Source organism: Ignavibacteria bacterium, assembly GCA_015709655.1.
GTDB lineage: Bacteria > Bacteroidota > Ignavibacteria > Kapaibacteriales > Kapaibacteriaceae > OLB6.
In genome coordinates this window covers 403,701-634,386 of record CP054181.1, presented here as the reverse complement: position 1 = coordinate 634,386, position 230,686 = coordinate 403,701, and the positions used below count along the sequence as shown (strand labels likewise).

Genomic DNA, 230,686 nt, shown 5'->3' with positions numbered 1-230,686 from the left:
ATGTGTGTACAACAGAACTGCCCGGTTCCTGAGTAAAACATACCGTACTGCCATTGATAAACTCGGTTAATGCTTTTGGGTGTGACCTGATGCTGTCGATCTGCATCCACGACTCACCGTGACGGTAGGTGATTGCCAATCCGTCGGCAAGGGCATACAGGGCACCGCCCGCCGTAATGAACGAGGGCGCTTCCTTAAAAGGAGGGCGTTCAACTTTAAGCCACGGACGCTGCGCGGCAAGTGTAAGGGCGGAAAAAACAAGGAGCGTAGTTTGTAACAGGATCTTCATTGCAACCGGTGATAGTGAAAAACACCGTAAACTACAACCTGGTGATGAAATTGACTACACGGTTCCCGTTAAAAATGAGGATTGCAACCCTATCGTGCAATGACCAGCGGACGTACGATGGTTTTGTTAGCCACACCATACCGTAGCAGGTAGGTCCCGCTGGGAAGGTGCGAGGTTGGAATGGTGAGGCTACCGTGCGTTGATGCGTGAAAAACCTGCTGTCCCAGGACGTTGATGAGTGACACATCAGCTTCGTCACCTGTATTTGAAATGGTAACCATTACATGGTCCGATGCCGGATTTGGTCCGATATTCAAGTGGCTCGCATCCTCTTCGGCACTGGTTGCAACCCCCGCACGCACGGCATACACTCCCTGGAAATTTACATCGGTCCCACTTGAATACACCTGCAGATACCCGTTCTGCAACCCCATGCAGAACCGGCGTATATGTTCGCCCGGCGGTAGCCCGCCATCGTCCACATTCGTCCACCGGCTCCCGGTCCACCGGTACATGGTGTTGTTAACACCTCCGGTGCGGAAAACGCAGAACAGTACGCCGCCGAGTGAGCGGAGGTCGATTGGTCGGGGGAAGAGCGATGGAACGTTTGGCAGTCCTTCGTTCTTGTAATGCCATGCACGTTCCTGCATGTTTAAAACTGCTGCGCCAAACAGACCACCGGCCCACAATTCATTGCCGTGCACCTCCAGGAGCGAAATCGAACTGCCAAGCTGAATGGGTATGGGTATCTGGATCCAGCTAAGGCCGCCATCGGCACTATACATTGTGCCGCCACTGCCACAGACAACCCATAAATTACGTATCCATGCTACGTCGGAGAGTTGTCCCACCGCAGTGTCTGCAACGATTTCCGTCCACACCTGCTCCGTACCCTCAGTGTACCAGATTGATCCGGATGCCGAAAACGTGTAAAGCCTTCCGGCCGAATACACCATGTCGGTAAGCTGCCGACCGCCGGTGTTAAACAACACGTCCGGGCCTGTTCGATCGAATCGTGCGCCACCATTGGTGGTGGAATATGCAATAACGTCGCTGTTCTTAAGTACAGCAAGTCCAACAAACCCACGCGGTGTATTTGCTGCACAGGCTAATCCGTGCGGCAACTGTCCGCGAATACTCCACCACATATAACCCGACGATTCGCTGTACAACACATCGTCGGCACTGTATAACAACGAAAAACCCGACTCGGAAAACATCTTGCTGGACTTTGCGGCAGTAATCCCCGCAATCCGCATCCAGTTGTTTTGCGCATGCATTTCATGCCAGGGGAATACAGCCCAAAACACAGCACAGAAAAGGAGCGAAAATTTCATTTCAGTATTTTTTACTGAGTGGATAAAGAAAGCTTAAAGACAAATGTCATGCCACATGAGCTAAGTTATTGATTTATCCTAAAATATGCAAATCAGCAAATGTAAAATCTTAAGCGCTGTAACAGTATGTTGACAGGTTTCCCACAGCTATTCCACAATGTGGAAGGGTTGTAAAGGGGCTAAGGTGTTAAGGGAACACGGGAGACTGACCGCCCGGTTTGCACCGAATGCTGCACAATGGCCCCCCATGGGAGCGGGAAGCCATCGGAAGCGATATGGGGAGGCGGGGTCGGGGATTAGTTGGCGTATTCTTCCACGGATGGACAGCTGCAGATGAGAACACGGTCACCGTAGGCATTATCCACTCTGCCGGCGGACGGCCAGAATTTCCGGTCGCGCACCCACGGCAGTGGGAAGGCTGCCTGCTGTCGGCTGTACGGATGAGACCATACATCGGCCGAAACAACATGCTGTGTATGCGGAGCATTTTTAAGCACGTTATCGGAACGATCTGCGATACCTGAGCAGACGTCTTCGAGCTCGGCGTGAATGGCAATCATGGCATCGCAGAACCTGTCGAGTTCGGCAAGGCTTTCGCTCTCGGTGGGTTCAATCATCAGGGTACCGGCAACAGGGAAGCTCACGGTAGGGGCGTGGAAACCGTAGTCCATCAGGCGTTTTGCAATGTCTTCAACTTCGATGCCACCACGTTGTTTAAACTCCCGCATATCCAGGATGAATTCATGGGCGCAATATCCTGCCGAGCCGGTGTACAGCACGGAGTAATATTTCCCCAGCCTGGCCATCAGGTAGTTGGCATTTAAAATGGCGTGACGGGTAGCCTCGGTTAAACCATCGGCGCCCATCATCCGGATGTAAGCCCACGAAATCAGCAGCACCGATGCCGAGCCCCAGGGTGCAGCGCTTACCTGGTAGGCCGATGCAGCAGTGTAGCCCGTGAAATGCTGAATACTGGTATCAATGCCGGGGAGGTAGGGGGCTAATTCAGATGTGCAGCAAATGGGTCCCATACCGGGGCCACCACCACCATGTGGGATTGCAAACGTTTTGTGAAGGTTCAGGTGACAAACATCGGCGCCGATTGCACGCGGACTTGTTAAACCAACCTGTGCATTCATGTTGGCACCGTCCATATACACCTTACCACCGTACTGGTGCACGATCGTGCACACCTCGATGATTGACTCTTCAAAAACGCCGTGTGTGCTGGGGTAGGTAACCATCAGAGCCGCCAGGGTAGAGGCGTGCTTTTCGGCCTGCAGCTTCAGGTCGGCAACATCGATATGTCCGTGTTCATCGCTCTTAACCACAACGACCTTCATACCAGCCATAATTGCACTGGCCGGGTTGGTACCATGTGCACTTGCCGGTATCAGCACCACATTTCGGTCGGGTTGTCCGGTAGCGTCAAGCAGCCTGCGGATGGTAAGCAGACCGGCGTACTCACCCTGGGCTCCTGCATTGGGCTGGAGCGAACAGGCGTCAAACCCGGTAATCTCGCACAGCCATGATTCCAGCTGACGGAACAGGTGGGCATAGCCCTGTACCTGCTGTGCAGGTGCAAAAGGGTGCTGCATGGCAAAGCGTTTCCAGGTAATCGGCATCATCTGGGCTGCAGCGTTCAGCTTCATGGTACACGATCCCAGCGGTATCATGCTGTGGGCAAGCGAGAGGTCTTTATTCTCGAGCCGCTTCATGTACCGCAGCAGTTCGTGTTCGGTGTGGTACGAATTGAATACCGGGTGCTCCAGGTATGGGCTGCTCCGCCGGAGATTTTCGGGAATACGTACGGTGGTGCGCACTAACAGCGTTTGTGCTGCTGAGTGGCTGACGCCGTTACCGTGTGCCTTTGCAAATACATTTAGGATAGCGTCGATATCAGCTACGGTTGTGCTTTCGTCAACGGCAATACTTACACACTTGCCGTTATTAAAATATCGGAAGTTAATATGTTCGGCTTCTGCAACAGGTTTAATCGTGTCTTCCTGTGCATCAACGCAAACGGTGTCGAACCATGATGTGGTGCACAGTGAGTAGCCAAGCTCCTGCAATCCGTCAGCAAGAGTGCAGGCAAGAGTGTGTATGCGGGAGGCTATACCACGAAGGCCCTGGGGACCGTGGTAAACGGCGTACATTGCGGCCATGTTGGCCAACAGGGCCTGGGCCGTACAAATATTACTGGTGGCTTTATCTCTGCGTATATGCTGCTCGCGGGTTTGCAGTGCCATCCGGTATGCCGTGTTTCCCTGCGCATCCACACTTACACCGATGATGCGTCCGGGCATCAGGCGCTTATAGGTTTCCTTCGTTGCAAAATAGGCGGCGTGCGGACCCCCGAAGCCCATGGGTACGCCAAAACGCTGGGTAGTACCAATTGCAATGTCGGCACCGAATTCGGCAGGTGGTGTAAGAAGTGTCAGCGACAGAAGGTCAGCGCCCACGGTAACCAGACACTGAGCCTGGTGCGCTGTATCGCACAGCTCGGTATAGTTGTGCAGGCTGCCGTCGGCAGCGGGATACTGCACATAACAGCCGAACACATCCTCACCAAAGTTAAAATCTTTCCAGGGCATGGTTTTAATTACAATGCCCAGCGGTTGTGCCCGCGTATGCAGTACGTTCAGGGTCTGCGGGAACACATTCTCGTCAACAAGCAGTACGGCAGCATCTTTTTTCGATGCTGGAGCCGCTGCATACATCAGGTGCATGGCTTCTGCGGCAGCAGTAGCTTCGTCAAGCAGCGAGGCATTGGCGATCTGCATACCGGTAAGGTCCATGATCATTGTCTGAAAGTTGAGCAGTGACTCAAGTCTGCCCTGCGAAATTTCGGCCTGATATGGCGTGTACTGTGTGTACCAGCCCGGATTTTCAAGGATATTACGCTGAATGGTGGGGGGAGTGATGGTTCCGTAGTATCCCATGCCGATATACGACGTACCAATGATGTTGGTGGCCGCCATTGCTTCGGCCTCTGCGAGCATTTCAACCTCGGTGGCTGCCCTGGGTAGTTGCAGCGGGCGCGTAAGACGGATTGATGCCGGGATTGTAGCGTCGATCAGCGCATCTAAGTGGGCAACACCAATGGCAGAGAGCATTGAGTCGGTTGAAGAAAGGGTGGCACCGGTGTGCCGGTTGCGAAATTCGTCGCGATAGAGCATGGTCACTGGGAATACAATAATGGAAGGTTGGAAAAACACAAAATTAGGAGGCCGGCAAATTCAGGGCACAGCCTCCTACAAAATCGTAATAGGGCAAACTACAAATTACTCGTCACGATACTGACAGCAGTCGGGCAGATTGCTGTATGCCTCGTTGTCGGCAGTCTTACCGTCAGCATCATGCCCCACTTTAAGCACGGCATTTACAATGGCGTCCTTATTGGTCTTTTCATCGTCAAATGACACGGTCAGCTTCTTTGTCCGCTTATTCCAATCGGCTGAGCTGGTTCCGTCAACAGCCTTTACCGTTTTTTCGATGCGTTTTTTGCACGAACCGCAGTGTCCGCTGACATCTAAAACAAGTGTTTGCTCGGCGCCGAAGACAAGGGCCGGCAGCAGGAGCATCAGGAATGCAGATAATATTTTCATGGGTCCTCGTAACGATTAGTGGTCAAACTTCGTCAGTGCATGACGTTCGGCGCAGGAATAAAGTGCGACCGTGTACAAAAATGGCATTCCGTAGATTTACATCCATTCAAAAAACACCGAGTTATGCATAAAACTGTACGTTATGTTCTTATTGCAATTGCTGCCATCGCGGTTATTGCTCTTTTCATTGTGTTCCGACCAGCTCCTCAGGCATCTGTGCCAATGGGCGGTGGCAGGGGTGCGGGACAGACGCTTACGGTGTCGGGATATGTAGTACATGCCGCACCTTTTAGTGAACAGCTTACCGTTAGTGGCGTTGTTCGTGCGTCAGAAGAGGTCACCGTTTATCCCGAGATCAGCGGTCGGGTAATTAGCATTCACGCAGCTGAGGGCAGTTATGTACAGGCCAACCAGGTTCTGGTTAAGCTGGATGATACGGAACAACAGGCGCAACTGGCACGGTTAATTGCCCAATTGCGGCAGGACAGTTTATCGCTCTCCCGCATAAAATCACTCCGGAGTATCGATGGTGTGAGTGTTGCCGATTTGGATGCCGCCGAGACTCAGTTGGCTACGCGGAGAGCCGAAATTGCACAGGCCAAGGCAGTGCTGCATAAAACCGTTATCAGAGCCCCTTTCCCGGGAAAGGTCGGGCTACGGAATATCAGTCCGGGAGCTGTGGTGACGCCGCAGACGGCGATCATGAAGTTTGCGGATATCTCAACACTCAAGGTTGATGTGTCGGTCCCCGACAGATATGCATACGCTGTTGGTGTGGGCAGTGTGCTTATGTGCAGCGCGCCGTCACGGTCGGGAACCGATACCGTGCGTGCCCGCGTGTATGCTGTGGACCCCGTTGTAGATGCGGACACCAGAACGCTGCGGGTTCGGGCCATTATTGAAAAGCGCGGCTCGGGCAATACCCTGGTTCCGGGAACAGTTGTCGACGTGAATGTTGGCACCGCTACCTATCCCAAGGCGCTGCTTATTCCAACCGAAGCAATTCAGCCCGGCATGGATGGGTCAAGCGTATTTGTCGTAAATGGCGGTAAGGCTGCCCTCCGTGCGGTACAAACCGGCGGACGTTCTACGAGCCTTGTTCAAATCGTTCATGGTATTTCGGCCGGTGATACCGTGGCCACCAGTGGACTACTGGCGCTGAAGGACGGGTTTCCTGTCCACGTACAGCTTACCAATTCCATTCAATAAACAAAATTACCAACAACGGTGCCGGTACTCAATAACGCAACCGGTAAACCGGTACATATCAAACCTTTGTATGTTGCAACTCACATCTGCAAGAACGTTTTTTAAACATTACACTTTGGGGACAATTGTATGAAATACATCATCAGTTTATTTATCATGGCTGGTATTGTTGTACAGGCGCAGCAGCTAAAGCTACCCGCACTTAGCCCAACAGCAACGATTACCCAAGCCTTCTCTACCAGCGAAATCGAAATATCCTACAGTCGCCCTTCCATGCGTGGCAGGGTGATATTTGGTGATCTGGTGCCGTACGGAAAGGTGTGGCGCACAGGTGCAAATGCAGCAACGAAGGTAACGTTTGGTGAAGAGGTGGAGATTGGCGGGTCAAAAATTCAGCCGGGGACGTATTCCATGTACACAGTTCCGGGTGCAACCGAATGGGAAGTGATTTTTAACAGGAATACCGGCAACTGGGGTGCATACGGATACTCCAAGGATGATGATGTTGCGCGATTTAAGGTTAAACCTGCAACACTTGTAACACCTGTAGAAACATTTACGATTGCCATTACCAGTATAACGTTTGCGTCATGCAACATCGAGCTCTCGTGGGAGCGTACCAAGGTAATCATTCCGGTTATTGCTCACAATCAGGAACGTCTTAATAAACAAATTGAACAGGCAATCAATAATCCTTCCATACCGTATCACCAGGCAGCCACATACTACTTTGAAACAAATCAGAACCTGGATAAGGCCCTGGAGTACGCAACAAAGGCCGGAGAAGCAAATCCAAAGGCCTACTGGGTGTTTATGCTCAAGGCGCGGATTGCTGCAAAGCTTGGTGACAAGGAAACCGCACGCGAATCGGTGGCAACTGCCATTAATGTGGCAAAAGGGTCGGCCGACGAAGCTGGCTACGCCAAGATGGGCAAAGAGATTTTGGACAGTTTAAAGTAAGAGGTCGCACTGAGTGTGTATTGTAGTACGTTGGTTGGTATGCACGGCAGGACTCATGCTTGCCGTTAACTCCATGGCCCAGTATCAGAAACCCGCACCGTCAGCCCAGATTTACGGTCAGTTACAGCAGCTGAATAACCTCACGGGCGTGCTGTATGTTGCCGCACACCCGGATGACGAGAATACCCGCCTGCTTTCGTGGCTGGCGCGCGGACAGCATGTACGAACGGCATACCTTTCGGTGACGCGAGGTGACGGCGGACAAAACATCATCGGACCCGAACAGGGCGGTGCGCTTGGACTTATCAGGACTCACGAGCTGATGGCAGCACGACGGATAGACGGAGCCTTGCAGTATTTTGCCAGGGCGGTTGATTTCGGATATTCAAAATCTGCTCAGGAGACGTTTAAGCATTGGGACGAGCTTCGACTGATTGCCGACGTTGTTCGCACAATCCGCCTGTTCCGTCCGGATGTTGTTATCACCCGTTTCCCGCCGGACTCGCGTGCCGGTCATGGGCACCATACTGCTTCGGCCATCATTGCTGAAAAGGCGTTTGACTACTGCACGGGATCACTGGCCTTAAGCAGTGCCGATGCCGCACGGATGCAGGACATGCTTGACGGAACACAGCCATGGGTTCCACAGCGGCTACTGTTTAATGCCTACAGGTTTGGCAACAACAGCACCATTACCGATGGGATGTTCAGGCTGGACGTAGGCCACTTTGATCCACTGCTCGGAATGGGGTACGGCGAGCTGGCTGGTATTAGCCGCAGTATCCACCGCAGTCAGGGTGTTGGTACGCCATCCATACCCGGGATTGCACCCGAGTATTTTTCTACTACCCGGGGCACTGCACCAAGAATGAGTTTGTTCGACGGTATTGTGACTGACTGGCGGAGAGTAAACCGTGCTGACATAGCAGACGCAATCGGCAAGGTGATAAAGGAGTTTAGCATGACCAATCCGTCTGCCTCCGTCCCCGAACTTCTTCGGATCAGAACGATGATAGAAGGCCTCGATGATCCGTTCTGGCGCAGTCAGAAACTAGACCAGATTACGATGCTGCTACTTCAGTGTGCCGGCATTCGCCTGGAAGCAACGGTAGCAGAGCAGACGGTACTTGCCGGTGAACAGCTTGATGCAACACTGCGCATCATTCAGCGGACGCATCTGCCGGTTACCGTAACAGCCGTGCAATGGCCCGATGCGCTGATAACCTACTCAGTGCGGTGTCAGCCTGACTCTCTGGTATCACTTGACAAAGCGGTAACGATACCGCCGGGTACACCGGTAACCGAGCCCTACTGGCTGATGCAGGATCCTGAGCATGATTTGTTTACCATTTCCAACGACCGGTTGCTGGACCACCCCGTTGGCCAAAGCCCCTTACAAGTCCGTGTAACTCTGCACATCGGAAATTCTCCGGTTATGGTTTCGGTGCCGCTCAGCAATAAGCGACTCGACCCCGAACGTGGCGACATTATTGAAGAACTTCGTGTAGTGCCCCGTGCCAGTATCGAGCCGGTGTCTGCAACAGTGATCAGGAGAAATGGCACCGCTGCGGTATCCGTTCGGATCCGTGCCTTCAGAAAGCCGGTGGCGGGATCGTTGCGGCTGATGCTGTCAGGGAAGAGTGTTGGTGCTGTTGAGGGAATATCAATAGCTGCAAACACCGATACATTGGTGACGATGCCGATTGCGCCCGACATCAGCGGTGTTGCACACATCGAACTTGTTACAGGAGAAGGAGTGATTTCCCGCAGTGTGCAGGTGATTAGTTACGAACACGTGCCAACGTTACAATACACTAAACCTGCCCGGGTAACCATCGTGCCCGGCAATGTTGCCTGTACGGCAAAAACGGTGGGTTATGTGGCGGGTGCCGGTGATGCTGCTCCGCAGGTGCTGCGTGATCTGGGTGTTCAGGTAGATGAACTGGTTGATGCCGACATTGTTAACACTGAAAAGCTTGCCGCGTATGACGCAATTGTTGTTGGCGTGCGCGCTGCCAACGTCCGCAAGAGCATGCAGTACCTGATGCCATCGCTCCTTCACTATGCCGAGCACGGCGGTACGCTGATTGTGCAGTATAACACCACGCAGACACTCAGCACGCAGAACCTTGGGCCATGGCCGATTCCATTGTCGCGGAACCGGGTCACGGAGGAAGATGCACCGGTAACCATCCTGGCGCCGGATCATCCCGTTTTTACACATCCTAATAAAATTGATAAACAACACTTCGATGGCTGGGTTCAGGAAAGGGGCTTGTATTTCCCTGATGGATATGCGTCGGAGTATCAGGAATTACTCTCGATGGCGGACGAAGGTGAGCCTCAGCACCGGGGATCGCTGCTGTACGGTAGGTATGGAAGCGGACTTTACTACTACTGCGCACTGTCACTCTTCCGTCAGCTCCCTGCAGGTGTAGAAGGTGGCATCTTGCTGTTAGCAAACATGGTAAGTACCGGAGTGCGATGAAAGAAAAGAAACCAATACGCTGGGTGACGCTGTATGTTACTGTTCTTTCCTGGCTGGCTGTAGAAATTGTCCTGTTCTGGATTTTTACCGAGGTATATCGGTGACGCTGCCAGATTTTATTGTCTTTGCCGTTACCCTGGCAGCCATCGTTTTGTATGGTATTTGGCGGGGCAGGGCGCAGCGGAGTCGCGAAGACTACCTGCTTGCCGGTCGCACCCTGCCATGGCCAATGGTGTTGTTGGGGGTGATGGCAACCCAGGCAAGTGCGATCACATTTATCAGCGCTCCCGGACAGGCATTTACCGATGGGATGCGATTTGTGCAGTACTACTTTGGTTTACCAATTGCCATGGTGATTATCTGTGCTGTTTTCATCCCAGTATATCGAAAGTACAACGTTTACACTGCCTACGAATACCTGGAACGCAGGTTTGATAAGCGGACTCGGGTGTTTACTGGTATGTTGTTTTTGTTCTCGAGGGCAGTAAGCACAGGCATCAGTATCTATGCACCAAGTATTGTGATTAGTTCCATACTGGGCTGGAACATTTACATTACCAATGCCATCGTGGGTGGAACGCTGATGTTGTACACCATCCGCGGCGGTGCAAAGTCAATTGCCTATACCCAGACCATAATGTTTGTTGTTATCATCTCCAGCATGATATTGGCCGGTATCATGGTAGTATGGAGCTTGCCCGGGAATATGGACCTGAATGATGGTTTGATGCTGGCCGGTAAGAGCGGTGTGCTGAACGTGATCACCACGAATGTGGATTTCAATGACAAGTACACGCTGTTGAGCGGGATATTTGGCGGCCTCTTTTTATCACTCTCATACTTTGGGACTGACCAAAGTCAGGTTGGACGTTTTCTGGCCGGCAAGTCGGCCGACCAAAGCAAGCTGGGACTCCTCATGAACGGCATCGTGAAGATTCCAATGCAATTTGGCATTCTGCTGATTGGAGCATTGCTTGTTGGGTTGTACAGTGTTACACCGTCACCGATGTTTTTTAACAGCAGAGTATTGGCTACAATGCAGGAGCGGGCTCCGGCACAGGTTCAAAGTCTTCAGCACGAGTGGGACGCCGCTCAGACTAAACTGCAGGAAGCATCACGCAAGCTACTGTCTGCCAATGACCGGTCAGCCGCCAACACACAGGCACAGACGGATTTTCGGCAGGCCAAGGCTGAACAAAAAGATATCCGCACACGCCTTGGTCACCTTGCTGCCGGACTAAACATCTCCGAGCGGTCCGACGTGAATTATGTATTCCTGCACTTCGTGAAAACAACCATGCCAGTTGGTTTGGTTGGACTCATTTTTGCAATTATCATCCTGGCATCGTGGGGAAGCATCTCGCCGGCGCTGCATTCCCTGGCATCGGCAAGTATGGTTGATGTGCATCTGCGACTGTTTCCGCAACGTGATGCCAACTTTACCCGTCACATTCGGCTGCACACCCTTGGCTGGGGGATGTTTTGCGTCATCATCAGCATGGCTGCCACCCGTATGGGATCGCTGATTGAGACAGTAAACATTCTTGGCAGTTTGTTTTACGGTCCCATGCTGGGTATTTTTCTGTGTGCCTTCTTTATCAGGCGGGCTTCTGCGACTGCAGTGTTTTACGGTGCACTGTTATCCGAACTTGTCATTTTCACACTCTGGTGGTCCGACGCCGTTAGCTTTTTATGGCTGAACACCATTGGAACAGCCGTTGTTGTTCTGCTGGCGATTATTCTCCCGGGAAGCAAGCCGCCGCCGGAGCACCATACAGCATCAGCATAACCGAATGGACACCATGCATCACTATGAAATCTAATTACAAGCAATGAACATTTCCGTATTAACGATCCGACGCCCGGTGCTGAGCATCGTACTGAGCGTTATCCTGGTTCTCATGGGGGTGATTGGCTTCCAGTCACTCGGCGTGCGTCAGTTTCCCAACATCGACCCGCCGAACATTAACGTTACCGTTACCTATCCGGGTGCCAATGCCGATGTTATTGAGGCCCAGGTAACTGAGCCCCTTGAAGAAAGTATTAACACAATTGATGGTATCAGATCGCTAACATCGCAGAGCTCTGATGGCAGAGCTGCCATCACGGTAGAATTTCAGCTAGGTGCTGATCTGGAGCAGGCTGCCAACGACGTGCGTGACCGCGTGGACAGGGCCAAACGGCTGCTGCCACGAGACAACGACCCGCCAATTGTTGCAAAGGCAGATGCCAACGGACGTGCGATCGTGGTGATGACGGTGCAGAGCACGAACCGCACCCTGGCAGATCTAACGGCCTTTGGTACCAACGTGCTGAAGGAGAGGCTTCAGACGATTGCAGGTGTGGGAGCCATTAACATCTGGGGTGAGCGGAAGTACGCCATGCAGATCATGATGGATCCCGATAGGCTGGCAGCGTACGGCCTAACCACCACAGACGTGTTTCAGGTTCTTGCCGTCGAGAACGTCGAGCTCCCCACCGGGAAACTGGAAGGAAGCAGTACAGAGCTCACAGTGCGCACCTTAGGAAGGTTAACAACGGCAGAAGAGTTTTCCGGACTTATTCTAAAAAGTTACCAGGGCGGAGTTGTCCGCTTGTCAGATGTTGCCCGCGTTTATCTTGGCGCCGAGAACGAACGAACCATCCTAAAGCGTAACGGCCAACCGATGATTGCCCTGGCAATATCGCCGCAGCCCGGAGCAAATCAGGTAGAGATCTCGAATGAGTTCTATCGCCGTTTGGATATGTTAAAGAAGTTTGTACCGTCCGACATAACCCTGGATGTTGCCTTCGACGATACCCGTTTTATTCGCAGTGCCGTCGAAGAAGTAGAAGAAACACTGATCATAGCCTTTTCTCTGGTTGTGGTAATCATCTTCCTATTCCTGCGGTCATGGCGGGCAACGTTTATTCCGGTCGTCGCCATTCCCGTAAGCCTGGTTGCAACCTTCTTTGTCATGTGGGTTGCAGGATTTTCTCTTAACGTTCTGTCGCTTCTTGGAATCGTACTTGCCACCGGTATCGTTGTTGACGACGCTATTGTGGTAATGGAGAACATCTTTCGTCGCATCGAAGGTGGGGAGACGCCGCGGGAAGCAGCCGAAAAAGGTGCTACTGAAATTTACTTTGCTATCATATCAACAACCATCACTCTTGTTGTTGTTTTCATCCCGATTATCTTCCTGCCCGGTCTTACCGGCAGGCTGTTCCGTGAATTTGGTGCAACTGTTGCAGCCGCCGTCCTTATCAGTGCCTTTGTTTCGCTGGCGCTAACACCAATGATGAGCTCCAAGCTGTTAAAGGCACATGCCATGGACGGTTGGTTTGCCCGTAAAACCGAGCCGTTCTTTGTATGGCTCACAGAGGTGTACCGTTCAATTCTGGGTCACGTTATTCGTAAGCCGCTTGTTGCTCTTATCCTGATGGCAGCGTCTGCAGCCATGATATACGTGTTTGGAACCGCTCTGCCACAGGAACTTGCGCCCCTTGAAGACAGGGGGATACTGGTTGCCAACGTTACTGCCCCCGAAGGGACAACGTATAACCGCATGGATGAAATCATGGACTCGCTCACGGCGCGAATCCTGCGGGCAGCACCGGAAACACAAACCATGATTTCGGTAACCTCGCCCAGCTTTTTTGGCGGCGGAAACAACAATGGCTTTGCACGGCTGGTTTTAAAACCGCATACAGAACGGGAACGTTCACAAATGGAGATTGCCGGCGTCCTGGCACCTATGCTGCGTACATCAACCGAGGCCAGAACCGTTATTATTCAGGAACAAACCATCAGCACCGGTATGCGTGCCGGACTCCCGGTACAGTACGTGTTGCAAGCATCCTCACTCGAAGATCTGCGCTCGGTGTTGCCAAGGTTTTTGGATGCTGCCAATGCCGACCCCACCTTTAGTATTGTTGATGTTGACCTGAAGTTTACCAAGCCGGAAGTTGTACTGCATATCGACAGGAACCGCGCCCGAGACCTTGGAGTGAGCGTACAGGATGTGGCCTTGGTGCTGCAAACGGCACTGGCCGGACAACGCTACGGCTACTTTATGAAGGACGGTAAACAATACCAGATCCTGGGTCAGGTTGAACGGTTGCAGCGAACCACACCTGACCAACTGCGCAGTTTGAATGTACGCACGAAGACCGGGGAACTCATCCCACTTGCATCCGTGGTTAGCCTTGAAGAACGCAGCGCACCTCCGGCTCTGTACCGCACTGATAGATCGCTCAGCGCTACCGTGAGTGCAGGCCTTGCCGATGGTAAAACGATTGGTGACGGGATACAGCGCATGAATGCGATTGCAGATACCGTTCTGGACGAACGATTTACAACATCGCTGTACGGCATCAGCCGTGACTTTGCTGAAAGCAGTTCAAGTTTACTGTGGGCATTTCTGCTGGCCATTGCATTTGTGTACCTGGTGCTGGCTGCACAGTTTGAAAGTTTTGTTGACCCGCTCACAATCATGCTTACGGTACCGCTGGCGCTTGCAGGAGGTGCCCTGGCGTTATGGATTACCGGTGATACGCTAAATATATTTAGTGAGATTGGAGCCGTCACGCTGATCGGCCTGATCACCAAGAACGGTATCCTGATTGTTGAATTTGCAAACCAGCGGTTAGAGCACGGTGTGAATGTTCTGCAGGCTGCCACCGAAGCTGCGGCAACGAGGTTTCGACCAATTCTGATGACGTCGCTTGCAACCATGCTGGGTGCACTTCCTATTGCCTTGTCAATGGGAGCAGCCTCGGGAAGCAGGGTTGGTCTGGGTGTTGTTGTGGTTGGCGGAATGCTGTACTCTACTGTCCTGAGTTTAATTGTAATCCCGTCACTCTACGTGGTGATGAGTAAACTAAAAAAGGTTCATGAATCATGATGCAGCTATTACATAAACTCGGACTCTGCTGTACCGTGGGTATTGTGTGCATTGCGGGCACGCAAATCGGTTTGGGTGCTGATACCCTGCGGCTGTCGCTGCACGATGCAATCGAGATGGCATTCCGGAAGAATTTCGATATTCAGAGTGCACGGCAGGATTCCCTCATGGCCCATGTGGTTGGAAGCTCAGGTATTACCGGGTATCTGCCCAAGGTTTCGTTGCAGGCAGACATTAACACCGGCGCCAATAACATCAACCAGTCGTTTGCCGACGGCAGGGTAATCGCAAAGGACGGGGCTTCGGTTGATGGCAGCAGTGCGGCTGCAACTGTTATGTGGACGGTGTTCGACGGCTTCAGGATGTTTGCATCAGCCAACCGTTACAAGGCCCTTGAACAACAAGGTCTGTCACGGGTTCAGGCAACAATGCAAAGCGTACTTGCCGATGTAATTACTGCATACAGTAATGTTGTGGCAACCCAGAGTTTTATGGCCACAGTGGACAGTGCACTGGCGCTTGCCAAGGAACAGATGCAGATCGAGGAACTGCGCCATGCCGTTGGTGCATCGAGTGGTGTTGACCTTGCACAGTCCAGGATTGACTTCAACGCACAGCAGGCAATGGTTGTACAGATGAGAAGCACGCTTCAGAATGCTACATCCGCACTGCTGACTCTGTTGAATACCGATCCACAGACGGTGATTGTTGCCGACACCTCCATGCCCACGATGAAGATCCTTTCCAGGGATGACCTTGTGGAATCAGTCCGGCAGTCTAACCCCGAACTTCTTGCATTACAAAAGGCACTCGAAGCTGCAAGCGCTCATGTGGCCGAAGTGCAGTCGGTGTTTATGCCAACGATTACACTGACCGGAACCTATCAGTACAATAAGACCACGCAGGGTGCCGGATTCATTCTAACCAGCAACACAACGGGCTGGAATATTGGAGCGCAATTAACCTGGAACATTTTTAATGGTTTTTCGGATAAGATTGCGCGGGAACAGGCCTTGGTGCAGGAAGAGAAAAGCAGAATTGATATCAAAGCGCTGCAGAACTCTATTATTGGACGAATTGACCGTACATACCGGTCGTACCAGACCATGACAGAGCTGTACAGGATTTATCGCGAATCGTACGATGATGCATTAAAAAACGCAAACGTTGCACTGCAGAGTCTGCGCGTGGGTACGGTAAGCGCACTCCAGGTACGTCAGGCGCTCTTGTCGGTACTGCAAACGGGCGAGCAGTTAACGCAAACTACATATCAGAAGCAACTGGCGGCAACCGAACTGCTTAGGCTTACGGGCACATTAATCCGGTAATTCAATGAGTGGTCGGGAAGGGGGCTGGAGTTTTGTGAAACATTGCCCATGACCGAGATAGGCTATTTTTGTACGTATTCACTCATTATTCTAAGAGATCAATGTCTGCATCATTTCGTACCGAACGCGACTCGATGGGCGAAATTCCGGTACCGTCCAATGCATATTACGGCGCCCAAACGGCACGGTCACTTATCCATTTTGCCATTGGCACCGAAACCATGCCCACGGAAGTTATTCATGCGATGGCCATCCTGAAAAAGGCGGCTGCCATCGTGAACCGCGATCTGGGAAAGCTGCCGGCTGACAAGGCTGACCTGATAATGAAGGCTGCCGATGACGTTATGGCCGGAAAGCTGAACGATCAGTTTCCGTTACGTGTGTGGCAGACCGGTTCGGGTACGCAGTCAAACATGAACGTAAACGAAGTTATCTCTAACCGTGCTATCGAGCTGGCAGGTGGCGAGCTTGGAAGTAAAACGCCTGTGCACCCTAACGATCACGTAAACATGTCACAGTCGTCGAACGATACGTTCCCGACGGCAATGCATATTGCTGCCGCATTAGCTACCGTAACCAAGCTTATCCCGGCCGTAACCGCACTGCGCGACACGTTTGCACAAAAAGCAGGTGAGTTTCAGCCCCTTATCAAGAGCGGACGAACCCACCTGATGGATGCCACGCCGGTGACGCTTGGACAGGAGTTCTCGGGCTATGTTCAGCAGCTTTCCAATGGATTGCAACGTATCCAGGAGTCGCTGCACGGTGTGTATGAGCTGGCGTTGGGCGGAACAGCCGTTGGTACCGGACTGAACACACATCCCGAGTTTGCCGTTCGATCAGCCGAAGCAATATCAAAACTTACGAATCTTCCGTTTGTGACGGCGCCGAACAAATTCGAGGCACTTGCAGCACATGATGCTCTTGTGTACTTCCATGGCTCACTGAAAACACTGGCCGCATCACTCATGAAAATTGCCAATGATATCCGGTGGATGGCCAGTGGCCCACGGTGCGGTCTGGGTGAGCTTTTTATTCCCGAAAACGAACCGGGTTCAAGCATTATGCCGGGCAAGGTGAACCCAACACAGAGCGAGGCAATGACGATGGTATGCGCCCAGGTGTTCGGTAACGATGTTGCCATTAATGTTGGTGGAGCAAGCGGCAACTTCGAGCTGAATGTGTTTAAACCGGTAATGATTTATAATGTTCTGCAAAGCATAAACCTGCTTGCCGATACGTGCACCATGTTTAATGAACATTGTGCAAAGGGTATTCAGCCGAACAAAGAGAAATTGGACTTCTACAATCATAACACCCTGATGCTGGTGACGGCACTTAATCAGCACATTGGCTATGATAAGGCTGCTGCAATTGCTAAAAACGCACACCATAAGGGCATCACACTGAAAGAAAGTGCTCTGGAACTGGGCTACCTCAGTGCTGAAGATTTTGATGCGTGGGTACGTCCGGAAGATATGCTGGGGCCGCGGTAACCTTTCTGAACATACCCTGTTCGTTTACTACATCCGTCACCATGGCCATAACAGCGTATAAAGCAAACATTGCCAACCATACCACGTTTGGTATTGATGTGCCGGTACGGCTTGTAGATATTTCGGCGGTGGACGAGCTTCGTGAAGCACTGGTGCGTTTCCCGCAAGCCCTTGTAATCGGAGGTGGATCGAATATTGTGGTAACGGCACCTCCGGAGCAACCGGTCCTGCGGATTTTGTTAAAGGGTCATACTGTTCTCTCAGAAACACCAGAACACGTTACCGTGTATGTTGCTGCTGGCGAACAGTGGCACGGGTTTGTAGAATGGTGTGTTCAGTACAATCTGGGTGGACTGGAGAATCTGGCCTTGATACCGGGGACCACGGGCGCCGCACCAATTCAGAATATCGGTGCGTACGGAGTAGAACAGGAGTCATGCTTTGTTGAACTAACAGGTATCGAACGGTCAACCGGGAGAACGATTACGCTCCAGAAACAGGAATGTAAATTTGGTTATCGAGATAGCGTGTTCAAGCGGGAGCGTGCAAACCAGATTGTCATCATCGGAGTAACGTACCGCCTTGCAAAGCCCCCCTACACCCCTCATGCGCAGTACAAGGATGTTGCAGAACTGCTGAGCAACAACAGGAACCCCACAATTCAGGATGTGTTTCAGGCCGTTATTCAGATTCGTAGGCAGAAGCTACCCGATCCCGCAGAAATTGGGAATGCCGGATCGTTTTTTAAAAATCCAATTGTAAGCAGGGTGGTTTATCAAGAACTGAAGCAGAAGTATCCCGAGTTGCCGTCATACCATGTGGATGACGATTATGTAAAACTTCCGGCGGCGTGGCTGATTGACAGGTGCGGATGGAAGGGGAAGCGCTGCGGAGCCGTTGGCGTCCACTCACGTCAGGCTCTCGTGATTGTTAATTATGGCGGAGCAACAGGCAACGATGTACGAAACCTGGCCGTTCAGATTGCTAACGATGTGTATGATACCTTTGGTGTTACTCTTGAACCGGAAGTGAGCTTTTGGTAACATACGAAAGGGTGTTCTGGGCATCCATCCGGATGATGACGTTGCAATCTTGTACCGTGTTTATACGGTGGGCAATGATCAGCACTGTTGCATGACGGAATTCGCGGCGTATCGTTTGCTGGATAATCATGTCTGTTTTACCGTCAACACTGGCTGTAGCCTCGTCAAGCACGATAATACGGGCATTGGACAGGATGGCACGAGCCATGCAGAGCAGCTGACGCTGCCCCTGTGAGAAGTTCACGCCGCCCTCTGCCACCTGAGTGTAAAGGCCATCGGGAAGCTGCTGTATAAAGGTGGCAAGCTGTACGCGTTGCAGTGCCTCCCACACCTGAGCATCTGCAGACTGACCATACCTGTCCAGATTACTCCGAATGGTGCCAATGAACAAGGTGGGGTCCTGCGGAATGATTGCCATGGCAGTACGAAGCCTGTGCAGCGGAATACTGTTGATATTTACACCGTCGATCTCTATACTGCCCGACTCCACGTTGATAAACCGGTATAACGTCTGAAATACCGTGCTTTTCCCCGATCCGGTTCTGCCAACAATACCAACGATGCTGCGGGGAGGTATCTCTGCACTGAGGTTGTGTATTACCGGAGGCAGTGTTGAAGCGTATCGTACGGTGATGTTGCTAATCCGGATTGCACCGTGTACCGGCCACGGAACAGTCTCAGCCAGCGGTGGCGGCAGCGTGACGTCGGCTTCGGCAGGAAGGGCGCCGTAATATCCCAGCCGCTCAACCGACGTCATCCGGCTTTCTACTTCGCTGAACGATCTGATCGTCCACTCCAGATTGCCCCAGAACGACAAGGCATACGTAAGCACAAGGCCGGCAGTACCGGTGCTAAGGGCATCGTGCCATGACATTAAAACAACAGTGAGTGTGGTTGCGATGCCAACGATCCCGCTTACCAAGGGTACCCGGACACTGAACCACCGGTTTAGTAGTATGCTGCAGTAAAAGGCACGCTGGAACCTGACCAGCGCATGATGATATCCCTGTTCAAACCAGGACTCTCGGCCAAAGCTGTGTATAACGTCCAGTCCGGTAACCATTTCTTTAAACTGTGCATACCGAGGCGAGCGGGAGACGGATTCAATGCGCTTGGCTTCGCGTGCCGACATTCGGTAGTCTCGCTGCAGCCGATAGTACAGGTACAGTACCGGTATAATCACAATAATTAATATCGGGAGAATCGAAACGGCAAGGATCACCGATCCAAGAGTCTTGGTAACTGATTTAAAACATAGTTCAAAGTGGGACGAAAGGCGGTCATCAACCGACTCCTGGTCGCGCGAGAATCTGTTCAGGATTCTGCCAATGGGCGTCGTGTCAAAAAACCGCAGTGGCGCATAGAGTACTCCCTGCAACGCATTGTCGTGCAGCGTTAGTCCGGCAATTGCTGCTCTGCGCAGCCACAGTAAACGCTCTGCAATCCAGCCGATAAGCACAATGGCGCCAATGCCCCCAAAGATGACTACAGCAGCGAGCGGAGACATGATGCCGGTGTCTGACCAGTATGCCATCCACCAGGTTTGCGTCATTGGCAACAGTGTGATGGCAATCGTTGACCCGACAAGAGCAAGGGCAATCAAGACCGGTTTATATGTGCCTGTTCCAAGCAGTGCATGGGTGTAGGTGCGGAAGACATGGGATTTCACGGCACCGGTATCCCGGTCTTCTTCTATTACAAACCCGGACGATGACTCGGAACCATTCGCCTGATCACCAACCCAACGATGGACCGGTGGCGGGTCTGCCCGTGCCTGTTTACCCTTGGTGTTGAGGTTGGTATCTGCAATACTATCCCGTACCTCCGCATAGGATCCAATCGCTGTTATCCGGCCATTGTTAAGAACAATGATCATATCAAATCGTTCAAGATGGTCCAGCCGGTGTGTTGCAACAATGCGAGTGACTCCCTGAAGCCTGCCAAAGAGCAGAGCATCTGCAAGGTGGTGTTCTGTAGCGGGATCAACTGCCGAAAGCGGGTCATCGAGCACAAGCAGCCCTGGCTGAGCATACGCCGCCCGTGCCAGTGAGATCCGCTGCTTTTGTCCGCCACTCAGGTTCACACCCCGTTCGCCGATTTCGGTGCGGAGGCCTGCAGGCATTGCAGCAACGTCGGGTAAAAGGGCACAGTCTTCGATAACTCCGCGAAGATCGCCGTGGAAAGTTTCGGGGAGGCCAAACCGGATATTGTCTTCTACAGACGCATTCAGAATAAACGCTTCTTGTGGAACATAACCAATGCGAGGCCGGAGATCAGGCTGAACATTGGTGTACTGCAAGCTGCCTTCGTCACACTCCTGGATGCCGGCCAGGAGTCGAAGAAGAACACTTTTACCGGAGCCCACACTGCCCACGATGGCAACGGAACTGCCAGGCGGGATGGTACAGGTTATGTTGCTGAGTGACGGGAAGTGGCGGTCAGAATACCGGACCGTAACATTGTTTAGCGATATGCCTACGGGATGTGAAGGGGCTGACAGTTCACGCTCATCGGCTGGTCGTGTAGCCGCGGAAAAGAATGCGTGAAGGCGGCCGGTAGCAACTCTGGCATGCTGTACAGATGCCAGTAGCTGACTGATAGAACCAAAGGGGTCTTCCAACAGCGCAAATAAAGCCAGACTGGCAAAAACGGTGCTAACAGTGAGTTGGCCGCCAAGTAGCACAAAGGTTGCAAGGCCGGTGAATGCCACCAGCGTAGTAACACTCACCAGCAGGGCAGTGCTCATTGCATCGGTATTAACAATTTGAAGTCGCTTGCGAACTTCACTCTTCCTGATGCTGCTGACCTCGGAATGTACGCTGTTCTCCCATCCCTGGTACTTGATTACCCGAATTCCCTGAAGAAGCTGAGCCATCAGGGTTACACGGGCATCACGGTGTTCCATAAGTTTATGATCAAGTTTTCGGTACCGGCGCGCAGCCAGGGCACTAAGAGGTGTAAGAATCAGCATGGCGGCAATACTTGCCAGTGTTGCCGGGCCAAGGAACGTCCAGAGTAACGCCGTGGCACCCGCTATACGGATGACGATGCCCATGGCATCCGGAAGGAAGAATGCACATTCCGCAATGGCGTCGGTGTCGCTCGACAGGTGGTTAACCAAGTCGCCTGTCTGCATGCCGTTTCGAGCACGATTCTGCAAGCGCAGGGCATGCAACACCACACGTTTATTAATGCCGTTTGTTAGAGCAGCAGTAGAGCTTAATGCATGGTAGTAAAATTGCTGAGCAAATAAACCGCTTGTGACGCCGGTTAAGCCAAGGCAAATGGCAATGGTAATCGTGGCTTCCGGATGGAGGGCAACGTTGGGGAGCAAGCGTAGCAGTTCGGCAAGCAGAAGCGGGCTTACCAGCAGCGCTGTTAAAAGCAGCAGATTAAAAATCAGTGAGTTGCGTGCGGCCGACCCCGTGGCAGCGTATGCCGAGAGGATAAATCTTCCAAAGTGCTCTGTGTTCAGGTGCTCAAACCGCGCTGACGTGGTGTCTGGATGGAATCCCCAGGGAGCCTCGGGCGCGTCATCGGGTGTAAGTGAACGTACCCTGCCAATACGGATAATTGGCCAGGCATCAGTAAATAGCAGCCTCCGCAATAACCATCGCAATTTCATCATTGGTGTAGGGGGCTTGGGTTTTCCGTCACCGTTTGAGAATTGGTTACTATGTACACCGGATAATGCATTTTTGTAGCTGAAGTAATTACTACCGATTAAACTGAAAAACAAAAGAGGAACAGAATGACGAACACAAAACTCATAATGTCAGTATGGACTGTCATGTTTATGCTGACGGGGTCTGTGCTCTACGCACAGCAAAGTCACGAAGAGCTGGCCATTGTACAAAATCTCTTTGGCATGAATAAGCGAAGTCTGTACGAAAAAACCATGACGTTGTCAGCAGCCGATTCAGTTGGTTTTTGGCCGTTGTACGATACGTACGAATCCAAGCGTACCAAGGCCGTAAAAAACACCATCGACGCAACCAAGAAATTTATCAGCGTGTATCCAAACACTACTCATGAGCAGATAAATGATATGATCATGGATATTAGCGATGCGAATGATGATCTGCGTGACCTGATTCTGGATTACTACTCCGATATCCGCAAGACAACGTCGGCGCAGACGGCTGCCATGTTCTATCAGATTGAATCGTACATACTAAACGCACTGGAACTTGAGATTAACAACTCACTTCCATTCCTTCAGAGTTATTCATTAAGCCTGCAAAAGCGGAAGTAGAATTAAAGACGTGATGTCATTACGTTGCTCCTGCCTTACTGGGTTGGTTCGGAATGAAGAGTTGCTGCTTCAGTCCAAATCGTTTTACAACGTTTTTCTTTAAGTACTGGCAAGCGTCCTCAACCGAGTCGGTTATTAAGAACCGATCCATATCGGCAGGACTTATTGTGCCCTCATCAATAAACCTGCTCCATGATGCGATAAGTTCGGAATAGTATTCCTTGCCCATTAACACCACAGGGAAGTTGCGAATTTTATTGGTTTGCATCAAGGTTAGCGCTTCGAACAGCTCATCGAGTGTGCCAAAGCCCCCTGGCATAACAACAAAGCCGAGTGAGTACTTTATCAGCATGAATTTGCGGACAAAAAAGTAGTCGAACTCGATCATCAGATCAAGGTATGGATTGGGGTGCTGCTCATGAGGAAGTACGATATTACAGCCAATGCTGGTGCCGCCGGCTTCGCGTGCTCCGCGATTGGCAGCTTCCATGATACCGGGACCGCCACCGGTGAGAACAGTAAATCCCATATCCGCCAAAGCAGCACCGGTTTCGCGGGCAAGCTGGTAATATTTGTGATCTTCCTTAAATCGTGCGGATCCGAATACAGTAATGCAAGGGCCTACAAAGTGGAGCTTTCGGAATCCCCGAACGAACTCCCAGGCCGAGCGCAGCACAAAACCAAATTCCTTTAGCCGACCATGCGGTCCCTCCAGAAACTCACGCTCTGACCTGTTGCCAAGGCCGTTGTTTTGAAAAAATTTGTCTTGTCCGTTTGATAGTTCCATAACGATACTAAAATGTATTAACGATATACGATAAACGGCGTACACGCCACGATACGACCGTCTGCCTCAGCAGTAAGAGTGTACATTCCATTTGCCAACAACAACGTATTCCAGCTGAAAACACAATCAAGTCCAATGGGCTGGGTTGCGTGAAAAACCGTGTGAAGAATTCTGCCGTGAATGTCACGGACAGTAACAGTAACATTGCGTTTATCAGAGATTGCCGATAACGAAATTACCGCAACATCCGAAGCAGGATTGGGTCTGATCGTTAATCGGCTTGCCTGGTATTCAGCATTGCTGACTGAGGTTATTGATGGCTCTACAAAATTAAAGCCTGCCACCTTATAGATTGATCCGCCAAAGTCACTAACCCACATGTTGCCGTCGCGTTCGTCGTATTCTATGCCGCGTCCGTTAATCAGATAACTGTTGGTTGTGAGCAGTAACCGGTCTGACTCCACGGTGATTGACTGACTGCTGGCGAGAACGGCGGAACAATTGGTAAGCTGTTCATTTTCGGCTGAAAAATCAGTGCATACCTGTAGCAGGTTTCCGTTGTTATCATGGGCCAGACCTCTGGGACCGTACCGAGACCTGCATGGGTTGGAAACGTGGTCAATCGTTTGTCCGTCTGTGTCCATAATATAAACATTTTGATCACCATCGCGCTCCAGAGCAATGAGCTTCCCATCGATATATTCCAGGCCTGTAGGGTAGCGGAGCGCTGCCGACATGAACCACTTCACCAGGGTGCCGTTTGTGTCAACGGCAATAACCTGAGCCCCGTAGCCGGAGGTGTTGGAGAGCATGTGCAGGTAGATGATTCCGTTTTCGCGATCAACGGTGAGGTCAGTAAACAGCGAATCGCCAACAGACTTTGGAAGTCTTACTTCCTTCAGCACGCTAAGTGTGTTGCGGTCGAGCTTGTACAGGTATGGCGTATAGAAACTGGTGCTCCATAGCCCGTCCTTACCGTCCCAAGCCAGCCCGTACGGCGTCCACGGAACCATGGTTTGCTGTACGATACCACCCTTGGAAATCGGAACTATGGTAAACGATCGGCTGATACGCTGCTGGTTGGGGTTGGATTGCGATGTAACCCGGATACGCGCCACAATGGTTGGCCAGTTGGGGATCTGCCAGCGGTAGGCAGTGCCTGAAACGCCATCTGCAAGGGGTTTCCAGGTTTTGCCGTCATCAAGGCTGTATTCAAGGTTTACCGGTGATGCAAAGCCAACCCACGATATGGTGGTATGCAGTGTGCCGGTAAAGACTTCAGCGCCCGCCGGAGCCGTAATTGCTGGCTCAGAGGGGGCAACCGAAAGGAGTGGTGTTTCCCAGGCGCTCCTTCCGTGGGTAACACAGCGCAGGTAGCCAAATTCATAATTAAGCTTAATACCGGTAACAACGGTGCGGGGCAGCCCCTTCCCATAGGGCATCCAATGGATGCCGCCGTCGAATGTGGCAAAAACGCCAATGTCGGTGGCAATAAACAGGATATTCTCGTCTTCGGGGTGAACTGCCAGACCGTTGACGGGAATGTCTGGCATGTTTCCCCAGGCCGATGTCCAGGTTTCACCAAGGTTTGTTGTTTTCCATACGTTGGGAGCACCGTACTGACCGTAGGTAATCCATGCCGTAGCGCCATCCTTACGCGAACATTGTATCGAGGAAATGAATCTGTTGGTCAGGTTCATTTGTTTTATCGGTTGCCACGACTCACCGTCGTTTGTAGAAAGCCACAGGTCACCTGCCGAGGTTCCGGCCCACTGCTGACCATACTCAACGGGCGAGAAGGCAAGGGCCGAGATTTCGTTTCTGAAGTAGGGGCTTGACGGATACCACAGGTCGCCGCCGTCAAATGAGCGGTAAACCCGTGTACGACCATGCATCAGGTCAAACCCATCGAGCGGGTTAACCACCAGAGGTGCCGTCCACAATGCTGATTCGGATTGGTCAATTCCGCTTACGATAAGTCGGCCTTTCTTAGTTTTAAAGTCAATCCGGAATGGTGCACCGTTTGGGTTGTTGCCATAAAGAATATCGGGGTCATCGTGATTGATGGCAGTAACCATGCCGTCGCCACCCCACAGACTATCCCATTCCATGCTTCCAAAGGTACCCAGAGTTCCGTTGTCCTGCGTACCGCCAAACGATCGTTCGGTACGGGTAGGGTCATTATCAAAGTCATAAAATTGTGTAATACTCAAGCCGTTATTAATCACAAACCAAGAATTGCCGTTGTCGGTGCTTTTTACCATCCCGCCGTCGTTGCCAGCGTAAATCAGCTTACTTCCGGGTGGTCCGAAGGCCAGGCAGTGCTGGTCTACGTGTACGGGATTCTGTCCGTTGCCGTCGGCATACCCGTTGGTAAGGTTAATCCAGGTGGTCCCCCCGTTTGTGGTGCCGTAAATATCAATGCCACCGGCAAAACACACATCGGGGTTGGTAGGAGAGATGCTGATATAGTTGTCGTAGAAGCCCTGACTAGCCTCGGGGTTGCAACTGCCCGCAAAAAAGCATCCAACGCCATCGTTATACTGCGCAGTCCACGTAAGCCCCTTATCAGTACTTTTTGCGATCACCGCCAGCTTGTTAATTTCCATAAGGACGTAAAGAACGTTAGGGTCGGAAGCGCTTTGTTTAATCGAGGTTCTGCCAATGGAACCATACAGACCTGTCATCCTGGGCTGCCAGGTTGTGCCACCGTCCGACGTGTACAGGATGCCCTTATCACGCACCCCCACAAACCATTCATTTTCGTCCAGCGGGTTAATAGTCATGTCGTACACCGACTCATTCAGGATCTTCGTCCATGTTTCGCCTTCATCGGTGCTTTTATACACGCCGGCATTTGTGTTCATGCATCCGGCCATCAGGAGTTTTGGGTTGCGTGGGTGTGAGTAAATACGCGAGACCGAGCCCACGTGTGTCAGGCCAATCGATGTCCAGGTTTGTCCGGCATCGGTGGACCGCAGTACACCCGCACCCAGGAAGGTATTGGCATTGGTGACCGATTCACCGGTACCGGCATAGATAATATCGGGGTTGTTTGGGTGAAACCACAGTGAACCCATTGCAGTTGCGTTGGCATCATCGGTAAGGGGTTCCCAGGTAGCACCTGCATTGGTGGTTTTCCAGACCCCTCCTGCGGCTGCACCGATATACACCGTGTTTGCGTCAGTAGGGTGTACGATAATATCCTTCACCCGCCCGGCAGTGCTGTACGGACCAATAGGTTTCCACTCCGGCTGATCGGCAAGTACGTTGTCGATGCTCTTGCTGATCTCCATCCTGCGTGCAGTTGTGATAGCGTGTACTCTGATATCTTCCGGCAGTACCGCTCCGGCGGGTACTCTGCGAGATTTGAAGGCCTCGAACTTTTTATGGATTGTACCACTCTCATCGTCCGGACGCAGCTGGGCCGGCACCGTTTGTGCCAAAGCACAGCACAGTGTCAGCAGAATAACCAGTTGTTTCATATACTTGTTCTCCATCAATCATGCAAAATACCCTAACTTTCCGTAGTCCGTGTGTGATGAGCATGCGTTCTACTATCTGAACAGAATGACGCAGCACGTACAGACAATGTTTTCGGCAATTGCCAGACGGTATGACGCGGCAAACTCGGTTTTGTCACTCGGCATCCACCACCGGTGGCGTCGGCAGACAGTGCATCTATCACAGGTACGCCCAGGCATGGAGGTCCTGGATTGCGCTACCGGTACGGGAGATCTGGCTTTTGCGTACAAGAGGGCCGTGGGGAGAACCGGTGTGGTTACCGGGACCGATCTTAATGCCGACATGCTGGCAGTTGCCATTCAAAAGTCGGCCCAGCGCCGGACGAAAGTTCAGTTTTTACAAGCCGACGCGCAACATCTGCCGTTTCCCTCCAACCGGTTCGATGTTACCAGTATTGCATTTGGTATTCGCAATGTTGACGATCCTGTACAGGCGTTGCGCGAAATGCTTCGGGTTACCAGACCGGACGGCAGAGTCGTGGTCCTCGAGTTTGGTCAGCCACGTGGTATTTGGGGAAGCATCTACCGGATGTACAGCCGGATCATCGTGCCTACTATTGGCAAACTGATCACCGGATACAAAGCCCCTTACCAATACTTGCCGGCTACCGCATCGGTGTTTCCTGCGGGCACCGCCTTTTTGGAGCTGATGAATAAGGCAGGGGGCTTTCGCAGCTGTACCATGAAACCGCTAAATGGTGGCATAGCGTACGTGTACGTTGGAGTAAGGGACAACGGCGTGGGATAGCGCACTGTTGAAATAACGAACTCACAACCGAATCAAGGTGGCAGCAATATCGTCACGTAGTTTAGAAGACATTTTTACTTCGTCGGCAAAGTACTTCCATTGGCTAACCGTATCACTGATTTCATCAATGGCTTCAGCAGCTTTTTTGTATTTAATGGTTTTGCCTATTGTCAGAAGGTCGTCCCTGGTAATATTGGTTCGTTTGCCATTAATGCTCAAAGCATGCTGGCTTACCCATTGATGGTTGGGGTTATAGGCGTGGCAGACATCGTATGCCGGAGCCAGTTCCCATATTCCGTCTATTTTCATCCGGAATGCGAAGTTCTTTGTATGATCATCGCAGTTGCGTGCCATGACATTGAACACCATTCTGCGAAACATCTGTTCTGCAGCCGGATACGGCAGTTTGAGTTCCCGCATGGTTTGAAACAACTGCTCGTAACTAAAACTGTTTACAAGATTGTAATCAAAGTGTTTCATTGCACAAAAGGTCTGAATGTGGTGTCTGCCGGAGCCTCCTTCCCTGTCGAAACGTTTGGTCAAAAAATGCGCCCTGCCGTTTTCTTCCAATAATCTGGAAGGCATCATATCGATGCCGCACGCCAGGGCCATGTTGTAGTAGGCCATCTCCACCCGACCGTAACCTTTGCTTGCTCCAAGCTGTACATCACTTACTCCATCCAGTTTTATCAGCCAGTGCTCAAAGCCTTTGGGTGCGCCGGTTTGGCCTGACCTTACTTCACTGGAATGTTCATTGTAAGCGATTACAGCCTTGGGGCGAGCGCCGCCTGCAGAGGTGCCAATTTTCAGTATGTCAAGAATTGCCTTTTCTTCCTCTGTTCGCAGATTGGTTACAAAAGCTTCTTTTTTCGTAAGCATTTTTCTGGTTATGTCCACCAGACTATCAATCTTAACTGAAAACGCTCTTTTGCTTTCCTTTAGTGTTGTTGGTTCAAATTCGAGTGCGCCCATTCCCCGTGAGCCAATGAAACACAGTGTTTCAACCGGATTCATACTGTCCGGCGGACGTCCTTGCCCGGCCAGCCACAGATTGATGAGTTCTGTACCATACCGGTCGGGTAGCACATCAGCCAGTAAGCCCGGCAAACCCTTGAATGTATCAAGGTCAGGATCCGGCTTTTTACGTAAGGATGGAAAGTTATAACTACTTTTACTTCTATTGACAGGCATTAGCAAGGGAGCCAAATCCCAGCCTTTAGTCTTGAATTTGGAATCAAATTCAAATGTGGCATAGCCCGTAGTATCATCCCATGCGACCGCACCTGCCAGTTCGCCCCATATTTTTACAAAGGCCGTAGTCATTATTGCCCAAGCCGGCTTTTAGAGTCAGGTGTTTTTGCAATTCTTGCTCTTCTGCGTCTTTTCATTTCGGCTTTGGCCAGAGCCAGCGGACTGATCCCGCGTTGCACTTCAAAGGCATCCATTATTTGTAGCTGGTTCAGCACCCTGAGCACCTGGATAAGCGTGGCAAGGGTTACAGTTTCACCTCGTTCCAATAAACTAAGTGTGGACCTGCTGATGCCTGCAGCACGTGAAAGCACATCCTGTGTTTTGTTCTGCTCCAGCCGGTGGTGCTTGACAAATACCCCGATGTGAACCGCCAGTGCATGGTCGCTCATAGAATACCAATTCTTGTATGCTTTATCATTCATAAAACGCAAATACAATGGTTATTGGTTTATATTTCATGCAAAAATAGCAATTTTATCCGAATATCAATTAAGAATCAGAACAAGGCGGTTAGTGTGAATGATAAATCAGTCAAAAAGTGACTATTAAAGCTATAATGACTTAAAGATCATTCGTATTATCAGTTACCTGGATTTTAAAATTCCTAATTTTCTTTGAGAGTTGCCTCGAAATACCATTATCCTGAATTCATCTCGCAATTGGGTTGTTTTCAGTAAAGCTCCATCTTCCGAATGAATGATTTGCGGAACATGGTCACTGGTTGATACTGAAGTTGACGAACATTTCGGTTATAAGCCGATGCACAAGTCTGAGCACGGGGAGTGTAGTAAAAACTGCTTCTGGTTTTTTAGTTATTGGTTTAAAATACTGTTTGGTGAGTTATATACTCAAGTGAATTCACGCAGTAACTGATATCGCAACCTAGTGCTTGCTGCTATGAAGAATTTTGCCCCGAGCATTGAATCGAGTCATTCCAAACGGCTAAGTCTGTCGCGTATAATTGACTTGTACTGCTCTTTAAAATCATCAACCAGAAAGCACTCATCAATTATAGTAAGCCATTTTGGAAGCGCTTTTTGCATCTTGTTAAAAATATTGGATTGTTGCTTAACGGAGGTATTAAATTTATCCATTACCATAATAAAATCACGCTTTTTTAGCTTTTTCTTCCGACCATTTAACGATAGTGCCATTTCCTCGGCATCGGCGGGATTAACCAGTAGAGTGTTAACCAGATCATAAGCCGGTGATAAGGTCATACCGATTCCGGGCTGTTCTAATAATGAAAAGTTCTTTAAATGCATATCGGCATTGCCGCTAATGAAAGAGAATAGTATCAATTCCAAAAAATTAACAATATCCAGACCGGGAGTGGACGAGTACCTCAGGATAGCTTGTCCTATTTGCTCATAGCTGCCGTGGTATTTGTCTTCCGTAAGCCGTTCTGTAAGCTGGCACATATCCTCCATAGCCAGTTTCTTCTTTGAGGTTCGGTCCACACGCTTGGTGATATAGGCAAGGTTACCGGATTGCAAACGAATGAGGCTATGGGGAACAGTCTTTATGTTGGCTGCGGCTGCAAGGTGCATGGTAAGATCTTCTACTTCCGGTAATTGTGGATAGAAGGCCGTTGGCGGTTTTAGTATGTAGCCTCCCCACAAACCCACAATGGTAAATATTTGTCCGGTATCTTTTTTATTTCCCGTAATGTGTAGTGACAGTTTGGCTTGTACACCTGTTATTGCAGTCTGACTTTGTATCACCATTCTCGCCAGCGGTTCCAGGTCGTTTTCTGAATAAGGCAGTTCCGGCGGTGCTGCTTGACCAAATATTTTTTTCGAGCAGGCGGCATGAAAGTCTCGCTCATGATTTTGCAATTCTTTATAGCAGTATAAGCAGTTCATTGGTCCAGTACTTAAGCGGAACACACCATAAAAGCAGGGAAAATATAACTTCCTGTTTTGAGGAACACCCTAGTATTATTTTTTAAATCATTGGTTTTCGACATCCAGTTTCTGACTGCATGATTTTTGCGTGTCATTCCTCGGCTTTGATTTCTTCAACACTTACGGCACCGATACAATCTTTGCAGCAGGCCAGTAACAAGCCCATCCGGTCTCTCGGATTGAGTTTCCAGTTTTTTTCGGCTATATCCAGCAACCATCCCTCGGGAATCAGGCCATCAAAAAACGGAAATAAGGTTTTAGAGATAAAAGAGGTTTCTTTTACCGGCAACGTAAGGCTCACTGGACGGGCATTTGGCTGCGATGCATAGTCACTGTCATACACAAAACTGTAACCATGCTCATCCTGCGTGAGCCATCCGGCCAATTTGTCTTCTATTTTTATCGCAGCTTTACGCATCGTAACCTGTAGTTGAGTCGTTTAAAATTAGGTACAAGCTAATCAGAGCTTAGGGCCAGCCATTTGTGGTACAGCACCGACCTGGTAACCGAACAGTTTCAGAACCTGGTTTACTTTATCCATCCTAAGACTTTCTTTGCCCTGCTCCAATTCACGAATGAAGCGTAAGCCTACACCAGCTTTCTCTGCCAACTCAGGCTGGGTAAGTTTTACAGATTTTCTTTTTGTCTTAACAAAGCTTGCAAGATTCATTTTATACCCTTTTGGGTACAAATATAGTAATTTATTGTGAATCTATACCTTTTAGGGTGCAATTATACAAGAATAAATACAAATGACACCCTAACGGGTATAGTAATGAGTAAAATTCTAATAAATATACCCTATAGGGTATATTTAATGGCTACAGACTTCATTTTGAAGAACTCAAGGTCTGTATGCTTGATGACAGCTTCTGATTTAAAAAAACAGTCATAAGATTAGCTGTTGTTACTGTCTATCCGTAAAGATCAACTGTACCTCCTAAAAAATATTATACTTTTTGAAAAAAACACTTGACTTATATACGGGGGGTATATTAGTGGCAGGGACGTCCTTACTTCATTTTGATCAATAATGGTGTAGGAGGATTTATGAAACCTCTGGTTTTCTTCACTGCGGCTTTTGCAGTAGGAGTGGTGTTTTTTGCAACTGCACGACCAGCCTTTGTGCCGGGCGACGCGAATTATAGAATAGACAGGCATGATGCAACACCGGCGAGTGAGACCGGGCACTGGACGGAAGTAAGAGTATATGAAGGTGGCCAATGGGGACAAGGACAGTGTCAGACATCGGGCAATGAGTGTCACCTTTGGGATTGGGTCACGTAGTGGTATTTACCTGGTATGCCACCAGCTCCACCCTCTGGTTATACTCCTGTAGAGTATGGCTCAGCTTTGTTTCCTGCAGGATACAATCCTAGTACCGGGGAGTACTACTATTAATTCTCACCGCTCAAATGGTAATTATCGCCCGTGGGGTTTTGCAATAAAGCACCACGGGTGGTGTTTATTGTTGTTTGCAATAATATTCATTTGGTTTACGGGATGTGCTAGCAACCAGGCCGACAAAGGAAGTCAGCGTGAAACAGGTGTATACCTGGAGTCGGGAAGTGACAGCGGCTATATACCCGGGGCAGTTAACACATTTACTGTTGTACTTCCCGAACAGGCAAAAAAGAATTATTCGACACTTCTCCTTCTTGTGACTCGGCCTTCATTGTTGTCTGATACTGCAATAGCAGTGCAATTAGAACCTCAAGAATCTGCTAGCCGGAAGGTGCAGGTTACAATACCCGGGAATGCCACTAGCGTTATTGCCATGGTAAATCTTAACTGGGAATACAGCCCTGACATGGTATTGCACTGCAAGCCGTCAACTACGTATAAAGCGGTGTATGATCTGTATGAGAGTATTTACAGCAAATGGCCGGAATCGTTGCTCGACAAAATAACGTCAAACGATGACAGATCGGTTACTGCCGCACTGAAGCTGTTATATCTGATGGCGAAGGACGAGTCAATACGAACTCCTGAACATGTTGAGTACGTTGATAGTTTAATCAGACAGACTCTAAAAGGTAATGAAGGTCTGATTCTGAATCTAACATTAACACTACTAACCAACCGACCTCAATTTGATTCACAGGCAGAAATACTTACATCAACTCGAACAGGAGCAGCAGCATTAGACAACTGGAGATACAAGGAACTCCTAATGAGTTCCATTATGAATAAACAATTAAAAGACAAGTGCGACTAAATACTGTTATTCGTTGCAGAGATCATGGTAACGCTGCCGGGTACAGATTTTTCAGATAGCTACACTTATGTGTTCAGGAAACGTATATTAGGTCGGGACTATGACAACCTGGTTCGTAGTCTTGTAAGTCGAGGCAAGACTTTGCCGGCAATGAATTTGCTTGTAAAGCTTACAAAAGGTGGAAGTAACGACTACGCTCCTCATTCTCTACATCAGGCTGCAAACTTTGTACAAGGCGTTACCGACAGTACATTAACCTTGCACAGGAGGATCCCCGGGCCTAGAAATCGGTTTGAGCATGAGCTCTGGTTAAGCCGTCAGATTACTGCCTTTTTCGAAACAAAAATTTTATACTATAACAAGGCAGATAATTCGTACGTACATCCTGCCTTAGCCATGATGCAAACGTTTAGACGCTCGGATACAAGGGTTGCCGGTCTGGCTTCATTGGTGGCAGGATTGATGGATAAGCGTGGTGATACCGTTAACTCAAGTCCATTTTACGCTGTAAGCTACAGATACATGCCGTCTGACACTGCAGCCGTACAGACACTTGACAGAAGATTCCCACCTCGCCTAAGCCCCTTACAGCTTGATTCGCTTATCGGTATATTGGATGCCCGGGGCCTGCTTGGTGGTGAAGACATACAAGATATTCCTGCTTCAATTCTCAGGCACCGCACTACTCCGTCGAAACCATCGGCAATAGTGTTTGTATCCAGTACCTGCTCCGCATGCAAAATCGAACTCAAGTATCTGGCCGACTTACGACTCCAGGGGATCATTGCCGACATTCTCGTAATAATGGGAGGTAAGTGGAACGGGAATCAGAAGGACGTGTATCTGCAGAACAAGAGCATCGTCTGTGTACAGGATCCGCCATCGGACTTTGTAAATAAACTACTTGTGAACGCAGCTCCAACAACACTCGTGCTGAAGCCCAGTGGCTCTGTGTTCATGCGGTTTAACGGAATGCCGCCGGAAGAAAGACTTAAAGAAGCACTGATTGCTGCGGCCCGGTGATACATGATTGTTGGGTGGCGGAACGATCGTTGTTCCACTCTTCAACAGCTTGCTACTGTATTTTTGACCATGCTTATCACCACACATACCGATCTCGCACGGGAGATCGCTCGGGTAAGTCAGTTGCACGGAGAATTCTTGCTGCGCAGCGGACAAATCAGCAACGTCTATTTTGACAAGTACCAGTTCGAAAGTGATCCGGTGCTCCTGGCATCGATTGCACGGATGGCAAAGCCCCTTATCCCCGAGGGAACGCAGATACTGGCGGGACTTGAGCTTGGTGGTGTGGCGCTGGCTGTTGCACTTTCGCTTGAGTCGGGCTTGCCCACGGCACTTGTACGCAAGAAGGCGAAGGATTATGGAACACGACGCCTTTCCGAAGGTGCAGACGTTAGTGGAAAGAACGTGCTGATTGTAGAAGATGTTATTACCTCGGGCGGACAAGTTCTGCTGAGCGGTGCTGATTTGCGTGCGCTTGGCGCAACCGTGTCGCACGTGTTGTGTGCGATTGACAGAGAGCAGGGCGGACGCGAAGCACTTGCTAAAGAAGGTTACCAGCTGTCAAGTTTATTTACGCGTTCACAACTCGAAGCAGCATGAACCGAACTGATGGAAGGGGGCTTGGGCAATGAAAATCGTATCCTGGAATATTAACGGAATTCGCGCCGCCTTAAAGAAGGGGTTTTTAGAGTGGTTAGAGCAGGATAAGCCGGATATTGTATGCTTGCAGGAAATAAAGGCAGACTTCGATACCATACCTCAGCAGTTGCTTGAGATGGAGGGCTACCACACGTTCTGGCATCCGTGCGAACGTAAAAAAGGATATAGTGGTGTTGGCATCTTATCACGGATACAACCCGACAATGTAAACACCAAGATTGGTGTGGAGGATATTGACAACGAAGGCAGGATACTTGAACTTGACTACGGTGCGTTTACTCTGTACGGAGTGTATTTCCCCAATGGCAGTCGTGGTAACATGCGCGTACCCTATAAGCTCGAATTTTATGATCACTTATTTGAACGATGCAGGAAGCAGAGAGCCGAAGGCAAGCGTATCATTGTGTGCGGAGACTACAACACCGCCCATAAACCAATTGACCTGGCACGTCCAAAGGAAAACGAAAAAACCACCGGATTCCTTCCTGAGGAACGCGTGAAGCTCGATGAACTCGTTGCTGACGGATGGTTAGACACCTTCCGAGAGTTTTATCCCGATACCACCGATGAGTACACATACTGGGACCAGGTCACCAGAGCCCGTGAGCGCAACGTTGGCTGGCGAATAGACTATCACTGGATCACTTCCAACCTCAGGCCATCACTAAAAAACGCATATATCTCACAGGAAGTCATGGGCAGCGACCACTGCCCGGTAGGGATAATTGTGAATCCGTAGCACGGCCTCACCCCGACCGGTGGCTGCGTTTGTGGCCGCCCGCCACGAAACACCATAAAAAAACACACAACGGTAGAGGTGACCCCGCGTGGTCGCCCGAACGAAACAATAGTAAGATCGACACGAACCCATATGGCCAACCCCGCGTGGTTGCCCCCCAATGCTGCAGCCATACAATTTCGACAAAATATATTTTATTTAACGCGGTACTTGCTTTCATATAAACATTTGGTTATATTGCCGCTAAGAGTGTTTGTATTTATTCTATAAACATTGGGGAGGTGCTATGAAACTACGCACTACGCACTACGCACTACGCACTACGCACTACGCACTACGCACTACGCACTACGCACTACGCACTACGCACACTAGTAGCGTTTTTCCTTGTAGCAGCGGTAACTACTTTTTCCGCACATACTGTTACCAAGGTAACACCAGCAAATGGTAGTACCAACGTGGCGAAATCGTTGTCAACCGTTACCATCATTCTAAGTCACAAGGTTGACGAGTCCTCAGTATTACAGCACAGCAGGGCCTACGGCTACGATACAACCATGATGAATCATTTGCTTGATTCACTTAACATCGAGTATGTTGATACGATGCCATGTATGTATGTTCTTTCAACTGATGAGTACAACCATATTTCAGATGATATCTCCGCGATCCGGCGTCTATCCCTGCACGGTCATTCTACGATTGTTGATGACACAACACTCACGTTTACAATTGATCCTGACCAACTCAGATTTAACACAGAGTATAAAGTTATTGTTGACGACGCAAGAGTTCTCGTTTGGGATTCAGAAGCCGGTGAATACGATACAGTCGCCATAACTCAAAGTGTAACATCCTTCACCACAGAACTTGCCCCACACACCATTGTAGATGTGGATTATGGGTTTAGTAACGGGTTGGTACGTTGTGGAGACACGGTGAAGATTACATATAACCGAAAGATACCGGCATTAAGTAATGGTTCCGGCGACCTGATATATCTACTGCGGCAAGGTACAGTTACAACAATAGATTCCGCAATCTGTTCGATTTCGTATGATACGGTAGAAATTACACCGAGTATTAGTGCTGACAGCCTTACCGTATATATTCCTACCGATTCGATTATTGACGGTGAGGGCTATTTTATCCAATCTAATCATCGCATTTTCACTGGAACTGACGGTGATACAGCTCAATATTTTGTACGCCACTACGGGCACGGAGCCTTGTTCGTAACACTGCAAGGGCCTGACAGTACTGTTTTTCGCCCTGAAACATATAAATACGCATCTGGTCAAGTTGCTAGGACGGTCATGCCGGGGGACACGATACAGGTAAGCGTCCCCAAGTTTATTGATCACTTGTATTTTTCACACTGGCTATGTCCCAGCGATCCGTCTATCGAAGCTATTACAACACCCTCGTTTTCCAAGGTGTACACATGTTCAACAATAGTTAGGCTTGACGTACGCGCCGTTTATCGCCAGGTGAAAAAGGATACTATTGAGCTTACTGTTTCCGGCTCGTCGTGGGGTTCTATTTCGGTTGCCGGTTATGCAGATTCACTGGGATCTGGTAAGTATACCGTTTGGTGCCAGCCAAATGAAAGCTTGTTACTAACGGCATCCGCTGATAGCCCACATGCTTTCGGTGCATGGACGGTACCCAGTATCCCGTTAATAAATGGAAGTACAAATCCTGTTATTCGATATGTGCCTATTGGAAGATATGATGGCCCTAACTACAACGTATCAATAGGCGGTGGCTTTATACCAACACCTACTCCTACGGTTTGTCCTCCTTACACCATCGAACTGAATGTTGATGGTTACGCACATAATGCACACGAACCACGTGTACCGGTACAGCCAGTTACTGTATCAACCGGAGTTGGTGTTGCAATAGTTCCAGTGGGGCCATATCATGCTGTAGGAACCTATAACAGCATGATGCCCATTGTTGATTTTCTTGTTGGGGTAAACGTAACAAATACATGCTACGAAATAAAAACTGTAAGAGAGAACGGTGTGTTGATTGCAGGTACAGACGATCCGGACGGTCCTCCTGTTGGTGCTACCTGGTCGAAACTTGTTAGCGTAACCGGCGACCCCTGCATCAAGCGATTTTACGTCACACTCCGACATAAAACCTACAAACTAACGTTGGAAATCGAAGGATTAGATGGAACTAAAATTGATTGGAGCTCTATTGATATTCTTAGGAACGGTCAAGGAAAAGAGTACAGACGACCATCAGGTAAGATAGGATGGAAGGGTACTGCGGTTCAGAATGAATTTGACTTTTGGGACAACATTGTTGAATATGCCTGCAATGAGGTGGTTACCCTGACGCCTGTGATTGACAAAAGTGGAAAGCGAAACGCAGGTAAAGCGATTGTTGGCTGGTCCAATGATCCGGGGTATACGTATGGGGCCGTTATTGATGCTCCGAAAAAGATAATACGGTTTACCATGGATGAAGACAGGATCGTGAAGCTACTTATCGATGAAGATGGATTCTATGCGATCAAATTATGGATTAAAACCCGTGATCCTAACGATTCCACACCTCTCGGAGGTGCCAGCTTGTATTCCTTTGATATAGATGAAAAAGGAAACATAAGTGATGAACAGAATCTTGCAAAAGCACTAATTGAATTCGAACAATCTGGCTATAATTTAACGGTATATCCCATCGTTGAATTTAATAAACCTGTGAAGCTGTCGACTGCAGATGCTTCGAATAGTGGGCAGGGACTTAGGGCATATGATCAAATTCGGAATGACTATAACGACACCAGACACTATTACATTTTAATGAATGATACACCGAGGAAAATTAAAATTCAGTGTAGGGCCAGTGACGGCATGAATGCGTGGTGTTCTGGGCAACTATCGGTTTATTGGGATGAAGTAATAAGGTCAACTAGCGACGCCCTCCTACTCAATCCATCGCACACAACCGTCGAAATTGCACCGCCTACCGTTAGTGTTCGTGTAGACAAAATTGAAGTTCTAAAAGATAACGATTGGGATGCATTTTGGTGGTTATTTGGTGCGAACGACCCGGATGTCTTGGTTATCGCCATAACTTCAATGAATTCTGAATCAAAGCATGGAGTTAATTTCTCTGATGCCGTAGAACCTGATACGTTAGGTGAATACTCCGGCATGGGCGAAGGAGATCCGCAGTATCCCAGTAAATTGATTAGCAAGGCAGGAGGATACTCTCCTCTGGCTAATAATGGTTACCTTTTTCTACACTTTATTGTATTGGATATTGATTATTCCTACGACAACTTAGCATCATACTTTGGCAAAGTGGCTGATACTCTGGCGACTCAAGTAAAGATTGATTCTGCAGATGATTATAAAGGTTATATCACTTACGCACTAGGAGCAGTTTCAGCTTTCTACGCAGACCTTCTTACTAATGCTGGTGAGCCTGATGTAATGGGGCAGTTGACGCCCAAAAACGAAATAACGTATTATAGAAACATCTTTACGGGTGTGAAGCCTAGAGACAAAAAATCTGGAGAAAAAGAAAATTTCGATCCGTTCAAATCCTTGCAGCACATTATTGAAAATAACAACATTCGAATTACATATTCAGTTTTGTTGGAGCCACGATGAAAATCATAGTATTAGTTCTGTGCATGACTGTCGCAATGCAACTTCATGCTCAGGTGAATGAGCCATTGACACTACACTCTTTGCCGAGCGGATCTGACATTATTGTATCTAACTCAGTCGTGACGTTTAAAGATTTGAAGCTGGAACCCGCGATATCGTATGATGTAATGCTTTGGAATGGTTCAGAAGGGTACTGGACACATTTAGTGAGACTGCAGCCCAGTGTTCAGCAATTTATATGGAGTGTGGGCTCACTGCAAGGTAAGTATTATCGGCTCAGTATAGTAGAATCACAGTCGCGTAGGACCGTGATGTCATCACCGGCATATTTTAGTATCGTCTCCAGAGCATCGAAAAGGCAGGATTCTGTACAGATGTTCTTAGATCATAAGTTAAATCTATCATTCGCTAACATCTTGAACACCAGAATATCGAGACTAAACATTAGAGGGATATCTCTTTACGATGTGCGTGGGAAACTGATTTGCAATACTAACTCAACAGAAAAAATGCTTCAGTTAGTTAATAGCGGGAAGTATCGGACTATGTCCGTTTCTTAGTTGAAAATCTAGAGACTTTGGCTTTGGGCTGATTGGACTGGATTCTATTGTTGACCTCGTCTTTGATCGCCCGTTGCAAAATAGGCAATCGTTTATAGTTGTGCACTCGCCGCCATGATTGTTCGGCATCAAGAAGAGCTAGTGCTGACCACCGTAGCCGCTGATCACCTGTGGACCATCGCGTAACATGCCTCGTACGACGTGCTATGGCAGAGTTCGCCGACTCGATCACATTTGTCGTGCCGAACGAACGGCCGAACACAGATCGTAAGCCGAGTCTTGTCAGGGTCAGTACGTCTTCGATGCCCTCCTTGAGTGATGCAGCAGCGGCGGGATTGATCTTCTGCAATCGTGCTATGAGTTCATCAGCCATAGTGCGTGCGTGTTTGTAGTCATCGCAGGAGAACAATTGCTTCAGAAGTTTGCGCCATTCTGGACGTGCGTTCTCCGGCAAGTGGTCAAGCACATTGCGCAACTTGTGCACTTGGCAGCGCTGAATGACGGCATATTCGCCAAAGACCTCTTCGATCGCCTTTCGAAGGCCTAGCCCGCCGTCGATCACAAACAACAGGCCGTCATCGAAGCAGAAACCACGGCTGATCATCTCGCGAAACATCGTCGTGATCACACCGGCGTTCTCTGTCGTACATTGGGTTAGCCCCAGCGTATACTTCTCCCCGGCTTCAGTTACGCCAATAACCGAGACGATGTTCTGACCCTGTATGCACTTTCCGTCGATGAAGACAGCCACATAGGTTGACTCGTCAAGGCGACGCTGAAGAAACTCTTCCAGGATCGCGGCGCTGTGCTCAACGAAAAGCTCAGAAACCCGACTCTTTGAGAGTCCAAATGAATCCATCAATGCTTCGGTAACCAGCTCCAGATTGCGGCTGCCGAGTCCACGAAACAACGACTCGATCACGTAGGTCGGTGGCTCCGCGGCCTGGCGCATTTCATGGTAGATCTGTGGCGAAAACGTCTTCCCGGTTTCGGCATCATACACCCTGGGTACTGCCACCGGCAGCTTCTGTCCTCCTACAGCAAGACTGCCAGGATTACGTCCCCAGCGGCTGTACCGGCCCTGGTGAGGCTTGTCATGGCTATGGCGCTCCCCGGCTAGGTGCGTCACCTCCCGTTCCATCAGCTGAACGCCAACATGTCTGCTCAGCTCCAGATGATTTAACACGAGTGCCGCGACTTCGTCGCCTGCCAGCTCCGCTAGTGTTTCGATTGCCGCACTAAGATCTGGGTGCGTATGTTTGGATCGCATGGGGCTCCTTTGTTTGGTGTTTGGTTGTTTAGTTTCTCCAAATTACCAACCACAAAGCGAGCCTCTTTTTTTTCAACTAACTTCCGGACACTGTCAAGTATCGCGGCTTGGCGTGTATGTACATCACTTTTATTAATGATGCAGTCCTCTGCGAGGAATACCATACGGTTATACTGTAATCTTCAAGGATAGGTAGTCATGAAACAATCAAGAATACGCAGTTTACGGATTCTGTGTATCATTTACTCGTTAATACTTTGCTCTTCGGAAAACTTGCTTTCTCGTGGCATAGATACAATTGGTTCGGTTGCGGTGTTGCTTTTTCCCTCTATATCTTCAGGTACTACGTTTTCGTCAGACGGTAAGTTATTTGTGGGTAATTGTGTAGGCCCATTATACATTGTACATGACCTTGATAACCCATTTCAAATCCATGGTATGGTAAAAACAGGCCTGAAAAACTCAAGTAATCATGGTAAGCCAATCGGCATACTGCCTTCTGGCGAGGTAGTTATTCATGGATACAATGATACTTCATCACGATCCCTAGTTGTTTCAGTTTGGACACCCGGCAAGGATACTCCAAATTTGTTGTTACCCGCTGAATTTACGCGACCGATGATGAGGCCCGGTAGTAACGTGATATTTGCTGTACGAGGAGAAGAATTCGGTTTTTTAGAACTCAATCCAGTTCGATTTACGTCATTACCAGATATTAAAGGTGTAATAGACATTGTTGGTAACGGCAAATATGTGGTAGGGTGTGAAAATGACACGATAACTATATACAACCTATTTGAGCGAAGAATGGAACGAGTTATTACAACGCCCAAAGGAATGTTGGACGCCTACGGTAGCAGTATTGGAATTACTGACCGCAACCTTAGCCATCCTGTTTTGCTGTTTCTTGACAACTACAAGTCCAAAGTTCACAGGTTTGATGTAACAACCGGAGAAAGACTTCCTGATTTCAATATTGATGAGTTTATTGAAGAACAGCCGAAGAGCCATTGGTTTAACAGCACGGGTGACACCATTATTATCTCATATGTGAGGCAATTCATTACCAAGGAGAATAAATTTATTTCTGACAGTATCACTAGTATCTATGTACTGGAAGGAGAACGCTATAAGAGGATATGGACCTTACCTCACGTACATTTTGACGATGTAGTATGGTTAGGAAATGGCCGTATTGGCTGTACGACGGATTATGTAACATATCTATTAGATATCAAAGATAGAAGTTCCCGTGTAATCGCAGTTCCTATACCTAATCTCATGAGATACGATACGTCTGGGACAGCACTATTAATGGGCACCCTCGGAAAACCTTATTATCATTTATCTTTACAGGACCAGACGCTAAGGAAGCGCTTCAAGCGATTTGACGCACAGATATGTGCTGACGAAACAAATATTAGTCCAATACTTTCAGTTACTGATTCTCTATCGCGACTTAGTTTGGTGGACTTTGCTACTGATTCGACCGTGAAAGTTGTTACATTACCTTATTCACCATCGCAACTTGTGGGAGGTAAGGTTAAGGCTATCTCGCCGGATCTCCGTTATGCGGCTATCTCAGTAAACAATGACGGACTTATCTTTCAAGATCTTGTTGATACAACCAGATCTCTCTATACTACATGTGATGGATGTGGGGATGTGTATATTAACTATGTTCCCAATACCCATGAAATGATTGCCCTTGGCACTAACCGCGGAGGCGTGTGGAATATGGACTCATTGGCCCTACAACAATATAGTGAATTGTTTGCCCGTGGGAATTCTTCGAGAATTAAACAATTTGTATTCCCCGGCTCAGGAGATGTTTTATTGTATACGATGAGAGACGACATAATATCAATCCTTAGACGATCAGATAATTCTATCCGAGTTAGTCGCCAATTCTCAAGGCCTCTTGAGACTGCTCTTGTCATAGATGACAATACTATACTTTGTTTATTCAAAGATACATTGTATCTGCTAGATTCGACATTATCCACAATCTCAGCCATATCGGTTTTTCCAGAAGCACATTATCCCCTGGTATCAGTGAATAGAGCCAAGAGGCTGATAGCTCTAAGGCTAACCGACGTTAGCGATATTATTTTTCTTCAATATAATTTAGCAACGTCGGTACCTGCGTTTGATCAAACAATCTACCGGGTATCCTCACCTAAGGCATATTGGAATACTTTTGATGTTGTCGTACCCAAGCCCGATGAATCCATCAGGGTATTCAATACCAATGGCGAAGACGTAACTCAGGCTGGGATAATGAAATACACTGAGGGAGAGGGAACACGGGTGGTTTCCACAAACCTGCCTACGGGCTTATATACGATTGTTGATCGCTCATCAGGCTGGATATCAACCGTCATGTTGCTGAGATAATGTGTACGGGTGAACCGGATTACAGGTAGAGAATCTGGTACAATCATTCTAACAGCTAACCAGTATCTCTAGCACTCAATCACCTAATATGCTGGTGCAAGATCGTGGCGGAGGGAGGGGCTGGAGTGGTTGGAGGGTGGGGTCATGGTCACACATTCCTGTCTTTCTCCCACTATACATAAAAGCAATTGCTCCGGAATTCCTAAGGTTTTTTACGTAGGCTGCACACCGCAGTCGACCGGCCGAGCTGTACTGGTAGGTGGTGAAGCACGATGGTGGTGGCGGTGGGGGTGGGGCCCGATGGGCCGTAGTCCGTCCGCTCGGGATATTGGCGCGCCTCGGTCATGTAGGGCGGTGGTGCTAAACCGTTAATGTGGGTATTATATCATTGGAGGGACGCCATATCCGCGCTCCCGCAAAACAATAGTAAAATCGGCGCGAACCCGTAGGGGCGATCCCGCGTGGTCGCTCCCGCAAAACAATAGTAAAATCGGCACGAACCCGTAGGGGCGATCCCGCGTGGTCGCCCCTATGAGGTCGCCCACCACGAAATATCATAAAACGACAACCCATAGGGGCGGGTTTCAAACCCGTCCCGCACGAAAAAACATAAAAAACATTATAAAACATTACGGCCGTCTATTCCAAGCGCACGGCCGTGCGTCCCTACATCCGGTTTATAAAAAAAATCTCATGAATCTACCTCCCCTTCCCCAAACGCGCGTGTGCGTTTGGGGAGGGGGCCGGGGGGAGGGGCCGGGGGGAGGGGGCTTCCTACTACCTGAATACGTCGTCCTTAATCGGCACGTTTATCTTGTAGTCGGTGTAATGAATTTCAACTGATGCCTTGACGGGTTTGCCGTTTGTGTTGGTTTTAGGTTTATCAAGGTCGCCGCTCATCATGCGGGGCAGGTCCATCGGGGGGACTTCGAACATTAGTTTGGCATAGCTGGGTAGTGCGTAGGCGCTTGCCTTAGTGTTGGTAAACTTGAACTCGGCTGTAAGCGTTCCGCCGTTGCGGGTAACTGCTTCTACCCTTGTTGGCAGTGCTGTTGCAACATCAGTGTAAAATGTGGCTACGGCTATTGGCGATGCGTCGGTGGTTGGTATTACCTTAATCTGGCGGAGTGTCTTTCCGTTGAGTTTCGTGGTGCCGACATCAACTATTGCGTACGGTTGAGTGAGAATACGAAAAACACTTAGGTCCGGTCCCTGCTTTGGGAGCATTGCAAACCCTTTTGTTTCGATGTGGGTCTTGTCGGGCGCTTTAAAATAAAGCGTGGCCTTAGTCGGCGGGGCTTCAACGAATGGAATGTTGATGTCGAGCTGAAGGTTGACGGTGTAGGTTTTAACCTTTGCTATCTTCGCCTCAAGTGCCTTCATCAGAGCTTCGGCAGTAGTCTGCGCACTGTTCCTTACCGAAGTGATGAGAAGGCCTGTAATGATTAAAACCCATAGTACGATGTTTTTGCCGGGTACGTTCATGTCTAACTGAGAATGTCCTTGCGGTGGATGACGAAGTGTGCGACGACAAAGCAAACTACGCTGTGCATGAACAGGATGATACTGCTGTTTACGACCGGTGTCCAGTCAACTGTCCTGTCGAACAGGTAGCGCCATGAGTTCAGGTGGGTGGTGAAGAACCACGGACGCACTGCATCCATCCACGAGGCGTTGATCGAGGAGATGATAAGCATAACGATGATGATTGCCATCGTGGTCATGATTGGCCCAATCGCGTTTTCCACAAACGACGAGAGCAGAAAGGCGATACTTGAGACGGCCGTCATCGCCACCACGCCAAAGCCGTAGGCTAGCATGAAACGCCACAAGATGTCGGACTCGGTGATCACCGAAATCTTGGTCCGCACTACTACCATGTCGCCGCTGCCAAGGATTAGCAGGCCGAGTCCGAGACTTAGTACCGCCATAAATACGATCAGCAGGTTTGTACTTACCAGGACGGCAATGTATTTGGCATTTACCAGCGTCGCTCGTGAGAGCGGACGGGTGAGAAGCAGCCGGTAGGTTCCGCCGGTAGCTTCACCGGCCAGGATGTCGCCTGCGACCAGCGTCACCAGGAACGGTACATGCACGTACAGCATGCCAATGATCAGGTACGAGGTCGTGTATCCGTTCATCAGATTGCCGCTAAAGATAAATTGCTGCTGCAGGTTTTGTGTCGCAAACGAGAAAAACTTCATCCCCTCGATGCCAAGGCTGATAATAACAATTGGTATTACCACCCCCAGGGCGATAAATCCGATATAGGTGCGCCATTTTGAAAACACCTTCGACAGTTCAACTCTTGTTGCGGTTGCAATCATAAACTTACTGTGATATCCGACTTGCCGGATTCCTTTGTAATGCGCATAAAAAACTGCTCTAAATCCTGGTCCCGTAATACGTCGGCCACAGCCCCTTCCACAACTGTCTTGCCCTTGTTAATAATGATCATCCGGGTAGCTATGTGTTCAACTTCAGGCAGAATGTGCGATGAGAGTACGATAGTTTTTCCGTGATCGTGTGCGAGGCTTACAATTAAGTCGCGCACGTCTACCATGCCGTGCGGGTCAAGTCCGGTTGTTGGTTCGTCGAGTATTACCAGGTCCGGGTTGTGGATTAGCGCCTGTGCGATGCCAAGCCGTTGTTTCATCCCATGCGAAAATGTTTTCACCTTGCTGGTTGCCCTGCTGCCAAGACCCACCATATCGAGCATTCGGTAAATATTCTGCTTGCTTACATCGGCGCCGCTAAGCCGGCCAAGGAGTTCAAGGTTTTTGTAGGCTGACAGGTAGTTGTAAAAATCCGGACGTTCAACAATGCAACCGATTTTGCGTAAAATCTCTGCACGATGAGTGGAAAGGGGCTTCCCAAAAACTGTAATGCTGCCTGCTGATGGCTTTACCAGCGACAGGATCATACGGATTGTTGTGCTTTTTCCGGCTCCATTCGGACCCAGGAAGCCGTAGATATCACCATGATATACGGTCAGGTCCAGACCATCAACGGCAGTAAAACTGCCATAGTTCTTTCGCAGTCCGCGAATTTCGATTATCGGTTCTTGCACGCGGGTGAATAACGAATTTCAACGCCAACTGTTGCTTACTTCAGGTCTTGAACAGCCTGCTTGAACATCCGGCCGCGCTCTTCGTAGTTACTGAACATATCAAAACTCTTGCATGCAGGCGAGAGCAGCACGATATCATGTTGTTCGGCAAGCTCGGTGGCAGCCTGTACAGCCTCGGTCAGCGTATGTGCTTTTACGCAGCGTCGGGTAGTACACCAGTGGTTAAAAACAACATCTGCCTGCTCGCCGATGCATACGATTGCTTTGACGTTGGTAGCAACCAGTTCGTCGAGCAATGAATAATCGTTGTCATCGGCACGTCCCCCCGCTATCCAGACAATCGGGCGATCAAAGCTTGCCAACGCAAACCACGCAGCGTTGACGTTGGTTGCCTTACTGTCATTGATATAGGTGATGTGGTTATAAATGCGAACACGCTCTAAGCGGTGTTCAACTCCGGAAAACGATTCCAGAGATTCACGGATTGCCTCGTTGCTGACCTCGAAGGCTCGTGATGCCAAGGCAGAAGCCATGGAATTATATGTGTTGTGCAACCCGGGTAACCCCAGGCGATGTGTGGGCATAAGTACCTCCTCTTTGTTGCTGCTGCTCCGAAACACTACTTCGTCCCCCCGGACGAATGCGCCTTTCACTTCACGCTGAGTACTAAAAAACGCTGTAGTGCAACGGACTGCCGATGCGGCACTTGCTGTATGCTCATCATCGGCATTCAAAACTACAATATCTGAGCCCCCTTGTCGAGAAAAGATTTTCCACTTACACTTCACATAGTCTTGAAAACTTCCATGATAACCAATATGATCAGGCGTAATGTTAAGAATAATACTTATAAAAGGGTGGAAGTCAGCAATGCTATCCAGTTGATATGAGCTTACTTCAGCCACTACGACGGTGTCGGGACTCAATGTGGATATCAGCGAACTGAGCGGTGTTCCAATGTTTCCACAGGTCACTGCCGATGTACCCGCATTGTTTAGTATGTATCCGGTTAGCGCTGTTGTTGTTGTTTTCCCGTTGGTACCGGTGACGGCAATAATTTTATTGGAGATAAACCGGGATGCATATTCGAGTTCACCGATGACTTCGATGTTCCGATTTCGGGCTTCAACCCTTATCGGATGGGTTGGCGGGATACCGGGACTGAGTATGAGGGTGGATGCCTGCAATGCACGGTTGGTATGACCACCGAACTCGGATTCGACACCAAGCTGGTCAAGGCGCACCTTAATGTCCGCGCATTGCTGTTCTGTTCGAGACTCGCTTACAAATACGCGGTTACCCTGCTGACTGGCAAGTTCAGCAGCAGCAAGACCGCTCTTGCCTGCTCCAAGTACGGTAATGTTTTGTGCCATTATGTTGTGCGTTCCATCAGGGTTGTTGCTAATTCTTCCAGATGCTGCCGTGCGGTACTGTCGGGCAGTTTGTGGAGATGAACAAATGCTTCTTCGGTAAGTTTTTCTACCATCGCTGTCCCTTCTGCCAGCACGCCTTCCTGAATCAGATGTGTGCGCATCTGTTCTACCTGTGTGGGGGCTATGCCATTCTGTGAAAAGAATGTCTGAACGAGTTCCTGGAATTCGGGCTTACCAGTTGCTTTTTCACGTGCCCGCAACATCAGCCACGTGCGCTTGCCTTCGATTAGATCGCCCCCCGGTGTTTTACCGAATCCGTGCGATCCTTCAACATCTAAGATGTCGTCCTGCATCTGAAACGCAAGGCCGATATCACGTGCAAAGGTGCGCAGTGCGCTTGTATGCTGCGGATCGCCGTTGCCAACGAGTGCGCCAATGTGTACGCTGGTTTCAAGCAGACGTGCGGTTTTGCGCTCGATCATGCCGAAGTATTCGTCGGGGTGGACGTCAGTTCGTTTGGTAAAGGCTACGTCAAGTGCCTGTCCTTCACATACGTCAATAAAGCCTTGCGAGAAGACATCGAACACCGCCGACGGGTTGTGTGAGTGCTGTGCACTGGCGCTAAGAAGCTTCGATGCTATCCCAACGATAACGTCGCCGCTAAGGATTGCTGAGTTTTCATCGAACTGTATATGCGCTGTTGCGCGTCCGCGGCGCAGTGACGACCGGTCCATAATATCGTCATGCACCAATGTAAAATTATGGAGCATCTCAATTGCAAGTGCTGCATTCATTGCGTCTGTAGTCTCACCTCCGACGGCCTCTGTGGCAAGCAATACCAGCAGCGGGCGTATCCGCTTACCTCCGGCGCTGAGTACGTAATGCACCGGATCGTACAGCTCTGCGGGATCACGATACTGCACCAGCGCCTGGGCCAGTGCCGCCTCGATCTGTTCCAGTTTTTGCTGTATTGTCATGCCTGCGTCTTGTCCATCATCGTTAGTTGTTGTGGTGTAGCCGCACCGGTAATAAACATCCACTGCCGCAACCGTAATGTCCAATCACCAATAAGTTGAATAACTTGTGCGGTCCCGCCTGTAGCAAATGCCTGCAGTACCGGCCGTGCGGTTGCACAAAGATCGGCACCAAGATATAATGCACGGGCAATGTCGTATCCGCTTGATATTCCGCCGCTGCCAACGATTGTCGGAAAGGGGCTATGGTTTGAGTGCTGTGTGGGATGTTGTTTCCGCAGAGCAGCAACTTGCCTGATGCATTCGGCAGTGCTGATTCCTACTTCGCGAAACTCCTGAAGCTTATCCTGCTCCTGATGGCGCTTGATTTCAATCGCTGCCCAGCTTGTTCCGCCGGCACCTGCAACATCAATGCATGCAACTCCTGTCTTTACGAGTTTATGAGCTGCCGCGCCGGATATTCCTGCGCCAACTTCCTTGACCATTACCGGGAGTGGCGACAGGTCCACCGCAGCGCTGATCGCTTCAAGTACTCCTGAAAAATCCGGCTCACCTTCGGGTTGCAGCATCTCCTGAAGCGGATTGATGTGAATCCCCACCACCGATGCACCAACAAGCTCAATACACTCGTTAATACGGTCTGCCAAAGCCCCCTTCCTGTACCACTCGGCAAGCTGAACGGCACCAATGTTGGTAATCACGGGCACTGCGGTCGAGATCGATTGTAAAACAGTATATGAACTTCTTGTTTCGGGCCGGTCAAATGCGGCCCGCATCGAGCCGACGCCCATTGCGATTCCTAATGCGGCAGCACTTTCGGCAAGGCCTGTGTTAATACGCTCCGCATCAGGGTAACCGCCTGTCATTCCGCTGATGATGAGCGGCAATGATAATCGTTTCCCCAGGAAGTCAACTTCTGTACTAATGCCGCTGAAGTTCAGCTCGGGCAGAGCATTGTAGGGGAGACGTACCTCTTCGAGTCCGTTCGTGAGCTCCCGAAACCCAACGTCGCCACTGATGGCAAGCTGGACATGCTCTTCCTTGCGGTTTGTAATCATGGAGCAAAGTTAGGGGGCTAAGGCACGGTAATCTGAATTGTTCGTTGTTGATTGCCGCTGCTGAAGACGATGTAGTAGGTACCGCTTACGAGACCCGGGAAGCTGCTGAGTGGTATGGTGTTCGCTCCGGTTTCGAGGTAGGCTGTATGCGGACCCGATACAGTGCGACCCTGAATGGTGACGGCACGCCAGGTGAAAACAGTTTCAGTAGGTGATGTTATCTGCAGCACTGAGCCCACGGTAACTGGATTGGGAATAACTGAAACTTCGATTTCAGGTGATACGGCTTCCATTACAGTGCTCGTCGGCAGCGGGCACATCTCACTGTTACGAAGGATGTTATTTTGAAACATCAGCCAGTCTGGTCCCTTACCCTTGCCAAGACTAACCAGACACGCTTTACCGTAGTTGCCTGAAAAATCAGGCATGACCGAGTATCCTCCTACAATGAATGCATCAAGCAGACCGTCGCCATCAAAATCGGCAATGAGTGGTGCGTGATCAATTCTAAACAGGGTGTCGTTAAATTCTTTCCTCAGGTCGAATGTAAAAATCTCGCTGCCGTCGTTTCCGTTCAGAGCAATAAGCCGACCCTTTGATGTTCCGAAAACTACATCGGGATACTCATCATTTGTAATATCAGCGATGGCAGCTCCGCGAAAGCAGTCGTCGTAGTCTTTCAGGGTTTTCTGCCATAGTATTTCTCCGTTGCCTTTCAGGGCGGTAAATGTATTGCGTGAGATGAAAAACACATCACAGTTGCCGTCGTTGTCAAGATCGGCGATTTGGGCCGGACCGCCAACGTAGTAGTATTTCCCCAGACTGTATTTCCACTTTAGTGCGCCGTCGTCAGCATTTATGCAATACAGGGTATCGTTGTAGCTTCCAATCACCAGCTCCGGCCTGCCATCGCCATCCAGGTCGGCAATCGCGCTTCCGTGATAGATAACGTCGGTAACCGGAAACGTCCAGAGCAGCTTCTGATCCTTCCGCCGGTATGCGTACACCTTGTTGTTGAGAGTGTCAACTGCGTTCCATGTTGCAACGATGAAGTCAAGATCACCATCGTTATTAATATCAACGATGGTTGGTGCGGTTTGTATCCATGACTTTGTATCAACCGCGATTTCCCACTTTACGGTCCCATCGAGTGCGTTAATGCAAATCACGTATCCGCCAAATTCACCATGCAGGATTTCCGGTATTCCATCGCCGTCGATATCGGCGATGGTGGGCGGTGAGCCGCTCCCACGGGTTTTCACTGTCCACTTTATTGAGCCGTCGGCGCCGTTAAAGCAGTAGGTAGAGTCGGTACAGGATGCCGGCACAATTACCTCCGGCATTCCGTCGCCATCAACATCATAAATAACCGGGGCAACATCGTTGCAACCCTCGCGCGTAGGGAGGGAGGTATTGTACTTCCACAACAGCGAGCCGTCTTCGGCATTGAGTGCGTACACGGTACTGTCGTTTCGGTAACATCCGAAGACAATTTCCAGTTTCCCGTCACCGTCGATATCGGCAGCAGCCGTCTGACCGTGAGCGAGATCGTTCACAGTAAAGACCCATATAACCTTGGGCTGGACACCAGCGGCGCAGATCCCCGCAACTGCAAGAAAGATGATACAACGCAACAGCATTGTACAATATACCAAACAAAAATGCTGTCCGACACCGAGGTATCGGACAGCATCGTTGAGAGGTAAGTTTACGGCTGAACGGTAACAGAACCGGTCATCGTTGGATGAATTGTGCAGAGGTAAGAAAAGCTTTTTGAAGGAACCATCATCCACGTAGCTCCAACATTTATATCACCAGAGCTCTGACTTCGATTTGAATCGTCAGTAACATTATGAACAACCATGTCTCTATTAATCCAGACGACAGTATCGCCTTTATGTACAGTCAGTGACTGCGGTACGAACTGCATCCCCTCAATCACCACGGTATCCGTAACGCCAACATGTTCTTGTTCAACGGTGGTCTTATTGTCATTGTTATTGGATGTGCAACCCATAAAAATCAACCACAGTGTACCCATGAAAGGCAGCACTGATTTTTGCAGAGAACTCATGACGTTACTTCACTTTCGACTGAGCCATTTTTGCCATTTCGAGGTGATGGTTAAGTAGTGGGCCCGCTTTAACAAGGAAATCTTTTAATTCAGCATTTGTCGTTTGGGGGATGAGCACATTATTAACGGTGTTAATAACCGACTCGTGATATGCAACTTCATTGTCAATATATGCCTTATCGTATGCTTCACCTTTTACCTTAGCAAGTTTTGCATTGGTTTCTTTTTCGGCCTTGAGCAACGATTTTGTTGTTGGATTTGTTTTGGGCTTCACGCCAAGCTTGGCTGCCAGCTCCGTTGCCTGCTTGATAATGGCTTCGTGGTCCTTAATCATTGTTTCCGCAAAATGCTTTACATCCGGATTGTGCAGCTTTGCAAGAGCATTCTTTCCATAATTAACGTCTATCTGGTTCGCAGTTACAGCTATCGAAGCAATTTCCGGATCGGTAAGCTTTGGTCCGTTTTGCGCTAATACAGTTACTGAAGTGAAGGCGGCAACAACAAGAATAGCCGCCAGGCGAATGGCTGCCCTGTGCAGTTTCATGGTAATTCATCCCAAAGTGCGGGTTCGGTATGTAGTTAATTACATCTTGCTCAGAATGGCGTAGAACCCGTTAAGCGATTCACTCGAAAGCGATACAAAATTAATTTGACTGAAACCGAAATTATCCTAACAAAAAAATAATATACAATTTAGAACAGCGACAGTGTCCGTTTTCTATATTAGAGCGTATTTAGTAAAAGAACCAACAATGCCTGTACAATCATCGTACCGTCTAGGATACCGTAATGATACCATGGTGAGCTCTGCAAACGCTTGCTTCCTACAAAGTACATCGTGGTGAGGCCGCTGACAAAAAAGGCAGAAACGAGATTCCATTGTTCAACTGTACTGTAATGAATCATACTAATGACGGTAAATGCGATCATGATAGTGATAGCCAGCTTTACCGATGAGGCCTTGCCGAGTGTAAGCGGTATAGTTCGTAGTCTGCCTTCCTGATCGGTGTCCATGTCTCGTATGTCGAAAGGTATGGTTATCGCAAGCACAAACAAGAAACGCTCGAGCAGCATTAGCCGGATGCCGGTACTGCTGAACGTTTGAGTCTCGTACATTACCGGAAGGAGAACGGTAACGGCTGACCACACAATGGCAATAAGAAAAATTTTTAAATACGGTATTTCACGCAGTCTAAAGAGCTTCCTCGCAGTTTTCGACACAGGCATTGAATAGAATACTGTCAGTACTGCGAAGGGGGCTAAGGCAATGAGCACTTCGGTCTTGGCTTCAAACAGCGTTGCACAAAATCCAAGTACCGATATCACAACAACGATTCGGAAGAGATGCCTGTTCCCGCGCACCCACTGGTGCTTAGGCGATTCCAATGCCTGTGGAAAGAAGATGATTGTTGTAAGCCGGTGTACATTGTATTCGAACAGAGTTGCGAAGAAAATCAAAAACAGGTACGGATGCCACCGTGCAGTTCCTGTTAGCTGTATCTGCGTTTGAATGGCGAGCAGAAGAGCTGCCGCAGAGATATACAGGTTTGACCCGATGATGGCATCAAAAAACCGTTTCATGAAACCGTGGATTGCATTGTTAGGCGTCGGTGTCGTCGGCGTCTAACCCGAGATCAGTGTTATCATTATCAGGCAGCAGCTTGCTTGCCTCTGTTGCCGGCAGTTCCTGAACCAGCCTGAGCTTTCGTTCAATAACTCTGCTGCGCGTCCCGGCACTGTCGATAACATTTGTGGCTTCCTGCAGTTTTTTCTTTGTCTTGTCAAGGATGTCACCAAACTTACCAAATTGCGTCTTTACCGCCCCGAGAAGTTCCCACACCTCACTCGACCGTTTTTCAATGGCAAGGGTCTTGAAGCCCATTTGCAGACTGCTGAGATAGGCAACAAGGTTTGTTGGCCCGACAACGGTTACCTTGTGTTCGCGCTGGAGTTGTTCGAACAGACCCTGCCGACGGAGGATTTCGGCGTAGAGGCCTTCCGTCGGTACAAACATGATTGCAAAGTCTGTCGTTACCGGTACGTTGATGTACTTATCGCGAATGTCCTTTGCATTCTTTTTGACTGCATTTTCGAACTGTTTCGACAATTGTTCAATTTCCTGTGGGTCGGCTGGTTGTTCGTAGGCATCAACCAGACGAATGTAATCTTCAACAGGAAACTTTGAATCGATTGGCAGCAGTACAGGCGTATCATCACCTGACGTACCCGGCAGATTGATCACAAATTCAACCCGCTCCAGACTTCCCGGCTTCACTACTGCATTCGTTGAATATTGCTCAGGTGAGAAAATCTGTTCAAGTATCGTTCCCAACTGAACTTCGCCGTAAGTGCCTCTGGTCTTAACGTTTGTTAGTACCCGTTTTAAGTCACCCACGCCGGTGGCCAGGGTTTGCATCTCGCCAAGCCCCTTATGCACTTGTTCGAGCCGCTCACTGATAACCTTGAAGGATTCATTGAACCGTTTTTCGACTGTTTCGTGGAGCTTTTCGTCAACAGTCTTGCGCATTTCTTCAAGCTTAACACTATTGTCTTCCTGGATATGGCGCAGCTTGCTTTCGACGGTATCCCGAATTTCCTTCAGCTTGTTTTCTGTATCCTGCTTTATGGCATCCAGTCGCTTGCCCAGTTCGTCATAGCGCTCAGTCTGTGTGGCAGCTGTGGCTTTCGCGAATTCCGTCAACTGGTTCGAAAAGGTATCGAACTGGTTCTTCTGTGCAGTTGACAGCTCCGAAACAGTGGCGGAGAGCGTCCGACCAAGGGTTGAAAACGAATTTGTTAACTCTTCGCGATTGTCTTTGAACGACTGCTGGCTTTCAGTACGGCTCCTTGAGAACTCGTCGCGCACAAGCGGGTCTATGCGCTGCAGTTCTGTGTCCAGCTTCGACAATGAAGACAGTACACCGGCATCTCCTGATGAATTGCTTCGCATCAAAAGCACCAGATTAATCATTGCCAGAAGGACCAGAACCGCAAGAAGCACCATTGTAAACATCATTACCTCACAGCTTACGACCAAAAAACCGAATTACCGAGCCGAGACCGTTATGATATAGGCCCTCGTGCAGCTCTGTTTCAACCTGGGCGAGTTCAACAATTGAAAAGTGTTCAAACGCAGAGCGCACCTCTTGCAGCGAGTACAGACTACCGGCATCGGGCGGACCGCCAATGCCAGGATTCTTACCACGGTACAGCAAGTTCTCCTTGCTAAACGCCTCGAATATGACATAGCCCCCTACCTTCAGCAGGTTAACCAGCGATGCCAGGTAATCAGAACGGGTATCGGGAGAAAAGTGAGCATATACCAGGGCAAGGGCATCGAACGTTTGATTCAGGAAGGGGGCTGTGTCAAGCGTCCCCACATGGTAACGAATATTAACATTCCTTTCCTTTGCAAGGGCAAGAGCCTTTTTTTGTCCCTCTGTGCTAATATCGAACGAATCAACATCCCATCCGCGTGTAGCGGCGTACACACCGTTACGTCCTTCGCCATCGGCAGGCAGGAGTATAGTACCGGGAGTCAGTTCATCGAGGCGTGACTGAAAATATACATTTGGCAACGAGCCGTAGGCGTACTCAGGTTGCGCATAGCGCTGGTTCCACCGATCTGCCGGGTTTAGAGTCATACGACAAAAATAGTGATGGGGGAGTGGGGGGTGTCAGAATATACCCACAATACAATCGGGTTCATCGCCGTACACCACCAACAGCATCGAAGACTGTCACCGGCAGCTTCGCTCCGTGATGAAATCGAATGGACCAAACCCAAGCAACGAAGCCTTGATGAAGCAACTCTTCCTGGTTCAAGAACACAGTACTTCAAAATTGAGCCGTCCCGTTTACAACCGGAATGGTACAGCAGCGCAACTGTCAATCCTTTACCCTGATCGTCTTCAACGAACCTTGTAACGTTAACTGACACGCGTAATGCGACACATCACCCGCCATTGAATCAAACGCCTGTTGTGTGCTGGCGTTTCTTCATTTTGCCTTGCCATTCAGTCTGTTTATTTGATAAATTTTATTGTTTATTGAGTCGATTCTAATAGTTAATGTATCCTTTAGTTCTAAACCATAAACTCTTGTATTTAAAGTGTCCGGAATATCAAGTTTTATATCGTTCAAATTTTTGATTGTTAATTCTTGACTCTCTCTCTTTAATGTAAAGGTTGAAACAATTACTAGAAGAGTCATTATTCCGAATCCAATGTTTCCAATTTTGAAACATCTTGCACCGAAAATTAAATTACCACCTTTCATATTGTCAATCGGGGTAGTATTATTGATTATATAAACCAAGTCTTCAATTTCGGAGTTAACGAAGTCTAATTCCTTATCTTTTCTATCTGTTTTAGTGACTGATTTAGTGCTGCGCCCTGGATATTTATATTTGTTGACTGTTAAAGTTTTAATGGCGTGGAGAATTGATAAAAGGTAATGAAACATTACAATCAGAAAAAGTAATGATAATGGGATTTTAATCCATAAGGTTACGCCATTTAGATTGTCAATTAATAAAGGAATAAAAAGTGCAAATATTGATGTTACAATACTTGCTTGACCAACTAATTGGGAATTTTTGTTTTCAATTGTTGTTCTTCTGTCTCGCTGATAATCGTGAATTTCTTTTAAGTATGTTAAATATCTTTCGGCAACTTTGATGCTTGTTGCAGGAGCATAGGATTCCTTCGCAATTGGCGTATTGCTTGACTCATTTTCTTGAGCTACAGACTTTAGAGACTTCTCCTTTAACCCAATATAAACCAAATATTTGCCTATCATTCTGTCGTAGTTAAAAAATTTATGATGGCTTCGGATATTTTTAGTCCTGTTTCCATTTCAATCCAAGCCCATTGACCATTGGGGTTGATTTCTAAAAATATATATTCTCCATTCTTATCCTTTATTAAGTCTATGGCTCCGAATGAAATGTTTAATTCCGTTAATAGTTTGATACATTTATTTTCAATTTCTTGTGGAATATAGCATTCAAAGAATGGATTTTTTTCTTTTCGCCAATCTGTTTGAGTGTTTTCATTTTCTTGAGAATTAATTTTAGCAGAAAAAACTTTGTCTCCCACAACAGTTATCCTAAGTTCATATTCTTTTTGAATTAGGTTTTGAACAATACAAGGTGTTAAATCATATTCAATCAAGTTTTCTAAAACTTCTTTACCAACTTGATTTGTAAATATCGTTTTTACTCCATCAGAAAGTTGAATGCGTCCTTGTCTGATTGGTTTGATAATTACTTCGTTGGCGTTGTCACTTACAAATTCGCTAAGTTGTTTGTGGTTATTGGTTACAATTGTATTCGGAATGTTAAAACCAATTTCCTTTGCTTTTTGTAATTGATACAATTTGTTCTCAGCTTTGTAAATATAATTTGGATTACTTAACCACTTTTTGGAATTTATTAAATTGAATAAATTGTCGAATAACGATTCATAGTCAGCAAGCAAGAATATTTTTTTGTCTTGGTCTGTTGTATCAATATCAGGAAGTTTAGTCCTTCGAAACCATACTGACGAAAACTCACTAATTCCATTTATTGAAAAATTGAAATCATTAGAATTGTCAAACAAATAGTTGTTTTTGTTTAAATCTTCACAGTTCAATCGGAAGTATTTAATGTTCTGTTCGTTTAATTTTTCAATTACGAAGTCAGTAGTAAAATCTTCTTTATGTGTTATTATTAAAATCATTTATCTGAATCTGTTCCTTCTACTGATTCTGTGATTGTTTGAGTGTCCATTAACAACTTCAGTCTTTTTAAATCATTGTCGCTGTCACTTGGTTCTGTCGAAGTAAACGTATCTGTGCTTGTATCCAAAACTCGTCTAAGACTTAATTTATAGTCATTGTCCGAATCGGTTGGTTCACCTGTTGTTCTAGTAAATGTTTCAGTGTCCATTGATACAAATTTAATTGCTGGCATTTCAGTGTCTTTGATAACAGACAGGTTTTGCTTATGAGAATACTCAATTAAAGAAAAGTCAAGATTCTTTAATGTTGGTTTTTCTGTGAATTCTAAAATTAATGGTCTCATAATAATTATTTTATTGTTAGTGATGTCGTTTCGTACGCTTGGGCATAACGGTTTGCAGCTAAACGCAGGCAGGGCTTAAACCACTACACTTTCTACTAAGAACTGAACTTCAAATATACTACTTTCCTGTCCTACGAAGCACAAAACCCCTGCTTGCGTTTAGGTGCTGTTATGCCTTCGTTGTTCTTTTTCGTCCGTCTGTCAGCGGTGGGGCAGCCATACTCTTTGGCAAGTTTTGGCTTGTGCGTTGGCTTTTTGAGCGACTTGCCAATGTGTATGGATGTGAAGGGTTGGAATTTTGTCTCGTTTTATAAATAGTAACTGAATAGTCTAAAAAAATAGAAACTCAAATAAAGTAATGCTACTCCGCTTATAATTTAAATACTTTTCCTTAACCAAGTCAATTTGGCAAGTTTTGAAACAGAGCTTGCAAAAAGACCAACTACTAAAAAAGGCAATCCTCTTCCGATTCCAAATAAAAGTGCCAAAATCAGTCCGTAGAAAATACTTGCTTTAGATGCTGCAAAAGACAACAATAATAGTAGGGGGGCTGCTGATGTTCCCAAACTAAAAATCAAACCATATATAAATGACCCGCCAATTCCTGGTCTGCGTAATGCTTCAAGTTGTCGCACACGCAAATAAGGACCATAAAAGGCAATACCTGCTGCAATTATTGATATTATCCCCATCACCAATGCCCAATATTTGCCAAAAGTTTCAGTTAGAAAAACTCCTAAATATCCGGCAATGGCTCCCAATACTGTCAAACAAAACACAATTCCTAAAAAGAATGAAAATGTTATCGAAAATCCTGTTTTGGATTCACGAATAGTAGTGCTGCCAACATAACCTGCAAAACCAAGTCCAACGGGTAAAGTGCAAGGACAAACGCCACTTGAAATCAATCCTGCCAACAAAGCAAGTCCTAAGCTAAGGATAGAACCTTCTTGAAAAGTGCTTATAAATTCATTCAAAAAGTTCTCTAACATCATTTATTAATTTCTTGTATCGTACCTGCCTTATAACCCAACTTGTTGACAGCTTCTTGCAACTGTTCAGGTGTAATTTTTTTAGGGTCGAACTTTACCGTTGCTTTTTTTGTCTTTTAGGCTAACATTTACCTCTTTAACACCCTCCATACCTGAAAGGCTCTTCTTTACCGTTGCCACACAGGACATACAAGACATACCTTCAATAGGAATTTCAATTGCTTTTATCTCTCCCTCATTTATGGTTGTTTGGTTGCTGTGTGAATTATTCCCCGAACAAGCAACAAAGAACATTTGAAGGATTAATAAAACGCTAAATGATTTTATCGTAACCATAAGTTTATATTTTTTATTTAGGTTTATATCCTGCTTTTGTCAGTATGGCAATCAGTTCATTTTCATTAGTTTCAGTCGGATTAAACTTGATGTTCACTATTTTTTTTATAGCCTTTGTATTTACATCTTCTACACCTTTGGTTTCCTTTAAGATGTCGGATATTTTTTCTGCACAACCTTGACATACCATATTGTCAATGGTTAATGATATTTCTTTCATACCTTCTCTTTTTTTTAGTAAATATTCATAAACTTTATCAATTTCCTTCATTTTGTCTGTTAGTTCATAAAGCCCTAAATCTGGGAATTGATTTTTGATAATTGATATTCTTTCTTCCTGTCCACAGTTACCCGGGCAGGCTTCTAATGCTTCGGAAATTATCATTGCCAAAGTTTTTCTGAAAACCTCATCTAATAGAAGGTGCTGTGCTTTTTCAAAACCTTTGTTTACTGCCTTAAATTGATTTAAAATTTGGGCAGGGTCATTACTTTCGTCAAGCATTTTTATTACTCCTTCAACCTGACCTTTAATGCTATTCAATCTGTCTTTAAGGTCTTTTGTTAAATCTCTCGGTAACATAATGGTTTGATTAAATACAATCCAACCCCCAATAATTGGAAGTTGGATTGTATGGTTAAAAAATTAAATGGTTTTACCGATACCTGCGGCTGCTAATTCTTCCTTACTTACTCCTCTGTTTTCACAGCAAGCAAGTAATTTTCCATTAACAGCTACCGCTGGAAGGGAAGTAATGTTATACTTTTTCATCTTGTCAACACAGACTTTGTCGTCACATTGTTCAACAAGGTTGTAAACAGTTACCTCGCAAGAGTCACAAGCCATTTCTTTTACTGTTTTTACTACAGGTTCACATACTGGACACCCTGCTGTAAACACTTCAATTTGTCGTTTCATTGTTTTATGTTTTTAATGATTAAAATTAATTACACTGCAAAGATGCGTCTGGTCAGGGGGTGGTCTCCAAATTATTTTCAAATTATTTTTTCAGTCTTGAGGCGTTGGCAAAAAATGGCTCTTTTGGTTTTTACAGCGTTGGGTTGAGTGTCGGCAAAAACCAAATGTGCCATTTGTGCGGTCGGCTTTTTACAATGAGGCATAACGTCCGGCAGCTTTGCGATGGCGGGGCAATCGAAGCACTTTCGTTCGGCTAATGTACAAAATTTCAATCGAAGTACAAATGTTGATTTAAGCACTTCACCCCCGCTATTGCAAAACTGCTTGTTATGCCTTCGTTGTTCTTCTCGTCCTGTTGTCAGTCAGCGGTGGAAAAGCCATACTCTTTGCCAAGTTTTGGCTTGTGCACTGGCTGGTGCGACTTGGCAATGTGTATGGCTTTAGCGTTGGCTTTTTTAGCAACATTTTTTGTCTTGCTGAATTGGTGGGCAAGCAACATTTCCGTAACTACAATATACGCAACAATCACCTTGTTTTGGTTTCAAAATGGTCTTGCACTTTTCACATTCGTAAAAATATTGGCAAGCGACTGTCGGCATTGTTTCTTCTTTCTTATGTCCGCAGTTTGGGCAAGTGACTGTTGATTGTAATGTGACTTCCATTTTTAATTTACCTGATGATTTTATTGCTTATTTTTTGTCTTTTATCCAATTTATCAATGCTTGTTTTTCGTCTTTTGTAAGTCTTGCCTCAGGATGCAGCCAGAGATAAGACAGCAAGGGCATTTCATTTTTCTCCACCTGAGTTACAATTGATTGCAACAGTCGCTCCTGTTTGCCTCTATAATAGTTGCTCCATTCGCTAAAATTCAGATCCTGTTTTCCATTGGTAATATGCGATTCAACAAACATTCTACCAGGTTGGATATAATCAAACCATTCATATTTCGTGTTATTACTGTGGCAGTTATAACAGGATTTTTCCAAAATTTGATTTACTGCTTTTGGCGGATTATATACTTGTATAAAATCAGATCCTTCAACCTGCCCATCATACACATTACGGGCAGGCTGATAGAACTGAAAGGCAACAAGAAAGCCTATTACGGAAAGGCTTATTGTTTTCCATTTTGGCTTTTGTTTCATCTTATTGTTACCTATTTAATGATGGTGTTCGTTTGAAACCATTCCTTTGCTCTCGTTCATCATACTTACTTTCCCTTCCAATTGTGCACTGGCATCAATAGAAAAAGCTCCATTTGTTACCACTTCATCACCATTCTCCACACCCGAAAGGACTACATAGTTATCGCCCAATGAAGCTCCCAATTCAATTTCTCTCATTTTGAAAGTGGGGATGGAAGTCCCCTGTTCTTTCACATAAATCACCGAGCGTTTGCCTGTCCATAGAACTGCTGATTTGGGAACAATAATATCTTTACCAGAGCCTCTTACTGGTGCATTAACTACTGCGGTAGCATACATTTCAGGCTTGAGTAAATTTTGGGCATTGTTAACTTCCACCCTTATTTTGACGGTACGTGATACAGCATCCACAATAGGATTTATGAATACGATCTTTCCTTTAAAGACCTTGCCAGGCAAACTTTGTAAGGTATATTCCAACTGATTGCCAACTTTGAGAAAAGGTAAATCGCTTTCATAAGCATCAAAAACAGCCCACAAGCGGTTTAAGTTTGCGATGTTATACAACACTGAGCCCTGACTGATATAATCACCCTGATTCACATTTTTACTTACAATTACGCCACTTGTATTGGCGTAAATAGTTACATAAGGAGAAACTGTTTTTGAACTTAGTACTTTGGAAATTTGCTCCTCAGTCATTTTCCACAACTTCATTTTTTCCTTAGCTGCTGCCAGCAAGCCCGGTTGCAGATCGTTTAATTTAGCTGCTTCCAGCAACTCCTGTTGTGCCGTCATCAAATCGGGAGAGTATATTTTGGCAATGGCTTGTCCTTGTTTTACAGGTTCTCCCGTAAAGTTGGCATATAATGCTTCTATGCGACCATTGACGTGTGAAGTTTGAGAGTGTTGCAAACGCTCGTCAATCTGAATGGTTCCATACAACTGCATGTCTTTAATTGCCTTTTGATGACCGACAACCGTAGTTTGAATATTTGCCAATGCAATGGCTTCCGGGGTCATCTGGATGGCATCTTCATCCACTTCATGATTGGAGTGGTCGTTGTGATCGTTTGTTTTTAAAGGAATTAAATCCATGCCGCAGATAGGACACTTACCCGGTTTGTCCATTCTGATTTGAGGGTGCATAGAACAAGTCCAGATAGTGCCGCTTTTTTCGGATGCCGCTATCTCCTTTGAATGGTCGTGGGTTTCAGTTCTGCCAAATACCAACCATCCTAATAAAATGCCTGCCAACAGAATGAGTACAAACTGTGAGGCTCTGTTTTTAAATATATTTTTTAATTTTTTCATTTTTTTTATTTTTGATATGTATTAAAAGAGGTTAATTTTTCAATTGAAACTGCCATTGAATTATAACCTGCTATGGCTTCGGCTTTCTTCAATTGGTAATCCAACAACTGGCGTTGCACCTGAATAACATTGGTTAAATCGCCTTTGCCCGTTACAAATTCCTGCACAGTCAGGTTGTAAGTGGTAAGTGCCAGTTCTGTTTGTTTTTCATAAAGAGCAATGGAGCGTTCGGCATCGTCCAATTGATTTTTAAAACCATATAAATCACTTTTGAGATTATTATATGTGTTCTCTCTTTTTTCCTTATTTGACTGCTGCCATAGTACGCTCTCATTTTGTTGTGCATGGTATTTTTTGCGGAATAGAGGTAAAGAAACCGACACCATGGGCATGACCATATCTCTGCCGTTCATGCTTCCCATTTTAAACATCTCTTCATTCGTTTTGCCGATGAGCATATACTGAACGCCAATGCCAAGCATCGGATAGCTCATTTTTTTGTCTTTTTCGGCTTTGGCTTTATATGCCATTATTTCTTTTTCAATCATCAGTAAATCCGGATTGTTGGCATCAATTGATTTTAGGATGTCTTCAATCTGAAACAAGAAAGTTGTTTTGAAGATAGCGTTACCGATATTCACCGTTTCGTTTACATCTCTGTTTAAAAGCATATTAAATTTTGCTTTTTCCGACCTTAGTAATGCCTTTAGACTTTCTATGTTATTGTCAACTTCTGTCTGTTCCAATCGTATTCTAAGCACATCCGACATACCGGGTGAAGCGCTGCCTGATGGAGCAGCATACCTTCTTAATGCAAGTTCTTCCAGGTTTTTAAGAAACTTTTTTTGCTCCATATTATTATTAATCTGTTCATTCAGCCGCTGCATTGAATACCATTGAACGGAAACCTGGAGTATCAGGTTGTCCATAGCTGATTTGTACTGCTGAAACTGCATTTCAGATTCGTAACCTGCCTCCATGCGTGCTAACTTTCTTGTGCCAAACCAGGGAAATCTTTGCATTACACTGAAGTTGGCAATTGAACGACCACCAATTATGTTCATTGGAGAAGGGTAAAATTCTCCGGTAAACTCGGGGTCGTCAAAAGCACCCGCTTGCGGTATTTTCTCCAAATAAGCTTCATAAGCCAATTTTTGAGCCTTCGTTCCCGGGTTATTTTGAACTGCAACTGCTATATAATAATCTAATGAATCTGTTGCCGTGCTTTGTGCCAACAATAGTGTGGGAAAAGCAATGGTTGTTAATACTAACATGATTAAACAACCGATATTTTTAATTTTATTTTCCATTTTATTTCTTTTTAATTTTTCGGTTGGATGTCCTTTGCGAATTGCCCACTCTCTCCACCAACATTGAAATACAGGCACCACAAACATGGTCATGGATTGTATCAACATTCCACCAAATGTGGGGATAGCCATTGGTACCATAATTTCAGCCCCCTTTCCGGTAGAAGTCAATACGGGCAATAGTGCAATCAATGCGGTGGCAGTGGTCATTGCGGCCGGTCGTACCCGTTTTAAACCTGCATAGACTACGGCTTCCCTTACTTCTTCTTTTGTTTGAGGATTGCGGGCAATAAAGGTGTCGTGAATATAAGTACCCATAATAACCCCATCATTAGTTGCCAATCCAAACAGTGCAATAAAGCCCACCCAGACGGCAATACTCAAATTAATGTTGTGCATCTGAAACAAATCTCGCATATTCATACCTCCGACTGAAAAGTTCATAAACCAGGGTTGACTGTATAACCACAACAAAATAAAACCACCTGCAAATGCCACAAATACGCCTGAAAAATGAATGAGTGAAGCCGTTACGGTTTCAAACTGAAAATATAAAATCAGTAAGATGGCAAGTAAGCTGATTGGAATAACAAGCATCAGCCGTTTGGTGGCATGTTCCTGTTGCTCGTAGTTGCCGGCAAATTTGTAGCTCACACCTTTGGGCAATTTTAATTCACCCGAAGCTAATTTTCCTTTCAATATTTTATCTGCTTCGTGTACTACGTCCACCTCCGCTTTTCCACTGATTTTGTCAAAAATTACATATCCGATTAAAAAGGTGTTTTCGCTTTGTATCATCTGAGCTCCTTTTGCATACCCTATATGAGCTACTTCTTCCAGAGGTATCTGCGTTCCCGTTGCGGTAGGAATTATTATTTTTTTCAATGCCTCGGGATGGTCTCTCAGTTCTCGTGGATAACGAAGCCTTACCGGAAAACGTTCCCGACCTTCTACGGTAGTGGTTAATGTCATTCCGCCAACAGCCGAACTTATCACTTCCTGTAAATCTTCTACTGTGATGCCGTATCTCGCCATTTTATTTCTGTCCAAATGAATCTCCACATAAGGTGCACCGATAGCACGATCATAAAACACAGTAGATGGGATAACAGATGGAACTCCTTTTAGAGCCGTTTCCAATTCTTTTCCGGCAGTTGCAATAGACTCCAAATCTGGTCCTGAAATTTTCAACCCCATGGGTGCACGCATTCCTGTAGCAAGCATAACTAATCTTGCTTCTATGGGTTGAAGTTTGGGAGCAGAAGTCATCCCCGGTAAATGCGATGCGTTGACGATTGCCTGCCATATATCGTCAGTTTTCTTTATTTCAGGTCGCCATTGTCTGAAAAATTTGCCGTTTTTATCCGTTATTAAACTGTCTTTGGGAATTTTTCTGAACCCGCTTTCAGGATTGTATGTTTGACCCCCGATTAATTCATATTCTCCTTTTTTATTTACCTGAAATCGCTCCCGGTGTCCTTCTTCATTTAAAATGTATTCCGGAATGTAGTTGATGGTATTTTCAAACATTTGTGTGGGAGCGGGGTCTAATGCAGAATTTACACGTCCCCATTTTCCAACCGTAAGTTCTACCTCGGGAATATTTTGAATACGCCTGTCCAAAGTTTGAATATATTGCAGATTCTGTTGAACACCTGTATGGGGCATAGTTGTGGGCATCAGCAGAAAAGAACCTTCGTTTAAACTCGGCATAAATTCCTGTCCCATACCGGGAAACATTTTGGTTGACTTTTGCCAAAAACCAGTCTCCTTAAAACTTTTCCAGCCGACACTTTCAAAACCTTTGGCTACAAAACCAAAAGTTTTGTCCGTTCCCTGCCAGGCAAGCATACCCCATAGCAAGGTCAGGATTGGAATTGCCATAAATTTCCAACGGTGGGTCAATGCCCATCTCAATATCTTTTCATAATAAATAACCAAAATCCACAGAAGCCCAAGCACAAAAGCAATTGCTATAAATACAAATACAAAATTTGTGGATAATTTCGCCTGAGTACCCAATGGTAGCCATTCTTCGGAAAGATAGGAGAGAACTACTACCAGTGTAATGGCAATATTGACGTAATTGGCAATTCGTTCTCCTTTCCACTGGCTGATGAAAAGATTATTTAATCCGATAAGCGTCAAAGCTACCGATGCAAAAATTCCGCTGTAAATCCACAAAGCAATGCCTGAAACCACTAAGATATAATTCATTATCCTTCTTAGTTTTTTCCGTTCAATTTTTATTGAAAACACATAGTAGGCAATTGTTGGTATCACTATCAATCCTAAAATGAATGCAGATGTGATGGCAAAAGTTTTGGTAAATGCCAATGGACGAAATAGTTTACCTTCCTGTGCTTCCATAGCAAATACAGGCAAAAAGCTGACAATGGTGGTGAGCATGGCAGTAGTGATGGCACCCGATACTTCAGAAACGGCTTTTGAGATTAAATTTACAAATGCCTTTCCTTTGCTTTCAATACCTTGTTTCCGTTCTTCTTCCATGTAGCGGATAATGCTTTCCACAAAGACAACCCCCACATCAACCATAACTCCGATAGCGATGGCAATACCCGAAAGGGCTACAATATTGGCTTCTACTCCAAGATATTTCATAAATATAAAGGTTGCCAAAACGCCAAGTGGCAGAATGCTGGAAATGATTAAGGAAGCTCTGAGATTGAATACCAATACGATAACCACAATAATGGAAATCAGTATTTCGTGTGCCAATGCTGACTCTAGTGTGCCAATAGTTTCGTGAATTAATCCAGAACGGTCATAAAAAGGTACTACGGTAACTTTGGATATGGAACCGTCCGATAATGTTTTTTGCGGAAGCCCGGCTTCCATCTCAGCTATTTTTGCTTTTACATTGTTAATTACCTCCAGCGGATTTGCACCAAAACGGGCAACAACAACGCCACCAACAGCTTCCACGCCTTCTTTATCCAATCCCCCTCTGCGTGGAGCAGGTCCCAGATTGACAAAAGCTACATCTTTGATTTTGACCGGAATATTATTCCTTACCGTTACTACGGCATTTTCCAGGTCTTCTACCGTTTTTATATAGCCCAATCCACGCACTAAATATTCAACCTTGTTTACCTCAATTGTTTCAGCACCGATGTCCAGATTGCTTTTTTGGATGGCGGTCATTACATCCATAATTGTCAGGTTGTATGCACGCAGTGCATCGGGATTGATGTCCACCTGATATTCTTTGATAAAACCACCGATAGAAGCAACTTCCGATACGCCTTCAGCAGACGAAAGGCTGTACTTGGCGTAGAAATCCTGAATGGTTCTTAGTTCATCGGGATCCCATCCTCCGGTTGGCTTGCCTGTTTTTGGGTTTCTGCCCTCTAAAGTGTACCAAAATACTTGTCCAAGTGCAGTTGCATCAGGGCCCAAGGTGGGTGTTACACCAGTTGGTAAAGTTCCTGCCGGAAGGGAATTGAGTTTTTCAAGAATACGGGAACGGCTCCAATAAAATTCTACATTTTCTTCAAAGATGATATAGATAAAGGACATCCCGAACATAGAGGTGCTCCTTATCGTTTTCACTCCGGGCATGCCCAAAAGTGAAGTGGTAAGCGGGTAGGTTATTTGCTCCTGAATATCTTTTGGCGACCTGCCCATCCATTCAGTGGCAACAATCTGTTGATTATCCCCAAGATTGGGAATGGCATCAACAGGGACAGGGTTATTGGGCAACAGATTTTGGTGCCAGTTAAAAGGTGCAGTTACCAAACCCCATATCAGCACGGTGAGTAACAATAACAGGGTAACAACCCTGTTATTTAGAAAGTAATTAATGAATTTGTTCAGCATAACATTCACATTTATTTGATGTTGCCGGGGTTACGGCTTAAATTCTTTTACCACTTCCCCACAGGTCAGCATATCTTTACCGAAATAAGGGTTTTTAACTTCTTTGCTGTCGCTTATCCAATCTGCTCCCTTTTCATTACTTGCCATCGGACAATGAATTTGATACAGCTTTTGGGGCGCACCCAAAAGAGTAATCAGGTCTAATACATCTTTACTTAAAAACTCCAGATGCTCTCTTTGGTGGTCAATTTTACCTGCATTGTCTCGAATATGTTCTGCGTTTTCTTTTACATCAGCAGATAATTCCATAAACTGTTTCATTTTGTTGGCAGCAATGCTATTCATATCCACATTTTCCAAGCCGGAGAGAAGGCTTTCTCCAGCTTCTGCGGCACCTTTGCTGTTATCGGCTGCAAGTGCATTGTTCAATGCCAGATAGCCTGATAAAATTGGTGCAATACCATCTTTTCTGACTTCTGTCTTTTCAGATATTACACTTATTGTATCAACGGTTGAATTATCCTTATTTGAAGAATTATTGCACGAAACGACTGTAGCTACTATAAGAACCAATGCTATAATTTGAATTTTAATATTTTTCATTTTTCTAAATTTTTAATATTGTTTAATTTTATTTAATTTTAAAAGTGTGGCATTAAATGCCACTATAATAGTGCTTAAGCTCATCAATACTGCACCCATAGCAGGACTTAAAACAAAATTCGGGTAGAGAACACCTGCTGCAAGCGGAATCGCAATAATGTTGTAACCCACTGCCCAGGCAAGGTTTTGAACCATTTTTTTATAAGTTCGGTTGCCGAAATCAATCAATTTTACTACATCTTCTGGGTTACTGTTTACCAAAATAATATCGGCTGTTTCGGCTGCCACATCTGTACCTGAACCTACGGCAATCCCCACATCTGCTTGTGCCAGAGCTGGTGCATCGTTTACACCATCACCTGTCATTGCTACGATTTCACCTTTCGCCTGAAACTCTTTTATTTTTTCCTGTTTTTGGTGGGGAAGTACATTTGCCAGATAACCATCCATCCCTAATTTATCAGCTACAGCTTTGGCTATATATTCATTATCGCCTGTGAGCAAAAATGATTTGATATTCATTTTTCGCAATTCGTCAATTGCCTGTTGAGAGCCGTCACGAATACTGTCAGCCAAAGTAATAATCCCAATTATCTCATTATCTATTAAAACAAAATTTACGGTTTCAGAATGTTGATTGATTTCTTTTGGAATTTCAGGAATTGTATGATTATTCTCTTTGAAATAATTTGGTCCTGCTGCTACAACTTCCTTTCCATTTACACCCCCTCTCACACCAATACCTTGCATATAGTTAAAGTTTTCAGACTTCCATAAAGTAAGATTCTTCTCTTTTAACGTCTGCATCACACCTTTTGCAATATGATGTTCTGAATTTTGCTGAATAGCTGCTGCATATTGAATAATTTCATTCGCAGAATATTTATCTGTCATTGGAAAGATATTTTCCACCCTGTGAGAACCTTCGGTAAGTGTTCCTGTTTTGTCAAAAATAACAGTAGATAATTTTCGTGTGGTTTCAAATGCAGTTCGGTTGCGAATAAGTAAACCGTTGGTTGCCGAAAGCGTTGTGGAGATAGCAACTACTAACGGAATAGCTACCCCTAATGCGTGAGGACAAGCCGTTACCATCACCGTAACCATTCTTTCTAATGCAAAAGCAATATCGCCACTACTGCTATACCAATAAATGAAGGTGCTAATTCCAATGGCAATGGCGATGAAAGTAAGCCATTTGGCTACTTTGTCGGCAAGATTTTGCGTATTGGATTTTGCTTCCTGTGCAGCTTGAACTAGATTGATTACCTTATTGAGATAACTGTCTTTTCCAACGCCAGTTGTTTTTATCTTCAACGCACCGTCACCATTGATAGAACCCGCAATTACTTTTCCATCCACTTCTTTTTTTACGGGAACACTTTCTCCCGTAAGCATACTTTCGTTTACAGAAGAAAATCCTTCAATTACTAATCCGTCCGCAGAAATTTATTCGCCAGGTTTAATGATAACCTTTTCGCCATTTTTCAGTTCTTCGAGTTTTATTCTTATTGCTTCACCGTTACGCTCTACGGTAACATCGTTTGGTAATAAGGCTACTAAAGATTGTAATGCCTTTGATGCTGCCATTTGAGAGCGCATCTCTAACCAATGTCCCAAAAGCATAATGACAATAAGCGTTGCCAATTCCCAGAAAAAGTCCATACCCTGCAAGCCAAAAACAACAGCAACGGAATAGATGTAAGCAACAGATATGGCTATGGCAACAAGTGTCATCATTCCTATGGCTTTGGCTTTGATTTCGCCAATCATTCCTCTAAGAAAGGGCATTCCTCCATAGATATAAATGGCTGTTCCCAACGTTAGCAACACATATTTATCTCCCGAAAAAGAAATATGAAATCCTATCCAAAGTTGTATCATTTCTGAAAGCAAAAGGATTGGAATAGTCAATATCAGCGATATCCAAAAGCGTTTCATAAAATCACTTGTATGGTGTCCTTCGTGTTTGTTATAGCCATTTTCTGAATGATGGCTATGATTAGAATGTTCTTTGTGTGTGTGATGAATGTTCGATTGATTTTTAGAGCTACCCATCGGCACTAAATCCATTCTGCAAAGCGGACATTTACCCGGTTCGTCCTTTATCACCTGTAGGTGCATCGGGCAAGTATATTTTTTCATCGTTTCATTGATTTAAAAGTGTTAACAATTACTTTAATGTTTCTACTGTGCTACCGCAAGTCAACATTTTTGAACCGTAATACGGATTTTTGATTGCATTTTCTTTACTTAACCAGTTTGCGCCATTGCCACCGTTTGCCATTGGACAATGTTGGTAGTAAATCGGGGCATCCTTCCTAGACACTTTTGCCAATTCATAAATGTTCGTTGATAGAATGACAAAGGCTTCTCTTTGTTTGGTAATATCTTTGGAAGTAGCCATCTTTTCGGTATTTGCCGTTAAATCTTTCATTACTTTCATCCAAACTGTATGTTCGTCAGTCGAAAGTTTGGTCATCTCTACCGCTTTGATAGCTTTTAGCAATTCTGCAGCTTTTGTAGATGAAGTACCTGCATCGGCTTTTACCAAAGCATCTTTTACGGCAAAATAACCTTCAAAAACAGCTTTTAGTTGGTTTATTTCCTGCTTTTCGGTTGTTGCCGTATGGTTTGAATGGTCGTGTGTTTCAGTTTTTGAGTTTTTAATTTGAGCATTACTAACTCCGAATGACAGCATTACCAATGCGGTCATTAAATATTTTAATGATTTACTCATAATGATAACATTTTGAGAAGCGGAATTTGTGAACTCCGTTTAATTTTTGAAATTTCTAATTTTTATTAATATACTAATTCTGAAAGCATTTATTTTGCTTTCAACAGAACAGTCCTATGGCTGTTAAGTCAAGAATTTAGCTTATTTTTGGCGGTTGCCAAATAGAACGGAAACCCGAAGAGATGTAGGTTTCTGTATAGAAGAAATTCAGTTTTTTAGCGTAGAAAACGCTATGTTTCAGTTCGGGAAAAATAGGTAGTGCAATAGTGATGTTTATAGTTGGGCAATGGCAAGATGAATTTCCACATTGTCCGTTACAGTCGTCATCGTTTTTGTCATCTTGTGAATGACTTTTTTTGCAACAGTCTTTCGAATCACCTGTTTGTGAAGTGCTTTTCTCGCAACAAGATTTTTCTGTTTTTTCAGTCTTTTTTCCACACGCATAGGTTAATGTTGGTGTCAGAAAGAAACCAAGCATCATAATCAGCAATATGGAAATTTGTCTTGTCATAAATTCAATAACGCAAAGTTACAAATTATATTTTATCGAGCGTTGGTAAAATTCAAGCTCTTTTGGTTTTTTAGTTTGAGCTTTGCGTGTCGGCAAAAACCAAATGTGCTTGAATGTGCGGTCGGCTTTTTTACAATGAGGCATAACGGTTCTCAGCTATACGCAGGCAGGGATTTTAACCACTAAATTTCCTACGAAGAACTGAACTTTAAATTTAGCACTTTCCTGTCCTACGAAGCATGAAACCCCTGCTTGCGTATAGGTGATGTTGGGTGCCGTATTTTTATTTTTGTCAAATAATTTGCATATATGATAATTTGTCTCTAATATTGCAAACACAAACTTGTCAATTATGGTCAGTTGGAACGATAAAGTCAAACGACTTCTTAAATCTGAACTTGTCAAACGTGGCGTGTCCAACGCTGATTTGGCTGTTCTCTTGAACGAAATAGGTGTCCACGAAACTAAAGCTAGTATTGATAGTAAAATTAGTCGTGGAAGTTTTAGTGCCTGTTTTTTCATACAATGTCTTTCAGTAATTGGGTGCTCAAAAATTGAAATTGAAGAATATGAATCATCAATGTTAATTGCAGCCGAACCAAATGTCGAATATAATAAAAAGTCAAGCAATGGAAAGTAAGAAAATTAAATTCATTGATTTGTTTGCAGGTCTAGGTGGAATTAGACTTGGTTTTGAAAATATCTTCAATGGGCTAGGGTATGAAACAGAGTGTGTAATGACTTCTGAAATAAAACCGTATGCCGTTAAAACATTGAAACATAATTTCAAACACGACTTTTTGGCTGGGGATATTTTTGAAATTAGAAATGAGTTCATTCCTGATTTTGATTTTCTGTTAGGTGGTTTTCCTTGCCAACCTTTTAGTGCAGGTGGAAAAAGACAAGGTTTTCTTGATACAAGGGGAACTTTATTTTTTGAGATTGAACGCATTTTAAGAGATAAAAAACCGTATGGTTTTATTCTTGAAAATGTAGAAGGTCTTGTAAAACACGATTTAGAAAATAAGAACGATGAAATTGGCAGAACTTTGTTAACGATTTTACATACTCTTGAAAATGACTTAGGATATAAGGTATCTTGGCGGGTTTTTGATTCCATTGAGTTTGGTTTACCACAATCCCGAAAACGTATTTTTATTGTTGGCACTAAAGACCAAAAAGTTGAATTAAATGGAAATGAACCAAAGTTTTCAAAGCTTGAAAGTATTCTTGAAAAAGGTCTTGAACCTTTGAAATCCGACTTTGTAGATAAACTATTATCGCATTTTGAAATTAAAGATTTGTTTGGAAAATCTATCAAAGACAAGCGTGGCGGAGATAATAATATCCATAGTTGGGATATTGGAATAAAAGGAGAAGTAACAGACGAACAATGCAAACTTTTAAATAAGTTGTTCAAGGAAAGAAGAAAAAAACAATGGGCAATTGAGATTGGCATTGATTGGATGGACGGAATGGCTTTAACTCTTGAACAAATAAATACTTTCATCGATAAACCTAAAAGCGAATTAAAGTCAATGTTAGATGACTTGGTTAAAAAGGGTTATTTGAAGTTTGAACACCCGAAAAAATTAGTGAAAGAGCAAACTGAAAATGGAGTTAAAACTTACCGTGATTACGATACTACAAAACCAAAAGGCTATAATATAGTAACAGGAAAGTTGAGTTTTGAAATTAATAAAATTCTTGACCCAAATGACATTGCTCCAACTTTAGTCGCTACAGATGTTTCTCGTCTTGCTGTTCCTGATGGAAATGGATTAAGACGTTTAACTATCCGTGAAGGTTTGCGTTTATTCGGCTATCCTGAATGGTATGAAATTCCGACAAAAGAATATGACGCTTTTGATTTGTTAGGAAATACAGTTGCTGTTCCTGTTGTTGAATTTGTTACTTCAAGAATTGCAGAAGTTATGTCGTCAGAAAGTCTAAATCATTTTACGACCAAAGAAACTCCGGTGTGTGCTTCGTAATTTTTCAGAACGTTTTTAAGCCAATGCCCATTTCCGTGTCTGGTTTGTGGGTATTGGTATCTTGTCTCATTCAGTGCTGAAAGAAATTCTTCTTTTGAAGAAAAAGGCTTAAAAGTTGTTCGTTCTGAATACCACGTTGCTGGTCTTAGATTATAAATAACTTGCTTCTTTTCTTGCACTTTAATTGGATATGTTCCACTGGGACAAGACAATTCCCATATTTTTTTAAGCCAAACATTTTTGATTGTTATTTGACTGCCTTCCATTTGGTAAGCAAAAATCAAATAGTCTGAATCTATTCTGTAAGCGTTTTCAAGTAACGAATTGCAATAAGAGTCAAAATTGGCAAGGTCGAAACCTGGCCCACGATCCCAATCGAAAGTTTTGACTTCTAAAAGTCCTTTCTTTTTGTTTTCTGTGTCAAGGTGAAAGTCTGGAAAGGTCTGTGAGTTTGTGTTTTCTTCAAATTCAACATTTTCTTTTTTCATCCAAGCTTTTAGCCATTCTTGTAACAGATTTCCAACGGTGTCTTTTGTCTCAACTGCAATTGTCAAGTTTTTGAGTGAGAAGTTAATAACTCCTTTCTCTCCAATTATTTTGTATTCGTCTACAAGCTTTTTATATAGTTGTTCTCCTGTTACTTTCATCTGTTTTATTAAAGTCGCAAAGTTATTGTTTTATTTCGTGATATTGTCTTTCGGAGCGGGTTTTCCAATATGGCACCCAACTCGCTTATACATGCAATAATACTGCATAAATATACATAATATTAGTGGCTTGGTGTAGGTTGTTTGTTACAAATCATCAAAGATGCAGTCCTTCCTTAGTCGGACGGAACCGACGCTCCACTATACCATTAAACTGCGGATAACACACGGAAGAGCGACGGTGTTCTAAACTGCTGCCTGCGATGTATCCTTTGAATTGAATGGCGATAAAGTGACTTCCCGTGTCGCTCACTATGCCGGGCCTTGCTTGTGGATACGTCTTAGTGCTGGTTGTATAACGAGGTCGGCATCTCCCGGGTTCCGGGTAAGTTGGTTATTCCATACATTCAGCTACGGGAATACGATGCCCTTTTGAACCCGGCCTGAATTGAGGTACAGAAAGATAAACTGTATTTTTCAATTCAAGAAAGGAGAACCGCAATGGCAGGTAAACGTACACGGCAGCCAATAGAGGCTCAGTTTAGAGCTGAAGCGCTGCGTCTAGTAAGGGACCATCCCGAGCGTCAGAAGTCCAGTATCGCCCGTGACCTTGGCATCGATGCTAAAACGCTGTATGCTTGGATACAGGCAGATAAGAAGAGCAAATCATCACAGCCAGATGCTTTGGAAGCGAGCGCCGAGGAAAACGCCTGACTGCGTCGTGAATTGAAGGTGGTGACTCAGGAGCGCGACATCCTAAAAATGCCATCGGTATCTTCTCTCAACGGCCGAGATGAGATACGACTTCATTGAGCGTCATCGCTCGAAATGGCCGTTAGACGTGATGTGTCGAGTCTTGCAAGCTTCCCGTGATGGCTACTATCAGTGGCGCAAGGGTGTTGAGGGAAGTGCAAGCAAGAAGATCGCGAACTGCTTGCTCAGATCAATGAGATCTATCAGGCAACGGAGAGGAGCTATGGTGCCGAGTGGATCGCTCATGATATCAGGAAAGGCGGGAGACGTGTCGGAAAGACTCGGGTTCGTCGGCTCATGAAGCAAAACGGTATGCCTGTTCAATGCAAGAACACATGGAAATGCATGGCAACGACGAATTCATCGGAGACGTATCACCCTCATCGGATCTCGTGCAGCGCGCGTTCCACAGGACTGAACTGGACGAACTGTGGCTGAGCGACTATTCTGAGCTTCCGGCGATCGGTCCAAAGATCTACGCCGTGGCGATCAAGGATCAAGCATCGCACCGCATTCTTGGTATCCACGTTTCGCATGATTTGCATGTTGGAGCGTTGTTCAAAGCATTCCATCAAGCCGTGATCGCGCGTCGGCTGAAGCACAGGACATTAGAGGTGCCCATCATCATCCACTCCGACCAAGGAGGGCAGTACAACTCATATGCATTCAAAGATGAGCTCAAGAAGTACGGCCTCGTTAGTAGCATGGGCTCATCAGGCGACTGCTATGACAATGCTCCGATGGAATCGTTTTGGGCCACGATGAAGACCGAGTTGATGCATCACTTTCCATTTCGTAACGTCGAACATGCCGCAGGTGCCATCTATCGATGGACACATCTGTTCTACAACCAACGCCGCAGACACACGTCAATCGGTGGACTCTCGCCCGTGCAATTCGAAGCCGATTGGTATCAACGCAATCGATCAGTATGTTGTACTTAAACTTTCGTACCTCGAATTAGGCCGGGATCACATTAGCGTCTTTTAAATGGGCTATAACGGTTCGGGTATTGGCGAAGGCGGGGACTTTTACCACTACTTTTCATACGAAGCCGAACAGTTCAAATTTACGAAAAACTGTCAAACGGAGAACAGAACCCCCGCTTGCGCCAAACCGCTGTTACCTGCTGGCCTTCTGTCCACCGTGCACTGTATGCCTTGTCAACATTGAGTTTCTGTGTCATTGTCTGCTGTGTTTGTCGGGCTGTGTGTTGGTGTATTTTTATTTTTTTGAAGCGTTGGGAAATTTTAAAACAATTTTGTCTGCGTTGGCAAAGCAAGCTTTTTGACAAAGCATTGGTTTTAGCGTTGGTTTGTGTGGCTTTGGCAATGTGCTTGCTTTTGTGTTTTGGTCTTATCCAATTTTCAATGATGTCATTGTCAACGAACCTGCAACGGCTTTGTCGTTAAACAATTTTACTTCTTCATTTTTATCTTGTAATGCCAATGAATAAAGTAATGGCAAATAATGTTCGGGTGTTGGTATAGCTAAGTCAAATGCTTTTCCTTGCGAACGGAAATTAATTAACTGCTTATGGTCGCCATTTAGAATATAATTTTTCATTTTCTCGTTAGCTTCTATTGCCCAATCAAAGCCAAAAGTTTCATTCAATCTTTTCCATTCCACCATTCTTAAATTATGAACAATATTGCCGCTACCTATAATAAGCACACCTTTTTTGCGAAGCGAATTGATTTGCTGTGCTAATTCGTAGTGATATTGTGGTGTTTGTGAGTAATCTAAACTCAATTGTATTACCGGAATATCAGCATTTGGATATAAATGTTTTATTACGCTCCAAGCTCCGTGGTCTAACCCCCATTTATCATCCAAGCCCACTTCTGTTTTCGTAATGAGAAATTTAGTTTCCTTTGCTAAATCAGGACTTCCCGGTGCGGGATATTGCACTTCAAATAATTCTTTCGGGAAGCCACCAAAGTCGTGAATAGTAGTTGGGTTTTTCATTGCAGTTACAAACGTCCCTTTGGTTTCCCAATGTGCCGAAATGCACAGAATAGAATTGGGTTTTGGAATATCTTTGGCGATGTTTCTAAAGCCTGTTACAAATTCATTTTCTTCAATCGCATTCATTGGACTACCGTGTCCTAAGAACAACACAGGCATTTTAACAGTGCTGTCAAAAATTTCTGTGATTTTATTTAATTCATTCAGTTTCATTGCTGCTGCTGTTAATGGCAAAAGTGCCAGTGATTTAATAAATGTTTTTCTGTTCATTATACTTTCAATAATCGTTTCGCATTGTGGTCAATATTAATAAACGGACCTACCATTCGCTTTTAGCGAAAAGGGAGTAACCGACCAACCAAAAATTTACCAATATCGGCTGCTCTTTCTTCTATGATTAAATTGATATTGGACATAACGATAATTTAATTTTTGTGCTTTTTTAGTTTCTCAATCAATTTTGTTAAAGCAGAATCTGCATATATACTGTATGCATTCACCAAAAGCCCTTTCACCTGAAGTTCTTTGGATGAAATAGCATACAGAATACTTTCATTATCTATATCTGACATTTCCTGAAAACGATACACTTCATCAATCTCAAATTCGTCAGGTTGGAGTTGCAAGTTGTTTTCAGCACAATGAATGCAATCTTTGCTTACATTGAAGTTGAAGGTTAGCCTTTTTTTGCAAGGTCGTTTATGGCTTCGGATAATGTGGTGTATGTTTTCATATTATAGAGATTTTAATTTTATAAAAGGTTAGCATTTGTTTATTCAAATGCTAACCTTGATTTTTAAGAGTTTCCATAGATGTTTGATTCTCCACCATCAATCGCTATGGTCTGTCCACTCACATAGCCGTTGTCTTTGCTCAATAGAAAGGCAACTAATTTGGCTACTTCGTGAGGTTGACCTAATCGTTTGGTTGGGTTGCGTTGCGCATACTCCGTTTCTGCTACTTTTGGATTGTCAGGATTCACTTGTTTGAATGCTTCGGCAACCATAGGAGTTAAAATTGCTCCGGGTGCAATGGCATTGGTAAGAATCCCATCTCTGCCGTATTCCAAAGCTGCGTTTTTTGTCATCCCTGAAACAGCGTGTTTACTTGCCACATAAGGCATTTGGTTTAACACGCCACGAATACCGCCAACAGAAGCCACATTCACAATGCGACCAAATTTTTGTTTTTGCATCACAGGAATTACATAACGCATTCCGTAATACACGCCCATCAGGTTAATGTCAATTACTTTTTTGAAAACATTCACATCATAGTCGGTAATACTTGCCTGCTTCCCTTCAATACCCGCATTGTTGTATAAGCCGTCAATTCTGCCAAATGCTTTTACCGCTTCATCTACATAATTTTTCACGGCTTCTTCATTGGATACATCTGCTACAACAGTGATGACTTTTACATCAGGAAATTCTTTAGCGATTTCCGTTTTTGTATCTGCCAAACCTTTTTCGTTGTAGTCAACCAATACAAGATTTGCACCTTTTGAAGCCAGTTCTTTTGCTGCTGCATATCCAAGTCCCATTCCGGCACCTGTGATAATGATTACTTTATTTTTCATTGTTTTTTATTTTTAAGATTGTTTTACAAATTGAATTTCACCGTAGATTTTTACGTCTTCACTAACCAAAATACCACCTGTTTCCAATGCTGCGTTCCAGTTTAGACCCCAATCCTTGCGGTTGATTTTTCCGCTGATGGAAAGTCCTGCTTTCTCATTGCCCCAAGGGTCTTTATTGATTCCGCCAAATTCTACCTCTAACGATATTTCTTTGCTGATGCCCTTGATGGTAAGCAAGCCTTTCAACTCATACTCATCATCATCTTTTTGTTTGAATGAAGCACTTTTAAAAGAAAGTTCTTTGTGGTTTTCCACATCAAAAAAGTCGGATGACTTTAAGTGATGTTCTGTCGGTATTGTTCGTATTGATGGATGCTGCATCAATAGTTACAAGAACGTTTGATTTAAAAATGTCTTCTCCATCTACTTCTACCGAATAGTTCTTGAGCTCGCCTTTTACATTGGTAATCATCATATGTTTTACCTTAAAAGTAAGCTCACTGTGCGTTGGGTCTAAAACCCATTTTGTTTTTGTTTCCATTTTATCTGTTTTTAAATGATTAATAATTTGATACTGCAAAGGTGCAACTATTTAAAGGGCAAAGGGTAACAGTATTTGGAAGAAGAGTTGTAAAATCAGGAAAAGAGCTTTTTCATCTCTTCCCGAAATTCCGAAGGAGTTTGTCCGCTTCTTTTTTTAAACACGTTGGTGAAGTACGCTTTGTCGTTAAACCCCAAATCAAATCCGATTTCAGAAATGTGCTTGTCGCTGTGGGTCAACTGATTTTTGGCCTCAATCAATTTTCGGATTTCAATGAGTTCACTAACCGTTTGGTTAAGAATATTTTTGCAAATCAGATTTAGATTTCTTGCCGACATAAATAATTTCTCGGCATAAAAGTCAACTCCTTCCGGTCTGTGGTAATTTTCTTCAAGGATTTTTAAAAAGTTGTGCAGGGTTGTGTTTTGTGTTGTTGCCAATCCGTTGGATTGGGGTGTTATTTTATTCTTTTCCGATTCAATCATAATGAATAAAGCACTGAGCAGATGCCGCACCACACTCAGGTCAGGATTTTCCTGTTGCATTTCTTGGTCAATAATTTCGCAAATCGAAACCAACCGCTTGAAACAATCTCCACTTGGCAGTTTTAGCGTTGCGTGGTTGTGAAAGGAAGCGTAAAGCTGGAAAGTGATTTCAGGAATAAACTCGCTTTTAAACCGAATCACCCACATATCGCACTTTCCGTTTTTCAATTTCGGGATTACACGGTGAACCTTACATTTTGTAACAAAGCTTACCAGTGGGGCATCAAGGATATTGGTGTTAAAATCAATAAAATGTTCCAATTCTCCTTCAATACCAATAATCAACTCTTCAAAATTGTGTTGATGTGGTTCGTCAGGTGAAGCACTTATTTTGGTTGCTTCTGTCTTGTCTACTTTAAATATTTTGAAAAGTTCATCCATTATCTCAAAGTTGTGATTTTATAAGAGCGTTCGGTAAAATGTGCCATTTGTGTGGCTGGCTAAAATTGTTTTTAAAAAATGTACGGTGGAAAAAAATAAAAATACAGAAGCGTTGGCTTTTGGGTCGGCTGTCTGATAGTTCGTTTTTCCAGTCACTTGTTTATGTTTTATTCTGTCGTTCATTCTTGTTATGTGGTCTTTTAGGCTTGCAGGTAACGGTTTGCAGCTACCCGAAGGGCGGGATTTTTAGCACTAAACTTCATTCGGTGAACTGAACTTTCGGCTACCACAAATGTGTCTGTGAAGCACGAAACCCCGCCTTTTGGGTAGGTGCTGTTATAAGCCGTTTTTATTTCTTCCGCTTGCATTTTTTCATCAGGTCTTTAGTGTAGTCTTCGGTAATTGGTTGTCCACCGAGTTCTTTACAAATGTCATAATATTTCCAAGCGTTGTCACAGTCTCCTTTGTTCCAATAACAAATTGAAAGTTTAAAAGTCGTGTTTTGGTCTTTCGGGTCAAGGTTATATGATTTGGTCAAATAGTCAATTGCCTTTTCTAAATTTGTCAAGGCACCTTTTTTGTCTATTGGTTGCAGTCCATAATATTGAGCCATAAAATAAGTCCCGTAATCTGTCAAAAGGTGAGTGTTGTCCGGATTAATTGCAAGTCCTTCTAAATACTGTTTTTCAGCTTTTGAGTAGTCTCCTAAAGTCATATAAACAGCACCAAATCCCCAATAAATGTCCGTATTTGTCGAGTCAAGTAAGTACGCTTGATTAAAGCGATACATTGCAGTTTTTATATCTCGATATAGATATTTAAAGCCTAAACTTATCAAGTGGTCAGACGCTTTTCTATTGGTAGAATCTTGCTTGAGTGCAGTTTCAATAAACTCTTGGTCTGATTTATTTTGAGCTTCGGTTTTTACTGCGTGTCCATACTTTGGTAAAAGTCGAATGTTAGTTTTTGCTTCTTCGTTCCATTGTTCCAAAGTCATTTGTTGTCCAAATGCAGTCAATGTAAAAAATGTAATTACAAATGTTAGAATGTTTCTCATTGTTGTCGTTTTAAAATGGCTTATAACTCGCTTATACATGCAATAATACTGCATAAATATATATAATATTAGTGGCTTGGTGTAGGTTGTTTGTTACAAATCATCAAAGATGCAGTCCTTCCTTAGTCGGACGGAAGCGACGCTCCACTATACCATTAAACTGCGGATAACACACGGAAGAGCGACGGTGTTCTAAACTGCTGCCTGCGATGTATCCTTTGAATTGAATGGCGATAAAGTGACTTCCCGTGTCGCTCACTATGCCGGGCCTTGCTTGTGGATACGTCTTAGTGCTGGTTGTATAACGAGGTCGGCATCTCCCGGGTTCCGGGTAAGTTGGTTATTCCATACATTCAGCTACGGGAATACGATGCCCTTTTGAACCCGGCCTGAATTGAGGTACAGAAAGATAAACTGAATTTTTCAATTCAAGAAAGGAGAACCGCAATGGCAGGTAAACGTACACGGCAGCCAATAGAGGCTCAGTTTAGAGCTGAAGCGCTGGGTCTAGTAAGGGACCATCCCGAGCGTCAGAAGTCCAGTATCGCCCGTGACCTTGGCATCGATGCTAAAACGCTGTATGCTTGGATACAGGCAGATAAGAAGAGCAAATCATCACAGCCAGATGCTTTGGAAGCGAGCGCCGAGGAAAACGCCCGACTGCGTCGTGAATTGAAGGTGGTGACCCAGGAGCGCGACATCCTAAAAAATGCCATCGGTATATTCTCTCAACGGCCGAGATGAGTTACGACTTCATTGAGCGTCATCGCTCGAAATGGCCGTTAGACGTGATGTGTCGAGTCTTGCAAGCTTCCCGTGATGGCTACTATCAGTGGCGCAAGGGTGTTGAGGGAAGTGCAAGCAAGAAGATCGCGAACTGCTTGCTCAGATCAATGAGATCTATCAGGCAACGGAGAGGAGCTATGGTGCTGAGTGGATCGCTCATGATATCAGGAAAGGCGGGAGACGTGTCGGAAAGACTCGGGTTCGTCGGCTCATGAAGCAAAACGGTATGCCTGTTCAATGCAAGAACACATGGAAATGCATGGCAACGACGAATTCATCGGAGACGTATCACCCTCATCGGATCTCGTGCAGCGCGCGTTCCACAGGACTGAACTGGACGAACTGTGGCTGAGCGACTATTCTGAGCTTCCGGCGATCGGTCCAAAGATCTACGCCGTGGCGATCAAGGATCAAGCATCGCACCGCATTCTTGGTATCCACGTTTCGCATGATTTGCATGTTGGAGCGTTGTTCAAAGCATTCCATCAAGCCGTGATCGCGCGTCGGCTGAAGCACAGGACATTAGAGGTGCCCATCATCTTCCACCACTCGACCAAGGAGGGCAGTACAACTCATATGCATTCAAAGATGAGCTCAAGAAGTACGGCCTCGTTAGTAGCATGGGCTCATCAGGCGACTGCTATGACAATGCTCCGATGGAATCGTTTTGGGCCACGATGAAGACCGAGTTGATGCATCACTTTCCATTTCGTAACGTCGAACATGCCGCAGGTGCCATCTATCGATGGACACATCTGTTCTACAACCAACGCCGCAGACACACGTCAATCGGTGGACTCTCGCCCGTGCAATTCGAAGCCGATTGGTATCAACGCAATCGATCAGTATGTTGTACTTAAACTTTCGTACCTCGAATTAGGCCGGGATCACATTAGCGTCTTTTAAATGGGCTATAACGGTTCGGGGCTTGGCGTAGTGGCGGCATTTTAGCACTGCCGTTGATACGAAGCACCACAGTTCAAATTTAGCAAAAATGTTCATACGAAGCACTTCACCCGCCATTACGCCAAACCCTTGTTACCAGCCGTTTTTTTTGTCGGTCAGTTTACACTTTTGTATTCTTCGTCTGTTACAGGTTGCAACCAAGTTACTTGAATGTCGTCTTTGTAGTTGGTAATGGCAATGTGTGTCATTTGAGTTGTTGCCGTTGCACCGTGCCAATGTTCTACATTTTCGGGAATGTTTACTACATCGCCTTTTTTAATTGGTTGTGCGGGTTTTCCTTTTTCTTGATAAAAACCGTTGCCGTCAATTACAATCAACACTTGTCCTTTTGGGTGCGTATGCCAATTTGTTCTTGCACCTGCTTCAAAGGTTACGCTACCTGCGGAAAATTCATTGTTTTTGTCTTTGGCAACTAATGGTGTGATAAAAGCGTTTCCTACAAACCAATCGTTTGGTAATTGCTGTCCTTTCGGAAATATTTCTGTTGTGTTCATTTTTGTTTCTGTTTTTGTGTTACAACTTGCAACGACTGTGGCTGTGATAAGTAAAGTTAGTATTCGTTTCATTTCAGTTAATTTTTGAGCGAAGCCATATCTACAACAAAACGATATTTTACATCGCTTTTTTCCAAACGTTCAAATGCTTCGTTAATTTGGTTTGTGTTGATTAACTCAATGTCGGGAGTAATGTTGTGTTCTGCACAAAAGTCTAATACTTCTTGTGTTTCACGAATACCGCCAATGTTTGAACCTGAAAAACTTTTTCTGCCGTGAACTAAATTAAAAGCACCAACAGGAAGTTGTTCAACAGGCAAACCAACTAAAACCAATGCACCGTCCACTTTTAGAATGTTGAGATATGCGTTTACATCGTGTTTTGCCGAAACTGTATCTAAAATCATATCAAATTTAGATTGTGCTTTTAGTTGTTCGTTGTCAGTAGATAAAACAACTTCGTCTGCACCTAAACGTTTTGCATCTTCGGCTTTGGAATTTGATGTTGTAAATACTGTAACATAAGCACCCATTGCTTTTGCAATTTTGATAGCAATATGTCCTAAACCGCCAATGCCAATAATGCCAACTTTTTTACCTGCTTTTATATTCCAATGTTTGAATGGCGAATAAACCGTAATGCCTGCACAAAGAATTGGTGCGGCACTTGCTAAGTCTAATGTTTCGGGAATATGCACTACATAATTTTCATCAACTACAATGCTTTCCGAAAAACCGCCATAAGTGATACCGCCAAAACGTTTGTCTTGTGAGTTGAATACAATAGTGCTTCCTTGTTCGCAAAATTGTTCTTCGCCTTCTTTACAATAATCACATTCGTGGCAACTATCCACAATGCAACCTATACCTGCTAAATCGCCAACTTTGAATTTTGTAACGTAGTCGCCAACTTTGGTAACTTTTCCAACAATTTCGTGTCCCGGAACAATCGGGTAGGTTGTTCCGCCCCATTCGTTTTTTGTGGCGTGTAAATCCGAATGGCAAATGCCACAATACAAAATTTCAATTTCTATATCGTGTGGTGCAACGCTTCTGCGTTGAATGTTCAAATTTTTCAATGGTGCTTCGGCAGTTTCCGTGCCATAAGCTTTTACCTGTTTTGTGTTCATTGTAATTGTTTTTTATAAATCGTTAATACTATATTCCGGCTTCTTGTATAGTTTGTCTTGTTGATTAAGAATGTCAGGTATAAATACCTTTTCTTTCCAATCTTTCGGCTCAAAATCTTCAATGGCAACAGAAAAAGAACCTGCACTGTAACCAATTACAGACATTGCCGTTTTGGTCAATTCTTCAGTCAATTTCTTTTTTTGTGCTTCTGTTTTTCCTGCCCAAAGTTTTACAATAATGTGTGGCATATTCTTCCTTTTTTTGTGCGACAAAATTAGCCCAAGCCGTCAGGCTTGGGCTATACATATTACCACAAAAAAGGAAACATTTTACTGATTAAAACAGACACACACATTTTTAATTATTGGCTACGCCAATTTGCTTTGATTGAAATTTGTTGCGATATTCTTTTGGCGTAAGTTGTGTATGTTTCTTGAACAGTTTGGCAAAGTAGTTCGGATATTCAAATCCTAATTCGTAGGCAATTTCAGCATTGTTCAAATTACTTTCTGTGAGTAACTTTTTTGCTCGGTTAATCACAAAATCGTGTATGGTTTCAATAGCCGATTTGTTTGTGAAGTACTTTATGATGTCGCCTAAATAATTAGATGATAAACGAAGTTGGTCTGCAAAAAACTGAACAGTTGGCAACTGCGTTGCTTCTGTGTTGTAATAATCGTTTAAGAGTTGTTGAAATTCAGAAACGATACGGTTATATTTTTTGATGTCAGTTGAAAACTGCCTGTGATAAAAAGTTTCTACCAACGAAACTAAAACGTGAACGTAAGAAAGCAAAACATTGTAACTGTTTTGTTTGGTATGATAATGCTTAAACAGTAAATCAAAAACTGTTCTTATTTCTTTTTCTTCATTGTCTGTTAGTTGCAATGCTTCGTGTTCGCCATAACCAAGATAGTTTTGGAAAAGAAAACGATTTTCGTCAATGAGTTTTTTAGAAATCTGCACATACATTCCATTAAAATTCTGTTCGATTTTCCACGAAAGTGGTTTGTCAGGACTTGTAAAAAATACACCAATTACGGGTTTGGGATTGTCGGGATTGTTTAAATCAATGTAATTGCTTTTTATGGAAATTCGGTAAAAGTCAATCATTACAGGTTCGGACTGTAAAAGCGTATTTTGTCCGTCATAGTAGCCGATGTCAATATTGTTGTCCAACGGTTTAGGAAGTCCAACATAGTTGTTAAAGGCTTCAAAGTCTTTGAGAAAAATCATATTGCAAAGATAAATATTTTGTTGTCTGTCTGCCCAAATCGTTACTTGTCGTGTTAGGCGGTTTGTCTGTCAGATAATTTTTTTCTAAAAGTCAGCGTTGGACTGTCCAGAGTAAAAGTTGATTAGAAGAACTGTTGCCAAAGTTTAGCACAAAGTTCGATGAAAGTTCGTCAAGGACAGTCCTACGATTACTTTTTCAAGTGTCGGATTGTGCGGTCGTCTAAAATGGCTGGTAACCGTTGAAGGCTTGGCGATGGGCTGGTATTCAATGAACATCCGCCCGAACGTTAGCCGATTGAAAAACTATAGCCGAAGATAAATATAAAAAGCCGATATTTGTTCGTCTGCTGGAACCGAAGCTGATAGCTAACTACAGCCGATTGTTATTCCTTCAGCCAGCCTATTGCCAAACCTAATGTTGGCAGCATACTCATTTGTCTTTCGTTTTAAGGTATTTATCTTCTGTACTTTCTAACGGGTCGGTTTTAAAGTAACCTGTCAATTGTATTTTACATTTTGTTTCGCCACGATTGGCAACTTCATAATAATCTTCGCTTGTCAACTCAATAATACCCTCCAGAACTTCTCCTTTTTTAAAAGTTGGTTTTTTAGAAAGTGTCAACTTGTATGTTTTGCAAGGAACAGAAACGCCAAATTCTAAACTATCGGTTTTGTGAAGTTTGTAAATTTCTGCGTCTGATTTTGCATAATGTCTAACAATGCAAGTGTCTTTGAATAACGCAATTTGATAACCGAAACCTGCAAACATTCCTGCAAACCCTGTTATGTTTATTGTGTCTCCGTCAAGAGTTGTAAACGTCATACATTCATCAATGCTTTTTCCCTTTGAATAAGTGTCGGCAGTTACGCTGTCGTTTTCATATAACTTAACGTCCATTGATGACATTGTTACGCCGTTGTATGATTTTACTTTTTTGTCCACTTTTTGTTTGATAGAATTGTCAACAATATAACTTCCATTGTCAAAAGGTTTCTGCGTCTGACCGCAAGATGTAATCGCGACAAGAAGAAATATAAGGCTAAAGAATTTTGTAAGTTTTGTCATTGGTAGGATGTCAGTTTGAGTTGCTGCCAACGGTTTGCGGCTTGGCGTAGTGGCGGATTTTTAGCACAAAAGTTTAAGCGAAGAACTGCACTTGAACCTAGCACAAAACTGTCATACGAAGCACTATACCAGCCATTACGCCAAACCGCTGTTAGCCGTTCGCCCTTCATTCTGTCAACCAATTTAGTGCTTCTTCTGTAATGCCGTTATACCAATCTACTTCATTGTCTGTCGAGTTTGCTAATTCATTTGAACGCTCGAAAAATCGTTGAACGTGTCTTGGCTCGGGAACATAGTTTGCATTATGAGAGTCCTGAACCATTTTAATAAAAACACTCAATGGTAATGGAACGATTGTAGAAGTCCCACCATAATATTGAATGTTCATTTTGTGTAATGCGTAAAAATGGGCTTTGCAAGCGTCATTTATGTTTGGTGCAATAAACAAACAGTAAGCAGGTTTTTCAGTTTCACGTTTATATTTTGCAAGGTGTCTTGTTACTGGCTCTCCTTCTGTTTCATATTGTCGTTGTCCACCTTGCATAGTTACTTCAACGGTTAAACCGAAGTCTCCATAATCGCAAACAATATCAGCCATATTACCCTGTGCCGTTGACATTGGATTTCCAAAATCGTCAAATTTTAGATTAGCTTTAATATCACCACCGTCCAACATAGTCATTGCTCGCCAAGTGTTCCACTCCAACATAAGTGGCGTATCGTAAAGTGAATTATCAAGTATTTGGTCAAATGTTGTGGAAATATCTTCAAACAGACGGTAGTCTTTGATTGCTGCAACTTGTTCTGTTATTATTTGCTCTTTTCGATTTTCTATTTGGTCTGCAAATAAGTTTTTGAGTTCTTGTAAGGTTGCAGTTGCAGAAAATTCAAGTTGCGGAAACTCTGCTCTAATTTTTTGTTCTAATAATTCTCTATTGTCTGTAAGAAGCGTTGGAATAAGTGGATTACCAAGATAAGCAACATATTGACCTTCGTTATCAATAAAGCAAGGTTCTCTATCTGTGTGTTGCAAGAAATAATCAACTTCTTGAATTTTCTCTGGAACAATTGAAAGAGACTTACCAATATGAGAAATATTAACTAATCCTGTTGCTCTCAAATAACGAACACAAGCATCAGCATAATCTCTCATATTACTTGCTTTTGTGCTTAAGAAGTTTGCAATTGAAGCATCATTAGTTTCTCGGGTTTTTGTATTTCCTGAACTAATATCTACACTATAAATCTCTCTTAATTCTCTGTCAAAATATTCAGCACGAAAACGCTTATAATTTCCTTCGTTTTGAGCCTTTGCTATTCTGAATTGATTGATTTTCTCAACTATTGTATCAAATTCTCTGTAGTCAACTAATTGTAAACCAAACATTTTTAACTCATCAAATTTCAATGAGCCAAAATGTCGAATGAGCGTGAATAGTTCAAGGTATGGCTTCACCCAAAATTCTGCTGAATTTGCGGTTGGTTTGTGAAATGGAGAAGGAACTTGAAATTTGAGTAACTGTCTTAAAAATATTTCGTCTTTTCTTCTTGAGTTTACAAGTTCTTCACCTGCTGGTGTAAGTTGAATTGTTGGGGAAAGAATTACAAAACCAAGTGCTTTTGGTGCTCTGTTTATTCTGTCTCTTGCACTAAATGCTGGGTCATTTGCACCTTCGCCATTGAAAAAGTTTTCCTCTCTCAATAGCTCCATAAAAGCTCTTTGAGTTTCGGTATTCCATCTTTGTCCTGCAAAATGGGCGTTCAAAAGCCCAATTTCAGGAATCATCTTTGCAGGTGTCCGTGGGGAAGTGGTTACAAAAATTACTTTACTGTCAATTCTAGCCATAGGAAACAGATTCTTCTTCTAGTATTAATTTGGGTTCTCTTTTTAATGCCTCATTGCCATAGTTAGAAATGAGAATGTGACTCGCTTCGGACTTAAATCTGTTTCTAATATTTACCGCATAGGACTTGCCATATTCATCTACAATGTGGTCGCCATATAATTTTTCTGTTAGTGGTGTTCTACCAATAACCATTAGTGCTTTGCACTTTAGTTTTTTATATTGGTTAGCTAATTCAATATGATTTTTTTCATTGAATCCGTCTTTGTGTTCAGCATTGCCATAATCAGAAAAAACGCAATCATATGGCGGGTCTAAAAACATAAAGTCGTCTTTGGTCGCCATTTGGAAAATCTCGGAATAGTCGAAATTATAAATTTCTGTATTAGCAAGTAATTTGCTGTGAGAACTTGTTACCAATGAAGTATTTAGGTTTGCATATCGTCCATAAGGCACATTAAATTCTCCTTTTGCATTGTAGCGTATCATTCCTGAATATGCTGTCTTATTTATGAAGAAATAAAGCAAAGCATCAGAGTATTTTTTTTCAGTTAGTTCATTGAACATATCTCTGATTTGATAATACAGAGGTTCGTTTTCGTCTTCAACTCTTTTATCTGGCGTTTTACTTTTAAGTTCTTCAAAATTTTTGCGGTTTATAGCGTAAACTCGCTCTATCTCCGTTAATTCTTTTTTGAGTGTATCAAAATCATTTTTTACGCCTAAATAAAACGATATTAGTTTTGAATTAATGTCATTTATAATTGCTCTTTTAGGCTGTAAATGAAAAAACAAAGCACCGCCACCAAAAAACGGTTCAATATATCGTCCGCTATACTGTGGAATGTGTTTAATCAAATGAGGTATTTCTTTTGACTTTCCTCCTCTGTATTTTACAAGTGGTTTCATACTTTGGCTGATTTACGTTTATATTGAACAATACTTTCAGCAACCACGTTTAAAATTTGTGTTGCTTCTTCCTCTTCGGCTATAATGTCGTAAACTTTGTCTGCCGACCATAAACGTATTAACTCTTTCGAGTCAACTTCAAGCAAGTCCGCAAGTATTGTTACTTGTTCTCGTTTCGCTCGTCTGTCGCCTTTTTCAATCTTACAATATGTCGCTGTGTCAATCTCTAACGCAGCAGCTAACTGTCGTTGAGGGATTTGTTTCTCCTCTCGAAGTGTTCTGATTTTATTACCAAAGATTGTTGACATAAGTTTGTCTTGACATTATTTGGCAAATATAATTCTTTTTTCTTTCGGTCGTCATATTTTTTTGCACGGTCTGTCTTTTTAGGGTGACGGCTAACTCGCTTATACATGCAATAATACTGCATAAATATACATAATATTAGTGGCTTGGTGTAGGTTGTTTGTTACAAATCATCAAAGATGCAGTCCTTCCTTAGTCGGACGGAACCGACGCTCCACTATACCATTAAACTGTGGATAACACACGGAAGAGCGACGGTGTTCTAAACTGCTGCCTGCGATGTATCCTTTGAATTGAATGGCGATAAAGTGACTTCCCGTGTCGCTCACTATGCCGGGCCTTGCTTGTGGATACGTCTTAGTGCTGGTTGTATAACGAGGTCGGCATCTCCCGGGTTCCGGGTAAGTTGGTTATTCCATACATTCAGCTACGGGAATACGATGCCCTTTTGCCCCAGCCCCCTACTCTCCCACTCCACACGTTCGCTTTATGGCGTCGCGTTGCGATTGGTTGGTAGTTGAGAGCGTTTCATGGTTTTAAAGCTGCGATGACCGGTGACGCTCATAAGGGCTTCGGCACGTGGGAACGGAATGATGGCATTCTCTTTCTTGATACTCCACTGCAGTAGCACGTACTCTCCGTCATACCCACTATCGCTATGACTCGGTGTGTACAGGCGCCCGCGGCTACATACTCACGGGCGATCATGAGCCGCTCCTGAGCGGTTGCTCTGTTGTTTTAGCAGACTGTGTTTAGTCAGCAACGCCAGTGCCTGAACGGCGATCATCTCTTTTAGGGCCTGATTCTCTAACCGAAGTCGGTGGGTCTCAGGATCGCCTTTGCGCACTGTGCCCGACAATCCTGCTACTCCCAATACCCGGCACTTCTTCTTCCAGTCATGAATCTGGCTTGCCGATACTCCGTGTTTGCGGCTTGTCTGCGCTATCCCGAATTGCTTGGCTTCTTCAAGGATCGCCAGTTTCATTTCCTTACTTCTGCGGCGGTAGGTTTGCTGCAGCAACGGAAGCTACCATGCGTCTGCTGCTCTACGATGCGACAGGAAAGATGGTACGTGACTATACCCCCCAACTGAAATCGTTTTCCGGACTCATCAGCCGACAGGATGTAAGGATAAACATAGCCGGTTTGCCTGCCGGACTATACTTTGTTGTAACAGTTAACGAACAGGGGATGCATGCACGAAAATTAGTAGTGCTACAATAAACAGATTGATAAGAGCGAGAGAGATATCAGTAAACCTTCTTAATTGTATCCAAAAACACCTGCTTTGGCTCTGCTCCGCTTACGGCGTAGGTGCGGTTGAAAACAAAGAAGGGGACACCGGTCACTCCTAAGTCGGCGGCTTCGGTGATGTCGGCCAGTACGTTGTCGGTGTACCGGTTGCCGGCCAGTATTTCGTTTACTTCTGTTGCGTGGAGCCCCGATGCTACTGCTGTTGCTGCCAGTACAGTGTTGGCCTCTGCCAAAGCCCCTTACTATCCTACAACTAAATTTGGAAGTCTCGGGGGGGGGGGGATATATTTGAGGTGAACCTTACGTAAGTTTTATTTTTTACCTATTTTCACCTAGGATTGTTTATGATGCACATATATAAATCCTTGACTCACCACACACTCTCAAGGTGCCTTGCAGTAGTCGTCTTTATGTGCGGTATCGTATTGGGAACGTCGTTAACAAATGCACAGGTATCATGTCCATCTGGTTCGGTACAAGTTACCAAGGTGGCTAAGATGGTGTACAATGGGATATGTTGCGATGTTCAGATAACGTATTGTCTGCTTCCGGGAAGCACTTTTCATGTGATGTTGTTAGATGCAACAGTCCTCGATGCTTCTTGTTGGGGATTGAGCCCCGGAGACCCTCCGCCGTTCACAGCGAATTACCTTGTCAAATACGTGCGAGATCTAGCAATCCGCGATGCTCTTGGTAGTACTATTCCTGTTTGCCCTACAATGCTAACATATACAGTTGCATTCTCGAACGGAACATGCGCAGAGCTAAAAACAAGAATCGTAGATCCCGATGGCCCAGGAGGACAGCCGGAGTATTTGCAGTTATATCTCGAGTGGTGTACGGACGTATTATGTACCCGCGAGTGCCAGATATGCCTGAACACAACGGATGTTGATCCGTGCACTCAAGAGCCACGAATCTACTATTCGTGCTTTCCTGGTTTTAATCCTGGATGCCCTGTAGTAGTGCAACCCACAATGTGTGAAAACTTGTGTGGTAGTTAACAGATAAATAACTGAAAGGATTATCAGATGCGTGAGTTTATATTATGTATGGTGTTCGCACTTTTCGCGTCCAGTTCCTTAGCTCAGACTGTAGGGAGGCCCGTGAGTATCCTTGACTATAGATTTTTAGTACCAACAACTCAGGCAGTACATAACAATCGTTTATTTCTTGGATTTAACGAGCGCCATGGATTGTATGAGGGTGACATTGATAATCTGAAAATGACTCAAAGTGAGCAGTTTTTCGATATCCCTGTTCGGAGACTGTTTCGTTTTGATCATATGCAGAGGCTACTAACTGGTACTGATGAGTTGTACTATTACAACAACTCCCGGCTCAGGTGGGAGAAAATTGGTGATTATGTATGTACACAGTATGGCGATGGTAACCGACTCTTTGCGCTTGGGAATGAAGAGGTAGTCGAGCTTACGTTTAACGGAGATGATTGGAAATCAACACATATTGCTTCTTTGCCCAACCACGGCTCTGAAGTTATATCCTTTGCGATAGTCAGGGACACGCTGGTATATGCAGAAAAAGGGTCGAAGAATCTGATAATTGCAACACTCAGCGGCCAAATAGTCAGAACAATAGAAACATTTAACACAGCAATAGACGAACTTTTAATGATGGATGACGGCACAGTGGGTATTGCTTCACTCTATCAGCTCAGCCAAATACTTAGTCCTGACTCACTTGCATCAGGTGGTCTTAGATATCTGTATTACGAACAAAACAAACAAAGGCCACTGGGTTTAACCTCTGCCACATCGTTTTGCATCAATGGTCAACGTGGTGTTATAGGTATAGTAGCTCCTCCCTTTGGTTTTGGTAGCGATCCACGTGCAGGGATTTACGAGATCACACATCCCGATTTCGTTGGTCGTAGACAAGATCTTGATTCAATGTTTACAAATCCATCTAGAATTCAGCGACAAGACGAATCGTACATTCTGAGCACAAGAGGATGCCTTATGCTAATCGATGGTTCAGGAAAAGTATCGAAGGTTAACTGGTTGGCAGATACCTTGGTAGGGTTCTCAGGAGATATTTCATTCAGCGCAAATGGCCAACCGTTTACCACAGGCCTTGCAACAGTTGATACGAATCGCTTCCCTGCAATGTTTCCAACTAGTGATTCTCAAGGTATAACGGTACTCCCAAGTTCAGAGGCAGGAAGCTACCCTCTTATTCGTTACGTGCATCTCGAAGGTGGACCGGAGGTTGCGTTCTGCAATTATGGTATATTCAAGAAAGAAGGTATTGGGCAGTGGATAAAAGTTATGGATGTTAACGGTGGTATTAATAACAAGCGTATTGTAGTGCTGAACGATTCAACAATTGTTTGCAATTCGAAGTTCAGGCATATCATTCTAAGTACAGACAAAGGGCGAACGTGGACAACAAGAGAGATTGATAAACAGCAGGCCTATGTTAGTTCTGCAATTGCGAGTAGTAGAACTTTGTATTGTCTTTCACAGGGTAGGATCTGGGCTAGTAATTACACGACTTCTTCAAATCCGACAGCGCCGGTAGTTCTTGCACTCACACCAAGTGCACACCAGTATTTGTTTGAGTGTAGCAATAGCGTTGTAAAATGTATCACGGCGAGGTTTGATGCTGACCCATCGCAGCAATCACTCGGCTATACCTCACTCGTATGTCACCAATGGAATATCGAGAGCGGACAGCTAGACTCAGCGGTCCATTCTTTATCCAAACCACTATCCAACTCGTTTGGATTGACAATGTTTGCACAGAACGACACAGCTTATCTATGGGACTCTCCACAGCGACGACTTTTAGCTGTTACATATAACGGAATTGTTTATGATACTACGCTACCTGCCTCCGCTTTTGGCCCTCTCGGGAACGAGCAACTGCCTTACATATTCCAAGATAATAACGGCAATCCATGGCTTTTTAATACTTCGTTGGTTACCGGGTTTAGGTTGTATCCTAGTGTAGGTACTCCAACCGGTATCCTCGACTATTACAACTATCTCTACGTTCAAGATTTGCATCCTAATCCCGCAACACAAAACGTAACCGTTACTATCGGCAGATTTACTGCCGCAACGGAAGCTACCATGCGTTTACTTCTCTACGATGCGACAGGAAATATAGTACGTGACTATACCCCGCAACTGAAATCGTTTTCCGGACCCATCAGCCGACAGGATGTAAGGATAAACATAGCCGGTTTGCCTGCCGGACTATACTTTGTTGTAATAGCTAACGAACAGGGGATGCATGCACGAAAATTAGTAGTGCTGCAATAAACAGATTGATAAGAGCGAGAGAGATATCAGTAAACCTTCTTAATAGTATCCAAAAACACCTGCTTTGGCTGTGCTCCGCTTACGGCGTAGGTGCGGTTGAAAACAAAGAAGGGGACACCGGTCACTCCTAAGTCGGCGGCTTCGGTGATGTCGGCCAGTACGTTGTCGGTGTACCGGTTGCCGGCCAGTATTTCGTTTACTTCTGTTGCGTGGAGCCCCGATGCTACTGCTGTTGCTGCCAGTACAGTGTTGTCGCCTAGGTTTTTTCCGAGTGTGAAGTACGATGCAAACAGTTGTTCGATAAGGGTCTGCCCAAGCCCCTTACCGGCTGCGTGATGAATCAGCCGGTGTGCATCGAATGTGTTAAAGGTGATTGCTGTATCGAAATTAAATTCCAGACCGGCGGTTTTTGCAGTGTTGACGATGCGCTGCTGCATCTCGATGATTTCTTCGACGGGCCGACCGTACTTGAGTGTAAGACCTTCGGTTAAGTTATACGGCTTAGCAGGGTCCTGCCTGAAGTCGGGCTCTAACTGAAAACTTTTAAATGTGGTCGTGATTGCTTCAGGATGACCGAACTCGGCAACTGCTGCTTCGTAATTCCTCTTGCCGATATAACAAAACGGACAAACGACGTCGCTCCAGATTTCAACCGTGATGTGTGGTGAAGTAGATGAATTCATTGTGTGTCGTAGTTGATTAATGAGCAAAACTACAATATGATGGAACGGTGACTATGTGCCTCCCGAGTCATTCGACCTACGGCGGGCTCGGGTATCGAACCACCGTCCAAGGCAAACGTCTAGGAGATGAACCGCGCATAACGGTGCGCTCACACCATTCTTCGCCCCCTCCCCGCGTGCTGTCTCCCACCAACCCTTCCCTAAACGCGCCTGCACATATCAGCGCTGAACACAATGTATAACCGTAGTGGCGACCCCACGTGGTGGCCCGCACGAAACACCATATAAAACACAATAAAACGATAAAAAACGATAATAACGATAAAAACAGATGTGTCTGTTTATTTCGGGTGCACGGCCGTGCGTCCCGACGTCTAGTACGTTGCATACATCTGATAAATCTGGCTCCCCCTCCCTAAAGCCCGAAGGGGTTTGGGGAGGGGGCCGTAGGGGCGACCCCACGTGGTCGCCCTGTACGAAACACCATATAAAACGCAATAAAACGATAAGAAACGATAAAAACGATAAGAACAGATGTGTCTGTTTATTTCGGGCGCACGGCCGTGCGTCCCGACGTCCAGTACGTTGCATACATCTGATAAATCTGGCTCCCCCTCCCTAAAGCCCGAAGGGGTTTGGGGAGGGGGCCGGGGGTGGGGCCGGGGAGGCACCCGTAGGGGCGACCCCACGTGGTCGCCCTGTACGAAACACCATATAAAACGCAATAAAACGATAAGAAACGATAAAAACGATAAGAACAGATGTGTCTGTTTATTTCGGGCGCACGGCCGTGCGTCCCGACGTCCAGTACGTTGCATACATCTGATAAATCTGGCTCCCCCTCCCTAAAGCCCGAAGGGGTTTGGGGAGGGGGCCGGGGGTGGGGCCGTAGGGGTGACCCCACGTGGTCGCCCTGTACGAAACACCATATAAAACGCAATAAAACGATAAGAAACGATAAAAACGATAAGAACAGATGTGTCTGTTTATTTCGGGCGCACGGCCGTGCGTCCCGACGTCCAGTACGTTGCATACATCTGATAAATCCGGCTCCCCCTCCCTAAAGCCCGAAGGGGTTTGGGGAGGGGGCCGGGGGTGGGGCCGTAGTGGCGACCCCACGTGGTGGCCCGTACGAAACACCATATAAAACGCAATAAAACGATAAGAAACGATAAAAGCGATAAGAACAGATGTGTCTGTTTATTTCGGGCGCACGGCCGTGCGTCCCGACGTCCAGTACGTTGCATACATCTGATAAATCTGGCTCCCCCTCCCTAAAGCCCGAAGGGGTTTGGGGAGGGGGTCGGGGGGTGGGGCCGTAGGGGCAACTCCACGTAGTCACCCGCACGAAACACACCCAACAACACACAAAACCGTAGGGGCGGGAAACACGCCCGCACGAATCAACGTTGAACACAATGCCTGCCGCGTGTGCTCGCCCATACGAAACATCACAAACAATACCATGAATCGGAGGCTCTTACTCCGGAGTAATCAGTGTATTGAGTGCCTGGCTGACTGTGTCAAAGGGGAAGGAGTGGAGAAGGGTGTCCATGTGCTGCCGTATAGCTGCTGTTCCAAGGTTGCCGATACTGCCTTCGTGGGTATGGTTGACGGTTGACGGGGGTGCGTACTCGCCGCTCTCAATGTCTCTGCCAACCTGCACGTAGGCATCTCTGAAGGTGACACCCTGGCCAACGAGTTTGTGCACTTCTTCTACACTAAACAGGTGATGGTAGAGTGGACTGGAAAGGTTGGGCGGCGTAACGGTGATATGCGTAAACATCAGCTTTGCCATGCTCAAACAGTCAGTTAGCTGAGTAAAGGCAGGGAATACGTGTTCCTTAATAAGCTGCAAGTCACGGTGATAGCCTGACGGGAGGTTGGTTGTCATCATCATGATTTCGTTGGGCAGACTTTTTATCCGGTTACACCGTGCACGTATCAGCTCGAAGACATCAGGATTCTTTTTGTGAGGCATAATGCTGGAACCAGTGGTTAGATGGGCAGGGAAACTCACAAAACCATAATTCTGACTCATGAACAGACAAACATCCATACTCAGCTTTGCCAGCGTGTCGGCAACATTTGCCAAGGCCATCGCCACAATGCGTTCAGTTTTTCCCCTGCTCATCTGTGCGTACACTACGTTAGTGTTCATGCCTTCGAAACCAAGGAGTTCGGTAGTTAGTGTACGGTTAATCGGGAATGATGATCCGTAGCCGGCAGCTGAGCCTAATGGATTACGGTTGCATACATTATATGCCGCAACAAGTGTGGTAACATCGTCGGTAAAACTCTCGGCGTATGCGCCAAACCATAAGCCAAACGATGATGGCATAGCAAGCTGCAGGTGGGTGTAACCGGGCAGCAAAACATCCTTGTGCTGTTCACTGAGTTGCTGAAGTTGAGTAAAGAGATCATGAATACAATACACAAGGGCTTCAAGTTTGCTGCGCAGGTACATCTTGATGTCAACAAGAACCTGATCGTTCCTGCTTCTGGCTGTATGAATATTTTTTCCAATGGCACCAAGTGAGCGTGTTAGAAGCAGCTCAATTTCAGAGTGAATATCTTCAGATTCCGGACTGATTGAAAAACTACCTGATGTTACTGACCGGTAAATCTTCCGGAGCTCAGTGATAAGTGTCTGTGCTTCGGATTCCGGGATGAGGTGTACATGTGCCAGCATCATAACGTGGGCTATTGATCCAAGGATGTCATACTGCGCCAAATCCATGTCAAATTCGCGGTCATTGCCAACAGTAAACATGTCAACTTCAGTTGTGGAATCAGTGTCTTTCTTCCAGAGTTTCATGGTATTCTCTCCATGTAATGCTGATACAGTGACAAGATAGTGATCATAACAGTTGCTCTAATAAGCGTATGTACATCTCAATGCCGCTGGCAATTTCGTCAGTAAATACAAATTCGTTGGCGGTATGACTTCGTGCTGAGTCACCGGGTCCAATCTTGAGTGCCGGACACGGCAGCAGTGCTTTGTCAGATGTTGTTGGTGATCCATAAGCGGTACGCCCGATTGCCTGTCCAGCACAAACAAGCGGGTGGTCAGCAGAAATGATGGTTGACCGGAGGCGTGTACTGCGCGGAGAAATGGTGCTTTGCACCGATGAGCGGATTGTTGTAAGGATTTCCTCAAAACTGTGCAATTCGTTGGCGCGGATATCCACTACATAATTGCAGGTGTCCGGAATGATATTGTGGGTGGTGTTCGGAGTGTTAATGATGGTGGCCGTCATTCGTACCGGGCCAAGGAGGTCCGATACCTTGGGGAAGGCGTATGAATGAAACCACTGAATATCGCGCACTGCCAGGGAAATTGCATTGATACCTTCATTGCGGGCTGCATGCCCAGCGCGCCCGGTTGCAATACAGTCAAGCACCATAAGACCGCGTTCGGCAACCGCCATTTGCATTTGGGTGGGCTCGCCAACAATTGCACAGTCTATCGGACCAATGAGTGGTAAAATTGATTCAACGCCGTGTTTACCGGAAATCTCTTCTTCGGCCGTCGCAGCAATTACGAGGTTGTACCGGAGGTTGTTGGCTGGATAAAAATGTAAAAATGTTTCTATTAGGGCTACTAGCGAAGCACCGGCATCGTTACTGCCAAGTCCGAAAAGTTTACCGTCGGCAATTGTTGGTTCGAACGGGTCAATGGTGTACTGGGAGTTGGGTTGCACGGTATCATGGTGTGAATTCAGGAGCAGTGTGGACTTGGCCGGGTTATAATTTTTGTTAACTGCCCAAACGTTGTTATCGTGTCTGCGTACCTGTACACCGGAGGTGACCAGATATGCTGCAATGAGTTCGGCAGTATCGTTCTCACTGCCACTGAATGAGGGTGTAGCAATAAGCTGCTGAAGCAGGCTGATGGCACTGCTAACATGATGTGTGATGTTATTGTCCATAGTACACCAGCTCTGTTCCGGAATGTCCGCTTAGTACATCATTCATACTGTCTGCACTGCCGATACGAACACACGCAACACCATCTCTCAGCGCATGAAATCCGTTGTCGAGCTTGGGGATCATCCCTGCCGAAATCAAAAGGGGCGGGTCAGTCTTCGCGCTACGGGTTCGATTTGCATAGGTGTGGTAGTCAAGGACGCTTATCACGGAAGCGCCATCATCCGGGTTTCGAAGCACTCCGGGCTTGTCAAAACAAAACACCAGGGTTGTGACGTACATACCACGCAGCGCAACGGCAACCTCACGGGCAACAGTATCGGCATTGGTGTTCAGAAGCTGTCCGCTTGTGTCAGCCGTGATTGGCGCAATTACGGGAGTTAGATTCTGTGAAAGCAAACGATCAAAAAACGCGGCATCAACGGAGTCGATATCACCTACAAAACCGTAGTTGGTTGCGGTGCCGGTTCGTTTGTGCGCCACGATCCCCGATGCGTCGGCACCACAAATACCAATACTGTTGCAGTGCACTGACTGAAGTTTTGCAACAATCGTCTTGTTAATGAAACCAGCGTAAACCATGGTAACGATTTTTAGAGTCTCGGCATCGGTAATTCGCCTACCGTCAACCATCTGCTGCTGAATGCCAAGTTGTTCGGCAAGCTGGTTAGCCAATATCCCCCCGCCGTGTACAAGAATCTTAGCCCCTTTCACATTCGCAAAGTAGCTAACAAAGCTCGTCAACCGCTCAGCATCTTCAATGACCGATCCACCGATTTTAACTATCGTCAATGGTAGCTTGGCACTGGTGGAAGGGGGCTTGGGCACGGGGCTATTTATCATTGGTTGGCTAAGGTAAGGATTTCTGACAATACCGTTTGTGCTGCCCAGACGCGGTTTACAGCCTGGAGTGTGGTAAGGGATGACGGGCTGTCCAGCACCTCGGCAGATAATTCTACGTTCCGGCGCACAGGCAAACAGTGCATCACCTTGGCATTGTTGGTGTTCCGCAAATGTGTGTTTGTAATCATCCACGAGGGGTCAGTGCTCAGAATGCTGCCATAGTCACGATACGCACTCCAGTTTTTAACATAAACAAAGTCAGCATTCTGCAGTGCCTCTTCCTGATTATGCGTAACAACAGCGTTCTGTGTAAACCGGTTGTTCAGCTCGTATCCGGGAGGATGAGTAATCACAAAGTCGGCTTTGCCCCAGGCATTCATCCACTGCGCAAAGCTATTGGCAACACTGTGCGGAATTGCCTTCATGTGGGGCGCCCAGGAAAGGACGACCTTTGGCGTATGCTTAGGCCACGGATGCTGCCGGAGCGATTCCGAAATCGTGATTACATCGGCAAAACTTTGAAGCGGGTGCAGTGTGGCACTTTCCAGGCTGACAATGGGGATGCCACAGTGTTGCACAAAACTGTTCAGTATGCTGTCGGCATCATCTGCCTGCTTATCAGTTAACGAAGGAAAGCAGCGAACAGCCAACACGTCAAAATACGCTCCAAGAATTGGGGCTGCATCCATGATATGTTCTACCGTGGTTCCGTTCATGATTGCATCTGCGTTATACTCAAGCGCCCAGCCGTCCTGCGATGCATTAATCGTAATCACGTCCATTCCAAGGTTTGATGCAGCAATCTGTGTGCTCAGACGGGTACGCATGCTTGGGTTCATGAACAAACAGCCAAGTTTTTTATGCCTGCCGATTTCATGGTGTGATAACGGACTTTCTTTGTGTGCAAGTGCTTTGTCAATAAATGTATCAATAGCCGACTGCGTATCGGGAGTGTGGGCAGAAACCAAATCGTGAACCGAGAGGAATTGCTTCATTGTACTGCATCAGGATTATTTGAATTACGTGGCACCGAATGAGTGCCGTTGCGGAGCTCAGTTTTTAATGCGAGAATAAAGTCATCGGCATCGTGCATTGTAAGTGACAGTGCCGGAAGTAGCCGAAGTGTATTCGTGCCGGCCGACCCGGTAAAAATCTTTTGATTGGTGAGAAGGGTATTGCGCAGGTGACGCAGTGAATCAGGAACATCGAACCCTATCATTAAACCAGAGCCCCTTACATTCTGAATATCGGGAACTTGCCGGAGCTGTTGCTGCAATCGTGTGCCGATATTGGTTGCATTCTGCAATAGGTGCTCGGCCTGAAGCACTTCAAGCACCGCCAGCGCAGCCGTGCATGCAAGGGGATTACCCCCAAAGGTGGTGCCAAGCATGCCGTACCGTGGCCGGATGTTGGGGGAGATAATGGTACCGGCTACCGGAAACCCATTTCCCATGCCCTTTGCTGTGGTGTAGATGTCAGCGGTGACACCTACACGGTCAAAGTAAAAAAAATTACCGGTACGGCCAAAGCCACACTGAACTTCGTCGGCGATGAGCACGGTATTGTGGCGCGTGCAGAGTGTACGAAGGCTGTGCAGAAATTCGGCAGTAGCGGAATGAATGCCACCTACGCCCTGAATGCCTTCTACGATGACGGCAGCGATAGAATCGCGGTTGTTTTGGAAGCAGGCTTCAGTGGCCTGAATGTTGTTAAATGGCAGAACAATAACATTACCGGCGTAATTAACCGGAGCTCTGTTTGAGGCATTGTCCGTAACAGCAGCGGCAAGCGAGGTGCGTCCGTGAAACGATCCACGGAATGCAATTACGGTGTCCCGGCCGTTATGAAACGAGGCAAGTTTCAGTGCATTTTCGTTTGCTTCGGCACCTGAATTACTCATGAAAAGCTGGTAGTCTTCCTTGCCGGAGATCGTACCCAGGGCGTGTGCAAGCTCAGTCTGCAATGGAATGATCACAGAATTTGAGTAGAATGGTAACGTCTGCAGTTGATGTGTTATGCGCTGTACCCAATGCGGATGAGCATGTCCGATGCTGATAACGGCATGGCCTCCGTACAGGTCAAGGTACTTCTGTCCGGTATCGTCCCACACATACGAACCACTGCCGCGGATGATGCTGCGGTTAACAAGCTGATACACGTTGAACATCGTCATGATGCATATCCGAAAATGTGCTGAGAATACGTCATTGGGAAAGGGGCTATGGTTACAATGCAACAGGCAGAAGTTTCAGACCGGAAGTTTCAGGCAAACCAAACATCAGGTTCATGTTTTGTACGGCCTGCCCGGAGGCACCTTTAATAAGATTGTCGATTGCCGTATGTACCACTAACTGTGACTCAACGTGTTCCAGTTGAATAACACACTTGTTGGTGTTAACCACCTGTTTTAGGTGAATGGCGTCGGAGCTTACTACGGTAAACGGATGGTCGCGATAAAAGTCAGCGTAGAGTGAACTGATCTCGTGGAACGGCATTTCGCACTGCAATTGTGAGCTCACGAAAATTCCACGGGTAAAGTTGCCACGCCATGGAATAAAATGGATGGCAGGGCAGCCGGATCCTGCTACTGTTTGCAATGATTCGCGGACCTCAGGAAGGTGCTGGTGACGAAGAGTCTTGTATGCCTGGATGTTGCCCGACCGCCAGCTGAAATGCGATGTAGCCGACAACTGTTGCCCCGCACCGGTAGAGCCGGTAATCCCGGTCGTATATACGTTGGTCAAGTGTCCGACCCGTGCCAGTGGAAGAAGTCCAAGCACAATGGCGGTAGCAAAGCAGCCGGGGTTTGCCACGGCCGTAGCATTCTGCAGTGCCGATCTGTTTAGTTCCGGCAACCCATACGTAAAGTGACGTCCGACATATTCGTTTTGCCCTGCCAATCGAAAATCGTTCGATAGATCGATAATGGAAACGGAGTCAGGCAGGTTTGCAGACGTTAGAAATTCTCGAGACTTCCCGTGCGGCAAGCACAGGAAGACCACGTCGGCACCGCCGTAACCATTATTAGAAAACAGAAGTTCCGTTTCGCCCAGCAAGTCCTGATGTACGGCTGTTACGGGCATGCCTGCGTAGGTGGTACTGTGGGCGTACGCAACATGTACATACGGGTGTTGAAGAAGCAAACGCAGGAGAGTGCCACCAGTATAGCCGGCAGCGCCGATGATTCCTGCCTTGAGTGTTGATGTTGTCATTATGCCAAAACCACGACTTTAATTCGTAAAACAAGTTGATAAACAATCCTATGTATTATTCTGGTTTTTGATGTGCTGCAGTATCATTCCAGAGTTTGCCATAATCCTGGTAAAGCCCCTTACATCCTCACCAGTCCACAATGTATTCTGCTCGCCATAGGTACCAAACGTCGTGTTCATGAGGTCGAACGGCGATTCAATTCCAAGGATGACAAAGGTGCGTGGATGCAGTTCAACGTGCACTGTACCGGTAACGCAGTGCTGGGTAGAAACAAGGAACGCTTCGATATCGCGCATCACCGGATCCAGAATTCTGCCATCGTGCAGCCAGGTGCCGTACCATGCTGCAAGCTGATCCTTTAGCAGGAGCTGATCTTTCGAGAGGACGTGTTTCTCAAGTGTATGATGTGCCTTAATGATTACAACCGGTGCAGCCGCCTCGAACGCCACACGTCCCTTGATGCCAATAATGGTATCACCAATATGGATGTCTCTGCCAATACCGTACGGACCAGCCAGCTTCTGAAGAGCCTGAATTGCGTTTACCGGGTGCGAGTATGCTACACCGTTGATCTGTGTAAGATGGCCCTCTTCAAAACCCAGCTGAACCGTTTGTGGCTGGGTGCATGTAATGGGAGTAGGCCATGCATCATCGGGGATCATGCCCAGCGATGACAGTGTTTCCTTGCCGCCAACGCTTGTACCCCATAAACCGGTGTTAATTGAATATTCCGCCTTCTGGTAGTTCATTTCGATGGCGTGTGACTTCAGGTAGTCAATCTCGGCACTTCGCTGCAGATTCAAGTCCCTGATTGGCGTTACGATCTCGGCTTCCGGAATCATAATTCTGAAGACAAGGTCAAACCGGACCTGGTCGTTACCCGCGCCGGTGCTGCCGTGTGCTACCGCCGTTGCCTTCAGCCTGGTTACGTGTTCTGCAATATGCAGAGCCTGCACTAAGCGTTCAGCGGATACGCTAAGCGGATAGGTTCCGTTCCTGAGAACATTACCGGCAACAAGGAATCGCACAATCCTGTTGTAATAGTCATGAACAGCATCGACCGTGGTATGTGATGTTACGCCAAGAGCGTACGCATGCTCCTGAATTTGCCGGGTTTCTGCTTCCGAAAAGCCACCTGTATTCACAGTTATGCTGTGTACCTCGTACCCCAAGGTATCACTCAGGTATTTTGCGCAGTACGACGTATCAAGGCCGCCGCTAAACCCGAGTACAATTTTCTTCTTCATCAGTTCTCCTGTTGAATGAAAAGCTGAACAACAGCCGGTGTTGTAATCTAACGAAGCCACAGCCTACCGGATAATCCGGTTTATTCCTGTGTCTCAAACAGATGCTGAAGGAACTTCCAGCGCTTAAAACGCAGCAAGCGATCAAGGCCCAGACGGTTTTCATTAAAGAATTTCCTGGTCTCGGTTGGTTCAACCCTGGCATTGGGATCGAAGAGCATGGCCGTACACAGGCAGTTCTTTCGTTGCTTACTCATCAGGATATCGTAGTTAACGCAGCTCCTGCAGCCATTCCAGAACTCATCGTCCTGCGTTAGCTCTGAATATGTAACCGGTTTATATCCCAGTCCGCTGTTGATTTTCATCACCGCCAGCCCCGTGGTCAAACCAAAGATCTTGGCTGCCGGATATTTCTCACGGGAGAGGGCAAACACCCGTTCCTTGATTGCCTTTGCCACACCGGTTTGCCGGTACTCCGGCGCCACGATTAGTCCCGAGTTGGCCACATAAGCACCGTGTCCCCAGGTTTCGATATAGCAGAATCCCACCCATACTCCCGCCTTAGTAACGGCAATTACGGATTTCCCTTCATGCATCTTTTTCTCAATGTATTCCGGTGATCGCTTTGCAATACCGGTGCCCCGTGCAGCCGCCGAGGCTTCCATTTCGCTGGTGATGATATAGCTGTAGTGTGCGTCGGCCGGGGCAGCAACCCTGACAATAACGTCGTGTCTGTTCAATGAAGGATGTGATGGATAAAGTGCTTTTTAAAAGTCTGCCGGCATAACCAAATGCCGGAGGATTAAAAAAAAGGACGGCGAAATTAGTGAAAACTGGCCGTTAATTCTACCAAATAGTACAGAGACAGTTACGGTGATGCCGTCAGAGCCGATGCGGTGTCGGCTGCACTGTGTGTACCATGGGCAAGGGGCTTTTGCCTGTGGCTGGGTAAGGGCATAGAAGCCCAACAGTCTTGGACGTTCGGTTAGGAGGTTGTGGTGTATAAACTGTGCAAACTGCGAAGGCTGTGCAAACCGTGCAGACTGTGCAGCAGAGTCATATACCCGTGCTGACATTCAATTCATTCAACAGTCAACAAGTAAATAATAATAAAATTAAAATCAATATCAAAATATTAAGAATTAATAGTATGTTGGTCAATCTATATTTCAGGTATCGGTGCAACAACACTAAATGAATGCAAGATAGTGCAGGAGCTGTCGGCGTACATTGTACACAGATAGACCGGCGGAAGAAGATAACAGTTAATGCCAACAGAAAACGGCATACAGTCAATGCAGCCAGCGGTATCATGGCTGAATGCCTGGTCGTTAGTGTTTTGTATTTAAGCAATATGCTCCTGCGGCAAATACTACTTTTTTCATCCTTGTATTGTCTTCACTTATCATTAACGTTGTCTGTTGAAATAAGATATGTAGGTGTGACAGAGGGCATAGCACAACACAACGAGTACGGATTTGGAGCAGAGGGCGTTGAAATTATAGTCGTAGTTATCGACTTCACATTGTTGTACATCATGAATTAGTGGGTGTCAATGAAGCACGGATACAGGGTTAGAATTCACAATATATACATTGGTATCATTTCGGCAGGGTTCCTACTTTTAGGTGCGGTGTGGAACACTGCGCATGCACAGGAATTCATAGGTCTTGGCTTAGGCGCCGGAAACCCAACACAGAATTATTCAGGCATCAGCAATCTGGCTTTGCATGGTGAGGCCCTGTTTGGAGTACACCGGTACTGCAATATCTGGCCGGTGATCCAGCTGCAGTATGGTAACTACCTGATTGAAGATACCGTTACCGCGATCACGACAACATATCCCGAAACCTACAGCGTTCAGGCAGCCTTACGATGGTTCCCGTGGGGGGTTACATCGGTACCCTTGTACGGAAGCGTAGGAACAGGGGTGACGGTTGTTTCCACTTCGGAGGACCAAAGGGCAGTCGGCCTTCCGGTAACAGCAGAAATCGGTTATTTGGTTAATTACGACAACCCGTGTTGTTCCTGGTTTTTAACCCTGGCGGTGCGCTATTCGGCACATAATGTTATTGGCGACTCCGACGTACCGGGTCTGGGGGTACTATCTGGTATCGTGCAGTTTAATCTGCCACTTGGCGGAGGTAGGCAATGAGAGTTTACGGTATTCTATCACTTATCACTGTACTACTGTTGGCAGGCTGCGCATCGCTACCAGAGAAGCAAGAATCAAGGGTCAGCCTTCCGGACTACGAGGATGCAGTGCGTATTAAACCAGAAGCCTCAGCCCAGTACCTGCGTTTTTCAGGGGGCTCTGTAAGCCGTGACGGTAGAACGCTTCGAGGTATCGTGGACGAGGTTATGATCGTACGGGACGAGCACAACCGGGTAGTGGATACCGTGTGGGTGTTCCGGGATCTGTATTCCGCAACACCGGTAAGCGGACGCCTTGCCATACCACTGCGCGACATCGAGCTTCTGCCTGCGCTCTTTCCGGGGATGCAGACCGATTCGAACAACGGAATCAATCTTGTTGAATCGTTTCATATTACCAAGGGAATACCGCACGTGCGACAGGTACCGATTAACCGGGATCCGTGTGCTGGTGCGGAAGCGCCCGAGGAGTCGGATTGTGGCTGTATGCCGTTCGAGCTGGGCCTGCAGCTAAGTTCAAGCTGCTCCAGTCGTGAGTACAGCAACGTTGCCCTTGCAGCTCTTTTGCGCGGCTCGGTATTTTCCGATGGTAATCAGGCCGTCTCGGAAGGAAAACTTGGTGCCGGTGCCGATGTTTTTGCAGGATACCGGTGGGGTATTCATCGTAAATGGGTAACAGGGTTAACATTATCAACCGGTATCTCTACAGTTAATGCCGGCGATATTACGTTAACCAACAGGAAGCTTGACAGTATAGCAACATCGCTGCGGCCACTGGTACTGCTTACGCAGCGTTTGTACCTGGTAGGCTTCGACAATGTGCCACGTGATGCTATTCAGGAACAGGCATCGGTACACACTGCTGGTACGGTAATTCGGTATAGCAACAATGTCGAAATTCGGTGCCCGGATCAACAGTCGTCCGAATCGAGTGAACCTCACATACACAGCGGTGCCCGGACAACGCGTGATGAATCGCCTGTTGTCCAGCGCAGAACTCCCGCACCGGGGATCAATGATCCCGAGGGCGACGTTTACCGATGGCAGCGTGACTCAATTGTAAACGAACAAATACTTGAGCGCCGGCGAAGTGAGCCTGCTTTAGATTTCTTTGGTGGGTGTATTAAGCCGTATATCTACGGCGAGCTGGGTGTAGCGGTGGACGCAGCAACCCAAAACGCTGCTTCGATGGCACTAAATACTGGTTGTAATGATTGTACAGCCACACTTCGGGATGCGAATACGAACGGTGCGTTAGGCGTAAACTGGGCATTCCCGGTAACCTTCGGGTTTGGTTTAGGCTTTGACATGCCAATCAGCAGTTTGCTTGACCTTGAGCTGGACCTGGGGTACCGCAGCATTGCCGTTGGCGACTCGTATGCCAGAATAGGCTTTAGCAATGTCCCTGACACCCGGCGCATCAGTCAGTTCCAACTACGAATAGGAGTGATGTATTAATGATGAAATCACGTTTTAGTTTACTGATTGCTGGTGCTGTTTCCTGTGCCCTCACCGCATGCTGCTGTTTCGAGCCCGAACCAATACTTCCTACCACGCTCCCAATTGTACGTGAAGCTACAATAGCAGAATTTAACAGTGCGTACCTGGGGACAGCCCCTTCCCCGGAATTCAATATTGCAACATACAGCTTCCCGTTGCACGATCAGTCATCGGGCAGCCTTCCAAATGATGAGCGATTCTCCAAGGGGGTTTGGGAGTTCACTGAATATCACTATCCACTTCGCGGACTGAAAACGAATTATCGGTTTCTTGCTCCGCCGAATTCCATGATAGCTGGTGACTTTGTTGTTGATTCAATTGATCTTGTCAGTGGTACTGCCTTTGTGCGAATGAAAGGGAAAATGCATCGTCTGCCCCAGCTGCCAGCACTTCACACCGATGACGCCCATGTGTTTGCAAGCGAGATAGAACGATTTATCGATACCAGCTTTGTACCGTCCGGAAGCTCAGTCTGTTCCTTCCTCGACGCTCAGGCAGTTAAATACGGAACCACAACTCCGATGGTAGCAGGTTCATCATATCAGATAACTGTTACTGATCTTAACAATGCACCCACAGCCTATTCCTTCCCGGCAAACTGGCCTACTGACTCGCATGGACAGCCCCTGCCTCCGGTAAAATGGTCAAAATCAGCCGACATCGAATATTACCAGGTGGCTTTGCGAGAGGGTGACTGGTTCTACTACAAGGCTGAAAACTCGATGAGCTTCTTTGTTTTGGTTACCTCGATAGGGCAGGGTACGCTTCCTCCGTATATACGACGCTTAACATTCAAATTCTCTGAGAGCTACGGTTGTTATGATTGTACGAAATAAGACTTATGCTGGTGTGTTGATTGCAGTAGCTATAGGTGTACTGTGTTCACCCTTTACCGTGTACACTGCACCTCAGGATGGAGCTTCCCAGTTTGGAAGCCGGCCTGCCGGCTTATTAGGGCGCTCGGTGAATACACCACAGGATGACTTTGCTCCGGGAACGACTACGACGCACGGAAACAGTACCCTGACGTTTACGTCGAAAGTTGACGGCAGGGAAGTTCTTAAAGTAGTTGGTATGGAGTATCTGCCGTCGGATGATACTACGGCTGCTAAGATCGACACCGTATGGGCACTGCCTCCGTATCTGGTTCGGAATACCGGAACCGCATCGGGCGTTGATGCAACAAAGCGCGGCTCTACGGTTTTTGCAGTCTCGGCCGCTCCGGGCAAACGTCTGTCGGCTGTTCTCAACACTGCCGGAAGTATCCACGGCGGCAGTGACTTGTTTGAAATTTCATCAGCCGGAGTTGTCCGCAGTCTCGATGCAGTAAACTCCGAAGCCTGGGATGCGCATCCGGCGATTGCCAGACATGGGAACATGGAAATTCTCATCTTCAGCTCTGATAGGTATTCCGGCAACACCGGGTACTCAGCCCCCTACCAGGGTGTAACGCATACAACACCAGGCGGTAGGGCAATTGTAGGCAATGCTGACCTGTGGGTTAGCTTCCGGTCGGTAACCGACAGCGTCTGGAGTAAACCGGTAAACCTCTCAGGTTTCGGTCCCGCAAAAACAATAAACTCCGATAGCAACGAGTACTCGCCGTTTATCTTCTGTGCCGACTATACGCCGCACCTGTTATTTGCCTCGAACCGAGGTGGCTCGTACGATATTTACGATGCCGAGTTAAAGATTGACTGGGTTGCAAAAAACGTTACGGTGAAATCGGTGACCAGGCTTTCAAACACTCCGTCTGAAATTAATACCGACTTCGCCGAACTGTTTCCGTTCGTTCCATACCCGCACAAGACATCACAGACACAGGATTTGTTCTTTTCATCCGACAGGTTCAGCGCCACAAAGCCGGAAGCGGCTAAGGCCCAAGGGTTTGGCGGCCTGGACATCTACCGGCTGAAAGTTAACCTTCTTTGCGAAGAACCGCCGGTTCAAATTGTGAAGGAGGAACCGCCAAAGATCGAGAAGCCTCCGGTGCAAGAACCTCCAAAGCCGTTGCCGGGCAATATCACATACACGGTTACCCTGATAAACCGGGAGAAAAAAGATATGTCGGTACAGCAGGGGGCAATCTCACTGAAGGTTGATAACCGGATGATTGCCGACTCTGTCTGTTCGAAACGGACATATAAGATTCCGTCATCTTCGTTACGAATCGGGCAGGAAGTGTCAATCTCAGCCTTCGGCAAGTCGTCGTTCTTCGCACAACCGTGCAAGGAAACCTTGCCAATCATTACGGGCTATACCGGTGAATTTGTTACGGCTACACCACTGCCGGATACCAAGCGGAGAGAGCAGTATATGAAGGATACGGTAATACAGAACCCGCCGATCAAGGTCAGGAGAATTGTTCCTCACCGGGACACGCTTGCAGTATATCAGACAACTCTGCCGGCAAAGTATAAGAACAAGTCGTATCAAATTGAAATTACCGATCAGCGCAGACTTGTGATCGTCACCGATTCGCTGACGTTTGTTGACAGTTTGCCACCGCCTACACACACAAAGGTGAAACGCTGGCGAGATGTCATTGTTAAAAATGCATCGTACGATACAACCATTGTTTCGGCATCGGAGCAGCGAATTCCCAGTGCCGGGTCGGCAAAAAAGCCTATTACCATCGTTGTGTCGGAAAAAGATGTTGTCATTAATGATACCATTTTCATGGATCCCGTGTACGACATAGCCCCCTTATGCGTAGAAGTGTTCCAGGGACCCGACAGCACGGAAAACGTTCCGTACTTCCAGACAGCATTCTGGGAGGTCAACACAACAGCGGGGTACCATCGTCACATGAACCGGTTGCGTCGTGGTGACCTTAAGGGATCGCCATGGATAGAACTGCACTACCGGAACAGCTACTGGGGTGGCAGCGATCCGACGGCGGTCTCGCCAAGACTAGAGCGGCGCCGTGAAGAGTACCGCGTTAAGGCAAAGCTGATCGACCGGAACATCGATTCGCTTTGCACCCGTGCGGGAATCACGCTTCGTAAATTCTGGAATGCCGATAGTGTAAACCCAAATGCAAAACTGCTGATATCAATGCAGGCATTTTCGGACTATCGTCCGATCCGCACCGGCAGCTTTATATCCGACTCGGCAGTTTCCTATATCTCAACAACCTACAACGAATCAACCAACCAGATCGAACCCGCCAGGCTTGTTCAGATAAAACCGGGAGCATCGCTGGTAGGAGAAGACAACGATACGCTCTCGAAACTTCGTGCTTATTACGGTTATCAGGAAGTGTACAAAGTGCTGGAGCAGGATTCGCTGTTTAAGGAACTGAGGAGAAAGGGGCTTGTGCTTACGCCAACCGATGTAACAGACGGCAGGAAGTTTGATGCACGGATAGCCCAGGCCAGGGTAATCGTTCTTGCCGAGGGGAAATATGTTGATGAATCGGTAATTCCAAAGTATAAAGCTTATGGTGTAGATGCAGATAACGACTACCGCCGGCTTGACTGGGTGCGCCGTGTTGACGTACAAGTGCGGATGGCAAACCTGCGTGGTACAAAGTGGGAGCGCCCGGACTGCTGTCGGTAGCAGCCGCCATGATGATGTGATAGTATGCATACGCAGATACGTTATGGTCTCATTCTTCTTATCGCAACAGCTACTCTCTATGCCAGCGGGAGAAGAGTTCAACACCTGAGGTCGTTCCTTCCGGAGCACTACGTTGTTGCGGAAGAGGTGTACGGCGACCTGAATGGAGATGGTCTTGAAGACTGCGTTTTGGTGGTTCAGAGCGACTCCCCGGCATCAGCGCACACCGATGGCACTATACCAGAAGGGATTGTGGTACTGATAAACAATGGTAATGGGTATGCAAAGCTGACGGAAAACCTCGGCATTTTAAGGAAGGATACCATGATGCATCAGGATTCCGGAGCTGAAACCACACTTGACGTAAAAATCAGTGACGGAGACCTGTTGATTACATACAGCCTCAGCCAAACACGTCGGCGGTGCTTCACATTCAGATGCGCAGATACCACCTGCACCCTTATTGCATATGATGGTAGTGAGTTAACGAACGGAAGAATCGACTCACAATGCTGCATCCGCTTTTTAACAAAGGAAAAACTAATAAAAGTTAACAAAAATAAAAACGCTCAACCGGGTGAGGAAGTATTCCGTCTAAGGTGGAAGCAAATAGCAGTAAACAAGCAGATTGAACTGGCAGAAATTGAGTCGCTTTTAACTCTGGCAGTCGCGAACTGAGAGAGTTCCTAGTCTGAAATTAATATCGCCCTAATTGCAAAAAGTAGAACTTTGGAGATTTTTATGAGGACCCTGGTACTCACTCTTACGGTAGCCTGTCTTGCGGCAACATCCGCCCACGCCCAACAGCCCGTATACAACAAAAATCCTAAAGCCTTCGTGCCCAAAGGATATGAAATACTTCAGGAAGAGTATGGCGATCTTACCGGTGACGGTGTTGACGACTGCGTGTTGGTGATACGGGAAAAAGATAAGAAGAAGATACTGTCTTTTCTGCTTTTAAGTCCGCGGGACGACGGATCGATTTATGGTTATACTGATAAATTTATCCTATGTGCTACCAAGAATAGAAAAAATGATACTAAAATGATAGACGACCTTGGAGGATTCGGAATTTTAACAGGTCGATATTGGGATGGTGGTGCTGACGAAGCATATCAAATTAATTGTAATGATGAATACGTTATGATTCTGGTTCAGGAGAAGCAAGGTTTCCATGTTGTCTCGAAAAAGAAGAATATTACACGTAGTTATGTACAACTATTGATGGAAGACGAAGGTTCGGACCAGAATTATAGGCTTGGAACTGATGTCAAGTGTGAGTTTTACATCTATGATGGTCGACTAGTGGTAAGAAGACAGTACGATAAACTTGTTTTTTGCTGTTTACTGTACAATCAGGAAATCGGTCAATGGGATATGACACTTGAGGCCGTGAAACCATCCTGGAATGAAAGTGAAAGCCCAGTTATCTCAGTTTTAAAAGGTCTAAAGTATTATAACATCCATCGGAATTCATTCTCCAGTCCTGGGAGAAGCTATGGTTACAGTCCTTTCAAGGAGTTGGTAAGAACGCTTACAGAAGGCAACATAGAAAATCGTGTTGAAAAAGTGAATTATCCGTTAATAAGGTACAGCGAGATTGACAATTTCAGCGATTTCAGTATTGACAAATAGGCTTGTGCTTCACCCCTTGTATTTTCTTCATATCAAAGGCTTAAAAATGAAAGTAGGTTACATTCTTACCCTGTTTGCATTCATGGGTACAACAGTGTATGGTAGTGATTTATCTGTGGCTGATTTACTCAGGTACGTACCATCCGGGTACACTTTAGAAAATGTATCAAGAGGTGACCTTAACAGAGATGGTAAGGTTGATTATTCTTTAATGATAGTGCAGTATGACACGAATCTTGTGTTTTATAGTATTGGAGGTGATACGATTGACGGAAATCGTGGCGGCCTTGTAATACTGGTAAGCGATGGTGATAATTATAAAACAGTTGTGGAAAAATACTCTTGCCTATCACCACAAATGTTACCTACTCAGAGGTTCAAGGGTGACACCCTGGTGATATCATACTTCGATGCTATTGGCACAGCAGAAACTATATCTGGTCCGCAAGAGAAAACCGTTGGCTTGGCATATTACTGCACCTACGCAGATAATGATATCGTGATTAGCTCAGTTGCACTGAATAGCGTTGATTTGTTTTCTGTGGAGAAAGTAAAAGAAATTAAAAAGATGAGAGATTATGATTATTATTTAGAAGAAGATGAGGGAGAAGGCAGCGAGGAAACACCGGATGATGAGCTGTTGGCGTTCATTCTTATCGACAAGTTTCAGCCGGAATCTATACAAAGAGCAATATATCTGTTAGAAGAGCCTGACGCACGGCACGATGGGCCCAGGAAGTTTGTGTGGATTGGTGACCAAAAACATGAGAGTCCGGATTATGAACTCAGGTTATCGAAAATCCAGTCGCTGTTCGGGCATGCCACCAGCCTTTTTTCATCAAACTACGTTGATGAGCTTAGTGGAATGCTAACTAAGAGTAACTATCAATGCGATGGCTGCTCGTTTAATTCTTCTGTTGATGACGGATTAATTAATAAGTACGATACGATGTATTGTACAGTACATAATTATGATGGTAGTATTCCGGATGAAGTTGTTACTGAAATTGATCGAGAAAAAATACTGTCAATCGCTGATGGTAACTCTGCCCTGTTAATCAATGCAACTGAAAAAGACAGGGGTATGGATGAAGATGACCGGATATACGATGAAAAGTATATTGTTAACCAGCATCTTGTTCCCATCCCCAAGGGAAAGAATATTTACAAGTATTTGAAAGAAGAAATAATACCGAATTACAGGAAGTAATCTACGCTCCCAGCAGCGCAGCCTAAGCAGAGTTTACACGAAAAGGGTGATGTTACCGGAAAAGTTGCGAATACCAACCGTAGACCTCATGAGAACTGTCAAAATGGCGGTGCCATATCCCCACATGACATTACTGTGAGCAAAAATTAATTGCCGCTTTCCGCTTTCATTCCGAGTTTTGCAGCGGTTTGAAAGGCACTGTGCGTTTATATGGTATGTCCGTGGCGACGCTGGTGCGGAGTTCTTTGGCAATTGCTCATTCTCTCATAAAAAATGAAGCCCTGACACCTTATGTGTTTTTTGGCTTCATGCTCATTCTATCATCCTGCAATCGCACTTCGATTCAGGATGAGTTTACAACGTATTTCCGCTACAATGAACCGGATGGTATTGCGAGTCTTGATCCGGCATTGGCATCCTACCAGTCGGCAGTGTGGGCTACAGGTCACCTGTACAATGGTTTGGTTGAACTTGACAGTTCACTGAACATTGCTCCCTGCATTGCTTCGAGCTGGGAGATCAGCCTTGGTGGTACACGGCTGACATTTCACCTCCGGCCCGATGTCTGGTTTCATACCGACACCTGCTTTATCGCGGCAGGGTACCCCGAAGGCGCCAGAACAGTTACTGCACATGATGTTGTTTTCAGTATCAAACGCATATACGATGGAAGCGCAAAAAGCACCGGCGCGTGGGTGTATCGTGACCGGATTACAAGCGTAGCCGCACCTGACGACACCACGGTCGTGTTTACTCTCTCGGCACCGTTTGCACCGTTCCTGGCATTGCTTACAATGCCGTACGGATACATCGTGCCGCATGAAGCAGTAAGCTTTTATGGCGATGACTTCGGACAGCACCCCGTTGGAACCGGACCGTTTATGTTTAAACAATGGGTTCCGGACGTAGCTCTGCAGTTACAGAGAAATCCCAATTACTTCAAAGTGGATGGGAAGGGGGATCGGCTCCCGTTGCTTGACGGAGTTACGATTACGTTCCTTCGTGATACCAAGAGCGAGTTTCTGGAGTTTATGCACGGCGGGTACGATATGGTAACGTCGGTTGATGCATCAATCGCACCAACGATTTACGATGCAAACGGGAAGCTGCAACCTAGGTATTCGGATTTTCAAATTTTCCGGTCACCTGCACTGAGCGTTGAATATTATGGTGTTCTGCTCGATACTACGAAACCCGGCGCACGCCATAGCCCCCTTGCAACGAATAAATGGCTACGGCAGGCACTGAATTATGCCATCGACCGTCACCGGATCGTGGCGTACGTGCTGCACGGGAAGGGTATTCCTGCCCGCCATGGTCTGCTGCCACCATCACTACCAGGATATGACAGCACCGTACCCGGATACAATTACAATCCGGACGAGGCGCGCAGATTACTCGCAAAAGCCGGATATCCAAATGGTAAGGGGCTTCCCACACTGGTTCTTCAGCTTGGAAATAATCCGCGAACCGCCAGTGTAGCCGAGGCAATTCAGGAACAGTGGAAGGAAATTGGTGTTTCAGTTGAACTCCGACAAGTTGACTTCCCACAGCATCTTTCACAGGTACGCGCCGGTGAACTTGAATTGTGGCGTACCTCGTGGATTGCCGATTATCCGGATGCAGAAAACTTTATGGCGTTGTTTATTAGTTCCAATCAGTCGCCTGCGGGACCAAATACAACTCACCTGGTGCACCGATTGCTTGATTCCCTGTACCAGGAGGCACTAAAGCCGGGATACTCTCGTGCAGAACGTTCTGCGTTGTATGCGCAAATGCAGACGTATATCGTTGATGAGGCACCATGGATTTTTCTCTACCATGATGTTATCATTCGAATGGCGCAGCCTAATATTCATGGACTGACTGTTGACGGTACAGGCCGACTTCAGCTGGAACATGTTGTAAAGAGCAGCAGCTCCTTACCTTCTTAATCTTTTCATCAGTAACACAATATTGCCTATGCTTAAGAACAGAATTTTCACCACACTTTGTACCATACTCCTGACCGTGTTCACTCTCACCGTCCTCGGCCCCACCGACGCAGTAAGCGCAGTGAGATCGAAAACAGCGAGCGTGAAAAAGAACACATCAGGTCGCAGTCACAGAGTGAGCTCCAAATCCAAACGGAAACGCTCAAAATCTAAACGACGTCGGGCCAGCACATCTGCATGTAATCCCGTAAAGGGGAAGAGTCAGGCTATTGACCTGCTCCGCACCCAGAGTCCGCAACTTTGTAAAATGGCAGGACTTAAATATGTGGATTCAACGACAGTAATTGCTGGTGTTCATGCTGCAATTCAGAGTGATTCGGAAGACACAGATGGCGATGCTGATGTTGAGATCCTATCGCCTGAAGATGAAGCCGATCACGCACAGGAACTGCTTGAACTTGAAGCTGAAGACGACGTAACAATCGAGCTGGAACAGCTGAAAACACTGTGGTTGAGCTACGTGGACGGCGATTCGCATGAGATGACGGATGCAGGCGTTGAAAAGCAGAAAATTGTAAATGTTATCATGGACTGGCTGGGTACGCGGTATCACTTTGGCGGCACTAACCGCCAGGGAATTGACTGTAGTGCGTTCGTTCGCCTGGTGTACGAAAAAACTGCCGGCATCGAGCTTCCAAGAACTGCAGCGTCGCAAAGCACCGTGGGTATGCCAATTCGCGACAGAAGCAAGATGAAGTTTGGCGACCTGGTATTCTTTAACACACGGCGCAGGGTACGGGTAAGCCATGTTGGTATCTACCTTGGCGATAATTTGTTTGCTCATGCCTCGAGCAGGTATGGCGTTACAATTAGTTCGCTGGAGAGTACGTACTACAACAAACGGTTTTTAAATGCCGTACGGATCGACCATCAGTCAATGGCACAGCTTTCCACACCTGATAGCATGTAACCTGGCTATTCCATTTAGTAAGCAACTTTTATTCCTCCCGAAATCCATCGGGCTGGCATTTCCACGCCAGGTATGTCTTCGTATGGTGTGTTAAACATATTCGTGGCCAGAACAAAACATTCAGCTGCCGGTGATAATCGGTACCGCAGGCTCGCGTTGGCTATGGTGTACTCTGTTGGACTCTTTGGATACAACGTGCTCATAAATTCGTCGCTATGTTTCTTGTACAGAGTCTGCAGGCTAAGTGTGGTACCGGCTACTTTCAGGTTCACTATAGCTGACCCCACAACAGGGGAGGCAGTTGACAGGTACTTGCTTATGATACCGTCCACAGCCTTTGTGTCGGAAAGCCGTAGTCCCACAGAATAGTCGGCTGTTAAACCTCCGCCAACAACTACAAGACCTGCAACTTCACCTTCCAGCCCGGAAATGGTTACCGCCGCAAGGTTTTCGGGATACAAGTAGGTCGTGTCTGGTGCCAGCTTGTTGCGATGTTCGATAGTATTACTGTTTACTAAAATATAATCAATCAGGTTAGATGACGTCCTGCGGAAGACTGACACGTGATAGTGCATCCAAGCGGCGGCATACCAGTCAAATCCGGCATCCCACGTCCACGATGATTCAGCATCAAGATCGGGATTTCCATAGTTCCTGTTCGGGGTGAGTATTCCCGGCAGATTATGGCTTACATAACGCTCGGTAAAATCGGCTCCCCGCACTCCCCGTGCAATGGATGACCGCAGCGATATACTGCCGAATGAGTACGACGCACTCAGTTGTGGTGTAAGCTCCAGACCATAGTTTTCGTCAGCATCTGTCCGAATACTGCCATTGGCAACCAGGTTGTTAATGTGTAGCTGTGCAGTTGCGTACACTCCGCCGTGAACAGCGCTATGGTTACCGCGGTCGGTACTTTTAATGTCACGGTAGTCTGCTTGCAACCCCCACCCCAAAGTAATAGCATTTGTAACCTCTTGTGCAGAGTTAACAAGAAAGTTTACCATTTGAGTGGTATGAAGATTGGTACTGCTGAATGTTGGATTAAATTGGAATCTGTCAGTTAGTCGTTTGTATGATACATCAAACCGTGTATTTGAGCTACTGCCGGAATGTTGTAGCATTGTCTGAAGCCACAGTGATGTTACTGTTTCCCGGCTCTGGTCTTGCGTACTGGCAGAATAATAATGCTGAGCATCGAAATCGCGGGCATCGGTGCCAAGGCGTATCGCAGCCTCCCAGTTGTCAGCAATCGAATTCCTGACGGATGCCGATGCCGTCTGCATGGTGAAGTCACCGTTGTTATCCGTTGAGGTGACTTTGAACCCCGTGCTGGTATTGGTTTGAAGTCCACCACTAACCAGGCTGTTGCCCTGAATGTGCAGCACTCCCGCATCGCCGTGGAACAATCCGTGTTCACCGGCTCCGATACCAGCCATAACACGTGTTGTGTCCATCCTGCTCTGTTCGGGTGCGAACGTATGCGTTACGATGTTAATAACCCCGCCTACAGCATCAACACCGTACAATGCAGCGGCCGGACCCCGCAACACCTCGATGTGATGGACCTCGGCCAGACTTACCGGCAGGTATGCACTGTAGTGACCTGTAAGCGGGTCGTTCACCCGCATCCCGTCAACCATTACCAGCACCTGGTTAAACGTACTGCCGCGAATCGAAATGTCAGACTGTGTACCGAGCGGGCCCCGAGACTGAATTTCGATACCGGGAATAAAACGCAGCAATTCGTCCACACTCTGAACCGGCAGTGCATTGATATCGTCAGCTGTCAGAACCGAAATGCTCCGTCCGGTCCGGTATGCTTCGGTAGGCAGTCGGGTAGCTGTCACCGTTACCGGCTGAACCAAAACAGAATCAATCAACAGCATGGAAGCAAGCAGGATTGTAAGCATGAAGGGGGCTATGGTTTCTGAAAAAAGCAAATCTAAGGAATGGGGGGCGGGGGGCGTTATACGTAGTGGCTGTCTCCATGAACCGTAAAAAAATTAAACCCAATCAACCGAGGCGGGAACCCGTCCCGCCTTTACATCCTGTTTACCAAAACATGTATGAATCTGGCTCCCTCTCCCTAAAACCCGTAGGGGTTTGGGGAGGGGGTTGGGGGGTGGGGCCGGAGTCACGCTATCCCGTTATTCTCCCACTATACCTGAAAGCAATTGCTCCGGAATTCCTAAGGTAGTTTACGTAGGCTGTGCAACGCAACCGACCAGCCGAGCTGTAGTGGTAGGTGGTGATGCACGATGGTGGTGGAGGTGGGGGTGGGGCCCGGAGGGCCGTAGTCCGCCCGTTCGGTATTTATAGTGTGGTTCGGTTGCGCAGGCGGGTTGTGTTAACCTGTATGGTGGACGAGAAACCGTGTATGGGCGACCCCATGTAGTCGCCCGCACGTTTTAGACCCACCGTAAATCATACGAACCCGTAAGGGCAGGTTTCAAACCCTACGAACCACCATCAAAATCCCTGTGAGTCGCCGGTCTGTATGGTAGAATCTGGGCTGTATAGACTGTGGGTGCCTACGATTTGCTTGCCGCTGTAGTCGTACATTGAGCAATGTTAACTCGTATTTATTCAAGACTGTTGACGGATATGCTTTTCTTATTTTTTTGCTTTGTAACAGCAGCAGCATACTCGCAGACTTCTTTGGCACCTAATCAAATGGAAGGTGCAACACACCGAAAAGCTGCAGAGATGTATTTCGAGAATTTGCATAATGTGCCCCAAGGCTATAACTGGCGTGTGGTGAACAACGCTGTTCGCAACGCGCGGTATGAGAGGCTTTCACGTAAGGAGCCCGGGGTACAGGAGATAACAACGACGGTGTCGGGTACGTGGACCGAGGTTGGAAGTGTTAATCAGGCAGGCAGGGTGGTTGCCGTTGAGTACGACCACTCTACCAAACGGGTTTGGGTTGCTGGTGCTGGTGGCACGGTGTGGGTTGGCCATAAGGATTCGGCAAACTGGAAGTGCTTAACCGATGACCGCAAAATCGCAGATCCTGTTCTTATAAAAAACGTTACCATGCCGGATAATTCTGAAAATCTTGTTGTGGTGTCGGGTGGACCAACGGTTCGAGTTTTGAACTCTGCAATGGGTAGGTGGACAACGCCGGAAGGCCTGGACGACATTACCCGGTGGGGTGGTTTTTCGCAAGCGGAGTACTGCGTGCGCGGAGGACGGATGGAAATCTATGCGGTGGGGTATGAATGGGACTACGGACCTGCCTGGAGATCGTACAGCGTACTCTATCGCAGTGTGGATACAGCAAAAACATTTCAACGACTCCGCTGGTTCTCGGGTGTACGTGCTGTATGGTCTGACCGGCACCGTAATGTACTGTTTGTGCACGGTGACACACTGTCGGCTGTTGAGCCCGATGGGACGATCCGGAACCTGACAACCAATTCACCGTGGAGTGGTGGTGCACGGTCAGTCCTGATTGCAGGGTCGCAACACCGCCTTGGTTTCGGCGTGGTTCATGATGACAGCACTATGTTCTATACGGCCAGCCTTCAGCCCCTTACCTTTTCATATACCTCGAGTTTACGTCATCGTCCGTTTGACCAGCAGTCCTTTACGTACGACTTCACCAACGGTGGGTGGTTGTTTGGCGCAGTGAATACGTATTCGGCCGATTCCTCGCTTGTAACCTGGCGTGAGGTGAACGGGTGGGCTGAATACTATCAGAATCCTGCTCATAAACTTCATGCCGACATACCTGAAGTGCGGTCGTTTGAGCTTTCAAAGAATGATGCAATAACCTTTATTGGCACCGACGGAGGGCTGTACCAGGCATTCAACGGCGCTGATTCAGTATTAAACATATCGCTAAATAAACTTAATGTTAGTCAATACTATAGCATCTATACCAGCCGGGATGATGTTACTGTAGTGCTTGCCGGATCCCAGGACCAGGGGTTTCAGCGTAGTACCGTAGATTCAGATGGCCCACGACCATTTGAACAGACAATTTCAGGCGACTACTCATCGCTGGTAAGTCCTGACGGCGTTACCGCGCTTTTTTGCGTGTACCCCGGATTTGTAATGTACCTGCCAAATATGGAGTACGGATGGGAACCTCAGTTCCTGAACTTCCCCCATAAGGGCCACCTTTGGGTACCACCATTGGCCTCTGGCCCATCTGCTCCTGAGCAATGCTGGCTTGGCGGAGGAACCCGTTCGAAAGGGGCTAGGGTTTACGTGTACACAAGTACGGACGGGAAACTAACGATTGATTCATTGTCGCAGGACTTTGCTGCTGGCAAGTCTGACGTGAAGATTACCGCTCTTACATTTGCTCCTTCAGATGATAATTATGCATACGTTACAGTCTCGGATGAGTACTTTTGGCGTACAACCAATCGAGGAGCATCCTGGACATCAACGGTATCTCCAAGGAATTTGCCCGGGCATTACTTTAGCGGAAATGCTCTGGCGGTAAGTAAGAGGTCACCAACAGAGGTGTTTCTTGGTGGCAGCGGCTACAACGGACCGGCCGTATATCACAGTACAAATTCCGGAACCGACTGGCAGCCACTGGCAGGCTTACCACCATGCCTGGTATTAAATCTTACGATTACTCCCAACGGACGCTGGCTTGCGGCTGCTACAGATGCCGGAGCTTTTATTTACGATATGGTTGAAGAAACATGGACGGATATTACTGCGCTGGGAGCGCCAGACCAAACCTACTGGGACGTGGATTACATCGAACCACTTGATATATTCCGTTTTGGTACGTATGGCAGGGGAATTTGGGATTTTAAACTACAACCAATTGTTACCGATGTTTCCCAGACACAACACATAAAACGTCATCAGCAGGTCGAAGTCCGGCCACGCGAGTCCGGGATTGTTGTTGCTGCGTCAGTTCCACGCGAAGCCCGGTGTTCGTGGTACGACCTTAGTGGCAGGTGTTTATACACGCAAGCCTTGAACACGGTAGCCGGCGACGTGTATCTTGCTACGCCGCCCCAGGCAGCACGGGCAACCATGGTTGTGGTTGTAACCACCGACGGAATTGTTGCTACTTCTGTTCTGGGTCTGCAACCACAAGGTCGATAAGGCGCTTGTCAACGTCAGTGCGGGCAATAACAATATCCAGCTCTGTTCCGTACTGGAAAATCCGGCGATTACGCCGGCCAATGAGTCTGAACCGTTTCTCATCAAAAACATAGAAATCGTCGCGCAGGTCTCTGATATGCAACAGGCCTTCGCACATCAGCGTGCTGATCGTAACGAAAATCCCAAAGTTCGTTACTCCCGTTACATAGCCGTGGTGACGCTCGCCCAGGTGGGTGCGGGCAATCATGACCTGTGCAAGTTTTTGTGATGCTCTCTCTGCCTCTACGGCCATCCGCTCTGTTTGCGAGCTGTGGTCGCTTACGTAAACAGACTGCTCATAGACCTGATGAAGACGTTTGTCGCCGGGGATACCCTGTGCATATTCTTTGAGCATGCGATGGACAAATAAATCCGGATATCTTCTGATTGGCGAGGTGAAGTGGGCGTAGGCTGTAAATCCTAAACCATAATGGCCGATATTGTGTTCCGCATAAACAGCTTTTGCCATCGACCGCAGCAAGAGTGTGTTGACAACTGCTTTTTCGGGGCGATCTTGTACAGCCGTAAGTATTGCATTAATCTGTACCGGCGTGAGCTTGCCGGAAGGCACAGGAATACCCAGCGCCCGTATCACGCTTACTGCGTCGGTAAGTTTTTCACTATCGGGCTCACCATGAGTACGATAAACCAAGGGCAGTGGTATTGTGCGTCTGTGTGATTCTGAAAGTTTCTCTACGTGTTCAGCTACCACACGGTTTGCAGCCAGCATACATTCTTCAACCAAGGAGGTAGCCGCGGTCCGGGATTTAACAACTGCGCTCACCGGGACATACTCCTCATTGAGTAGATACTTTACCTCCTGTGTTTCAAAGTCGATCCCACCATGCTTCATTCTTCGGGCAAACAAAGTTTTGGCCAGTGAATGGAGTCGTACAACAAGGTTAGCTACAGGATCTACAGGCGTACCAGACCCCTCGACCGCGGCGTCAATCATAGACTGCGCTTCGTCGTAGGTTAGGCGTTTCTTGCTCTCAATTAGGGTCTCCGTAATCCGATAGTGCTTTAACATACCCTTCCGGGTAAATCGCATGAAAACGCTATATGCGTATCGGGGCTTGTTGGGGACCAGCGAACAAAGATTGTTGCTTAATCGCTCCGGCAGCATTGGAACAACAGCATGTACCAAGTAGGTGCTGGTGCCCCGTTTGAGTGCTTCGGTATCGATGACAGAGCCGGGGGTAACGTAGTGCGACACATCGGCAATATGAACCCCAAGCTCTACATCGCCTCCTTGCAGTTCGGTTAACGACAAAGCATCATCAAAGTCGCGCGCATCTGCAGGGTCAATCGTTATGATGAGTGTATCGGTAATATCTTCACGGTTATTGGAAATTGGTAGTGCCGGTTCCGACAGTGCGTTTGCTGCCTTTTCAACCTCGGTGGGGAAGGATGATGGCAGGTTAAACTCTTTCAGTATCGCCGTGAACTCTACCAGAGCCTTGCCGCTGACACCGACAACGTCGCGAACTGCAGCTTCAGGCGCTACCTTGGGATTATCCCACTTAATGAAGCGGCCAATAACCTTGTCGCCTGCCTTAGCCCCTTTCAGATTGCTCTCAGCAATCATGAAATCCATGTGGTATCTGGGCTCATCAGGAATAAGGTAAAAAAAGCTACCATCAAATTCAATGGTGCCTGCAATGGCATGCTGTGCTCGTTCAATGATTCCGAGTATCTCGCCCTGGATTTTCTTTCCCGGTGCAGGTGCAAGGATGTGAACGCGCACGGTATCACCGTCGAGTGCAGTGTGGAGGTGCTGTCGTTTAATCAAAACCGGCGGTGCCGAAGCATCGGTTGTTCGGACGGAGGCACTATCATGGTAATAGGTAAGTGTGCCAATAAACTCATGTGTTATGTGATGCGCAATACTGTAGCGTCGGCGGGCATGCTTTTGCAAAATCCCTTCGGCTGACATTGAATTCAGTACATCTTTTAGGTAGTCATAGTCTTCTGACTCGGACTTGATGTGCAGTCGCCTACTCAGCTCAGACAAGGAGGTTGCCTGTGTGCTACGTTCTAAAATCTCCAGGATATCTTTTCGGAGATCAAGTGTGTTGTGATTTTTCATTTGTTAAATAATATGAAAAAGGGGATATACATAGTGTACTGGTGATACCTATCCGAGTGCGACGTCGAGTATCATCATAACAACAAAACCGCCAATAAAGCCAAGCGTTGCCACATCGGTAAACTTATCCTGCTGTGTTTCGGGAATTACTTCTTCCACAACAACATAAATCATGGCACCGGCGGCAAATGCCAGCGCGTACGGCAGTACCGGCTGCATGGAAAGGACCGCTACCGCACCGATCACCCCGGCAATCGGTTCAACAATTGCCGACAGCTGTCCGTAGTAAAAACTGCGCAGCCTGCTTACTCCATGACGGCGTAGCGGGAAAGCCACGGCAATACCCTCGGGAAAATTCTGTAACCCAATTCCAATCGCCAGTGCCACGGCACCACCAATCGTTGCTTCGGGAATGCCCGCCGCTACACCACCGAACAGTACACCTACGGCTAAGCCCTCAGGAATATTATGAAGCGTTATGGCAAGGATGAGTAGTGTAGTGCGATGCCATTTTGTTGACGGACCCTCCGTTTGCGACGGGTCGAAGTTGATGTGCAGGTGGGGCACAAACTTATCAAGGGCAAAAATGAAGAGTGCGCCTGTCAAAAACCCCACAGCCGGCGGAAGCCAGCTTGGCAACCCCATCCCTTCGCTCATCGCAATGCTTGGGGCAAGGAGTGACCAGTAGCTGGCTGCTACCATCACGCCTCCGGTAAAGCCAAGCATTCCGTCAAGCCACGATCGCGACATTTCCTTAAACAGTAAAACAAGAGCAGCACCGGCAGCGGTTACCAGCCACGTAAATGTAGTGGCTATCAAGGCTCCGAGAATTGGATTGATATCTTCAAAAAAGTGTAAATATTCAAGCATACTGGTGTTCAGAGTAAATGTGGGTTACAATCGCTTGTTAGTCAATAAAAATATTATCAGCCAGCGCCCTGTCAAGTCTGATAGTTTTTCCCCGGATGCTAACTGTTACGTTCTCCTTCCTGGGATCACGTCCGGTTACCGGTACAACGGTACCAATTGTGATCCCGTGCCGTGACAGTGCCGACAGGATATCAGGTATATCTGAATTAACGCGCCGTACAGTTGGACTGCTTCCCACCGCTGCATTGTATAACCTGTTTGTTGCAACCGGTGGAATCGATCCGTCCTTTGCAGGTATAGGGTCACCATGCGGGTCGTACTGGGGATTACCCAGCCTGGTCCACATCCTGTCCACCAATGTATCGCTGATAAAGTGTTCCAGTTTTTCAGCTTCGTCGTGTACCTCGTCCCAGCTGTACCCCAGTGCAACAGTAAGGTAGGTTTCAAGAAGACGATGACGTCTGACAAGCTCCACAGCCAGCTTTCTCCCGGTAAACGTCAGTCGTGCCCCATGATGCTTCTCATAGTTAATCAGATGCAGCGAAGCAAGTTTCTTTAGCATTCCGGTGACGCTGGCCGGATTAATCTCCAGTCGGCCGGCTATTGCAGAGGTTGGGGCTGAACTGAGGCGTTCATCCGACTCACTTAAAAGAAAAATAATTTTAAGATAATCCTGGATGCTGTACGAGAGATCGGCAAGCTTCATGGCATTTGATGGTAAGCTGGTTTCGTGCAACTGTGCGGTACACAGTGGACAGTATCTTGCGATTACGCATACCCAAAAATAATTAGGAACACCTAAAAAACTACCGTGTACGAAAAAAAATTTTACTTCAAAGCTGTTGTTTTTCAGTATGTTAGGGGTCATGATTGTTGGAGTAATAAAAGAAACGCAACCGTGTGAGCAGCGTGTCGGACTGGTGCCATCGGTTGTTAAGGCCCTTGTATCTAAAGGGGTTGGTGTTGTTGTAGAAGCCGGTGCCGGAGTCGCCGCAGGGTTTCCGGACAGCCACTATACTGATGCCGGTGCAACGGTTGCCAGTGCTGAAACCGTACTGAATGATGCCGGTGTAATTGTTCATGTTGCCCCGCCGACTGCCGACGAAGTTCAGCGATTCAAGGCTGGTACCACGCTCATTTCCATGGTCTATGCAAAACGTAATACGTCGGTTGTAGCCACGCTTGCAGACCGGAAAATCCAGGTATTTGCGCTTGACGCATTACCACGGATCACTCGTGCGCAGGTTATGGATGTGCTAAGCTCTCAGAATAACCTGGCCGGATACAAGGCAGTTATTGTTGGTGCCAACGCAACGGGTCGGATCTTCCCGCTCATGACAACGGCAGCCGGAACCGTAAAACCGGCTACTATCCTTATTTACGGTGCGGGAGTTGCAGGATTGCAGGCACTTGCTACAGCCCGACGGATGGGGGCAATTGTACACGTTACTGACCTGCGCCCCGAAACCAAGGAACAGGTTGAATCGCTGGGTGGACGGTTTGTGAGTGTAGAAGGACTTGATAATGTAAAGGTGGAAGGGGGCTATGTTGCTGCCGCCACCGATGATGTCCTGGCACGTCAGAAAGAAGCAGTAAACAAAGTTCTGTTTTCAGCCGATATCGTCATTACCACCGCCCTGGTTGCCGGTGGCCAAGCCCCCTGCCTGATCATCCGTGAACAGGTTCAGCAGATGAAACCGGGAAGTGTGATTGTTGACCTGGCTGCGGATGCAGGCGGAAACTGCGAATGTACAACCGGTTCCGAACCGGCAACAGTTGGAAACGTTACTATCCTGGGTTGCCCGCAGCTGGCTGCATCGCTGCCCACAACGGCCAGTGAGTTATATGCCAAGAATGTACAGGCATTTCTGACAGAAATTGCGCCGGCTGGCGAGCTGGACATTAACCTTGAAAACGAAATCATCGCTTCTACACTTATCGTACACAACGGAGAGGTTCGCGCTTAATGGATCCGGCTACACTGTCATTACTCTATCTGGTGATATTGATGATCTTCCTGGGTATCGAACTGATAGGTCACGTACCATCAGTCCTGCATACTCCACTGATGAGCGGCGCTAATGCAATTCACGGAGTTGTAATCATCGGCTCAATTATCGTTATGGGAATGGCCGAAGATACACTGTCACTTATTCTTGGCTTTATTGCCGTTGTGCTTGGAACCCTGAACGTTGTAGGGGGCTTCGTTGTTACAAACCGTATGTTGGAAATGTTTAAGAAGAAATGATGGAAGCAGTTCTCCCGATTTCGTATTTATTAGCTTCCGTTACATTCATTGGCGGAATTAAGTTACTCGGTTCTCCTAAAACAGCTCGGACTGGCAACTTGATTGCGGCAATAGGTATGACGATTGCAATTCTGGCAACGATTTTTCTGTACCGCACGCCTGGTGGAGCACACTTGGGGAATCTGTGGTTAATTGGGCTGGCACTGATTATTGGTAGCGCAATTGGCTGGGTTATGGCCATGAAGGTGCAGATGACGGCTATGCCGCAAATGGTGAGCTTCTTTAATGGGATGGGCGGTGCCTGCGCCGCACTCATCTCTATGTTGGAATACAAGGAAGTTTATGATACCGGACTGATAGAAATGATTCCAACGTGGTACCTTGTGGCCACTGTAGCCGGATTGCTGATTGGAAGCGTTTCGTTTTCCGGATCGATTATTGCCTACTTGAAATTAGAAGAAAAACTGGGCGATGTACGGTACTCGGCTCAGCAGTTTGTTAACAACTTTATCCTGTTGGCTGCTATTGTCCTTGCCGGACTTATCGCTGCCAATGTCCTTACCGGCTTCGGCCTGATGGTTGGCGTAACTGCACTGGCCCTCCTGTTCGGTGTTCTATTCGTACTGCCAATTGGTGGCGCCGATATGCCCGTGGTGATTTCGCTGCTAAACTCATTTACCGGAGTAGCGGCAGCCTGCGGCGGCTTTGTGTACGACAATATGGTGATGCTGGTAGGCGGTATCCTGGTTGGTTCTGCCGGTACTCTTCTTACCGTTGTAATGTGCAGGGCAATGAACCGGTCACTCACCAACGTACTGTTCAGTACGTTTGGTGGTGCTTCGGCGGGTGCCGGAGGTTCAACAACAACCGGTGGTACGGTTAAGCAGCTCACCGCCACTGACGCAGCCGTATTAATGGCGTATGCTCAGCGTGTTGTGATTGTACCGGGTTATGGTTTGGCGGTGGCACAGGCCCAACACGTTTGCCATGCCCTTGAGGCAGAGCTCACGGCTAAAGGTGTCGAAGTTCTGTATGCTGTTCACCCTGTGGCGGGCAGAATGCCCGGACACATGAACGTGCTGCTGGCTGAGGCTGATGTTAGTTACGACAAGTTGGTAGAGATGGAAGAAATCAATCCTCAGTTTAAGCTTACCGATGTTGCACTGGTCGTTGGCGCAAATGATGTGGTAAACCCGGCTGCCAAAACCGATCCGTCGTCGCCAATCTATGGCATGCCGATTTTAGATGTGGAAGACGCACGCAATGTTATTGTGATGAAGCGCTCGATGAAGGCTGGCTACGCCGGTATTGAAAACGAACTCTTCTATCGCCCGAACACGTCGATGCTGTTTGGTGATGCCAAGGCAACAATGACGGCGTTAGTCAATGAAGTAAAGGGGCTTTAACCAGTCAGGCGTAATCCACCAGTACATCGGAGGTCTCGTAATTTTGCATGTGACCTCATTCAGACTTTCCCTTGCCGTAGCACTAACTGCCTGCACCTTGGCAGTTGCACAACAGCACGCGGTTAATGTGCTAACTCTTACAAGCCCTGTTACAGATGCAATCCTGCTTGCCGACGGAACGGTGCGACTGTATACCCAGGATTTTACGGTATATGATGCCTCGGCCCCAAAACAAGCGTGGACGCGTCGTGCCGCAACCACCCACGGCGTGATTGCTAAGAAACTTGGCCGTCTGTATGTCCGAAACAACATTGTCCTGGCTTTCGGAGCCTTCATTGATTCGGCTTCGGGTACATCGGTTGTCCTTCGAAGCACTGATGACGGAGTAACGTTCACAGGCGTGAAATTTGTTAACGACTCGCTGGGAACTACAGACGGATGTAATGTTGCTTCGGATGGTACACTGACTTTTGTAGATAGGGCAGGCCGCTTGTTTAAAAGCTCGGACGCAGGCAGTAGCTGGAGTAAGATTCAGTTGCCAACAGTTATTCCAAGCGTTGGACTGAAGGAAGCCACAATGCTGGATGCCAATGTTGGAGTTGCTGTAGATGCTCAGCGAAAAGTGTACTACACCACCAACGGATGGCAGTCATGCGTATCACCTGTTGCTGCCAATAAACCAATTACGCGCAGCCAGCCGTCACTGCAACAACTGTTTTTCTGGGACAGTGAATTCTACGTCCTGAATAATATCCTTGTGTTCAGAGAATTCCGCGATGTATATCGCACTACATCGTCAAGCTTGATTTGGGAGCGATGGGACAGCATTGCCTGCTTTGCGGTCTCTGCTGACCAGCGGTTTATGGCATACACGTTTGTGGACGGGAGGCTTATCCTGGAAGACGTGCAGACCGGTGAGAAAACAGTTCTGGATACCGTTAGTCTGCAGCCTCAGTTTATCCGGATCAGTGGCAAATCACTCATCACCTATCGGGCTGATACGGGCCCAATTGTGTATAACGGTGGAACCAAGACGATGATTCGGCCTGTTGACTCTGAAGCAACCACCACAAAGCCAACCCTGATAACAGCATCAGGCGAATTTGGCATTTTGGCCAGTTCTACCGACGCTGTGATGGTTGATATTGTTAGGAAAGGTAAAGGGCATTCCTGGTTGTATGATACAACACTGAATGTTGGTATTGCACGAAGTATCCGCACAAAAGGGGATAACGTCCTGCTGATTGATAATGAATACACAACACTTAAATACGACTCAAAAAAGCGTACGGTGGAGATGTATAATCTTGAAGCCCCTTTAGAACAGCTCCGGCAAGCACCTCTGCGTAAACTTCGTATTACACTTACAACGATTGCTTCTACAGGAATTCGTAAAAAATGGTGCGAGTACAAATTGTCTGCTAATCACCTGGCGTGCACCGAGGTTGTGGATAGCAGCTCTGATGGGATAAGCTCACATCTGTTTCGTAACACAATCCCGCAGGATACGGTGACGGCAATCCTGAATGCGATTAATGCGGTGGGAAGCCAGCTACCGGCAATAGCAGACTTCGTTCCCGGTGACTCCTTGCGGAGCTCGTATGCAGTCATGTTAGATACTATTTTTCGATATGATAACTACTTTAACGTTCATCAGGCCTATATGACTCCTCCGCTTCCGGAAGTTCAGGCAAAAGCTTGCAGTACAGAATTTATGGCGCGTCTTGACGAAATATCGCAACTTACTCCGCAGATGATTATGCGCGGCGTGCGGCAATACCGCAGAGTATCGCACTACCCCCGCTATGTGTATTCTGTCAGCTTCGAAAATACGAGTGGTCGCACGGCGGTGTTCGAAACAGATGCAATCGAAGAGTCCCATGCACCGCTGATGCTCCCATGGACCGGAACATCGGATGCAAATCGGTGGATGAGCTACTGTAGTCGTCTGCCACAGCTTGTTGCCAGTTATATGCCTGTGTGGATATTGCCGGGAGTCTATACCGAAATGTTGCGTCCTGAGTGGCTGTACCTGGCTGTGGCTGCGTATCAAGACGGACTGGTGAGGGGGCGATGGCATTCGTGGGCTGGCGGTGTGGTATCGCCGATGACATTAAAAAAATAGGCATACGCGGCTACAAATAACGTCTGCTTTCCGTTTGAATTCACTACATTGTATTGTCAGATCATACCCAAACACTATCATTAGGACTGTATTATGTTCAGATACCTCCTTCCATGCGCATTTGTACTCTTGATGGGCTGTTCATCAAATGAAGAATCAAATGATGCTGCCGCATTACCAGGAACGTTAACGATAACAGAAGAGCAGGAGCTGGCTGCTGATGCTTCGGATATGTTCGGTGTACTTCCGGCTACGATGCCGGGTGCCGAACATGACACCCCTGATTTAATTGCACTTGGCGAAGCTCTGTATCACGATGTGAGGCTGTCAATAAATAACACGCAGTCGTGCAATACGTGCCACGATGTGACCAATGGTCGTTCCGGTGTTGACGGTGAACCAACTTCGAAAGGGGCGAAGGGTGAGCGTGGTAACCGGAATTCACCTACGTCCCTGAATGCCGGGTTCCAGTTCCTGCAGTTCTGGGATGGCAGGGCAGCTGATCTTGCAGAACAGGCGAAGGGCCCTATCCTGAATCCTGTCGAAATGGCAATGCCCAGCGAGAAGGCTGTGGAAGATCGCTTATCGGGAATTCCCGAGTATGTAGAAATGTTTAAGAAAGCATTCCCTAATACCCGCCGAAACATAACATATCAGAACGTTGCAAGTGCGATTGCCGCTTTTGAGCGTACCCTGGTGTCCCCATCACCGTTTGATGAATACGTAAAGGGTAACAGTGAGGCACTGACAGCAAAACAAAAACTTGGACTGCAAACGTTCATTGCCACAGGATGTGCATCGTGCCATAATGGCCCTACATTCGGTGGCAATACATTTCAAAAACTGGGTATGCTGCATCCGTTTGCGTCAAAGGATGCCGGACGATACGAGGTAACCAAGGATCCGGCTGACAGCATGATGTTTAAAGTCCCGATTCTTCGAAACATTGCACTTACAGCCCCTTACTTCCATAACGGATCGGTACCAACTCTTCATGAGGCAGTTAAACTCATGGCATGGCACCAGCTGGATAAAAAACTTGATGAAAATGAAATAGATGTAATAGTGACGTTTTTAGAAGGGTTGTCTGACCCAAAGCGAACTGCACCACCCGCACCTGCAGTACAATAGAGCGCATTTCAGGTTGGTGTGCAGTTATTGCTGGTCGTACTTTTATTTGAAACAATGATTAAAAGGAATTGTGATGGATAGTGAGTTTGCTAAGGGGCTGCGGCCCGAGAGTCTGATGATGTCATACGGCTATAAACCGGAACTCTCCGAGGGGGCTGTTAAGTGTCCGATATTTCAGACGTCGACGTTTGTTTTTAAAAGTGCCGAGGAGGGGAAGGCGTTTTTCGAGATTGCCTACGGACTCCGAACCTCCCGCGAGAACGAAGAGTTGGGGTTGATTTACAGTCGTATTAATAATCCGAATCTCGAAATTCTTGAAAAGCGTCTGACCTTATGGGATGGTGCAGACGATTGTGCCGTGTTCGAGAGCGGGATGTCTGCAATTACCACCGTTCTGCTTGAGTTTCTAAATCCGGGCGACGTGCTGTTAACAAGCAGTCCGGTTTATGGCGGTACGGATCACTTTATGAAAAAAATCCTGCCACGATTTGGTGTAGGCGTTCTTGAATTTACTCCCGGACAGAGTAAGGATGAGATTATTTCGATGGTTGAGCAGTCGGGAATGTCGAGAAACCTCTCCCTGGTGTATGTCGAGTCACCTGCAAATCCAACAAATCATCTGGTTGACATAGCAGTGTGCAAGGAAGTTGCCGAATACTTTTCCGGGATTACTGCAAAAGAAATTTATCTTGCTGTTGATAACACGTATATGGGGCCCTTGTGGCAGCATCCGTTAAAACATGGTGCCGACCTTGTGCTCTATTCTGCAACCAAGTATATCGGCGGTCACAGCGATCTTATTGCAGGAGCCTGTTTGGGCTCGGCAGCCCTGATACAGCGGGTTAAAACACTGCGGACGTTCCTTGGGAATATGGCAAGTCCCAATACAGGGTGGTTACTCCTGCGTAGTCTTGAAACGCTTAAAGCCAGAATGGATATTCAGGCTTCAAATGCAGACAAGGTTGCAGAATTTCTTACTCGCCACCCAAAGGTAGAGAAGGTGTACTACCCCGGTAACCTTACTCCAGATGATGGCGAACAATTCGTGATAAAGCAAAAGCAGTGTCTAACCAATGGTGGAATGATATCGTTTGATGTTGGCGGTACCGAGTTGGATGCATTTAAAGTACTTAACTCACTGAAGCTGATTAAACTGGCGGTTAGTTTAGGAAGTACCGAAAGTTTGGCAGAGCACCCGGCAACCATGACCCATGTGGATGTTGATGAATCTCTTCGCAATAGGTTGTCGATTACAGAAAAAATGATTAGGCTTTCGATTGGTGTGGAGAATTACGCTGACATCATTTCAGATCTTGATCAGGCCCTGAAGCCTATCTAAGTAGCCTGGTATCAGTGGTGTATCTTGAATGCATTTGAAAATTCGCCAGACTGGCCTGGTTTGTTCATACGGTTGCTCCGGCGGTTGTATGTTTGTGCTATAACCATTTTTTCGTCTTAATGATTGAGTGACAATGACGTTTGAAGAATATTCGCGATACTTTGAAAGTTTATTAAACGGAAACATTGCCGATGCTCCTGAACCCTATAACAATCCGGAGTATAGGGAGTTTACCAAGCTTAACTGGTCGCGTACAAATCGGTGGATTAAGTCAGGCGTACTTTCTGACGCTATTAAAACGGCTGCTGCAGGCATAACTAAGCCACAGAGCTGGTCCCTTATTACTGAGCCGTGGTGTGGTGACGCCGGACAGATCGCCCCGTTCATTGAGCTGATCAGCAGACTGAATCCGCTGATCAGCTTATCATACGAGCTGCGCGATAGCGAGCCATTTTCAATTAATAACTACCTGACGAATGGAGCCAAGGCCATACCGATCCTGGTGATACGTGATGCCAATGGTACGGATCTGGCAGTGTGGGGGCCAAGGCCTGCTGCCGGCCAGAATTACCGCACGAGCCTGGTGGAACAGAATCTCAGCTCAGATGCAATTAAGGAAGAGCTTCAAAACTGGTACAACCAGGACAAAGGAGCTGCGATCCAGCAAGATTTGGCTGAGGTTCTAAATAGGATTAATCAGCATTAGCCAGTTGTACGCTGGTGGGTAGTCGGACTATGTTTCTGAATTCTGCATGGTAGAACTCGGAAACAGTAATGTTCAATCCGGCTGGTACTCACGAAGAACTTTTTGCAGCACTACTGCCTGGTTATGCACCTCATCCTTGGCGCTATACACAAGGGTAAGTGTTTGTTTGCGACTAACGTCCTTAAGGTGCTGCAGAAGGTCTCCTTTCTGCATGAGTTCTTTACGATAGCGCTTTTCAAACTCATGAAATCTTTCAGGGACGTGACCGAACCATTTGCGGAGCTCTGTGGAAGGGGCTACGTCCTTGAGCCACTCATCAACAGCAGCATCTTCCTTACTGATTCCTCGTGGCCATACTCGGTCCACAAGTACACGGTATCCATCCAACCTTTCCGGCTTTTCGTAAACACGTTTAATTCTCATAACAGTGCTCCTGAATATGACGTAATTTCTGGTAGCAGTTGTTGCACTGTTCCGCTACAAAACTACGGCGTGAATGAGTAGCTTGTACCGCTTGCCGGATCTGCTATGCAGTAAACAACCGTGTGCCCGAGCAGTGATTTGCGAATGTTTGTGTATATTGGCTTGTGGTAAACAGATGAACCGTGGATTCCTGATACTGTATGAGTGGTTGCCATACGTTTAGCAAGGTACTATAGTATTTTTTCAAGTCCTGGGTGATCATGGCAGTTGAAATACCCGGTTTCGGTGACAAATACTCGAACTACGTACGACTCCTTGAAATGGAGAATGCTGATATCGATTATCAGGACTTCCGATTCAGTTTTGTTGAGAGTGATCAGTACGTTGTGGCATGTACGCATTCCGAAGAGAGAGATGGGCTAAGCAATGAGTTGCTTTTTTACCGGCATGCACGGAAGTTTGATGAGATAGTGCGCTGTGCTAACGCACTGCTCACAATTGACTATACTGATATTCTTGCTCATAGCATCTTGAGTGATGCGTATAAGGCTGTTGGAGAAGGTAAAAACGCCACCAAGCATAGTCGAATACGAACCGGCCTTGTGCAGTCGATCATCGATAGTGGTGATGGGATAACGAGTATTTCCGCATTCAAGGTTATCAAACTGTGGGAAGAGTTTTTTGTCCTTGAGTTACTTGGGGCACGGTTGGTACAACACCATACTGAACCCTTACAAGACGTGTGCGATATTGTAGAAGTAGAGATTAGGGGCAGCCGCTCTACAGTCTATTTTGACATCAGCAGGATCCTTGCCGGATACGAGAAGCTTCGGTCCGCAACCAACACTGCCTGACAATAAACAGTCGGCTACAAGTCGGATTAATAGGTTTCGTAGGATGTTAGTCTGTCACGTTCAGGATTGTTGGATTTATCAGTACGCCAAACCAGACCCAGGGCTGTGTGTCGGATGCCCCTGTAACATTCTTTAAGTACTGGATTGTTGGTGTTGTAAAATACATGGAATACCCACCGGTGATCCTTGTAAATCGGTTTACTTTGTATGTTATATCGAAGTCGGCCTCCTGACCCAGATCAGCTGATAATCTGTCTGCATTGCTCACAATGATTCCAGTTGTATTAAACTGATGCAGTCCCGCCGAGATTGTCAGCACCTCGGAAGGAGTGCAGACAGCCCTAAAGTATATGTCGGCAAGCCCGGCTCCCTGATGCGGGCTTCCGGCATAAAAGTAATCCATGGAACCGTAAAATTTGTGTCCTGTTCCCAGATATGGCGTGAAGGCAAAGTTGCTTACCATGACGGGTGCTGTGCCTACGTCATTTCCGCTCAGCACATCAACACCTGCACCAATGCTCCAGGTTTTGTCCAGCGCCAGCGTTGTCCGGGCTGCTATCAAATATGCCTTCGTGCTTAAGCCCCTTTCGTTATCGCCAAGCTGATAGTATCCCGAAAGGTAACTGTCCCAGGTGGAATCTTTGTATGAGTAATTCAGTCCTACTGTTGAGTTTATGTACGTTGGCTCAGTAACGGATTCTCCGGATGCATTCTGAAAGCCCAGATTGGCAACAAGAGCACTCATTGTGTGTCTGGTGTTTGGCTTGTACTGTGCCCACAGAGTGGCCATGGATTTATACGGTGCTGCTCCTGCAGGAGTGAACAGTGAGCCAGAAGGATTATTCAAGTTGCCGGAATACAGGGTATTGTAATTTTGATTATATGCTGCGAAGGCTTTTGCCTGAAACTTTGTTCCCTGATATGACAGAGAGATTGCATCATGTGATCTGCCGCCTTGAGGCCAGTCAGAACTGCCATAGAAGCGTTCGTCGTCCAGAACAATTTGTTGTCTGCCGATTCGCAGTTCCCACAAAGAGCCAAGATTCAGCTCGGCCCATGCTTCGAAAAACGAAACAGAGTTTCCTCCTCCGGCACCCTGTGTCAGCGGATCCTGTCCCCACAGTGTCACGTTTTGTGGCGATAGTTGCAAAGTAAGCAGGTCTTTGTAATGGTATGTCAGTACCAGCCGGCTGCGCTGGGTGATCAGAGCTGCAGGTGATTCACCTTCAGCAAGTGGACGAAACGCTCCATCCCGGTATTCCGCTCGCGGACGCAGCTGAACCTGGGCACGGAAGCGATTTTCGGGTACGACGTCTTCCGATACAGCCATGGTGCCGGTACTGATGAGAGCCATAATGGTAATAAGCAGTCGAGCAAACAGGCGGATCTTCACGGTAACCTTTCATATATGGTATAGAATGGCATTAGCAAAGTCCGGACCGGTCAGGTTCTCCAGGGTTGACATGTGATGTCTTCGCGGACATTGTTTATACCAGTGTTGCTGCTGATACAACAAAAATACTCCACGATAGTGTTGTACCTGTTGTTAACGATTTCTAATGTTATATAGCACCTTGTGTTTAACCATGCCCTTACCATTGTCGAGGACAACAAACAGAACAGCATCTGTAATATGACTGGGCAGAGATAGATTTTGCGTTGCCTCAAGCCCCCTGATCATACCCGTGTAGAGAACTGTTCCTTGTAATCCGTAAACAGTAAGGGTAACAGGTTCATCAACATTAAAACTCTGCTCTGGAGCTTCACCAACCGTGGTTGGCGTAGGATCGAACCAGTACAACCCTTTCGATGTACCGATAACATAAGTGTTACCCGCAATGATCAGGTGTTTTGCTGCTGCCGGATTATCTGCGCTGTACGGAGCAGTTGCGTACACTGTATCTACTGTTTTCTTTGAAATTTGCAGTCGAAGAATGGTTCCCGGATATTGTGCAGAAATTGCATGCAGCATATCAGAGTTCCTTGAATCTGTAGCGACAACGGTGAAATTATGTGCCCCCTGAAATGGTGTCCAACTTGCTCCCAGGTTGGTGGTTATGTAGAGCTGTTGAGCGGCGATCGCATAAAAGGTTGCTTCTGACTTCACGTCGGCTATCAAACATGTTAATCGCCCTGGCAGACTTTCCGTTGCTGCCCATGTTGCGCCCCCATCAGTTGATGCATAGAGCTCAGTTTCTTCATCATCTTCCTCTGCTACCAACAGATTACGAGGATTAACCGAACTCCGTGAAAGTAATTCCAGACCATGCATTCCCGAAACAGAAGCTGACTTCCACGTCACGCCTCCATCGGTAGTACGGCGTACTCCGTACAGACCTGCAGTAACTGCTTCGTTAGGCTGCACTGGGTGAACCGATATCGAATAAACCGGCTCATTGTAACCTGATCCCAGCCATGTTCTGCCACCGTCGGTTGACCGATAAATATCCGAATTTGTCCCACCATACATACGAGTAGAATCGGAAGGGGCGATGGCAAATGCATATACTCTTCCTCCGGATGGCTGGTCATATTTAACCGGTGTGAGAACCTCCCAGGTTTCTCCTTTATTGTTTGTTTTATAAACATCATTGGTAGTATGTAAAAACCAGGTATTATCGGTATATCGAATCAGATTTTTTACGTCATGCCGATTGATGCCCCGGTCCAGCTTCGTCCATGTGTTGTTTGCGCCACTTTTATAGATGCCCGATTCGTAGTTCCCGGTATACAGAGTTCCATTGACCAACTGGACGGATTGTCGGTAGGTGTGTGTTGTGTCGAAACTGTTCCAGGACATCCCCTGGTCACTACTGCGTAGAATATTGGTGCCCCAAGCGTAGATTACTGATGGGTTCGATGCTTCCTGAGAAAACCCATCGACTGATAGAACATTTCGGCCCGAACGGTCTGACCAGGTGCGGCCATCATCGGTAGACAAGGCCAGCGTACCCTGAAACACCCCATACATCCTGTGGTCTGCCACAGCGTCGGTTGTGAAGGTGAACAGCGTTAGGTTCGTTCTTGGTGGTGTATGCGTAAACTGTTTCCATGTTGCGCCGGTATCCAGGCTTTCGAATAGCTTATTGTTTGACAGGAGGAAAACGACTCCCTTCCGTGTGGGTGAAAAAGCAAGGTTTCCGAGTCGGTATGATGCGTCTGAAAATACCTTTTGCCACGTTTCACCCGAATTGGTACTTCGCCAAAGATCTTGTATGTCTTGAGCAAACAACACTCCCGGGGTGTTGGGGTGCTGAGTAAATGACTTTAGATACGATGCCGGTAATTTACACCGGGTACTCCAGCTTTGCCCAAAGTTTGTTGTTTCAACGATGTTTTTATCAGAAATTGCAAGGACAGTCTGCTTTGTTCCTTTATCAATTTTTAAATACCGGAGTGCTGACCACATGCTGCTGTTCTCGGGGAATTGTTGCCAGGAGGTTCCTCCATTTGTTGTATAATGTGGCATTTTGTCAGCAGAATTAGCGGCAACCATTATGGTGGGGTCGGTTGTGCTAACCGTTATGGTATTCCACGTGGCTCCACTCGGTTCGGGAAAACGAACCCACTGTTGTGCCTGTAGGTGTCCGACAACGAATACCAGAAGAAGAACAGTAAATATCGGCTGTATCATCATTGCTCGCATTGGTGTGTTTGGTGACTTCATTTATCAAAACTATGGACGATAATTCCCGGTGAAAATGACATTTGTCACACAGAACATACAACGTCCTGTTGAAATTTTGAGTTGTCCAAAATCGTACCACGACAGCCAACAACTGATAGCCCACAGGCGCCCCCGGTTTTGTTGAACAAACGCTTTCCTGACGCAGTGATACCAGCTGTTTAGCGGTTCAAATACTCCATGCCATCAGTATTGATATGATTGGCGTATGCATCGAACATCTTTGAGAACACCGAAACGAATGTGGGGTACGCAGCCGAGCTGGAGGTAGGAACCGGGTGCCCGTGTGTGAATGTATTCTTTGTTCGTTCCTGTCCTACGGAACAACTACCCACATTAAACATACTGAGCACATTATTGCCGGTCCGTTGGATTTGTATCAGTTTTTCGTACAGAAAGTGTAAACCTCACGTACACGACAGCCCCTTTCCCAATACTCCGACCTGCCCCTTTCAGTTAATATCCCTAACGACGTTAAAGCATCACGTACAGAACGAAGGACAGGTGCCGGTGTGCTGACAGAGGAATGATTTAGGGGTAAGAGGCTAAAACACACGGATTTTTCTTATTTATGCATCACATTCGGATTACAAAAAAATGAAGACAATTCAGTCGGACAGTTTCAACACAATCGAGATACGTGTTGGCACGATAATACAGGCGGAGCTTTTCGCGGAAGCCCGAAAACCGGCATATAAACTGAAAATTGACTTCGGAGAGCTTGGGTACCGTAACTCGTCGGCACAAATCACAAAGCGTTACAAGCCCCATGAACTGATTGGGAAACAAATTGTTGCAGTCGTTAATCTTCCTCCGAAACAGATTGCCGGTTTCACGAGCGAATGCCTGGTACTTGGCGCGGTTTATAATGATGATGTAATTCTGCTCACCACCGATACTCTTGTTGCAAACGGTTTACGGATTCAATAAATGCTAACCTCAAATGAAATCTGGATTATCCTGTATGTTGAACATCAGCAGGTAAGCTGTGACTTTTATACCGAACTGCTTGGTAAGGAACCGGAGCTTCATGTCCCGGGGATGACTGAATTTGCTCTATCGCCGCAGTGTAAGCTGGGGCTAATGCCGAATAACGGAATTCAAAGGATCATTCAGGATGCAATGCCGCATCCTGGGACCGGTACCGGTATTCCACGCTGCGAACTGTATCTGCGGGTAGGGAATGCTGATCACATGTACGCACATGCCATTTTCTGCGGAGCCAAGGCTGTTAGTAAGGCCGAGTTACGGAACTGGGGTGATGTTGTTGCCTATGTAGCTGATCCTGATGGACATATCCTGGCTTTTGCACAATAGGTTTGCGCGTGAATGTCATTTGCATGCAACAAAAAAGTAATTAATTACTTTTTTGTTGAATTGTTCGTAGCTTTGTGCTTGATTCCTATTAGCCACTATTAACCGCACATTTATGGAAACAACTGCCGAAAACGTTCTGAACGTCACGCTTCTTGAGCCCCGAATGAAGCACCCAACGATTTTTGCTCGGTTTGATGAGCTGAACAAAGGTGAGCATCTGATCATCCTTAACGACCATGATCCAAGGCCCCTTTATTATCAACTGCTGAGTGAACGGGGGAATATTTTTACCTGGGAGTACTTGGAAGCAGGCCCCGAGTGGTGGAGAATTCGGATCACGATACCCAGCACAACCGAAACGAATGAAACCCTTGGTGAATTGGCAGCACAGGACATTCGTAAAGCTCAGGTATTTCGAAAGTATGGTTTGGATTTTTGCTGTGGCGGAAAGAAAACGGTGCGCCAGGCATGTGCAGAAGCCGGTGTTAATCCGGAAGTAGTAGAACAGGAATTGCGAAACACAGAATCCATCACGGGATCACGTCCGCTTCCGTATAACGAGTGGAGTCCGGACTTCCTGGCTGATTACATTGTGAACACCCATCACTCGTACGTTAGAAAGAACTATCCGGATATCAGGATGTATGCAGACAAGGTGATGAGAGTACACGGCGGCAGGCATCCCGAATTGGTTGAGGTTCACCTGCTGGTAGAAGAAAACTACACCGAGTTAATGTCGCACGTGGAAAAGGAAGAGCAAATTCTTTTCCCGTACATTAAACACATAACAGCAGTAAAGAACGGAACAGCAACCTATCAGGCGCCGCATTTTGGTGAGGTGAAAAATCCGATTGCCATGATGGAACATGACCATGAAGCAGTGGGGAATAACCTTCACGCTATCAGGAAGTACACGAATGGTTTTACGCTCCCCGAGGATGCCTGCGCCAGCTATAGTTTGCTTTTCCGTATGCTGGAAGAAATGGAAGAGGACTTGCTCCTTCACATCCACCTGGAGAATAACCTGCTCTTCCCGCAGGCTCTCGAGATAGAAAAGTCAATTCAAAAGTCCTGATTCAAATTCTGTGTGCTGCCAGTACCATTGTATCGGCGGCACCGCTGCACGATTCCAACGCAGGGGGCTTTCGGTATCGCATGGGAAGCCCCCATGCACTGCTCATTTGAGGCTGATGATAAAATCATCAGCAATCCGCACTGAGAGTCGGTAAATTTGTTATCAGGCCGCGCACACGAGAAAAAGGAACCTGGGACTGCTTGTTTAGACTTGGTTTAGATTTACATTGCAACAGTGAGTTTATGATGTGCTATCCATGGTTCTGTTACAAGGAATATTGTGATGAATTTCAACGATGATCCCCGTGGGTTAAATCACAAGGTTGACCTTACGAAACTGGAATGGAAAACAGGAACGCTTCAGCAGCTGCAGCGTAAAGAATTGCTGAACGTTGATAATGGAACAGTAAAATTAATTAGAATATTGCCGCAGCAGACCTATCCGGAACACTTCCATCCGAACCATACAGAGTACGCCTTTGTACTTTCGGGGAAGCCGCTGATCAGAATCGGTGGGGATGAGTATTTAGCACAACCAAATGAATTTTACATCTTCCCGGCATCAACAAAGCACTCAATCCAAAATCATGCTGACGATGAATGTGTGATTATTCTGGGCAGTATCACCAACAAGCAGCAATCGTATGATCACTATTAATGCCGATACAAAGATTTCTACGCTGATCAAACATCATCCGCAGGCGATGGAGGCAATAATCAGCATCTCGCCTAAGTTTAATAAACTGCGTAACCCTCTGCTGCAGCGGCTGATGGCGGCCCGTACGTCTATTAGCATGGCCAGCAAAATTGGCGGATGTAGCGTTGAAGACTTCTTTGCCAAACTAGAGCCGCTGGGCTTTATAGTAGATAGAACAACAGGTGTGGAGACGGAGTCGGTAGGAAAAGATTACCCTGTGTTCATGCAAACATTAACAAAAGATAATGTTGTTGACTTGGACGTGCGCAGTACAATTGAGTCGGGTGGTGACCCGATCACACAAATCCTTGGCGTGGTGAACACACTGCCCGATGGGAAAATCCTGAAACTCATTAATACGTTCGTACCTGAGCCTCTTATTCAGCTTCTGGGGAAGAAAGGATATCAGAGCTTCTCGGATGTTATTAGTGAGGACCTGGTATATACGTACTTTTCGAAACCGCAGGAAGCTACGGGAGCTGCCACAACCATTACGGTGGAAGCCGTTGGATCGGAAGGGTGGGACGATCTACTTAAAAAGTACGATCAGAAACTAAAAACAATCGACGTCCGCGCGTTAGAAATGCCACTTCCAATGCTTACGATACTCGACGAGCTTGAACACCTGGCAGAAGGAATGGCACTGTTCGTATATCATAAACGAATACCCGTTTTCCTGCTGCCTGAGCTAAAGGAAAGGGGCTTTGAATATCGTGCAAATGAAATTCGTGACGATGAGGTCCATCTGTTAATTTATAAATAGGAAATGATTAGTCCTGCTCTTAACACACCGGCAATCAAGACAACGTCGTACAAGGTAGTTCTACCGTTCTACTGGTATGGTGCTTTATCCTTCCTGGCTGGTACGGTGCTTCTCTTTTTTTCGACGGGTTCATTTGGCGGTCACTACTTTGAACCCAATATCCTTGCCATTACCCACACGATGGCTTTGGGCTGGGCCACCATGCTGATTATCGGGGCCAGCCATCAGCTGGTGCCTGTTCTGATTGAAGGGAAGCTGTATTCCGATCGGTTGGCGTATGCATCGTTTGTTCTAGCTGCTGTTGGCATTCCATTACTAGTGTACGGGTTTTATACGTTTAATATGATGGACCCTGCCAAATGGGGGGGGCGTCTTGTTGTGTTTTCCATCATTGCATACCTGATTAACATAGTTGCCAGCATGAAGCAGAGCAAGAGCGAGAATGTTCATGCTGTGTTCGTGGTAACAGCTACTGCCTGGCTGCTGATGACGGTATTGTACGGGTTGGCTCTGGTCTATAATTTTAGTTTTAACCTGCTTCCCTATGATTCACTTCACTATTTGTCGCTCCATGCTCACTCAGGTATCGTTGGCTGGTTCTTACTTCTGGTTTTAGGCGTAGGCTCACGGCTTATCCCGATGTTCCTGATTTCAAAGTACTCAAATCCAAACCTGCTGTGGATTGTGTATTGGCTGATCAACGCTGCCTTAATCATGTACTTCTTTATCTTCTATCTTATACCGAATCGTACCGTTGACTACCTGCCTATGGTACTTATTGCAGTTGCCCTTGGCATCTTTATCTACTACTGTCAGCAGGCATATAAGCACCGGCTCCGTAAGGCTGTGGATGAACAGATGAAGATCTCGCTTCTGTCGGTTGTGATGCTCCTGTTGCCAATTATCATCATGGCTGTTCTGATAGGCGTGTTGGTTACAACACAGGCCGAGAAGAAGGAGCTTGTTCTCGCGTATGGTTTTGTGATTTTCTTTGGTTGGCTAACGGCAATTATTCTGGGAATGACGTTTAAGACGTTGCCGTTCATTGTTTGGAATAAGGTGTACCGACAACGATCTGCCTCGGGTAAGACGCCGAGTCCTAAAGACCTGTTTAGTCAGCCGGTTTTCAATATTATGGCCGTGACGTACGTTGTTGGATTTGCTCTGGTAACAGTTGGAATCGTGTACTCAGTTATTACTCTGCTGCAGATTGGCTCGGTAGTTTTGATTGCAGCGGCGGTTTTGTATAACTGGAACGTAATTAAAGTAATGAACCATAAAATGGTGACAGTATGAACACAGTAACGAATAATGAGACCTTATGCCAGACGGCGTTAGCAGGCCTGAAATTTGTTGACGACCCGGAAATTGGGCTCAACGTTGTTGACCTGGGGCTGATATATGAAGTTAATTTTGATGAGGCACAGAAAAAAGTTGTCTGTAATATGACGCTTACAACTCAGTTCTGTCCGATGGGCGAGTCGATTGTTGAAAACGTAACCCAGTCGCTTCAGGAGTCATTTCCAGAAAGCGGAATTGAAGTCAATCTCACATTTGATCCACCCTGGGGATATCACTGCATTTCTGAGGGTGGACGAGAATTTTTAAACAGGTAACGTTATGTTAAGCCTAACATGTAAGGCCTCGATAAAAGCTGTGATCTACCTTGGATCCATCCAGGATGCAGACCGCAGAGCAAGCATTAAGGAGATTGCGGAATACATTGGTGAAAACGAACATACGGTTGGAAAGCTATTGCAGAGATTGGTACACAAGAAGATAATCCACAGTGTAAAGGGACCCCATGGTGGGTTCTACATAACGGAGCAACAAGCACAGCAGCCAATTATCAGGGTAGTTGAAGCCATTGATGGCCAGGAAGTATACCATCACTGCGGATTAGGACTGAATGAGTGTAATGATAGCAGACCGTGTCCGTTTCATGAAAGTTTCAAGCCAATACGCGAGCAGTTCCAGTCCATGTGCATCTCAAAACGAATCTGCGATTTGTACGAGAACGTGAACAAGGGACTGACCTACCTGGCAGGGTAGCCGGCTCAAGCCGAATTACGAACGGAGAGTACCCCGTGTACACAACAGTCCATTATTAACAAGAAGACGTAAATAAACTTATTTATTAAAAGGAAAAGATAATGTCAATTACCAAAGAAACCCCGGTTGGAGAACTTGTAGCGCTGGATTACCGCACAGCTTCTGTATTCAAGAAAAATAGAATTGATTTTTGTTGCAACGGACATAACAGCCTTCAGGAAGCCTGTGAGAAGAAGAATCTGAGCGCAGATACTCTCATCAGTGAGCTTGAAGCCGTTATGAGCCAGAGCAAGAATACGTCGATTGACTATTCGTCGTGGCCGCTGGACTTGCTTGCCGATTACGTTGAGAAGAAACACCACCGCTATGTAGAACAAAAAAGTCAGGAGATTCTGCCATACCTTGAAAAAATCATTAGGGTCCATGGGTCGAATCATCCAGAACTCGCACATGTGGGACAGTTGTTTACAGAGTCGGTTGGCGAGCTTGCCAAGCACATGAAGAAGGAAGAAATAGTTCTGTTCCCTGCAATTCGAAAAATGGTACAGAACCCGCAGGAGGCATCGCTGAACAGCACCACACTGGAAAAGCTTAAAGCAACAATCGAAACCATGCTTTCGGAACACGATGCCGAGGGACAGCGGTTTGAAAAGATTGCCGAGTTAACGAAGGGGTATTCGGTTCCCGAAGATGGCTGTAACACCTACAGGGTGACCCTGGCCATGCTGGAAGAGTTCGAGGACGACCTGCACCTGCATATCCATCTGGAAAACAACATCCTTTTCCCTAAGTCAATCAGCCTGGCCGATAGTCTGGTTATGGCATAACGGCGGAAAGGAAGATGCGTGATTCGCAATGAGTAATAAAACAATAAATACAGAACAGGGACACTGGTTGCTTGCCAAGATGGGGAAGCGGGTACTCAGGCCGGGTGGACGTGAGTTAACGATGAAGTTGGTTCAAGGACTGAATATTGATAATGATGACAATGTAGTTGAGTTTGCACCCGGAATGGGCTACACGGCGTCGTTACTGATAGACAGGAAACCCAAATCATACACTGGTATTGAGCTCAATGAAGAGGCAGCCGCTTTATTGCAGTTAAAGATTAATTCCAATGGTTACGGTATTGTTAATACTAGCGCTGCCGATACTGGATTGCAAGACGGCTCGGCAACAAAGGTGATTGGCGAGGCAATGCTTACCATGCAGGCAGATCACCGGAAGTCGGAGATCATTCGTGAAGCATATCGCATTCTTAAGCCGGGAGGCTGTTACGGTATCCATGAGCTGGGCCTTGTTCCGGATCACATTTCGGATGATATTAAAAAAGAAGTTCAGCAAAGCCTTGCAAAGTCAATTAAGGTAAACGCCAGACCGCTGACCCGTACCGAATGGTGCACCCTGCTTGAAAATGAAGGGTTTCGGATTAAATCGGTTGAAGAAAATCCAATGCACCTACTCAAGTTTAAGCGTATGGTTGACGATGAGGGACTGCTTCGAACACTGCTGATTTCGTTAAATATCTTCCTGCACCCGGCAGATAAGGAAAAGATTTTTGAAATGCGCGATGTGTTTAACAAATACGAAGATCATCTGATTTCCTATGCTATTATTGCCCAGAAGTAGTTCCCGATTACGCCTTACCAGTATTGACTTCGACGAAAGTAAAAATAATTCATAGTATCGAGCTCGTATCATGAATAATCATCATCACATATATCCCGAGGCAACAGCCGAGAATACCCGTCAGAAAAAGGATTTAGCACCCAAACAGTTCGAAGCATGGCGTGAGTTCAGCCGGACAGTGTTTGCAGCCGGTGCTTTAGATGAAAAAACAAAACAGCTCATTGCCGTGGCTGTGGCACATGTTACCCAATGTCCGTACTGCATTCAATCGCATGTTCGCCAGGCTGCTCACAAGGGTGCTACGAACGAAGAGATTATGGAAGCCGTTTGGGTTGCTGCCGAAATGAGGTCAGGAGCAGCATGGGCACATGCCACGATTGCTGTCAGCGAAATGAATCAAATCAGTACATAACGTAATTGTATGAACGTACAGGGCAAAACAGCTGTGGTCACCGGGGCCAGCAGGGGGCTTGGGCATGCGCTGAGCGAGGCGCTTGTGAAGAAAGGCGTCCGGGTATTCGGAGTGGCGCGGAATCGGACGCTGCTGGAGAGCATACAGGCATCCCTTGGCAGCCTGTTTGTTCCGGTGCAGCTGGATATAACAAAGGCTGACTCTGTTGAATCGTGGATTCATAATTCATTTTCCGATAGCAATTGTCCGGATATTCTGATCAATAATGCCGGTATAGGTGCCTTTAAAAAAGTTGATGAAACCGATACCGAGCTATGGGCGAATATGATGAATACCAATCTGAACGGCGTTTTTTATGTTACGTCTGGCCTGGTTCGGTTGATGAAACGGAAGAACTCACCGTCACACATTGTGAATATTGGTTCCGTTCTCGGAACGGTGGGCAAGGCTGAGGCAACGGCCTACAGCGCCAGCAAGTTTGGTATCCGGGGTTTCAGCGAATCCCTCTACATGGAGTTGCGACATCACGGGATTAAGGTAACGTGCGTATGCCCGGGCTCGATTGAAACCAGTTTTTTTCAGGATAGCGGAATAAGCGCTAGTCCGTCAATGCTGCAGCCTGCCGATGTTGCCAATACGATCGTTCACATTCTTGAAACACCAGATACGATGCTGATCAACGAAATCATACTGCGCCCCCTGACTACGAAGCGTTCTAATTAAGTGTCGTGGTTTTATCGCCGAACCTAAGGAGAGGGCGTGTACACAACACGGTTGTTCTCTATCCTCGCCGGTTCAGTATAGGAGTGTTCTTCCACTGTGGAAGAACTCAGAATGTGTAACACCTGCCAACCCCGAGCGGTTAGGAAGTCGGCAATTAATGCTCTGTGGCAGCGCCACCACACTGCCTCGGAACACATAACTGCGCAAACACGACGAAGGGCGTCTTCCTGAAACTCCTGAATTGCCGTCTGAAAAACTGCTGTCTCCATATAGTCTGCGTATCCTCGAAATGAGGCGTTGCGCCATGCTGTGTTCCGTGAGTCGGGATTCGGGCGTCGGCGGCCACCTAATCCGGGATAATGCCGATACACGATGTTGCTTTCGGCAAGTGAGTTTCGGAGTACGTCAGTGTTAAAGTGGGGGTATTTCCGTGAATAGGGGAACCGTCGAACATCTGCCAAAACCTGAACCGAGTGTACCGTGAGCAATTCGGTGAACTGAGCCAGACTGCGGGTAGAGTGGCCAATGGTAAAAACGGTGCCGCAATGGTGTAAGGCTGAACTCACAATGAGTTATCGGGCAGACGTAAAGGCCTGCAAATACTTGTCAATATAAACGTCGCGCTGCCGGGACTTGTACTGCTGAATGTAGCGGGGATGATCCAGCACAATCAAACGTCCAAACAACTTGTGCTCGTTGTTAATGTCGCGAATAAAATCAGCATTCTTTTTACCGAGGACAAATGCAACCGACGTGTGTAATCCCATTGAAATGTGACTCCGCAGAGTTTCAATCATGTAGTCTTTTACGCAGTTGTACAGCTCGGCATCATCGTAGTAATTAGCGTTAAGCCATTTACCTTCTGCTGCCTTGCGGACAATAGCCAGCGGGAAAGGAGAGTTGATGTAAAACTTGGAGTAAAACTTTTTCGCTCCGCCGTACTGCTTGATCATCTCGTACACAAACACCGACGAGACCTCGTGAGTGTAAGCTGACGTCATTGGAATACCGCATACATCGGCCAGCCTCTTGGTGTCGGTAAACGGTACACCCGTAACACCAGCTCCGTGCCGGCTTGGGTTGATACCGATAATAAACCAGCGTTTTGAAGAATCGCTATAGAACTTATCGTAAAACTTTTTCATGACAACCATTGTTTCAGGATTGTCAGTAAAAGGGTTTAATACCGCAAAACCTTTGGGGAGTTTGGCTGTATATTTCAGCCCCTTATTAAATCGAACAACATTATTGCCAAACGAAGAAGAACGGGTAGCCATACGTATTTCAATACCATATCAAGTTTCCTGCAAAATTACGGTAATGGGGATGGGGATGGGGTGCGGGGGGTCAAACCCGCCCGCATGAAACATCATAAAAAATTATCATAATCATCTGAAGGGACTGAGGTCCAAATCAATTGGGACGAGAACCCGTCCAGGAGGGTGGGCTGGGGGTGTCACTTTTTCCGTCATCCCCGCACTATACCTGAAAGCAATTGCTCCGGAATTCCTATGGTAGTTTACGTAGGCTGTGCAACCCAGCCGACCAGCCGAGCTGTAGTGGTAGGTGGTGATGCACGATGGTGGTGGTGGCGGGGGTGGGGCCCAAAGGGCCGTAGTCCGTCCGCTTGGGATTTATCGCGTGGTTCGGTTGCGCAGGTGGGTTGTGTTAAACCATAATGTTGCACTGGTCCTGAAAAAGTGGACACTACGGAAAAGGCGCAATTTCCCCAAAACCTTAGGAAAGAGCAATGAAACACGCACCACAGTTTTATGATGAAGAATTTAAACGTCGCGCCCTGGAGATGGTAGCTGCGGGACGGGGTGCGGGGGACGGGGGACGGGGGATGAGGGATGAGGGACGGGGGGGCCGCAGGCGTGGCAAATGGTATATTTACACTTCAATATTGACGTTGAATGACGCATAAAATCATAGTGAACATATCATTGTCAGGATAATAACAGAATGATTACCGATCAGCTGATAGAACCTCAAAGTATAGCCGTTGTCGGAGCTTCTGGAAACCCCTCGAAACCGGGTGGAAAGGTGCTAATCAATTTAATTGACGGTGGCTACAAGGGGACAATTTATGCGGTTAACAAAAAGCCTATTCAAATACAGGGGGCAACCCACTGCTACTCGGTTGACGACGTAGGCAAGATTGATCTTGCAATCCTGGCAATCCCTGCTGAGCAATGTATCGGTGCAGTGAAGACGTTGATTGCAAAGGGGGCTAAGGCCTTTATCGTGTATTCCGCCGGTTTTTCGGAAGCCGGACAGCATGGAATACACCTTGAAAAGCAGCTTGTGGAAATTGTGCGGAAAGCTAACGCCACAATGATAGGGCCTAACTGCATTGGCGTTCTGAACAAGCATTATAAAGGAGTGTTTACAACACCGATTCCGGAATTCGATTCCTCCGGATGCGAGCTTATCTCCAGCTCGGGTGCAACTGCCGTGTTTATCATGGAATCTGCACTCCTCACCGGGCTTCGGTTTTCGAATATCTATTCGATTGGTAATGCATCGCATACCGGTGTTGAAGATGTGCTGGAATACATGGACGTCAACTTCGATCCCGACAGTAGTCCACGGGTAAAGTTGTTGTACCTGGAAGAGATTAAAAATCCGTTTAAGTTTATTAAGCATACCGTTTCGCTGAGGAAGAAGGGCTGCCGGATAGCAGCAATAAAGTCAGGGTTTTCTGAGGCCGGCGGACGTGCGGCATCATCGCATACCGGTGCATTGGCAACGTCGGACACTGTTGTTCGCGCCCTATTTCGGAAATGTGGCATTGTGTATTGCAGCAGTCGTGACGAGCTTATTGCTGTGGCAAGCGTAATGCAGTCAAAGAAACTTGAGGGTGACAAACTGGCCGTCATTACTCATGCCGGTGGTTCGGCAGTGATGCTAACCGATGTATTAACGTCAAACGGACTCCAGGTTCCGTCATTCCCTGAACACGATACTGCAGATTTATTGGCAAAGCTGAATCCCGGATCGTCTGTTGCCAACCCGATTGACTTTCTGGCTACCGGCACTGCGGAGCAGCTTGGAGAGATCATCGATTTTTGTGAAATGTACGATACCATTAATGGCATGATTGTAGTGTTCGGAAGTCCGGGTTTGTTTAATGTTAAAAATGTGTATGAAACACTCGACGCCAGAATGCAGAGGTGTTCCAAGCCTATCTACCCGGTACTCCCTTCGTTGATTAATGCAGAAACCGAAATCAAGCAATTCTTGGCAAACGGTAGAGTAAACTTCCCGGATGAAGTAAACCTGGGCAAGGCACTGGCTCACGTTTACGTTTCTGAAAAAGTAAATTTTGATAAGGCAACTCTGCCTGAGATGGATCTGGTTGCCATCAGAGCCATCATCAACGCGGCACCGAACGGGTATGTTAGTGCTGAAACCGTTCGCGAACTTCTGGAGGCAGCAGGAATTGGACTGGTGCAGCAGCAGGTAGTGACGTCGGCCGACAGAGTTCCTCAGGCAGTCGAAAAGTTGCAGTTCCCTCTGGCAATGAAGGTTGTCGGTCCGGTACATAAAACCGAAGTTGGAGGCGTTGCCCTGAATGTTTCCAGTACCGGCGACGCACAGGAAGTGTTTGCAAGGCTGATGCAAATCACTGATGCAAAGGGAGTGCTGATACAGGAAATGGCATCGGGTGAAGAATTGTACTGTGGTGCAGTAAAAGAAGGAGACTTTGGGCACGTAGTCCTGTGCGGTCTCGGTGGTATATTTTTAGAGCTAATAGGCGACACGGCATCAGGCCTGGCTCCTCTGTCACGTCAGGAGGCAGAAATGATGATCGAATCCCTGAAGGGTTATGAGTTGTTTAAAGGTTACCGTAACCTCAAGCCCCTTAACAAAGACAAGTTCGTTGATGTGGTCATGAGAATTGGTGCTCTTGTACATGTTGCTCCCGAAATTGTAGAGCTGGATTTAAACCCCATTATGGCCAGTGAAACCAATATGGTTGTTGTTGACGCGCGGATTCGGGTAGAAAAGGCATAGGAGCATTGTGTTCTCTTGCCGTGCGAATATCACCGGGTGCATGGAGAACATCAAAGCATTGGGTACAAGGTAGTGACCGTCTGCCGGAACATCGTACAAGGCTGCACCCAGGTGTTCACCAGTGTACTGATTACTGGTCATGAAGCCATGCAGCCTTTCACGATTCTCTATTACTCATTCAACGTAACAGCAATTACTGTCGAAATTTATCAACGTCAAGGCTAATGCAGCCGGTCAGTCGAGCAGTGATGGTTGGTAGAGCGCCCCCCGGCACAACTAAGGTAGGGGAGGGGGCTATCCCATGCGCGGCTGTTACCGAAAGAGCTGATCTGAGTATCCTCAGCCTTTCAGGTACTGCCGGAGCACGTACTGAAGAATGCCTTGATTCTTGTAGTATTCAATCTCGATTGCAGAATCGAAACGTGCTTCAGTCGTAAAACTGGTTACTGTACCGCCGGGGTGAACTGCTGTTACATTCAGAATTTTGTGTGGTGTAAGATTGTCGGCAAGTCCGTGGATACTGAAGGTTTCCGTTCCGTCAAGGCCAATGGAGGATGCGCTTTCTCCGTTGGTAAACACAAGCGGTGCAATACCCATTCCCACCAGATTACTGCGGTGAATCCGTTCGAAGCTTTCTGCGATAACGGCCTTGACGCCCAGAAGATAGGTTCCTTTAGCCGCCCAGTCTCTGGATGAGCCTGAGCCGTACTCCTTCCCTGCCAGCACTATTAGCGGCGTACCGCCAGTTTTGTACTGCATGGCAACATCATAAACAGTTTTAACATCGCCTGTTGGTAAGTAGCGGCTAAAGCCCCCTTCCTTATCGGCAATTTTATTCTTAATGCGGACGTTGGCAAAGGTTCCGCGCATCATGACTTCGTGGTTGCCCCGGCGCGACCCGTACGAGTTAAAATGCTCCTTGCTGATGCCGTTCGCGAGGAGATAGGCGCCTGCTGCCGACGTTTCCTTAAATGCACCGGCCGGTGATATATGGTCGGTTGTTACCGAATCTCCCAGATACAGCAGGACTCGCGCACCGGTAATATCACTGATAGGTTCCGGTGTAGCTTTCAGGTTCTCAAAGAAGGGAGCTTCACGAATGTAGGTAGAGCTTGGATCCCACTGGTAGCTTTGGTCCGTGCTTACGGGCAGATCTTGCCAGTCTTCCGAGCCATCGAAAATAACGCTGTACACTTCGCTAAAGTCATCCTGCTTCAGGCACTCGTTGATTGTTGCCTGGATTTCTTCACGCGACGGCCATATGTCGCGTAGGTAAACAGGTTCGCCGTTCGGATCAAAGTCTATCGGATCCTCAATGATGTTAATATCAACCCGCCCTGCAAGTGCGTATGCAACAACCAACATTGGCGACATCAGGAAGTTCATTTTCACCTGAGGGTGAACACGTGCTTCGAAATTGCGATTGCCCGAAAGGACCGACGCAACAATCAGCTCTCCCTTGTCCACAGCGGTAGCGATTGCCGGAGGCAGAGGTCCCGAATTTCCAATACATGATGTACAACCGTACCCTACAGTATGGAATCGCAGTGCGTCAAGATCAACCTGTAAACCCGATCGCTCAAGATACCGCGTAACAACCTTCGATCCAGGAGCCAATGATGTTTTTACCCATGACTTTGTGCGTAATCCGCGTTCAACGGCTTTTCGGGCAAGCAGGCCCGCGCCTACCATGACCGCAGGGTTCGAGGTGTTGGTGCAGCTGGTGATTGCGGCAATCACGATGCTGCCGTCGCTGACAACAAACTCTTTATGCGGCTGCTTAATTCGCACCGAGTGATGAACGGTGTCGGTTATAACTTCTGAACGCACATCACCAGAAAGAGGGACCGTACCAAACGTGAATTCCGTGCCAGAGCCCCCTTCCTTCAACCACGCAGAATCACAGCGCTCTTCCTTGGGCTGATAATCACGGCTGTATTCATTTTTGAGAATATCCTGAAATTTGGTATTTAGATCCTTGGCAAAAATCTTGTCTTGCGGTCGTTTAGGCCCGGAAACGGTAGGCTCAAGAGTTGACAAGTCAAGTTCAACGATAGAGGAGTATTCAATGTTTTCGGTACCGTTGCGCCAGAGCATATTTTCTTTGCAATACGTTTCAACAATAGAAATCTGCTCTTCCGATCTGTTGGTGGAACGCATGTACTCAAGCGTTCTGTTGTCAATCGGGAAGTACGTAACCGTACATCCAAACTCGGGAGACATATTCCCGATGGTAGCCCGGTCAGTCACGGTAAGATTGTCCAGACCGTCGCCAAACACTTCAACGAACTTTCCAACTACCTTGGCTTGCCGAAGTATCTGAGCAATCGTTAGCACAAGGTCAGTTGCTGTACACTGGTCTGGAATTTTACCGGTTAACTTTAAACCAACAACTTCAGGACAGGTGAAGAAGATTGGCTGCCCCAACATGGCTGCTTCTGCTTCGATTCCTCCAACACCCCAGGCAATAATACCGATGCCGTTTACCATAGGTGTGTGGGAGTCGGTTCCTACCAGGGTGTCGGGGAAGAGGATACCGTCACGAGCAATAACACCCTTTGACAGGTATTCAAGGTTGACCTGGTGGCATATTCCCATTCCCGGTGGGACAACAGTAAAGTTCTTTAATCCTTTCTGCGCCCATTTCAGGAGCTCGTACCGCTCTCTATTGCGTTCAAATTCTAATTCAACATTTTTATTATACGAATAGTCAGTCCCGTAGTAATCAACCTGAACTGAGTGATCAATCACTAAGTCAACGGGAATGGCAGGATTAATCTTTTGTCCGTCCTTACCGTGCCGTACAAACTCGGCCCGAAGTGACGCCATATCAACAACGGCAGGTACTCCGGTAAAGTCCTGCATCAGGATCCGTGCCGGCATAAACGGAATGTCTTTGTCAACAGCCTGCGGAGTCCAGTCCATCAGGGTTTCTACATGTTCATCGGTAATGCTGAAGCCGTCATGATTTCGGAGTGCATTCTCTAACATGATTCGAATGCTGAATGGCAGGCGGTGGACGTTGTTTCCAAGGAGTTCTGCAAGTGAATAGTAGGTGTAGGTGATACCGTTAACAGTCAGACTTTTTTCGGCACTCTTTTTATAGTTCTTCATGATTGTTTCTCGGATAACTGACAACTCATACGTATGTTTTGGGGGAAGTTTTATAGTAGGCTGGAGTACAAAAATACGATTTCCCGTGGTCGGTCTGTCCTGTTGCTCTGTGACTTGTATGTTTGTTAGTCAGGCTTTCTGCATCATTCGTACTCTGTCGTCATGTGAGAAAAAGTGGTCAATACGCTCTTGATTCTTTTGCTTGTACGCCTGATACGGTTCGGACTGCCGCAGCAGAAGCCATTTGATTGGTTTACGAAACACGGTTGTGATCAGTTTGCGAACAGCCGGGATAGTTTTGGCTTGAGCTTGGAAGTATGAGGTTATCGTATGCCTGCGAAAATGAAGGATGTTTTCAAGATCGTCACCGTCAGCCAGACGTCCGCAGTGGAAATTTCTACTCGCAAAAGCAAATTCCGGAAAGTCAAGATCGCCCAGACCAAACATTTTAAACGATCGTGAAAGGAACTCACGGTACGGAAGGCAAGCCTGTTGGCCACCGCCCAGGTTGAAAATCCGGTATTCCAGCTGATTAGGAACGTCCAGGGCATTCACAAAGGCGCGGGCAGCGTCGTCTGCCGTACATATCTCGAATGTTGTGTCGAGCGGCATGTGGAACATAAGTATTGATAGTTTATGCCCACTCATGATGCCCGTTAGTCTGAAAATTGTCCAGCGCAGTGAACTGCTTTTTACGATGTTCTCGGCATCAACCTTCGACTGACCGTACACGTCGCCTTCGCTTACGGTCAGTGGATCGTTCACTGTGATGTTGGGTGTATGGAGCCGGTCTCCGTACACCGAAACCGAGGAGGCGAATACGAAGAAAATCCCCGGCGATGTTTGTTCCAGATGCCGTATCAGGTTTTGTGTTCCCTGGGTGTTTACTGCTCTGGTGAGGCTTTCATCGATGTCGGCAGCAGGTGGAATGATTGCAGCCAGATGAATGGCAGCGTTAATCCGTTCCGGGATTGTTGCGATATCTGCAGGATTTGAGATATCACCCCGGATCCAGTCTTCGTCGGCTATACCGGAAAACGAGGTGTTCTGCGGCTTTGGCATTTTATCAAAGACGATAATGCGGTAGTGCCGTCCAGACTGAAGAAGTTGTTGAACAACCTCACGGCCAACTGAGCCTGACGCTCCGGTGACAAGGATGATTAATGCTGAGGCTGGTGTGTTCATCAGAATCGTCCTATAAACGTTGTGGGAATGCGTTTGTCAGTTGTGTGAAGAGGCCAGTTGGTACAGTGAAATCTATGGAGCAGAATCTCAGAAATGTGTGCTGTTTGTCACTGAGGTTTTGCGCACCAATGGGTGCTGTTTGTACAATTTGGATGACATCGAATCGTTATCGGGTTTTTTCATTACCATCACTATTTGAATAGGGTCAACATGTCACTTGTCGGGAAAAAAGCGCCATCATTTACTGCTGCAGCAGTTGTTAATGGCGGCGAGGTAGTATCAGATTTTTCATTGGATCAGTATCTGGGTTCAAAGCATGTTGTGCTGTTTTTCTATCCAATGGACTTCACGTTTGTATGTCCGACTGAACTCCATGCGTTTCAGGATGCATTAAAAGAATTTGAATCACGGGGTGTAGCCGTTGTTGCATGCTCAACAGACACTGAACAGTCACATTGGGGCTGGTTGCAGGTACCGAAAGCTCAAGGCGGAATTCAGGGCGTAACCTATCCGATTGTTGCCGATACCAGCAAGACGATCTCGATGAATTACGAGGTCCTGGAGGGTGAGTATGAGGTTGACGAAAACGGAAGCATCGTTGCCACCGGATCCATGGTTGCTTATCGCGGTCTGTTTTTGATTGATAAAGAGGGTGTGATTCGACACATGCTTGTGAATGACATGCCCCTTGGGCGCAGTGTGGATGAGGCCCTGCGGGTAGTTGACGCATTGCAGTTTGTTGAAAAGCACGGTGAAGTATGTCCGGCGAACTGGTCGCAGGGCAAGAGCGCCATGAAGGCAACTCACAGCTCAACTGCCGAGTACCTGGCTAAGCAGTAAGCTTGGTTTTACGAAATTGTTACGAACGCATGGAGCAGGACGTTTCAACTTAATGATGCGTCCTGCTACGTTTTCACGGCGATTGAATCCGCTGGTAAGAAATTTTAGTAATGAATCCAATACAGGATTATGAGTGATACGGAGTTGAACAACGCTGCCGGTGTGCCCGGACGCGACCTTGATGCTGCCTTCTGGAATGAACGGTGGCGAACGGGTGAAACAGGTTGGGATGTTGGCTATGCCACTCCACCGATTAAAGAATACATACAGCAGTATGGAAATTGGGATGCCGCTATACTGATTCCTGGCTGCGGTAATGCGTACGAAGCAGAATATTTGTTGGAAAGGGGCTTCACCAATATTACACTGTTGGATATCTCGCACGAGGCTTGCTCACGGCTGAAGGATAAGTTTGCACACAGCTCTGCAGTCAATGTTATGTGTGGTGACTTTTTTTTACACACCGGGCAATATGATGTTATCATCGAGCAAACGTTTTTTTGTGCCCAGCTTCTTGAGCGTCGTACCGAATATGCACAAAAAGTTGCGTCACTCTTAAAACCCGGTGGCCGGCTTATTGGTGTATTGTTTAATCGTCAGTTCGACCGGCAGGGCCCACCATTCGGCGGTACTGCTGACGAATACACATCGGTATTTCAGCCGTATTTTACGATACATTCAATGGATCCGTGCTATAACAGCATTGGTCCGCGTACCGGTACAGAGTTGTTCATTAATATGCAGAAGAAGTAACTGAGAACAGATATTCGATGAGATTCGGTGTAATACCTGATAATGCAGATGCGAGGATGACAGCTGCCAGACCAGTCCTTTTGGAGTTCTCTACCGGGTGGTGTGGTTCTTGCCAAACCGTTGATGCTGTTATTCGGGCATGGGCCGAACAGGAGGGACGGTATTTCGATGTGGTTCGGATTGATGCAGAAGCCTATCCCGCAGTGACAAAGATTCACCATGTGTACAGCGTCCCTACGCTGATTTTGTTCCAATCTGGCGTTGAGTGTTGGCGGCATTCCGGTGTGCTTACCGTGCGAGAGCTCCGTGAGGCATTACGGCCATACAGTACCGGCAAACAGAAATCGTGATCGAAAAATACTATAGTTTATTAACAGTATTAAAAAATATTAAGGGATAAAAGATATGTCAGTTATAGAAACACTCATTTCAGAAATCGAATATGAGGCAGTCGGAACCGTTAAAATACTTGAGGGTATTCCGGAGGACAAGTTCGACTGGAAGCCCCATGCCAAGTCAATGTCGGTATATGGGCTGGCCAGACATATTGCCCGACTCGCTGCGTGGCCGGGCGTGATCGCATCTACCGATTCACTCGACCTGGCTGCAGGTGGTTCAGCCAGTCAGGAAGATCGCACGAAGGCAGATATCATCAGCGAGTTTAATAAAGGAACTGAAAAATCGATTGTTTCGCTTAAGTCCAGTACAGCGGAACAGCTTGCAAATTCGAGCTGGACACTTCGAAGTGGCGACCACGTCATATTTACGCTTCCCAAGCTGTCGGTGATCAGGTCAATGGGCATGAATCATGTGTACCATCACCGGGCACAGTTAGGCGTGTATCTGCGTTTGCTTGATGTTCCCGTTCCCGGACTGTACGGCCCAAGTGCCGACGAGCGAGCCTAAGCCTGCTCCTATCTGAAATTACACTGCAATACTAGCCGTGATCCAACTATCTGGTGGGCCTGCCATCCAGTCCGGTAAAGGCTGGATTCTTGCCGCACTCATGTGCACCATGATGCTGGCTGCCATGGATACAACCATTGTGTCAACGGCAATACCAAGCATTGTTGTCGACCTGGGCGGTTTTTCGCTGTTCAGCTGGGTGTATTCAGTGTACCTGTTAGCGCAAACTGTTACTATACCATTGTATGGTAAACTTGCTGACGTCTATGGTCGGAAACCGGTATTACTGTGGGGGACATTCGTATTTCTTGTTGGATCGGTTGCTTCGGGTGCATCATGGAACATGATGTCGCTGATTGCATTCAGGGACCTTCAGGGGCTTGGTGCCGGTTCGATTCTGGCAACGGTTAACACGATTGCCGGCGACATCTACACCGTTCAGGAGCGTGCTACAATTCAGGGCTGGTTGTCGAGTGTGTGGGGTATTGCCGCGATTGCGGGTCCTGCCATTGGAGGGTTATTTGCTCAGTACGGTATTTGGCGCTGGATCTTTTATATCAACGTTCCAATTGGCATCACAGCATTGATTTTGTTGATCGTGTTTTTCAATGAACATGTTGAATCTCGTGAGCACTACATCAACGGCCGCGGAATTGCGATTATGACGCTCTCCGGTGTCTCGGTGATATTCACTCTAATGCAAACGGGACAAATATGGGCCGTTGCATCGTATCAGACGTTAATCATGGTTATGATATCGGTAGGTCTCATTATCATTACCGTCAGAACCGAGCAACGAAGTCCCGAGCCAATTCTTCCGGGCTGGATTTGGAAGAACCGCGTGTTACTTGGTGCTAACCTCGCGATTGTCTGCATGGGGGCAATGATGCTTGGACCAAACATGTATTTGCCTGTATATGCTCAATCAGTAATGGGGCAGGGGGCTTTGGCGGCAGGTTTTATCCTTGCAAGCATGAGTATCGGGTGGCCGGTTGCATCGTCGTACTCAGGCAGGCTGTATCTGCGAATAGGTTTTCGCAGCACCGCCCTTATTGGCGCATCGATAGTTTTTGCAGCATCAGTTGGCTTTGTTCTGATACCCTTTAACTCGCCGGTGTACTGGGTTGTGTTGGACCAGGTTATGTTGGGCGTTGGTTTTGGGTTATTGTCAACGCCAACAATTGTTGGTGTGCAATCAGTTGTTGCATGGCAGCAGCGCGGTGTAGTCACTGGCGTCCATATCTTTTCTCGATATATAGGTCAAAGTATTGGTGCCGCCGTCCTTGGCGGCATCTTTAATATCTCGTTGCAGCAGGAACTACACCGGGCACCTCGTACGTTGCAGTCGCAGTTGCCAACAAACCTAAACTTATTGCTTGATGTAATGCTGCATCCGGGTACGTCTAACGCTATACATGAATACCTCCAACTCACTTTCTATGGGGCAACACAAACAGTGTATATTGCGATGGCATGTATTGGAATCCTTGTGATTTTGTTTTTACTGCTGCAACCCGCAGGCGGATGGACCGTTAATGAGGAGATGTAGGGGCACTTGGAAAACTGGGAATAATGTCGTATAATGGCCCAAATCAGTTTGTCCATTATTGGGAAGGACGTGTGATGAACTCTCTCTCTCTCTCTCTCTCTCTCTGAGAGTCGTGTATTCCGGAAGTGGCCGACGGTAGCGGCCCGAATCATTCTAATGCTGGTTATGATACCTGCTCTTCATGTTGCAGCAGTGGCTGATGACCCAAATACGGTAGTTGATCCAATCTGTGCATGGCCCCCGGCCGACCCTGAGTGTGAAGATTCAGTGTTGCCATATCCTGTATTTCGAGCTTATCAGAAGGAGTTCTATGTACCGGTTTCAGCGATGCCACCGTGCAGCGTCAAGGTGAAGGTGTTCGGTAGTAAGCGTTGTAATGATTTTGAGCTTGGGGATCTTTGGTGGATGGATGATTTTAGTCCTCCGGGATGTATGACAAGAGAACAGCTCTTCCAGAGCTATTCCTACGGGAACTTGATTGATGCAATACAGCGGGAATTTAATAAACTGCTGGCTATAGAATCGGAAACGAAAGTACCTCCAAAGCAAATTCCTACATGTCCAAACGTTAGAACGTATCGTTCCGGCGTTGCGTCACCGTGTAGGAAGGCAATGGTGTACTGGACGTACTCAACGAATTTTGTATCGGTTTCATCGGATCCGGGGTATGTTGGGATTGAATACGATCCAACCAAGCCATGGTCGTGGTACGAGGCTCAAAAACCATTAGGATCCACAAATGTACAGGTGGTGATGGAGATCTGTAAGGAGGCGGGCTGCTGCATGAGACTGGTGAACGTGTGTAAAGGCGAAGCTGGAGAAGTGATCGTGTTGGCAGGTGAATTTATCTCCGATCCCATCAGCTGCTGGACGTATCCCATTGACCCGAACTGCAATGTTATCTGGTGTAATCAGTGGTGGTAACTAACGATAACGTATCCCAATTGACTAATATGAAACCCTGAAAGGTACCTGTATGAAACAGCTATGCGCGTGTGCCGTGTATTGCATCTGCGCTGTTGCAGTTACAACGGCGGTGTCGGCACAAGTTCTGGAACGCTTGAGCGGCTTCGGCTTTACCGGTGACTGGTATCAGACCAAGCCGGTGTCGGACAATGAGTACATTATTGTAGCCGGCAGTGGTACGCTGATTTGTTGGAATGTGGAAGAGCGCACCTTTGTGAAGCAATCTGTGTTACAATGCCGTGCTCTGACCTCGTTTACTTCAGCTAATGGGATGTGGTATCTCGGGACAGCCTACGGCGAGATACTGTCGTCCGGAAACAGAGGTGAGACTTGGGACGAAGTAGGCAATGTTGGTGCATGGATATCGGATTTGCAGGCTATTGGTGGCACGGTTTATGGGATTTCGTACAGTGGAGATGTGTTTATTTACGATGAGCTGACAGGGAAGCTGAACATTACTCTGCAGCGGCAGGACAGACAGTTTACCTGTCTTGATGTCAACGGCCCGGTAATCACTGTTGCAGGCACGAAGGGTGTAATCGTTCAAAGTCAGGACGGCGGCACCAACTGGGAGACTCTGCAGTCTGACACTGCTAACCGAATTACTGCAATCTGCCGGGTGGATGATACAACGCTGGTGTTCGGTGGGACTGCCACGCGGTTGTGGACGTCGGATGACAACGGACGGACAATGGCTCATCGAACCGTACTAAGCTGGACGTATTATACCGAGGAGGGAATACCGGGCGTGAAGTATGACCCAATCAATAGCATTATCTATTATCACAACAAACTGATGGCTGTGGGGAGTATGCCAACGAGATTAGGGTTGTTGCCGCGCTACGGCATCTACGTGTCAACCAATTCCGGTAACTACTGGAAACAGTATGAGCTGCCTGAAACCCCGATAGATCTTCCTGCGCGGTTTCAGTTTGCCAATGCCATCCTGCCCAGACCGGATGGCTCAGTGTATGTTGTAGAACCGGGCTGGGATGAACCGGGTTCGATCAGAATTTCATGGCTTGCACCCGACCTGACTCCGAGTGTTGATACCATGTTTTTCCAACAAAATTTAATGTTTACTGAAAAAACGAGCAATTTGCAGAAAAGCGGGAGTGAAGCCGTTGCAGGCGCATATCAGTGGCAGAACAATCAACTACACAGGCTTATATTCACGGACACTGACCCGGACGTGTATGGTGAACACCGTTTAACTGTCATTCAAAACAGCACTGACCGGGGCTTGTCCTGGACCACCACTGGCGAGCTGGTCACACCCCAGCGAATCAAGTGGTGGCACGTGGCAACCGACAGGATTTATCTGTGTATGGGCCTGCGGGAGAACAAAGGAATACCGGACCGTGTAGCAATGTCCACCGACGGAGGCGCGACGTTTACGTTTTCTCCGTCGCTCCCACGCCTAATGGAATCGGCGGTGGGTGACGAGCAGGGGCGACAGCTTGTGATGTTTTGCCGGAATAATGATACGGTTGGACAGGAGATACAGAAGGGAATGTTGTTTGACCTGCAACCGGACGGAACCTGTACTCGAATTGAGCTCCCAAAACTGGCACAGCGATTTTCAATTAACACCCCGTTGGTGTACAATGATTCACTGTACGTACCTGTTTGGGAGTTTGACACCAGCGGTAAGGTGAAACATTCCTGGATCATTTCAAATTCGTTACCACTGACCACCTGGAACATACGGCCCATCCCGTTTTCATTCGAGAACTTAAAACCATTTTACCAAATGGGTATTTGGGCCGTAACCAAACGCTATATCTATCTAAACTCAGGTGAGCTACGTGTAGCAACCTATGATTTGGAAACCGAAACTGTAACTGAAGAAAACGTTTGGCCTGAAATTGATCTAACGGATCCATGGACCACTACGAGGTATTTTGACCTATTTACGGCAACAGATAATTATCTGTTTTACTCGCTCGGCAGAATCCTGAGAATGCGTTCCAAGTCAGAGACGCAATGGCACACCGTCTCACGGTGCTCTGATGGTGCTCCCCCTTCGGGAAGCATCGGTGCTATCATTCCGATGGATTCTGTAAGCATGTTTATCGGATGTTCTTATGCAATGTATTGGCTTCGACTTGATGGTACCAACACGTCGGTCGCCGAACGTCCGCTTCCGGTAAACGAGGTGCGTGGCGTCGTGCTTCGGCACAGTCAGCCGGTGGATCTACATCCATCTACAATTAACGCAACATTATACACTGCGAACGGCGAAGCTGTAGCCGCGACTGCGCGCAACGGAAATACTAACACAGAGTTTCGGGTACCGTTTGCGGCCTCCGGCGTGTATTACCTGGTAGAAGTCACCAACAATGAGCATCTCGTCACCCGGGTCATGATAATGCCGTAGCTTATGCACGTACCGCTGTCTGATTAAGCACTCCCAAAGGTTATCCGTATCCTCCCTCTGCCAGGAGCATATTCGTATTTTTGTGGTATGAAGAAGCTCATGATTTATGCGCCTTTACCGATCATTCTCTTGGCGTTTGTAATTGCTGTTCTGCAAACCTCCGCAAAAACCATTCGCGTACTGTTTATCGGTAACAGCTATACTGCCGTGAACAACCTGCCTGAGGTTGTAAAACAGGTTACACAATCAGCTGGTAACGATATTGAATATCAGGCAAGTATTCCTGGCGGAACAACTCTGTGGCAGCATACAACAAACCCGGTAACGCTACAGCTACTGCAGGAAGGGAATTGGGATTTCGTGGTTCTGCAGGAACAAAGTCAGATTCCGTCATTCCCTGACGGACAGGTGGAACAGGAGTTTTTTCCGCACGTGATAACAATGGACAGCCTGATTCATGCGTATTCACCATGTGCTAAGACGGTTTTCTATGTAACCTGGTGACGCAAGTTTGGAGATCCTGTTAACGCAGGTTTCTTTCCACCGCTGGCTACGTACGAGGGCATGGACAGTCTGCTAACACTACGCTATACCATGGCTGCCGAGCGAACCGGCGGCGTGCTATGTCCGGTAGGCCCGGTATGGCGTCGGCTGCGCACTACCAATCCTGAAATCGAACTCTACCAGCCTGACAATAGTCATCCAAGTATGGCCGGTACCCTTGCCTCTGCTTACTCGTTTTACAGCGTCTTCTTCAAAGATGATGTTATGAATCTTGAGATTACTACGCCGGTTTTGCCCGAACAGGCCGTTGCAATTCGCAACGCCGTCCAGGAAGTAGTTGCAGATAGTTTATCGGCAGCCTACCGTTATGATAAGGTATTGCGTGCAGACTTTATTGGTGACAGTGGTAAGACCTCGACAGATACAGTACACTTTACCAATTTGTCAAGGCATGCCTCTGGCTATGTGTGGGATTTTGGTGATGGAACAACCGATACTGCTGCTAGTGTTGCACACATCTTTCCGTCAGCCGGCGAGTACACAGTCTGTTTAACAGCCTACAACAGTTGCGATACTGCCAAAATCTGCCAAACCGTGATTATTGGAGTTTCGTCGGTGGACGAAGCACATTCTAGGCAACTTGCGGGTTATCCCAATCCGTGTAGCAACGTGTGTTATATCCCGTCAGTTGCCAGCGGCACACCGTACCGTATTATAAATGCACTTGGTGTAGAGCAGCTTCGGCAGACGACGTCTGGCAGTACAGGTATTGTTGTTTCACACCTTGCACCGGGTTTATATTTTGTTATGATTGAACAACCGGACGGACAAAAGCAGGTAATACCGTTTTCGAAATGGTAATGAGTTTTAGATAACTCTAACCCGGAACGTAGAAATCATCATGCGTGAAGATAGTTGGAAAACAATGGTGTTCGTAGCACAAGTGCTTAACCCAATGCGAAACCCGTTCTGGATGCACCGGTTGTTGAAATTGATATCTCCGCTTCCATCAGCATACTGGGGAACGAAACTGAATGGAGAGAGTCAGATCATAACGTGAGTTCTGTGTAGACGTGAGAGCACTCCGAAGTGTACCGATAGCAATGCAAACCGGTGCTGAGTCGGAAACTCATACGGCACGGGCGGCATTATGTGTGCAGGCTCTGGAAAGAATGGCTGATTTCACTTGCGATAGACGGTACCCCAATGCTGCAAAACGCCAAATGATGGCACTCCGGTCAGAAGTCCTCACGGCCCCGAAAGGTCACACCGAATCGGTGTTTCTGCTAATGCTTTCTGTAGGTTAAACGTGGTCAGGCCGGTTAAAAAACAACTCGTCGCAGTTAGCAGAATCCCGCATCGCTTCGATGACTGACTGAAGCGGCCGTGCGAAAATTTGTGGATAATCTACCTCACCATACTCTGGCCGGATAGGGTAGGCAAGCTGCTCAGTTTCAGTTGAGAACTGTGAATTAACGCCAGGCTTATTACCCCGCGGGTCAACCCTGAACCAACCGGTTTCGGGTAGGTACATGGCGTTGAGCCCATGCAGGGCATGGCCCGATTCAACGGTTCCTTTTCGGAGTACTCTCTGATAACAAAAACCGGCGGGAATCCCCATACCGCGAAGGACGCTTGCCAAAACATGCGACTTTGCAAAACATATCCCGTCACGATGGATAATTGCATCCTCGGCGCTAATTGTTATTCTGCTGCTCTTGGTATCGAACGAATGTCGAATCTCGTCACGAGCATATTCAAACGCCAGTCGGGCTCTGTCGTAATCGGTTGAAGCCTTCTGCGTAATCGTGTGTATTGTTGCCTGAACACCGGGAGTGCTAAACTCAATAATACCCGGGATTTCCGTCAGATAGTCACTGAGATTCGAAGAGTCGGGCTGAAGAATCATGCTGTGCCTTTGTTGTGTATGGTGTGCTGATGCCAGAAGCAACTGGCTCGTAACGCTCCAAACTTACGGAATACATGAAACCGTCTTTCCCGGCTTCCACACGTTAAGTTTGTACACACAATTCAGTAGATATTGTTTCACCAATTAAATAAATGTAGTATTATGGAAGAAATTCGTAATAGTGATGGCGAATTAGACGTTCGCACCCTTGTGCCGATAAAGCGACATGAGCTTCTCATTAAACTGTTTAACGATTTACCTGCCGGCGAGAGTTTTGTTTTTATTAATGATCACGACCCCAAGCCGCTTTACTATGAATTCCGATCGATTTACGGTGATGTTGTAGGATGGGAATATCTAAACCGTGGTGGTAGGGAATGGAAGGTACAGGTGACACGGACAGAAGATTCACAGAGCCGAGAATTCGTTGGCATCTCTACGTTACTTGATCTTCGGAAGGCAGACAAGAGCGACTGGCGTCAGATCGTGTTTCACCGCTATGGCATGATGGAACAAGATACAACCATGGAGCTGATTTCACCAGAAGATCCTGTAGATATTCACGGCATCTTTATCATGAAGTTCGAAGGTGAGCATTCATGGATTTACAAGAAAAAAGAGCCCAATGAATATGTTGTCCATATCACCAAGAAATCAAAGAGCGGAATGGGTGATACAGGATATTCGGTCGTAAATGAGTTTGATATTCGGCCGTACCCGCCAACGGAACGACATGAAATGTTCTACAAAGCCTTTGCAGATATTAAAACAGGTGAGGCATTTGATTTTATCAACGATCATGATCCCAAGCCCCTTTACTATCAGATGGAAGCAGAAAGCAAGGAGCCGTTCCGGTGGGAATACCTTGAAAAAGGACCGGATGTATGGAAAGTGCGGGTGATAAAGGTGAAAGAACTGTAATGCTGTGCATTTACCATGAGTCAACAGACCCTTACTTTAACGTTGCCACCGATGAGTATATCCTGAAACACCTGAACGAAGACTGTTTTATGCTCTGGCGTAATGATAATGCCATTATCGTTGGGCATTACCAGAATACGCTTGCTGAAATCAACTACGACTACGTTAAGGAACATAACATTGCAGTTGTGCGCAGACTATCGGGCGGTGGTGCCGTTTACCACGACCTGGGTAATCTGAACTTTTCGTTTACACAGGCTGGAACAGATACTAACCTTGCTGACTTTCGGAAGTTTACCCGACCGATTATTGATGTTATCCGGCAGCTTGGCGCTGATGCCCGTTTCGAGGGTAAGAACGACATAATGATTGACGGACAGAAAATTGCAGGGAATGCAGCCCATATTTATCGGAGTAAAATACTGCACCATGGTTGTTTGCTGTTCGCTTCCGAGATACGGAGCGTTACCGAGGCACTTCGCATTAATCCTGTAAAGTATGTTGACAAAGCAGTAAAATCAGTTCCCAAGCGTATTACCAACATTTCCGATCATCTTCCCTCGCCGATAAGCATTGAGGAGTTCACCCGGAAAATCATGAAATACGTCCTGGAAACATATCCGGGTGCAAGACTGTACGAGTTTACCGATGAAGACAAGGAAAAAATAAAGAAACTTAGAGATGAGAAGTACGCCACGTACGAATGGAACTACGGAAAGTCACCAAAGTACAATTTCAAGAAAGCTATTCGAACAGCAGGAGGTTTGCTTGAGATGAATCTGGATGTACACGACGGCATCATAAAAGGGGCTAAGATTTACGGTGACTTCTTCTCGGAACTTGGCGTGGAAGATTTGGAGCACTTGCTTACAGGTGTACGCCACGCCGAAGATGAACTGCGATCTGTTTTAAACAGCATTAATCTTGAGCGTTACCTTCATGCCGTTACAGCTGACAATGTTATCCAGGCAATGTTTTAAAGCCAGTGTTCGATTCCAACCCATACAGTCATATTTACTAAAAAGCACGTTATGGTAGTGAACGCTGATTATGCCGATTTTGCCGCCAGGGCTGAGAAGTTTCGTGGCATGCACTACTCAGGGGAAACGCTGTTGCTTCCGAATGCGTGGGACTGTGTTTCTGCACGACTCTTTGAACATGCCGGGTTTCCTGCTGTGGCTACCACAAGTGCGGGGGTGGCATGGGCGCGCGGGTATGCCGATGGAGAGCACATCCCGGCCGAGGTGATGCTTGATGCAGTCAGTCGCATTGCAGCGGTTACCAACGTGCCGGTCACCGCTGATATCGAGGGAGGATATTATCGGAATGATCCTGCTGCATTTGCCGGCTTTATTACTGCGCTTATTCGCAATGGTATCGTTGGTATTAATCTAGAGGATGGATATAACCATACTGAAAACCTTAATTCTATTTCACAACACAGCAATCTTATTGCACAGGTTCGTGCTATCGGTACCGAGCTGGGTGTCCCGATTGTGATTAATGCCCGCACCGATGCCATGGTCCTCTCTGTTAGTGTTCAGGACAGAGTTGCAATTGCTGTTGAACGGGCATCCGCGTATGCTGAAGCGGGTGCTGACTGCATTTTTATACCGTTTGTACCCGATATAACTGTTGTTGAACAGCTCCGACAACACATATCTCATCCCATAAACATTCTAATTACTGCATCTCTGGATTTTGCTGAGCTGCAACGAATCGGGATCAATCGGGTGAGTACCGGGTCACGTCCGCACATGGCAGTGTTGAGCTACCTTAGGCGCCTTGCATCGGAACTGCGGCATCATTCGGACCCCGGGATACTGTTATCAGCAGACGTAACTTATCAGGAACTCAACAGCCTGTTTTTAATGTAGATGTTGCTGCGTGTGGCCGAGCCCCTTACACTCTATCGATAACGCGCTGCAGTTTTTGCTGTACCTCTGTTGCTATTGAGCCCAGCGTACTGTTGTCAACACCCTTCATTGATGCCACCGGATCGACTGCTGAAATTTCAGTGCCACCGTCTGTAGTTTGCTGAAGAATCACATTGCATGGCAACATTGCGCCAATGTTTGGTTCTGCGGTGAGTGCCTGGTACGCAAAGGATGGATTGCAGGCACCCAGGATGAGGTATGGACGGAAGTCAACGTCGAGTTTATTCTTCAGCGTTTGCTGAACATCGATTTCCGTCAGTACTCCAAAGCCTTCTGTCTTCAGAGCCTCGGTGACTTTTTCGCGTGCTTCAGTCATGGTGTAATTGGTGACCTTGGTGAAGTAGTAATTCATATCGAACCTCGTACGTAATCATTAAGAAAAATCGTCGGACTGGCAGGTCCATGCTGTAATGGTTACGCAACATACCCAACTTTATCACACTGCACTGTGATGGTAGTTACCAAAATACCAGCTATGCCGGTACAATAATTTCCGGAGTGTGCGGTAGCGTCAGACCATGTGGCTGCGAATGACCGGATTACGGATCTCCTGTGCAAAGCATGGGGTGGTTAGCTGCCAATTGCTGCTATGACTATGGCTTAATCTGAATACGTGAACGACCATTTGTAGTGAGCATCACCATTTCTCCGATGATACCGGGCTACAAAACCGGCGGAGTGCATGAGAGCAGGAATTGGTGCATCTGTTATTCGCGAATCCCGTACAGAACCAACTTGCGAAACTTCAGCTGAGACTCTGTTGGCGAGGCTGACTCCTTGATAACGTTGTATTGCATAACCAGCCGGTTTGTAGGTTTTGCTGTTTTTTCGATAACATGTCCGTCACGTTGAACAGTTACCGTCAGTGGATCTGTAGTTGTAGCCCGCCAGAGTCTCCGTGCGTTCCACAGCGAAGCCTCATTGATCGTTCTGCCATTAACCTTCATTAGGATATCGCCGGTCTTAAATCCAAACACATTGGTACTGTCGGCAATCAGATAAATAGTATCTGCTACGGAAGCATCGCGGTCAATGTGTATCCCGAAGCCAAGGGCAGAGTCTTGTGTGGAGTCAGCAAATTCCCATCCAATCAGTGGCAGGTACTGTGCAAACGGAAGTGAATGTGCACCACCAACGTAGGTTTCAAGGTATGACTGCACGGTGGGTGTTGTGAGTGTTCCGATATCGGCAAAGAGCGAGTCATCATCAAACGGAGCAGCTTTCCCATACTTGCCCATCAGTCCGTACACAAGCTCCAGAACACCCATTTTCTCGTTTGTTTCAGAGCGCAGCAGGATGTCGAGTAGCAAGGCATTCGCAGGACCTATCTGATAAATCACCGGGTAAATTTTCTGATTATCGTGAAGAAGCACATTTTTCGAAAATGACGTCAGAGAAAACGTGTCCGGAACAAAGGCAGCGCTGCGGGCGCCCCGCTGGATTGCCTGAAGAAAATCTTTTTCGGTAGATGTTCTGCCACGCAGCCCTGCCTGATTGGCAAAATACTCGGTCACACCTTCGTACAGCCACAAGTGCTTGCTCATTGCCGGAAACCGGAAGTTAAAACGACCGATCTCCTTGCTGTGTAGATGTAAGGGGACAAGAATGTGTAAAAACTCATGTGCAGCGATCTCTTCATAGCCTTTCGGGTGAGTGGAGTAAAACAGGAAGTACATGCTGGAAGTGTTATGTTCCAGAGCACCAACCGAATACTTTGTGCGTTTAACGTTCACTGTGTCCTTATCCCACAGATATACTAAAAAAGTGTATCTGTTTACCGGCATTGACGGCAGGAAATCGGCGACGGCATCGGTGGCTCGTTTGAACCCCTTTGCAAATGCTGGTGCTAGTGGCTTACCGTTTGGGGTACCACATACGGCAACTAAAATCTGTGCACCACCGCTCTGATAAGTGGCGGTGTCTGCCCTGCACAGTAATGCCGGACCATCCACCAGGGCATCGTAGGTGGGAGCGGTATAGACATCAAAATCATAGCCCCTTTCCAGAACCTGTAGGGCCGTAAATGTTGCGATCTCGGGTGAGCGCTCAACTCTAACGGTGTATGGCCTGGTTTGTTTGCCATCTACATATCCCACCACGCCACCGTGGTTAAGGACAAAAACTGTATCGCCCTGAAAGCTTGTTCCAGCCGGTTGAAAAATGTTTACCCGTGAATCCAGATCGTCGAACGAATCATCAAGCCGATACGACACTCTGACGGTTTGCCGGGGAATCACAAACTGCGAGTCGGCAGAACGTGAGGTTGGGAGGGGGCTTCCGGAAGCGTCGAATGCTCTAAAATTGTGTACAAGGCGCCACCACAAGTGCTCTTCGTAGGTGCCAGGGACGGTGACCGGGAATACAAACACGCTGGTGTCCGACGTTAGTTCAGGCAGCTCGATGCTGACGCCGATTCTGTCGTCGAAGTCGGATGAAGCAGCTATCAGAACCCGATATTCATCGGCCTTTACCGTGGACCAGGTAAAACTTAGTACCGCTCCGAATACAAACAGGACAGGCACAACCGCCCTTACTCTACTCATACATGCAACTTACGGAGGAAAACAGTTTGGTGTCGGAGGGCAGGGTGGCGGTGGCTCGTACTTTTGTACCAACGTTTTTTGTACTTCATCGTTCCGACATTACCAATTCTGTTCTGAATGCCAACTATGACCTGTTCAGAGATACGCTCATCGTTCCTGGAGTTTTTCGCACAACGCGGACATACCATCGTGCCATCGGCGCCCGTGATTCCCCACGGTGATGCCACGCTCCTGTTTACCAACGCCGGAATGAATCAGTTTAAGGATGTGTTTCTTGGGACAGGCTCCAGACCATATACCAGGGCTGCTGATACCCAGAAGTGTATCCGTGTAAGTGGTAAACATAATGACCTTGAGGAGGTTGGACGCGATACCTATCACCATACGTTCTTTGAAATGTTGGGGAACTGGAGCTTTGGAGACTATTTTAAAGAAGAGGCAATTGAGTGGAGCTTTGAGCTGCTAACCACGGTATGGGGGCTTGACAAAACACGATTGCATGCCACCGTGTATCGTACTGATGACGAGAGCTATGAGATATGGAAAAAATTTCTTCCGGAGTCGCACATCCACAGATTCGATGAGAAGGATAATTTCTGGGAAATGGGTGACACCGGTCCGTGTGGCCCCTGTACCGAGATCCACTATGACTATACGCCGGACTGCAGTGGCGGTCCGCTGGTTAATGCCGGTGATGCCCGTGTGATCGAAATCTGGAACAACGTGTTCATTCAGTATAACCGCAAGGCTGACGGGACGTTGGAAGAACTTCCTTCAAAACACGTTGATACCGGAATGGGACTCGAACGCATAGCTGCACTCCTGCAGGGCGTTGGCAGTAATTATGATATCGACATCTTCCGCAGCATTATTGCCCATACCGAGAAGCTCAGCGGAAAGGGTTACCGGCAAGAACTTGATCATCCCGACGGCATTGCGATGCGAGTGATTGCCGACCATATTCGTACACTCAGTTTTGCAATTGCCGATGGTGCAATACCGGGGAATGAGGGAAGGGGCTATGTGTTACGCCGAATTCTCCGCAGAGCCGCACGTTACGCTGGAAATCTGGGCTTTACTGAGCCTGTGTTGTGGAAGCATGTTGAGGTACTCTGTTCCGTGATGGGCAGTGCATTCCCGGAATTGCAGCGTCAGCAAGAACTCATAACAAAAATTATTAAAGCAGAAGAAGAACAATTCCTGGTAACGCTGGATAATGGCAGAAACGAATTACTGCTGGCCTGGCAAAATCTTGTTGCAGTTTCTCTGCCGGATGGCCAGAGCCTGGTACCCGGACAATCAATTATCCCGGATAGTCCCATTGAGGTTGCCGGAGCCGATGGGAAAATCCACCGTTACGACAATGCTGTCCGGCTTGCTGATTATTTGCAATCGCCGGTACTCTCGGGTGCCGTTGCCTTTAAGCTGTATGACACGTATGGGTTCCCGATTGACCTTACCGAACTCATTGCTGCCGAAGAATACGGTCTTACCGTAAATAAGGAGCACTTCACCGAGCTGCTGAACGAACAGCGTACCAGGTCCCGTGCTGCCCGGAAATTGCACGTGAACGAAGTGAAGGCCGAGAATCTGGGCGTTCAGTCGCGATTTGTTGGCTATAACCACTACGTCTGCGAAAGCCCCCTGCTCTACATTTCAGAAAATGAAGTTGTGGTGGAAGAAACGCCATTCTATGTTGAAATGGGCGGTCAGGTTTCAGATATCGGTACACTTACCGTTGGTGGTACATCCTACGATGTTGACGACGTGCGCAAAGTTGGCGATGCCATTGTGCACCTGTGTGAAACGGTGGTGGACGCAGCCGTCGGACACGTAGCCCGCGTGGAAGTGAATGTTCCGCGTCGCAGGGATATCCAGCGTGAACACAGCGCCACACACCTCCTTCACGAAGCTCTCAGGCGGGTGCTTGGCAGTCACGTTCAGCAGAGCGGGTCACTGGTAGCTCCTGACCATCTCCGGTTTGACTTCTCGCACTATGAGCGGCTGCACACAGATCAGCTTACCGCAATCGAGTCAATGGTAAACGACTATATATTCAAGAACATCAGTGTCAGTACTGAAGAGCTTGCAATAGAGAAAGCCCAAACCATACCAAACGTGAAAATGTTCTTTGGTGATAAGTACGGAAGTACCGTCAGGGTTGTTACGATTGATCCCGATTTCTCGGTTGAGTTTTGTGGTGGAACACATGTACAGACAACTGGCGAGATCGGACTGTTCAAGATTGTGGGCGAAGAAAGTGTTGCTGCCGGAGTTCGGCGTATCGAAGCCATAGTAGGAACCAGCATCCCGGCGTGGATAACCAGGCAGACTCTGCAGCTAACCGCAATGGAGGAAGAGCATGTGCAGCTGACCGAAAAAATCCGTCAGCTTGAAAAGGATCTGCTTGCTGTACGGACGGGCAGGCTGAAGCAGCAGATCCCTCAGCTCGTGCAACAGGCCAGTGTGGCAGGGGATCTGCGCATTGTTGCTGCTCAAATTCAAGCCGAATCGGCTGAGCAGCTTAAAGACGTAGCCGACGAACTGCGGCTTGCACTGAAACACAACGGGGTTGGACTGCTGGCATCCGTTACCGGTGATAAGGTGCAGCTGGTCTGCGTGGTTACAGATGACCGTACCGGGCAGTATTCGGCAGGAAGTCTGGTTGGAAGGGTTGCCAAGGAACTTGGCGGAGGCGGAGGCGGCAAACCTCACATGGCAACCGCGGGAGCACGAAATACCGCAGGTTTGAGCCAGGCGTTGACAGCATTTGTGTCACAGTTTTCATAGTTTACGGTACTGTTACAAATAAGCAATCTATTCTCTCATCTACAATTGTTAAAGCACCATGGCAAACGCATTTGATATCACCGGAACGATCCAGGCAATCATGGATACCACGCAGGTAACGGACACCTTTAAAAAGCGGGAATTCGTTCTTGAAATTGCCGACGGGAATTACCCGCAGTCAATCAAATTCCAGGTAACTCAGGATAGAACAGCCCTCCTGGATAATTATAAACTTGGCAACCAGGTGAAGGTCACCTTTAATCTGAAAGGGAGACAGTTTCAGCGGAAGGACGGAACAGTCGACTACTGGCTTAACCTGGAATGTTGGCGAATCGAATCCGTTCAGGCAGGCGGTCCCGACACAGGAACCACAGATTATTCTCAGATTCAGCCGGCAGTTGCAGGTAATATCTCTGACGACTTGGAAGACCTTCCATTCTAAACGGACCCCGTACCACGTGCTCTTATGGTACCCGTGACCGGGACATGGGATAGTGCGTCCGGCTCCGCACAGTGTACCAGTATACGGCTGCCACTGAAAGGTATCCGATACCTGCAAGGCTGATGCTTGAATGTCTGTACGGACAGGGGCCACACAATGGTTGATACGGTCAATCCAACCCGGCACGGACCGGTAGGTCATGATTTATGAAGTCGGCATGTTTTTTCTGAAAAGGACGTAGCGTGAAATCTCAACAGCAGGTAACAGTAGGGCAATGGTTATTCAGGTGGCGGAGTTACCTGCCGCTGGCTTTTGTTGTTCTAATCGTGTCGGCAGTTCTGGTGTACACGCCGCCGTTTCTTTCTGATTCTGCAGTTTTGGCCTGGGAGCTTAGTTGCTTTCTGATATCAATGCTTGGCCTGGCGATACGCTGTTACACGGTTGGATTTGTTCCGGAGGGAACATCAGGCAGAAATACTGACACCCAGATAGCCAACAGTTTAAATACTGACGGGATGTACTCAATTGTCCGCAACCCCCTCTACCTTGGTAACTACGTAATGATATTAGGCGTAATGATGTTCTTTGGACTGTGGTGGGTTCCGGTTGTTTACACCATTGTTTTCTGGTGGTACTATCGCCTGATTGTTGCCGCCGAAGAAGCCTTCCTGCAAGACACCTATGGCGCTGAATACCAGGATTACACCCGGCGCGTACCAGCCTTTATCCCCAAACCAGGCAATTGGAAAGCCGCATCACTGAGTTTTTCGTTTCGCACCGTTCTCCGACGTGAATACTCAGGCTTCTTTGGAGTTATCGCAGCCTTTACCATTGTTGAAGTAGCTACAAAATCTGTTTTTCACAAACACCTTTCCGCCAGTCCCGTCTGGATTGCGGTTTTTTGTACTGGCGTCATTGTCTACGTTACGTTACGGACACTGAAAAAAAAATCCCGTGTACTCCACGTCTATGGCAGGTAGTACTCGACGTGACTTTTTTTGAAAGGGGCTTGGGTTTATGAATTGGCTTTACCTGATTATTGGCGGTCTCTTTGAAGTAGTATTTGCCTCTTGTCTGGGCAAGGCCAAGGAAACCTCCGGACCCGAGATGTACTGGTGGTATGGTGCATTTCTGGTTTCACTCGCAATCAGCATGCTCCTGTTACTTAAGGCAGTTCAGACTCTCCCGATTGGGACAGCGTATGCCGTGTGGACAGGGATTGGCGCAATTGGAACAACGGTGATGGGAATTGTTTTTTTTAAAGACCCAACCGACTTTTGGCGCCTGTTCTTCTTGTTCACACTCATAGCCTCTATTGTGGGGTTAAAATACTTCTCACCGTAGCACAATTTGCACATAAATTCCGGTTGCCAGTTGCTAATCAGCTAACTTTGAACTGGTTTTGTACTCTGTAATTTTAAATTGATCGAATTTGTAGTGAGAATACGGCACAATGTATCTGTTCTGCAGAGGTCAATGTTTTCTACCCGATAGTAATAATCATGATAAATCGTCCGGCGCACACCTTTCATATCCCGGTTCTTGGCTTAAGCTTCAGCATAGATACACCCGTTAAAGTTGCACGGTATGGCATATCCTCAGTTGTCTCGATTATTGACGATGAGCTGATTGAAGATATGCGCCGATATCACTCCGAGCAGAACAATCTGGAGTTTACTCCAATTTCCGAGAAAGAGCCTGATTACCGTGCCCGACGGATTACCGCCTACCTGAATTTACTGCAGGAGCTTGTAGACATGCAGGTAGCCCAGCTCCGCGCCATGGAGTTTACACCGGGTACAGATCTGTGGAAGTATTTTGAACTGCTGCCAGAAACCTCTGCCGACAAACAGTTGTTTCACCAAATGCTACACGAAACCAATAGTGAGCAGCAAGCTGCAATGAAGCAACAGTTACGGGCATTGATTAAACCGGGTGCTGTTGACGTGAACATCATGGCCAAGGTGGATAATCCGAGGTACGATAAGGCAGGAAATCAGCTGCCTGACGAATTTTCGGATGCGCTTTCGTCGCTCCGGGGCTTTGCTCAAAGCAACCTTTCATCGTCTCTTGTGATTTCTGCAGGATACAATCCGCGTTTGTTCAGTTATGCCGAGCAGTTCGATGACTTTTTCCCCGACGAAAACGGTACACTTCGAAAGACGATTATATTAAAAGTTAGCGATTACAGATCAGCCTTGGTACAGGGTAAAATTCTGGCTAAGAAAGGAATCTGGGTTTCTGAATACCGAATTGAATCAGGGCTTAACTGCGGGGGACATGCCTTTGCTACCGAAGGTGTACTGATGGGACCCATCCTGGAAGAGTTTAAGCAAAAACGTAGTGAGCTTCATGCTGAACTCCTTTCACTATGCAACAGTAAGCTCCAGGAGAAAGGAAAACACTGTTTTACGGCTCCTCCGCAACAACGCATATCTGCCCAGGGTGGCATTGGTACCGCTGAAGAGAACAACTTTCTGCTTGAGTATTATGGTTTGGATGGTACAGGCTGGGGAAGCCCGTTCTTGCTTGTACCAGAAGCAACCAATCTTGATGAAACAACCCTTCATGACCTGGCAGCAGCACAGAAAGAAGATTTCTACCTGAGTAATTCTTCCCCCCTGGGAGTTCCGTTTAACAATTTCCGCCGGACAAGTTCAGAAGCCCAGCGCAAGATGCGAATTCAGAAAGGGCGCCCTGGAAGCCCGTGCTATAAGAACTACCTTCGTAGTAATACCGAGTTTACTGACAAAATCATTTGCACATCGTCACGACAGTACCAGAACTACAAAATCAAGCAGCTCGAAAGCATGAATCTGCCGGCAGACGAGTTTGAAAAACAAGTTAATGCCTTGCAGGAGAAAGACTGTCTGTGCGAGGGCCTCACAGCTTCGGTCCGGGTGAAGAACTCAATGAAGCTGTCCCATAATATGTCTGCCGTAGCAGTTTGTCCGGGGCCCAACCTTGCATATTTTTCAGGCGTGTTCTCCTTAAAAGAAATGGTGCACCACATATACGGTCAGCTTCAGCTGACGAATAAACTCGAACGTCCGCACATGTTTGTTAACGAATTGCAGCTCTATATTGACTACCTGAAAACACAAATCCAGGAGAGTAAGGCAGCTGTAGAAGAAAAGCAGAAGAAATGTTTTTCAAAGTTTAAAGCAAACCTCCACTCAGGAATTGAATATTACTCCAAACTCTTGCCAACGTTGCCGCACAATGCCTTTAACATGGTTCAGTTGTCAGCCCTAAAACTTCAGCTTGCAGGCATTGAATAACGAAACCTGTGTCAGCCCACTGACCGGTCAAAAAAAAAATCGAAGATCGAAGTTGTAGTTTCGTGCCAATGTCTGAACGCATTTTATTACTGGGATCGGGTGGGCGTGAGCATGCTCTTGCCTGGTCTATGCGGAAGTCTGCCTCGTGCGCTACCCTTTGGTGTGCACCCGGTAATCCGGGGATTGCTGAGGTTGCCGAACCCGTGTCACTATCGCTGACCGATGCTGCTTCGGTCGTGGAGTGGTGTCAGGTACATAAGCCCACCTGCATTGTCATTGGTCCCGAACAGCCGCTTGCCTCGGGTGTTTCCGACGCACTTCGCAGCGCAGGTTTTGCAGTGTTCGGGCCATCAGCAGCAGCGGCCCGGCTGGAATCCAGCAAGGGCTTTGCAAAGGATTTTATGCTCCGTCACGCTATACCAACCGCTGCCTATAAACGGTTTACCAATCGTGACGAAGCTGAACAGTATGTGAAGGGGGCTCCGTTGCCAGTCGTTGTTAAGTATGACGGGCTGGCGGCCGGAAAAGGCGTCGTTGTTGCACACTCCCAACAAGAAGCAATCCTGGCAGTCCAGGAAATGTTCGCTGGATCGTTTGGTTCTGACGGCGTGGTCATCGAAGAGTTCCTGGAAGGGGTAGAGGCGAGCATTTTTGCTGTCACCGACGGCAAGGAATACGTCACTCTTGCACCGGCACACGACTACAAACGTATCGGAGATGCTGATACGGGTAAAAATACCGGAGGTATGGGATCGGTAGCACCGTCGCCCAGAGTAACTTCCGATGTGTTAATGAAGGTTAAAACCCGGATTATTGAACCCACGCTGCGTGGCATGAATTCCGAAGGCATGCCCTTTATTGGATGTCTGTATTGCGGTATTATGATAGACCAGGGTGGCAACCCCTATGTGGTTGAGTTTAACGCACGGTTTGGTGATCCGGAAACACAGAGCGTTCTGTCAGTCCTTCGGGCCGACACCGCCGAATTAGTTGCATCGGCAGCAAGGGGAAGCCTTAACACATCCGCAATTTCAGATATAGCCGAAGGGATCGCAGTATGCGTGGTACTGGCGTCTGGGGGCTATCCGGATTCGTATGCAAAGGGAGTGGAAATCACGGGTATTCATCATGCAGAAACTGACCATGAGGTGCGCGTTTTTCATGCCGGAACAGCCTGGTCCAGTGGTGGCGAAGGCCGTAGCCCGGTGCTGGTTACAAATGGCGGCAGGGTTCTGGGAGTAACGGCAGTGCGTGATACGCTGGAAGCCGCCACGGTTGCTGCATATGAGGCGTGCGACTGCATAAGCTTCGACATGATGTATTATCGTACTGATATCGGTAAAAGCAAATGAAGATACTTGTAACTGGTGGAGCCGGGTTTATCGGCTCTCATATTGTGGACTTGTGCGTTGAAAAAGGACATGAGGTGGTGGTGCTCGACGATTTGAGCTCCGGCAAACGCTCGTATGTTCACCCAAAGGCAGCGTTAATCGTTCAGGACATTACATCAGACCAGACAACTCAGCTGATACTTGATGAGGAGTTTGACCAGATCTTTCATTTTGCAGCTCACATGGAGTTGCGCCAAAGCATCGTAAAACCACTGTTCGATGCGAACGTTAACATATTGGGTAGCATTCGAATCCTGGATGCGGCAAGAGCATCCGGTGTTAAGAACCTCGTCCTTGCCTCCACCATGGCCGTACTGGGAGTACAAAACACGTATCCTGCAACCGAGACCCATAGTACAAGCCCCATATCACCCTATGGCACAAGTAAACTGGCAATGGAACATTATGCCGAGTACCACAGGAATGCATACAATATGAAGGTCTGCTGCCTGCGATTTGGAACAGTGTATGGTCCCCGACAAAATCCCAATGGCGACAACGGTATGGTAGCCATCTTCCTACGGAAATTTTTTAAAGGGGCTATACCAACGATTTACGGCGATGGTACCCAGACACGCGACTACGTCTATGTAAAAGATGCAGCCATGGCTGCCATAATGGCAATGGACCATAACCTTAACGGAACCTACTTTGTTGCTACAAACACCGAGGTATCTGTTAATGCCATGGTAGCCGAAATGCTCAAGTACTGTCCGCCCGGTGCACAAGTACAGTTTGGTAATCCGAAACCCGGCGATCCGGAGCGTACGCTCGCCAGTTCAGCACTCTTCACGTTGCTCACCGGTTGGAAACCCAACACCTCGATTGCTGATGGAATTGCTGAAACGGCAGAGTGGTTCCATAGGGTTACCGTTGATAACTCTTAGCAAAAAAAAACGGTTTGTTCATGTCAACTTTTGAACATGGTTGTATATTCGACCCTTTGGAAACAAACTTTGTGTGTAACATTCTATTACCGTGTAAATGCAAAGAAAAACAAGTTTATTAGTTCGCAGCCTTGCACTAGTCGTCATTGCTCTGTCGCTATCTGCATGCAACATTCAAGGCTTCTTTACAAAGTATTCCGACGATCCGGTTTGGGTTGACCCAACGGCTGCCAAGCAGACCGCAAGTGCCGGCGGAACTGATGCCGGACCGGGCAAAGCCGTGTACGGCAGGATCTGTGCAGCCTGTCACCTTGGTAGTGGTAAGGGTGTTCCCAACAACAACATACCGCCCCTTGCAGGTTCTGCCCTGGTTGTCGGTGATGCCGAAAAACCAATCAAGATCGTCCTGCACGGTCTCCGTGGCGAGATCGAGCGGGATGGTATAAAAATCAATGGTCAGATGGCTGCATGGAAGGATCAGCTGTCAGATCAGGAGATTGCAGATGTACTGACGTACGTACGGAGCTCATTCGGGAATTCGGCTGACGCCGTGAGTGCAGACCAGGTAGCTTCGGTGCGGGAAGCAACTGCCGGACAGGTAACTCCATATCAAGAATCTGAACTTTAATTGGGAGTACAATGGAAAGACTATTACACGCTTTCATTGAATCATTTGATATGCTGCCGTGGCTTCCTGAAAACATCAGTACCTACGGAGCCCAGCTTGACGACCTTTTCATTTTCATTTACTGGTTTAGTGTTATCACCTTCCTTGCCACTGGTGGGGCAATGGTATGGTTCATGATTGCGTACCGCAAGCGTAAAGGACACCGTGCCCATTACTATCACGGTAACCAGTTTATCGAAACAACGTGGACGATACTGCCCACGATCTTGTTCCTTGGTATTGGTATTTACTCTGATGACATGTGGCAGACAACAAAGGAATCGTCACGTGTCCCCAAACCCGACGTTGAAATCCTCGTTCTTGGTAAACAATTCGGCTGGTACTTTATGTACCCGGGCGCCGATGGTAAGTTCGGTCGGAATGCATACACCGATATCAAGGCTCGTACGCTGATGAGTGCAACCAATCCGTTTGGAATAGACAGTACTGACCCCGCCGGCTTTGATGATTTCATTACCGAGAATCAGTTTCGTGTACCGGTGAATGCCAACGTTGTGGTGCGGGGAAGTTCTATCGACGTGATTCATTCGTTCTTTCTGCCACATGCAAGAGTAAAGCAGGATGTGATTCCGGGAACCTGGATGAATATCTGGTTTAACCTTTTCAAAACCGGTGAGTATGAGCTGGCCTGTGCTGAACTCTGCGGAAGCGGTCACTACGCAATGCGGGCCGTTTACAAGGTTGAATCTCGAAAAGATTACGATGCATGGCTTAACCAGAAAGATGCAGAAATACTGGCAGCCAGGATGGGTGGTAGCACCGCTGACGTAGCTGCAACCGATGCCGAAGCCCCTTCCGATACGGAAGCCACGGCAGAAACCGAATCTGAACCCTCAACGGATGTTGGAGAATAATATGAGCACACCAACCATTGCAACCGCTGTACATCCCGAAGTCCACGTATCGGAAAGAACCGGGGTACATGACACACACCATGATCTCCCTTGGTATCGCAAATACCTGTTTTCTACGGATCACAAGGTCATAGCAAAACAATTCATGGTGTCATCACTGTTCTTCCTGTTTATCGGAGGAGCCTTTGCACTGTTTATTCGCTGGCAACTTGCATACCCCGGTCATCCAATCCCTGTGATTGGTAGTATCCTGCCGGATACCTGGGTTACCGAACCCGGTAACGGCGTGATTACGCCCGAGTTTTATGCCGAGCTTCTCACCATGCATGGCTCCATCATGATCTTCCTGGTGGTGATACCGCTGGCCGTTGGCATGTTTGGCAATTTCTGTATTCCGCTCATGCTGGGTACCGATGACATGGCCCTGCCACGATTAAATATGTGGAGCTTCTGGCTCATGCCTCCGGCAGGACTCATTATGCTGGCAGGATTTTTCACCGACACCGGTTTTGCTGCGGCCGGGTGGACAAGTTATCCGCCCCTGAGCGCACTTACGCAGTTTGCACCGTTTACGGTAACGGGGCAGACGCTCTGGTTAATTGCAGTATTCTTAATCGGATTCTCTTCGATTATGGGTGCAGTTAACTACATCACCACCGTTCTGAATAAGCGTGCAAAGGGCATGAAGCTTTTTGACATGCCATTAACGGTATGGGCATTGTTCATAAACTCCATTATGATCACGCTGGGTACGCCCGTGTTAGCTGCTGCTGTGGTGATGTTGTTCTTTGATAACTTCCTCCATACCAGTTTCTTCCTGCCTGATCATCTTGTTACGGCATCCGGACATGGATTCGAAGTTGGTGCCGGTCAGCCAATTCTGTTCCAGCATATTTTCTGGTTCTATTCTCACCCGGCCGTGTACATTATGATTCTGCCGGTGATGGGCATTGTCAGTGATGTGATCTCTACCTTCTCCCGTAAACCAATCTTTGGCTATAAACCAATGGTGTTTGCAACCGCAGGAATCTCGATCCTGGGATTTCTGGTGTGGGGGCACCATATGTTCCAGTCAGGTATGAACCCGCTGCTGGGTACTACATTCATGCTCTCTACAATTGTTATTGCCGTACCGTCATCAATCAAGACCTTTAACTGGCTTGGCACCATGTGGCGCGGTAATATTCATTTTTCAAGTGCGATGCTCAGCGCCCTGGCTTTCGTAAGCATGTTTATTATCGGCGGGCTTAGCGGTGTGTTTATGGCGTCGGCCCCGGTTGACATTTTCATCCACGACACATACTTCATTGTAGCACACATTCATTACGTATTGTTTGGCGGATCCCTGTTTGGCATCTTTGCTGGTCTCTACTACTGGTTCCCGAAAATGTTCGGAAAGATGTACAGCGAGACCTGGGGACGCCGGCATCTCTTCTGGTCATTCGTGTTTTTTAACGTGACCTTCTTCCCGATGCACGTATTGGGAGTAGGCGGGCACATGCGCCGGATTTATGATCCGAGCGTTTATGATTTCCTGAAGGGCATGACATCGTTTAACGAACTGATTACGATTGGTGCCATTGGCCTGGGATTCACACAGTTAATATTGGTGGCCAACATTATCTGCAGTATTAAGTGGGGTAAAAAAGCGCCACGGAACCCATGGAATGCCAACACACTTGAGTGGGCTGCACCGGAACATCCCGGACACGGCAACTTTGATACTGATATTACCGTGTACCGTGGTCCGTACGAATTTTCTGCACCTGGACGTGACACTGACTTTTGGCCGCAGTGGGAACCCGATACTGTCAGCAGTGAAGTGAAACATCACGAGGTAGCAGCAGGGAAATGACTCTGCGTACTGTTGCCATTGTGTTAGCATGCCTCACCTTTGCACTCATTGTGTGGGGGGGACACGTTAATTCCACAAACAGCGGTATGGCCTTCCCTGACTGGCCAACCTCGAATGCATCGCCGATGCTTACCTATGCACCAAGTAAATGGATTATGGAGAATGATAAATTCTGGGAGCATGGACATCGGCTGTTTGCCAGTTTGGTAGGAGTGGTAACCGTTACACTGTGTGTGATGGCTTGGAGAGCAACGCCGGAAGCAGACCGACCTAACACTGTTATCATGGTCTTCCTTGGACTTGTGCTCGTTACGGTGGCCTCGGCAATTGTAGGATTGCAGAGCATGCCATCGGGATTTATGGAAGGATTTATGATTGCATTGGCAGCTACGATGTCGTGGTTCCTCCTAAAAGCCTTTCGCAGTAGGGGGCAGTCGCAGCTCTTATGGTTTGCACTTGCCGCGTTTGCAACCGTGTGCTTACAAGGTGCCTTTGGTGGATATACCGTTCGCAACAATCTGCCGGTATGGACCAGTACAATGCACGGAATTCTTGCACAGGCTTTTTTAACGATTGTACTGGCAATTGTATTGATTACAGGGAAAGCTCGTACCAACGAGGTACCGTCCCGAACGCTATCGGCTACAATCGTAACAACCTGGCTGGTCCTTGCCATTCAGTTTGTTTTGGGTGCTCTTACCCGTCACAGTGGTGCCTGGGGGGCAAGCCTTCACTGGCCGATGTGGTCTGATGGCTCATTCTGGCCACCAATGTCTGATTTTGGCAGCACACCTGTTCTGGTTCACTTCCTGCACCGAACCATGGCCTATGTAGTGATGGTCATGGTTAGCATTCAGCTATGGGCAGCGTGGAAAACCCGGATGAGATCAATGGCTGTTTCATCGTTTGTGTTAACGCTGGTTCAGATTGCACTCGGGGTACACATCTTGCTGATGCTGCGTCAGGAAGTAATTACAACACTGCATGTTATGGTAGGAGTGGCACTCCTGGCAACATCGGCATATGCGGGCTTGACCATGATTTTGCGGAACCGTGCATCAACAGTCCAGGGCACAGTTGCCGGCATCCACGGAGGGGCAGCATGAACGAAAAGAACTCATCAGTAGCACTTGGCCTTGGGCAGTCCGAAAAATCCGTCTCGGTTGTGCGCGAATATTACGAGCTTACAAAACCGGGAATATCGCAGATGGTCACGCTGACCACGCTAACGGGTTACTATATGGCTTTGCCCGGGGACATTGTGGAGTATGCCGCCAACCCGATGCACTGGCTGCACTTTTTAGCAACCGTGGTTGGTACAGTTGCGGTAAGCAGCGGTAGTTGCGCCGTTAATCAGATTGTTGAACGAACAGCCGATGCTGCCATGAGGCGAACAGCCCAACGTCCGCTGGTTTCAGGAACGATTGGCCTGCGTGCTGCGTGGATATTTGCTGCAGTAGTAACGATACTTGGCCTTGCCCTACTGTCGGTAACCAATGTGCTCACGATTGTGTTGGCAATCATTGCCTGGCTAAGTTATACGGTGGTGTACACACCGCTAAAGAAGCATTCATCAATAGCCCTGTTGGTAGGAGGAATTCCCGGTGCACTCCCTTTTGCCGGTGGGTGGACTGCGGTAACCGGCACATTCGATGTCACGGCACTAACATTGTTTAGTATTCTGTTTTTCTGGCAGCTCCCGCACTTTCTGGCGCTAAGCTGGATATACAGGAATGATTATCAGAAAGGGGGCTTTGCCATGCATGCAACAGCCGACTCTGATGGCGCCATGGTAGGCACCCTCATGATTGCTTACAGCGGTGCACTGCTTGCCACCCTTGCGATTCCGTACTTCCTTAATCTTGCAGGTGAACTTTACCTGTTCGGGGCGATGGCTTCAGGGATATGGTTGCTGATAGAAAGTGTACGATTCTACAGGAGCAAAACCACGGCAGCGGCCCGACGGGTTCTGTTAGTTGCCTACGCAGTGCTTATGGCAGCACTGGTTTTCATGGTTACGGATAAGTTCGGCGGATAACAACACCAAGATCAAACAAAATTCAGGGGATAGAATGTCAAACACCATAAACCTCTCTCACGAACCGGTAACACGGATACCAAACGGCAAAGTTGCCATGTGGGCCTTCCTGGCATCGGAACTGATGTTTTTTTCAGGGTTTTTTGCAGCGTTTATTGTTCTGCGAAACGGCAATTATGAAGTATTTGCACAGGGCTCGGCACACCTGAACTGGGTGCTTGCTCTGGTGAATACCTTCATACTGATTGGCAGTTCACTCACGATGGCACTAAGCATTCACCATCTTGAGCATAGGAACAACAGTCAGTTCCGGCTGTTTTTGGGCCTGACAATCCTGGGAGCATTCGGATTTCTTGTTGTTAAGTATATTGAGTATAGTGCAAAGTTTCATGACGGGTTATTCCCCGGTCAGGCACACCATACCGTGTTTTACTCATTCTATTTTATGATGACGGGATTTCATGCTCTGCACGTAATAGCTGGAATGATTCCGATGATGTACATGTTCTTCAGATCCTTCACCAACAAGGGCTATCCATATCCATGGAAAGTTGAAACTCTGGGTCTGTACTGGCACTTTGTTGACCTGATGTGGATATTTATTTTTCCGGCATTGTATCTTCTTAACCCATATTCCGGCACCTTGCCTGTTCATTAAGGAGCACACCTATGAGTTCCCAAACCAGCGTAATACCATCGTACTTAAAAGTTTTCTATACCCTGTTAGTATTCACCATCCTCACGGTTGTTGCTGCCAAAGCCTTACATTTTCCGGCATCGTGGGGAACACCGGGAGACGTGTTGCACGTTTCGATCGGAATTATCATTGCCGTACTAAAAGTGTTATGCGTGATGTATATTTTCATGCATTTAAAGTTCGACTCTCCGCTGTTACGGGTTTTTGTTTATGTACCGGTATTCTTTTTTCTGGTGATGGTATTTGCACTCAACGTTCTGGAGCATTTTAGCTATACACACTGATGCGGACTCTGTTTGTTACGATCGTACTTTTGCTTCCGCTTTGGGGTTGTAGTCCGTCAGAAGAACAGCAGCCATTCCCCGAAAAGGAAGCCCCTTCATTTACTGGCACCGATCAGCAGGGGAATGCTTTCAGTACCAGCCAGCTTAAGGGGAAGGTATGGCTTGCTTCGTTCTTTTTTACATCGTGCCAAACCGTTTGTCCTACACTCAATACCGAGCAGCAAAAACTGGTACAGACGTATGGTGATAAAATCAAATTCGTAAGTATCAGTACAGATCCGGACAATGATACCGGAGCCGTCCTCCTGAATTATGCCCAGAGTTTTGGTGCATCGCCGGGGGTATGGTGGATGATACACATGCCATCGGACCAGGTGCGTGCCTTGGCAACAACCGGATTTAATCTGATGGACCCAAAGGAGCCGGAAATGCACAGCACACGGTTTATTGCAATTGGTGCTGATGGCATGATAAAGGGGTATTTTAGCGGAACCGATAGTTTAGGAATTACAAAACTGACTACATGGATCAACTCCCAGCTATAAATGCTTCCTTAAACGGTCTTAGCACCGGATTGCTCCTGATGGGCTTTGGCTTTATCCGGAGGAAGCAGGTTGCTGCTCACCGCTTATGTATGATTGCAGCCTTTGTTTTATCAATGCTCTTCCTTGTGGGATATGTGCTGCACAAGGTAAATCTGCATGCCGTAACCGGGTCGTATAACACCGTGTTTTCCGGCACAGGCTGGGCACGCACGCTGTACTTTCTCATCCTAATCCCACATGTGGTTTTGGCAATGCTCTTACCGCTGTTAACGCCGCCAACTCTGTTTTTGGGGCTAAAAATGAATGTAAAAACACATCGGAAGTTAGCACATCTCACGCTCCCGATCTGGCTCTACGTATCGGTGTCGGGAGTGTTTATTTACTTTATGTTGTATCACTGGTATCCCGCTGTATGAAAAGCATTGTTTTGTCCATTCTTGTAACTTGCACTCTTGTTGTGGCTACAACCACAACAAATGCGTGTCCGGCTTGTAAGGAAGGATATGCCGCTGGTTCAAAACAGGCTGCCGTAGGCGAAGCGTATTCAATTTCGATTTTGTTTATGCTTGGCTTACCAATAACAGTGGTTTCGGTAGCAGGATTTGCGTATTATAGACAAATGAAACGAATCGAAAGAAAGTAAGTATGGATACTAACGTTGCCTACTTTCTAACGGTTTACGATATTTGCCCGGATTTATTTTGAGGGTGGTGAATGTTCACACGGCAGTTTGATCTGGCCATAAAATTTTGGGGCGCAGTTATCGGAGGCATCGGTGTAGTTGTCTTCTTAGTTGTGTATTTCGGTGTTCGCAACGATGTTGCTGATGTTGGATACCGTCCACAACAACCTGTACCCTTTTCACATAAACTTCACGCGGGTGACCTTAAAGTCAGCTGTCAGTACTGTCATGCTGGCGTTGAGGAGTCGGCACATTCGCCGATTCCCTCCACGCAGACCTGTATGAACTGCCACATGGTTGTCATGAACGAGAGTCCTAAGCTGCAACTGGTGCGTGACAGTTACGATAAGGGGGTGCCGCTGGAGTGGGTACGGATCCATAAAATGCCGGACTATGCTCACTTCAACCACTCGCGTCATATCCGTGCGCAGATTGACTGTCAGAGCTGTCACGGTCCCGTAGAGCAGATGGGAGTTGTATCGCAGTTCAGTTCGCTCAGCATGGGATGGTGTCTGGATTGTCACCGGAATCCTGAGGTCCACATTGTTGGTGCCCGGCCGATCAGTGGCGTTTTTACGGGTAAGCTTCACAAGGTATCTGACTTTGCAGACAGCGCTTTCCTGTACAAACCGATTAAGGCGCAGATCGGAGAGCATACACCATTAACCGAGCCATACTTTGGCATGGTAAGCACTCCGCTGCCGGCACACGAGGTAATGGGAATCCCGCACCCGAAGAAGGCAGGTTTGGGACCGGAAAATTGTTCAGGATGCCATTACTAACACTTATTCTATACATTTACAATTCCTCTATAGCAAGGTTCCGGTATGTCAGATAGTTCGTTACCCCAAAACTCGGCAAGGCACTGGCAAAGTGTGGATCAGTACAGCGGTGAATATGCCGTTGGCGGTGAGTTTACAACCACACCTTCAACAATTGTAGAAACACCGGTTTCCCGCCGTGGATTTCTTACTGCTCTGTCTGCTTCGATGGCCCTGACGGCTGCCGCTTGCCGGCGTCCGATTCAGCATTTAGTGCCGGCCGTATCGTCACACCAGACGGCAATTCCGGGAATGCCGGCCAACTATGCCTCGGTGTACTCAAATGGCAACATTGCGTATGGCGCTCTGGTCAAAACACGAGAAGGACGCCCCTTAAAAATTAAAGGAAATGACCTGCATGATGTTAACCGTGGTCGAACAGATAGCAGGATGCAGGCATCGCTGCTGTCACTGTACGACCCTGACAGACTGCGACGCCCCCGCATTCGTCGGTCCGGCGGCGGATCGACCCACGAAAGTGCGGTAAAGGCGATTGCAGGTGCAGTTACAGAAGCGCAGTCAGCTGGGAAGCAGGCTGTTATGGTGATTGGTGATCACTGTTCACCATCCTTTTCGCTCCTTATGCAGGCTCTGAGCGGTGTTGCTCCTGGCCTTCGGTTTGTAAGTATGCCGGATTCGTTGTGCGACAACCCGGCGGCAGCCAATAAGGCAATGCTTGGGATCGATGCCGAATTTGCCCCGGATGTATCGAAAGCGTCAGTGATTGTTAGTGTTGACGCTGACTTCCTGGGATCTGACCCGCTGGCCTTATACCATACAACCCGCTTTGCCGAAAAACGGCGGCCCACGAAGAAATCTCCTGCAATGAGCAAACTGATATCAGTTGAAGCTCAATATTCACTCACCGGCGCAAATGCCGACACCAGGTACCGGATTCATCCATCACAAATGGAAGCGTTTGTGGCGTTGCTCGAAGCTGACATTTGCGGTGCAGGTGCTGTAGGTTCTGCAGCAGGAAGTGCCTTGGCCGACACGAAGTCGCTGGCTTCAACGGTTGCTACAGAGCTAAAGAAAGGCTCTGCAAACGGCGCCATGCTGATGGTTGGGAAACACCTTCCGTCACGGGTCCATGCTATGGCCATAAACGTAAACATGGCTTTAGGCAGTGTGGGGCAGGGCAAAGCATTTGATCCCGACAGGCTCATTCCCAACAGTAATACCCGGTCAGAACAGGTCCAGACTCTTGTAAATGACTTACAAGCCGATACCGTTCATGCCCTGGTATTTGTTGGCGTGAATCCTGAGTACAGTGCTGACAGAAATTTCCGAAAGGCAATGCTGAAAGCACCGTTCCGTGCCGCCATAAACATGTATGAAGATGAAACTGCTACGTTGTGTGACGTTAGCATACCAGGATCACACTGGTTGGAAACATGGGGTGATGCCATTGCTATTGATGGAACAACCAGTGTTCAACAACCAATGATACAACCGCTGAATGACGGTGTACCATCAACGCCGGACACACTCATGGCTATCGGCCGTGCAATTGATTCCGGATTTTTAAGTGACACCGAAACCTACCATGACTATGTGAAAGCTTCATGGGCAACCGTGGTGGGAGATGATCCCTTTGGACTGCAGTGGAGCGCAATCCTTCGGGACGGAGTTAAAGTTTCCGCGGTGCGCCCGTCTGCACCTGCACCTGCTCCTGCTGAACCCGCAGCAGAAGGAGAGACTGCAGCACCGGCAGCACCTGCCCCGGTACCTGCGGCACCTGCCCCGGCACCGGCACGATCTGTTACCTGGAATCCGCAAGGTTGGTCGGTCCTTCCAGCCGACACGGTAAAGCAAGGGGCTACGCTCCTGGTTCTGCCTTCGCTGACAATGGCTGACGGTTCGGACGGCAATAATGCATGGTTGCTTGAACTTCCTGATCCGGTAACCAAGGTCACCTGGGAAAATGTTGCAATGATGAGTTTGAAGATGGCAAGTGACTTAGGTCTGTGTTCTTCTTCTGACGAGAAATCAATCAGGCATGCAAATGGTAATATTGTTACGATCCAAACACCGAACGGAACAATTGATGCTCCGGTTTGGGTTCAGCCCGGTATGGCTGACAGTGTTGTTGCTCTTGCAGCAGGATTCGGCCATACGTCGATCGGCGTCTCTGGCAATGGTGCCGGCGTGAATGCACAAACAGTTGTTAGCGGAACAGACCGGATTGGCTATGTGTCCGTGAGCGGTATCACAAAAACTGGAACCTCTACACGGATTGCAAGCTCGCAGGATCACCACACCCTTGATGATGGTCACGGTGAGCGCCCGGTAGCAAAACAAGTTAAACTTGCTGACCTTGTGGGTGGCGAAGCTCTCGAACTTGCCTCGGAGTACCCCTCGGAAGGCATGAACGGACATTATAAAAAGCCCCTTTCCATTGTCTCTGAATACAAATACAAAGGGCACCGCTGGGGGATGGTCATTGACATGAGTGCCTGTACAGGTTGCTCGAGTTGCGTGATTGCCTGCCAGAGTGAAAATAACATCTCGGTTGTTGGCAAGGAACAGGTACTGCTTGGCAGGGAAATGCACTGGATCCGGATTGACCGGTATTATGTTGGCGACATAACAAATCCGGAGACGTTGGTTGAGCCCATGCTGTGTCAGCACTGCGAAAATGCACCATGTGAAAACGTTTGTCCTGTTGCTGCCACAACGCACTCGCCGGAAGGCCTGAACGAAATGACCTATAACAGGTGCGTGGGGACCCGCTACTGCTTAAATAACTGTCCGTACAAGGTTCGCCGATTTAACTTCCTTGACTATAACGATCATTTGCAAAAGCCGGCAGACCTCGTGTTCAATCCTGACGTTACCATGCGTATGCGCGGTGTGATGGAGAAGTGCACATTCTGTGTGCAACGTTTACATGAAGCAAAATGGCATGCACGTGACGAGGGAAGGTCGCGCGTTAATGACGGTGAAGCAGTCACGGCATGTCAGGAAGCGTGTCCGGCAAGTGCCATCTATTTTGGTGATACCAATGATGCCAACAGTGCCGTGAGCAGGATGCGCGAGAATGAGCGCGGATTCCAGGTTCTGGCGGAACTTAATGTACGGCCGCAGGTCACCTATTTAGCCAAGGTCAGAAACCACTGAACGAAACCAGAAAATTATCAAGGTACATCACAACATGGCAGTTTCTCAACTTGAACATCACCCAATGGACGTACCCGGTTTAGAACCGGTCCGTGAGACATTGGTGTTGGGCAATCCAACGATGCGCGACGTAACCTCACGTATAGCCAGCATCGTAGAGTCCAAGATCACACTCAAGTATTTGCTTACGCTGAGTGTAACCGGTGCGATGGCCGCATTGGGTTTATTTGCCCTGTACTACACCATTGTTACTGGTATTGGTGTATGGGGGCTTAACAACCCTGTTGGTTGGGGGTGGGACATTACCAACTTCGTGTTCTGGATTGGTATTGGTCATGCCGGAACCCTGATCTCAGCTATCCTGTACCTATTCCGTCAGAAATGGCGTACAGCCATCAACCGGTCGGCCGAAGCCATGACGCTGTTTGCCGTATTGTGCGCATTAACTATGGTGCTTGCGCATACCGGACGTCAGTGGCTTTTCTACTGGCTGATACCGATACCAAACCAGATGCACATGTGGGTAAACTTCCGTTCGCCGCTGATGTGGGACGTTTTTGCCGTAAACACCTATGGTCTGGTTTCGCTATTGTTCTGGTTTGTGGGGCTAATCCCCGACCTGGGAACACTGCGGAACTATGTTCGTAGTGCCACTGCTAAAAAAGTGTATGGATTCTTTTCGCTCGGTTGGACCGGCAGCACACGTCACTGGCATCATTACGAAATTGCCTACATGATCCTTGCCGGTATCAGCACACCGCTGGTTCTATCGGTTCACAGCGTGGTATCGTTTGACTTTACCGTTGGCATCCTTCCCGGATGGCATACCACGATATTCCCGCCATACTTCGTTGCAGGCGCCATTTTCTCCGGCTTCGCCATGGTCTCTACGCTGATGATTATAACCAGGGAAGTGTTGGACCTCAAGCAGTTTATCACGGTGAAGCACTTAGATAACATGGCCAAGATCATGCTTGCTACCGGTATGATGGTTGGGTATGCATACGCAATGGAAATGTTTATCGCATGGTATAGCGGCAGCAGCTGGGAACGCTGGATTTTTATTAACCGCGCCATGGGAGATTATGCCTGGGCATACTGGACAATGATTACCTGTAACGTAATCTCACCTCAGATTTTCTGGTTTAGGAAATTCCGACGCAGCATCCCCGTGCTGTTCATCATTACCATATTTGTAAATATCGGTATGTGGTTTGAGCGGTTTACGATTATCGTAACATCACTACACCACGACTTTTTACCGGCATCGTGGGGGTATTATTCGCCATCGTGGGTAGAAATATCAATCTTCATCGGAACGTTTGGGATCTTTTTAACAGCATTTCTGCTCTTTGCCAAGTTCGTTCCTGTCATCGCGATTGCCGAAATCAAATCGATCATGCCGGGTGCCCAGCCGGCCCACCATCACGATCATAAGCTTGCCGAGGTTAAATCATGATGACTGAAACTGCAGAAACAAAAACTACACTAACCTGGAAGGGTACCCCGGTAGGCGCTATTGGTGAATTTACTGATGTGAATGCACTTATGCATGCCGCTGAGGCAATCCGTGATGCCGGGTACCGTGCTTTTGATATTCACACACCATATCCCGTGCACGGACTTGATCAGGCAATGGGAGTTAAACGGTCAATCCTTACCTATATCTCGTTTACAGGCATGGTCATCGGTCTTTCGTCGGCACTTGGCATGCAGTGGTGGATGGGAGCAATTGATTATCCCCTGAATATTGGAGGTAAAGGACTGTTTGACTGGCAGTTCAGCGTACCAATTGACTTTGAGCTTTCGATACTTGGTACAGCCGTATTTACTGTTTTTGGGATGCTGGCATTGTGTAAACTGCCAACGTGGTGGAACCGATATCAGGATGACCCGAGTTTTTGCAAGGCCACAGACGACACGTTCGTCGTGACTATTGACGCAGAAGACGACAGATTTTCAACAGAGGGCACGCAGGAGTTGCTGCGTAAGCTCGGCGCAACGAATGTTCACCTTGTGATAGCAGCATCATGAACTTCCCCAAGATACCTATCTGGCTACTTGTAATCATTGGCATTGTTGGTGTATTTGCCATCCTTGTCCTGTCAGGCCGTATAACATGGTTCTCTACTGAACCCCCGTTGCAGGTTCTTCCGAATATGGATTTGAACTTCAAGGCCATTCCGCAAAGCGGTAATGCGTTTTTTGCAAACCGAAGCAGCCTTCGGGAACCCGTCCCCGGAACTGTTGCACGTAATGTTGCCGTGTATCCGTTAGGCCCCGGCGATATTGATGCTGCCGAAACATTGAACGTTGACCCGGAGCTGAAGCAGACGGAGTTTGTTCTAGCACGCGGACAAAACCGCTTTAATGTGTTCTGTGCACCGTGCCATGATTACAACGCGCATAGTGAAAGTGCAGTCGTAAAACGTGGTCAGTGGGCTGGGATTCCCGATCTGCACCGCGAAGAAACCGTGGCATTGTCGAATGCCCGGTTATTTCATATCATTAGTGCCGGTCAGAACCTTATGCCCAGCTATGCCGATAAAATCTCACCGGTAGACAGGTGGACGATTGTGTACTACCTGCGGACATTGCAACACAACGCTTCGAAGGGAGAATAAACAGCTATGAGTTCAATTAATATCGGTTCCTCCCCGTTGGTTGCGTCGATGCGCAAGTACAGCATCATCCTTATGGGTGCAGGAGCAGTCGGGTTGGCTGCTTCGTACGCAGTAGGCGGACAGGAACGTGCCGTTGCCGACTATCTTATCGGGTTCTGGTACTTTGCCGGTATCAGCATCACCATGCTCTTCTTTTCGGCTCTTCAATTTCTGACCCGGTCCGGTTGGAGTGCAGGGGTTCGGCGTATTGCCGAAAACCTATCGGGAATGACGCCGTTTCTGGTTGTTTTCCTGATTCCAATTGTTTTAAACTTGTTTGGGCATCATAGCATATATGAATGGACGCATGAGAGCTCCAAGCACGATCCCATTATTCAGATAAAAGAGCCGTACCTTAATATCCCATTTACAATTGGCAGGCTTGCATTGTATTGTTTGCTATGGTGGGGTATGTGGAAGTTTGTAGTTGGCAACTCTGTAAAACAGGACTCGGCAACAGATATTACCCCTACCAGGAAGAACTGGAAGCGCTCTGCTGTTTGGGTACTGGTCTATTCTCTTACAATAACATTTGCAAGCTTTGACTTGTTAATGTCATTAGAGCCACACTGGTTTAGCACCATTTGGGGTGTGTACACATTCTCCGGGCACTTCGTGGCGGCGTTGGCAATAATCGCAATCATGCTTGTTAGTTTCCGGAACCACGGGCTTTTAGACGGTTACATACGTGATGAGCATTACCATGACCTGGGTAAGCTGATGTTTGCGTTTACTGTTTTCTGGGCATACATCGGATTCTCACAGTACTTCATTATTTGGTTCGCCAATATTCCTGAAGAAACTGTGTACTTCACAACGCGTTTGGACAATACGCCTTGGAGTGTTTTTGGTATTCTGCTTATCCTTACACGCTTTTTAATTCCGTTTGCGTTATTGCTGAAGCAGGATGTGAAAAGAAAGAAGAAGGTTTTGGTATGGTCGGCAATTGTGATTTTAATTGCCCACTTTATTGACATCGTCTGGATTGTTATGCCGGCAGTAGGCAAGGTGCTTATCCATGGAACATCAGAGCAGGCAATACCATTCTTGTTCTCGTGGAATGAGTTTACCGGGATGCTCTTTTTTGCCGGTGTTTTCCTGTTTGCCGGTGCAAGGATGTTTACATCGCAGAATGCAGTGGCAGCAAACGATCCGCTTCTTCAGGAATCGTTTGAATACCACAGCTGAGTTTAACATCCTAATAATTATCAGCGCCGTAAATCATGTAAAGCCCAACTGTCTGGTTGGGCTTTCTGTTTTTGGTGGTTGTAGTCAGCAGCTGCCGGCACGGCACACGTATTCTCAGGTCTGAAACTCGTATCTTTGATGCCGTATTACGTACACCAGTTATTGAAATTTCTGTTAACCTATTCTCTGAGAGAAGATACTCATGACCCAGCATACGTTTGATGTTGTTGTAATTGGTTCAGGACCAGGCGGCTATGTTGCTGCAATTCGTGCTTCGCAGCTAGGACTTAAAGTAGCCTGTGTTGAGCGCGACCGACTTGGAGGCGTGTGCCTGAATTGGGGCTGCATCCCTTCGAAAAGTCTTTTAAAAAACGCTGAATACATGAACTTCCTGCATCATGCCGACGATTTTGGCTTTGCTCTCAAAGGTATTGATGTAGACTTCCCCAAAGTTATCTCGCGGTCGCGTGGCGTTGCTGAACGCATGAGCAACGGCGTTCAGTTCTTGTTCAAAAAATACAAGGTAACCCAAATAAAGGGCTGGGGAACCATGAAGTCTGCCTCGAGTGTTGAGGTGAAGGACGAAGATGGTACGGTTACCGATATGATTTCAACAAAACACATTATAGTTGCAACAGGTGCAAGGCCACGCCAAATCCCGGGTATTGAAGTTGACCGGCAGGCCGTTCTAACAAGTACCGAAGCAATGCTTCAGGAAAAAGCTCCCAAAGACATCATTATTATGGGTGCCGGTGCCATCGGTATTGAATTTGCATACTTCTACAATGCGTTCGGATCGAAAGTTACCGTCATTGAAATGCAGAACAGAATCCTTCCCGTTGAAGACGAGGAGGTAAGCAAAGAACTGCGCAAGGTTTTTGAACGTGAACTGAAAATGACCATTCATACCGAAACCAAGGTGAAAAGCGCAAAGAAAAAAGGTAAGGGTGTCGAAATTGTTATTGTAAAAAAGGATGGCACCGAAGAAACACTTATCGCCGAAAAAGCACTCAATGCAATAGGAGTGCAGGGCAATATCGAAAACATCGGTCTTGAACAGGTTGGCGTTAAGCTTGAACGCGGCTGGATTGTTGTTGATAAGTTCCTGCGCACAAATGTTCCCGGTGTTTATGCCATTGGCGACGTTGCCGGAGCCCCCTGGCTAGCTCATAAAGCCTCGGCAGAGGGTATCGTAGTGGCAGAACACATTGCCGGACATCCCACCGACGGTGTTGATTACCATAATATCCCCGGCTGTACCTATTGCCAGCCTCAGGTTGCCAGTGTTGGCCTCACCGAAGCAAAAGCCAAGGAAGCCGGCTATGACGTCCGCGTTGGCAAATTTCCGTTTACTGCCAATGGTAAGGCCCATGGTATCGGTAAGGCACAAGGCTTTGTTAAACTGGTGTTTGACAAAAAGTACGGTGGACTGCTCGGCGCACACCTGATTGGCCCCGATGTTACTGAAATGATCGGTGAGTTAGGTCTTGCACGGACCCTGGAAGCAACCGGCCCAACAATCTTTAAAACCATACATGCCCATCCCACACTGAGTGAAGCTATTATGGAAAGTGCCGCAATGGCCTGGGATGAAGCAGTAAACTTTTAAACGATTTCGAGTGCGGATAGAAAACTGGGGTCTGATTCGTTTTGCTGATGCCTGGGACAGGCAGCGCGAACTGGCAGAACGTGTGTACCATGGTGAACAAGATACCTTGGTGTTCTGTGAGCATCCGGATGTAATCACTCTTGGAAGAAACACCAAGACAGGGAGCCTGCTCGCTTCCAGAACCATGCTCCGCGATCGCAATGTTGACGTGATTGAAATTAACCGTGGTGGCGAGGCAACGGTACATAACCCCGGTCAGCTTGTCGGTTATCCTGTGTGCAATCTCCAACGCTCCAAACCAGATCTACATTGGTTCCTGAGAACAATTGAAGAAGCTGTTATTCAGGCACTCGATGAAATTGGCATTGCCTCCGGTCGTGTGGACGGACTCACCGGGGTGTGGATTCAAGACGTTCGCAAAATTTGTGCTATCGGTATCCACTGCAGCCGGTGGATAACTACCCATGGTTTTGCACTGAATGTGAATAACGACCTTTCACTGTTTAACGACATTATCCCTTGCGGCATTGTAAACAAAGGGGTTACGAGCGTCAGCCGAGAAATTGGTGCACCAGTGCCGCTTACCAACCTGCAGGATGGGATTGCTGAAAAACTGGAAAGTCTCATAAAATCAACCAAATTGGACGTGCTACACTAACATCTTGGAAAATAACATGGTTACCGATATAGACGATTTATCCGTAGTTCTGTGGAAAACTATGTGGATAACTGTAGGTGTCGGCAAATCATGGTCTTAATGAATAATCCGAAAATTGGACGTTGATTAGTTACGGAATGGGGCGTATGTTTGCATTCGTTCTAACACATGCGGGAATAGCTCAGTTGGTAGAGCACAACCTTGCCAAGGTTGGGGTCGCGAGTTCGAGTCTCGTTTCCCGCTCGGCGACGCGAGTCGTCACTTCCTCTTTATGCTGCATGCCTTGCCGTCGTTTCCCCCTTGATGGCGAGGCATTTTTTATTGATGTAAGTATTCTTTTTTCGGGTAACTTTCAGTGACAAACCGCAGTCTTGAAACAATACATCATGCTTATACCGTCAACCCATCACAGTGTTACAGATTAGTTTCAATACCCATCCACCAATCAGAATGCAGTCTGGGAGAGTAGTGTTGCATATCTCCGCACAGCGGAAGTCATTATGTTTACTACTGGTACTACTCGTGTATATCGTTCCGGGCAGTGCCTTGCAGTACCCCTCTGGTGTTACTATTGAACACACTCAGTTTCGGTCTGTGCGAATAGTGGTTAACCCCGAGGTAATGGTTGACACGGTCACGGAAGGGGCTGGGCAATTCGTAAAAGTCACCTCCTCTGAAGCATACCAACGGTATAACAGACAAGGAACAACGTGGCAGCTCTGTTTGGATATTCCTGTAAAGGTTTCGGGAGCCAACACACTTGCGCTCACCCGTTCGGGGTCTGTTCCGCAGGTTGTAAATCTTGCACCACTGCCTCCGGAGACATTTGCCGATGAAAACAACGCAGGATTGAAGCCCATTGTTGGACAATCTGTTGTTCGTTATGCTGGAATCAGCGCTGGTGTACACATTGCCATTGCAACCGTTGTACTTGCTGAATGGAGTATCGCAACCAACTACACCACAATCCACCGGCGTGCGATATACGAGTTTGAAGTTGCTCCAACTACCGTTGCACAGTCTTCACCGGTGCAAATGGGCAAATCGGCAGACCTGGTTCAGGGTATCGATGCCTTAAGTCCGGTTGCCAGGGTTACCGTAGAATCCGAAGGGATTTTTCGGCTTACTGCGCAGCAGTTACAAAATGCCGGACTGCCGGTGGATGCCGATGCAGCCCGTACGATAAAGGTGTTAGGCTGGGGGGGCAGAGAGTTGTCAGAACAAGTTGAACCGCCATTGAATAACGAGCCGACAGAGCAGGAAATAATCGTAAACACGAATGCTGACGGAAGTATTCGGGACGTAATATTTTATGGCGGCGGACTTACCGGATGGGTTTGGGGTAACGGTAAACCTGAACACTACATTCATCATTATGCGTTGCAGGCCTCGTATCTTATTACAACAGCCGGAGGTGCCGGCCGGAGAAGCAGTACTAGACCGGCCGCCACCGTACAGCCTGCACACCAGCCACTTACTGTTGACGGCTTCGTTTTTAATGAAGAAGAACTGGTGAGTCCGTATGCCAGCGGTTCCGGACGGAAATGGTTTGGACGCACGGTTGAAAATGGCGGTGCCTACGTGTTAACAATGCCGTTGCCGGGATTGGTACGAAATGGAAACGTACGCTACAGTATGAATGTTGCGCACAGAGGAACTCTACCAGGATTGTTCACCATGTTGGAATCCGGCAGTGAGTTTGCGCAGAAAAGTTTACTCAAGGTGCCACAGTATATGGATATGTACAGTGGTCGCGTGGCCGGATCTGTTCCTGCCGATAAAATTGCAGCCGATAACCGCAGTGTGGTACGGTTTGAATACACATGTGATGATAGAATTGCAACCGGCAGCCTGGACTGGATTGAAATTGTGTATCCCCGCGGCCTGATTGCCGACAATAATACGTTCACTTTTTTTACCGATCCCGGGCTGCAGGGCTGTGTTGAATACAGCATCAATGGTTTTGATGGCAGCGATGTCTATGCATTCGATGTTACCGATCCGGCACAACCGGTTCGTGTAGCAAATGTGGCGCCCGCCGGGAGTATCTATTCAATTCGGGAGATTGCTGATTCAGGCAAGGTGCGCAGGTACTTTGTTTCCGGTAAACTGCTGAGCGCAACCGTTAGCCCCCTGCCAGCACTGCGTCTCCGGTCAGATGTGATAGCAGGGAAGACGGGCGACTATATCATCGTAACACATCCTGACTTAGAAACAAGTGCAAATGCATACGCACAGTATCGCGCAAAAAGCTCCGGTCTGAAGGTGAGTGTGGTTACTACCGATGCTATTATGAATGAGTTTGGTTACGGGATGCAGGACCCTACCGCAATCCGTGATTATATCGGGTATGCATACCGTAATGCCCCGGTACGGCCCCGGTACATTTTGTTTTGGGGAGATGGACACTTTGATTATAAAAACATTTCAACGCTTAGTAACAACTATGTTATCCCATTTGAAAGTTTAGACCCGGATGACAGCTCGTGGGGTCTGTTTACGCATACAACAGAGGACTTTTTTGTCCGCGTTGACGGCAACGATCTCCTTCCAGATCTGGCCATTGGCAGGCTTCCAATCGTATCCAACACGGTTGGCGAACAGATGTTAACAAAAGTTCGTAATTATGAAACTGAATCGTCGGCTGACGACTGGCGAACCCGTATAATCATGATTGCCGATGATGGATCAACGTCTAACGGTGAAAGTGACCGTGATATGCACCTCAGGCAAAGTGAAAGCCTGGCCAGTAACACGATTCCCAATGATATCACCGCCTCGAAAGTTTATCTGGTTGAGTTTGCAACCGACAACATTGCCCGGGGTAAACGCAAACCCGGAGCAACAGCCGAAATGCTGAATGCAATCAATACCGGTGGTGCCCTGTTTGTTAACTGGATCGGGCACGGTAACCCCAGAGTCTGGTCTCATGAATTCGTATTCGAGCGCGAAACCACGCCTGTAAAAATGCTCAACTCAAACAAGTACTTCTTCACCACCGCTGCAACGTGTGACTTTGCCCGGTTTGATATGGCCGATGTTCAGAGCGGCGCAGAAGAGCTTGTACTACTGCCGGAAAGCGGCTCAATTGGTGTCTTCTCGGCCGCACGGGTTGTTTTCTCAGACCGAAATGCAGCGCTCAACGAAGCTTTTTACCGCGCGCTCTTTACGCGCGACGAAAACAGCTTACTCCCCGCGGTGGGCGACGCACTGCGGACAGTGAAACAAACGTTTAATGGTGATAACGACGAGAAATTCTTTTTGCTGGGCGATCCTGCACTCCGTTTGCTAATACCGGACCACCGTGTTGTTTTTGACAGTATTAACGGGGCAGTGGTTTCCGATACGCAAACTGTCCAGCTTCAGGCACTCTCCACCGTTACGATCAGTGGGTATGTTCAAAAACCTGTACAGACCATTTCTGATACCTCATTTAACGGAGTGGCTACCGTATCGCTGTTTGACGGCAAACGAAATATCACCATGACAGATGATGACGTTTACAAAACCGTCAATAAGTTTTCGCTGCCGGGTGCCTTGCTGGCCCGTGGATCGTTCCGTGTGGTAAACGGCAGATTTTCTGCTACGTTCATTGTGCCGAAAGATATTGCCTTCTCTCCCAACCAGGCCCGGGTACATGGCTATGCTTATTCGGATGACAGGCGAACGGGCAGAGGTGTGGCAACCAACGTTGTTGTTGACGGTGTATCCGATGAACAACACGATGACGATGATGGTCCCGACATTGCAATCTTCATTGATTCACGGCTGTTTGTAGAAGGCCAGGTTGTCCGTGCAAATCCAATCCTGATTGTTGACCTGAACGACGCCTCCGGTATCAATGCTGCGGGTGTAGGGGTTGGTCACGACATCGAAGCCTCGTTCGATAACGGCTCTCTTATTCAGGTTCTTACCGACAATTTTACCACGTCACTGGATAATCCGCGGGCAGGTACAACGTCTAGGCAAATCTTTGGATTAGGACCGGGATACCATACCGTTGAAGTAAGGGCCTGGGATGTACTGAACAATGTACAAACCGCTCAAACATCGTTTAGAATTCTTGAATCTGACGGAGAAATCAATGCTTCGTGGCTGATGAACTATCCCAATCCGTTTTCAGGCTCAACAACAATTCGGTATCACCACAACGCTCCGCGTCCATTTATGGCAACCGTAAGCATTTATGATGTTCAGGGAAGAAAGATTATCGGACGTACGATGACTGAACGCGATATGCAGACGGCCGAATTTTCGTGGGACGGACGTGATTCCGATGGGTTACCCGTGAATTCCGGAGTTTATATCTGTACAGTGGAAATACGATTGGATAGTGGAGAAACAGGGATTGTGACCGGTAAACTGTCGCTCATTCGTTAAATTTACAGTCTTAATTGAAAGATGGAAGGAAATATATGCGCGTGATCCGCACGAGTTTCTTACTCGTAGGCATCGTTCTTATCACAACGTCGGCCTACAGCCAGGTTGGTGGTGCTGCAGTACCATTTCTGCTGATAGCACCCGATGCCAGAGCTGGTGCCATGGGTGAAGTTGGGACCGCAATAGCTGATGACATTAACGCTGTATTCTGGAATCCGGCAGGGCTCGGATTTCAGACCCAGCAACGTCAGGTTGGTTTGAACTTTTCAAAATGGCTGCCGCAGTTTAATGCCGATCTGTACTACTCATACGGATCGTACGGGCAGTTCATTGAAGACCTAGACGGAACGATTGCCGGAACATTCATTTTCATGAATCTTGGTGAGTTTCAGCGCACTGCCGAGAACGGTCAGGCCTTAGGAACATTCCGAAGCAATGAATTTAGTGTTGGAGTATCGTACGGAACCCTTATTGGAACAGACGTTGCGGCAGGCGTACAAATCAAGTATATCCAGAGCAACCTTGCACCTGCGGGAGCGCAGCAGGTAAGTGCCGGCGTGGGTATCTCTGGGGCGTTTGACCTGGGCTTCCTGTATCGTCCAACAGATCTCGACATTCTAGGAGCACAATTAGGCAACGTTCTGTCACTTGGCGCAAACCTGCAGAATGTAGGTCCCAAAATGACATATCTAAACGAGTCTGACCCCCTGCCCACAACCTTGCGTATGGGTGTTGGGCTGAAGCTGGTTGAAGATGAGTTTAACGACCTCCTTGTATCGGTTGATCTTGCCAAACTCCTGGTGCGCCGTGACTCGCTCGGCTCGGATCCCATTCCGCAGTCCTTCGTTTCGGCGTGGGGTGTTGGCGGCATTGAATCCGGTGTTGGTATGGAATATGTCTATGACCAGGCCGTCTCGCTCCGTGGAGGCTACTTTTCGGAACCGGCAGCCGCGGGTGGACGTCAGTTCTACACCCTGGGCGCAGGCGTAAAGTACGATTTGTTTAATCTCTACTTTAGCTACATTCTTACGGTGGAGGATAATCATCCTCTTGCTAACACACTGCGGTTTTCGCTTGTTGTGGACTGGGGCACCGAGCAGTAGGTGCACGAAAGATTGTAGGGGGCTATGGTTTACCATTGCCCCTTTTTTTTTGAACATATTTTCGCAGCAGTACTGCCAATACGATACCCACAATCAGGATGGTTATTCCCGTACCGTAGGCTGACAGGATTGTATCAGCCTTCTTCCAGTTGGTTCCGAGAATACTTCCGGCATAAATCAGTATCGAATTCCATACCAGAGAGCTAATGGTACTCAGAACCAGCGTACGCATTACCGGCATGCGCACCACTCCGGCAGCAAATGCAATCACGGCCCGGGTACCGGCTAAGAACCTGTTACCAACGATAATCCAGTCGTGATATCGTGCAAACCACCGCTCAACTTTCTGCAGAAGCTCTTCTGTAATAAATGGCAGCCATCCACGTTGTACAACGCCGTGGCCGTAGCGGTATCCCAGCCAGTATGCTGTTGAAAATCCAATGGTTGAACCAATCGTTGATAGCACCAGAATCGGTGCAAACCCAACAATATGCATACCCACCAGCGTGCCGATAAATACAAGGAGCACGTCACTGGGAGCCGGCGGGAATAAATGCTCGGTAAATGTGATTACGACGGTTGCAACAAACACTAACTCCCACGGGAGGTGCTGCAGGAAGATGATCAGTGTTTCGAGCATGATGTAATTTGCAGGTTTAGTACAACAAACATAGCCCCTTACCAGACTTTCACAAAGGACAATGATGAAACCGTTTATTAACGAAGTTTACCTGGATTTTTCTCAAGCGCCAATTGCAAAAAAACAACGTGCCGCGATTGATTTGGTCCGAAGCTCCTTCGGCAAGGAGTATGCCAATATTATTGCCGGCAAGAACGTTCGGACAGATGCCAAAACAATCAGTTATAACCCGGCAAACCCCAAAGAAGTTGTCGGGGTTTTTCAGAAAGCCGGACGGGATCAGGCAGAGAAGGCAATGAAGGCAGCCGTTAAGGCGTTTCAGACGTGGAAGACTGTTAGTCCAAAGGAACGGGCAGGGTACCTGTTCAAGGCCGCGGCAGTCATTCGCAAACGCCGGCTGGAGATTAACGCCTGGATGATCAGTGAGGTGGGCAAGAACTATTTGGAGGCTGATGCAGATACATGTGAAGCAATAGACTTCCTGGAGTTCTATGGGCGTGAAATGCTGCGCTATGCCGAACCACAACCAATTGTGGAGCAACAGGGCGAAGAGAACGAACTCTTCTATATTCCGCTTGGTGTTGGCGTTATAATTCCGCCGTGGAATTTCCCGTTTGCCATACTGGTTGGGATGACGTCTGCAGCAATTGTTACCGGCAACACCGTTGTTGTAAAACCGTCAAGTGATTCGCCAATGATGGGCTGGCTGTTTGCTGATATCATGCGGGAAGTCGGACTCCCCGATGGCGTGTTGAATTTCCTCGTAGCCAGCGGCGCCGAAGCCGGCAACTACCTTGTAGCTCACCCGCACACACGGTTTATCAGCTTTACCGGTAGCATGGAGGTAGGGCTCCATGTAAATCAACTGGCAGCCACGCCGCAACCCGGACAGATTTGGATTAAACGAGTTGTTGCTGAAATGGGCGGGAAGGACGGGATTGTTGTTGCTGCCGATGCCGATGTTGATGCTGCGGCTATAGGTGTGGCTGCCGCCGCCTTTGGTTTTCAGGGACAAAAATGTTCGGCCTGTTCAAGGGCAATTGTGGTTGCCGATGTGTACGATGAATTTGTTGCGAAACTGGCTGTAGAAGTTCAGAAACTCACGGTTGGTAACCCGGCTGATAATGCGCCGGTTGGCCCGGTGGTAAACGCCAAGCAGTTAAAAACCGTAACCTCGTATATCGAAATTGGTAAAAAAGAAGGTAAACTGGTTGCCGGCGGTAAAACAGTATCGCTCGACAATGGTTACTATGTTCAGCCTACCGTCTTTGTAAATGTAAAACCTCAGGCACGCCTGATGCAGGAAGAAATCTTCGGCCCGGTGCTTGCTGTTTGTAAGGCTAAAGATTTTGATCATGCAATCGAGATTGCAAACAATACAATATACGGTCTGACCGGTGCTGTGTACAGTGCAAGTAAAAAAACTCTACAGAGAGCACGCAACGAGTTCCATGTGGGGAACCTGTATCTAAACCGAAAGTGTACGGGTGCCATGGTTGGCGGACATCCCTTTGGCGGGTTTAATATGAGCGGTACGGATAGCAAGGCCGGAGGCCGGGATTACCTGCTGCTCTTTATGCAGGCAAAAAGTGTTGCTACAAAAGTTTAAGAGAGGATAACATTGAATTTCCTACGTGTCAGGCAGGGGGTATTGGTGAAGGGTGCATTGTGGATGGTGCTATTCGCAGTGACAGCCACCGGATCAGGTAGTTTGATTGCTCAGGAGTTACGTCACCTGCAAGGGATATGGATTAATGCAACCTGGATTGAGCTGATTAAACGAACCGAATCCGTTGCGAAAGCAATGAGCGAGTTCCCCGAGGGGCAGCCGCTGTGGGTTCGCTTTGACGTTGCACGCCCAACAGTAATCGACGTTGGATACCGGATAGACGAAGCCATACCCATGACGGTTAACAGTCGCATTGTTGGCCACATGGGCGAACGAGTTGTTATCGATAGCGCCGGGAAGGGGCTTTGGCTTGTGTCTCCGGATATTCAGGCCGATCAGTACGTAGCTCTCCACTATCTGTCCGACATGGAACTGCCACCAATCGTTATGGCAAAACTTCCTACAAAACGTACCGACCCGCAGTTCTTGTTCGACCGTATGATCATTGCTTCCGTCCTTGGCGGACGGTGGATGGATACGAAAGGACATTTACTTGAGTTTATGCCTGATGCCACGGCTAACTGGAAAGGTGAAACCTATGGCATTACTATTGAGATAACAGCAGAACAACAGCTTCGGGTAATGCTAACAGATGCGGGCGGCCGCACAAAGCGGTTCATTGCTGAACGCACCGGGCCACGGCTAGTTCTCACTGATGCTGATGGCAGAACAAGCGAATTCACTGCTTCATCCCGGTAGGAGCTTGATTCGGCATGCATTGTCCAGTAGGGTATGGGGCCAACGACGTTTACGTATCAGGTTGAGGTACTGGCAGGGCATCATCCCGCTTGAGATACATGTGTTTTACCACCGTGGGTGCGTAATATTGATGTACGATGCTACGCATTAGGGTGTTTTCCCTCCTCATCAGTGCCTTTGGTATAACAGTTCCGGCAACTGCCGGCGATACCTGTCTCACCTATACAACACTGGGGATTTCGTTCCCGCCGGTATCGGACGACGCTGACCGTCAGTTTTCGCAGCAACGGTTAAATGACCTCGGTGTTACGAAAATCCGCTTCGCCGAAAGTTGGGCATTACGTGAACCCCAAAAAGGAAATGCAAACTGGAAGCCACTTGACGACAGGATTGCATGGGCAAACTCGCACGGGTACGACGTATTGCTTACCATTCAGGCTACCGGTCCCTCATGGGCATGCGCCGGTGCAAAGAACAAGCAGTCGTGCGTGGTGAGTTTACCTGACTTTACTGCCTACGTTACAACCCTGGCAAAACGGTACTCCGGCAAGATTGCTAAAATCCAGTTTGGAAACGAGTGGCAGTCAGATTACTGGTATGCGGGAACTGCAGCAGAATTTATCCAAACACATAACATTGTTTATGATGCTGTTCATGAATATATGCCATCGACAACTGTTGTATTAGGGGGCTTCACTACTATGTCGCTCCGGTTTATGGCAGCATGCAACGGACGAGTGCAGTCGTTTTACGATGATGAAGGCGTACTGTATGATCAAAACGTAGTTGATGAGATTTGCAGCAGTGAAGAATTCAAAAGGGCATACGGCAGAATTGATTCGGTACTAACGCTTGCCAGGTATGACGAGGCCGACATACACCTGTACGACGATGCCGAGCAGTGGGGTGAATACTACGGAAACTTCCTGACGCTTGTGGACAAACCCGTTATTGTTACTGAATTTGGCGGACCCAACATGAATGTGGAGCCATATACCGAGGAATACCAGGCTCAAAGGCTTAAGCGGTATATCATGACGCTTGACAGCCTGAAAATCCGTGAAGCCTATTTTTTTAAGCTCGTAGAGGGAAGTAGTAATCCCGCCCACGGTACATCCGGCCTGGTAAACAGCACAACCCTGGCGTTGAAACCAGCATATACTGTGTTTAGGCAATTTTCCGTATGCAAACCGTTGAACGTTGTGCAGGATCTGCAATACCGTGCTCCACGTTTGTCACCAAATCCTGCAACAGGACAGGTAGTCATTACCGCAGATAACTGTGGATTATCCGGGCATGGCATACGAGTTTACAATAATCTTGGGGTACGTGTGATCGAAGCCAACGTCAGCGGTACTGAGCAATATATGATGGACATTTCAACGTTGTGTAGTGGAATGTACTCTGTGGTAGTATGCTGTGTATCCGGACCTGTATTGGTGGGCAGCCTCTTGGTACAGTAGCGGGGAATCCGGGTAGGGTAAAAAAAAAGGGGCCTGAGCCCCTTTCCCAAACTACTTGTTCTTCTTTTTATGACGATTCTTACGAAGTCTTTTCTTGCGTTTGTGAGTTGCCATTTTATGGCGTTTGCGTTTTTTTCCGCATGGCATGGTGTAGGTCCGTGATAATGGTTAAAGTTTAGTTGATCGTTGTTTTATCGTTTTTAAGAGATGTTAGCACTTTTTGTGCATTAACACCCGCTTCTGAGGTAGGATCTGCCTGAATACAAAGCTCCAGATAGTACCGTACCGAATCCTGTTTTCCCAGCTGTGTGTACAGAAAAGCGGCATTGTACAAAGCTGTTTGATTCTGCGGATGATGGTCGGCAATTCTCCTGATCATACCCAGCGCATCGTCGGTTCTGCCCAGCTGAAATTCAACATAGGCAAGATCGATCTGGGCTGGGATGTTCCCTGGGGCCACTGCTGACAGGAAATGCTTGTAATACCGTTCGGCTTTCGAGAAATCCTTGATATCGTATGCCAAATTAGCAGCACTGATTACCAGCATACTGTCATTAGGCTTATCGCTGAGTTTCTCTTCTACCTCGTGTAAAAGTTGTGTCAAAGACCGCAGGTGCTCGAGCTCCTTCTCTTGCTGTTCTTGGGATTTGAGTTCCAAGTCACGTTGTTGTTTCCGTTGTTCTGCCAGTGGAGCGCCTTTACTGATAGCAGCGTTAACGATACTACGTGAAATAAAAAGGGACGCGCCTGTAACGGCTACAACAACTGTGCTTATGATCAAGATGGCTGAAAAAGGCCTGCTACTGTGTGTCATACCGTCATTTTTGCATCCGTAGTATCGTTACTACGCAGGTTCTCATGAACCTTATCCTGAAACTCGCTGGAGACTTTAAATGTTGGGATAAAGCGTTCTTCCAGCGGTACAGGGTCACCGGTTCTGGGGTTTCGGGCCATGCGCGGTTTACGACTTTTGACGGAAAAAACGCCAAAACCTCGTAATTCAATACGCTTACCCTCGGCAAGAGCATCAATAATACTCAGCAGAAACCCGTCAACAACAGTCTTTGTCTCAAACTTGGTCAAACCGGTTTGAGCAGCGATTTTATCTACGATGTCAGCCTTTGTAACGTTCAATGCATCCTCACACGAAGCAGATAACAATACACCCCGCAAAGTGTCGTACGTACTTCGCACGAACATTGTTGCGGGCCACGAATCTACGAAAGTTATTGTTTTTATACAATGTTAGCGCAAATCTATGTTCGAAATTTCTCACAATAGTTTGCCGGCATCATAATATCTTTGCCAACTGAATGAGTAACCAGAAAGAACGGAGTACGTGGGCTGCGGAGCTGATTTCGCAGACTGAAACTGATGTTCTGGCCATGTTAGAAGGGTCGGGACGGCTGCCAAAACACGTGGCAGTAATTATGGACGGGAATGGCCGTTGGGCTCAGGATCGTGGAAAACCGCGTATTGCTGGTCATCGCGAGGGTATGGAGAGTGTGCGGGCGGTGGTAAAAGCCAGCTCGCAGCTGGGGGTTCAGTACCTGACGCTGTATGCGTTTTCGATTGAGAACTGGAAGCGTCCGCCGGCCGAAGTCAGATTTTTAATGTCGTTGCTTGAAACCTACCTTCGCAGGGAGCTCGATGAGCTACACCGGAATAATGTTCGGGTTTGCTGCATCGGTAAAATCAGTGCCTTGCCGAGGGGAGTTCAGCGGATTCTGACTGATGCGGTGGAACATACCAGGGAGAATACCGGCCTCACATTAACGCTTGCGCTCAGCTATGGCTCGCGGTGGGATATTGTTCGTGCAGTTCAGATTGTTGCCCTGGATGTTCGCCGTGGCAAGTTGAGTCCGGAAGATCTTACCGAGGACCTCTTTGCGAGTTACCTTCAAACGGCATCGCTCCCCAATCCAGATCTTGTTATCCGTACCAGCGGAGAGCAGCGCCTGAGTAATTTCCTCCTGTGGGAGAGTGCATATTCCGAAATCTATGTTACCAGTGTTCTCTGGCCTGAGTTTCGCCGTGAACACCTTTTGCGTGCAATCGTAGAGTATGCCTGTAGGGAACGACGCTTTGGTAAGATTTCTGCTCAGGTGAACGGAAATGCACAGGATGACTACGTTACAACGTTGGAGCAGATTCTGCATGCGATGCGCTAACCGGGCTGTTGCTTTTGTCCTGGCCTTGTTCGTGCCACTGTTTGCAACGTCTCAGACCGAGGCGCCACGCTATCCGGTTATTGCTGGCATAACGGTGGAAGGTCTTACCCAGGGGGCTGATATTCAGACTGTGATTGCTTACTCCGGGTTGCGCGTTGGAGCTGAAGCCCGTCCCGATGATCTGGTCATGGCCATCCGGAATCTCTGGGCGCGCCAAACCTTTAGCGATGTTCAGATTATCAAGGAGCGGGAGACGGCCCTTGGCGTTTTCCTGATTATAAAACTCACACCGGCACCAAGACTGAGAAATCTGGTGCTTCATGGCAATGAAGAATTGTCAGACGATGATATTATTAACAGTATTGATAAGCGGAAAGGTGATCTGCTGGCACCGATTGACGCGTACAAAATCAGGCAGACAATAAAACGAAAGTACGCTGACGAAGGGATGCTGTTCACCAAGATCGAGTCAGAACTGGTTGATGCCGATTCGATGAATTTTTTCGACCTGGTGCTTACCATTAACGAAGGTGTTCAGTACACCGTTGGCAGCATTACCATTACAGGCAACGAACAGTTTGACGATGCCGACATGCTTGATGCGTTTACCGAAACAAAAACCAAGCGTTGGTATGAGTTCTGGACATCGGCCGATTTTGACTATGACAAGTATAAAACTGATCTGAAAAATCTTACTGCCTGGTTTCGCAATAATGGTCTGCTCGACGCTGAGATTATTCGTGATACGGTTATGTATAACGAGGAAACCGAGAAAGTCGCTATTGAAATTGAAGTACACGAGGGTCCCAAGGTGTACATCAGGTCGGTCAGGTTTGTAGGCAATACTGTGTATCCCGAAGATGAGCTGCTGCGCCGGCTGGATATTCACAGGGGTGATCTGTATAATGCAAAAAAACTGCAGGCCAACCTGCTGGTAAACGAAACTCAGACTGATGCTACATCGCTGTATGCCGACAACGGCTACCTGGGTGCTTCGATGGTACCCGAGCTTAAACGTATTGCCGACGATTCAGTGGATATCGAAATACGGGTTTTCGAGGGTGAGCGTTTTACGATTCGACGCGTGGAAATTGCCGGTAACACAAAAACACGCGATCGCGTTATCCGCCGCGAGCTCTACACCCGGCCGGGTGACTACTTTAACCGGTCAGCCATTATCCGGTCGTTGCGGGGCCTTGGTGTACTAAATTATTTTAACCAGGAAAAACTACAACCGCAGGTACTGCCTGTTGATAAAACCAAGGTTGACGTTGTTTACAATGTAGAAGAGCGAAGCACAGATACCTTTAATGCATCTGTGGGCTTTGCCGGTTCTTTTGGCTTTACGGGATCGATCGGTATTACATTAAACAATTTTGATATCAGCGATCCGCTTCGCGGGGGTGGAGGGCAAATCCTGGCCTTCCAGTGGGAATTTGGTCAGGCCAGTCGAATTCGCACCTTCCAACTCTCGTTAACCGAACCGTGGCTTTTCGGTGAACCTACATCACTTGGCTTTAACATCTTTGATACCTACCAGAACTATGGCTTCTCGATACGCCGCACTGGTGCCCAGGTTAATCTGGGACGACGATTCCGGTTTCCTGATGATTTTTTCCGTGGCGACTGGTCAGTTGGCTTTGAGCGCCAGGATGTACAGAGCACGGGTACGTATTTCCGGCAGGGTGTTAACACCGCTCTGACTCTGGCACAAGTGATCTCGCGTACCAGCTACGACAATATGATCTTCCCAACAACCGGATCACGGTTTGCTGTCTCGCTGAGAGCCACTACAGGTTTCCTTGGGATTGGAACAACTGACTTTGCCAAACTTGGGTTCAACTTCGATGTGGCCAATCCGCTTCTCCGGATTGGTGGAAACCCCAGACTGGTCTTGGTTGTGGGGAGCGAATTTGGATATGTGGACGGATTGAAAGCAGACACAACAATACCCCCACAGGAGCTCTATTACATGGGTGGAAATGGGTTAGGGGGCTTTGCAATCACTCCGCTTCGCGGTTACCCGGATAATTCAATTGGGCAGTTCTCGAATGGTGTTGGTGGACGCGTGATGGCACGGTATCTGACTGAACTGCGTTTTGCACTCTCACTTGAGCCCTTCCCGATTTACGTTCTTACTTTTGCAGAAGCAGGAAACGTGTGGGCAAACCTTGGTACTGTTGATCCGTTTAGTTTAAAGAGGGCGGCAGGGTTTGGTATGCGTTTAATGCTAATGCCAATCGGGTTAATCGGTTTCGACGTCGGATATGGCTTTGATTCAAACCCTCTTAACCCCTCACAACGCTCGGGATGGCAGTTCCACTTCCAGTTCGGGCGGTAAACAGTAAACAACGATTATTTGTTTCAACATGGTGATTTCATGAAAAGACTGTTTTTTGTTGCATCCATAATGACTTTTGCGGCCACTACCTTCCTGTCGGCTCAGAATTACAAAATCGCGGTAGTAAATACCGAGATCATTATCAAGGAACTTCCTGAGGCTCAACAAGCATCCAAGTCCATCGATGAAGCTGCTCAGAAAATCCGTGATACCCTGGCGATGATGCAGAAGGAGTTTGAATCACGCATAGCCAGTTATCGTAAGCAGGAAGCCATGATGACCAGTGACGCACGGGCCAAGGAAGAAGATGCTATTAATGGTCTGCGTACACGGTATCTGCAGTACCAGGAAGTAAAAACAGCCGAAGTGCAGTCGATGCGTGAGAGTTTTCTGAAGCCCATCCGCGAAAACGTCCAGTCGGCTATTGACGCTATTGCGAGGGAAGAAAAGCTTAATCTGGTGCTGGATAAGGCGGCGGGTATCGTGCTGTATTCCGAGGACAAGGCCGACATTACCTACAAGGTGTTGGACAAAATGAAACGGGGAAGTAAATAATTGTTTGTCGTGAACGTGACTTTGGATGAATTCCATCCGCCTACACGTTTACAGAGAACACCCTATGCATCCAAATTCCCATAATACAACAGCGATCTATGCACTGGTAGGCTTTCTGCTCTGTGCCGTCTCTGCTTTTTCACAAAAAATAGGATACGTCTCGTCGGATGCCATTAAAAGCAAGTACGAACCATACCTCATGGCCGAGCAGCGCCTGAACCAGATGGTACAGGACTGGAAGAGCGAACTTGCACAGTACCAGGCTGACATTGACGGGGCAGAGCTGGAGATACGAAAAAACAGGCTCATTTGGACGGATGTCGAAAAAGAGCAGTATCAGAGAGAACTGGATCAGAAAAAAAAGAAACGCGATGATCTTGCCCGACAGGTGTTCGAGCCAGGAGGGAAGTATGACCAGGAAGCAGAACAACTGATGAAGGGAATTTGGGAAAAAATCTACCTTGGCATTCAGCAGGTTGCTGCTGCCGAAGGGTATGATATTGTATGGGATAAAAGTACGGATCCACTGGTGTACGTTAATGCCCGGTACGACCTTACCGTAAAGGTTATGAAAGCCCTTGGCATTAATGCTGACTCGCTTGAAAAGAAACAAAATCAGGTCATCGAGACTGATCCGCGCAATAAACAGGTACGAGAAACGCGCTCCCGAAGCGGACGTCGCCGAAGCACGTCGCGTCCGGAGCCTTCTGAAACACCCGAGGTTGAACCTGCTCCCCGCGGCACCATTACACCGCCCGGGCTACCTCCCGATGTACCTGTGCAGAGCCATAATCCGGCCGACAGTTCACGCACTAAAGAAGAGATCCCACGATGAGTCACGCCGGAGCGGTCACCCTTACCGTAGATGACATCATTCGGTTAACAGGCGGACACTGCCCTGAACCCCATCTCGGGACAGCAATTAGCGGAGCAAACAGTATTACCAATGCCGTTGGTACCGAGGTCACGTTCCTGCACCATCAGGGCTACATCAAGTACTTACCGCAGTGCAATGCCGGTGCAGTACTCGTAAGCCAGACTTTGTACCAAAAAGCTCACGCTTCATTCCCACCAAGCGAGGAAAGGGGCTATGCTCTCGTTGTGGTTGATGATGCACATCGCGCCTTTGTTAAACTTGTTCATGTTCTATATCCACCGGATGAAGTTGAGTTTGGCATACAACATCCTCTTGCTGTCATTCATCCCGATGCAACCGTGCATGCCACAGCCACGATTGGCCCCGGTTGCGTTATATCGGAAGGATGCACCGTAGAAGACCATGCAGTCCTGACGGCCAACGTAGTACTGCACCCCAATGTGCACATTGGCTCTGCATCGGTGCTCAATGGCAATGTTGTCTGCTATGCAAATAGTGTTGTAGGCAGTCGGTGCGTTATTCACGCCGGTGCCGTAATTGGCAGCGACGGCTTTGGCTTTCTGGAGCAAGCTGATGGCTCATTCGAAAAAATCCCACATGTAGGTACTGTCCACATTGGTAACGATGTTGAAATCGGAGCTAACACAACGATTGACCGGGCAGCCGTAGGAACAACCGTCATTGGCGATGGTGTAAAAATCGACAATCTGGTTCATGTAGCCCATGGTGTCCGCATTGGCGCGAATACCGCAATCGCAGCTCAAGCGGGTATATCCGGCAGTGCCAAGCTGGGAGAACGAAACCGGATTGCCGGCCAGGTGGGCATTGTTGGCCATATCACAACAGCCGATGATGTTGTTGTGGAAGCACAGTCCGGTTTATCAAAAACAGTTGAAAAAGCAGGTGTGTATTTTGGATCACCTGCTAAAGATCATCGTACGGCACTTCGAATTGAAGCCTCAGTGCGACAACTACCGGACATTGTACAGCAGCTTGCCGAACTTCAAAAAACTGTGCGGGAATTACAGGAGCAGCAGAAATGAGTAAACAACAGCGTACACTTAAGGGCGAAGCATCGATATCAGGTGTAGGACTCCACACAGGCAATACCTCCACGCTTACGATCAAACCCGCACCGGAAAACTCTGGCTTCAGGTTTGTGCGTACGGATATGGCGGGTGAGCCTGAAATTCCAGCTGTTGTTGATTTTGTGGTAAGCCTTGAACGGGGGACAACGATCTCCCAAAACGGAGCAACGGTTCACACCGTTGAACACGTCCTTGCAGCACTGGTTGGTATGAATATCGACAATGCCCGCCTGGAACTTACCAATAACGAGCCTCCGGTTGGCGACGGTTCGTCGCTCCCATTTGTAGAAATGATTAAATCAGCCGGTATCGTTGAGCAGTCTGCTCTTCGTAACGAGCTGATCATTACCGATACCATCCGGTATACCGATGAAAAGCGCGGAACAGAGATAGTGGCACTGCCAAATCCGGAATACCGCGTAACCGTAATGGTTGACTATAATAATCCGGTTCTGGGAAGCCAGCATACTGGATTGTTTAATCTTGACGAAGAGTTCGAAAAAGAGTTTGCTCCCGCACGCACCTTTTGTTTTCTGCACGAAGTAGAAATGCTCTTTGATCACGGTCTGATAAAGGGCGGCAATCTTGATAACGCAATTGTAATTGTTGATGAGGATTTAACCGACGAAGAGCTGCAGCGGAAATTAAAAAAACTTGGCATATCCGGTGGAGCATTCCTTGGCTCTCAGGCGTTTCGTGACAGGCAGCAGCTTAGGTTTAAAAATGAGCCCGCCCGGCATAAACTGTTAGACATGATCGGCGATCTTGCTCTTGTTGGTGCACGCGTGCGCGGACAAATCCTGGCTGCTCGTCCCGGACATGCCAGCAACATTGAGTTTGCCCGACTTCTTCGTGCTGAGTTTAAAAAGCAAAGCTCTGGGACGTACTTTAAAATGCCTGATGTTACAACGGCTAAGCTGAACTGCCAGGACATCCTGAATGTGATGCCACATCGGTACCCAATGCTTCTGGTGGACAGAGTGGTTGAGTATGACGAAGTGCAAAAACGAATTGTGGGTGTGAAGAACGTATCGTTTAATGAGCCGCAGTTCATGGGCCACTTCCCCAATCGTCCGATTTTCCCAGGTGTACTCACGGTTGAAGCCATGGCACAAACAGGATGTATGCTGCTGCTGGCCAATGGCTGCGACCCCAAAACACAGCTTGTAGTGTTTACCGGCTTCAACAACGTTAAGTTTCGTCGGGAAGTTACACCCGGTGATCAGCTAATCATGGAAGTGTTCCTTACCAGAATGAGATTCAACATTGTCCACCTGGTTGGGAAAGCGTATGTTGGCGGAACTCTTGTTGCCGAAGCCGAGCTTTCGGCAGCTGTTGTACCAAAGGAGCCTGCGTGAGTAATTCCATACACCCAACAGCTATCGTGCATCCCGGGGCACAGCTCGGAACTAACGTTTCGATTGGTCCCTACACCATTGTTGAAGATGACGTTGTTGTAGGCAATGGCACCGAGCTCATGGCCCACGTCGTGATTGCTAGCGGTGCCCGCATCGGGTGTGACGTTCGAATTCATCCCGGTGCCGTTATCTCTACTGCGCCTCAGGATTTGAAGTATGACGGTGCAGCAACACTTACGATAATTGGCGACAGAACCGTTGTGCGTGAATCTGCCACGATAAACAAAGCAACAACCGCTTCCGGACAAACCACGGTTGGCTCTGATGTCCTCGTCATGGCATATGCCCATGTGGCCCATGACTGTGTGGTTGGAAACCATGTTATCATTGCCAATGCCACACAGTTGGGCGGACATACTCACATAGGTGAGTGGGCAATTCTTGGAGGACTGGTGGGTGTTCATCAGTTTTGCAGAATCGGTGACCATAGCATGGTAGCAGCTTCAGCAATGGTCGTAAAAGACGTACCTCCGTACATCCTTGCCGGGAAAACCCCGCTAGCTGCAGAAGCCATTAACACCGTAGGATTACGCAGACGTGGATTTACGCAGGAGGAGATCCGGGAACTTACGCAGTTTTATAAGTTTCTTTACCGCGAAGGGCTAAATATCTCCGATGCCTTGAATACGTATGCTTCCAATTACCCGGATCCATCACGACACATTACTAAATGTATTGAGTTTATCCGTTCCTCGCAGCGGGGAATTATCAAATCAGCAATCAGATAGTGCAGTGCGTTGTAGCCCCGTAGCGTTAGCATTCCTCATTCTTTCGGTTTCCGTCGGAGCGACGCCTGACACTTACGGTCATGCCCAAGCCCCTTTCACAAACCCCATTGCAAGTCCGTTCGAAACCCGGTCCGGGTTTATTTGGGAGGCAACCAACGATAAGCTCCGATTAGACATTGGCATGGAAACCGACCTGCTACGCGGCGAATGTAGTGACAGCGTGAATTCCTGGACGTTGGGTGTCGGGATGCAAACCTGGACACGTTTGAGGTCAGAAGGCAAGCTTAAATTTCCAGTAGAAACTGTTGACTACTGGTTCGGACTGCATGCTGCTTACGGGAGCCAGTCATCTTGGCATGGCAGAATACGGCTTGCCCACATCTCGTCGCACCTTGCAGACGGGGTTGCTGATACCACGGCAACCCTGCATCCTGCACCGTTTGTTTATAGCAGAGAGTTTTGTGAGGTGATTGGTGGCTATCCATTCGGGCCTGCCCGTGTTTATGCAGGTGCAACTGTGGTATGGTCAACTCAGCCCAGAACGTCCAGCCCGGTTATTCCGCAAGCCGGCGCTGATGTTTATCTTCCTGTGAGCGAACGCATCGGCATTGCTGCCGGATACGACGTCAGACTTATCGGTATTCAGGGCGTATATCGGGCAATGCATGCCGCCCAGGCCGGCCTGCACATACACACGTGGAACAACACCGGCATTTTGCTTTCGGCCTACGCCATGAACGGTAGAAGCATACACGGGATGTTTTATACTGAATCCGACTCGTATTTGGGCGTAGGAATACAGATTCTTACGCAGATCCTCTGACTATTATCTGTATTTTTAACAATTTTACCAGGCAGAATGCTGTCCCCGTGGCTTGCCCGGCATTGTACGATACACCCTGTTCTTCCGAATACCGTGAACACCGTATTTCTACGTACAGCATTTAATTGTTAAGTGACTGTTATTTCCCGTATTTTTGTTGTTCTATGGGAATAGCATGTGGAATAGTTGGCCTGCCCAATGTTGGGAAATCAACATTGTTTAATGCACTTACATCAAATACTGCTGAGGCGGCAAATTATCCGTTTTGCACCATTGATCCAAATGTTGGTGTGGTAAACGTACCTGATCCTCGGTTACAGAAACTATCTGCAGCGTATCAGACTGACCGAGAAGTTCCAACCACCGTCGAATTTGTTGATATTGCCGGTTTAGTTAAAGGTGCTTCAAAAGGTGAAGGATTAGGAAATCAGTTTCTTGGGAACATTCGTGCCTGTGATGCAGTTGCTCACGTTGTTCGTTGTTTTCGTGACGACAATGTTGTGCATGTACACGGTGCCGTGAATCCGTTGCATGATATTGACATTATTGAAACCGAGTTGATTCTTAAGGACGTGGAATCCGTATTAAAGCGGATGGACACAGTTCAAAAGAAGGTTCGTGCTAACGACAAGGATGCCAAAGAAGAATATGAACTCCTTGAGCGATTAAACAATCACCTGGACGGTGGAAAACCGGCTCGTTCGTTTCAGCGGGATGACAACGGCTTAGAAGTTATTCGTGCCCTGCAGCTTTTAACTGATAAACCGGTAATGTACATAGCGAATACCGATGAAGCCGGTGCAATATCCGGGAATGAATATGTAGAAGCCGTAAGGGTGCGTGCAGCCGAGGAAGGGGCTTTGGCTGTGCCGATTTGTGCCAAGATAGAGGCAGAGATTGCGCAACTGGATGCAGATGACCGTACAGTTTTCCTTGCCGATTTGGGGATGAATGAACCCGGGCTGCATCGGGTAATTCGTGAAGCTTACACTCTGCTTGGTTTGCTGACCTACTTTACGGCAGGAAAAAAGGAGACCAGGGCGTGGACAGTGAAAAAAGGAAGTACAGCACCCCAGGCAGCCGGTGTGATACATACGGATTTTGAAAAAGGTTTCATTCGGGCAGAGGTGATGGGCTATGCAGATTGGCAACGTCTGGGCTCAGAATCTGCTGTGAAGGAAGCAGGGCTATACCGAGTTGAAGGGAAGGAGTATGTGGTTCAGGATGGTGACATCATGTACTTCCGCTTTAATGTATAAAAACACAAGTTCAGAGACTGTGGACGTTATGGACATTGTCTTCAACAATTATAATCATTTTTAACACATAGTGGTTCATTCACCATGAGTACACTCAAACACATCTTTATTACACTCTTTGCAGTTGGATTGTTCTGCCTGCCGGCATCGGCACAGGAACGTCCAAACGTTCCGTTACGCTATGGGGCGCATCTGGGATTAAACTACAATATGGCCGGTGTCGGGTACAGCGACTGGCTTAAACTACCAGAGCGGCCGGGCGGCTCGTTTATACCGTTTGTGCTGAATGACGGTAGCGGTATCGGACTCTATGGAGGCCTCAGCGCCCAATGGAGCCTGCTGGACTATCTTGCCCTGCAAACCCGCTTGTCATATGATAACCGCAGCCTGGTTGCTGTTGACGATAAAACACATAAAGGTATCGAGGGTGAGGCAATCAGTGATGAGTTTGATTTTAAAACCTCGGCGGTAAACGCCGAAGTCTTGGCAAAGCTCTATATCGACGATGCATTCCACGTTACCGGTGGCGGTGGTGTAGGGATAAAGCTGAACTCCACGTACGATTATAAGCTGAACAAGCAGGAACCCGTGTTTGCTGATAATGAGGTTCCCGGAGCTTCGATTTTTGGTTCAGCAACATTTGGTCTTGGCTACGACATCCCGCTCACCGATGCATCGGAAACTCAACAAATGTTTATTACACCCTTCGTTGAAATGTCGTACATGATGGGGATGCGCGAGGTTGATCTTGCCGAGCAGAGCTCGCTTGATGATGGTCTGTCAGTGGTTACGATCCGCGGTGGTGTTGCTTTTACGCTTGGTGATGTTGCAGTAGATGAAAATGCTGGTCCGTCGAGTTCGTTCTTCATGATTACACCTCCGCCGGACGGTATTCGCTCCAATCGTATTGTTGAGGAGTACTTCCCGTTACGTCCGTACGTGTTTTTTGACAGCGGTAACGTAAACATCCCTGGTAGATACAATAACATTTCTGCATCCGATACCAATGCACTCATCTCTGACTTCCAATCGGAATTTGCTGCAGATGATATGGGGGACGTTCAGGTTCGTCATAATAAACAGGCCGAGCTGTACTACAATCTCCTCAACATCATTGGCTATCGTTTGAATCATGCACCCGCAGCAACTGTTACCTTAATTGGCAGCGATCCGAAAGAACAAAACGGTGCTGATCTTGCTAACACCGTGAAAAATTACCTGGTAAACACGTGGAGTATTTCTGAGTCGCGTATTAAAACGCAAGGTCAGGTTAACCCCCGTGTTCCATCCGGTACGGCGCGTACCCCTGCCGAAGACAGACCTGCTGCTGATGCAGAAAACCGCCGTGTAGAGCTTACTTCTGATGATGCAAAAATCGTGGAAAGTGCAATGTTGCGCACTGAACGTGCTGCTCGTGAAGAGAATGAAATTTATGTAAAGATTACAACGAATGAGTCAATAGACTCATGGCAGGCCACCATCACCGGTAATGGACAACGGAAAACCTATGGGCCATTTGCTACCAATGATGCCTTCCTGGATCCGACAGGTTTGCTTGGTGAATCGTCATCGGGAACCTTTGCTCTTGAAGTGATTGCTAAAACAGCAGACGGTCGTACGTTGAGTGAGTCTGAAAAGTTCGTTCTTAAAAAGAGTGATGAGGCTGCCAAAGCACGTCGCTACAGCTTGATTTTTGATTATAATGATTCTGACCCGTTAGGCCGTACCCGTACATTTATCAACGCCATTGTTTCTCAGATTCCCGATGGCTCTCTGGTTGTGATTAGTGGCCATACCGATAACCTTGGTACAGACGAGGCAAACCTGAAGCTCTCAAAAGAGCGTGCCAAGCAGGTAAAGGATATGCTCTCCACAGCACTGCGTTCTGCCGGAAAGAACAAGGTTAGAATGCGTGCTTCCGGATATGGCGAAGATGAACAAGTTTCGCCGTTCAAAAACGATACCCCGGAAGGCCGGATGTATAACCGTACCGTTATTGTTGACATCATTCCGTAATGACTCAATAATAATGTATGGCTTTTCTAGGAAAGAATGTTGCTGTATCAATTAGCACACCTTCGGTTACGATGTCGGAAAAAGTATGGACGTCACTGGGGTTTTCGGTAATTGAACAAAAAAGTAACGAAGTATTTCTCAGCGATGGTCAACTCCTGCTCAACATAGTTGAGCAGGAGTTTTTTTCGCCGGCTGTGTGCTATTACGGAACATCATCGCTTCACACGAACCGCGAAAGTGTTGTCGGACCAGATGGAGAAATTCTGTTTATCAGAAATCCGGAACCGGAGAATGCCCGGCTAACGTTAACCGGTGAAAAGAATTCGATCCTTGGTTTTTTTGATGCTGTTGCAGTTGGTAGTCCGAATCACCAGACGGCACGTGAATGGTCCGAAACACTGGGTTTTTTTGTGCAGGAAGAATTTGGTGGCACCTATCCGCAGAGCGAGGTAACGGACGGCCTGATCAATGTGTCGTTCCGAAATGGCTTGAACGGTCGGTTCCTTTGTTATGTACGCGATCTGGATGATGACGATGCACATCAGATTCTGACAACAGCTCAACAAATTCAATCCGATCACGGCGCTTCGCGCGGTCAGATTGTTCGTGATGCGAACGGAGATATTCTAATGGTTGTGATATACACGGCTGAAGGTACTGGAATAATTATCAGCCAGGATCTGTAAGCAGTTGGGGTGACTAAACCGTAAGAGGGAAATGATGCTACCTGAATTACTAATGTTTGACCTGGATGGGACCCTGCTTGATTCGCGTGCGGGCATTGAACACTCACTGCGTTTGACGCTGGCCGGACATGGTGTTGACCTTGCGTCCGATGTGAGTATCTCCTGGTGCATTGGTACGTCGCTCTATAGGATATTTGAGCATTTTATGGAGACAACCAGTGAAGAGCGGATCAACAGCGCCATTGCGATGTACCGCAGGATTTATCGTGATGGTCCGATGTACAATTACCAGGTGTATAGTGGCGTACCCGAAACACTGGAGTTCTTCAGACAGGTTGGGGTCCGGATTGTAATTGCAACCGCAAAAGCAAACGAACAGGCGTGGGATGTTGTACGCACAACATCATTTGCTCATCTTATTGATCATGTTTATGGAACTGATCCCAATGAAGGGGCTGCAGAGAAGCGTGATTTAATTCGGTTGGTACTGCAAAACGAGGCCACAGCAAGCACACAGGCTGTAATGGTGGGTGACCGTCACCATGATATTAATGGTGCCGCCGACAACAATGTCACGGGGATAGCGGCTGCATACGGATATGGGTCCGAACATGAGTATTCACGTGCCACAGCCATCATTTCCCATCCGGCCGAATTGGTGCACGTGCTTGGGAATCTTTCCCGCTAAGTCATAGATTTACCTTAAGTAAGCCGGACTCCGGCAGTTGTTGCCGCACTCATCGTTGGTTAACCGGATAAAACGTTGTGGAACAGCAGTCAATAACAGAGCGTGTAAAAAAAGCTGCAGTAGAAATTGGTTTCGATGCTGTTTCGGTAGCGCGTGCCGATGCATTAACGTCCGAAATGGTTCACTATCAATCGTGGTTATCCAACGGTTATCACGGCTTGCTTGGGTATATGGAACGTAATCTTGACAAGAAACTTGATGTACGCGAACTGCTGCCCGGCGCACGCAGTGTTGTAGTGGTAGCACGGAACTATTATACGCCTTTTAAACATGAACCGGATGCATGCGGTAAGATATCCCGGTATGCCTGGGGTGACGATTATCACGAAATCATGTGGCCAATGCTGAATGAACTTGCAGAGGTAGTTGCGCAACTTGTTCCCGGTACACAGAGCAAGGGAGTTGTTGATACAGCCCCGGTGATGGATAAACAATGGGCCGTCCGATCCGGACTGGGATGGCAGGGTAAACATTCCAACATACTACGGCGTGATATCGGGTCATGGTTTTTTATCGGAGTCCTGATTACCACGGCTGAACTGGAAACCGACGATGAGTATCCAGACTATTGCGGGTCGTGTACAGCGTGTATCGAGGCATGTCCGACAGGAGCTATCGTTGAGCCGTATATTGTTGACGCAACCAGGTGTATATCGTACTGGACGATCGAAGTAAAACCTGAACACCAGATACCCGACACAATCGTCAATGAGCTGGAAAATTGGATGTTTGGGTGTGATATCTGCCAAAATGTGTGTCCGTGGAACAGATTTCAGACGCCAACCACTGAGAACGGTTTTCTGCCGAGAAATGGGGAGTTGGAGTTAGATCCCGAAGATGTACTGAACATGGATCAAGCGTCGTTCTCGGCTCGGTTCAGGAAGAGTCCAATTAAACGGACCAAGTTGGCCGGTCTTCAGCGTAGCGCGGAGGCATTAAAACAAACAAATAAAAGCTAATAAATATTGCTAAGGAAGAAATACTATGGATATCAGAACAACAGATATTGCAATCATTGGATCGGGCCCCGCTGGTTTTACAGCTGCCCTGTATGCCAGCCGTGCGAATCTCAAGGTTATCATTTTTGAAGGGGTACAGCCCGGAGGACAGCTGACGATAACAACCGAGGTTGAAAACTACCCTGGTTTTGAGCATGGGATTATGGGACCGGAACTGATGGATGTGATGCGTAAGCAGGTGCACCGCTTTGGAGCTGAGTCTCGGTACGAGATTATTGGTAAGGTGGATTTCGGCGGAGGCGAGTTTAAGCTGTGGAACGAGAAGGGGCAGGAATACCATGCAAGGGCAGTGATTGTGGCAACAGGTGCATCGGCAAAGCTGTTGGGAGCACCTGGTGAACAGGAGTATATGGGCTACGGCGTTAGTGCATGCGCTACATGCGATGGTTTCTTTTTCCGAGACCAGCATGTGTATATCGTTGGCGGCGGTGATACGGCAATGGAGGAGGCAATCTATTTAACGAAACATGCCTCGAAGGTTACTATCGTGCACCGACGTAAGGAGTTTAGGGCATCGAAAATCATGGTTGAGCGGGCACTGAACAATCCCAAAATTGATTTTCTTCTTGATACAGTGGTTGAAGAATATGTTGGCACTGCCGACGGTAACCGTAAACAACTTACCCATTTAAAAGTTCGAAATACCGAAAACGGAGAAACTCAGGTGCTACCCGCTTCAGGAGTATTCGTTGCTATCGGACATCAGCCCAACACGGCGTTGTTCAATGGAATTCTGGACATGGATGATGTAGGATATATTCAAACCAAGGGAAAGAGCAGCTATACCAACGTACCCGGGGTGTTTGCATGCGGCGATGCCCAGGATAGTGTGTATCGCCAGGCAATTACGGCCGCCGGTTCGGGCTGCATGGCAGCAATTGATGCCGAGCGCTGGTTAAATGAACATGAGTAGTGCGGCCGGCTATCGTAGCAGGTACTCTTTCACACCATATTTAGATCGAAGTTCGGAAGCAGCCTTTTGGGCTGCTTCTCTTGTTTTGTAGCCCCACAGAATAATCTCGTATTCAGGTCTGCCATCGTTTAGGGCTGCTTCAAAGTATGCCTTATAGCCTCTTTTTTCCCAATCAGTTACCTTGGTGCCGGCAATCTGTTCACTAACAACATAATCAACAACAATAGAATACGGATCGTCTGCAGGGGTAATATAGAGTGCCTCCACCCTGTTGTTCAGCATCTTCTGCGTTCCGTCTACCTGCTCAAGAAACATGGGCTTGGAACTACCGCGTGATTGAATTTCAATCTGCTCGTCGCGAACGCCAAGAGCTTTTAAGAAGTCGGCAACATGCCGCGCCCGCTCAAATCCGCGACGCGTGGCATTGCTGGTGATTTCCGAACCAACGTGTCCGATGATTCTGATGCGTCGCAAGGTATCTGCCATAAGATTGGTAGCCAGCAAGGTAAGACCGCTGTAATACTCCTGAATATTCGAGTCCGTTGTGTCGTCAAAGGCGGCCACGATTGCACCATTGTAGCGCCTAAACGGTACTGTGCTGACCGGGATTGAAAATGTATCAGCGATTACCCGGTTGTTGTGAGTGTATAGCAGATGCACTTGCAGTGTTGGACATCCTGTGGATGGATGAAATTTTGTGGCAAAGACCTCGGCATGATTGTTCCTTGATAGCAAAATTTCTTTAATAACGCTATCTATACCGTCGGCACTTGTACTGTGAATCGAATACAGACGTCCTCCGGTGGCCTCTGATATGTAACGGTACGGATATCCCCGGACACTTGTCCCGATTTTAATAACGTACATTGTCACGCCACGCTGCTTTGCGTATCTAACTACATCGTTTACCGAAACATCCAGGCTGGCCAGGTCATCGCTGGCAGTAACGAATATTAGAATATTGTTTGTGGTGGACTTTTTGTCAAACACACGCAGGCCACTCATCATGGCGGTATACACAGCAGGAATACCCTTCGGGGCACTGAGTTTGGTTTCAGCAAGACTTCGCGAAGCATCCACAGCAAGCTCCCAGCCACATACTTCGGTTGTTGTCTGGCTAAATGTGGAAATACTGAAACTGTCAGATTCAGAATATCCTGACAGAACTTCACGAACTGAAGGGGCTATGGCGGTAAGCAAGCCTTGCGACGTCAGGCTGTTGTCTATCATGATCTGGTAGTGGTTAACCGCGGACCTGGGAGGCAGTGGCCCCTGGACGATTGGTTCCATGGCTTCATAACGGTTCCGGTCAGCACAGCCCCATTCCAACGTCCATTTACCCGGAAGCCCGAGGTGCGACACCTCGAGTCCGCTTGAATCAAGCACGATCGCCTGTAGCGATATGCCCGCTGTAGTTACATGACCACCCAAAATTCTGAGGAGAGCGGGAGCAGACTCTTCCGGTGCGACACCGCGCAAATACCTGCTGGATGTTTTACCTGAACTGCTGCTTCCCGGGCCCGTGGTTACATCATCGTCCTGACCCCTAAGTTGCGGTGCGTGGCTAAGAACACAAAATGGTAGTATGGACAAAAGGAGGAATCGGAGCATGCTGAATTACGTATTGGGTTGTGCTTGCAGAACATCAAAAGTAATCAGTCCGTTATCAGATGCGTCTGCTTTTATTGTGTCGCCCGCCATAACGTCTGCAGCCAAAACCCTAAGTGCAAGGGGATCGGCCAGGTAACGCTGGATTACACGTTTCAGCGGACGAGCACCGAACTGGACGTCATAGCCACGGCGTGACAGCCATTCCACGCATTCGGGAGTAACGGTAAGCATGATGCCGTTGTCTGCCATACGTTTTTGCAGCGCACGTATCTGGATGTTGGCAATGTGAAGGACTTCCGAAGGTGTAAGAGGCTGGAAGAGGATAATGTCGTCCACACGGTTTAGAAACTCCGGACGCAGCCGTTTCCGTAAAAGACTAAGAATTTCAACTCGGAGCCCACTCATGATGTCAGCCCGGTTCTCCTCGGTTATCTCCAGAAGTTTATCCTGAAGCAGCTCACTCCCCAGGTTTGACGTCATAATTACAATTGTGTTTCTGAAATCAACGGTTCTTCCCTGGCTGTCGGTTAACCGTCCGTCATCAAGTACCTGCAGCAGGATATTAAAAACGTCGGGGTGAGCTTTTTCGATTTCGTCAAGCAGGACAACGCTGTACGGCCGGCGGCGTACAGCTTCGGTAAGTTGCCCGCCCTCTTCATATCCAACATACCCTGGTGGTGCACCAACCAGACGGCTAACGGCGTGCTTTTCCATGTATTCGCTCATATCGATGCGAACCAAAGCCCCTTCATCGTCAAAGAGGAACTCGGCAAGTGCGCGTGCCATTTCGGTTTTTCCTACGCCGGTGGAGCCAATAAAGATAAACGAACCGATAGGGCGTTTGCTATCCTGTAAGCCTGCCCGGCTGCGACGAATTGCATTTGACACGGTGGTTACTGCTTCGTCCTGACCCACAATTCGGTCATGCATTCGATCTTCCATGCGCAGCAGTTTGGTCCGCTCGGTTTCCAGCATGCGCTGAACCGGTATCCCGGTCCACTTGGCAACTACTTCTGCGATATCTTCGGCACTGATTTCTTCCTTGAGCAGAGGCTGACCTTGTTGCAGTTGCACGAGTTGTTCATTTGCCTGATCCAGCCGAACCTGTGTTTCCGGGATTTTGCCGTACCTGATTTCGGCCACCTGGGCGTAGTATCCATTGCGTTCGGCTTCTGCTGCCTGCTGCTTAAGTTGTTCCAGTTCCGATTTCAGATTTCGGATATTCTGAATCAGGAGCTTCTCCGTATTCCACTGTTCGCGGAGTGAAGCCTGTTCCGTGCGTAGCTGTTCAAGCTCGCGGTTGATTTCTTCCAGACGTTTTTGTGTTGATACGTGATCCATTGTGGTAAACCTGGTTGTGTGATACTAACACATAAAGACGAATCTACCCACTTTTTATCATCTGAAGACCGGCTTCATTGCATATAGTAAACGCTGCATGGTGTGTAAACGTCGGTACCGCATAGCTGTTTATTCCTATTTTTGTACTCACTATGGATCCGGTCCTCAGACTACTAATCATCATCGTACAGAGCTACCTTATCGGCTCTATTCCAACGGCCCTCATCGTGTCGAAACGCTTTTACGGAATTGATCTCCGAAAGTTTGGCAGCGGCAATCTCGGGAGTACGAACGTATTCAGGGTGCTGGGCTGGAAATGGGGTACGGTGGTACAGGCTGCTGATATAGCCAAGGGGCTGATTGCGGTGTGGCTGGTTGCTTATTTTTTTGATACCAGCATGCCGTTTAATAATAGGACGCCATTCGAGGATGCCACTGTTGTACAGCTGATTGCCGGGCTTAGTGCGGTTGTCGGCCATATTTTTTCGGTTTTCGCCGGGTTCAAGGGCGGAAAGGGCATTAACACATCTCTTGGGATGTTGCTTGCCATTGCACCGATTGAAGTTGCCGTTGCATTCGGGGTGTTCCTGCTTCTGGTATTTGCCAGTGGGTACGTGTCGCTGGGATCGATTCTTGCCGCCATCAGCGTACCCAGCACCATGGCAATCAGGCATAATTTTTTTGGTATCGACATCGAAGGATACCAGATAGTGGTGCACACCTGCCTCGTTCTTGCAGGTCTGATTATCTGGGCTCATCGTAAGAATATTTACCGTCTGTGGCATGGCACCGAGAACCGATTCCAGGGCTTGCAGATTTTCCGTAGGCGAGCGTAATTCGTGAACGTAGGAATCATTGGCGCCGGTGCGTGGGGAACAGCATTGGGTGTTGTAGCTACCGATGCTGGCCACTCCGTTGTGATGTGGGCGCGCGAACCGGACGTAGTTCAGGCAATTAACACCAACCATACCAATTCGGTTTACCTTCCGAAGGCTACCCTTCCCTCATCAATCAAGGCAACCCATGAATGGACGGCCCTGGGTGATGCCGAGCTGATAATTCTTGCTACGCCCACACAGCATTCAAGAGCTGTTCTAACCTTGGCAGAGAAGTCAGGAATCCTTATCGGCTCAGTTCTGGTTTCTGTGGCAAAAGGTATCGAGTTGTCAACCCAAAAACTGCTGCGCGGGATTGCTGAAGAAGCAGCACCCTCGGCACGGCGGTTTGCAGTGCTTAGCGGACCCAGCCATGCCGAAGAAGTAGTACGAAGGATGGCTACGAGCGTGGTTTGCGCATCCGAAGATTTGGACGATGCCGAATATGTCCAGAATACTCTTAGTACGCCAGACTTTCGGATTTATACATCCACAGACATTGTGGGTGTTGAAATATGTGGTGCCTTAAAGAACGTTATTGCAATTGCAGCAGGGATTGTTGACGGTGCAGGTATGGGCGACAACACAAAGGCGGCTCTCATCACGCGTGGCCTTGCAGAAATAACACGATTAGGTGTGGCCCTGGGTGCAGAGCAGCGAACGTTTTATGGTCTTGCCGGCCTCGGTGATTTAATTGTGACTGCAGGCTCGGCTCATAGCAGAAACAGGTATGTAGGTGAGCAAATCGGGAAGGGGGCTGTACTTTCGGATGTGTTGAACTCAATGACGGCGGTTGCCGAAGGTGTGCCCACAACACAGGCAGCACTTGATCTTGCCCGATCTGTTAACGTTGAACTTCCCATCACCGAGCAGGTTTCGCGTATCCTGTTCGAGAATGCGAATCCGCGGGATGCTATTCATCTTCTGATGAACCGTCCGCTTGGTCCTGAAGCATAGATCCCAGTTCAGTTATTTTAAGCTTTGCTTTGTCGATATACTCTCTGCACTGACGTGCCAGAGTAACACCTTCTTCGTACAGGGCAAGCTGAACTTCGATGGCCAGCTCGCCTTTGTCAAGAGCAGAACTGATTTCCTCAAGCCGCAGAAGCTTTTCTTCAAGTGACCACTCGATGATCACCGGTTGTTTAGCCATGATTAGTCCTTTCGTTGCTGGTAACAGAATTTACGGTAATGGCCGAACGGTCTGTCCATCGCACGATGGTTAACGTTTCGCCTTCCTGAAGTACATGTGAGGTAGGAACAGGAACGTTGTCCCGTTCAAGAATAGCATATCCCAGACGGAGCGGACGGTGAGGGTGGAGCATCGTTAACGCACTGGTATAGTGGTCAAGCATCACAATGTTCAGATTCAGAGTGCCGGTAACTGATGCCGTCATACGCTGGTACTGACTGGTAATGCGTTGGTTTAGCACGGATAGGCGTTCACGAATTCTCAGCAGTGCTCCCCCGGAGGTAAAATCATTTATTAGTTCTGAAAACTGCTGAATTGTAGAAGTGATAGTGTCAGTAATATCAAGCTCCAGGTCGTCAATTCGTCGGATGAGCTCTTCCCTGGTGAGGGGAGTTACAAGTTCACCTGCGGCCGTCGGTGTTGGCGCTCTTCTGTCGGCTACGAAATCGGCAATAGTTTCATCGGTTTCATGTCCGATGGCAGAGATGATTGGGGTTACACATTCAAAGATTGCTGCTGCAACCGTTTCGGTGTTGAATGACCACAGGTCTTCAATTGATCCGCCGCCACGGGCAACAATAATGACGTCCGGGTGCAACGCATCTACCTGCCGTATTGCCTGGGCTACATCCTGTGCCGAGCCGTCGCCCTGCATCTGGGTAGGGCGAAGAAGAATTTCTACACACGGGAACCGCCGTTCGATGGTTACGCGTATGTCACGAATAACTGCGCCCGTGGCGCTGGTGATAACACCGATCGTCCGCGGAAAGCGCGGCAACGGCTTTTTAATCTCTCGACGAAACCAGCCACGTGCGGCCAGGTCAGTTT

At 47.5% G+C, this 230,686-nt stretch carries 200 protein-coding genes, 1 tRNA gene and 4 pseudogenes (2 of these 205 only partly in view); 117 read left to right on the top strand and 88 right to left on the bottom strand.

Going from position 1 to position 230,686, the window contains the following annotated elements; genetic code table 11:
* The 4 genes from HRU79_02635 to HRU79_02620 form a co-directional block, all read right to left on the bottom strand.
* Positions 1-289: the 5' portion of a hypothetical protein gene (locus HRU79_02635; protein ID QOJ25600.1), read on the bottom strand. It extends 938 nt beyond the left edge of the window; only the first 289 of its 1,227 coding nucleotides appear in the window; its start codon is at positions 287-289; the stop codon falls past the left edge of the window.
* 89 nt (positions 290-378) lie between these two features.
* A complete protein-coding gene (locus HRU79_02630; GenBank protein QOJ25599.1) occupies positions 379-1,626 on the bottom strand; it encodes a T9SS type A sorting domain-containing protein in 1,248 nt (415 codons plus the stop codon).
* A gap of 296 nt (positions 1,627-1,922) precedes the next feature.
* A complete protein-coding gene (gene gcvP, locus HRU79_02625; protein ID QOJ25598.1) occupies positions 1,923-4,805 on the bottom strand; it encodes an aminomethyl-transferring glycine dehydrogenase in 2,883 nt (960 codons plus the stop codon).
* A gap of 105 nt (positions 4,806-4,910) precedes the next feature.
* Positions 4,911-5,234 (bottom strand): cation transporter, encoded by a 324-nt coding sequence (locus HRU79_02620; GenBank protein ID QOJ25597.1) that lies wholly within the window; start codon positions 5,232-5,234, stop codon positions 4,911-4,913.
* A 123-nt stretch (positions 5,235-5,357) separates the two neighbouring features.
* Between HRU79_02620 and HRU79_02615 the strand changes: the two genes are divergently transcribed.
* From HRU79_02615 to murB, 8 genes are all read left to right on the top strand, one after another.
* Positions 5,358-6,443 (top strand): efflux RND transporter periplasmic adaptor subunit, encoded by a 1,086-nt coding sequence (locus HRU79_02615; protein ID QOJ25596.1) that lies wholly within the window; start codon positions 5,358-5,360, stop codon positions 6,441-6,443.
* Between the two features lie 129 nt (positions 6,444-6,572).
* Positions 6,573-7,403: a DUF2911 domain-containing protein gene (locus HRU79_02610; GenBank protein ID QOJ25595.1), complete on the top strand. Its 831-nt coding sequence runs from the start codon at positions 6,573-6,575 to the stop codon at positions 7,401-7,403.
* 55 nt (positions 7,404-7,458) lie between these two features.
* The gene (locus HRU79_02605; GenBank protein ID QOJ25594.1) at positions 7,459-9,891 is read left to right on the top strand and encodes a PIG-L family deacetylase; all 2,433 of its coding nucleotides are present in this window, start codon (positions 7,459-7,461) and stop codon (positions 9,889-9,891) included.
* 100 nt (positions 9,892-9,991) lie between these two features.
* Positions 9,992-11,680 carry a sodium:solute symporter gene (locus tag HRU79_02600; protein ID QOJ25593.1) on the top strand — a complete coding sequence of 563 codons (1,689 nt, stop codon included), beginning with the start codon at positions 9,992-9,994 and terminating at the stop codon, positions 11,678-11,680.
* Between the two features lie 43 nt (positions 11,681-11,723).
* Positions 11,724-14,777 carry an efflux RND transporter permease subunit gene (locus HRU79_02595; GenBank protein QOJ25592.1) on the top strand — a complete coding sequence of 1,018 codons (3,054 nt, stop codon included), beginning with the start codon at positions 11,724-11,726 and terminating at the stop codon, positions 14,775-14,777.
* Positions 14,774-16,105 (top strand): TolC family protein, encoded by a 1,332-nt coding sequence (locus HRU79_02590; GenBank protein ID QOJ25591.1) that lies wholly within the window; start codon positions 14,774-14,776, stop codon positions 16,103-16,105. Before HRU79_02595 ends, HRU79_02590 begins: the two co-directional genes overlap by 4 nt.
* Positions 16,106-16,206: 101 nt before the next feature.
* The gene (fumC, locus tag HRU79_02585; GenBank protein QOJ25590.1) at positions 16,207-17,601 is read left to right on the top strand and encodes a class II fumarate hydratase; all 1,395 of its coding nucleotides are present in this window, start codon (positions 16,207-16,209) and stop codon (positions 17,599-17,601) included.
* Positions 17,602-17,642: 41 nt separating this feature from the next.
* Positions 17,643-18,644, top strand: a complete 1,002-nt coding sequence (gene murB / locus HRU79_02580) for a UDP-N-acetylmuramate dehydrogenase (GenBank protein ID QOJ25589.1) — start codon at positions 17,643-17,645, stop codon at positions 18,642-18,644.
* Here murB and HRU79_02575 read toward each other — a convergent pair.
* A complete protein-coding gene (locus tag HRU79_02575; protein QOJ25588.1) occupies positions 18,613-22,272 on the bottom strand; it encodes an ATP-binding cassette domain-containing protein in 3,660 nt (1,219 codons plus the stop codon). The two genes, murB and HRU79_02575, sit on opposite strands and share 32 nt — an antisense overlap.
* A 123-nt stretch (positions 22,273-22,395) precedes the next feature.
* On the opposite strand from HRU79_02575, the gene HRU79_02570 reads away from it, so the two are divergent.
* Positions 22,396-22,899 (top strand): hypothetical protein, encoded by a 504-nt coding sequence (locus HRU79_02570; GenBank protein ID QOJ25587.1) that lies wholly within the window; start codon positions 22,396-22,398, stop codon positions 22,897-22,899.
* A 19-nt stretch (positions 22,900-22,918) separates the two neighbouring features.
* Here the strand turns inward: HRU79_02570 and HRU79_02565 are convergent, their stop codons facing one another.
* Both HRU79_02565 and HRU79_02560 read right to left on the bottom strand, forming a co-directional pair.
* The gene (locus HRU79_02565; protein QOJ25586.1) at positions 22,919-23,686 is read right to left on the bottom strand and encodes a TIGR00730 family Rossman fold protein; all 768 of its coding nucleotides are present in this window, start codon (positions 23,684-23,686) and stop codon (positions 22,919-22,921) included.
* Positions 23,687-23,703: 17 nt separating this feature from the next.
* Positions 23,704-27,171, bottom strand: a complete 3,468-nt coding sequence (locus tag HRU79_02560) for a hypothetical protein (protein QOJ25585.1) — start codon at positions 27,169-27,171, stop codon at positions 23,704-23,706.
* An 85-nt stretch (positions 27,172-27,256) separates the two neighbouring features.
* On the opposite strand from HRU79_02560, the gene ubiE reads away from it, so the two are divergent.
* Positions 27,257-27,958, top strand: coding sequence for a bifunctional demethylmenaquinone methyltransferase/2-methoxy-6-polyprenyl-1,4-benzoquinol methylase UbiE (gene ubiE, locus HRU79_02555; protein QOJ25584.1), 702 nt, complete (start codon positions 27,257-27,259; stop codon positions 27,956-27,958).
* Positions 27,959-27,979: 21 nt separating this feature from the next.
* Here ubiE and HRU79_02550 read toward each other — a convergent pair whose 3' ends face one another.
* The 5 genes from HRU79_02550 to HRU79_02530 form a co-directional block, all read right to left on the bottom strand.
* Complete coding sequence (locus HRU79_02550; GenBank protein QOJ25583.1) at positions 27,980-29,281, bottom strand: type II toxin-antitoxin system HipA family toxin; 1,302 nt, start codon at positions 29,279-29,281, stop codon at positions 27,980-27,982.
* A complete protein-coding gene (locus tag HRU79_02545) occupies positions 29,281-29,631 on the bottom strand; it encodes a helix-turn-helix transcriptional regulator (protein QOJ25582.1) in 351 nt (116 codons plus the stop codon). Before HRU79_02545 ends, HRU79_02550 begins: the two co-directional genes overlap by 1 nt.
* Before the next feature lie 507 nt (positions 29,632-30,138).
* Positions 30,139-31,074 carry a HipA domain-containing protein gene (locus HRU79_02540; protein QOJ25581.1) on the bottom strand — a complete coding sequence of 312 codons (936 nt, stop codon included), beginning with the start codon at positions 31,072-31,074 and terminating at the stop codon, positions 30,139-30,141.
* 133 nt (positions 31,075-31,207) lie between these two features.
* Positions 31,208-31,534, bottom strand: coding sequence for a HipA N-terminal domain-containing protein (locus HRU79_02535; protein ID QOJ25580.1), 327 nt, complete (start codon positions 31,532-31,534; stop codon positions 31,208-31,210).
* Between the two features lie 42 nt (positions 31,535-31,576).
* Positions 31,577-31,786, bottom strand: a complete 210-nt coding sequence (locus tag HRU79_02530; GenBank protein ID QOJ25579.1) for a helix-turn-helix transcriptional regulator — start codon at positions 31,784-31,786, stop codon at positions 31,577-31,579.
* A 380-nt stretch (positions 31,787-32,166) separates the two neighbouring features.
* Here HRU79_02530 and HRU79_02525 point away from each other — a divergent pair, with 380 nt between their 5' ends.
* The 6 genes from HRU79_02525 (at position 32,167) to HRU79_02500 (ending at position 39,391) form a co-directional block, all read left to right on the top strand.
* Entirely contained in the window at positions 32,167-32,403 is a 237-nt protein-coding gene (locus tag HRU79_02525; GenBank protein QOJ25578.1) for a hypothetical protein, read from the top strand.
* A gap of 55 nt (positions 32,404-32,458) precedes the next feature.
* Positions 32,459-33,334 carry a hypothetical protein gene (locus HRU79_02520; GenBank protein ID QOJ25577.1) on the top strand — a complete coding sequence of 292 codons (876 nt, stop codon included), beginning with the start codon at positions 32,459-32,461 and terminating at the stop codon, positions 33,332-33,334.
* Positions 33,335-33,358: 24 nt separating this feature from the next.
* Positions 33,359-34,357 carry a hypothetical protein gene (locus HRU79_02515; GenBank protein ID QOJ25576.1) on the top strand — a complete coding sequence of 333 codons (999 nt, stop codon included), beginning with the start codon at positions 33,359-33,361 and terminating at the stop codon, positions 34,355-34,357.
* Between the two features lie 69 nt (positions 34,358-34,426).
* Entirely contained in the window at positions 34,427-34,957 is a 531-nt protein-coding gene (gene pyrE, locus HRU79_02510; GenBank protein ID QOJ25575.1) for an orotate phosphoribosyltransferase, read from the top strand.
* A gap of 28 nt (positions 34,958-34,985) precedes the next feature.
* The gene (gene xth / locus HRU79_02505) at positions 34,986-35,756 is read left to right on the top strand and encodes an exodeoxyribonuclease III (protein ID QOJ25574.1); all 771 of its coding nucleotides are present in this window, start codon (positions 34,986-34,988) and stop codon (positions 35,754-35,756) included.
* Positions 35,757-36,313: 557 nt separating this feature from the next.
* A complete protein-coding gene (locus HRU79_02500) occupies positions 36,314-39,391 on the top strand; it encodes a hypothetical protein (GenBank protein ID QOJ25573.1) in 3,078 nt (1,025 codons plus the stop codon).
* Between the two features lie 543 nt (positions 39,392-39,934).
* Here HRU79_02500 and HRU79_02495 read toward each other — a convergent pair.
* The gene (locus tag HRU79_02495; GenBank protein QOJ25572.1) at positions 39,935-41,221 is read right to left on the bottom strand and encodes an IS256 family transposase; all 1,287 of its coding nucleotides are present in this window, start codon (positions 41,219-41,221) and stop codon (positions 39,935-39,937) included.
* A 198-nt stretch (positions 41,222-41,419) separates the two neighbouring features.
* Here HRU79_02495 and HRU79_02490 point away from each other — a divergent pair, with 198 nt between their 5' ends.
* The gene (locus tag HRU79_02490) at positions 41,420-43,618 is read left to right on the top strand and encodes a hypothetical protein (GenBank protein ID QOJ25571.1); all 2,199 of its coding nucleotides are present in this window, start codon (positions 41,420-41,422) and stop codon (positions 43,616-43,618) included.
* 777 nt (positions 43,619-44,395) lie between these two features.
* Here HRU79_02490 and HRU79_02485 read toward each other — a convergent pair.
* The 27 genes and pseudogenes from HRU79_02485 to HRU79_02355 form a co-directional block, all read right to left on the bottom strand.
* The gene (locus tag HRU79_02485; GenBank protein ID QOJ25570.1) at positions 44,396-45,103 is read right to left on the bottom strand and encodes a hypothetical protein; all 708 of its coding nucleotides are present in this window, start codon (positions 45,101-45,103) and stop codon (positions 44,396-44,398) included.
* 2 nt (positions 45,104-45,105) lie between these two features.
* The gene (locus tag HRU79_02480) at positions 45,106-45,945 is read right to left on the bottom strand and encodes an ABC transporter permease subunit (GenBank protein QOJ25569.1); all 840 of its coding nucleotides are present in this window, start codon (positions 45,943-45,945) and stop codon (positions 45,106-45,108) included.
* Positions 45,942-46,688, bottom strand: coding sequence for an ABC transporter ATP-binding protein (locus HRU79_02475; protein ID QOJ25568.1), 747 nt, complete (start codon positions 46,686-46,688; stop codon positions 45,942-45,944). Before HRU79_02475 ends, HRU79_02480 begins: the two co-directional genes overlap by 4 nt.
* Positions 46,689-46,723: 35 nt before the next feature.
* On the bottom strand, positions 46,724-48,061 hold the full coding sequence (murD, locus tag HRU79_02470; protein QOJ25567.1) for a UDP-N-acetylmuramoyl-L-alanine--D-glutamate ligase: 1,338 nt from the start codon (positions 48,059-48,061) through the stop codon (positions 46,724-46,726).
* Complete coding sequence (locus HRU79_02465) at positions 48,061-49,038, bottom strand: polyprenyl synthetase family protein (protein ID QOJ25566.1); 978 nt, start codon at positions 49,036-49,038, stop codon at positions 48,061-48,063. The genes murD and HRU79_02465 overlap by 1 nt, the downstream gene beginning before the upstream one ends.
* Positions 49,035-50,093, bottom strand: coding sequence for a type 2 isopentenyl-diphosphate Delta-isomerase (locus HRU79_02460; protein QOJ25565.1), 1,059 nt, complete (start codon positions 50,091-50,093; stop codon positions 49,035-49,037). The genes HRU79_02465 and HRU79_02460 overlap by 4 nt, the downstream gene beginning before the upstream one ends.
* Before the next feature lie 17 nt (positions 50,094-50,110).
* Positions 50,111-51,733, bottom strand: a complete 1,623-nt coding sequence (locus HRU79_02455; GenBank protein ID QOJ25564.1) for a VCBS repeat-containing protein — start codon at positions 51,731-51,733, stop codon at positions 50,111-50,113.
* Positions 51,734-51,801: 68 nt separating this feature from the next.
* Positions 51,802-52,167, bottom strand: coding sequence for a hypothetical protein (locus HRU79_02450; GenBank protein ID QOJ25563.1), 366 nt, complete (start codon positions 52,165-52,167; stop codon positions 51,802-51,804).
* Between the two features lie 4 nt (positions 52,168-52,171).
* Entirely contained in the window at positions 52,172-52,711 is a 540-nt protein-coding gene (locus HRU79_02445; protein ID QOJ25562.1) for a DUF4142 domain-containing protein, read from the bottom strand.
* Positions 52,712-52,890: 179 nt separating this feature from the next.
* Positions 52,891-53,748 (bottom strand): UbiA family prenyltransferase, encoded by an 858-nt coding sequence (locus HRU79_02440; GenBank protein ID QOJ25561.1) that lies wholly within the window; start codon positions 53,746-53,748, stop codon positions 52,891-52,893.
* Positions 53,749-53,767: 19 nt separating this feature from the next.
* Positions 53,768-55,180: a DNA recombination protein RmuC gene (rmuC, locus tag HRU79_02435; GenBank protein QOJ27248.1), complete on the bottom strand. Its 1,413-nt coding sequence runs from the start codon at positions 55,178-55,180 to the stop codon at positions 53,768-53,770.
* Positions 55,181-55,187: 7 nt separating this feature from the next.
* Positions 55,188-55,811 (bottom strand): class I SAM-dependent methyltransferase, encoded by a 624-nt coding sequence (locus tag HRU79_02430; GenBank protein ID QOJ25560.1) that lies wholly within the window; start codon positions 55,809-55,811, stop codon positions 55,188-55,190.
* Between the two features lie 355 nt (positions 55,812-56,166).
* Positions 56,167-56,967 (bottom strand): hypothetical protein, encoded by an 801-nt coding sequence (locus tag HRU79_02425; GenBank protein ID QOJ25559.1) that lies wholly within the window; start codon positions 56,965-56,967, stop codon positions 56,167-56,169.
* The gene (locus HRU79_02420; protein ID QOJ25558.1) at positions 56,964-57,890 is read right to left on the bottom strand and encodes a hypothetical protein; all 927 of its coding nucleotides are present in this window, start codon (positions 57,888-57,890) and stop codon (positions 56,964-56,966) included. The genes HRU79_02425 and HRU79_02420 overlap by 4 nt, the downstream gene beginning before the upstream one ends.
* Entirely contained in the window at positions 57,887-58,234 is a 348-nt protein-coding gene (locus tag HRU79_02415; protein QOJ25557.1) for a hypothetical protein, read from the bottom strand. Before HRU79_02415 ends, HRU79_02420 begins: the two co-directional genes overlap by 4 nt.
* Positions 58,235-58,611: 377 nt before the next feature.
* Positions 58,612-59,229, bottom strand: a complete 618-nt coding sequence (locus tag HRU79_02410; GenBank protein ID QOJ25556.1) for a sulfite exporter TauE/SafE family protein — start codon at positions 59,227-59,229, stop codon at positions 58,612-58,614.
* Positions 59,226-59,520: pseudogene (locus HRU79_02405) on the bottom strand (heavy-metal-associated domain-containing protein). The gene HRU79_02410 and the pseudogene HRU79_02405 overlap by 4 nt, the downstream one beginning before the upstream one ends.
* Before the next feature lie 55 nt (positions 59,521-59,575).
* Entirely contained in the window at positions 59,576-60,142 is a 567-nt protein-coding gene (locus HRU79_02400) for a metal-sensing transcriptional repressor (protein ID QOJ25555.1), read from the bottom strand.
* Between the two features lie 63 nt (positions 60,143-60,205).
* A complete protein-coding gene (locus HRU79_02395) occupies positions 60,206-60,478 on the bottom strand; it encodes a thioredoxin family protein (GenBank protein ID QOJ25554.1) in 273 nt (90 codons plus the stop codon).
* 689 nt (positions 60,479-61,167) lie between these two features.
* Positions 61,168-61,623 carry a heme-binding domain-containing protein gene (locus tag HRU79_02390; protein ID QOJ25553.1) on the bottom strand — a complete coding sequence of 152 codons (456 nt, stop codon included), beginning with the start codon at positions 61,621-61,623 and terminating at the stop codon, positions 61,168-61,170.
* Between the two features lie 15 nt (positions 61,624-61,638).
* The gene (locus HRU79_02385; GenBank protein QOJ25552.1) at positions 61,639-62,937 is read right to left on the bottom strand and encodes an efflux RND transporter periplasmic adaptor subunit; all 1,299 of its coding nucleotides are present in this window, start codon (positions 62,935-62,937) and stop codon (positions 61,639-61,641) included.
* Between the two features lie 5 nt (positions 62,938-62,942).
* Entirely contained in the window at positions 62,943-68,087 is a 5,145-nt protein-coding gene (locus tag HRU79_02380; GenBank protein ID QOJ25551.1) for an efflux RND transporter permease subunit, read from the bottom strand.
* Between the two features lie 30 nt (positions 68,088-68,117).
* Complete coding sequence (locus HRU79_02375) at positions 68,118-68,690, bottom strand: DUF3347 domain-containing protein (GenBank protein ID QOJ25550.1); 573 nt, start codon at positions 68,688-68,690, stop codon at positions 68,118-68,120.
* Between the two features lie 12 nt (positions 68,691-68,702).
* Positions 68,703-70,832 (bottom strand): annotated as a pseudogene (locus HRU79_02370) (heavy metal translocating P-type ATPase).
* Between the two features lie 28 nt (positions 70,833-70,860).
* Positions 70,861-71,403 carry a DUF3347 domain-containing protein gene (locus HRU79_02365; GenBank protein ID QOJ27247.1) on the bottom strand — a complete coding sequence of 181 codons (543 nt, stop codon included), beginning with the start codon at positions 71,401-71,403 and terminating at the stop codon, positions 70,861-70,863.
* A 160-nt stretch (positions 71,404-71,563) separates the two neighbouring features.
* A complete protein-coding gene (locus HRU79_02360; protein QOJ25549.1) occupies positions 71,564-71,938 on the bottom strand; it encodes a hypothetical protein in 375 nt (124 codons plus the stop codon).
* Positions 71,939-72,094: 156 nt separating this feature from the next.
* Positions 72,095-72,460 (bottom strand): hypothetical protein, encoded by a 366-nt coding sequence (locus HRU79_02355; GenBank protein ID QOJ25548.1) that lies wholly within the window; start codon positions 72,458-72,460, stop codon positions 72,095-72,097.
* A 107-nt stretch (positions 72,461-72,567) separates the two neighbouring features.
* On the opposite strand from HRU79_02355, the gene dcm reads away from it, so the two are divergent.
* A complete protein-coding gene (dcm, locus tag HRU79_02350) occupies positions 72,568-73,932 on the top strand; it encodes a DNA (cytosine-5-)-methyltransferase (GenBank protein ID QOJ25547.1) in 1,365 nt (454 codons plus the stop codon).
* Here dcm and HRU79_02345 read toward each other — a convergent pair.
* A complete protein-coding gene (locus HRU79_02345) occupies positions 73,893-74,579 on the bottom strand; it encodes an NgoBV family restriction endonuclease (protein QOJ25546.1) in 687 nt (228 codons plus the stop codon). The two genes, dcm and HRU79_02345, sit on opposite strands and share 40 nt — an antisense overlap.
* A gap of 501 nt (positions 74,580-75,080) precedes the next feature.
* On the opposite strand from HRU79_02345, the gene HRU79_02340 reads away from it, so the two are divergent.
* From HRU79_02340 to HRU79_02330, 3 genes are all read left to right on the top strand, one after another.
* Positions 75,081-75,293, top strand: a complete 213-nt coding sequence (locus HRU79_02340; GenBank protein ID QOJ25545.1) for a transposase — start codon at positions 75,081-75,083, stop codon at positions 75,291-75,293.
* Positions 75,294-75,509: 216 nt separating this feature from the next.
* Positions 75,510-75,770 carry a transposase gene (locus HRU79_02335; protein QOJ27246.1) on the top strand — a complete coding sequence of 87 codons (261 nt, stop codon included), beginning with the start codon at positions 75,510-75,512 and terminating at the stop codon, positions 75,768-75,770.
* A complete protein-coding gene (locus HRU79_02330) occupies positions 75,656-76,276 on the top strand; it encodes an IS3 family transposase (protein QOJ25544.1) in 621 nt (206 codons plus the stop codon). Before HRU79_02335 ends, HRU79_02330 begins: the two co-directional genes overlap by 115 nt.
* 412 nt (positions 76,277-76,688) lie before the next feature.
* Here the strand turns inward: HRU79_02330 and ygiD are convergent, their stop codons facing one another.
* From ygiD to HRU79_02300, 6 genes and pseudogenes are all read right to left on the bottom strand, one after another.
* Positions 76,689-77,570 carry a 4,5-DOPA dioxygenase extradiol gene (ygiD, locus tag HRU79_02325; GenBank protein QOJ25543.1) on the bottom strand — a complete coding sequence of 294 codons (882 nt, stop codon included), beginning with the start codon at positions 77,568-77,570 and terminating at the stop codon, positions 76,689-76,691.
* A 155-nt stretch (positions 77,571-77,725) separates the two neighbouring features.
* Positions 77,726-78,033 (bottom strand): annotated as a pseudogene (locus HRU79_02320) (phosphoribosylpyrophosphate synthetase).
* A 63-nt stretch (positions 78,034-78,096) separates the two neighbouring features.
* The gene (locus tag HRU79_02315) at positions 78,097-78,879 is read right to left on the bottom strand and encodes an SDR family oxidoreductase (protein QOJ25542.1); all 783 of its coding nucleotides are present in this window, start codon (positions 78,877-78,879) and stop codon (positions 78,097-78,099) included.
* Between the two features lie 12 nt (positions 78,880-78,891).
* Positions 78,892-79,420 (bottom strand): annotated as a pseudogene (locus HRU79_02310) (polyisoprenoid-binding protein).
* Between the two features lie 95 nt (positions 79,421-79,515).
* On the bottom strand, positions 79,516-80,346 hold the full coding sequence (locus HRU79_02305; GenBank protein ID QOJ25541.1) for a helix-turn-helix transcriptional regulator: 831 nt from the start codon (positions 80,344-80,346) through the stop codon (positions 79,516-79,518).
* Positions 80,347-80,695: 349 nt separating this feature from the next.
* Positions 80,696-81,403: a tetratricopeptide repeat protein gene (locus tag HRU79_02300; GenBank protein QOJ25540.1), complete on the bottom strand. Its 708-nt coding sequence runs from the start codon at positions 81,401-81,403 to the stop codon at positions 80,696-80,698.
* 447 nt (positions 81,404-81,850) lie between these two features.
* Between HRU79_02300 and HRU79_02295 the strand changes: the two genes are divergently transcribed.
* The 4 genes from HRU79_02295 to HRU79_02280 all read left to right on the top strand — a co-directional run bounded on the left by HRU79_02295 (position 81,851) and on the right by HRU79_02280 (position 83,049).
* On the top strand, positions 81,851-82,147 hold the full coding sequence (locus HRU79_02295; protein QOJ25539.1) for a transposase: 297 nt from the start codon (positions 81,851-81,853) through the stop codon (positions 82,145-82,147).
* A 133-nt stretch (positions 82,148-82,280) separates the two neighbouring features.
* Positions 82,281-82,541, top strand: coding sequence for a transposase (locus HRU79_02290; protein QOJ27245.1), 261 nt, complete (start codon positions 82,281-82,283; stop codon positions 82,539-82,541).
* Entirely contained in the window at positions 82,427-82,870 is a 444-nt protein-coding gene (locus tag HRU79_02285) for a hypothetical protein (protein ID QOJ25100.1), read from the top strand. The genes HRU79_02290 and HRU79_02285 overlap by 115 nt, the downstream gene beginning before the upstream one ends.
* A complete protein-coding gene (locus HRU79_02280; protein ID QOJ25538.1) occupies positions 82,810-83,049 on the top strand; it encodes a transposase in 240 nt (79 codons plus the stop codon). Before HRU79_02285 ends, HRU79_02280 begins: the two co-directional genes overlap by 61 nt.
* A gap of 201 nt (positions 83,050-83,250) precedes the next feature.
* Here the strand turns inward: HRU79_02280 and HRU79_02275 are convergent, their stop codons facing one another.
* The 9 genes from HRU79_02275 to HRU79_02235 all read right to left on the bottom strand — a co-directional run bounded on the left by HRU79_02275 (position 83,251) and on the right by HRU79_02235 (position 91,126).
* Positions 83,251-83,649, bottom strand: a complete 399-nt coding sequence (locus HRU79_02275) for a cupin domain-containing protein (protein ID QOJ27244.1) — start codon at positions 83,647-83,649, stop codon at positions 83,251-83,253.
* A 77-nt stretch (positions 83,650-83,726) separates the two neighbouring features.
* Positions 83,727-84,779, bottom strand: coding sequence for an NAD(P)-dependent alcohol dehydrogenase (locus tag HRU79_02270; GenBank protein ID QOJ25537.1), 1,053 nt, complete (start codon positions 84,777-84,779; stop codon positions 83,727-83,729).
* Between the two features lie 12 nt (positions 84,780-84,791).
* A complete protein-coding gene (locus HRU79_02265; GenBank protein ID QOJ25536.1) occupies positions 84,792-85,028 on the bottom strand; it encodes a tautomerase family protein in 237 nt (78 codons plus the stop codon).
* A 109-nt stretch (positions 85,029-85,137) separates the two neighbouring features.
* Positions 85,138-86,016, bottom strand: a complete 879-nt coding sequence (locus HRU79_02260) for a helix-turn-helix transcriptional regulator (GenBank protein QOJ25535.1) — start codon at positions 86,014-86,016, stop codon at positions 85,138-85,140.
* Between the two features lie 430 nt (positions 86,017-86,446).
* On the bottom strand, positions 86,447-87,082 hold the full coding sequence (locus tag HRU79_02255; GenBank protein QOJ25534.1) for a hypothetical protein: 636 nt from the start codon (positions 87,080-87,082) through the stop codon (positions 86,447-86,449).
* Between the two features lie 166 nt (positions 87,083-87,248).
* On the bottom strand, positions 87,249-88,928 hold the full coding sequence (locus tag HRU79_02250; GenBank protein ID QOJ25533.1) for an AlwI family type II restriction endonuclease: 1,680 nt from the start codon (positions 88,926-88,928) through the stop codon (positions 87,249-87,251).
* Positions 88,921-89,835 carry a Dam family site-specific DNA-(adenine-N6)-methyltransferase gene (locus HRU79_02245; protein QOJ25532.1) on the bottom strand — a complete coding sequence of 305 codons (915 nt, stop codon included), beginning with the start codon at positions 89,833-89,835 and terminating at the stop codon, positions 88,921-88,923. Before HRU79_02245 ends, HRU79_02250 begins: the two co-directional genes overlap by 8 nt.
* The gene (locus HRU79_02240; GenBank protein ID QOJ25531.1) at positions 89,832-90,143 is read right to left on the bottom strand and encodes a helix-turn-helix transcriptional regulator; all 312 of its coding nucleotides are present in this window, start codon (positions 90,141-90,143) and stop codon (positions 89,832-89,834) included. Before HRU79_02240 ends, HRU79_02245 begins: the two co-directional genes overlap by 4 nt.
* A 692-nt stretch (positions 90,144-90,835) precedes the next feature.
* Positions 90,836-91,126 (bottom strand): transposase, encoded by a 291-nt coding sequence (locus tag HRU79_02235; protein ID QOJ25530.1) that lies wholly within the window; start codon positions 91,124-91,126, stop codon positions 90,836-90,838.
* Between the two features lie 47 nt (positions 91,127-91,173).
* Here HRU79_02235 and HRU79_02230 point away from each other — a divergent pair, with 47 nt between their 5' ends.
* A complete protein-coding gene (locus HRU79_02230) occupies positions 91,174-91,365 on the top strand; it encodes a T9SS type A sorting domain-containing protein (GenBank protein QOJ25529.1) in 192 nt (63 codons plus the stop codon).
* Between the two features lie 26 nt (positions 91,366-91,391).
* Here the strand turns inward: HRU79_02230 and HRU79_02225 are convergent, their stop codons facing one another.
* On the bottom strand, positions 91,392-91,628 hold the full coding sequence (locus HRU79_02225) for a DsbA family protein (protein QOJ25528.1): 237 nt from the start codon (positions 91,626-91,628) through the stop codon (positions 91,392-91,394).
* 873 nt (positions 91,629-92,501) lie between these two features.
* Between HRU79_02225 and HRU79_02220 the strand changes: the two genes are divergently transcribed.
* Positions 92,502-94,682 (top strand): T9SS type A sorting domain-containing protein, encoded by a 2,181-nt coding sequence (locus HRU79_02220; protein QOJ25527.1) that lies wholly within the window; start codon positions 92,502-92,504, stop codon positions 94,680-94,682.
* Between the two features lie 26 nt (positions 94,683-94,708).
* Here the strand turns inward: HRU79_02220 and HRU79_02215 are convergent, their stop codons facing one another.
* From HRU79_02215 to HRU79_02170, 10 genes are all read right to left on the bottom strand, one after another.
* Positions 94,709-95,365, bottom strand: a complete 657-nt coding sequence (locus HRU79_02215) for a DsbA family oxidoreductase (GenBank protein QOJ25526.1) — start codon at positions 95,363-95,365, stop codon at positions 94,709-94,711.
* Positions 95,366-96,845: 1,480 nt separating this feature from the next.
* Positions 96,846-98,183 carry an argininosuccinate lyase gene (gene argH, locus HRU79_02210; protein QOJ25525.1) on the bottom strand — a complete coding sequence of 446 codons (1,338 nt, stop codon included), beginning with the start codon at positions 98,181-98,183 and terminating at the stop codon, positions 96,846-96,848.
* A 43-nt stretch (positions 98,184-98,226) separates the two neighbouring features.
* Positions 98,227-99,297, bottom strand: a complete 1,071-nt coding sequence (locus tag HRU79_02205) for a M20 family metallo-hydrolase (GenBank protein QOJ25524.1) — start codon at positions 99,295-99,297, stop codon at positions 98,227-98,229.
* Positions 99,287-100,138 carry an acetylglutamate kinase gene (gene argB, locus HRU79_02200; protein ID QOJ25523.1) on the bottom strand — a complete coding sequence of 284 codons (852 nt, stop codon included), beginning with the start codon at positions 100,136-100,138 and terminating at the stop codon, positions 99,287-99,289. Before argB ends, HRU79_02205 begins: the two co-directional genes overlap by 11 nt.
* The gene (locus HRU79_02195; protein ID QOJ25522.1) at positions 100,135-101,133 is read right to left on the bottom strand and encodes an acetylornithine carbamoyltransferase; all 999 of its coding nucleotides are present in this window, start codon (positions 101,131-101,133) and stop codon (positions 100,135-100,137) included. The genes argB and HRU79_02195 overlap by 4 nt, the downstream gene beginning before the upstream one ends.
* Positions 101,130-102,311 carry an aspartate aminotransferase family protein gene (locus HRU79_02190; protein QOJ25521.1) on the bottom strand — a complete coding sequence of 394 codons (1,182 nt, stop codon included), beginning with the start codon at positions 102,309-102,311 and terminating at the stop codon, positions 101,130-101,132. Before HRU79_02190 ends, HRU79_02195 begins: the two co-directional genes overlap by 4 nt.
* Before the next feature lie 52 nt (positions 102,312-102,363).
* A complete protein-coding gene (locus tag HRU79_02185) occupies positions 102,364-103,350 on the bottom strand; it encodes an N-acetyl-gamma-glutamyl-phosphate reductase (GenBank protein ID QOJ25520.1) in 987 nt (328 codons plus the stop codon).
* A 48-nt stretch (positions 103,351-103,398) separates the two neighbouring features.
* Complete coding sequence (locus tag HRU79_02180; protein ID QOJ25519.1) at positions 103,399-104,598, bottom strand: argininosuccinate synthase; 1,200 nt, start codon at positions 104,596-104,598, stop codon at positions 103,399-103,401.
* Between the two features lie 80 nt (positions 104,599-104,678).
* Positions 104,679-105,335: a GNAT family N-acetyltransferase gene (locus HRU79_02175; protein ID QOJ25518.1), complete on the bottom strand. Its 657-nt coding sequence runs from the start codon at positions 105,333-105,335 to the stop codon at positions 104,679-104,681.
* 27 nt (positions 105,336-105,362) lie between these two features.
* On the bottom strand, positions 105,363-105,671 hold the full coding sequence (locus HRU79_02170) for a hypothetical protein (protein QOJ25517.1): 309 nt from the start codon (positions 105,669-105,671) through the stop codon (positions 105,363-105,365).
* A gap of 479 nt (positions 105,672-106,150) precedes the next feature.
* Between HRU79_02170 and HRU79_02165 the strand changes: the two genes are divergently transcribed.
* The 9 genes from HRU79_02165 (at position 106,151) to HRU79_02125 (ending at position 117,559) form a co-directional block, all read left to right on the top strand.
* Entirely contained in the window at positions 106,151-106,750 is a 600-nt protein-coding gene (locus tag HRU79_02165; protein ID QOJ25516.1) for a hypothetical protein, read from the top strand.
* A complete protein-coding gene (locus tag HRU79_02160) occupies positions 106,747-108,207 on the top strand; it encodes a hypothetical protein (protein QOJ25515.1) in 1,461 nt (486 codons plus the stop codon). Before HRU79_02165 ends, HRU79_02160 begins: the two co-directional genes overlap by 4 nt.
* Positions 108,207-109,085, top strand: a complete 879-nt coding sequence (locus HRU79_02155; protein QOJ25514.1) for a hypothetical protein — start codon at positions 108,207-108,209, stop codon at positions 109,083-109,085. Before HRU79_02160 ends, HRU79_02155 begins: the two co-directional genes overlap by 1 nt.
* Positions 109,069-111,810, top strand: coding sequence for a hypothetical protein (locus tag HRU79_02150; protein QOJ25513.1), 2,742 nt, complete (start codon positions 109,069-109,071; stop codon positions 111,808-111,810). The genes HRU79_02155 and HRU79_02150 overlap by 17 nt, the downstream gene beginning before the upstream one ends.
* A 24-nt stretch (positions 111,811-111,834) precedes the next feature.
* A complete protein-coding gene (locus HRU79_02145) occupies positions 111,835-112,488 on the top strand; it encodes a hypothetical protein (GenBank protein QOJ25512.1) in 654 nt (217 codons plus the stop codon).
* A gap of 63 nt (positions 112,489-112,551) precedes the next feature.
* A complete protein-coding gene (locus HRU79_02140; GenBank protein QOJ25511.1) occupies positions 112,552-113,445 on the top strand; it encodes a hypothetical protein in 894 nt (297 codons plus the stop codon).
* A 46-nt stretch (positions 113,446-113,491) separates the two neighbouring features.
* Positions 113,492-114,655: a hypothetical protein gene (locus tag HRU79_02135; GenBank protein ID QOJ25510.1), complete on the top strand. Its 1,164-nt coding sequence runs from the start codon at positions 113,492-113,494 to the stop codon at positions 114,653-114,655.
* Positions 114,656-114,963: 308 nt separating this feature from the next.
* Positions 114,964-116,589 carry an ABC transporter substrate-binding protein gene (locus tag HRU79_02130; GenBank protein QOJ25509.1) on the top strand — a complete coding sequence of 542 codons (1,626 nt, stop codon included), beginning with the start codon at positions 114,964-114,966 and terminating at the stop codon, positions 116,587-116,589.
* A 307-nt stretch (positions 116,590-116,896) separates the two neighbouring features.
* Positions 116,897-117,559: a C40 family peptidase gene (locus HRU79_02125; GenBank protein ID QOJ25508.1), complete on the top strand. Its 663-nt coding sequence runs from the start codon at positions 116,897-116,899 to the stop codon at positions 117,557-117,559.
* A 14-nt stretch (positions 117,560-117,573) separates the two neighbouring features.
* Here the strand turns inward: HRU79_02125 and HRU79_02120 are convergent, their stop codons facing one another.
* A complete protein-coding gene (locus HRU79_02120) occupies positions 117,574-119,472 on the bottom strand; it encodes a TonB-dependent receptor (protein QOJ25507.1) in 1,899 nt (632 codons plus the stop codon).
* 694 nt (positions 119,473-120,166) lie between these two features.
* On the opposite strand from HRU79_02120, the gene HRU79_02115 reads away from it, so the two are divergent.
* Positions 120,167-122,641: a hypothetical protein gene (locus HRU79_02115; GenBank protein ID QOJ25506.1), complete on the top strand. Its 2,475-nt coding sequence runs from the start codon at positions 120,167-120,169 to the stop codon at positions 122,639-122,641.
* Here HRU79_02115 and rnr read toward each other — a convergent pair.
* The 3 genes from rnr to HRU79_02100 are packed head-to-tail and all read right to left on the bottom strand — an operon-like array spanning position 122,604 to position 126,345.
* Positions 122,604-124,769, bottom strand: a complete 2,166-nt coding sequence (gene rnr, locus HRU79_02110) for a ribonuclease R (protein QOJ25505.1) — start codon at positions 124,767-124,769, stop codon at positions 122,604-122,606. The genes HRU79_02115 and rnr overlap by 38 nt on opposite strands.
* 48 nt (positions 124,770-124,817) lie before the next feature.
* On the bottom strand, positions 124,818-125,639 hold the full coding sequence (locus HRU79_02105) for a ZIP family metal transporter (GenBank protein ID QOJ25504.1): 822 nt from the start codon (positions 125,637-125,639) through the stop codon (positions 124,818-124,820).
* 37 nt (positions 125,640-125,676) lie between these two features.
* Positions 125,677-126,345: a metal-dependent transcriptional regulator gene (locus HRU79_02100; GenBank protein ID QOJ25503.1), complete on the bottom strand. Its 669-nt coding sequence runs from the start codon at positions 126,343-126,345 to the stop codon at positions 125,677-125,679.
* Positions 126,346-126,505: 160 nt separating this feature from the next.
* On the opposite strand from HRU79_02100, the gene HRU79_02095 reads away from it, so the two are divergent.
* From HRU79_02095 to HRU79_02065, 7 genes are all read left to right on the top strand, one after another.
* A complete protein-coding gene (locus tag HRU79_02095; protein QOJ25502.1) occupies positions 126,506-127,606 on the top strand; it encodes an NAD(P) transhydrogenase subunit alpha in 1,101 nt (366 codons plus the stop codon).
* Positions 127,606-127,887: an NAD(P) transhydrogenase subunit alpha gene (locus tag HRU79_02090; GenBank protein ID QOJ25501.1), complete on the top strand. Its 282-nt coding sequence runs from the start codon at positions 127,606-127,608 to the stop codon at positions 127,885-127,887. Before HRU79_02095 ends, HRU79_02090 begins: the two co-directional genes overlap by 1 nt.
* Positions 127,884-129,293, top strand: coding sequence for an NAD(P)(+) transhydrogenase (Re/Si-specific) subunit beta (locus tag HRU79_02085; GenBank protein QOJ25500.1), 1,410 nt, complete (start codon positions 127,884-127,886; stop codon positions 129,291-129,293). Before HRU79_02090 ends, HRU79_02085 begins: the two co-directional genes overlap by 4 nt.
* Before the next feature lie 97 nt (positions 129,294-129,390).
* Positions 129,391-131,418, top strand: a complete 2,028-nt coding sequence (locus HRU79_02080) for an exo-alpha-sialidase (protein ID QOJ25499.1) — start codon at positions 129,391-129,393, stop codon at positions 131,416-131,418.
* 132 nt (positions 131,419-131,550) lie between these two features.
* Positions 131,551-132,549, top strand: a complete 999-nt coding sequence (locus HRU79_02075) for a c-type cytochrome (GenBank protein QOJ27243.1) — start codon at positions 131,551-131,553, stop codon at positions 132,547-132,549.
* A 73-nt stretch (positions 132,550-132,622) separates the two neighbouring features.
* Positions 132,623-133,888 (top strand): cystathionine gamma-synthase family protein, encoded by a 1,266-nt coding sequence (locus tag HRU79_02070; GenBank protein QOJ25498.1) that lies wholly within the window; start codon positions 132,623-132,625, stop codon positions 133,886-133,888.
* 133 nt (positions 133,889-134,021) lie between these two features.
* Positions 134,022-134,594 carry a thioredoxin family protein gene (locus HRU79_02065; GenBank protein QOJ25497.1) on the top strand — a complete coding sequence of 191 codons (573 nt, stop codon included), beginning with the start codon at positions 134,022-134,024 and terminating at the stop codon, positions 134,592-134,594.
* 72 nt (positions 134,595-134,666) lie between these two features.
* Here HRU79_02065 and HRU79_02060 read toward each other — a convergent pair whose 3' ends face one another.
* Entirely contained in the window at positions 134,667-135,017 is a 351-nt protein-coding gene (locus HRU79_02060; GenBank protein QOJ25496.1) for a DUF488 domain-containing protein, read from the bottom strand.
* 260 nt (positions 135,018-135,277) lie between these two features.
* On the opposite strand from HRU79_02060, the gene HRU79_02055 reads away from it, so the two are divergent.
* Positions 135,278-135,871, top strand: a complete 594-nt coding sequence (locus HRU79_02055) for a DUF4919 domain-containing protein (GenBank protein ID QOJ25495.1) — start codon at positions 135,278-135,280, stop codon at positions 135,869-135,871.
* Between the two features lie 46 nt (positions 135,872-135,917).
* Here HRU79_02055 and HRU79_02050 read toward each other — a convergent pair whose 3' ends face one another.
* Positions 135,918-137,264 (bottom strand): alginate export family protein, encoded by a 1,347-nt coding sequence (locus HRU79_02050; protein ID QOJ25494.1) that lies wholly within the window; start codon positions 137,262-137,264, stop codon positions 135,918-135,920.
* Positions 137,265-137,417: 153 nt separating this feature from the next.
* On the bottom strand, positions 137,418-139,538 hold the full coding sequence (locus tag HRU79_02045; GenBank protein QOJ25493.1) for a hypothetical protein: 2,121 nt from the start codon (positions 139,536-139,538) through the stop codon (positions 137,418-137,420).
* Positions 139,539-140,153: 615 nt separating this feature from the next.
* Between HRU79_02045 and HRU79_02040 the strand changes: the two genes are divergently transcribed.
* From HRU79_02040 to HRU79_01985, 12 genes are all read left to right on the top strand, one after another.
* Entirely contained in the window at positions 140,154-140,486 is a 333-nt protein-coding gene (locus tag HRU79_02040) for a tRNA-binding protein (protein ID QOJ25492.1), read from the top strand.
* On the top strand, positions 140,487-140,873 hold the full coding sequence (locus HRU79_02035; GenBank protein ID QOJ25491.1) for a lactoylglutathione lyase: 387 nt from the start codon (positions 140,487-140,489) through the stop codon (positions 140,871-140,873).
* A gap of 112 nt (positions 140,874-140,985) precedes the next feature.
* Entirely contained in the window at positions 140,986-141,948 is a 963-nt protein-coding gene (ric, locus tag HRU79_02030; protein ID QOJ25490.1) for an iron-sulfur cluster repair di-iron protein, read from the top strand.
* A 282-nt stretch (positions 141,949-142,230) separates the two neighbouring features.
* Complete coding sequence (locus HRU79_02025) at positions 142,231-142,605, top strand: cupin domain-containing protein (GenBank protein ID QOJ25489.1); 375 nt, start codon at positions 142,231-142,233, stop codon at positions 142,603-142,605.
* Positions 142,592-143,407 carry a DUF2249 domain-containing protein gene (locus tag HRU79_02020; protein ID QOJ25488.1) on the top strand — a complete coding sequence of 272 codons (816 nt, stop codon included), beginning with the start codon at positions 142,592-142,594 and terminating at the stop codon, positions 143,405-143,407. Before HRU79_02025 ends, HRU79_02020 begins: the two co-directional genes overlap by 14 nt.
* A gap of 3 nt (positions 143,408-143,410) precedes the next feature.
* Positions 143,411-144,703: a cytochrome C oxidase subunit I gene (locus tag HRU79_02015; protein ID QOJ25487.1), complete on the top strand. Its 1,293-nt coding sequence runs from the start codon at positions 143,411-143,413 to the stop codon at positions 144,701-144,703.
* Positions 144,700-145,023, top strand: a complete 324-nt coding sequence (locus HRU79_02010; protein QOJ25486.1) for a metal-sulfur cluster assembly factor — start codon at positions 144,700-144,702, stop codon at positions 145,021-145,023. The genes HRU79_02015 and HRU79_02010 overlap by 4 nt, the downstream gene beginning before the upstream one ends.
* A gap of 4 nt (positions 145,024-145,027) precedes the next feature.
* Positions 145,028-145,459 carry an Rrf2 family transcriptional regulator gene (locus HRU79_02005; protein QOJ25485.1) on the top strand — a complete coding sequence of 144 codons (432 nt, stop codon included), beginning with the start codon at positions 145,028-145,030 and terminating at the stop codon, positions 145,457-145,459.
* A 101-nt stretch (positions 145,460-145,560) separates the two neighbouring features.
* A complete protein-coding gene (ric, locus tag HRU79_02000; protein QOJ25484.1) occupies positions 145,561-146,286 on the top strand; it encodes an iron-sulfur cluster repair di-iron protein in 726 nt (241 codons plus the stop codon).
* A 28-nt stretch (positions 146,287-146,314) separates the two neighbouring features.
* The gene (locus HRU79_01995; GenBank protein ID QOJ25483.1) at positions 146,315-147,088 is read left to right on the top strand and encodes a methyltransferase domain-containing protein; all 774 of its coding nucleotides are present in this window, start codon (positions 146,315-146,317) and stop codon (positions 147,086-147,088) included.
* Between the two features lie 70 nt (positions 147,089-147,158).
* The gene (locus HRU79_01990) at positions 147,159-147,500 is read left to right on the top strand and encodes a carboxymuconolactone decarboxylase family protein (GenBank protein ID QOJ25482.1); all 342 of its coding nucleotides are present in this window, start codon (positions 147,159-147,161) and stop codon (positions 147,498-147,500) included.
* A gap of 9 nt (positions 147,501-147,509) precedes the next feature.
* A complete protein-coding gene (locus HRU79_01985; GenBank protein QOJ25481.1) occupies positions 147,510-148,223 on the top strand; it encodes an SDR family oxidoreductase in 714 nt (237 codons plus the stop codon).
* Positions 148,224-148,246: 23 nt separating this feature from the next.
* Here the strand turns inward: HRU79_01985 and HRU79_01980 are convergent, their stop codons facing one another.
* Both HRU79_01980 and HRU79_01975 read right to left on the bottom strand, forming a co-directional pair.
* Entirely contained in the window at positions 148,247-148,789 is a 543-nt protein-coding gene (locus tag HRU79_01980; protein QOJ25480.1) for a DUF488 domain-containing protein, read from the bottom strand.
* Positions 148,790-148,795: 6 nt separating this feature from the next.
* Positions 148,796-149,500, bottom strand: coding sequence for an SMUG2 DNA glycosylase family protein (locus HRU79_01975; GenBank protein QOJ25479.1), 705 nt, complete (start codon positions 149,498-149,500; stop codon positions 148,796-148,798).
* 688 nt (positions 149,501-150,188) lie between these two features.
* Here HRU79_01975 and HRU79_01970 point away from each other — a divergent pair.
* Positions 150,189-152,243, top strand: coding sequence for an acetate--CoA ligase family protein (locus tag HRU79_01970; GenBank protein ID QOJ25478.1), 2,055 nt, complete (start codon positions 150,189-150,191; stop codon positions 152,241-152,243).
* 339 nt (positions 152,244-152,582) lie between these two features.
* On the opposite strand, the gene acnA is transcribed toward HRU79_01970, so the two are convergent.
* Together acnA and HRU79_01960 are read right to left on the bottom strand one after the other, a co-directional pair.
* Positions 152,583-155,357: an aconitate hydratase AcnA gene (gene acnA, locus HRU79_01965; protein ID QOJ25477.1), complete on the bottom strand. Its 2,775-nt coding sequence runs from the start codon at positions 155,355-155,357 to the stop codon at positions 152,583-152,585.
* 129 nt (positions 155,358-155,486) lie between these two features.
* The gene (locus tag HRU79_01960; protein ID QOJ25476.1) at positions 155,487-156,542 is read right to left on the bottom strand and encodes an NAD(P)-dependent oxidoreductase; all 1,056 of its coding nucleotides are present in this window, start codon (positions 156,540-156,542) and stop codon (positions 155,487-155,489) included.
* Between the two features lie 210 nt (positions 156,543-156,752).
* Between HRU79_01960 and HRU79_01955 the strand changes: the two genes are divergently transcribed.
* From HRU79_01955 to HRU79_01915, 9 genes are all read left to right on the top strand, one after another.
* Positions 156,753-157,382 carry a peroxiredoxin gene (locus HRU79_01955; protein ID QOJ25475.1) on the top strand — a complete coding sequence of 210 codons (630 nt, stop codon included), beginning with the start codon at positions 156,753-156,755 and terminating at the stop codon, positions 157,380-157,382.
* A 129-nt stretch (positions 157,383-157,511) separates the two neighbouring features.
* Positions 157,512-158,135: a methyltransferase domain-containing protein gene (locus tag HRU79_01950; GenBank protein ID QOJ25474.1), complete on the top strand. Its 624-nt coding sequence runs from the start codon at positions 157,512-157,514 to the stop codon at positions 158,133-158,135.
* A gap of 17 nt (positions 158,136-158,152) precedes the next feature.
* Positions 158,153-158,485, top strand: coding sequence for a thioredoxin family protein (locus tag HRU79_01945; protein QOJ25473.1), 333 nt, complete (start codon positions 158,153-158,155; stop codon positions 158,483-158,485).
* A 55-nt stretch (positions 158,486-158,540) separates the two neighbouring features.
* Positions 158,541-159,041: a DinB family protein gene (locus tag HRU79_01940; GenBank protein ID QOJ25472.1), complete on the top strand. Its 501-nt coding sequence runs from the start codon at positions 158,541-158,543 to the stop codon at positions 159,039-159,041.
* A 100-nt stretch (positions 159,042-159,141) separates the two neighbouring features.
* Positions 159,142-160,590, top strand: coding sequence for an MFS transporter (locus tag HRU79_01935; GenBank protein QOJ27242.1), 1,449 nt, complete (start codon positions 159,142-159,144; stop codon positions 160,588-160,590).
* A gap of 165 nt (positions 160,591-160,755) precedes the next feature.
* On the top strand, positions 160,756-161,514 hold the full coding sequence (locus tag HRU79_01930; protein QOJ25471.1) for a hypothetical protein: 759 nt from the start codon (positions 160,756-160,758) through the stop codon (positions 161,512-161,514).
* Between the two features lie 52 nt (positions 161,515-161,566).
* A complete protein-coding gene (locus HRU79_01925; protein QOJ25470.1) occupies positions 161,567-163,936 on the top strand; it encodes an exo-alpha-sialidase in 2,370 nt (789 codons plus the stop codon).
* Positions 163,937-164,023: 87 nt separating this feature from the next.
* Entirely contained in the window at positions 164,024-164,440 is a 417-nt protein-coding gene (locus tag HRU79_01920; protein ID QOJ25469.1) for a hypothetical protein, read from the top strand.
* 60 nt (positions 164,441-164,500) lie between these two features.
* Positions 164,501-165,301, top strand: coding sequence for a PKD domain-containing protein (locus HRU79_01915; GenBank protein QOJ25468.1), 801 nt, complete (start codon positions 164,501-164,503; stop codon positions 165,299-165,301).
* Positions 165,302-165,743: 442 nt separating this feature from the next.
* Here the strand turns inward: HRU79_01915 and HRU79_01910 are convergent, their stop codons facing one another.
* Positions 165,744-166,349 (bottom strand): transglutaminase domain-containing protein, encoded by a 606-nt coding sequence (locus HRU79_01910; protein ID QOJ25467.1) that lies wholly within the window; start codon positions 166,347-166,349, stop codon positions 165,744-165,746.
* 162 nt (positions 166,350-166,511) lie between these two features.
* Between HRU79_01910 and HRU79_01905 the strand changes: the two genes are divergently transcribed.
* Genes HRU79_01905 through HRU79_01895 form a run of 3 tightly spaced genes read left to right on the top strand, consistent with a single transcriptional unit; the run spans position 166,512 to position 169,147 of the window.
* A complete protein-coding gene (locus tag HRU79_01905) occupies positions 166,512-167,270 on the top strand; it encodes a DUF2249 domain-containing protein (GenBank protein ID QOJ25466.1) in 759 nt (252 codons plus the stop codon).
* Positions 167,270-168,250, top strand: a complete 981-nt coding sequence (locus tag HRU79_01900) for a lipoate--protein ligase (GenBank protein ID QOJ25465.1) — start codon at positions 167,270-167,272, stop codon at positions 168,248-168,250. Before HRU79_01905 ends, HRU79_01900 begins: the two co-directional genes overlap by 1 nt.
* A 51-nt stretch (positions 168,251-168,301) precedes the next feature.
* Positions 168,302-169,147, top strand: coding sequence for an isocitrate lyase/phosphoenolpyruvate mutase family protein (locus HRU79_01895; protein ID QOJ25464.1), 846 nt, complete (start codon positions 168,302-168,304; stop codon positions 169,145-169,147).
* Positions 169,148-169,172: 25 nt separating this feature from the next.
* Here the strand turns inward: HRU79_01895 and HRU79_01890 are convergent, their stop codons facing one another.
* On the bottom strand, positions 169,173-169,559 hold the full coding sequence (locus HRU79_01890; protein QOJ25463.1) for a DUF302 domain-containing protein: 387 nt from the start codon (positions 169,557-169,559) through the stop codon (positions 169,173-169,175).
* A 355-nt stretch (positions 169,560-169,914) separates the two neighbouring features.
* Positions 169,915-171,750 (bottom strand): hypothetical protein, encoded by a 1,836-nt coding sequence (locus HRU79_01885; protein QOJ25462.1) that lies wholly within the window; start codon positions 171,748-171,750, stop codon positions 169,915-169,917.
* A 126-nt stretch (positions 171,751-171,876) separates the two neighbouring features.
* Here HRU79_01885 and alaS point away from each other — a divergent pair, with 126 nt between their 5' ends.
* From alaS to HRU79_01745, 28 genes are all read left to right on the top strand, one after another.
* Positions 171,877-174,540 carry an alanine--tRNA ligase gene (alaS, locus tag HRU79_01880; protein ID QOJ25461.1) on the top strand — a complete coding sequence of 888 codons (2,664 nt, stop codon included), beginning with the start codon at positions 171,877-171,879 and terminating at the stop codon, positions 174,538-174,540.
* Positions 174,541-174,598: 58 nt separating this feature from the next.
* On the top strand, positions 174,599-174,982 hold the full coding sequence (locus HRU79_01875) for a DUF3127 domain-containing protein (GenBank protein ID QOJ25460.1): 384 nt from the start codon (positions 174,599-174,601) through the stop codon (positions 174,980-174,982).
* A gap of 242 nt (positions 174,983-175,224) precedes the next feature.
* Complete coding sequence (locus HRU79_01870; protein ID QOJ25459.1) at positions 175,225-175,962, top strand: hypothetical protein; 738 nt, start codon at positions 175,225-175,227, stop codon at positions 175,960-175,962.
* A gap of 37 nt (positions 175,963-175,999) precedes the next feature.
* The gene (locus tag HRU79_01865; GenBank protein QOJ25458.1) at positions 176,000-176,326 is read left to right on the top strand and encodes a multidrug efflux SMR transporter; all 327 of its coding nucleotides are present in this window, start codon (positions 176,000-176,002) and stop codon (positions 176,324-176,326) included.
* A gap of 158 nt (positions 176,327-176,484) precedes the next feature.
* Positions 176,485-178,263 (top strand): hypothetical protein, encoded by a 1,779-nt coding sequence (locus HRU79_01860; protein ID QOJ25457.1) that lies wholly within the window; start codon positions 176,485-176,487, stop codon positions 178,261-178,263.
* 68 nt (positions 178,264-178,331) lie between these two features.
* The gene (gene purD, locus HRU79_01855) at positions 178,332-179,615 is read left to right on the top strand and encodes a phosphoribosylamine--glycine ligase (protein QOJ25456.1); all 1,284 of its coding nucleotides are present in this window, start codon (positions 178,332-178,334) and stop codon (positions 179,613-179,615) included.
* Positions 179,612-180,541 carry an NAD-dependent epimerase/dehydratase family protein gene (locus HRU79_01850; protein ID QOJ25455.1) on the top strand — a complete coding sequence of 310 codons (930 nt, stop codon included), beginning with the start codon at positions 179,612-179,614 and terminating at the stop codon, positions 180,539-180,541. Before purD ends, HRU79_01850 begins: the two co-directional genes overlap by 4 nt.
* A gap of 97 nt (positions 180,542-180,638) precedes the next feature.
* Positions 180,639-181,169, top strand: a complete 531-nt coding sequence (locus HRU79_01845; protein QOJ25454.1) for a cytochrome c — start codon at positions 180,639-180,641, stop codon at positions 181,167-181,169.
* 11 nt (positions 181,170-181,180) lie between these two features.
* Positions 181,181-182,083 (top strand): cytochrome c oxidase subunit II, encoded by a 903-nt coding sequence (coxB, locus tag HRU79_01840; protein QOJ25453.1) that lies wholly within the window; start codon positions 181,181-181,183, stop codon positions 182,081-182,083.
* A 1-nt stretch (position 182,084) separates the two neighbouring features.
* Positions 182,085-183,938 (top strand): cbb3-type cytochrome c oxidase subunit I, encoded by a 1,854-nt coding sequence (locus tag HRU79_01835; GenBank protein ID QOJ25452.1) that lies wholly within the window; start codon positions 182,085-182,087, stop codon positions 183,936-183,938.
* Complete coding sequence (locus HRU79_01830) at positions 183,935-185,044, top strand: COX15/CtaA family protein (protein ID QOJ25451.1); 1,110 nt, start codon at positions 183,935-183,937, stop codon at positions 185,042-185,044. The genes HRU79_01835 and HRU79_01830 overlap by 4 nt, the downstream gene beginning before the upstream one ends.
* A complete protein-coding gene (cyoE, locus tag HRU79_01825; GenBank protein QOJ25450.1) occupies positions 185,041-185,976 on the top strand; it encodes a protoheme IX farnesyltransferase in 936 nt (311 codons plus the stop codon). The genes HRU79_01830 and cyoE overlap by 4 nt, the downstream gene beginning before the upstream one ends.
* 34 nt (positions 185,977-186,010) lie before the next feature.
* A complete protein-coding gene (locus HRU79_01820) occupies positions 186,011-186,634 on the top strand; it encodes a cytochrome c oxidase subunit 3 (GenBank protein ID QOJ25449.1) in 624 nt (207 codons plus the stop codon).
* Between the two features lie 11 nt (positions 186,635-186,645).
* On the top strand, positions 186,646-186,957 hold the full coding sequence (locus tag HRU79_01815; protein QOJ25448.1) for a cytochrome C oxidase subunit IV family protein: 312 nt from the start codon (positions 186,646-186,648) through the stop codon (positions 186,955-186,957).
* A complete protein-coding gene (locus HRU79_01810; GenBank protein QOJ25447.1) occupies positions 186,957-187,502 on the top strand; it encodes an SCO family protein in 546 nt (181 codons plus the stop codon). Before HRU79_01815 ends, HRU79_01810 begins: the two co-directional genes overlap by 1 nt.
* Entirely contained in the window at positions 187,481-187,918 is a 438-nt protein-coding gene (locus tag HRU79_01805; protein QOJ25446.1) for a DUF420 domain-containing protein, read from the top strand. The genes HRU79_01810 and HRU79_01805 overlap by 22 nt, the downstream gene beginning before the upstream one ends.
* Positions 187,915-188,145, top strand: a complete 231-nt coding sequence (locus tag HRU79_01800) for a hypothetical protein (GenBank protein QOJ25445.1) — start codon at positions 187,915-187,917, stop codon at positions 188,143-188,145. The genes HRU79_01805 and HRU79_01800 overlap by 4 nt, the downstream gene beginning before the upstream one ends.
* A 71-nt stretch (positions 188,146-188,216) precedes the next feature.
* Positions 188,217-188,966, top strand: a complete 750-nt coding sequence (locus HRU79_01795; protein QOJ25444.1) for a cytochrome c3 family protein — start codon at positions 188,217-188,219, stop codon at positions 188,964-188,966.
* Between the two features lie 45 nt (positions 188,967-189,011).
* On the top strand, positions 189,012-192,125 hold the full coding sequence (locus tag HRU79_01790) for a 4Fe-4S dicluster domain-containing protein (protein ID QOJ25443.1): 3,114 nt from the start codon (positions 189,012-189,014) through the stop codon (positions 192,123-192,125).
* 64 nt (positions 192,126-192,189) lie between these two features.
* Positions 192,190-193,584, top strand: a complete 1,395-nt coding sequence (gene nrfD, locus HRU79_01785; protein QOJ27241.1) for a polysulfide reductase NrfD — start codon at positions 192,190-192,192, stop codon at positions 193,582-193,584.
* Positions 193,581-194,159, top strand: a complete 579-nt coding sequence (locus tag HRU79_01780) for a DUF3341 domain-containing protein (protein ID QOJ25442.1) — start codon at positions 193,581-193,583, stop codon at positions 194,157-194,159. Before nrfD ends, HRU79_01780 begins: the two co-directional genes overlap by 4 nt.
* Complete coding sequence (locus HRU79_01775; GenBank protein ID QOJ25441.1) at positions 194,156-194,749, top strand: cytochrome c; 594 nt, start codon at positions 194,156-194,158, stop codon at positions 194,747-194,749. The genes HRU79_01780 and HRU79_01775 overlap by 4 nt, the downstream gene beginning before the upstream one ends.
* 6 nt (positions 194,750-194,755) lie before the next feature.
* Positions 194,756-195,976, top strand: a complete 1,221-nt coding sequence (locus HRU79_01770) for a hypothetical protein (GenBank protein QOJ25440.1) — start codon at positions 194,756-194,758, stop codon at positions 195,974-195,976.
* Positions 195,977-196,178: 202 nt separating this feature from the next.
* The gene (gene lpdA / locus HRU79_01765) at positions 196,179-197,585 is read left to right on the top strand and encodes a dihydrolipoyl dehydrogenase (GenBank protein QOJ25439.1); all 1,407 of its coding nucleotides are present in this window, start codon (positions 196,179-196,181) and stop codon (positions 197,583-197,585) included.
* 10 nt (positions 197,586-197,595) lie between these two features.
* The gene (lipB, locus tag HRU79_01760) at positions 197,596-198,243 is read left to right on the top strand and encodes a lipoyl(octanoyl) transferase LipB (protein ID QOJ25438.1); all 648 of its coding nucleotides are present in this window, start codon (positions 197,596-197,598) and stop codon (positions 198,241-198,243) included.
* A 170-nt stretch (positions 198,244-198,413) separates the two neighbouring features.
* Positions 198,414-198,486, top strand: a tRNA-Gly gene (locus HRU79_01755).
* A gap of 228 nt (positions 198,487-198,714) precedes the next feature.
* On the top strand, positions 198,715-202,623 hold the full coding sequence (gene porU, locus HRU79_01750) for a type IX secretion system sortase PorU (protein ID QOJ25437.1): 3,909 nt from the start codon (positions 198,715-198,717) through the stop codon (positions 202,621-202,623).
* A gap of 35 nt (positions 202,624-202,658) precedes the next feature.
* The gene (locus tag HRU79_01745) at positions 202,659-203,726 is read left to right on the top strand and encodes a PorV/PorQ family protein (protein ID QOJ25436.1); all 1,068 of its coding nucleotides are present in this window, start codon (positions 202,659-202,661) and stop codon (positions 203,724-203,726) included.
* Between the two features lie 22 nt (positions 203,727-203,748).
* On the opposite strand, the gene HRU79_01740 is transcribed toward HRU79_01745, so the two are convergent.
* Positions 203,749-204,366, bottom strand: a complete 618-nt coding sequence (locus HRU79_01740) for a DedA family protein (GenBank protein ID QOJ25435.1) — start codon at positions 204,364-204,366, stop codon at positions 203,749-203,751.
* A gap of 61 nt (positions 204,367-204,427) precedes the next feature.
* Between HRU79_01740 and pruA the strand changes: the two genes are divergently transcribed.
* From pruA to HRU79_01725, 3 genes are all read left to right on the top strand, one after another.
* Positions 204,428-205,975 carry an L-glutamate gamma-semialdehyde dehydrogenase gene (gene pruA / locus HRU79_01735; GenBank protein ID QOJ25434.1) on the top strand — a complete coding sequence of 516 codons (1,548 nt, stop codon included), beginning with the start codon at positions 204,428-204,430 and terminating at the stop codon, positions 205,973-205,975.
* A 12-nt stretch (positions 205,976-205,987) separates the two neighbouring features.
* On the top strand, positions 205,988-206,734 hold the full coding sequence (locus HRU79_01730) for a hypothetical protein (protein QOJ25433.1): 747 nt from the start codon (positions 205,988-205,990) through the stop codon (positions 206,732-206,734).
* 137 nt (positions 206,735-206,871) lie between these two features.
* Positions 206,872-208,197, top strand: a complete 1,326-nt coding sequence (locus HRU79_01725) for a cellulase family glycosylhydrolase (protein ID QOJ25432.1) — start codon at positions 206,872-206,874, stop codon at positions 208,195-208,197.
* Between the two features lie 175 nt (positions 208,198-208,372).
* On the opposite strand, the gene HRU79_01720 is transcribed toward HRU79_01725, so the two are convergent.
* Both HRU79_01720 and HRU79_01715 read right to left on the bottom strand, forming a co-directional pair.
* Positions 208,373-208,801 (bottom strand): tetratricopeptide repeat protein, encoded by a 429-nt coding sequence (locus HRU79_01720; protein ID QOJ25431.1) that lies wholly within the window; start codon positions 208,799-208,801, stop codon positions 208,373-208,375.
* Positions 208,802-209,007: 206 nt separating this feature from the next.
* On the bottom strand, positions 209,008-209,397 hold the full coding sequence (locus HRU79_01715) for an integration host factor subunit beta (protein ID QOJ25430.1): 390 nt from the start codon (positions 209,395-209,397) through the stop codon (positions 209,008-209,010).
* Between the two features lie 185 nt (positions 209,398-209,582).
* Here HRU79_01715 and HRU79_01710 point away from each other — a divergent pair, with 185 nt between their 5' ends.
* The 14 genes from HRU79_01710 to trxB all read left to right on the top strand — a co-directional run bounded on the left by HRU79_01710 (position 209,583) and on the right by trxB (position 224,839).
* Positions 209,583-210,368, top strand: a complete 786-nt coding sequence (locus tag HRU79_01710) for an isoprenyl transferase (protein ID QOJ27240.1) — start codon at positions 209,583-209,585, stop codon at positions 210,366-210,368.
* Positions 210,355-212,709: an outer membrane protein assembly factor BamA gene (gene bamA, locus HRU79_01705; GenBank protein ID QOJ25429.1), complete on the top strand. Its 2,355-nt coding sequence runs from the start codon at positions 210,355-210,357 to the stop codon at positions 212,707-212,709. The genes HRU79_01710 and bamA overlap by 14 nt, the downstream gene beginning before the upstream one ends.
* 39 nt (positions 212,710-212,748) lie before the next feature.
* Entirely contained in the window at positions 212,749-213,264 is a 516-nt protein-coding gene (locus tag HRU79_01700; GenBank protein QOJ25428.1) for an OmpH family outer membrane protein, read from the top strand.
* A 64-nt stretch (positions 213,265-213,328) separates the two neighbouring features.
* Complete coding sequence (locus HRU79_01695; GenBank protein ID QOJ25427.1) at positions 213,329-214,099, top strand: OmpH family outer membrane protein; 771 nt, start codon at positions 213,329-213,331, stop codon at positions 214,097-214,099.
* Entirely contained in the window at positions 214,096-215,184 is a 1,089-nt protein-coding gene (gene lpxD / locus HRU79_01690) for a UDP-3-O-(3-hydroxymyristoyl)glucosamine N-acyltransferase (protein QOJ25426.1), read from the top strand. The genes HRU79_01695 and lpxD overlap by 4 nt, the downstream gene beginning before the upstream one ends.
* Positions 215,181-216,587, top strand: coding sequence for a bifunctional UDP-3-O-[3-hydroxymyristoyl] N-acetylglucosamine deacetylase/3-hydroxyacyl-ACP dehydratase (locus tag HRU79_01685; protein ID QOJ25425.1), 1,407 nt, complete (start codon positions 215,181-215,183; stop codon positions 216,585-216,587). Before lpxD ends, HRU79_01685 begins: the two co-directional genes overlap by 4 nt.
* Positions 216,584-217,375 (top strand): acyl-ACP--UDP-N-acetylglucosamine O-acyltransferase, encoded by a 792-nt coding sequence (lpxA, locus tag HRU79_01680; protein ID QOJ25424.1) that lies wholly within the window; start codon positions 216,584-216,586, stop codon positions 217,373-217,375. Before HRU79_01685 ends, lpxA begins: the two co-directional genes overlap by 4 nt.
* Positions 217,376-217,379: 4 nt before the next feature.
* Complete coding sequence (locus HRU79_01675) at positions 217,380-218,198, top strand: hypothetical protein (GenBank protein ID QOJ25423.1); 819 nt, start codon at positions 217,380-217,382, stop codon at positions 218,196-218,198.
* Between the two features lie 164 nt (positions 218,199-218,362).
* On the top strand, positions 218,363-219,457 hold the full coding sequence (gene ychF, locus HRU79_01670; GenBank protein ID QOJ25422.1) for a redox-regulated ATPase YchF: 1,095 nt from the start codon (positions 218,363-218,365) through the stop codon (positions 219,455-219,457).
* Positions 219,458-219,541: 84 nt separating this feature from the next.
* On the top strand, positions 219,542-221,473 hold the full coding sequence (locus HRU79_01665; protein QOJ25421.1) for an OmpA family protein: 1,932 nt from the start codon (positions 219,542-219,544) through the stop codon (positions 221,471-221,473).
* 17 nt (positions 221,474-221,490) lie between these two features.
* Positions 221,491-222,159, top strand: coding sequence for a hypothetical protein (locus HRU79_01660; protein ID QOJ25420.1), 669 nt, complete (start codon positions 221,491-221,493; stop codon positions 222,157-222,159).
* A 31-nt stretch (positions 222,160-222,190) separates the two neighbouring features.
* On the top strand, positions 222,191-222,847 hold the full coding sequence (locus HRU79_01655) for an HAD hydrolase-like protein (protein ID QOJ25419.1): 657 nt from the start codon (positions 222,191-222,193) through the stop codon (positions 222,845-222,847).
* A 92-nt stretch (positions 222,848-222,939) separates the two neighbouring features.
* Positions 222,940-223,866: a tRNA epoxyqueuosine(34) reductase QueG gene (gene queG / locus HRU79_01650; protein ID QOJ27239.1), complete on the top strand. Its 927-nt coding sequence runs from the start codon at positions 222,940-222,942 to the stop codon at positions 223,864-223,866.
* Between the two features lie 25 nt (positions 223,867-223,891).
* On the top strand, positions 223,892-224,839 hold the full coding sequence (gene trxB / locus HRU79_01645) for a thioredoxin-disulfide reductase (protein QOJ25418.1): 948 nt from the start codon (positions 223,892-223,894) through the stop codon (positions 224,837-224,839).
* 9 nt (positions 224,840-224,848) lie between these two features.
* Here trxB and HRU79_01640 read toward each other — a convergent pair whose 3' ends face one another.
* Both HRU79_01640 and HRU79_01635 read right to left on the bottom strand, forming a co-directional pair.
* Complete coding sequence (locus tag HRU79_01640) at positions 224,849-226,450, bottom strand: SPOR domain-containing protein (GenBank protein QOJ25417.1); 1,602 nt, start codon at positions 226,448-226,450, stop codon at positions 224,849-224,851.
* A gap of 6 nt (positions 226,451-226,456) precedes the next feature.
* A complete protein-coding gene (locus tag HRU79_01635; GenBank protein ID QOJ25416.1) occupies positions 226,457-227,791 on the bottom strand; it encodes an AAA family ATPase in 1,335 nt (444 codons plus the stop codon).
* Positions 227,792-227,943: 152 nt separating this feature from the next.
* Here HRU79_01635 and plsY point away from each other — a divergent pair, with 152 nt between their 5' ends.
* Both plsY and HRU79_01625 read left to right on the top strand, forming a co-directional pair.
* Complete coding sequence (plsY, locus tag HRU79_01630; protein QOJ25415.1) at positions 227,944-228,627, top strand: glycerol-3-phosphate 1-O-acyltransferase PlsY; 684 nt, start codon at positions 227,944-227,946, stop codon at positions 228,625-228,627.
* A 3-nt stretch (positions 228,628-228,630) separates the two neighbouring features.
* Positions 228,631-229,623, top strand: coding sequence for an NAD(P)-dependent glycerol-3-phosphate dehydrogenase (locus HRU79_01625; protein ID QOJ25414.1), 993 nt, complete (start codon positions 228,631-228,633; stop codon positions 229,621-229,623).
* On the opposite strand, the gene xseB is transcribed toward HRU79_01625, so the two are convergent.
* Together xseB and xseA are read right to left on the bottom strand one after the other, a co-directional pair.
* Complete coding sequence (gene xseB / locus HRU79_01620) at positions 229,580-229,801, bottom strand: exodeoxyribonuclease VII small subunit (protein ID QOJ27238.1); 222 nt, start codon at positions 229,799-229,801, stop codon at positions 229,580-229,582. The two genes, HRU79_01625 and xseB, sit on opposite strands and share 44 nt — an antisense overlap.
* Positions 229,802-229,811: 10 nt before the next feature.
* A protein-coding gene (gene xseA / locus HRU79_01615; protein ID QOJ25413.1) for an exodeoxyribonuclease VII large subunit crosses the window boundary here: on the bottom strand, positions 229,812-230,686 show its 3' portion. It continues 349 nt past the right edge of the window; only the last 875 of its 1,224 coding nucleotides appear in the window; its start codon lies beyond the right edge, outside the window — the gene reads right to left on this strand; its stop codon occupies positions 229,812-229,814.

Excerpts from the sequence above, each read along its gene's own strand:
- HRU79_02630 (QOJ25599.1), bottom strand. The coding sequence starts at position 1,626 with ATGAAATTTTCGCTCCTTTTCTGTGCTGTGTTTTGGGCTGTATTCCCC.
- gcvP (QOJ25598.1), bottom strand. The coding sequence starts at position 4,805 with ATGCTCTATCGCGACGAATTTCGCAACCGGCACACCGGTGCCACCCTT.
- HRU79_02620 (QOJ25597.1), bottom strand. The coding sequence starts at position 5,234 with ATGAAAATATTATCTGCATTCCTGATGCTCCTGCTGCCGGCCCTTGTC.
- HRU79_02615 (QOJ25596.1), top strand. The coding sequence starts at position 5,358 with ATGCATAAAACTGTACGTTATGTTCTTATTGCAATTGCTGCCATCGCG.
- HRU79_02610 (QOJ25595.1), top strand. The coding sequence starts at position 6,573 with ATGAAATACATCATCAGTTTATTTATCATGGCTGGTATTGTTGTACAG.
- HRU79_02605 (QOJ25594.1), top strand. The coding sequence starts at position 7,459 with ATGCTTGCCGTTAACTCCATGGCCCAGTATCAGAAACCCGCACCGTCA.
- HRU79_02595 (QOJ25592.1), top strand. The coding sequence starts at position 11,724 with ATGAACATTTCCGTATTAACGATCCGACGCCCGGTGCTGAGCATCGTA.
- HRU79_02590 (QOJ25591.1), top strand. The coding sequence starts at position 14,774 with ATGATGCAGCTATTACATAAACTCGGACTCTGCTGTACCGTGGGTATT.
- fumC (QOJ25590.1), top strand. The coding sequence starts at position 16,207 with ATGTCTGCATCATTTCGTACCGAACGCGACTCGATGGGCGAAATTCCG.
- murB (QOJ25589.1), top strand. The coding sequence starts at position 17,643 with ATGGCCATAACAGCGTATAAAGCAAACATTGCCAACCATACCACGTTT.
- HRU79_02575 (QOJ25588.1), bottom strand. The coding sequence starts at position 22,272 with ATGATGAAATTGCGATGGTTATTGCGGAGGCTGCTATTTACTGATGCC.
- HRU79_02570 (QOJ25587.1), top strand. The coding sequence starts at position 22,396 with ATGACGAACACAAAACTCATAATGTCAGTATGGACTGTCATGTTTATG.
- HRU79_02565 (QOJ25586.1), bottom strand. The coding sequence starts at position 23,686 with ATGGAACTATCAAACGGACAAGACAAATTTTTTCAAAACAACGGCCTT.
- HRU79_02560 (QOJ25585.1), bottom strand. The coding sequence starts at position 27,171 with ATGAAACAACTGGTTATTCTGCTGACACTGTGCTGTGCTTTGGCACAA.
- ubiE (QOJ25584.1), top strand. The coding sequence starts at position 27,257 with ATGACGCAGCACGTACAGACAATGTTTTCGGCAATTGCCAGACGGTAT.
- HRU79_02550 (QOJ25583.1), bottom strand. The coding sequence starts at position 29,281 with ATGACTACGGCCTTTGTAAAAATATGGGGCGAACTGGCAGGTGCGGTC.
- HRU79_02545 (QOJ25582.1), bottom strand. The coding sequence starts at position 29,631 with ATGAATGATAAAGCATACAAGAATTGGTATTCTATGAGCGACCATGCA.
- HRU79_02540 (QOJ25581.1), bottom strand. The coding sequence starts at position 31,074 with ATGAACTGCTTATACTGCTATAAAGAATTGCAAAATCATGAGCGAGAC.
- HRU79_02535 (QOJ25580.1), bottom strand. The coding sequence starts at position 31,534 with ATGCGTAAAGCTGCGATAAAAATAGAAGACAAATTGGCCGGATGGCTC.
- HRU79_02530 (QOJ25579.1), bottom strand. The coding sequence starts at position 31,786 with ATGAATCTTGCAAGCTTTGTTAAGACAAAAAGAAAATCTGTAAAACTT.
- HRU79_02525 (QOJ25578.1), top strand. The coding sequence starts at position 32,167 with ATGAAACCTCTGGTTTTCTTCACTGCGGCTTTTGCAGTAGGAGTGGTG.
- HRU79_02520 (QOJ25577.1), top strand. The coding sequence starts at position 32,459 with ATGGCTCAGCTTTGTTTCCTGCAGGATACAATCCTAGTACCGGGGAGT.
- HRU79_02515 (QOJ25576.1), top strand. The coding sequence starts at position 33,359 with ATGGTAACGCTGCCGGGTACAGATTTTTCAGATAGCTACACTTATGTG.
- pyrE (QOJ25575.1), top strand. The coding sequence starts at position 34,427 with ATGCTTATCACCACACATACCGATCTCGCACGGGAGATCGCTCGGGTA.
- xth (QOJ25574.1), top strand. The coding sequence starts at position 34,986 with ATGAAAATCGTATCCTGGAATATTAACGGAATTCGCGCCGCCTTAAAG.
- HRU79_02500 (QOJ25573.1), top strand. The coding sequence starts at position 36,314 with ATGATGAATCATTTGCTTGATTCACTTAACATCGAGTATGTTGATACG.
- HRU79_02495 (QOJ25572.1), bottom strand. The coding sequence starts at position 41,221 with ATGCGATCCAAACATACGCACCCAGATCTTAGTGCGGCAATCGAAACA.
- HRU79_02490 (QOJ25571.1), top strand. The coding sequence starts at position 41,420 with ATGAAACAATCAAGAATACGCAGTTTACGGATTCTGTGTATCATTTAC.
- HRU79_02485 (QOJ25570.1), bottom strand. The coding sequence starts at position 45,103 with ATGAACGTACCCGGCAAAAACATCGTACTATGGGTTTTAATCATTACA.
- HRU79_02480 (QOJ25569.1), bottom strand. The coding sequence starts at position 45,945 with ATGATTGCAACCGCAACAAGAGTTGAACTGTCGAAGGTGTTTTCAAAA.
- murD (QOJ25567.1), bottom strand. The coding sequence starts at position 48,061 with ATGGCACAAAACATTACCGTACTTGGAGCAGGCAAGAGCGGTCTTGCT.
- HRU79_02465 (QOJ25566.1), bottom strand. The coding sequence starts at position 49,038 with ATGACAATACAGCAAAAACTGGAACAGATCGAGGCGGCACTGGCCCAG.
- HRU79_02460 (QOJ25565.1), bottom strand. The coding sequence starts at position 50,093 with ATGATTACAAACCGCAAGGAAGAGCATGTCCAGCTTGCCATCAGTGGC.
- HRU79_02455 (QOJ25564.1), bottom strand. The coding sequence starts at position 51,733 with ATGCTGTTGCGTTGTATCATCTTTCTTGCAGTTGCGGGGATCTGCGCC.
- HRU79_02450 (QOJ25563.1), bottom strand. The coding sequence starts at position 52,167 with ATGAGTTCTCTGCAAAAATCAGTGCTGCCTTTCATGGGTACACTGTGG.
- HRU79_02445 (QOJ25562.1), bottom strand. The coding sequence starts at position 52,711 with ATGAAACTGCACAGGGCAGCCATTCGCCTGGCGGCTATTCTTGTTGTT.
- HRU79_02440 (QOJ25561.1), bottom strand. The coding sequence starts at position 53,748 with ATGAAACGGTTTTTTGATGCCATCATCGGGTCAAACCTGTATATCTCT.
- rmuC (QOJ27248.1), bottom strand. The coding sequence starts at position 55,180 with ATGTTTACAATGGTGCTTCTTGCGGTTCTGGTCCTTCTGGCAATGATT.
- HRU79_02430 (QOJ25560.1), bottom strand. The coding sequence starts at position 55,811 with ATGACTCTAAACCCGGCAGATCGGTGGAACCAGCGCTATGCGCAACCT.
- HRU79_02425 (QOJ25559.1), bottom strand. The coding sequence starts at position 56,967 with ATGATAGGCAAATATTTGGTTTATATTGGGTTAAAGGAGAAGTCTCTA.
- HRU79_02420 (QOJ25558.1), bottom strand. The coding sequence starts at position 57,890 with ATGATTTTAATAATAACACATAAAGAAGATTTTACTACTGACTTCGTA.
- HRU79_02415 (QOJ25557.1), bottom strand. The coding sequence starts at position 58,234 with ATGAGACCATTAATTTTAGAATTCACAGAAAAACCAACATTAAAGAAT.
- HRU79_02410 (QOJ25556.1), bottom strand. The coding sequence starts at position 59,229 with ATGATGTTAGAGAACTTTTTGAATGAATTTATAAGCACTTTTCAAGAA.
- HRU79_02400 (QOJ25555.1), bottom strand. The coding sequence starts at position 60,142 with ATGTTACCGAGAGATTTAACAAAAGACCTTAAAGACAGATTGAATAGC.
- HRU79_02395 (QOJ25554.1), bottom strand. The coding sequence starts at position 60,478 with ATGAAACGACAAATTGAAGTGTTTACAGCAGGGTGTCCAGTATGTGAA.
- HRU79_02390 (QOJ25553.1), bottom strand. The coding sequence starts at position 61,623 with ATGAAACAAAAGCCAAAATGGAAAACAATAAGCCTTTCCGTAATAGGC.
- HRU79_02385 (QOJ25552.1), bottom strand. The coding sequence starts at position 62,937 with ATGAAAAAATTAAAAAATATATTTAAAAACAGAGCCTCACAGTTTGTA.
- HRU79_02380 (QOJ25551.1), bottom strand. The coding sequence starts at position 68,087 with ATGCTGAACAAATTCATTAATTACTTTCTAAATAACAGGGTTGTTACC.
- HRU79_02375 (QOJ25550.1), bottom strand. The coding sequence starts at position 68,690 with ATGAAAAATATTAAAATTCAAATTATAGCATTGGTTCTTATAGTAGCT.
- HRU79_02365 (QOJ27247.1), bottom strand. The coding sequence starts at position 71,403 with ATGACCGCATTGGTAATGCTGTCATTCGGAGTTAGTAATGCTCAAATT.
- HRU79_02360 (QOJ25549.1), bottom strand. The coding sequence starts at position 71,938 with ATGACAAGACAAATTTCCATATTGCTGATTATGATGCTTGGTTTCTTT.
- HRU79_02355 (QOJ25548.1), bottom strand. The coding sequence starts at position 72,460 with ATGAAAAAACAGGCACTAAAACTTCCACGACTAATTTTACTATCAATA.
- dcm (QOJ25547.1), top strand. The coding sequence starts at position 72,568 with ATGGAAAGTAAGAAAATTAAATTCATTGATTTGTTTGCAGGTCTAGGT.
- HRU79_02345 (QOJ25546.1), bottom strand. The coding sequence starts at position 74,579 with ATGAAAGTAACAGGAGAACAACTATATAAAAAGCTTGTAGACGAATAC.
- HRU79_02340 (QOJ25545.1), top strand. The coding sequence starts at position 75,081 with ATGGCAGGTAAACGTACACGGCAGCCAATAGAGGCTCAGTTTAGAGCT.
- HRU79_02330 (QOJ25544.1), top strand. The coding sequence starts at position 75,656 with ATGCAAGAACACATGGAAATGCATGGCAACGACGAATTCATCGGAGAC.
- ygiD (QOJ25543.1), bottom strand. The coding sequence starts at position 77,570 with ATGAACAGAAAAACATTTATTAAATCACTGGCACTTTTGCCATTAACA.
- HRU79_02315 (QOJ25542.1), bottom strand. The coding sequence starts at position 78,879 with ATGAAAAATAAAGTAATCATTATCACAGGTGCCGGAATGGGACTTGGA.
- HRU79_02305 (QOJ25541.1), bottom strand. The coding sequence starts at position 80,346 with ATGGATGAACTTTTCAAAATATTTAAAGTAGACAAGACAGAAGCAACC.
- HRU79_02300 (QOJ25540.1), bottom strand. The coding sequence starts at position 81,403 with ATGAGAAACATTCTAACATTTGTAATTACATTTTTTACATTGACTGCA.
- HRU79_02295 (QOJ25539.1), top strand. The coding sequence starts at position 81,851 with ATGGCAGGTAAACGTACACGGCAGCCAATAGAGGCTCAGTTTAGAGCT.
- HRU79_02285 (QOJ25100.1), top strand. The coding sequence starts at position 82,427 with ATGCAAGAACACATGGAAATGCATGGCAACGACGAATTCATCGGAGAC.
- HRU79_02280 (QOJ25538.1), top strand. The coding sequence starts at position 82,810 with ATGGGCTCATCAGGCGACTGCTATGACAATGCTCCGATGGAATCGTTT.
- HRU79_02275 (QOJ27244.1), bottom strand. The coding sequence starts at position 83,649 with ATGAACACAACAGAAATATTTCCGAAAGGACAGCAATTACCAAACGAT.
- HRU79_02270 (QOJ25537.1), bottom strand. The coding sequence starts at position 84,779 with ATGAACACAAAACAGGTAAAAGCTTATGGCACGGAAACTGCCGAAGCA.
- HRU79_02265 (QOJ25536.1), bottom strand. The coding sequence starts at position 85,028 with ATGCCACACATTATTGTAAAACTTTGGGCAGGAAAAACAGAAGCACAA.
- HRU79_02260 (QOJ25535.1), bottom strand. The coding sequence starts at position 86,016 with ATGATTTTTCTCAAAGACTTTGAAGCCTTTAACAACTATGTTGGACTT.
- HRU79_02255 (QOJ25534.1), bottom strand. The coding sequence starts at position 87,082 with ATGACAAAACTTACAAAATTCTTTAGCCTTATATTTCTTCTTGTCGCG.
- HRU79_02250 (QOJ25533.1), bottom strand. The coding sequence starts at position 88,928 with ATGGCTAGAATTGACAGTAAAGTAATTTTTGTAACCACTTCCCCACGG.
- HRU79_02245 (QOJ25532.1), bottom strand. The coding sequence starts at position 89,835 with ATGAAACCACTTGTAAAATACAGAGGAGGAAAGTCAAAAGAAATACCT.
- HRU79_02240 (QOJ25531.1), bottom strand. The coding sequence starts at position 90,143 with ATGTCAACAATCTTTGGTAATAAAATCAGAACACTTCGAGAGGAGAAA.
- HRU79_02235 (QOJ25530.1), bottom strand. The coding sequence starts at position 91,126 with ATGAAACTGGCGATCCTTGAAGAAGCCAAGCAATTCGGGATAGCGCAG.
- HRU79_02230 (QOJ25529.1), top strand. The coding sequence starts at position 91,174 with ATGCGTCTGCTGCTCTACGATGCGACAGGAAAGATGGTACGTGACTAT.
- HRU79_02215 (QOJ25526.1), bottom strand. The coding sequence starts at position 95,365 with ATGAATTCATCTACTTCACCACACATCACGGTTGAAATCTGGAGCGAC.
- argH (QOJ25525.1), bottom strand. The coding sequence starts at position 98,183 with ATGAAACTCTGGAAGAAAGACACTGATTCCACAACTGAAGTTGACATG.
- HRU79_02205 (QOJ25524.1), bottom strand. The coding sequence starts at position 99,297 with ATGGACAATAACATCACACATCATGTTAGCAGTGCCATCAGCCTGCTT.
- argB (QOJ25523.1), bottom strand. The coding sequence starts at position 100,138 with ATGATAAATAGCCCCGTGCCCAAGCCCCCTTCCACCAGTGCCAAGCTA.
- HRU79_02195 (QOJ25522.1), bottom strand. The coding sequence starts at position 101,133 with ATGAAGCAATTCCTCTCGGTTCACGATTTGGTTTCTGCCCACACTCCC.
- HRU79_02190 (QOJ25521.1), bottom strand. The coding sequence starts at position 102,311 with ATGACGATGTTCAACGTGTATCAGCTTGTTAACCGCAGCATCATCCGC.
- HRU79_02185 (QOJ25520.1), bottom strand. The coding sequence starts at position 103,350 with ATGACAACATCAACACTCAAGGCAGGAATCATCGGCGCTGCCGGCTAT.
- HRU79_02180 (QOJ25519.1), bottom strand. The coding sequence starts at position 104,598 with ATGAAGAAGAAAATTGTACTCGGGTTTAGCGGCGGCCTTGATACGTCG.
- HRU79_02170 (QOJ25517.1), bottom strand. The coding sequence starts at position 105,671 with ATGTCAGCACGGGTATATGACTCTGCTGCACAGTCTGCACGGTTTGCA.
- HRU79_02165 (QOJ25516.1), top strand. The coding sequence starts at position 106,151 with ATGAAGCACGGATACAGGGTTAGAATTCACAATATATACATTGGTATC.
- HRU79_02160 (QOJ25515.1), top strand. The coding sequence starts at position 106,747 with ATGAGAGTTTACGGTATTCTATCACTTATCACTGTACTACTGTTGGCA.
- HRU79_02155 (QOJ25514.1), top strand. The coding sequence starts at position 108,207 with ATGATGAAATCACGTTTTAGTTTACTGATTGCTGGTGCTGTTTCCTGT.
- HRU79_02150 (QOJ25513.1), top strand. The coding sequence starts at position 109,069 with ATGATTGTACGAAATAAGACTTATGCTGGTGTGTTGATTGCAGTAGCT.
- HRU79_02145 (QOJ25512.1), top strand. The coding sequence starts at position 111,835 with ATGCATACGCAGATACGTTATGGTCTCATTCTTCTTATCGCAACAGCT.
- HRU79_02140 (QOJ25511.1), top strand. The coding sequence starts at position 112,552 with ATGAGGACCCTGGTACTCACTCTTACGGTAGCCTGTCTTGCGGCAACA.
- HRU79_02135 (QOJ25510.1), top strand. The coding sequence starts at position 113,492 with ATGAAAGTAGGTTACATTCTTACCCTGTTTGCATTCATGGGTACAACA.
- HRU79_02130 (QOJ25509.1), top strand. The coding sequence starts at position 114,964 with ATGCTCATTCTATCATCCTGCAATCGCACTTCGATTCAGGATGAGTTT.
- HRU79_02125 (QOJ25508.1), top strand. The coding sequence starts at position 116,897 with ATGGCAGGACTTAAATATGTGGATTCAACGACAGTAATTGCTGGTGTT.
- HRU79_02120 (QOJ25507.1), bottom strand. The coding sequence starts at position 119,472 with ATGCTTACAATCCTGCTTGCTTCCATGCTGTTGATTGATTCTGTTTTG.
- HRU79_02115 (QOJ25506.1), top strand. The coding sequence starts at position 120,167 with ATGCTTTTCTTATTTTTTTGCTTTGTAACAGCAGCAGCATACTCGCAG.
- rnr (QOJ25505.1), bottom strand. The coding sequence starts at position 124,769 with ATGAAAAATCACAACACACTTGATCTCCGAAAAGATATCCTGGAGATT.
- HRU79_02105 (QOJ25504.1), bottom strand. The coding sequence starts at position 125,639 with ATGCTTGAATATTTACACTTTTTTGAAGATATCAATCCAATTCTCGGA.
- HRU79_02100 (QOJ25503.1), bottom strand. The coding sequence starts at position 126,345 with ATGAAGCTTGCCGATCTCTCGTACAGCATCCAGGATTATCTTAAAATT.
- HRU79_02095 (QOJ25502.1), top strand. The coding sequence starts at position 126,506 with ATGATTGTTGGAGTAATAAAAGAAACGCAACCGTGTGAGCAGCGTGTC.
- HRU79_02090 (QOJ25501.1), top strand. The coding sequence starts at position 127,606 with ATGGATCCGGCTACACTGTCATTACTCTATCTGGTGATATTGATGATC.
- HRU79_02085 (QOJ25500.1), top strand. The coding sequence starts at position 127,884 with ATGATGGAAGCAGTTCTCCCGATTTCGTATTTATTAGCTTCCGTTACA.
- HRU79_02075 (QOJ27243.1), top strand. The coding sequence starts at position 131,551 with ATGGGCTGTTCATCAAATGAAGAATCAAATGATGCTGCCGCATTACCA.
- HRU79_02070 (QOJ25498.1), top strand. The coding sequence starts at position 132,623 with ATGGATAGTGAGTTTGCTAAGGGGCTGCGGCCCGAGAGTCTGATGATG.
- HRU79_02065 (QOJ25497.1), top strand. The coding sequence starts at position 134,022 with ATGACGTTTGAAGAATATTCGCGATACTTTGAAAGTTTATTAAACGGA.
- HRU79_02060 (QOJ25496.1), bottom strand. The coding sequence starts at position 135,017 with ATGAGAATTAAACGTGTTTACGAAAAGCCGGAAAGGTTGGATGGATAC.
- HRU79_02055 (QOJ25495.1), top strand. The coding sequence starts at position 135,278 with ATGGCAGTTGAAATACCCGGTTTCGGTGACAAATACTCGAACTACGTA.
- HRU79_02045 (QOJ25493.1), bottom strand. The coding sequence starts at position 139,538 with ATGAAGTCACCAAACACACCAATGCGAGCAATGATGATACAGCCGATA.
- HRU79_02040 (QOJ25492.1), top strand. The coding sequence starts at position 140,154 with ATGAAGACAATTCAGTCGGACAGTTTCAACACAATCGAGATACGTGTT.
- HRU79_02035 (QOJ25491.1), top strand. The coding sequence starts at position 140,487 with ATGCTAACCTCAAATGAAATCTGGATTATCCTGTATGTTGAACATCAG.
- ric (QOJ25490.1), top strand. The coding sequence starts at position 140,986 with ATGGAAACAACTGCCGAAAACGTTCTGAACGTCACGCTTCTTGAGCCC.
- HRU79_02025 (QOJ25489.1), top strand. The coding sequence starts at position 142,231 with ATGAATTTCAACGATGATCCCCGTGGGTTAAATCACAAGGTTGACCTT.
- HRU79_02020 (QOJ25488.1), top strand. The coding sequence starts at position 142,592 with ATGATCACTATTAATGCCGATACAAAGATTTCTACGCTGATCAAACAT.
- HRU79_02015 (QOJ25487.1), top strand. The coding sequence starts at position 143,411 with ATGATTAGTCCTGCTCTTAACACACCGGCAATCAAGACAACGTCGTAC.
- HRU79_02010 (QOJ25486.1), top strand. The coding sequence starts at position 144,700 with ATGAACACAGTAACGAATAATGAGACCTTATGCCAGACGGCGTTAGCA.
- HRU79_02005 (QOJ25485.1), top strand. The coding sequence starts at position 145,028 with ATGTTAAGCCTAACATGTAAGGCCTCGATAAAAGCTGTGATCTACCTT.
- ric (QOJ25484.1), top strand. The coding sequence starts at position 145,561 with ATGTCAATTACCAAAGAAACCCCGGTTGGAGAACTTGTAGCGCTGGAT.
- HRU79_01995 (QOJ25483.1), top strand. The coding sequence starts at position 146,315 with ATGAGTAATAAAACAATAAATACAGAACAGGGACACTGGTTGCTTGCC.
- HRU79_01990 (QOJ25482.1), top strand. The coding sequence starts at position 147,159 with ATGAATAATCATCATCACATATATCCCGAGGCAACAGCCGAGAATACC.
- HRU79_01985 (QOJ25481.1), top strand. The coding sequence starts at position 147,510 with ATGAACGTACAGGGCAAAACAGCTGTGGTCACCGGGGCCAGCAGGGGG.
- HRU79_01975 (QOJ25479.1), bottom strand. The coding sequence starts at position 149,500 with ATGGCTACCCGTTCTTCTTCGTTTGGCAATAATGTTGTTCGATTTAAT.
- HRU79_01970 (QOJ25478.1), top strand. The coding sequence starts at position 150,189 with ATGATTACCGATCAGCTGATAGAACCTCAAAGTATAGCCGTTGTCGGA.
- acnA (QOJ25477.1), bottom strand. The coding sequence starts at position 155,357 with ATGAAGAACTATAAAAAGAGTGCCGAAAAAAGTCTGACTGTTAACGGT.
- HRU79_01960 (QOJ25476.1), bottom strand. The coding sequence starts at position 156,542 with ATGAACACACCAGCCTCAGCATTAATCATCCTTGTCACCGGAGCGTCA.
- HRU79_01955 (QOJ25475.1), top strand. The coding sequence starts at position 156,753 with ATGTCACTTGTCGGGAAAAAAGCGCCATCATTTACTGCTGCAGCAGTT.
- HRU79_01950 (QOJ25474.1), top strand. The coding sequence starts at position 157,512 with ATGAGTGATACGGAGTTGAACAACGCTGCCGGTGTGCCCGGACGCGAC.
- HRU79_01945 (QOJ25473.1), top strand. The coding sequence starts at position 158,153 with ATGAGATTCGGTGTAATACCTGATAATGCAGATGCGAGGATGACAGCT.
- HRU79_01940 (QOJ25472.1), top strand. The coding sequence starts at position 158,541 with ATGTCAGTTATAGAAACACTCATTTCAGAAATCGAATATGAGGCAGTC.
- HRU79_01935 (QOJ27242.1), top strand. The coding sequence starts at position 159,142 with ATGTGCACCATGATGCTGGCTGCCATGGATACAACCATTGTGTCAACG.
- HRU79_01930 (QOJ25471.1), top strand. The coding sequence starts at position 160,756 with ATGATACCTGCTCTTCATGTTGCAGCAGTGGCTGATGACCCAAATACG.
- HRU79_01925 (QOJ25470.1), top strand. The coding sequence starts at position 161,567 with ATGAAACAGCTATGCGCGTGTGCCGTGTATTGCATCTGCGCTGTTGCA.
- HRU79_01920 (QOJ25469.1), top strand. The coding sequence starts at position 164,024 with ATGAAGAAGCTCATGATTTATGCGCCTTTACCGATCATTCTCTTGGCG.
- HRU79_01915 (QOJ25468.1), top strand. The coding sequence starts at position 164,501 with ATGGACAGTCTGCTAACACTACGCTATACCATGGCTGCCGAGCGAACC.
- HRU79_01910 (QOJ25467.1), bottom strand. The coding sequence starts at position 166,349 with ATGATTCTTCAGCCCGACTCTTCGAATCTCAGTGACTATCTGACGGAA.
- HRU79_01905 (QOJ25466.1), top strand. The coding sequence starts at position 166,512 with ATGGAAGAAATTCGTAATAGTGATGGCGAATTAGACGTTCGCACCCTT.
- HRU79_01900 (QOJ25465.1), top strand. The coding sequence starts at position 167,270 with ATGCTGTGCATTTACCATGAGTCAACAGACCCTTACTTTAACGTTGCC.
- HRU79_01895 (QOJ25464.1), top strand. The coding sequence starts at position 168,302 with ATGGTAGTGAACGCTGATTATGCCGATTTTGCCGCCAGGGCTGAGAAG.
- HRU79_01890 (QOJ25463.1), bottom strand. The coding sequence starts at position 169,559 with ATGAATTACTACTTCACCAAGGTCACCAATTACACCATGACTGAAGCA.
- HRU79_01885 (QOJ25462.1), bottom strand. The coding sequence starts at position 171,750 with ATGAGTAGAGTAAGGGCGGTTGTGCCTGTCCTGTTTGTATTCGGAGCG.
- alaS (QOJ25461.1), top strand. The coding sequence starts at position 171,877 with ATGACCTGTTCAGAGATACGCTCATCGTTCCTGGAGTTTTTCGCACAA.
- HRU79_01875 (QOJ25460.1), top strand. The coding sequence starts at position 174,599 with ATGGCAAACGCATTTGATATCACCGGAACGATCCAGGCAATCATGGAT.
- HRU79_01865 (QOJ25458.1), top strand. The coding sequence starts at position 176,000 with ATGAATTGGCTTTACCTGATTATTGGCGGTCTCTTTGAAGTAGTATTT.
- HRU79_01860 (QOJ25457.1), top strand. The coding sequence starts at position 176,485 with ATGATAAATCGTCCGGCGCACACCTTTCATATCCCGGTTCTTGGCTTA.
- purD (QOJ25456.1), top strand. The coding sequence starts at position 178,332 with ATGTCTGAACGCATTTTATTACTGGGATCGGGTGGGCGTGAGCATGCT.
- HRU79_01850 (QOJ25455.1), top strand. The coding sequence starts at position 179,612 with ATGAAGATACTTGTAACTGGTGGAGCCGGGTTTATCGGCTCTCATATT.
- HRU79_01845 (QOJ25454.1), top strand. The coding sequence starts at position 180,639 with ATGCAAAGAAAAACAAGTTTATTAGTTCGCAGCCTTGCACTAGTCGTC.
- coxB (QOJ25453.1), top strand. The coding sequence starts at position 181,181 with ATGGAAAGACTATTACACGCTTTCATTGAATCATTTGATATGCTGCCG.
- HRU79_01835 (QOJ25452.1), top strand. The coding sequence starts at position 182,085 with ATGAGCACACCAACCATTGCAACCGCTGTACATCCCGAAGTCCACGTA.
- HRU79_01830 (QOJ25451.1), top strand. The coding sequence starts at position 183,935 with ATGACTCTGCGTACTGTTGCCATTGTGTTAGCATGCCTCACCTTTGCA.
- cyoE (QOJ25450.1), top strand. The coding sequence starts at position 185,041 with ATGAACGAAAAGAACTCATCAGTAGCACTTGGCCTTGGGCAGTCCGAA.
- HRU79_01820 (QOJ25449.1), top strand. The coding sequence starts at position 186,011 with ATGTCAAACACCATAAACCTCTCTCACGAACCGGTAACACGGATACCA.
- HRU79_01815 (QOJ25448.1), top strand. The coding sequence starts at position 186,646 with ATGAGTTCCCAAACCAGCGTAATACCATCGTACTTAAAAGTTTTCTAT.
- HRU79_01810 (QOJ25447.1), top strand. The coding sequence starts at position 186,957 with ATGCGGACTCTGTTTGTTACGATCGTACTTTTGCTTCCGCTTTGGGGT.
- HRU79_01805 (QOJ25446.1), top strand. The coding sequence starts at position 187,481 with ATGGATCAACTCCCAGCTATAAATGCTTCCTTAAACGGTCTTAGCACC.
- HRU79_01800 (QOJ25445.1), top strand. The coding sequence starts at position 187,915 with ATGAAAAGCATTGTTTTGTCCATTCTTGTAACTTGCACTCTTGTTGTG.
- HRU79_01795 (QOJ25444.1), top strand. The coding sequence starts at position 188,217 with ATGTTCACACGGCAGTTTGATCTGGCCATAAAATTTTGGGGCGCAGTT.
- HRU79_01790 (QOJ25443.1), top strand. The coding sequence starts at position 189,012 with ATGTCAGATAGTTCGTTACCCCAAAACTCGGCAAGGCACTGGCAAAGT.
- nrfD (QOJ27241.1), top strand. The coding sequence starts at position 192,190 with ATGGACGTACCCGGTTTAGAACCGGTCCGTGAGACATTGGTGTTGGGC.
- HRU79_01780 (QOJ25442.1), top strand. The coding sequence starts at position 193,581 with ATGATGACTGAAACTGCAGAAACAAAAACTACACTAACCTGGAAGGGT.
- HRU79_01775 (QOJ25441.1), top strand. The coding sequence starts at position 194,156 with ATGAACTTCCCCAAGATACCTATCTGGCTACTTGTAATCATTGGCATT.
- HRU79_01770 (QOJ25440.1), top strand. The coding sequence starts at position 194,756 with ATGAGTTCAATTAATATCGGTTCCTCCCCGTTGGTTGCGTCGATGCGC.
- lpdA (QOJ25439.1), top strand. The coding sequence starts at position 196,179 with ATGACCCAGCATACGTTTGATGTTGTTGTAATTGGTTCAGGACCAGGC.
- HRU79_01745 (QOJ25436.1), top strand. The coding sequence starts at position 202,659 with ATGCGCGTGATCCGCACGAGTTTCTTACTCGTAGGCATCGTTCTTATC.
- HRU79_01740 (QOJ25435.1), bottom strand. The coding sequence starts at position 204,366 with ATGCTCGAAACACTGATCATCTTCCTGCAGCACCTCCCGTGGGAGTTA.
- pruA (QOJ25434.1), top strand. The coding sequence starts at position 204,428 with ATGATGAAACCGTTTATTAACGAAGTTTACCTGGATTTTTCTCAAGCG.
- HRU79_01725 (QOJ25432.1), top strand. The coding sequence starts at position 206,872 with ATGCTACGCATTAGGGTGTTTTCCCTCCTCATCAGTGCCTTTGGTATA.
- HRU79_01715 (QOJ25430.1), bottom strand. The coding sequence starts at position 209,397 with ATGTTCGTGCGAAGTACGTACGACACTTTGCGGGGTGTATTGTTATCT.
- HRU79_01710 (QOJ27240.1), top strand. The coding sequence starts at position 209,583 with ATGTTAGAAGGGTCGGGACGGCTGCCAAAACACGTGGCAGTAATTATG.
- bamA (QOJ25429.1), top strand. The coding sequence starts at position 210,355 with ATGCGATGCGCTAACCGGGCTGTTGCTTTTGTCCTGGCCTTGTTCGTG.
- HRU79_01700 (QOJ25428.1), top strand. The coding sequence starts at position 212,749 with ATGAAAAGACTGTTTTTTGTTGCATCCATAATGACTTTTGCGGCCACT.
- HRU79_01695 (QOJ25427.1), top strand. The coding sequence starts at position 213,329 with ATGCATCCAAATTCCCATAATACAACAGCGATCTATGCACTGGTAGGC.
- lpxD (QOJ25426.1), top strand. The coding sequence starts at position 214,096 with ATGAGTCACGCCGGAGCGGTCACCCTTACCGTAGATGACATCATTCGG.
- HRU79_01685 (QOJ25425.1), top strand. The coding sequence starts at position 215,181 with ATGAGTAAACAACAGCGTACACTTAAGGGCGAAGCATCGATATCAGGT.
- ychF (QOJ25422.1), top strand. The coding sequence starts at position 218,363 with ATGGGAATAGCATGTGGAATAGTTGGCCTGCCCAATGTTGGGAAATCA.
- HRU79_01665 (QOJ25421.1), top strand. The coding sequence starts at position 219,542 with ATGAGTACACTCAAACACATCTTTATTACACTCTTTGCAGTTGGATTG.
- HRU79_01660 (QOJ25420.1), top strand. The coding sequence starts at position 221,491 with ATGGCTTTTCTAGGAAAGAATGTTGCTGTATCAATTAGCACACCTTCG.
- HRU79_01655 (QOJ25419.1), top strand. The coding sequence starts at position 222,191 with ATGATGCTACCTGAATTACTAATGTTTGACCTGGATGGGACCCTGCTT.
- trxB (QOJ25418.1), top strand. The coding sequence starts at position 223,892 with ATGGATATCAGAACAACAGATATTGCAATCATTGGATCGGGCCCCGCT.
- HRU79_01640 (QOJ25417.1), bottom strand. The coding sequence starts at position 226,450 with ATGCTCCGATTCCTCCTTTTGTCCATACTACCATTTTGTGTTCTTAGC.
- HRU79_01635 (QOJ25416.1), bottom strand. The coding sequence starts at position 227,791 with ATGGATCACGTATCAACACAAAAACGTCTGGAAGAAATCAACCGCGAG.
- plsY (QOJ25415.1), top strand. The coding sequence starts at position 227,944 with ATGGATCCGGTCCTCAGACTACTAATCATCATCGTACAGAGCTACCTT.